Source organism: Pseudomonas sp. 1176_21 (assembly GCF_052850635.1).
Map to the genome: position 1 here is coordinate 1 of NZ_VXCV01000008.1, position 221,289 is coordinate 221,289.

The 221,289-nt window shown below is 64.7% G+C and carries 193 protein-coding genes and 1 other RNA gene; 109 read left to right on the forward strand and 85 right to left on the reverse strand.

Annotated features, from left to right (window positions below; genetic code table 11):
• Nucleotides 1-131: 131 nt before the first annotated feature.
• Nucleotides 132-674, reverse strand: coding sequence for a hypothetical protein (locus FW760_RS18510; protein ID WP_078480290.1), 543 nt, complete (start codon nt 672-674; stop codon nt 132-134).
• A gap of 317 nt (nt 675-991) precedes the next feature.
• On the opposite strand from FW760_RS18510, the gene FW760_RS18515 reads away from it, so the two are divergent.
• On the forward strand, nt 992-1,996 hold the full coding sequence (locus FW760_RS18515; RefSeq protein WP_054915652.1) for a sensor domain-containing diguanylate cyclase: 1,005 nt from the start codon (nt 992-994) through the stop codon (nt 1,994-1,996).
• A 37-nt stretch (nt 1,997-2,033) separates the two neighbouring features.
• Here FW760_RS18515 and lpdA read toward each other — a convergent pair whose 3' ends face one another.
• Genes lpdA through FW760_RS18535 form a run of 4 tightly spaced genes read right to left on the reverse strand, consistent with a single transcriptional unit; the run spans nt 2,034 to nt 7,007 of the window.
• The gene (lpdA, locus tag FW760_RS18520) at nt 2,034-3,416 is read right to left on the reverse strand and encodes a dihydrolipoyl dehydrogenase (RefSeq protein WP_054915651.1); all 1,383 of its coding nucleotides are present in this window, start codon (nt 3,414-3,416) and stop codon (nt 2,034-2,036) included.
• A gap of 2 nt (nt 3,417-3,418) precedes the next feature.
• Entirely contained in the window at nt 3,419-4,714 is a 1,296-nt protein-coding gene (locus FW760_RS18525) for a dihydrolipoamide acetyltransferase family protein (RefSeq protein WP_116053204.1), read from the reverse strand.
• Nucleotides 4,715-5,773, reverse strand: coding sequence for an alpha-ketoacid dehydrogenase subunit beta (locus FW760_RS18530; protein WP_043861770.1), 1,059 nt, complete (start codon nt 5,771-5,773; stop codon nt 4,715-4,717).
• 1 nt (nt 5,774) lies between these two features.
• Nucleotides 5,775-7,007, reverse strand: coding sequence for a 3-methyl-2-oxobutanoate dehydrogenase (2-methylpropanoyl-transferring) subunit alpha (locus FW760_RS18535; RefSeq protein WP_043861771.1), 1,233 nt, complete (start codon nt 7,005-7,007; stop codon nt 5,775-5,777).
• Between the two features lie 199 nt (nt 7,008-7,206).
• Between FW760_RS18535 and bkdR the strand changes: the two genes are divergently transcribed.
• From bkdR to FW760_RS18550, 3 genes are all read left to right on the forward strand, one after another.
• Complete coding sequence (gene bkdR, locus FW760_RS18540) at nt 7,207-7,698, forward strand: Bkd operon transcriptional regulator BkdR (protein WP_043861772.1); 492 nt, start codon at nt 7,207-7,209, stop codon at nt 7,696-7,698.
• A gap of 235 nt (nt 7,699-7,933) precedes the next feature.
• Nucleotides 7,934-9,175: a glutamine synthetase family protein gene (locus tag FW760_RS18545; protein WP_178083074.1), complete on the forward strand. Its 1,242-nt coding sequence runs from the start codon at nt 7,934-7,936 to the stop codon at nt 9,173-9,175.
• Between the two features lie 173 nt (nt 9,176-9,348).
• Nucleotides 9,349-10,689, forward strand: a complete 1,341-nt coding sequence (locus tag FW760_RS18550; protein WP_043861774.1) for an MFS transporter — start codon at nt 9,349-9,351, stop codon at nt 10,687-10,689.
• 137 nt (nt 10,690-10,826) lie between these two features.
• Here the strand turns inward: FW760_RS18550 and FW760_RS18555 are convergent, their stop codons facing one another.
• The 4 genes from FW760_RS18555 to flgA all read right to left on the reverse strand — a co-directional run bounded on the left by FW760_RS18555 (nt 10,827) and on the right by flgA (nt 13,404).
• Nucleotides 10,827-11,570: a flagellar brake protein gene (locus FW760_RS18555; protein ID WP_043861775.1), complete on the reverse strand. Its 744-nt coding sequence runs from the start codon at nt 11,568-11,570 to the stop codon at nt 10,827-10,829.
• 80 nt (nt 11,571-11,650) lie between these two features.
• Entirely contained in the window at nt 11,651-12,118 is a 468-nt protein-coding gene (locus FW760_RS18560) for a flagella synthesis protein FlgN (protein ID WP_043861776.1), read from the reverse strand.
• A 46-nt stretch (nt 12,119-12,164) separates the two neighbouring features.
• Complete coding sequence (gene flgM, locus FW760_RS18565) at nt 12,165-12,476, reverse strand: flagellar biosynthesis anti-sigma factor FlgM (RefSeq protein WP_043861777.1); 312 nt, start codon at nt 12,474-12,476, stop codon at nt 12,165-12,167.
• A gap of 175 nt (nt 12,477-12,651) precedes the next feature.
• Nucleotides 12,652-13,404 carry a flagellar basal body P-ring formation chaperone FlgA gene (gene flgA / locus FW760_RS18570; RefSeq protein WP_116053210.1) on the reverse strand — a complete coding sequence of 251 codons (753 nt, stop codon included), beginning with the start codon at nt 13,402-13,404 and terminating at the stop codon, nt 12,652-12,654.
• A 68-nt stretch (nt 13,405-13,472) separates the two neighbouring features.
• On the opposite strand from flgA, the gene FW760_RS18575 reads away from it, so the two are divergent.
• Nucleotides 13,473-14,402 (forward strand): chemotaxis protein CheV, encoded by a 930-nt coding sequence (locus FW760_RS18575; RefSeq protein WP_043861779.1) that lies wholly within the window; start codon nt 13,473-13,475, stop codon nt 14,400-14,402.
• 49 nt (nt 14,403-14,451) lie between these two features.
• On the forward strand, nt 14,452-15,279 hold the full coding sequence (cheR, locus tag FW760_RS18580; RefSeq protein WP_043861780.1) for a protein-glutamate O-methyltransferase CheR: 828 nt from the start codon (nt 14,452-14,454) through the stop codon (nt 15,277-15,279).
• Between the two features lie 58 nt (nt 15,280-15,337).
• Here the strand turns inward: cheR and FW760_RS18585 are convergent, their stop codons facing one another.
• Together FW760_RS18585 and FW760_RS18590 are read right to left on the reverse strand one after the other, a co-directional pair.
• Nucleotides 15,338-17,869: an autotransporter family protein gene (locus tag FW760_RS18585; RefSeq protein WP_116053213.1), complete on the reverse strand. Its 2,532-nt coding sequence runs from the start codon at nt 17,867-17,869 to the stop codon at nt 15,338-15,340.
• A gap of 139 nt (nt 17,870-18,008) precedes the next feature.
• Entirely contained in the window at nt 18,009-18,167 is a 159-nt protein-coding gene (locus FW760_RS18590) for a hypothetical protein (RefSeq protein WP_158554927.1), read from the reverse strand.
• Between the two features lie 59 nt (nt 18,168-18,226).
• On the opposite strand from FW760_RS18590, the gene flgB reads away from it, so the two are divergent.
• The 22 genes from flgB (at nt 18,227) to FW760_RS18700 (ending at nt 43,928) form a co-directional block, all read left to right on the forward strand.
• A complete protein-coding gene (flgB, locus tag FW760_RS18595) occupies nt 18,227-18,634 on the forward strand; it encodes a flagellar basal body rod protein FlgB (RefSeq protein ID WP_054915646.1) in 408 nt (135 codons plus the stop codon).
• Nucleotides 18,635-18,637: 3 nt separating this feature from the next.
• Entirely contained in the window at nt 18,638-19,081 is a 444-nt protein-coding gene (flgC, locus tag FW760_RS18600) for a flagellar basal body rod protein FlgC (RefSeq protein WP_043861782.1), read from the forward strand.
• 15 nt (nt 19,082-19,096) lie between these two features.
• Complete coding sequence (gene flgD, locus FW760_RS18605; protein WP_104572203.1) at nt 19,097-19,801, forward strand: flagellar hook assembly protein FlgD; 705 nt, start codon at nt 19,097-19,099, stop codon at nt 19,799-19,801.
• 31 nt (nt 19,802-19,832) lie between these two features.
• Nucleotides 19,833-21,194, forward strand: a complete 1,362-nt coding sequence (gene flgE, locus FW760_RS18610) for a flagellar hook protein FlgE (RefSeq protein ID WP_088515594.1) — start codon at nt 19,833-19,835, stop codon at nt 21,192-21,194.
• Nucleotides 21,195-21,266: 72 nt separating this feature from the next.
• The gene (locus FW760_RS18615) at nt 21,267-21,458 is read left to right on the forward strand and encodes a hypothetical protein (RefSeq protein WP_043861785.1); all 192 of its coding nucleotides are present in this window, start codon (nt 21,267-21,269) and stop codon (nt 21,456-21,458) included.
• A gap of 192 nt (nt 21,459-21,650) precedes the next feature.
• A complete protein-coding gene (locus tag FW760_RS18620; protein ID WP_043861786.1) occupies nt 21,651-22,391 on the forward strand; it encodes a flagellar basal body rod protein FlgF in 741 nt (246 codons plus the stop codon).
• Nucleotides 22,392-22,436: 45 nt separating this feature from the next.
• The gene (gene flgG, locus FW760_RS18625; RefSeq protein WP_043861787.1) at nt 22,437-23,222 is read left to right on the forward strand and encodes a flagellar basal-body rod protein FlgG; all 786 of its coding nucleotides are present in this window, start codon (nt 22,437-22,439) and stop codon (nt 23,220-23,222) included.
• A gap of 53 nt (nt 23,223-23,275) precedes the next feature.
• Nucleotides 23,276-23,971: a flagellar basal body L-ring protein FlgH gene (flgH, locus tag FW760_RS18630; RefSeq protein ID WP_043861788.1), complete on the forward strand. Its 696-nt coding sequence runs from the start codon at nt 23,276-23,278 to the stop codon at nt 23,969-23,971.
• A 12-nt stretch (nt 23,972-23,983) separates the two neighbouring features.
• Nucleotides 23,984-25,093: a flagellar basal body P-ring protein FlgI gene (locus tag FW760_RS18635; RefSeq protein WP_054915656.1), complete on the forward strand. Its 1,110-nt coding sequence runs from the start codon at nt 23,984-23,986 to the stop codon at nt 25,091-25,093.
• 10 nt (nt 25,094-25,103) lie between these two features.
• Nucleotides 25,104-26,309: a flagellar assembly peptidoglycan hydrolase FlgJ gene (flgJ, locus tag FW760_RS18640; RefSeq protein WP_043861789.1), complete on the forward strand. Its 1,206-nt coding sequence runs from the start codon at nt 25,104-25,106 to the stop codon at nt 26,307-26,309.
• 10 nt (nt 26,310-26,319) lie between these two features.
• The gene (flgK, locus tag FW760_RS18645; RefSeq protein ID WP_054915644.1) at nt 26,320-28,359 is read left to right on the forward strand and encodes a flagellar hook-associated protein FlgK; all 2,040 of its coding nucleotides are present in this window, start codon (nt 26,320-26,322) and stop codon (nt 28,357-28,359) included.
• Between the two features lie 13 nt (nt 28,360-28,372).
• Complete coding sequence (locus FW760_RS18650) at nt 28,373-29,956, forward strand: flagellar hook-associated protein 3 (protein ID WP_116053216.1); 1,584 nt, start codon at nt 28,373-28,375, stop codon at nt 29,954-29,956.
• Nucleotides 29,957-30,026: 70 nt separating this feature from the next.
• A complete protein-coding gene (locus FW760_RS18655) occupies nt 30,027-33,584 on the forward strand; it encodes a glycosyltransferase (RefSeq protein WP_116053219.1) in 3,558 nt (1,185 codons plus the stop codon).
• A gap of 55 nt (nt 33,585-33,639) precedes the next feature.
• Complete coding sequence (locus FW760_RS18660) at nt 33,640-36,369, forward strand: glycosyltransferase (protein WP_116053222.1); 2,730 nt, start codon at nt 33,640-33,642, stop codon at nt 36,367-36,369.
• Between the two features lie 138 nt (nt 36,370-36,507).
• A complete protein-coding gene (locus tag FW760_RS18665; RefSeq protein ID WP_116053225.1) occupies nt 36,508-37,890 on the forward strand; it encodes a bifunctional glycosyltransferase/class I SAM-dependent methyltransferase in 1,383 nt (460 codons plus the stop codon).
• Nucleotides 37,891-37,936: 46 nt separating this feature from the next.
• Nucleotides 37,937-38,677, forward strand: coding sequence for a methyltransferase domain-containing protein (locus FW760_RS18670; RefSeq protein WP_116053227.1), 741 nt, complete (start codon nt 37,937-37,939; stop codon nt 38,675-38,677).
• A 447-nt stretch (nt 38,678-39,124) separates the two neighbouring features.
• Nucleotides 39,125-40,057, forward strand: a complete 933-nt coding sequence (locus tag FW760_RS18675) for a ketoacyl-ACP synthase III (protein WP_116053230.1) — start codon at nt 39,125-39,127, stop codon at nt 40,055-40,057.
• Nucleotides 40,058-40,324: 267 nt separating this feature from the next.
• A complete protein-coding gene (locus tag FW760_RS18680) occupies nt 40,325-41,173 on the forward strand; it encodes a flagellin domain-containing protein (RefSeq protein ID WP_054915638.1) in 849 nt (282 codons plus the stop codon).
• A gap of 72 nt (nt 41,174-41,245) precedes the next feature.
• Nucleotides 41,246-41,611, forward strand: coding sequence for a flagellar protein FlaG (locus FW760_RS18685; RefSeq protein WP_043861796.1), 366 nt, complete (start codon nt 41,246-41,248; stop codon nt 41,609-41,611).
• Between the two features lie 72 nt (nt 41,612-41,683).
• On the forward strand, nt 41,684-43,093 hold the full coding sequence (gene fliD, locus FW760_RS18690; RefSeq protein ID WP_058542056.1) for a flagellar filament capping protein FliD: 1,410 nt from the start codon (nt 41,684-41,686) through the stop codon (nt 43,091-43,093).
• Between the two features lie 133 nt (nt 43,094-43,226).
• The gene (gene fliS, locus FW760_RS18695) at nt 43,227-43,622 is read left to right on the forward strand and encodes a flagellar export chaperone FliS (RefSeq protein WP_043861798.1); all 396 of its coding nucleotides are present in this window, start codon (nt 43,227-43,229) and stop codon (nt 43,620-43,622) included.
• 9 nt (nt 43,623-43,631) lie between these two features.
• A complete protein-coding gene (locus FW760_RS18700; protein ID WP_043861799.1) occupies nt 43,632-43,928 on the forward strand; it encodes a flagellar assembly protein FliT in 297 nt (98 codons plus the stop codon).
• Nucleotides 43,929-44,022: 94 nt separating this feature from the next.
• Here the strand turns inward: FW760_RS18700 and FW760_RS18705 are convergent, their stop codons facing one another.
• Entirely contained in the window at nt 44,023-44,211 is a 189-nt protein-coding gene (locus FW760_RS18705) for a hypothetical protein (protein WP_229590459.1), read from the reverse strand.
• Between FW760_RS18705 and fleQ the strand changes: the two genes are divergently transcribed.
• The 35 genes from fleQ to FW760_RS18880 all read left to right on the forward strand — a co-directional run bounded on the left by fleQ (nt 44,158) and on the right by FW760_RS18880 (nt 78,123).
• Entirely contained in the window at nt 44,158-45,576 is a 1,419-nt protein-coding gene (fleQ, locus tag FW760_RS18710) for a transcriptional regulator FleQ (protein WP_235384250.1), read from the forward strand. The genes FW760_RS18705 and fleQ overlap by 54 nt on opposite strands.
• Nucleotides 45,577-45,782: 206 nt before the next feature.
• Nucleotides 45,783-46,991, forward strand: coding sequence for a sensor histidine kinase (locus FW760_RS18715; protein WP_054915635.1), 1,209 nt, complete (start codon nt 45,783-45,785; stop codon nt 46,989-46,991).
• The gene (locus tag FW760_RS18720; RefSeq protein ID WP_100634329.1) at nt 46,988-48,373 is read left to right on the forward strand and encodes a sigma-54-dependent transcriptional regulator; all 1,386 of its coding nucleotides are present in this window, start codon (nt 46,988-46,990) and stop codon (nt 48,371-48,373) included. The genes FW760_RS18715 and FW760_RS18720 overlap by 4 nt, the downstream gene beginning before the upstream one ends.
• Before the next feature lie 116 nt (nt 48,374-48,489).
• Complete coding sequence (gene fliE, locus FW760_RS18725; protein ID WP_043861803.1) at nt 48,490-48,816, forward strand: flagellar hook-basal body complex protein FliE; 327 nt, start codon at nt 48,490-48,492, stop codon at nt 48,814-48,816.
• A 15-nt stretch (nt 48,817-48,831) separates the two neighbouring features.
• Nucleotides 48,832-50,610: a flagellar basal-body MS-ring/collar protein FliF gene (gene fliF / locus FW760_RS18730; protein ID WP_043861804.1), complete on the forward strand. Its 1,779-nt coding sequence runs from the start codon at nt 48,832-48,834 to the stop codon at nt 50,608-50,610.
• Entirely contained in the window at nt 50,603-51,622 is a 1,020-nt protein-coding gene (gene fliG, locus FW760_RS18735; RefSeq protein WP_043861805.1) for a flagellar motor switch protein FliG, read from the forward strand. The genes fliF and fliG overlap by 8 nt, the downstream gene beginning before the upstream one ends.
• A 131-nt stretch (nt 51,623-51,753) precedes the next feature.
• Complete coding sequence (fliH, locus tag FW760_RS18740) at nt 51,754-52,536, forward strand: flagellar assembly protein FliH (RefSeq protein ID WP_054915633.1); 783 nt, start codon at nt 51,754-51,756, stop codon at nt 52,534-52,536.
• Entirely contained in the window at nt 52,526-53,884 is a 1,359-nt protein-coding gene (gene fliI / locus FW760_RS18745) for a flagellar protein export ATPase FliI (RefSeq protein WP_043861807.1), read from the forward strand. Before fliH ends, fliI begins: the two co-directional genes overlap by 11 nt.
• A 6-nt stretch (nt 53,885-53,890) precedes the next feature.
• Nucleotides 53,891-54,343 (forward strand): flagellar export protein FliJ, encoded by a 453-nt coding sequence (gene fliJ, locus FW760_RS18750; RefSeq protein ID WP_043861808.1) that lies wholly within the window; start codon nt 53,891-53,893, stop codon nt 54,341-54,343.
• A gap of 90 nt (nt 54,344-54,433) precedes the next feature.
• The gene (locus FW760_RS18755) at nt 54,434-54,739 is read left to right on the forward strand and encodes an STAS domain-containing protein (protein ID WP_043861809.1); all 306 of its coding nucleotides are present in this window, start codon (nt 54,434-54,436) and stop codon (nt 54,737-54,739) included.
• Nucleotides 54,736-56,451, forward strand: coding sequence for a fused response regulator/phosphatase (locus FW760_RS18760; protein ID WP_043861810.1), 1,716 nt, complete (start codon nt 54,736-54,738; stop codon nt 56,449-56,451). The genes FW760_RS18755 and FW760_RS18760 overlap by 4 nt, the downstream gene beginning before the upstream one ends.
• A 25-nt stretch (nt 56,452-56,476) precedes the next feature.
• Entirely contained in the window at nt 56,477-56,842 is a 366-nt protein-coding gene (locus tag FW760_RS18765; RefSeq protein ID WP_078480280.1) for an Hpt domain-containing protein, read from the forward strand.
• A gap of 71 nt (nt 56,843-56,913) precedes the next feature.
• A complete protein-coding gene (locus tag FW760_RS18770; protein ID WP_088515602.1) occupies nt 56,914-58,230 on the forward strand; it encodes a flagellar hook-length control protein FliK in 1,317 nt (438 codons plus the stop codon).
• Between the two features lie 174 nt (nt 58,231-58,404).
• Nucleotides 58,405-58,902, forward strand: coding sequence for a flagellar basal body-associated protein FliL (gene fliL, locus FW760_RS18775; protein WP_054915630.1), 498 nt, complete (start codon nt 58,405-58,407; stop codon nt 58,900-58,902).
• Nucleotides 58,903-58,911: 9 nt separating this feature from the next.
• On the forward strand, nt 58,912-59,880 hold the full coding sequence (gene fliM, locus FW760_RS18780) for a flagellar motor switch protein FliM (protein WP_043861814.1): 969 nt from the start codon (nt 58,912-58,914) through the stop codon (nt 59,878-59,880).
• A 48-nt stretch (nt 59,881-59,928) separates the two neighbouring features.
• Complete coding sequence (fliN, locus tag FW760_RS18785; RefSeq protein WP_116053233.1) at nt 59,929-60,399, forward strand: flagellar motor switch protein FliN; 471 nt, start codon at nt 59,929-59,931, stop codon at nt 60,397-60,399.
• 24 nt (nt 60,400-60,423) lie between these two features.
• Nucleotides 60,424-60,855 carry a flagellar biosynthetic protein FliO gene (fliO, locus tag FW760_RS18790; protein ID WP_370409109.1) on the forward strand — a complete coding sequence of 144 codons (432 nt, stop codon included), beginning with the start codon at nt 60,424-60,426 and terminating at the stop codon, nt 60,853-60,855.
• Nucleotides 60,855-61,607, forward strand: coding sequence for a flagellar type III secretion system pore protein FliP (fliP, locus tag FW760_RS18795; RefSeq protein WP_104572216.1), 753 nt, complete (start codon nt 60,855-60,857; stop codon nt 61,605-61,607). Before fliO ends, fliP begins: the two co-directional genes overlap by 1 nt.
• Nucleotides 61,608-61,625: 18 nt before the next feature.
• Nucleotides 61,626-61,895, forward strand: a complete 270-nt coding sequence (fliQ, locus tag FW760_RS18800; RefSeq protein WP_043861818.1) for a flagellar biosynthesis protein FliQ — start codon at nt 61,626-61,628, stop codon at nt 61,893-61,895.
• Nucleotides 61,896-61,902: 7 nt separating this feature from the next.
• A complete protein-coding gene (gene fliR, locus FW760_RS18805) occupies nt 61,903-62,679 on the forward strand; it encodes a flagellar biosynthetic protein FliR (RefSeq protein ID WP_054915627.1) in 777 nt (258 codons plus the stop codon).
• A gap of 2 nt (nt 62,680-62,681) precedes the next feature.
• Nucleotides 62,682-63,818 carry a flagellar biosynthesis protein FlhB gene (gene flhB, locus FW760_RS18810; RefSeq protein WP_104572217.1) on the forward strand — a complete coding sequence of 379 codons (1,137 nt, stop codon included), beginning with the start codon at nt 62,682-62,684 and terminating at the stop codon, nt 63,816-63,818.
• A gap of 164 nt (nt 63,819-63,982) precedes the next feature.
• Complete coding sequence (gene flhA, locus FW760_RS18815) at nt 63,983-66,112, forward strand: flagellar biosynthesis protein FlhA (protein WP_043861821.1); 2,130 nt, start codon at nt 63,983-63,985, stop codon at nt 66,110-66,112.
• 11 nt (nt 66,113-66,123) lie between these two features.
• Nucleotides 66,124-67,434 (forward strand): flagellar biosynthesis protein FlhF, encoded by a 1,311-nt coding sequence (flhF, locus tag FW760_RS18820; RefSeq protein ID WP_043861822.1) that lies wholly within the window; start codon nt 66,124-66,126, stop codon nt 67,432-67,434.
• Nucleotides 67,435-67,553: 119 nt separating this feature from the next.
• A complete protein-coding gene (fleN, locus tag FW760_RS18825) occupies nt 67,554-68,387 on the forward strand; it encodes a flagellar synthesis regulator FleN (RefSeq protein WP_054915624.1) in 834 nt (277 codons plus the stop codon).
• Nucleotides 68,384-69,124, forward strand: coding sequence for an RNA polymerase sigma factor FliA (gene fliA, locus FW760_RS18830; RefSeq protein ID WP_043861824.1), 741 nt, complete (start codon nt 68,384-68,386; stop codon nt 69,122-69,124). Before fleN ends, fliA begins: the two co-directional genes overlap by 4 nt.
• Nucleotides 69,125-69,228: 104 nt before the next feature.
• Nucleotides 69,229-69,603, forward strand: a complete 375-nt coding sequence (locus FW760_RS18835) for a chemotaxis response regulator CheY (RefSeq protein ID WP_043861825.1) — start codon at nt 69,229-69,231, stop codon at nt 69,601-69,603.
• Nucleotides 69,604-69,623: 20 nt separating this feature from the next.
• Entirely contained in the window at nt 69,624-70,412 is a 789-nt protein-coding gene (locus FW760_RS18840; RefSeq protein WP_043861826.1) for a protein phosphatase CheZ, read from the forward strand.
• A 12-nt stretch (nt 70,413-70,424) separates the two neighbouring features.
• Nucleotides 70,425-72,662, forward strand: coding sequence for a chemotaxis protein CheA (locus FW760_RS18845; RefSeq protein WP_116053236.1), 2,238 nt, complete (start codon nt 70,425-70,427; stop codon nt 72,660-72,662).
• Between the two features lie 45 nt (nt 72,663-72,707).
• Nucleotides 72,708-73,829: a protein-glutamate methylesterase/protein-glutamine glutaminase gene (locus tag FW760_RS18850; RefSeq protein ID WP_054915622.1), complete on the forward strand. Its 1,122-nt coding sequence runs from the start codon at nt 72,708-72,710 to the stop codon at nt 73,827-73,829.
• Nucleotides 73,829-74,569, forward strand: coding sequence for a flagellar motor protein (locus FW760_RS18855; RefSeq protein ID WP_043861829.1), 741 nt, complete (start codon nt 73,829-73,831; stop codon nt 74,567-74,569). The genes FW760_RS18850 and FW760_RS18855 overlap by 1 nt, the downstream gene beginning before the upstream one ends.
• A 3-nt stretch (nt 74,570-74,572) precedes the next feature.
• On the forward strand, nt 74,573-75,460 hold the full coding sequence (motD, locus tag FW760_RS18860; RefSeq protein WP_116053239.1) for a flagellar motor protein MotD: 888 nt from the start codon (nt 74,573-74,575) through the stop codon (nt 75,458-75,460).
• Nucleotides 75,461-75,503: 43 nt separating this feature from the next.
• Entirely contained in the window at nt 75,504-76,292 is a 789-nt protein-coding gene (locus FW760_RS18865; RefSeq protein ID WP_043861831.1) for a ParA family protein, read from the forward strand.
• A complete protein-coding gene (locus FW760_RS18870; protein WP_043861832.1) occupies nt 76,292-77,185 on the forward strand; it encodes a CheW domain-containing protein in 894 nt (297 codons plus the stop codon). Before FW760_RS18865 ends, FW760_RS18870 begins: the two co-directional genes overlap by 1 nt.
• A gap of 64 nt (nt 77,186-77,249) precedes the next feature.
• Entirely contained in the window at nt 77,250-77,729 is a 480-nt protein-coding gene (locus tag FW760_RS18875) for a chemotaxis protein CheW (RefSeq protein ID WP_043861833.1), read from the forward strand.
• A 1-nt stretch (nt 77,730) separates the two neighbouring features.
• Nucleotides 77,731-78,123 (forward strand): DUF2802 domain-containing protein, encoded by a 393-nt coding sequence (locus tag FW760_RS18880; RefSeq protein WP_043861834.1) that lies wholly within the window; start codon nt 77,731-77,733, stop codon nt 78,121-78,123.
• Between the two features lie 25 nt (nt 78,124-78,148).
• Here the strand turns inward: FW760_RS18880 and FW760_RS18885 are convergent, their stop codons facing one another.
• Both FW760_RS18885 and fliK read right to left on the reverse strand, forming a co-directional pair.
• Nucleotides 78,149-78,484 (reverse strand): EscU/YscU/HrcU family type III secretion system export apparatus switch protein, encoded by a 336-nt coding sequence (locus FW760_RS18885; protein ID WP_043861835.1) that lies wholly within the window; start codon nt 78,482-78,484, stop codon nt 78,149-78,151.
• Nucleotides 78,481-80,052 (reverse strand): flagellar hook-length control protein FliK, encoded by a 1,572-nt coding sequence (fliK, locus tag FW760_RS18890; protein ID WP_116053242.1) that lies wholly within the window; start codon nt 80,050-80,052, stop codon nt 78,481-78,483. The genes FW760_RS18885 and fliK overlap by 4 nt, the downstream gene beginning before the upstream one ends.
• Before the next feature lie 182 nt (nt 80,053-80,234).
• On the opposite strand from fliK, the gene ccmA reads away from it, so the two are divergent.
• From ccmA to FW760_RS18950, 12 genes are all read left to right on the forward strand, one after another.
• Complete coding sequence (ccmA, locus tag FW760_RS18895; RefSeq protein ID WP_043861837.1) at nt 80,235-80,867, forward strand: cytochrome c biogenesis heme-transporting ATPase CcmA; 633 nt, start codon at nt 80,235-80,237, stop codon at nt 80,865-80,867.
• Nucleotides 80,864-81,532 carry a heme exporter protein CcmB gene (ccmB, locus tag FW760_RS18900; protein WP_043861838.1) on the forward strand — a complete coding sequence of 223 codons (669 nt, stop codon included), beginning with the start codon at nt 80,864-80,866 and terminating at the stop codon, nt 81,530-81,532. Before ccmA ends, ccmB begins: the two co-directional genes overlap by 4 nt.
• Nucleotides 81,533-81,575: 43 nt before the next feature.
• Entirely contained in the window at nt 81,576-82,352 is a 777-nt protein-coding gene (locus FW760_RS18905) for a heme ABC transporter permease (RefSeq protein WP_043861839.1), read from the forward strand.
• Nucleotides 82,349-82,525 carry a heme exporter protein CcmD gene (ccmD, locus tag FW760_RS18910; RefSeq protein WP_043861840.1) on the forward strand — a complete coding sequence of 59 codons (177 nt, stop codon included), beginning with the start codon at nt 82,349-82,351 and terminating at the stop codon, nt 82,523-82,525. The genes FW760_RS18905 and ccmD overlap by 4 nt, the downstream gene beginning before the upstream one ends.
• Complete coding sequence (gene ccmE / locus FW760_RS18915) at nt 82,522-82,977, forward strand: cytochrome c maturation protein CcmE (protein WP_058542048.1); 456 nt, start codon at nt 82,522-82,524, stop codon at nt 82,975-82,977. Before ccmD ends, ccmE begins: the two co-directional genes overlap by 4 nt.
• An 11-nt stretch (nt 82,978-82,988) precedes the next feature.
• Nucleotides 82,989-84,962, forward strand: a complete 1,974-nt coding sequence (locus FW760_RS18920; RefSeq protein ID WP_167400228.1) for a heme lyase CcmF/NrfE family subunit — start codon at nt 82,989-82,991, stop codon at nt 84,960-84,962.
• Nucleotides 84,959-85,495 (forward strand): DsbE family thiol:disulfide interchange protein, encoded by a 537-nt coding sequence (locus tag FW760_RS18925; RefSeq protein ID WP_043861843.1) that lies wholly within the window; start codon nt 84,959-84,961, stop codon nt 85,493-85,495. Before FW760_RS18920 ends, FW760_RS18925 begins: the two co-directional genes overlap by 4 nt.
• Nucleotides 85,492-85,968 (forward strand): cytochrome c-type biogenesis protein, encoded by a 477-nt coding sequence (locus FW760_RS18930; protein ID WP_043861844.1) that lies wholly within the window; start codon nt 85,492-85,494, stop codon nt 85,966-85,968. The genes FW760_RS18925 and FW760_RS18930 overlap by 4 nt, the downstream gene beginning before the upstream one ends.
• Nucleotides 85,961-87,145 carry a c-type cytochrome biogenesis protein CcmI gene (gene ccmI / locus FW760_RS18935; protein ID WP_054915616.1) on the forward strand — a complete coding sequence of 395 codons (1,185 nt, stop codon included), beginning with the start codon at nt 85,961-85,963 and terminating at the stop codon, nt 87,143-87,145. The genes FW760_RS18930 and ccmI overlap by 8 nt, the downstream gene beginning before the upstream one ends.
• 10 nt (nt 87,146-87,155) lie before the next feature.
• Complete coding sequence (locus FW760_RS18940; RefSeq protein WP_043861846.1) at nt 87,156-87,566, forward strand: hypothetical protein; 411 nt, start codon at nt 87,156-87,158, stop codon at nt 87,564-87,566.
• 50 nt (nt 87,567-87,616) lie between these two features.
• A complete protein-coding gene (locus FW760_RS18945) occupies nt 87,617-88,555 on the forward strand; it encodes a 2-hydroxyacid dehydrogenase (RefSeq protein WP_058542046.1) in 939 nt (312 codons plus the stop codon).
• A 91-nt stretch (nt 88,556-88,646) separates the two neighbouring features.
• Complete coding sequence (locus FW760_RS18950) at nt 88,647-89,060, forward strand: GFA family protein (RefSeq protein ID WP_043861848.1); 414 nt, start codon at nt 88,647-88,649, stop codon at nt 89,058-89,060.
• On the opposite strand, the gene FW760_RS18955 is transcribed toward FW760_RS18950, so the two are convergent.
• Nucleotides 89,053-89,946, reverse strand: coding sequence for a LysR substrate-binding domain-containing protein (locus tag FW760_RS18955; protein ID WP_054915613.1), 894 nt, complete (start codon nt 89,944-89,946; stop codon nt 89,053-89,055). The genes FW760_RS18950 and FW760_RS18955 overlap by 8 nt on opposite strands.
• Nucleotides 89,947-90,102: 156 nt before the next feature.
• On the opposite strand from FW760_RS18955, the gene FW760_RS18960 reads away from it, so the two are divergent.
• The 5 genes from FW760_RS18960 (at nt 90,103) to FW760_RS18980 (ending at nt 93,626) form a co-directional block, all read left to right on the forward strand.
• Nucleotides 90,103-91,035: a DMT family transporter gene (locus FW760_RS18960; protein WP_116053244.1), complete on the forward strand. Its 933-nt coding sequence runs from the start codon at nt 90,103-90,105 to the stop codon at nt 91,033-91,035.
• Nucleotides 91,036-91,126: 91 nt separating this feature from the next.
• Nucleotides 91,127-91,465, forward strand: coding sequence for an FKBP-type peptidyl-prolyl cis-trans isomerase (locus tag FW760_RS18965; RefSeq protein WP_043861851.1), 339 nt, complete (start codon nt 91,127-91,129; stop codon nt 91,463-91,465).
• 80 nt (nt 91,466-91,545) lie between these two features.
• Nucleotides 91,546-92,157, forward strand: coding sequence for a hypothetical protein (locus tag FW760_RS18970; protein ID WP_043861852.1), 612 nt, complete (start codon nt 91,546-91,548; stop codon nt 92,155-92,157).
• 13 nt (nt 92,158-92,170) lie between these two features.
• Nucleotides 92,171-92,758 (forward strand): hypothetical protein, encoded by a 588-nt coding sequence (locus FW760_RS18975; protein ID WP_043861853.1) that lies wholly within the window; start codon nt 92,171-92,173, stop codon nt 92,756-92,758.
• 205 nt (nt 92,759-92,963) lie between these two features.
• Nucleotides 92,964-93,626: a hypothetical protein gene (locus FW760_RS18980; protein ID WP_058542044.1), complete on the forward strand. Its 663-nt coding sequence runs from the start codon at nt 92,964-92,966 to the stop codon at nt 93,624-93,626.
• Between the two features lie 3 nt (nt 93,627-93,629).
• On the opposite strand, the gene FW760_RS18985 is transcribed toward FW760_RS18980, so the two are convergent.
• The 3 genes from FW760_RS18985 to FW760_RS18995 form a co-directional block, all read right to left on the reverse strand.
• Complete coding sequence (locus tag FW760_RS18985) at nt 93,630-94,307, reverse strand: hypothetical protein (protein WP_043861855.1); 678 nt, start codon at nt 94,305-94,307, stop codon at nt 93,630-93,632.
• Entirely contained in the window at nt 94,307-95,176 is an 870-nt protein-coding gene (locus tag FW760_RS18990) for a hypothetical protein (RefSeq protein ID WP_116053247.1), read from the reverse strand. The genes FW760_RS18985 and FW760_RS18990 overlap by 1 nt, the downstream gene beginning before the upstream one ends.
• 125 nt (nt 95,177-95,301) lie before the next feature.
• Entirely contained in the window at nt 95,302-95,739 is a 438-nt protein-coding gene (locus FW760_RS18995; RefSeq protein WP_043861856.1) for an Lrp/AsnC family transcriptional regulator, read from the reverse strand.
• A gap of 131 nt (nt 95,740-95,870) precedes the next feature.
• Here FW760_RS18995 and FW760_RS19000 point away from each other — a divergent pair, with 131 nt between their 5' ends.
• On the forward strand, nt 95,871-96,776 hold the full coding sequence (locus FW760_RS19000; RefSeq protein WP_054915609.1) for a DMT family transporter: 906 nt from the start codon (nt 95,871-95,873) through the stop codon (nt 96,774-96,776).
• An 81-nt stretch (nt 96,777-96,857) separates the two neighbouring features.
• Complete coding sequence (locus FW760_RS19005; RefSeq protein ID WP_102063796.1) at nt 96,858-97,778, forward strand: class I SAM-dependent methyltransferase; 921 nt, start codon at nt 96,858-96,860, stop codon at nt 97,776-97,778.
• 82 nt (nt 97,779-97,860) lie between these two features.
• Here FW760_RS19005 and FW760_RS19010 read toward each other — a convergent pair whose 3' ends face one another.
• The 12 genes from FW760_RS19010 to gcl form a co-directional block, all read right to left on the reverse strand.
• Complete coding sequence (locus FW760_RS19010; protein WP_116053250.1) at nt 97,861-99,312, reverse strand: PepSY domain-containing protein; 1,452 nt, start codon at nt 99,310-99,312, stop codon at nt 97,861-97,863.
• Between the two features lie 48 nt (nt 99,313-99,360).
• A complete protein-coding gene (locus FW760_RS19015; protein ID WP_116053253.1) occupies nt 99,361-101,514 on the reverse strand; it encodes a TonB-dependent receptor in 2,154 nt (717 codons plus the stop codon).
• A gap of 90 nt (nt 101,515-101,604) precedes the next feature.
• Nucleotides 101,605-101,991: a DUF2946 domain-containing protein gene (locus FW760_RS19020; protein WP_043859887.1), complete on the reverse strand. Its 387-nt coding sequence runs from the start codon at nt 101,989-101,991 to the stop codon at nt 101,605-101,607.
• A gap of 54 nt (nt 101,992-102,045) precedes the next feature.
• Nucleotides 102,046-104,085 (reverse strand): mechanosensitive ion channel family protein, encoded by a 2,040-nt coding sequence (locus tag FW760_RS19025; RefSeq protein WP_043859888.1) that lies wholly within the window; start codon nt 104,083-104,085, stop codon nt 102,046-102,048.
• 238 nt (nt 104,086-104,323) lie between these two features.
• On the reverse strand, nt 104,324-105,325 hold the full coding sequence (locus FW760_RS19030; protein WP_043859889.1) for a sulfate ABC transporter substrate-binding protein: 1,002 nt from the start codon (nt 105,323-105,325) through the stop codon (nt 104,324-104,326).
• A gap of 92 nt (nt 105,326-105,417) precedes the next feature.
• Complete coding sequence (locus FW760_RS19035; RefSeq protein WP_116053256.1) at nt 105,418-106,242, reverse strand: ion transporter; 825 nt, start codon at nt 106,240-106,242, stop codon at nt 105,418-105,420.
• Between the two features lie 31 nt (nt 106,243-106,273).
• Nucleotides 106,274-107,152: an urea transporter gene (locus FW760_RS19040; protein WP_116053258.1), complete on the reverse strand. Its 879-nt coding sequence runs from the start codon at nt 107,150-107,152 to the stop codon at nt 106,274-106,276.
• A gap of 169 nt (nt 107,153-107,321) precedes the next feature.
• Entirely contained in the window at nt 107,322-108,737 is a 1,416-nt protein-coding gene (pyk, locus tag FW760_RS19045; protein ID WP_043859892.1) for a pyruvate kinase, read from the reverse strand.
• The gene (locus FW760_RS19050) at nt 108,727-110,007 is read right to left on the reverse strand and encodes a glycerate kinase type-2 family protein (protein ID WP_054915605.1); all 1,281 of its coding nucleotides are present in this window, start codon (nt 110,005-110,007) and stop codon (nt 108,727-108,729) included. Before FW760_RS19050 ends, pyk begins: the two co-directional genes overlap by 11 nt.
• Before the next feature lie 183 nt (nt 110,008-110,190).
• Nucleotides 110,191-111,084 carry a 2-hydroxy-3-oxopropionate reductase gene (locus FW760_RS19055; protein ID WP_116053261.1) on the reverse strand — a complete coding sequence of 298 codons (894 nt, stop codon included), beginning with the start codon at nt 111,082-111,084 and terminating at the stop codon, nt 110,191-110,193.
• A gap of 132 nt (nt 111,085-111,216) precedes the next feature.
• Complete coding sequence (gene hyi, locus FW760_RS19060) at nt 111,217-111,999, reverse strand: hydroxypyruvate isomerase (RefSeq protein WP_054915603.1); 783 nt, start codon at nt 111,997-111,999, stop codon at nt 111,217-111,219.
• A 57-nt stretch (nt 112,000-112,056) separates the two neighbouring features.
• On the reverse strand, nt 112,057-113,832 hold the full coding sequence (gene gcl / locus FW760_RS19065; protein ID WP_043859896.1) for a glyoxylate carboligase: 1,776 nt from the start codon (nt 113,830-113,832) through the stop codon (nt 112,057-112,059).
• A gap of 257 nt (nt 113,833-114,089) precedes the next feature.
• On the opposite strand from gcl, the gene FW760_RS19070 reads away from it, so the two are divergent.
• Nucleotides 114,090-114,530: a GlcG/HbpS family heme-binding protein gene (locus FW760_RS19070; RefSeq protein ID WP_054915601.1), complete on the forward strand. Its 441-nt coding sequence runs from the start codon at nt 114,090-114,092 to the stop codon at nt 114,528-114,530.
• A 90-nt stretch (nt 114,531-114,620) separates the two neighbouring features.
• Here the strand turns inward: FW760_RS19070 and FW760_RS19075 are convergent, their stop codons facing one another.
• Nucleotides 114,621-115,229 carry a TetR/AcrR family transcriptional regulator gene (locus FW760_RS19075; RefSeq protein ID WP_043862341.1) on the reverse strand — a complete coding sequence of 203 codons (609 nt, stop codon included), beginning with the start codon at nt 115,227-115,229 and terminating at the stop codon, nt 114,621-114,623.
• Between the two features lie 155 nt (nt 115,230-115,384).
• On the opposite strand from FW760_RS19075, the gene FW760_RS19080 reads away from it, so the two are divergent.
• Nucleotides 115,385-116,293 carry a DUF808 domain-containing protein gene (locus FW760_RS19080; protein WP_116053264.1) on the forward strand — a complete coding sequence of 303 codons (909 nt, stop codon included), beginning with the start codon at nt 115,385-115,387 and terminating at the stop codon, nt 116,291-116,293.
• 83 nt (nt 116,294-116,376) lie between these two features.
• On the opposite strand, the gene FW760_RS19085 is transcribed toward FW760_RS19080, so the two are convergent.
• The 7 genes from FW760_RS19085 to puuE all read right to left on the reverse strand — a co-directional run bounded on the left by FW760_RS19085 (nt 116,377) and on the right by puuE (nt 123,304).
• On the reverse strand, nt 116,377-117,162 hold the full coding sequence (locus FW760_RS19085) for an outer membrane protein OmpK (RefSeq protein WP_088515618.1): 786 nt from the start codon (nt 117,160-117,162) through the stop codon (nt 116,377-116,379).
• A 353-nt stretch (nt 117,163-117,515) separates the two neighbouring features.
• Nucleotides 117,516-118,301 carry an outer membrane protein OmpK gene (locus FW760_RS19090; RefSeq protein ID WP_043862345.1) on the reverse strand — a complete coding sequence of 262 codons (786 nt, stop codon included), beginning with the start codon at nt 118,299-118,301 and terminating at the stop codon, nt 117,516-117,518.
• Between the two features lie 136 nt (nt 118,302-118,437).
• A complete protein-coding gene (locus FW760_RS19095) occupies nt 118,438-119,793 on the reverse strand; it encodes a nucleobase:cation symporter-2 family protein (RefSeq protein ID WP_043862346.1) in 1,356 nt (451 codons plus the stop codon).
• 117 nt (nt 119,794-119,910) lie between these two features.
• Nucleotides 119,911-121,236 (reverse strand): urate hydroxylase PuuD, encoded by a 1,326-nt coding sequence (locus FW760_RS19100; RefSeq protein WP_116053266.1) that lies wholly within the window; start codon nt 121,234-121,236, stop codon nt 119,911-119,913.
• 47 nt (nt 121,237-121,283) lie between these two features.
• Complete coding sequence (locus tag FW760_RS19105) at nt 121,284-121,787, reverse strand: ureidoglycolate lyase (protein ID WP_043862348.1); 504 nt, start codon at nt 121,785-121,787, stop codon at nt 121,284-121,286.
• A gap of 75 nt (nt 121,788-121,862) precedes the next feature.
• Nucleotides 121,863-122,378, reverse strand: coding sequence for a 2-oxo-4-hydroxy-4-carboxy-5-ureidoimidazoline decarboxylase (gene uraD / locus FW760_RS19110; RefSeq protein WP_043862349.1), 516 nt, complete (start codon nt 122,376-122,378; stop codon nt 121,863-121,865).
• Nucleotides 122,375-123,304 (reverse strand): allantoinase PuuE, encoded by a 930-nt coding sequence (puuE, locus tag FW760_RS19115; RefSeq protein WP_043862350.1) that lies wholly within the window; start codon nt 123,302-123,304, stop codon nt 122,375-122,377. Before puuE ends, uraD begins: the two co-directional genes overlap by 4 nt.
• A 383-nt stretch (nt 123,305-123,687) precedes the next feature.
• Between puuE and uraH the strand changes: the two genes are divergently transcribed.
• The gene (gene uraH / locus FW760_RS19120) at nt 123,688-124,041 is read left to right on the forward strand and encodes a hydroxyisourate hydrolase (protein WP_043862351.1); all 354 of its coding nucleotides are present in this window, start codon (nt 123,688-123,690) and stop codon (nt 124,039-124,041) included.
• A 162-nt stretch (nt 124,042-124,203) separates the two neighbouring features.
• Here the strand turns inward: uraH and FW760_RS19125 are convergent, their stop codons facing one another.
• Nucleotides 124,204-125,553, reverse strand: a complete 1,350-nt coding sequence (locus FW760_RS19125) for an NCS2 family permease (RefSeq protein ID WP_054915598.1) — start codon at nt 125,551-125,553, stop codon at nt 124,204-124,206.
• 353 nt (nt 125,554-125,906) lie between these two features.
• On the opposite strand from FW760_RS19125, the gene FW760_RS19130 reads away from it, so the two are divergent.
• Nucleotides 125,907-126,674: a GntR family transcriptional regulator gene (locus FW760_RS19130; RefSeq protein WP_043862353.1), complete on the forward strand. Its 768-nt coding sequence runs from the start codon at nt 125,907-125,909 to the stop codon at nt 126,672-126,674.
• 204 nt (nt 126,675-126,878) lie between these two features.
• Nucleotides 126,879-127,577, forward strand: a complete 699-nt coding sequence (gene aqpZ, locus FW760_RS19135) for an aquaporin Z (protein ID WP_043862354.1) — start codon at nt 126,879-126,881, stop codon at nt 127,575-127,577.
• Here the strand turns inward: aqpZ and guaD are convergent.
• From guaD to xdhA, 4 genes are all read right to left on the reverse strand, one after another.
• Nucleotides 127,574-128,878 (reverse strand): guanine deaminase, encoded by a 1,305-nt coding sequence (gene guaD, locus FW760_RS19140; protein WP_058542039.1) that lies wholly within the window; start codon nt 128,876-128,878, stop codon nt 127,574-127,576. The genes aqpZ and guaD overlap by 4 nt on opposite strands.
• A 10-nt stretch (nt 128,879-128,888) precedes the next feature.
• Nucleotides 128,889-129,734 carry a xanthine dehydrogenase accessory protein XdhC gene (xdhC, locus tag FW760_RS19145; RefSeq protein ID WP_116053269.1) on the reverse strand — a complete coding sequence of 282 codons (846 nt, stop codon included), beginning with the start codon at nt 129,732-129,734 and terminating at the stop codon, nt 128,889-128,891.
• Between the two features lie 103 nt (nt 129,735-129,837).
• Nucleotides 129,838-132,237 carry a xanthine dehydrogenase molybdopterin binding subunit gene (gene xdhB / locus FW760_RS19150; protein ID WP_116053272.1) on the reverse strand — a complete coding sequence of 800 codons (2,400 nt, stop codon included), beginning with the start codon at nt 132,235-132,237 and terminating at the stop codon, nt 129,838-129,840.
• Nucleotides 132,230-133,684 (reverse strand): xanthine dehydrogenase small subunit, encoded by a 1,455-nt coding sequence (gene xdhA, locus FW760_RS19155; protein WP_054915592.1) that lies wholly within the window; start codon nt 133,682-133,684, stop codon nt 132,230-132,232. The genes xdhB and xdhA overlap by 8 nt, the downstream gene beginning before the upstream one ends.
• Before the next feature lie 279 nt (nt 133,685-133,963).
• On the opposite strand from xdhA, the gene FW760_RS19160 reads away from it, so the two are divergent.
• The 6 genes from FW760_RS19160 (at nt 133,964) to ffs (ending at nt 143,173) form a co-directional block, all read left to right on the forward strand.
• Nucleotides 133,964-134,623, forward strand: a complete 660-nt coding sequence (locus FW760_RS19160) for a GntR family transcriptional regulator (protein WP_043862359.1) — start codon at nt 133,964-133,966, stop codon at nt 134,621-134,623.
• A 2-nt stretch (nt 134,624-134,625) separates the two neighbouring features.
• Nucleotides 134,626-138,114: a chromosome segregation protein SMC gene (gene smc / locus FW760_RS19165; protein ID WP_116053274.1), complete on the forward strand. Its 3,489-nt coding sequence runs from the start codon at nt 134,626-134,628 to the stop codon at nt 138,112-138,114.
• Between the two features lie 203 nt (nt 138,115-138,317).
• Nucleotides 138,318-139,187 carry a cell division protein ZipA gene (gene zipA, locus FW760_RS19170; RefSeq protein WP_043862361.1) on the forward strand — a complete coding sequence of 290 codons (870 nt, stop codon included), beginning with the start codon at nt 138,318-138,320 and terminating at the stop codon, nt 139,185-139,187.
• Nucleotides 139,188-139,307: 120 nt separating this feature from the next.
• The gene (ligA, locus tag FW760_RS19175) at nt 139,308-141,662 is read left to right on the forward strand and encodes an NAD-dependent DNA ligase LigA (protein ID WP_054915589.1); all 2,355 of its coding nucleotides are present in this window, start codon (nt 139,308-139,310) and stop codon (nt 141,660-141,662) included.
• 159 nt (nt 141,663-141,821) lie between these two features.
• Nucleotides 141,822-142,979, forward strand: a complete 1,158-nt coding sequence (locus FW760_RS19180; protein ID WP_116053277.1) for a putative zinc-binding metallopeptidase — start codon at nt 141,822-141,824, stop codon at nt 142,977-142,979.
• 97 nt (nt 142,980-143,076) lie between these two features.
• An RNA gene (gene ffs / locus FW760_RS19185) (signal recognition particle sRNA small type) lies at nt 143,077-143,173 on the forward strand.
• A gap of 156 nt (nt 143,174-143,329) precedes the next feature.
• Here the strand turns inward: ffs and FW760_RS19190 are convergent.
• Nucleotides 143,330-143,656: a hypothetical protein gene (locus tag FW760_RS19190; protein WP_043862364.1), complete on the reverse strand. Its 327-nt coding sequence runs from the start codon at nt 143,654-143,656 to the stop codon at nt 143,330-143,332.
• A 362-nt stretch (nt 143,657-144,018) separates the two neighbouring features.
• On the opposite strand from FW760_RS19190, the gene FW760_RS19195 reads away from it, so the two are divergent.
• A complete protein-coding gene (locus tag FW760_RS19195) occupies nt 144,019-144,351 on the forward strand; it encodes a hypothetical protein (RefSeq protein ID WP_043862365.1) in 333 nt (110 codons plus the stop codon).
• A 53-nt stretch (nt 144,352-144,404) separates the two neighbouring features.
• On the opposite strand, the gene FW760_RS19200 is transcribed toward FW760_RS19195, so the two are convergent.
• Genes FW760_RS19200 through bcsQ form a run of 9 tightly spaced genes read right to left on the reverse strand, consistent with a single transcriptional unit; the run spans nt 144,405 to nt 159,319 of the window.
• Nucleotides 144,405-145,568: an alginate O-acetyltransferase AlgX-related protein gene (locus tag FW760_RS19200; RefSeq protein ID WP_116053279.1), complete on the reverse strand. Its 1,164-nt coding sequence runs from the start codon at nt 145,566-145,568 to the stop codon at nt 144,405-144,407.
• Nucleotides 145,568-146,983 (reverse strand): MBOAT family O-acyltransferase, encoded by a 1,416-nt coding sequence (locus FW760_RS19205; RefSeq protein ID WP_043862367.1) that lies wholly within the window; start codon nt 146,981-146,983, stop codon nt 145,568-145,570. Before FW760_RS19205 ends, FW760_RS19200 begins: the two co-directional genes overlap by 1 nt.
• A gap of 18 nt (nt 146,984-147,001) precedes the next feature.
• Entirely contained in the window at nt 147,002-147,673 is a 672-nt protein-coding gene (locus tag FW760_RS19210; RefSeq protein WP_054915585.1) for an alginate O-acetyltransferase AlgF, read from the reverse strand.
• Complete coding sequence (locus tag FW760_RS19215) at nt 147,670-148,329, reverse strand: SGNH/GDSL hydrolase family protein (protein WP_116053283.1); 660 nt, start codon at nt 148,327-148,329, stop codon at nt 147,670-147,672. Before FW760_RS19215 ends, FW760_RS19210 begins: the two co-directional genes overlap by 4 nt.
• A gap of 18 nt (nt 148,330-148,347) precedes the next feature.
• Nucleotides 148,348-152,331 (reverse strand): cellulose biosynthesis protein BcsC, encoded by a 3,984-nt coding sequence (locus tag FW760_RS19220; protein WP_116053286.1) that lies wholly within the window; start codon nt 152,329-152,331, stop codon nt 148,348-148,350.
• Entirely contained in the window at nt 152,307-153,545 is a 1,239-nt protein-coding gene (gene bcsZ, locus FW760_RS19225) for a cellulose synthase complex periplasmic endoglucanase BcsZ (protein WP_078480243.1), read from the reverse strand. Before bcsZ ends, FW760_RS19220 begins: the two co-directional genes overlap by 25 nt.
• 4 nt (nt 153,546-153,549) lie before the next feature.
• A complete protein-coding gene (gene bcsB / locus FW760_RS19230) occupies nt 153,550-155,883 on the reverse strand; it encodes a cellulose biosynthesis cyclic di-GMP-binding regulatory protein BcsB (protein ID WP_043862370.1) in 2,334 nt (777 codons plus the stop codon).
• A complete protein-coding gene (gene bcsA / locus FW760_RS19235; RefSeq protein WP_043862371.1) occupies nt 155,880-158,108 on the reverse strand; it encodes a UDP-forming cellulose synthase catalytic subunit in 2,229 nt (742 codons plus the stop codon). The genes bcsB and bcsA overlap by 4 nt, the downstream gene beginning before the upstream one ends.
• Nucleotides 158,105-159,319: a cellulose biosynthesis protein BcsQ gene (bcsQ, locus tag FW760_RS19240; RefSeq protein ID WP_116053289.1), complete on the reverse strand. Its 1,215-nt coding sequence runs from the start codon at nt 159,317-159,319 to the stop codon at nt 158,105-158,107. Before bcsQ ends, bcsA begins: the two co-directional genes overlap by 4 nt.
• A 493-nt stretch (nt 159,320-159,812) precedes the next feature.
• Between bcsQ and dnaX the strand changes: the two genes are divergently transcribed.
• The 3 genes from dnaX (at nt 159,813) to recR (ending at nt 162,969) form a co-directional block, all read left to right on the forward strand.
• Entirely contained in the window at nt 159,813-161,876 is a 2,064-nt protein-coding gene (gene dnaX / locus FW760_RS19245; RefSeq protein ID WP_116053291.1) for a DNA polymerase III subunit gamma/tau, read from the forward strand.
• Nucleotides 161,877-161,941: 65 nt separating this feature from the next.
• The gene (locus FW760_RS19250) at nt 161,942-162,268 is read left to right on the forward strand and encodes a YbaB/EbfC family nucleoid-associated protein (RefSeq protein WP_010226011.1); all 327 of its coding nucleotides are present in this window, start codon (nt 161,942-161,944) and stop codon (nt 162,266-162,268) included.
• A gap of 98 nt (nt 162,269-162,366) precedes the next feature.
• The gene (recR, locus tag FW760_RS19255; RefSeq protein ID WP_043862374.1) at nt 162,367-162,969 is read left to right on the forward strand and encodes a recombination mediator RecR; all 603 of its coding nucleotides are present in this window, start codon (nt 162,367-162,369) and stop codon (nt 162,967-162,969) included.
• A gap of 98 nt (nt 162,970-163,067) precedes the next feature.
• Here the strand turns inward: recR and FW760_RS19260 are convergent, their stop codons facing one another.
• Nucleotides 163,068-163,616 (reverse strand): adenine phosphoribosyltransferase, encoded by a 549-nt coding sequence (locus tag FW760_RS19260; protein WP_054915581.1) that lies wholly within the window; start codon nt 163,614-163,616, stop codon nt 163,068-163,070.
• A 54-nt stretch (nt 163,617-163,670) separates the two neighbouring features.
• Entirely contained in the window at nt 163,671-164,405 is a 735-nt protein-coding gene (gene fnrA / locus FW760_RS19265; RefSeq protein WP_043862376.1) for a Crp/Fnr family transcriptional regulator FnrA, read from the reverse strand.
• Nucleotides 164,406-164,564: 159 nt separating this feature from the next.
• On the opposite strand from fnrA, the gene FW760_RS19270 reads away from it, so the two are divergent.
• Nucleotides 164,565-165,029 (forward strand): hypothetical protein, encoded by a 465-nt coding sequence (locus FW760_RS19270; RefSeq protein WP_043862377.1) that lies wholly within the window; start codon nt 164,565-164,567, stop codon nt 165,027-165,029.
• 1 nt (nt 165,030) lies between these two features.
• Here the strand turns inward: FW760_RS19270 and hemN are convergent, their stop codons facing one another.
• The 14 genes from hemN to ccoN (FW760_RS19340) all read right to left on the reverse strand — a co-directional run bounded on the left by hemN (nt 165,031) and on the right by ccoN (FW760_RS19340) (nt 179,122).
• Nucleotides 165,031-166,413, reverse strand: a complete 1,383-nt coding sequence (gene hemN / locus FW760_RS19275; protein WP_058542025.1) for an oxygen-independent coproporphyrinogen III oxidase — start codon at nt 166,411-166,413, stop codon at nt 165,031-165,033.
• Nucleotides 166,414-166,495: 82 nt separating this feature from the next.
• Nucleotides 166,496-167,179, reverse strand: a complete 684-nt coding sequence (locus FW760_RS19280; RefSeq protein ID WP_043862379.1) for a sulfite exporter TauE/SafE family protein — start codon at nt 167,177-167,179, stop codon at nt 166,496-166,498.
• Complete coding sequence (ccoS, locus tag FW760_RS19285) at nt 167,172-167,387, reverse strand: cbb3-type cytochrome oxidase assembly protein CcoS (RefSeq protein WP_116053294.1); 216 nt, start codon at nt 167,385-167,387, stop codon at nt 167,172-167,174. Before ccoS ends, FW760_RS19280 begins: the two co-directional genes overlap by 8 nt.
• Nucleotides 167,388-167,399: 12 nt before the next feature.
• Entirely contained in the window at nt 167,400-169,853 is a 2,454-nt protein-coding gene (locus FW760_RS19290; protein ID WP_054915578.1) for a heavy metal translocating P-type ATPase, read from the reverse strand.
• A 112-nt stretch (nt 169,854-169,965) separates the two neighbouring features.
• On the reverse strand, nt 169,966-170,502 hold the full coding sequence (locus FW760_RS19295; protein ID WP_043862382.1) for a FixH family protein: 537 nt from the start codon (nt 170,500-170,502) through the stop codon (nt 169,966-169,968).
• Between the two features lie 12 nt (nt 170,503-170,514).
• The gene (gene ccoG, locus FW760_RS19300; protein WP_100634406.1) at nt 170,515-171,930 is read right to left on the reverse strand and encodes a cytochrome c oxidase accessory protein CcoG; all 1,416 of its coding nucleotides are present in this window, start codon (nt 171,928-171,930) and stop codon (nt 170,515-170,517) included.
• Nucleotides 171,931-172,223: 293 nt separating this feature from the next.
• A complete protein-coding gene (ccoP, locus tag FW760_RS19305; RefSeq protein ID WP_043862384.1) occupies nt 172,224-173,204 on the reverse strand; it encodes a cytochrome-c oxidase, cbb3-type subunit III in 981 nt (326 codons plus the stop codon).
• On the reverse strand, nt 173,201-173,398 hold the full coding sequence (locus tag FW760_RS19310) for a cbb3-type cytochrome c oxidase subunit 3 (RefSeq protein WP_116055311.1): 198 nt from the start codon (nt 173,396-173,398) through the stop codon (nt 173,201-173,203). Before FW760_RS19310 ends, ccoP (FW760_RS19305) begins: the two co-directional genes overlap by 4 nt.
• A gap of 5 nt (nt 173,399-173,403) precedes the next feature.
• Complete coding sequence (ccoO, locus tag FW760_RS19315) at nt 173,404-174,012, reverse strand: cytochrome-c oxidase, cbb3-type subunit II (protein WP_446443927.1); 609 nt, start codon at nt 174,010-174,012, stop codon at nt 173,404-173,406.
• A complete protein-coding gene (ccoN, locus tag FW760_RS19320; protein ID WP_043862386.1) occupies nt 174,012-175,454 on the reverse strand; it encodes a cytochrome-c oxidase, cbb3-type subunit I in 1,443 nt (480 codons plus the stop codon). Before ccoN (FW760_RS19320) ends, ccoO (FW760_RS19315) begins: the two co-directional genes overlap by 1 nt.
• A 489-nt stretch (nt 175,455-175,943) precedes the next feature.
• The gene (ccoP, locus tag FW760_RS19325) at nt 175,944-176,879 is read right to left on the reverse strand and encodes a cytochrome-c oxidase, cbb3-type subunit III (RefSeq protein WP_116053297.1); all 936 of its coding nucleotides are present in this window, start codon (nt 176,877-176,879) and stop codon (nt 175,944-175,946) included.
• Nucleotides 176,876-177,073, reverse strand: a complete 198-nt coding sequence (locus tag FW760_RS19330; RefSeq protein ID WP_043862388.1) for a cbb3-type cytochrome oxidase subunit 3 — start codon at nt 177,071-177,073, stop codon at nt 176,876-176,878. Before FW760_RS19330 ends, ccoP (FW760_RS19325) begins: the two co-directional genes overlap by 4 nt.
• Before the next feature lie 5 nt (nt 177,074-177,078).
• Nucleotides 177,079-177,687, reverse strand: a complete 609-nt coding sequence (ccoO, locus tag FW760_RS19335; RefSeq protein WP_043862389.1) for a cytochrome-c oxidase, cbb3-type subunit II — start codon at nt 177,685-177,687, stop codon at nt 177,079-177,081.
• A 10-nt stretch (nt 177,688-177,697) separates the two neighbouring features.
• Nucleotides 177,698-179,122, reverse strand: a complete 1,425-nt coding sequence (ccoN, locus tag FW760_RS19340) for a cytochrome-c oxidase, cbb3-type subunit I (protein WP_043862390.1) — start codon at nt 179,120-179,122, stop codon at nt 177,698-177,700.
• Between the two features lie 49 nt (nt 179,123-179,171).
• Between ccoN (FW760_RS19340) and FW760_RS19345 the strand changes: the two genes are divergently transcribed.
• The gene (locus tag FW760_RS19345; protein ID WP_043862391.1) at nt 179,172-179,861 is read left to right on the forward strand and encodes an alpha/beta fold hydrolase; all 690 of its coding nucleotides are present in this window, start codon (nt 179,172-179,174) and stop codon (nt 179,859-179,861) included.
• An 81-nt stretch (nt 179,862-179,942) separates the two neighbouring features.
• On the opposite strand, the gene ppnP is transcribed toward FW760_RS19345, so the two are convergent.
• Both ppnP and FW760_RS19355 read right to left on the reverse strand, forming a co-directional pair.
• The gene (ppnP, locus tag FW760_RS19350) at nt 179,943-180,227 is read right to left on the reverse strand and encodes a pyrimidine/purine nucleoside phosphorylase (RefSeq protein WP_088515639.1); all 285 of its coding nucleotides are present in this window, start codon (nt 180,225-180,227) and stop codon (nt 179,943-179,945) included.
• 70 nt (nt 180,228-180,297) lie between these two features.
• A complete protein-coding gene (locus tag FW760_RS19355; protein WP_043862393.1) occupies nt 180,298-180,849 on the reverse strand; it encodes an exonuclease domain-containing protein in 552 nt (183 codons plus the stop codon).
• Between the two features lie 189 nt (nt 180,850-181,038).
• Here FW760_RS19355 and FW760_RS19360 point away from each other — a divergent pair, with 189 nt between their 5' ends.
• Both FW760_RS19360 and FW760_RS19365 read left to right on the forward strand, forming a co-directional pair.
• A complete protein-coding gene (locus tag FW760_RS19360) occupies nt 181,039-181,794 on the forward strand; it encodes a substrate-binding periplasmic protein (protein WP_043862419.1) in 756 nt (251 codons plus the stop codon).
• 65 nt (nt 181,795-181,859) lie between these two features.
• Nucleotides 181,860-182,873: a GNAT family N-acetyltransferase gene (locus tag FW760_RS19365; protein ID WP_054915575.1), complete on the forward strand. Its 1,014-nt coding sequence runs from the start codon at nt 181,860-181,862 to the stop codon at nt 182,871-182,873.
• 140 nt (nt 182,874-183,013) lie between these two features.
• Here the strand turns inward: FW760_RS19365 and FW760_RS19370 are convergent, their stop codons facing one another.
• Entirely contained in the window at nt 183,014-183,553 is a 540-nt protein-coding gene (locus tag FW760_RS19370) for an RNA polymerase factor sigma-70 (protein ID WP_043862395.1), read from the reverse strand.
• A gap of 329 nt (nt 183,554-183,882) precedes the next feature.
• Here FW760_RS19370 and FW760_RS19375 point away from each other — a divergent pair, with 329 nt between their 5' ends.
• Both FW760_RS19375 and FW760_RS19380 read left to right on the forward strand, forming a co-directional pair.
• Complete coding sequence (locus tag FW760_RS19375; protein ID WP_446443928.1) at nt 183,883-196,833, forward strand: non-ribosomal peptide synthetase; 12,951 nt, start codon at nt 183,883-183,885, stop codon at nt 196,831-196,833.
• A gap of 160 nt (nt 196,834-196,993) precedes the next feature.
• Nucleotides 196,994-198,367, forward strand: coding sequence for a sodium:proton antiporter (locus FW760_RS19380; RefSeq protein WP_229590412.1), 1,374 nt, complete (start codon nt 196,994-196,996; stop codon nt 198,365-198,367).
• Nucleotides 198,368-198,779: 412 nt separating this feature from the next.
• On the opposite strand, the gene dsbG is transcribed toward FW760_RS19380, so the two are convergent.
• Genes dsbG through dsbD form a run of 3 tightly spaced genes read right to left on the reverse strand, consistent with a single transcriptional unit; the run spans nt 198,780 to nt 202,095 of the window.
• A complete protein-coding gene (gene dsbG / locus FW760_RS19385) occupies nt 198,780-199,535 on the reverse strand; it encodes a thiol:disulfide interchange protein DsbG (protein ID WP_043862397.1) in 756 nt (251 codons plus the stop codon).
• Entirely contained in the window at nt 199,532-200,377 is an 846-nt protein-coding gene (locus FW760_RS19390) for a TlpA family protein disulfide reductase (protein ID WP_043862398.1), read from the reverse strand. The genes dsbG and FW760_RS19390 overlap by 4 nt, the downstream gene beginning before the upstream one ends.
• Nucleotides 200,377-202,095: a protein-disulfide reductase DsbD gene (dsbD, locus tag FW760_RS19395; RefSeq protein ID WP_116053302.1), complete on the reverse strand. Its 1,719-nt coding sequence runs from the start codon at nt 202,093-202,095 to the stop codon at nt 200,377-200,379. The genes FW760_RS19390 and dsbD overlap by 1 nt, the downstream gene beginning before the upstream one ends.
• Before the next feature lie 175 nt (nt 202,096-202,270).
• Here dsbD and FW760_RS19400 point away from each other — a divergent pair, with 175 nt between their 5' ends.
• The 4 genes from FW760_RS19400 to FW760_RS19415 all read left to right on the forward strand — a co-directional run bounded on the left by FW760_RS19400 (nt 202,271) and on the right by FW760_RS19415 (nt 206,362).
• On the forward strand, nt 202,271-202,954 hold the full coding sequence (locus FW760_RS19400; protein WP_043862400.1) for a response regulator: 684 nt from the start codon (nt 202,271-202,273) through the stop codon (nt 202,952-202,954).
• Complete coding sequence (locus tag FW760_RS19405) at nt 202,951-204,282, forward strand: ATP-binding protein (protein ID WP_043862401.1); 1,332 nt, start codon at nt 202,951-202,953, stop codon at nt 204,280-204,282. The genes FW760_RS19400 and FW760_RS19405 overlap by 4 nt, the downstream gene beginning before the upstream one ends.
• A 68-nt stretch (nt 204,283-204,350) precedes the next feature.
• A complete protein-coding gene (locus FW760_RS19410) occupies nt 204,351-204,824 on the forward strand; it encodes a GNAT family N-acetyltransferase (RefSeq protein ID WP_116053305.1) in 474 nt (157 codons plus the stop codon).
• Between the two features lie 125 nt (nt 204,825-204,949).
• Nucleotides 204,950-206,362 (forward strand): aspartate aminotransferase family protein, encoded by a 1,413-nt coding sequence (locus FW760_RS19415; RefSeq protein ID WP_100634396.1) that lies wholly within the window; start codon nt 204,950-204,952, stop codon nt 206,360-206,362.
• Between the two features lie 15 nt (nt 206,363-206,377).
• Here FW760_RS19415 and FW760_RS19420 read toward each other — a convergent pair whose 3' ends face one another.
• Nucleotides 206,378-207,250 carry a LysR family transcriptional regulator gene (locus FW760_RS19420; protein ID WP_043862404.1) on the reverse strand — a complete coding sequence of 291 codons (873 nt, stop codon included), beginning with the start codon at nt 207,248-207,250 and terminating at the stop codon, nt 206,378-206,380.
• A gap of 214 nt (nt 207,251-207,464) precedes the next feature.
• Between FW760_RS19420 and FW760_RS19425 the strand changes: the two genes are divergently transcribed.
• The gene (locus FW760_RS19425) at nt 207,465-208,991 is read left to right on the forward strand and encodes an MFS transporter (RefSeq protein ID WP_054915568.1); all 1,527 of its coding nucleotides are present in this window, start codon (nt 207,465-207,467) and stop codon (nt 208,989-208,991) included.
• A 75-nt stretch (nt 208,992-209,066) separates the two neighbouring features.
• Here the strand turns inward: FW760_RS19425 and FW760_RS19430 are convergent, their stop codons facing one another.
• From FW760_RS19430 to FW760_RS19470, 9 genes are all read right to left on the reverse strand, one after another.
• A complete protein-coding gene (locus FW760_RS19430) occupies nt 209,067-209,975 on the reverse strand; it encodes a metal ABC transporter solute-binding protein, Zn/Mn family (RefSeq protein ID WP_043862406.1) in 909 nt (302 codons plus the stop codon).
• Nucleotides 209,972-210,871: a metal ABC transporter permease gene (locus FW760_RS19435; protein ID WP_116053308.1), complete on the reverse strand. Its 900-nt coding sequence runs from the start codon at nt 210,869-210,871 to the stop codon at nt 209,972-209,974. Before FW760_RS19435 ends, FW760_RS19430 begins: the two co-directional genes overlap by 4 nt.
• The gene (locus FW760_RS19440) at nt 210,871-211,632 is read right to left on the reverse strand and encodes a metal ABC transporter ATP-binding protein (RefSeq protein WP_058542016.1); all 762 of its coding nucleotides are present in this window, start codon (nt 211,630-211,632) and stop codon (nt 210,871-210,873) included. The genes FW760_RS19435 and FW760_RS19440 overlap by 1 nt, the downstream gene beginning before the upstream one ends.
• On the reverse strand, nt 211,629-212,555 hold the full coding sequence (locus tag FW760_RS19445; RefSeq protein WP_043862409.1) for a metal ABC transporter substrate-binding protein: 927 nt from the start codon (nt 212,553-212,555) through the stop codon (nt 211,629-211,631). Before FW760_RS19445 ends, FW760_RS19440 begins: the two co-directional genes overlap by 4 nt.
• Nucleotides 212,556-212,590: 35 nt before the next feature.
• Nucleotides 212,591-213,169 (reverse strand): DUF6162 family protein, encoded by a 579-nt coding sequence (locus FW760_RS19450; protein ID WP_116053310.1) that lies wholly within the window; start codon nt 213,167-213,169, stop codon nt 212,591-212,593.
• On the reverse strand, nt 213,166-213,504 hold the full coding sequence (locus FW760_RS19455) for a hypothetical protein (protein ID WP_043862411.1): 339 nt from the start codon (nt 213,502-213,504) through the stop codon (nt 213,166-213,168). The genes FW760_RS19450 and FW760_RS19455 overlap by 4 nt, the downstream gene beginning before the upstream one ends.
• Nucleotides 213,504-214,043 (reverse strand): thiamine pyrophosphate-binding protein, encoded by a 540-nt coding sequence (locus tag FW760_RS19460; RefSeq protein ID WP_078480229.1) that lies wholly within the window; start codon nt 214,041-214,043, stop codon nt 213,504-213,506. Before FW760_RS19460 ends, FW760_RS19455 begins: the two co-directional genes overlap by 1 nt.
• Nucleotides 214,040-215,239, reverse strand: a complete 1,200-nt coding sequence (locus tag FW760_RS19465) for a PepSY-associated TM helix domain-containing protein (protein WP_058542014.1) — start codon at nt 215,237-215,239, stop codon at nt 214,040-214,042. Before FW760_RS19465 ends, FW760_RS19460 begins: the two co-directional genes overlap by 4 nt.
• A 198-nt stretch (nt 215,240-215,437) precedes the next feature.
• A complete protein-coding gene (locus FW760_RS19470; RefSeq protein WP_116053313.1) occupies nt 215,438-216,400 on the reverse strand; it encodes a siderophore-interacting protein in 963 nt (320 codons plus the stop codon).
• 172 nt (nt 216,401-216,572) lie between these two features.
• Between FW760_RS19470 and FW760_RS19475 the strand changes: the two genes are divergently transcribed.
• Nucleotides 216,573-221,289, forward strand: a 4,717-nt coding sequence (locus FW760_RS19475) for an amino acid adenylation domain-containing protein (protein WP_446443929.1), incomplete at its 3' end; no start/stop codon positions are given.

The window sequence follows — 221,289 nt, forward strand, 5'->3', positions numbered from 1 at the left end:
ATCGTCAAGATTAAATTCCGAAACTCCTATCTGCATCTGCAGGTAGGGGTTTTGTCTTTGTGGGCTGAAAGTTTCCTGCAAGGCGGGCATAAAAAAACCACCTCGGGAGGTGGTTTTTTGCGTAATACGATTCAGGCCAGCGGGTCCGTCCTGTCCTTTTCGTTGGTGCCTTCTGCCGACAGTGTCTGTGAACCTGCCAGTGCACTGACCGCATCCATCTGTTGAGGCGGTTGCAGCTTGGCCATGGTTTTTATCTCCATTTCTTCCTTGATGCGTTGAGCGATCTGCTTGTCGATCAGCTCCTTCTTCTCAGGGGGTAACTCTTCGTATTCTTCAAGGCTCAGCCCAAGTTCGCGCAGCATCTTCTCGCGAATTTTCTGCTCGGGAGACAGTGCCATGTAGTCGCGAAACTCTTGCAAGGCAGTGCTCTCTGGTTCCTTCGTGTCAAAGATCTCTTCCAGGTTCTGCAGACTGACCTTGAACTTTGCGAACGCTTCTTGCTGGTTGTCGTGAAAGCGCTGCTCGGAGTGACTGGCACTCCCGCGCGTGTCGGACGTCGACTGGATGGCAACTGAAACAGGTACATACGGCACAGCATCGCTGTCTGTAGAAACACTGCTACGTTGCTGAGTGGTAGCGGCTACCTGCCAACCATAATCATTGATGATGCTCACCTGAAGGTCTCCCGATACTGTGCAGAGCAAGGGAAGAGCAAGGGCTGTGCCAGTTACCTCACGCTCTGAACCCTCTGTATTACAAGGGGGCAGCAATGCTCGGCCGTTTACTCTGGCACGCTGTTGCCCCAAAGAGGAGGATGATTGCCGCAGGCGGCAACAGCCAAGGCTTGCAGTTGGACGTGCGGTCGGTTCCGCCTGCCGCTTCCATTCTTTCGCGAGTATATTGTTCGAAATTTCGCGCAGGCTTTGGCGCATAACAATCGGCAGCACCATCATTGAGCTGGGGCGTAGTTGCTGGACAGGGGAGAGTGTCCATGAGTGAGAATACCGCTTGCGTGATGGCGCCATTGAGCGACCTGGGGCAAGAGCAACTGCAAACCCTCCTGGACCTGGTCAGTGATGGCATCTGGGACTGGAACGCCAACACCGGCCATGTCTATCGCAACCCGGGTTGGTATCGCATGCTGGGCTACCCCAGCCACTCGCTGGACAATACGGTGTTCACCTGGGAAAACGTCATTCACCCCGAGGACTACCCGCGGGTGATGGCCTGCTTCGAGGACTACCTGAGCCAGCGCGCGCCAAGCTACCAGGTGGAGTACCGTTGCCGTTGCAAGGATGGCAGCTACCTGTGGATCGAGGACAGCGGGCATGTGGTTGCGCGCAACCCTGATGGCTCGGTGGCCAGGATGTTCGGTGCACACCGCAACATCGACGACCGCAAGCGCCTGGTTGCCCATCTGGAGCAGCGCAACAGCTCGCTGGAGTCACTGATTGCCGAACGGACCCGGGAACTGTGCTGGGTGAACGAGCAACTGAAACGTCAGCTCGATGAGAACCGTGACCTGGCCGAGCGCGACTCGTTGACCCTGGCGGCCAATCGTTATCGCCTGGAAAAGGCCCTGCTTCAGGAATGCGAACGTGCCGGCCGCTTTCGTTTGCCCTTGAGCCTGATCCTGATGGATTTCGACGATTTCAAGCCGATCAATGATCGTTACGGCCACGCCCGTGGCGATACCGCCCTGGTAGAGGTGGTCGAACAGATCCGTAAGTGTGTCGGCCCCGAGCACCTGCTTGCCCGATGGGGGGGTGACGAGTTCATGGTGTTGATGCCAGGGAGTGACCTGCAGGCAGCAATGGCGGTAGCCGATGCCATCCGCCAGCAGGTGTTGAGGTTGCCCCCAATTGGCGAGCACCGCGTCACATTGAGTTTTGGCATCGCCCAGTGGCGTGGCGGCGAGCGCCCGGAGCAACTGGTCGCCCGTGCCGACCAGGCGCTCTATCGCGCCAAGGCCGGCGGCAAGAACCAGATCGCCTGATGCCTGGGCGTCGATGATCGACGCCCAGTGGTTCTGGCTACAGGTGCAAAGCGTGCCCCAAGGCACGCAATGCAGCCTCCTGCACAGCCTCTCCGAGGGTAGGGTGGGCATGGATGGTTCCGGCCACATCCTCGAGCCGGGCGCCCATCTCCAGTGATTGTGCAAACGCGGTAGACAGTTCCGAAACCCCCACGCCGACAGCCTGCCAGCCCAGGATCAGGTGATTGTCGCGACGCGCCACCACGCGTACGAAGCCGCTTTTGGATTCCAGCGTCATGGCCCTGCCATTGGCCGCGAACGGGAACTGCGCAACGATGCAATCCAGGCCTTGCTGTTGTGCGGCCTCGGGTGTCTTGCCTGCCACCACCACCTCGGGGTCGGTAAAGCACACTGCCGCGATGGCCACCGGATCGAAAACCCGCTGCTTGCCGGCGATGAGTTCGGCCACCATCTCGCCCTGGGCCATGGCGCGGTGGGCCAGCATCGGCTCGCCGCTCAGATCGCCGATTGCCCACACATTGCGCATGCTGGTCTGGCAACGCTCATCGATGGCAATGGCTGAGCCATTCATCTTGAGCTCCAGGGTTTCCAGGTTGAACCCTTGAGTGCGTGGCCGACGTCCTACGGCAACCAGCACCTGATCGGTTTCCAGCCTCAACTGTTCGCCATGCGGGTCCCTGATCTGCAGGCACTGGGTGGCGTTATCGAAGCCTTCGACGCTGTGCTTGAGGTACAGCGTCATGCCCAGTTTCTTCAGCGACTCGGCTACCGGCTGAGTGAGCTCGCTGTCATACGTAGGCAGGATACGCTCGCGCGCTTCCACCACGCTTACCTCGACCCCCAGCTTGCGGTAGGCAATACCCAGCTCCAGGCCGATATAGCCTGCACCCACCACCGTCAGGCGCCTTGGCAGGCGTTGCGGGGCCAGGGCTTCGGTGGACGAGATGATCGGGCCGCCCAGTGGAAGCATGGGCAGCTCCACACTGCTGGAGCCCGTGGCGAGCAGCAGGTGCTCGCACTGAATGCGCTGGCCTTCGACGTCGACGGTTTTGCCGTCGACGATCCTTGCCCAGCCATGAATCACCGTCACGCCGTGTTTCTTCAGCAAGGCGGCAACGCCGCTGGTCAGGCGGTCGACGATGCCGTCCTTCCAGGCCACGCTCTGGGTAATGTCCAGGCTGGGAGCCTGTACCTTGATGCCCAGGCTGGAGTGCTGGCTGTGCTGACAAGTCTGGTGGAACTGCTCCGCTACATGGATCAGTGCCTTGGATGGAATACAGCCTATGTTCAGGCAGGTGCCGCCCAGTGCCTGGCCTTCGACCAGTACAGTGGGGATGCCCAGTTGACCGGCACGAATCGCCGCGACATAACCGCCGGGGCCGCCCCCAATGATCAGCAGGGTGGTATTGAGAGTCTGCATGGTCACTCCACAAACAGGCTGGCAGGTTGTTCGAGCAGGCCGCGGATGGCCTGGATGAAGAGCGCGGCGTCCATGCCGTCGACCACACGATGGTCGAACGAACTGGACAGGTTCATCATCTTGCGCACCACGATCTGGCCGTTGACCACCATTGGCCGCTCGACGATGCGGTTGACCCCGACAATGGCCACCTCCGGCGTGTTCACCACCGGTGTGCTGACGATGCCGCCCAGTGCGCCGAGGCTGGTGAGCGTAATGGTCGAGCCGGACAGCTCTTCACGGCTGGCCTTGTTGTTGCGGGCGGCGTTGGCTACCCGGGCGATCTCGCTGGCATTGCTCCACAAGCTGCCGGCCTCGGCATGGCGCAGCACCGGTACCATCAGCCCGTTGTCGCCCTGGGTGGCGATACCCACATGCACTGCACCATGGCGGGTAATGAGCTGGGCTTCGTCGTCATAGGTGGCGTTGATCTGCGGGAATTCGCGCGCGGCGATCACCATTGCCCGTACCAGGAAGGGCAGCAGGGTCAGCTTGCCGCGGCTGTCAACATGCTTCTTGTTCAGGTGCACGCGCAGTTCTTCCAGCGCGGTCACGTCGATTTCCTCGACATAGCTGAAGTGCGCGACGCGGCGCTTGGCATCCTGCATGCGCTGCGCGATCTTGCGGCGCAGGCCGATCACAGGCACCTGCTCGCTGTCGTCACGCCTTGCATAGCCACCGGGGCCCGATGCACTGCTGGTACTCGGTTGAACGAGAAAAGCGTCCAGGTCTTCGTGCAGGATGCGCCCGGCAGGGCCACTACCATGTACATAGCGCAGCTCTATGCCCGCATCCAGCGCGCGCTTGCGCACCGCCGGGGAGGCCAGCGGACGCTCGTTGGCCTCACGTGGCACGATCGTCGGTGAACGCTGTGCGTTGCCTGAAGGTGCCGCTGCCGGGGTAGACACGACGGCGGGCTGGGGTTGGGCTTCGGGTACGCTGGCCTTCGGTGCGGCAGCTACCGCAGGCGGCGTGGCTGCTGCCGGCTTGCCGGCGCCTTCCTGATAGTTGCCGGCCCCTTCGACCTCGATGCGAATCAGCTCGCTGCCTACGGCCATGACCTCACCGGGCTGGCCGCCCAGGGCCAGCACCTTGCCGGTGACCGGCGAAGGAATTTCCACGGTGGCCTTGTCGGTCATGACGTCGGCGACCACCTGATCTTCGGTGACGGTATCGCCGACCTTTACGAACCACTCCACCAGCTCAACCTGTGCGATGCCTTCGCCGATGTCCGGCATCTTGATGACGTGCGTGCCCATTCAGACCTCCATGACCCGTTTCAATGCCGCACCCACTCGCGATGGGCCGGGGAAGTACGCCCATTCCTGCGCGTGCGGGTAGGGGGTGTCCCAACCGGTGACGCGTTCGATCGGGGCTTCGAGGTGATGGAAGCAGTGCTCCTGTACCAGCGCCACCAGCTCGGCGCCAAAGCCGCAGGTGCGGGTGGCTTCGTGCACGACCACACAGCGGCCGGTCTTCTTCACCGACTCGACGATGGTCTCCAGGTCCAGCGGCCACAGGCTGCGCAGGTCGATGACCTCGGCGTCGATGCCGGTCTCTTCGGCAGCCACCTGGGATACATACACCGTGGTGCCGTAGGTCAGTACCGTCACCGCATTGCCTGGGCGGGTGATGGCAGCCTTGTCCAGTGGCACGGTGTAGTAGCCATCCGGTACGGCGCTGGCGGGGTGTTTGGACCAGGGCGTTACCGGCCGGTCGTGGTGCCCGTCGAAAGGGCCGTTGTACAGGCGCTTGGGCTCCAGGAAGATCACCGGGTCGTCGTTTTCGATCGAGGCGATCAACAGGCCCTTGGCGTCGTAGGGGTTCGAAGGCATCACGGTACGCAGGCCGCAGACCTGGGTGAACATCGCCTCCGGGCTCTGGCTGTGGGTCTGGCCGCCGTAGATGCCGCCACCGCACGGCATGCGCAGGGTCAGCGGGGCCACGAACTCGCCGGCAGAGCGGTAGCGCAGGCGGGCCATCTCCGAGACGATCTGGTCCGAGGCTGGGTAGAAGTAGTCGGCAAACTGGATTTCCACCACAGGGCGCAGGCCATAGGCACCCATGCCCACGGCGGTGCCGACGATACCGCTTTCGGAGATCGGTGCGTCGAACACCCGCGACTTGCCGTACTTGTTCTGCAGCCCTTCGGTGCAGCGGAACACGCCGCCGAAGTAACCGACGTCCTGGCCATAGACGACAACATTGTCATCGCGCTCAAGCATGATATCCATGGCCGAGCGCAGGGCCTGGATCATGGTCATGGTGGTAGTCGCCATGGCGGTTTCCAACTGGATAGTGGTGTTGTGATCGTTCATGTCAGATCCCCAGTTCCTGGCGCTGGCGCCGCAGGTGTTCCGGCATTTCCTTGTACACATCCTCGAAAATGCTCGCCGGGCTGGGCATCTGCCCGCCGGCCAGGGTGCCGTACTGCTCGGCTTCCTTCTGCGCACTGATGATTTCGGCTTCCAGCTCAGCAGTCACCGCCTGATGCTCTTGCTCCGACCAGTGCCCGATGGCCACCAGGTGCTGCTTGAGGCGGGCGATCGGGTCGCCGAGGGGGAAGTGGCTCCAGTCGTCGGCCGGACGGTACTTGGACGGGTCGTCCGACGTGGAGTGCGGCCCGGCGCGGTAGGTCACCCATTCGATCAGGGTCGGGCCCAGGCCGCGGCGGGCACGTTCGGCGGCCCAGCGCGAGGCCGCGTACACCGCGATGAAGTCGTTGCCGTCGACCCGCAGCGAAGCGATGCCACAGCCAACGCCGCGGCCGGCGAAGGTGGTGGATTCACCACCGGCGATGGCCTGGAAGGTGGAGATGGCCCACTGGTTGTTGACCACGTTGAGAATCACCGGGGCCTGGTACACGTGTGCGAAGGTCAGCGCGGTGTGGAAGTCCGACTCGGCCGTAGCACCATCGCCGATCCAGGCCGAAGCGATCTTGGTATCGCCCTTGATGGCCGAGGCCATGGCCCAGCCGACCGCCTGCACGAACTGGGTCGCCAGGTTACCGCTGATGGTGAAGAAGCCGGCTTCGCGCACCGAGTACATGATGGGCAGTTGGCGACCCTTGAGCGGGTCGCGCTCGTTGGACAGCAGCTGGCAGATCATCTCCACCAGCGACACGTCGCGGGCCATCAGGATGCTCTGCTGGCGGTAGGTGGGGAAGCACATGTCGCTGCGGTTCAAGGCCAGTGCCTGGCCGCTGCCGATGGCTTCCTCGCCCAGGCTCTGCATGTAGAAGGACATCTTCTTCTGGCGCTGCGCCACGACCATGCGGCTGTCGAACAGCCGGGTCTTGAGCATCGCGCGCATGCCTTGGCGCAGCACTTCGGGGCCGATGTCCTCGGCCCAGGGGCCAAGCGCACGGCCCTGTTCGTCGAGCACGCGGATCAGCCCGTAGGCAAGGTCGGCGGTACCGGCGGGTTCGGCATCGATGGCGGGTTTGCGGACCTGACCGGCGTCATTCAGACGCAGGTAGGAAAAATCGGTCTGGCAGCCTGGCCGGCCTGTAGGCTCGGGCACATGCAGACGCAGGGGGGCGTACTCGTTCATGCTTTTTTACGCTCGCTCTGTCTTGTGTTTTTGTTGAGCTTTGAAGCGGTCGCTACTGAACCCGGCTTGTGACCGGAGAGTCAGTCTTGCCTACATCATATTCCGCTGGCGGAAGAATATTTTTCTCAAGTTCATTGCCTTTGGGCTGGCTTGCGGATAAACATTCTTCAAAAGAACAAGAAGCAGGTGAATTTGTCTCATGCGCAAACTGGATCGTACTGACATCGGCATTCTCAACAGCCTTCAGGACAATGCCCGCATCACCAACGCCGAGCTGGCCCGTTCGGTAAATCTGTCGCCCACCCCCTGTTTCAACCGGGTCAAGGCGCTGGAGGAGCTTGGCGTGATTCGCCAGCAGGTGACCTTGCTGTCGCCCGAAGTGCTGGGGCTGGACGTGAACGTGTTCATCCACGTCAGCCTGGAAAAACAGGTGGAGCAATCGCTGCACCGCTTCGAAGAGGAAATCGCCGAGCGCCCGGAAGTGATGGAGTGCTACCTGATGACCGGCGACCCGGATTACCTGCTGCGTGTACTGCTGCCGAGCATCCAGGCCCTGGAGCGGTTTCTGGACTACCTCACCCGCTTGCCCGGGGTGGCCAATATTCGCTCCAGCTTCGCCCTCAAGCAGGTGCGCTACAAGACTGCGCTGCCGCTGCCGGCGAACGGTATTACGCTGCCAGGCACAGTGTAGACAGCTTCTACGGGTTGGCTGGCGGCGTTTGTCCAGCGATCGGGACTATATGGTGCTTGATATTTTTAACACCCCCGGACTATGTTGTTCGGGTCGCCGTTCGCGGCTTGTTAAAAATAACAAGGATCAAGTCATGACGACCAATGGCCAACGTTCTCTCGCCGAGCGATTGACGGGCATTGATGAAATCGAATGCGTCACCCCCGACCTCAATGGCGTGCCTCGCGGCAAGGTGATGACCGCCGAGGGGTTCCTGGAAGGGCGGCGCCTGCAGATGGCACGCGGCGTGTTGCTGCAGTGCATCATGGGCGGATACCCTGCGGCACGCTTTTACGGCAGCGACGATGGCGACCTTGCCCTGGCGGCCGACCCCCTGCATATCTACCGCCTGCCCTGGAGCGACGAACCAAGGGCACTGGCGATCTGCGATGCCAATGAGCTCGATGGACAGAGCTCGGGCTTGTCCACCCGCGGCCAGCTCAAGGCGGTGATCGAGCGGTATCGCACGCACGGCCTGGCGCCAGTGGTGGCCACCGAGCTCGAGTTCTTCGTGTTCGCTCCCAATCCCGACCCGAGCCAGCCGTTCCTGCCGCCCACCGGGCTGGACGGTCGGCGCGAGGACGGCCATTCGGCGTTCAGCGTCGGTTCCAACAATGGCCTGCGCCCGTTCTTCAGCGAGGTCTACCGTTGCATGGAGGCCCTGGGCCTGCCGCGCGACACCTTCATGCACGAGATGGGCGTCAGCCAGTTCGAGATCAACCTGCTGCACGGTGACCCGCTGCTGCTTGCCGACCAGACCTTCCTGTTCAAGCACCTGCTCAAGGAGGTTGCGCTCAAGCATGGCCTGAGTGTGGTGTGCATGGCCAAGCCGCTGGCCAGAACCCCAGGCAGTTCAATGCACATTCACCAGAGCGTGGTCGAGATCGACAACGGCCGTAACGTGTTCAGCGATGCGCAGGGGCAGCCAACCCCTGCCTTCTATCACTTCATCGGTGGCCAGCAGGCATGCATGGCCGACTTCACCGCGTTGTTCGCACCCAACGTCAACTCCTACCAGCGCCTGTGCCACCCTTATGCATCGCCCAACAATGCCTGCTGGTCGCAGGACAACCGCGCTGCGGGCCTGCGTATCCCTGCCAGCGCACCGGTAGCGCGCAGGGTCGAGAACCGCCTGCCCGGGGCCGATACCAACCCCTACCTGGCCATCGCCGCCAGCCTGGCGGCCGGCTTGTACGGCATCGAACAGCAGCTGGAGCCGGCGCCGGCGATCCAGGGCGAATTCGAGGTGCCCGACAACCTGTCACTGCCCTGCACGCTGCACGCGGCACTGGAGCGTCTCAAGCGCAGCCAGTTGGCGAGGGAACTGTTCGGGACTGAGTTCATCGAAGGTTACATCGCGTCCAAGACCCTGGAACTGACCAGCTTCTTCGACGAGATCACCCCGTGGGAGCGGCGCGTGCTGGCGGCACAGGCGTAACTGCGGGGCGGCAATGCCGCCTGGCGCCAGGGTAAGCAGAGACAGGTGGCAGCCATGATCGAGATCATGGTTTGTCACCTGTTTTTTTATGCCCGGCCCGCCGCGTCGGCGTTTTTTTCACTTATGCTTTCAAGCAGTTTTTTCACCTGCTCAAGGGGCCCTCAGGGACGTCGATGCGAAGTATCTGGAAGTCTTTTCGCGCGCTGTATTTCGCCGCATTGATGATGTTGATCGGTTCCGGCCTGTTGAGCACCTACCTGGCCCTGCGCCTGGCGGCCGATCAGGTCGACAGCCTGTGGGTCGGTGCGCTGATGGCGGCCAACTATTTCGGCCTGGCGCTGGGGGGCAAGATCGGGCACCGGCTGATCGCCAGGGTGGGGCATATCCGCGCCTACGCTACGTGTGCCGGCATCGTCGGCGCAGCGGTGCTTGGTCATGGTCTGGTCAGCTGGTTGCCGGCCTGGCTGCTGCTGCGGGTGATCGTCGGCCTGGGCATGATGTGCCAGTACATGGTGATCGAGAGCTGGCTCAACGAACAGGCCGACGCCAAGCAGCGTGGGGCGGTGTTCAGCGGTTACATGATCGCCTCCTATCTGGGCTTGGTACTGGGCCAGCTGATTCTGGTGGTTCACCCGCAGCTGGGCCTGGAGCTGCTGATGCTGGTGGCCATGTGCTTTGCGCTGTGCCTGGTTCCGGTGGCCCTGACCCGGCGCATCCACCCCGCACCGCTGCGTCCGGCCCCCATGGAGCCGCGGTTCTTCATCAAGCGCGTCCCCCAGTCGTTGAGTACGGTACTCGGGGCGGGGCTGATCGTGGGGTCGTTCTATGGTCTGGCGCCTCTTTACGCCTCCAAGCAGGGGCTCAGTACAGAACAGGTCGGTGTGTTCATGGGCTGCTGCATCTTTGCCGGCCTGCTCGTGCAGTGGCCATTGGGCTGGTTGTCGGACCGTTACGACCGGGCCGTGCTGATTCGCAGTGTGGCGGTGGGGCTGGCCGTCACCTCCCTGCCATTGGCGCTGCTGCCGAGCGTGCCGCTCGAGGTGCTGTTCATCACCGGTTTTGCGGTCTCGCTGCTGCAGTTCTGCCTCTACCCGCTGGCGGTGGCGTTTTCCAACGACCACGTTGAAAGCGAGCGACGGGTCTCGCTCACCGCGATGCTGCTGGTGACCTATGGCGTGGGGGCGAGCATCGGGCCGCTGGTGGCCGGTGTGCTGATGAAGACCCTGGGCGACCAGATGCTGTACGCGTTCTTCTGTTTCTTCGCGCTGGTGCTGGTGTGGCGCATCCGTCCCAAAGCGGTTACCAACCTGCATCAGGTCGAGGATGCGCCATTGCTTCACGTAGCGATGCCGGCGGCAGGTTCACCGCTGTCTGCGGCGCTCGACCCGCGGGTTGATGAGCAGGTGGTGCAGGATCAGATGCAGGCACCGGTAGGTGCCGAAGATACCGAAGAGGAGGGCACGCCCGGGGAGGCTGAGGGCGTCGAACCTGTCAAGCCTGCGCCAGAAGTGTGAGTGGCGTGGGGGGCAGATAGTGGCGAAGGGCTGCGTCTGAGTTCCGCTGGCAGGCGGGGCGCCAGGCGCCCCTTTGCGGATGAATCCGTTGCCGCTGAATGGGTAGCTACCCTTGGAAATGTGAAGCGTGATGTCTATCAGTAATCGTCTTTGTCGAAGCGTCGCGCTTCACGTTGCAGCTGGTACACAAAGCTTTCGATCTTGCGCGCCATCTGTCCTGTCACGTTATGAAAGCGAATGCCGGCGAAGGTGGCGTTCAGGCGCTCTTCATAGTGCAGGTGGCGCAGCTCGACCATTACCTGAGAAAGCCCCAGCGGCAGGCCGGTAGCAAACTTCTCGTAGACCTGGCCCAACTGCAACCGCTCCTCGATATCGCCCTCGAAGCGAAGCTTGCAGCCGGTAGCCGAAATATCCAGCAGCTTGCCCTTGAGCGGGTGCTCGCCACGCAGTTTCTCGCCGTCGAAAATCACGTCGACCAGTTGCGACAGCTTCAGTGCTGCGCGAAACGCATTGCGACGCTGGTGATAGGTAACTTCTGTGGGCAGGCTACCGCGGTAGCAGCGTGAGCCGTCAGAGGTGCTGATGCTCAGCGGGGTAGTGCAGTCCCAGGCAATGCGCACGCCGTCATGGAAGCCTTCGATACGGAATGGTTCGCCATTTTCGAGGAAGCGTTCGCCATCGCGCGGGATCATTTCGTCCAGGGCCATGCTGTTGCTGTCCCGGTCTACCTCCACCACATAACTCTGGAAGCGCTGGCTGCGTTCGGGGAACGTGATGATCAGTGGGTCATGGCTCTCTAGCAACATCCGCAAATGAGCGGCAATTTCCAAAGGCGTAGTCAGCACCTTCGGAGGCTGAGGAGCTTCTTCGTCATTGAACACGGTTGATGAATCTCCAGGCAAAAACGACACAGGCAATTGCTGGCATTCTGCCAGCATGAATCGTGCCTTGATAGAGGGGGTCACGCCTGGCTGAGTGCACGAGGCTTTGAAAGCGGCGATGTAGTGCCGCGGGCATCGTAGAGCGACGGTGATTCGCCACCCATGAGGATCTTGATCTGGTTTTCGGTGGTGTACTGCTGAAGCTGGATCGCCTGGCCATTGCGTGCGTTGACCGCCTGGCAATCATTCATCAGCGCAGCCAGCACATCGAGCTGCTCGATGAGCAGGGAGCCCAGGTCCGATTGCTCGGCCATGGCCACTACACCTTCGCGGCTTTGCGGCAGGCCCAGGTTCGCAAGCAGCGCACTACGTCGTTGTCCGCCTTGATCGAGCAGCACCACCAGCGATTGCTTGCGGGCCAGAATATTTTCCAGCAAGGGCATGTCGCGGCCATGCAGGGCCACGGCTTCAGCCTGCAACAACTCGAGCAGTTGTTGCGCTGGAGCAATATCATCTTCGATCAGTTGCAGCAGAGTAGTGTCGTGCATTGGCTGGCTCTTGGTTCTAGCGTCCTGAAGTCAGCGCGCCAGAGGGCTAGCGCTGGGCTTCGAAATTAAGCAGTTTGCTGGCGACGCGCTGGGCGTCCACCTGGTAGCTGCCGTCGGCGATGGCCTGTTTCAACTCGGCCACGCGGGCGCTGTTGACAACCGGTTGATCGCGCAGCTTGTCGCTGACCTGTTGCAACTGCTGGGCCTCGTGGCTCAGGTGTACGGCTTCTCCGCTCTGGCCAGCCTCGGTAGCGCTGGTGGCGGTGCGAGCAGTGGCCGTGCTTTCCTGGCTGTTGCCAGTGCGCACGGCGCCCGTCACGGACGGGGAATTATTCAAACGACTGAAGTCGATGACCATGATCAGAAAACCTCTGGGTGTTTGGACGCTTGCCTTGTTTTCGGCCAACCCGAAAGAAACTTTAGACGCAAATGCAGTGCAGCTTGCGCGGCCAGCCCATCAACCCGGTTCGACACAGTTTAGGAAAAGCGGTTCCTGATCGCCAGCCTTGTTTGTTCTGGCGTCGTGACCCGCTTCACATCGCGACTTCCACCTGCCCTGGTCCAGTGACCCGTGCCTTCACCACCCGTTTGGAGTTCAGATTGCGTACCCGTATCTGTTCACTGAGGCCGCCCTTGCTCAAGGCTTCTCCCGGCATGCGCACGCTCAGCGTGCCGCTGCGGGCGATGATGACCACATGATCGCCCTTGCGGACCACTTCGGCCTGCTCCAGATGCAGCGGCGTGAGCACCTGATCGATGACCGTCGGTCGGATGACCTTCAGGCCCACGGCCTGCTCCAGGCTGGTCAGGTAGCCCTGGTTGAGCATGCCCACGTCCCGCTCGCGCAGGCTCACGTCCTGTTCGCCGACCACGCTGTCGCGCTTGAGCGGACGCGCCACGGTCACCACATTGCGAAACAGCCGCACCTGGGCCGGCACGAACACCGTCCACGGGGAGCTGCCATCGCAGCGTACGCGCACGGTCACCCTGCCCAGCGGTTGCGCCGGGCTTTCCAGGGTGGCGCCCAGTTGCTGGTCGCACAGTGGCATGCGCAGGCGCGGGTCGAGGCTGTTGACCTGGATCTCGAAGCGCCCTTCGGTCTGGCTGGTCGCCAGGTAATCCTCGACCGTGAATTCAAGAAACCCCTGAGTGACACCGATAAGCTGTTCAGGCAAGGTGAAAGCGTCAGCCAGAGTTCGAACGCCGGGGGCCAGCAGGCACAGCGCAGCAAGGATGCCGGGCAAGGGGCGGGTCAGGCGTCGGAAAAATGTCGTTTTCGTGTTCATACAGTTAAAAAAGCAAGGCGCGTGCCGACTGCGGTACGACGCTCGAGCATTTGGTCGAGGAGTCTGGCATGGCTGGTGTAATGGATTCGGTTAACCAGCGCACACAACTGGTAGGGCAGAACCGTCTCGAACTGCTGTTGTTCCGCCTCAATGGCGAGCAGCTGTACGGGATCAACGTGTTCAAGGTGCGGGAGGTGCTGCAATGCCCGAACCTGACCGTGATGCCCAAGTCCAACCCGGTGGTGCGCGGTGTGGCGAATATTCGTGGGGCAACCATCCCGATCCTGGATCTGGCGATGGCGACCGGGATGCCCGGTCTGAGTGAAGATGTCAGCAAGAGCTTCGTGATCATCACCGAGTACAACACCAAGACCCAGGGGTTTCTGGTGCACTCGGTCGAACGCATCGTCAACATGAACTGGGAGGAGATCCATCCGCCACCCAAGGGCACCGGTCGTGACCATTACCTGACGGCCGTGACCCGGGTGGACGGCAAGATGGTCGAGATCATCGACGTGGAGAAGATCCTCGCCGAGGTCTCGCCGACCTCCGAGGCGATCTCCCTGGGTGTGGTCGACGAAGAAGTGCAGGTCAAGGCCGTGTCGCTGCGCGTGCTCACCGTGGATGACTCCTCGGTGGCACGCAAGCAGGTCAGCCGTTGCCTGCAGACGGTGGGGGTCGAGGTGGTGGCGCTCAACGACGGCCGGCAGGCGCTGGATTACCTGCGCAAGATGGTCGATGAGGGCAAGCATCCGGAAGAGGAATTCCTGATGATGATTTCCGACATCGAGATGCCGGAAATGGACGGCTATACCCTGACTGCAGAAATCCGCAACGACCCGCGCATGCAAAAGTTGCACATCATCCTGCATACTTCGCTTTCCGGCGTCTTCAACCAGGCCATGGTCAAGAAGGTGGGCGCGGATGATTTTCTCGCCAAGTTCCGGCCGGATGACCTGGCGCAACGCGTGGTCGACCGGATCAAGGCCACCCACTAACGGCCAGGGCTCGTCCCTGGCGTTACACATGATTTAAGAGGCGGCATCATTGTCTACGGGTAATTTGGATTTCGAACAATTCCGGGTCTTCCTGGAAAAAGCCTGTGGCATCCTGCTGGGCGAAAACAAGCAGTATCTGGTCTCCAGCCGTCTCAACAAGCTGATGGAACAGCAGGGCATCAAATCGTTGAGCGAGCTGGTGCAGCGGATCCAGACCCAGCCGCGCAGCGGCTTGCGCGAGCAGGTGGTCGATGCGATGACCACCAACGAAACCCTGTGGTTTCGCGACAACTATCCGTTCGAGGTGCTCAAGAACAAGGTCTTGCCCGAGCAGATCAAGGCCAACCCTGGCCAGCGCCTGCGCATCTGGTCGGCGGCCTGTTCGTCGGGGCAGGAGCCGTACTCGATCTCCATGGCCATCGATGAGTTCGAGCGCAGCAACATCGGGCAATTGAAGATGGGGGCGCAGATCGTCGCCACCGACCTGTCCGGCTCGATGCTGGCCAACTGCAAGACCGGTGAGTACGACAGCCTGGCCATTGCCCGTGGCTTGTCCCAGGAGCGCCTGCAACGCTATTTCGACCCCAAGGGGCCGGGGCGCTGGGCAGTCAAGGCCCCGATCCGCAGCCGCGTCGAGTTTCGTTCGTTCAACCTGCTCGACAGCTACGCGAGCCTGGGCAAGTTCGACATCGTGTTCTGCCGCAACGTGCTGATCTACTTCTCCGCCCAGGTGAAGAAGGACATCCTGCTGCGCATTCACGGCACGCTCAAGCCCGGCGGTTACCTGTTCCTGGGGGCGTCCGAGGCGCTCAACGGGCTGCCCGACCATTACCAGATGGTGCAGTGCAGCCCGGGGATCATCTACCAGGCCAAGTGAAACGAAAAAGGCCGGTGTCGCGAGACACCGGCCTTTTTCATGCAGCTGCTGTCATCGATCAGAAGTCGTAACGCACCTTGGCCGAGAACACATCGGCGTCAAAGCCCGATTTGCCGATGTAGTCGTAGTTCACGCCCAGGGTCACCGCGCCCAGCTTGTAGTCGGCGCCTACGCCGGCTTCGTAGCTGTTGCGCACGGCCTTGGCGCCGCTGGTGACGAACGGGGTGCTACCCAGCAGGAAGGTCGAGGTGCTCTTGGCTTCGTCCGCCGCGAAGTCATGGTATGCCATCAGGCGAGCCTGTGGCTGCAGGGTGCCGGCGCCCAGCGGATACTCGCCGGCAACGCGCAGGCCTGCGCCCAGCTCGATGGCCTCGTAGCGCTGGTCTTCGACCTTCAGTGCAGCCGACGAACCCTTCTCGCGGTAACCGTCGATGTTCACCAGGCTGTAGCGTGCGGCAATGCGCGGCTCGACCAGCATCTGCGGGTTGATGTGATAGGTGTAGCCACCCACCACGTTCAGGCCCAGCAGGTCGCTGTCGTAATCGGCCTTGGCCGAGGTGCCGGCAATCTTGCGTTTGCTGTCGTTGTCGTTCAAGCCATAGCTCAGGCTGGCATCGACGAAGTAGTTGCCCTGCTCGAAGCCGCCGTACAGCGTGAAGGCGTGGCTGTCCACCTTGGTCTGGTTGCCGCTTTTGCCGTTGACGTCGGTGTTGATGAAGCTGTACGCCAGGCCCAGGGTCAGATTGTCGTTGAGCTTGCCGTCGGCACCCACCGCGATGCCGCGGCTGTAGGCGTTGTAGCCGGCCACGCCGTCGCGTAGGTCCTGGCTGGCATCGCTGTAGAGGGTCTGCACCCACACGCCGGTGTCCTTGAACGCTTCGCCCGAGGAGGCGCCACGCAGGCTGCTGGTACGGCTGCCGGTGACATTGCTCACCAGGTTCTGGCTGGTGGTGGCTGCCTGGGTGGCGCCGCCGTTGACTTCAGGTGTCAGTTGCTCGGCCAGCTTGGCCAGCTGGGCCTCGTCGGCATTGGCGAAAGCTTGCAGCAGCGGGTCGTTGGCGCTCAGTTTGCTCAGGATGCTGTCGCGGTTCAGGCTGCCCAGGGCCAGTTGGCTGTTGGCCGAGGCACCCTGGCCGACCAGGATCTGGTTGACTTCGTCAGCACCTTTGCCGGTGACGGTCGCGACCAGTTTGTTGCCCTGGACTTTGTAGCTGTCGACCTTGAGCAGGGCCGAGCTGCTGACCAGGTTGATGTTGCCGTCGATCTTGCCGGCTTCGATCAGGCGATAGGTATTGCCCTTGGCGTTGAAGTCACTGCCCTTGGCGGCCAGCTTGACTTGCGAGCCTTTCTCGAATTCGGCAGTGCCAGTTACCTTCAGCACCGCTGCATTCGGGTTGGTGGCCGTGCTCAGGTTCAGCCCCAGCGAGGAGTTGCCTGCTACGGTCATGCTGCCGTCCAGCACGGTATGGGGTTTTACCAGGTTCAGGTGAGCGCTTCCGGTTTCTCCGCCCACGCTCATCCAGCCACCCTGACGCAGGCGGATGTTGGCGCCGTCGTTGCCCTGGGTGCCGCTGAAGTCGACGTTGCCATAGACGTCGATGGACGTCAGATCGATCAGGTTGCCCGTCACCTTGCTGCCGTTTTGCAGGCTCAGGTAGACGGTCTTGTTGGTTTCGGATGCATCGACCGCTTCATCTTCGGAGATCAGCGTGCCGCTGTTGACGACCCACAAAGCGTCACGGTTGGCCACGTCGATGTCGAAGTTGCCGATCACGATGGCCGCATCGGTCGCCTTGATGGTGCCGGTGTTGACGATCTGGCGCTCGGCGGTGGTGAAGCTGGCGCCGTCCACACGGATGCCTTCGGCGTCATCGCCGGTGGCGATGATGGTGCCGTTGTTGACGATGCCGGCCAGGTCGACCATGTCCACATTCTGCCCGTTGAAGCTGGTAGTGGCGTCGATGGCGGTAGCGCCGTTACCGGTAACCTGGATCAGGCCGTTGTTGATCAGCTTGCCGTCGATACGGCCGCCTTCCAGGTTGATGCCCTTGGCGCTGGTGCCCTTGGCGATGATGCGGCCAGTGGTGTCATTGAGCAGGTCGCCCTTGATCGTGCCGGTGAAGTCCAGTGCACGGGCCACGTCCATTTCGCTGCCGTCGAGCAGCGGTTCGCCGGTAGCGCTGAGCAGGCCCTGGTTGATGACGCTGCCATTGATGGTGGCCGGGTCGATCATCAGGGCATTGGAGCCGCCGCCCACGGCGCTGATGCTGCCCTTGTTGATCAGGTTGCCGTCGATCTGGTTGCTGGCCCAGCTGCTGCCGTCTTCCCAGGCGTCCAGGTCGATGCCGCCGGCAAAGTTGCCGCTGCTGTTGATCGTGGTGTTGAGAATCAGGTCGCCCTTGACGTGGTTGCCGTTGAATTCGATCGCGTCTTCGGCGGCACTGCCGGTGTAGGCGCCAGTGAATTCGAGGTTGCCTTCGTAGGTCTTGTGCTCGCTGATGAAGCCGGCATCGGTCAACTTGATGGTCTGGGCGCCGACAGGCAGGGCGGTGGCAGTGATTGCCAGGGCGAGCAGGGTCTTGCGAAACATCACAGGAGTCACGGTTTATTCCTTAAACACAGCGTATTGAATTCGGCGCTTGCCTGCGTGGCATGACGGCTGTGCGGTGATAGCCAGATGCCACGTAGCGGAGCGGGACGGATCTTAGATGAGAGATAGCGAATTGACATTAAAATTTGACGCCAAAAGGGCGCAGGGTGGGGTTGCCGCTGCCAGGCAATTGCCGCTTTGCCGGTGTCTGGCGGAAATCCGTTGCCGCTTTTCTGGCATTGCCATGGCTGGCAAGCGCGGAAAAGCCCAGGCTTTGCTGGGTTTTGTGTTTTGGCACGGGACTTGCTCTATCACCGGCAACGAACCCTACGGTCAACCTTCAAAGGTTTCCCCGACATGAGCATCAGTTTCGACAAAGCGCTTGGCATTCACGAAAAGGCACTGGGCTTTCGCGCCCAGCGTGCCGAAGTGCTGGCCAACAACATCGCCAACGCCGACACGCCCAACTACAAGGCGCGCGACATGGACTTCTCGTCCGTGCTGGCGGCCGAGACCGACAAGGTCAAGAACGGCCATTTCTCCCTCGAGCGCACCAACACCCGGCACATCGAGGCCCAAGGCCTGGCGATGGGTGACGAAACCCTGCAGTACCGCACGCCCATGCAGCCCTCGATCGACCAGAACACCGTTGACGCGCAGCTCGAGCAATCCAGCTATGCCGAGAACGCCGTGGGTTTCCAGGCCAGCTTCACGCTGCTCAACAGTAAATTCAAAGGGCTGGTGTCAGCCCTGCGCGGAGAGTAAGTCATGTCCCTTGCCAGCGTTTTCAACATTGCCGGTAGCGGCATGAGCGCGCAGACCACGCGCCTGAACACCGTTGCCTCCAACATCGCCAACGCCGAGACCGTTTCCTCGAGCATCGACCAGACCTACCGTGCCCGCCACCCGGTGTTCGCCACCACGTTCCAGCAGGCCCAGAATGGCGTCAGCCAGTCGCTGTTCCAGGACCAGGGCGAAGCCGGGCAGGGCGTTCAGGTACTGGGTGTGGTCGAAGACCAGAGCAACCTCGAGGCGCGCTATCAGCCCAACCATCCGGCGGCGAACAAGGACGGCTACGTCTACTACCCGAACGTCAACGTGGTCGAGGAAATGGCTGACATGATCTCCGCCAGCCGCTCGTTCCAGACCAACGCCGAACTGATGAACACGGCCAAAACCATGATGCAGAAGGTCCTGACCCTGGGTCAGTGATAAGGGGCGTTTTTTATGGCTGATGTAAACCTGAACGACGTCATTTCCAATTCCGGCGTCAAGAACTCCAGCAATACGAACGCGGCAAGCGGCCTGGGCGGCAAGACCGCCAACGGCCAGACCCTGGGCAAGGACGCGTTCCTTCAGCTGCTGGTTACCCAGATGCAGCACCAGAACCCGCTCGACCCCCAGGACAACAGCGAGTTCGTGGCCCAGCTGGCGCAGTTCTCCAGCCTAGAAGGCATCACCTCGCTGAACGATTCGGTCAACGCCATCACGGGGGCCATGGGGTCCTCGCAGGCGCTGCAGGCCTCCGGGCTGGTCGGTCGCTCGGTGATCACCCAGGCCGACAAGGCCGTGGTCGACACGACCAAGAGCTTCACTGGCCAGGTGGTGGTCCCGCAGTCGATCACTTCGGGCACCGTCACTGTCACCGACAAGGATGGCAAGACCATCAAGACCATCGACCTGGGCGAGCAGAAGGCCGGCAATGCCGACTTCATCTGGGACGGTACCAACGAGAAGGGCGAAAAGGTCGACCCGGGTACCTACACCTTCACGGCCAAGACCACCGTCGATGGCAAGTCGGCCGAGATGTACACCCTGCTGCCGGCCACCGTCAGCAGCGTCACCATCAGTCAGACCGGCGGCGAGCTGATGCTCAACCTCGCTGGCCTGGGCAGCGTTGCGCTGTCCAAAGTCCAAACTATCGGTATATAGAGCCGGCTAACGCGGCACAAGGAGTGGAAAGATGTCTTTCAATATCGGCCTTAGCGGTCTCTATGCAGCCAACAAGCAACTGGCTGTCACCGGCAACAACATCGCCAACGTTTCGACCACCGGCTTCAAGGCCTCGCGCGCCGAGTTCGCCGATGTGTACTCGGCCAGCAAACTGGGCGTGGGCAGCAAGACCGTCGGCAACGGGGTGCGTCTGGCTGCAGTCTCCCAGCAGTTCGGTCAGGGTGACATCAACAACACCGGCAACGTACTGGACATGGGTATCCAGGGCCAGGGCTACTTCGTCCTGAGCGACAACGGCTCGCTGAGCTACACCCGTTCCGGTGCGTTCCAGACCAACAAGGACAACTACGTGGTGACCTCGGACGGTATCCGTCTGCAAGGTTACGCGGCCGACGTCAACGGCAAGATCATCAAGGGCGTGCTGACCGACCTGAAGATCGACACCTCCGCGCTGGCGCCAAAGACCACCACGCTGATCGATCAGGGCATCAACCTGAACTCCTCGGCGCCGTCGATCCCGCTGCAGGTACTGGATGACAGCACGCCGCCGGTGCTGGTGGACAACAAGACGTTCGACCCTTCGGACGAGAGCACCTACACCAAATCGTTCCCGACCAAGATCTACGACAGTCAGGGCAACGAGCACACGATGGAGCAGTTCTATCGCAAGACCGGCGACAACCAGTGGACCACCTACACGCTGGTCGATGGTCGCAACCCGTTCGACCCTACCAGCACCAAGCCACTGTCCGGCACCATCAGCTTCAATCCTGATGGCAGTGTCAAGGCCATGACTGCCGACAATACCGGTCACCCGGCGGGCTCCGAATTCACCGTGGTCAACAACAACTTCACCATGAAAGGCTGGGTGCCGGCGTCCTACGACAAGGCCACCGACAAGTGGGCGTCCAACGGTTCGGCCGGCAATGCCGACGGCATCCGTATGAACATGACCAGCACCACGTCGTACAACACCGACACTGCCCGCATGTCCCAGGCGCAGGACGGCTATGCCACCGGCATCCTGTCCAGCCTGAGCATCGACTCCACCGGTGTGATGTTCGCCAGCTTCAGCAACCAGCAGTCCCGCGCCATCGGCCAGGTCGCGATTGCCAGCTTCGCCAACGAGCAGGGCCTGGAGCAGCTGGGTGGTACCCGCTGGAAAGAGACCTACGCCTCGGGCATCCCGGGCATCGACACGCCGAAGACCGGTACCCTGGGTTCGATCGAGTCCAACGCACTGGAAGCGTCCAACGTCAACCTGACCATGGAGCTGGTCGAGCTGATCAAGGCGCAGAGCAACTTCCAGGCGAACTCCAAGACCATCTCTACCGAAAGCACCATCATGCAGACCATCATCCAGATGACCTGATGATCGCCTGATGGAATGAGCATGGACGAACCCCTTTCTCGGAAGGGGTTCGTTGTTTCGGAGGCAGTAGAAATGAAGTGCGCACTCGCAATCGTGGGCTTCGCCTTGCTGGTGGTGGCTGTGCAGGTCGGCGCCGACATGGCCGCCTGGTATCGCTGGGAAAGCCAGGCCGATGGCCGGCTCGTCTGTTCGCAGGTTTCGCCGGGCGAGGGCTGGCGTCGGTTTGCCGGGCCTTTCAACAATGGCGCTTGCCGTGACAACTGAGGTTTGCCGCTAGCGGCAAGCTGGCGCCGTATTTTCGACGGTGCATCGCACGCGCAGGCGCTGGCCTGTGCTCCAGCCCCCGCATTGACGGGGCTTTACCCCTGTTTTGCAGAGTTGGTTTGAAACTTGCTTGAGTGACCGGCAAAGCAGCGGTGAACGGCAAGTGTTCGCCAGCGCAGCGGAGGATGATCTGTGGACAAGATGCTTTACGTGGCCATGACCGGTGCCAGCCAGAACGCACTGGCGCAACGGGCGCATGCCAACAACCTGGCGAACATTTCCACCAGCGGCTTTCAGCGCGACCTGGAGCAGGCGCGCTCGATGCCGGTGTTTGGTGACAGCTTTCCGGCGCGTGCCTATGCCATGACCGAACGTCCTGCCACCGATTTCAGCCCCGGTGCCATGCAGGAGACCGGCCGCGACCTGGACATCGCCATTGGTGGCGACGGCTTCATCGCCGTGCAGGCCCCGGATGGCAGCGAAGCCTACGTGCGTACCGCCAGCCTCAACATCGATGCCCTGGGCGTGCTGCGCGCGGGCAACGGCATGCCGGTGATGGGCAATGGTGGCCCGATTGCCGTGCCGCCCGAGCAGAAGGTCGAGATCGGCCAGGACGGCACCATCAGCATTCGCGCCATGGGTGAAGGCCCGCGGGTGATGGCCGAGGTCGATCGCATCAAGCTGGTCAACCCCGACGTCAAGACCCTCAACAAGGGCCTGGACGGCATGATCCACACCAAGAGCGGCCAGCCTGCCGATGCCGATGCCAACGTGCAGGTGGTGTCCGGTTTCCTGGAAGCCAGCAACGTCAACGCCGTCGAGGAAATGACCTCGGTGCTGGCGCTGTCCCGTCAATTCGAACTGCACGTCAAGATGATGACCACGGCCAAGGAAGGCGACGAAGCCATGGCTCGGGTTTTGCAAATCGGCTAATTACACAGACGTAGCGCCGTAAAACAGGCGCACGAGGAGAACAGCATGCTTCCGGCTCTTTGGGTCAGTAAAACCGGTTTGTCCGCCCAGGATACCAACCTGACCACCATTTCCAACAACCTGGCCAACGTCTCGACCACCGGCTTCAAGCGTGATCGTGCCGAGTTCCAGGACCTGCTCTACCAGATCAAGCGCCAGCCAGGTGCACAGTCGACCCAGGACAGCGAGCTGCCATCGGGTCTGCAGGTGGGTACTGGTGTGCGCATCGTCGGCACCCAGAAAAACTTCAGCACCGGCAGCCTGCAAACCACCGAGAACCCGCTGGACATGGCCATCAACGGTCGCGGCTTCTTCCAGGTACTGCAGCCAGACGGCACCGTTTCGTACAGCCGTGACGGTACCTTCCACCTGAACTCCGATGGCCAGGTGGTCACCGCCAACGGTTTCGCCCTCGAGCCTGCCGTGGTCGTGCCGCCAGACGCGCAGACCTTCACCGTGGGCCAGGACGGCACCGTATCGATCACCACCGCCGGCAACCCGGCCGCGCAGATCATCGGCAACATCCAGACCGCCGACTTCATCAACCCGGCCGGCCTGCAGGCCATGGGCAACAACCTGTTCCTGGAAACCGCCGCCAGCGGTGCGCCGCAGATCGGCACGCCGGGCCTGAACGGCTTCGGTACCACCCTGCAGCAGACCCTGGAAAACTCCAACGTCAGCACCGTGGAAGAGCTGGTCAACATGATCACCACCCAACGTGCCTACGAGATGAACTCCAAGGTGATTTCCACCGCCGACCAGATGCTCTCGTTCGTTACCCAGAACCTGTAAGTGAAGCCCCAGGGGCGCTGATGCGGCGCCTGTTACACCGTGAGGTCAGAGTCATGAGCCGTTTGTTGTCCGTATTCGCCCTGGGTGGGGTGGTGTTGCTGGCCGGTTGCGTCGCGCCGACGCCAAAGCCCAACGACCCGTACTACGCGCCTGTGTTGCCGCGTACACCCCTGCCTGCAGCGGCCAACAACGGCTCCATCTACCAGGCCGGTTTCGAGCAGAACCTGTACAGCGACCGCAAGGCGTTCCGGGTGGGCGACATCATCACCATCACGCTCAACGAGCGTACCCAGGCGAGCAAGAACGCCAACTCGCAGATCGCCAAGAACAGCAAGGCCGAGCTTGGCCTGACCTCGCTGTTCGGTGCCGGGGTCAACACCAACAATCCGTTTGGCGACGGTGACCTGAGCCTCAGCGCCGGCTACAGCGGCGACCGCGCCACCAAGGGCGACAGCAAGGCGGCCCAGGGCAATACCCTGACCGGTTCGATCACCGTCACCGTGGCCGACGTGCTGCCCAACGGCATCATCGCGGTACGCGGCGAGAAGTGGATGACCCTCAACACCGGCGACGAGCTGGTGCGTATTGCCGGCATGGTACGCGCCGACGACATCGCCACCGACAACACCGTGCCGTCGACCCGGGTCGCCGATGCGCGCATCACCTATTCGGGCACCGGCTCGTTTGCCGATGCCAGCCAGCCCGGTTGGCTGGACCGCTTCTTCATCAGCCCGCTTTGGCCTTTCTAGGTTCGGATGATCATGTTCAACATCAAGCAGCTGATTGCCGCGACTGTCCTGTTGTCCACCGCGTTCGGCGTACATGCCGAGCGGCTCAAGGACATCGCCAGCATTTCCGGCGTGCGTACCAACCAGTTGATCGGCTACGGCCTGGTGGTGGGGCTCAACGGCACGGGTGACCAGACTACCCAGACCCCGTTCACCCTGCAGACCTTCAACAACATGCTCTCGCAGTTCGGTATCAAGGTGCCGCCGGGCTCGGGCAACGTGCAACTGAAAAACGTCGCGGCAGTGTCGGTGCACGCCGACCTGCCGGCGTTCGCCAAGCCGGGCCAGGTGGTGGACATCACGGTGTCGTCCATCGGCAACTCCAAGAGCCTGCGCGGCGGCAGCCTGCTGATGACCCCGCTCAAGGGTATCGACGGCAACGTCTACGCCATTGCCCAGGGTAACCTGGTGGTGGGCGGCTTTGATGCCGAGGGCCGTGATGGTTCCAAGATCACCGTCAACGTGCCATCGGCCGGGCGTATTCCGGGCGGTGCATCGGTAGAGCGCTCGGTGCCGAGCGGCTTCAACCAGGGCAACAGCCTGACCCTGAACCTCAATCGCCCCGACTTCACCACCGCCAAGCGTATCGTCGACAAGGTCAACGAACTGCTCGGCCCGGGTGTGGCCCAGGCGCTGGATGGTGGCTCGGTGCGCGTCACCGCACCCCTGGACCCGAGCCAGCGCGTCGACTACCTGTCGATCCTGGAGAATCTCGAGATCGACCCCGGCCAGGCAGTGGCCAAGGTCATCATCAACTCGCGTACCGGTACCATCGTGATCGGCCAGAACGTCAAGGTATCGCCAGCGGCGGTCACCCACGGCAGCCTGACCGTGACCATCACCGAAGACCCGATCGTCAGCCAGCCCGGCCCGTTCTCCAATGGCGAGACGGCGGTGGTGCCGCGCTCGCGGGTCAACGCCGAGCAGGAAGCCAAGCCGATGTTCAAGTTCGGGCCGGGCACCACGCTCGACGAGATCGTGCGTGCGGTCAACCAGGTGGGCGCGGCCCCCGGTGACCTGATGGCGATTCTCGAAGCCCTCAAACAGGCCGGCGCGCTGCAAGCCGACCTGATCGTGATCTGAGGGGCTGGTCATGGATATGCCTAAAAGCGGCATCAGTGCCGCCGACAGTGGTGCCTACACCGACCTCAACCGCCTCAACTCGCTCAAGGTGGGTGATCGCGACAGCGACGCCAACCTGCGCAAGGTCGCCCAGGAATTCGAGTCGCTGTTCCTCAACGAGATGCTCAAGTCGATGCGCTCGGCCAGCGATGTGCTGGCCAAGGACAACCCGCTCAATACCGAAACCACCAAGCAGTACCAGCAGATGTACGACCAGCAGTTGGCGGTGAGCATGTCCCGCGAGGGCGGCGGCATCGGCCTGCAGGATGTGCTGATGCGCCAGCTGTCCAAGCAGAAGGCCACCAACGCTGCAGCGGCGGCCAGCAGCCCGTTCCCGCGGGTCGATCTGCAGCAGCGCAGCCTGTGGGCGACCAAGGTGGCCGAGCCACTGCGTGATGCCGCCAGCACCAGCCACCGCAACGACATGGCGGCGCTCAATTCGCGGCGCCTGGCGTTGCCCGGCAAGCTCACCGATCGCCTGCTGGCCGGTATCGTGCCCTCGGCAGATGGCACGCCAGCCACCACCAATACCGCCGCGTTGCCGCAGCGCACCACGGCCATGACCGATGCGCTGGTCAAGGGCGACTGGGCCCCGGCCCAGACTTTTGCCGCGCCGGGCTCGATGCGTATCTACGGACGTGCCGTGGCGCAGCCGCCACTGGCCCCGGCCAAGCGCGCGTTCGATTCCAGCGACGAGTTCGTCACCACCATGCTGCCGATGGCCGAGCAGGCCGCCAAGCGTATCGGCATCGACCCGCGGTACCTGGTGGCACAGGCCGCCCTGGAAACCGGCTGGGGCAAATCGGTGATGCGCCAGGCCGATGGCAGCAGCAGCCACAACCTGTTCGGCATCAAGGCCACCGGCAACTGGAAAGGCGATCAGGCACGTGCGATCACCAGCGAGTTCCGTGACGGGCAGTTCGTCAAGGAAACCGCTGCGTTCCGTTCCTATGACTCCTACCAGGACAGCTTCCACGACCTGGTGAGCCTGTTGCAAAACAATGCTCGCTATAAAGATGCGGTAAATGCGGCCGATAAGCCTGAACAGTTTGTGCGAGAGCTGCAGAAGGCCGGGTATGCAACCGATCCGGACTACGCCAGCAAGATCTCGCAGATCGCAAAACAGATGAAGTCGTACGAGAGCTACGCAGCTGTCGCTACTACAACGAAACTATAAGGTTTGAATTATGGCGAGTTTGATCAATATCGGCTTATCCGGTGCCAGCGCTGCCCAATCGGGCATGCACACCACGGGTAACAACATCGCTAACGTCGATACCGCTGGTTACTCGCGCCAGCAGAACATTCAAAACTCCAAGAGTTCGATCCGCGAAGGCCAGGTGTTCATCGGCACCGGCACCACGCTGGCCGATGTGCGCCGCGTGTACAACAACTTCCTGGAAAACCAGCTGCGTACCACCAACTCGCTGAGCAGCGAGGCCAACGCCTTTCTCGATCAGGTCAGCCCCACCGACAAGCTGCTGTCGGACAAGGACACCGGTATCACTGGCGCCCTGCAGAGCTTCTTCACCGCCCTGCAGAGCGCTGGCGCCAAGCCGACCGAAGACGCCTCGCGCCAGTTGCTGCTGACCAGCGCCCAGGCACTGAGCAAGCGCTTCAACACCATCGCCGCGCAGCTCAACCAGCAGAACACCAACATCAACGGCAACCTGTCGTCGATGGCCACCCAGGTCAACAACCTGACGGCCACCATTGCCAACTACAACGACCAGATCTCCCGCGTGTCGTCATTGCAGGGCAGCCCCAACGACCTGCTCGACAAGCGCAACGAAGCGGTGCGCCAGCTCAGCAACCTGGTGGGCGTGGATGTGGTCGAGCGCGAGGGCAACCTCGACGTGTACCTCAAGAACGGCCAGTCGCTGGTGCTCGGCAAGACCACCAACACCCTCGAGACGGTGAACAGCCCGACCGACCCGACGCGTTCCAACCTGGTGCTCAACCGCGGCACCACCAAGATCGATATCACCAACAGCGTCAGCGGTGGCGAGATCGGCGGCCTGATCACCTACCGCAATGACGTGCTGGAACCGGCGCTCAACGAACTCGGCCGTGTGGCCCTGGTGGTGGCCGACCGGATCAACAGCCAGCTGGCGCAAGGTATCGACAAGAACGGTGACTTCGGCGCAACCCTGTTCAACGATATCAACAACGCCACCATGATGGCTCAGCGCAGCATCGCCAAGGCGGGCAACAACGCCGCCACCGGCAGCCTTAACGTCAACATCAAGGACACCGGCAAGCTGACCACCAGCGACTACCAGGTGACCTTTACCGACGACAACAACTACACCGTCACCCGGCTCCCGGGTGGCACTGCAGTGGGCTCCTACAAGCTGGACGAGACCCCACCGCCGGTGATCGACGGCTTCACCCTGGAAATGAACGGTGGCCTGCCCAGCAAGGGCGACTCGTTCAAGATCACCCCGACCCGCGGCGCCGCGGGCAGCCTCGACACCGTGCTCACCGACCCCAAGCGCATCGCGCTGGCGGCGCCGCTGACCGGCACCAGCGGTGCAGGCAACCAGGGTACCGGCATCATCGGTCAGCCCAACCTGACTTCGATGATCGACATCTACGACTCGGCCCAGCGCATCGAGCTGCAGAACGGCCTGAAGTACTCGACGCCGGTCAAGCTGGTGTTCGGTGATGAAAGCACCAACCCGCAGACCTACAAGATCCACAACGCCCAGGGCGATGAAATCGGCAGCGGCACGATCATTCCGGGCCAGGAAAACAAGCTGCAGATCAACGTGCCGATGGTCGATGCCAGCGGCAACCCGGTGGGTACGCCACAAAAGAACATCACCTTTGAAATGACCGTGGCCGGTTCGCCCAAGCAGGGCGACAACTACACGGTGGGCATGACCGGTGCCGGCTCGGCCGACAACCGCAACGGCCAGGCGGTGATCGATCTGCAGACCAAGGCCACCGTCGACGTCGGCCCCAACGGCAAGGGCATCAGCCTGACCGATGCCTACGGCAAGCTGGTGGAGAACGTCGGCGGCAAGGCGGCCCAGGCCAAGCTCGATACCGAGGCCACCGGAGCCCTGCAGAAGTCTGCGGTAGCCGCCAGCGCTTCGGTGTCCGGCGTCGACCTGGACGAAGAAACCGGCAACCTGATCAAGTTCCAGCAGTACTACACGGCCTCCTCGCAGATCATCAAGATCGCGCAGGAAATTTTCTCCACGCTGATCAACAGCCTTTAAGGAGTCGTAGATCGTGCGCATTTCCACCGCCCAGTTCTACCAGACCAGCACCTCCAACTATCAGGCTAACTTCGCCAAGGCCGTGGAGTCCCAGCAGCAGGCCAGTGACCAGTTGCGCGTACGTACCGCCGCGGACGACCCGGTCGGTGCCGCGCGCCTGCTGCAACTGGAACAGCAGAACAACCTGATCACCCAGTACAGTGGCAACATCTCCAGTGCACGCTCCAGCCTGGGCACCTCCGAGGCCACCCTCAACAGCATCACCAATGTGCTGTCGCGGGTGAAGGAGCTGGCGATCGGCGCCGGCAGCGGCAACATGACCGACAACGATCGCAAGGCCAACGAGCAGGAGTTGTCGCAGCTCGAAGAGCAACTGTTCAGTCTGATGAACAGCCGCGACGAGAACGGCAAGTACATCTTCTCGGGTTCGCGTGGTGACACCCAGCCGTTCGAACGCAATGCCGATGGCACCTACTCGTACAAGGGCGACCAGAGCACCACCAACCTGCAGGTCGGTGACATGCTCAGCGTGGCCACCAACGAGACCGGCTACGACGTGTTCCAGAAGGCGCTAAACACCAGCCGCAGCCAGACCACCATGACCGCGCCTGCCAACCCGGCCGACGTGCGTGTCAACCTGTCCAATGGCCAGGTCTCCGGCAGCTCGACCTACAACGACCTGTTCCGCAGCGGCGAGCCGTACAAGGTCGAGTTCGTCAGCGCCACCGAATTCAAGATCACCGACGTCAACAACGTCGACCGTACCCTGGAGGCCACCAATGGCGGGGTCTTCAACCCGAAGGGCGGCAATACCACCATCAACTTCCGCGGCGTCGACATCCGCATGGAAGTCAGCCTGCAGGGCGACGAGCTGACCGACCCCACCGCCGCTGACGACGCGGTGCGCGGGCACGAGTTCACCCTCGCTTCCAAGCCCGACGAAATCACCGGCACCCGCAGCCCCGGCAACGTGTCGCCCGACGGTCAGCTCAGCGGCCTGTCGATCGCGGACAAGGCAAAATACGACGCTGCGTTCCCCGGTGGCGGTGCGATCGTCAAGTTCACCAGCGACACCACATTCGACGTGTATGCCCAGCCTATGACCGCCGACAGCCGTCCTGTGGGCAGCGGTGATACCACCGTCAGCCCGACCCGCGTGGCCGGCGTCGACTTCACCTTCAGTGGCACGCCCAAAGATGGCGACCAGTACTCGGTGCAGGTCAACAACCACCAGAACCAGAACGTGCTCGACACCATCCATCAGTTGCGCACCGCGCTGCTGACACCTGTCGACAACGATCCGGCAGCCCGCCGCAACTTCCTCGCGTCGATGGATTCGGCTATCTCCAACCTGGCCAGTGCAGCGGACAAGATCGCCGAATCCATCAGCTCCATCGGTGGGCGCGGTGCGGCACTGGATGTGCAGGCAGAAACCAACGAAGCCTTGCAGTCGGCCAACACCATCACGCAGAACTCGATCCGTAACGCCGACCCTGCCGAGACGATGATCCGTCTCACGCTTCAGCAGAACATGCTGCAAGCCTCGCAACTGGCCTTCAGCAAGCTGGCCGCGCTCGGGCTGTTCAACCGGCTCTGATTGACCCTTTCTCGCACTACCCACCCGGGGGCGCTCAGCCGCCCCCGGGGTTTTCTCCAGGTCCAGCCCAATGAACGAACTGCCGCTCGTCAGCATCGCCATCCCCGCGTTCAACCCCGAGTTCTTCAGTCGTGCCCTGCACAGTGCCATTACCCAGCGTTATGCCAACGTGGAAGTGGTCGTGTGCGACGACAGCCAGGGTAACGAGATCAAGGCGATTTTCGACCTGTGGGCAGGCCAGGCCACGTGCGCGCTGCGGTATGTGCGCAACCCGTCGACGCTGGGCTTTTCGCGCAATGTGCTGATGTGCCTGGAACAGGCGCGGGGCGAGTTCATCAAGTTTCTCTGCGATGACGACTGGCTGGTGGACAGCTGCATCAGCCAGTCGGCGCAGGTGCTGCGCGACTGCCCGGACGTGAATGTACTGATTCACCACCGGCTGATATGCGCGGCGGACGAAACGGTACTGCCCATGCGCCAGGCCAACTGCATCATTTCCCCCACCAGCGCGTTGATCAACGGCGGCGACCTGCTGGAGGCGCTCGAAAGCAACCTGCCGAACCTGTTTGGGGGTATCAGCCATGCGCTGTTGCGCCGTGCCCAGGTTCAGGACTTTTTGCCGCAACTGGTGCAGGACGGCGAGGGCTTTCGCGCGCGTCTGGTCGAGGCGCTGTTCATCTGCCTGCTGCGCCGTGGCCACCTGGCCTACCTGAACACCATGCTCAGCCTGGAGCGCGTTCACCCCGGGCGCTTGAGCCATCACCCCAGCATGACCCTGGCTTTCGCTACCGAAAGCGAGTGGTTGCGCCAGATGCTCGCCTCGCGCACCAGTGAACCGGCGCCGGCCAGCGGTTGGGTGCGGCACATTCCACTGGAGCTCTACACCGTCGGCGCAGACAAGGCCTGGGAAGAGTTCGAGCTGACGCGCCTGTATGCGCGCCAGGTCGCCAGCTTTCAGCAACAGGTCGGCACCAGCAGCCTGAGCTTCACCGAGCTGTATGGCGAGTGGCTGGGGTGTCGGGTATTGTCGGCGGCGCAGCTTGACCTGCTGCCCAAGCGCATTGCGCAATGGCCGCGTCGCCCGCGCATCGACGTGCTGGTGCTCGCTGCTCAAGACGATGGCGTGGCACTCAAGGCCACGCTGGACAGCCTGGAGCAACAGTCCTATGCCGCTGCGGCCATTTGCGTGCTGGGCCCGGCAGCGCTGCAACCGTTGAACCCCAAGTTCGTGCAGGTGCACGCCCAGGGCCACGCCATCGAGCAGCTCAATGACTGCGTGACCCGCGATGGGGCGGGCGACTGGGTATTTCTGCTGCGCGCAGGCGACTGCCTGCACCCGCATGCGTTGGTCATCATGGCCGAGCGCATGGCACTGCAACCCGACTGCGCGTGCCTGTACACCGATGAAGGCACCCACGACAACCTGCAGCCCAGCCAGCCGATCTTCAAGCCGGACTTCAACCTGGACCTGATGCGCAGTGTTCCCTACGTAGGCAGGCTGCTGGCCTTCGATACCGCCCGGGTGCGTGAGCAGGGCGGTTTCGACCCGCAGTTCGAGTCGCTGGCTCCCCACGACATGCTCTGGAAACTGGTCGAGAGTCAAGGGTTGGGCGCGGTGGGGCATGTCGCCGAGCTGCTGGTGCAATGTCGCTACGGCTATGAGGCCTGGCAGCGGGAAGCGGCCTGTGCCGTACAGGCACCCAGGGTGCTGCGTGCGCATCTGGCACGCCTGGGCGTCGAGGCCGAGGTGGTCAGCGCCGAAGGCTCGATGTTTGCCCATGTGCAGTATCGACATGCCGATACGCCGGCGGTGTCGATCATCGTTGCCGCAGGCGATGACGTAAAGGCACTGACGCGCTGCGTCGAATCGATTTTCGAGCACACCGCCTACCGCAACTACGAGATCCTGATTGCTGTCAGTGGTCGTGAGTCGATGCCGGTACAAGGCTGGCTGGCTGCAATGCAGGGGCTTGGCAGCGAGCAGTTGCGCATTGTGCCGGTAACCTCGGCGAATGGCCCGGCGCTTTACAACCAGGCCAGCCTGCAGGCACGTGGCAGCTACCTGCTGTTGCTCGATTCGGACTGCGTGTTTTTCGATGCGCAATGGCTTGATGAACTGGTAGGTCAGGCCCAGCGCCCAGAGGTCGGCATCGTCGGGCCAAAATTGTGCAACCAGACTGGCAACGTGACCGGAGCAGGCCTGGTGCTGGGGCTGCACGGCGTTGCCAGCAGTCCGTTTTTCGGCCAGCCCGCAGACGCCAATGGCTACATGAATCGGTTGGCCTGCGTGCAGAACTACAGCGCCGTGAGTGGCGTCTGCCTGATGGTACGTCGCGAGCTGTTCGACCAGCTTGGCGGTCTGGACGGCGAAACCTTCTCGACCGGCTTGAGTGATGCCGACCTTTGTCTGCGTGTGCGCGACCATGGCTATCTGATCGTCTGGACTCCCTTTGCGGTGGTTGCCAAGGCCACCTCGCAGACGGTGGCCCTGGACGAGCAGCACAAGGACAGCTTCTACGAGCGCTGGCTGCCGCGCGTGGCCAATGACCCGGCGTACAACCACAACCTCAGCTTGCGCATGGCCAGTTTCAACCTGGAGCCGGGCCTGCGCGAGGGATGGGTGCCGTTCATCCAGCCGGTGCTGCCTTTTGTCATGGCCTTGCCAATCAACACCACTGCGGTCGGACACTATCGCGTCAGCCAGCCGTTCAAGGAGCTGGAACGGGCCGGCTGGATACAGGGACAGTTGAACTATGTGCTGCCGAGCATGGTGGAGCTTGAGCGTTGCAAGCCGGATGTGATCATCCTGCAGTGCCGCTATACCACCGGCTCGCTTGAGGAGATGGCGCGCATCCAGCGACTTTCTTCGGCTCGGCGCATCTACGAGATCGATGACTACATCATCGATGTGCCCGAGAAGAATGAACACCGGCGCAACATGCCCGGCAACATGCGCGAAATGGTCAGCCGCGGTATCGCCCTGTGTGATCGGGTGGTGGTCTCCACCGAGCCACTGGCCGACGCGCTGTCGAGCATGCACCGGGATATTCGAGTGGTCCCCAACATGCTCTCGCGCTCGTTGTGGGGCGGCCTGAAGGGGCGCCGCCAGACGTCGGCGCGTCCGCGTGTCGGCTGGGCGGGCGGCACCAGTCACCGCGGCGACCTCGAACTGCTGGCCGAGGTGGTCAAGACCTTGGCCAATGAGGTCGACTGGGTGTTCTTCGGCATGTGCCCGCAGCTGCTGCGTCCCTACATCAAGGAGTTTCATGCCGGCGTGCCGCTGCACCTGTACCCACAGAAGCTGGCGGGCCTGAACCTCGATCTGGCGCTGGCGCCGCTCGAGCAGAATCTGTTCAACGACTGCAAGAGCAACCTGCGCCTGCTGGAATACGGTGCTTGCGGTTTCCCGGTGATCTGCACCGAGACCAAGGCCTACGGTGGTTACCTGCCCTGTACGCGGGTACGCGAGAATTCGACCGAACAGTGGCTGGAGGCAATTCGCATGCATCTGTCTGACCCACAAGCCAGCTACCAGCAGGGTGATGCCCTGCGTGAAGCGGTACTGCGAGACTATCTGCTTACACAGCGGCACCTCCAGCATTGGGCAAATGCCTGGCTGGCGGACTGAATCCTGGCACTCGGTCACGCCGGGCGCCGACTCCATCATTTGAAACAGGTACGTTATGAACACAATTGGAACCGGGTCGCGCAGTGATGTAACGGTCGTTCTGCTTGGACATGAGCAGGTCGATCACCGTGCACGGGCACAGCACTTCTACCAGCAGGCCGGTGTGCCTTGCTTGCCATTGGAGTCATTGCTGGTCAGCAGCAGTCAGACCTGCAGCCAGAGGTTGGCTCAGGCACTGCAGCAGGTGACTACCCCATGGGTGGTGCTGTCGCTGGATTCCGATTTCATTTTGCCCGCAGCCCTGGATAACGCTGCAGTGTGTTTGAGCGCTACATCGCAATCAATTGGTGCTCAGGGTTACGCACTGGCGTATGCGGTAGCTAATGGGCAAGTGGCCTATCACAAGCTGGGTGCTGCTTTGGAACCCGTGTCTGCCGAGAGTGCCACCGCGCGCCTGGGCCAGTACGCTCAAGCCGCACAGTCTGCCTGGCGAGCGGTACTACAGGTCAGCGCCTTGCAGGTGGCACTGGCGCAGTTACCCGAGCACCTGGACTTTTCCGGCTGGAGGGTGGCGTTATCCTACGCATTGCTGGCGCAAGGGGCGATCCAATCCCTTGACCAGACCGATGTGGTCTCGGAATACGCGCCTAGCGCACTGCCGCCTGCTGCTTTGGAAGAGCGCTTCACTCAAACTGCTCGCGCATTGCGGCAGTGGGATATCGCCACCTTCGGGCTGTGCGTCGATGAGCCAGGCTTTGCGCTGCTCGATCGTTTTGTCCGCAACACGTACGCTTCGCTGGAGCAACCGCTGCTCTTCACCTCATCCTGGACGCGTGTGACAGAGGCGCCTGAGCGTCTGTTTGAGCCGCGTCAGTATGTCGAACTGCCGTATTACAACGGTGCATTGTTCGCGTTCCTGACCACGCTGGAGTTTCTCTGCCATGCCTGGCCTGCCGGTGAGCGCCAGCACCACGCGCTGGAAGGCAGTTGGGTACGCCAGCGTGAATTGCTGCTCACTCACCCCAACGATACGCTCGAAACCCTTCAGCATCGCTATTGGGAGGCGCTGGAACTGGGCCTGTTCAATCGTGAGGTCTGTCAGCGCTTGGCCGCTTCTCTGACCAGTGAGGACGATCAGGCCAATGCTGCCGAAATGAGCGATTGGCTGGAGCGTCTGGCCCTAATCCCTGCGCTTGATCCGCAGAAGGGGTTGGCCGCCACGTCCTCCGGCAAGGTGCTTGCGAAGCTGGCTGCCGCAACGCCGGATGATGCCGCGCGTGCGCGTATCATGGCGCGTCTGAAGCCTTCGCCGGCTACGCAGATTGCCTTTGTGGTGTTGGACCTGGCTGATAATGATGCCGCTCTGCAAGCTACCTTCGACAGCCTACTTGCCAGCGGCCTGCGCCATTTCAAACTGCTGGTCCTCAAGGCTGGCAAGCCGCCGGTTATCACTACCGCGCGTGACACTTTGCATTTCATTCAGGTTACGCAGGACAACTGGGTCGCCCACCTCAATCATGCGGTGCGCCAGTTGCCGAGTGAGTGGCTGTTGCTGCTGCAGGCTGGCGAGCAACTGCTCGCTGGGGGCTTGCTGCATCTGTCACTGGAGTTGGCCGGCGCTTCGGCTTGTCAGGCTATTTGTGCCAACGAGGTTCAGCGCGATGAGCAAGGACGCCTGAACAGTGTGGTACGTCCAGGTGCCGACCTGGACCTGCTACGTGGGCAACCTGCACTGATGTCGCGCCACTGGCTGATGCGACGCCAGGCGGTGCTCGAGCTGGGAGGCTACAGCGACGCCCAGCGTGATGCCGTCGAGCTTGACCTGCTATTGCGTCTGGTCGAGACCCATGGTCTGGCTTGCCTGGCTCATCTGGATGATTATCTGGTGCTTGGCGAACAATCTTCGCCGGCATTGACTGCCCAGGCCAAGGTGGTGCTCGAACGGCATCTGGGGCAGTTGGGCTATCGTGGGCACGTTAGTGAAGGCAGCGTATCCGGCCTGCAGGTCGATTTTCGTCATGCCGGCACGCCATTGGTCAGCATCCTGGTGGCGGGCGAGGAGGGCAGTGCGTCCTTGCAGGCAAGTGTGGCCAGTGTGCTGCAACGTACGCGCTACCCGCGCTACGAAGTGATCGTAGCGTGCTCTGGCGATCAGATTGCTCAAGAAGCGGCCGAGTTCCCCGGGTTGGGCAACCGGGTACGGGTGGTGAACGCATCCCCCGGCGCCTCGCGCAGCGACTTGCTCAACCTGGCAGCGAGCCAGGCCAAGGGCGAATATCTGGTGCTGTTGTCGGCGGGTGCAGATGTCATCAGCCCAGCCTGGCTAGAAGGGTTGCTCAACGAAGCCCAGCGCCCGGAAGTCGGCGTTGTGGGCGGCGCGCTGTACAGTGACGATTCGATCCTGGTCCATGCCGGTTATGGTCTACTGAGCGGCCCGCGGGTTGGCGCGCCTTGGCTGGGCACCGCGGATCAGTGGCAATCGGCCGTGCGTGGTTGCGCGGCTGTTTCCGGTGCCTGCCTGATGGTGAGCAAGGTTCTGCTGGAACAGTGTGGTGGATTGCAGGCAATGCCGGGGGCGGATATCGAGTTGTGCCTGCAAGTGCAGAGCGCAGGATTGGCGGTGGTGTGGACACCACAGGCCCAGGTGCGCGTCGTAGAGCAGTCGGTACCGGATACCAGCGTTGCCCTGGGGTTGGCTGAGCGGTGGCCGCAGGCTTTCACCGGTCGTGCATTCGACGAAGAGTTGAGCCCTGGGGGAGAGTTGGCCTGGGTGGCGAAGCTGTAAGCGTGTTGGTGTGATTTGCCCTGGGTCCCTCTGTGCTTGGAGGGGCTCGGATCGTGCTTCACTCGGTACCCGGTTCTGCGGATGCTGGTGCGTCGCTTACCGGGCAGCCTTGTCATAATTAAATAACTAAGTGCCTGCATGAAACCTATTCGAGTTGTATGTGGAACGCGCGTTTCCGAGCAGGAGTTCTCCACAAAGACCGCTCTTGGCCGATCCTTGCAGATCCACCAGGCGGCCAATCCTGTGGATATCCGGCTGTTTGCAGAGAATACCCAGGGGCTTTCGACGATTTACAACCGCGTCATTGATGAGGCCAGGGGCGATCCCGCCATTCTGGTATTCGTTCATGACGACGTGCACCTGTGCGACTTTCTGTGGAGCGAGCGAATCCGCGAAGCGGTTGCAGCCTTCGATATTATCGGGCTGGCTGGTAATACCCGGCGTGTCGAGGGGCAGCCCGCGTGGGCTTTCATTGATGACCAGTTTACCTGGGATCAGAAGTGTTTCCTGAGCGGGATCGTCGGGCACGGCAAGGGTTTCCCTTGTGCGGTCTCCAATTTCGGGCCCGTGCCCCAGCCCTGCAAATTGCTCGATGGGCTGTTGCTTGCCGTGGACAGCGAGCGTCTTCAGCAGCGCAATGTACGCTTTGACGAGCAATTTGAATTTCACTTCTACGACATGGATTTCTGTCGCTCGGCGGAGCTGAGCGGGTTGAGCATGGGCACGTGGCCGTTGAGCGTCGTTCATGAAAGCGGAGGGGCGTTTGGCTCCCCCGCGTGGCGCGAGAGCTTTCGGCGCTACCAAGATAAGTATGCCGTAGCAGGCACTCGCAAGCCCCAGGAGGCCACTGTGCAAAAACAAACCCCGGTTCATCAGTTTCATAACCCGGACCTGCTCAAGCTGATGCCTGTCAATGCCAGGCGAGTTGTGGAGATCGGATGCAGTTCGGGTGCGCTCGCACGCGAATATAAAAAACTCAACCCGCACGTACATTACACGGGAATCGAGATCGATCCGAGTTACGCCGAGTTAGCCCGTGAACACTGTGATCGTGTTCTCGACATGAATATCGAAAACGCCTGTACCGAATTGCTCGCCGGCGATCTGGCGGCTGACTGCTGGGTTTTTGGGGATGTGCTTGAACATCTGTACGACCCATGGCACCTGCTGCAGAAAATTCGTGAAGCCAGTGCGCCGGGTAGCTGTGTGGTGGCATGTATTCCGAATGCGCAACACTGGAGCGTGCAGGCTCGACTCAGTGTCGGTGACTTCCGCTACGAGGATTCCGGGCTGTTTGACAGGACGCATATTCGCTGGTTCACACTGGTCACCATGCTTGAAATGTTCGCTCAGGCAGGTTTGACCGTCGACGCGGGGGTGCCGCGTGTTTTTGACGAGCCCCAGCGTGAAAAATTTCTCCCGATAATTCATGCCATGGCGAGCGCGGCGGGAAGGGATCCTGAGATGGCTGTTCAGGATGCGCTGCCATTGCAGTACGTGTTCAGGGCTGTGGTCGGTTGAAGTCGGCTAACTAAATCATCTAACTCGGATTGGAAGCTTGAAATAAATGCACCCTACCGCCATGCAAAATGGACAACTGTTTTTCGATACTTACCTGGGTAAAAACTCGAACTGTGTGGTTGTGGAAATCGGCGCGCAAAACGTCAATGGGTCTCTTCGAGAGGTCGCGCCACCGGGCGCACGCTACATTGGCGTGGACTTTGTCGTCGGCAAAGGTGTCGATGTTGTACTGACCGACCCGTATTGCCTTCCGTTTGAAAGCGAGTCTGTCGACGTCGTTGTCAGTTCCTCGTGCCTGGAGCATTCGGAGATGTTCTGGCTGTCGTTTACCGAGTGCTTGAGGATCCTTAAGCCGGATGGTCTGTTGTTCATCAACGTGCCTTCCAACGGCGCATTCCACCGTTACCCGGTTGACTGCTGGCGCTTCTACCCTGATGCGGGGAGTGCGCTGGTCACCTGGGCCAAGCGTCAGGGCATGAACCCCGTTTTGCTGGAGTCGTTCATTACCCCTCAACACCAAGATGTATGGAACGACTTCCTGGCGGTTTTCGTGAAAGATGAACGTTTCCTGCATCAGTACCCCAACAGAATGATCAAGGCTGTCGAAAAGTTCGAGAACGGCAAGGTGTCAGGCAGTGATCAGATTTACAGCTTCACCCAGTTTCCGGAGGACATCCGGCGATTGAATGATGCCGTGCAGCGGTTGGCAGCTATGGAAGGGCGTGAAGCTGTGGTGAATGATGTGCTGGAGAAGTTGTTGACCTTCACCAAGGGGCAGGCGAGCTAGTAGCCGATGCTTCACGTTACCCGCTGCACCACAGGTGCACGGTTGAGTGTCGTCACTTCGTTGAGGCCGGGCAATCTGTAGTGGCCGCAACGAATCGATCGATTGCGGGTGCCAAGGGCGCTCCTATGCGCCCGAGTCGTGTATTTGTCATAGATGGGCACCCTTCCCGCTGGGAGATCAGGCTGGCTTCAACAGCACTGTTTCTCCCGGCGTACCCGGCGCCTGCACATACCCGGCTTCGGATGAGCCGCGTGCGGTATCTGATCGTATCGGCAACCGATTCGATAAAAGCGCGTGACTTGTGAGTCACGACGGGCATCTTCACTGTTATCATTCCCGTAACCGGGAGCAACTGAGCCTGCGGGTGGCACTGCCAGAAGCTTGGAATAGCTGGCTGGTCTTCGTGGAACACAGTGGAAATTTGCTTTTTCTGAATTGGGAAGCCATATGATTGGCATTAAAAGTATCGCCAGTTACGTGCCGGCTGAAGGGCTGGACAATTACGCTCAAGGCGCGAAATTCGGCAAGGATCAGGATTTCATCTTTGGCAAGATCGGCTCGACTTTCCTGCCGCGCAAGGGTGCTGGCCAGGAAACTTCCGACTTGTGTGTCGAGGCCGTCAAGGCCCTGTTCGCCAACAACCCCGCACTGACCCCGGCCTCTGTCGACGCCGTGATCGTTGTCACCCAGAATGGCGATGCTGAGGGCCTGCCGCACACAGCTGCCATCGTCCAGCACAAGCTGGGTCTGCCGACAAATATCGCCGCTTTCGACATCTCTCTGGGATGTTCCGGTTATGTCTACGGCTTGTATGCCATGAAAGGCTTCATGGAGGCTGCCGGCTTGAAGAATGGGCTGTTGATCACTGCCGACCCGTATTCGAAGATTGTCGACCCCGAGGATCGCAATACCACCATGCTGTTTGGTGATGCTGCAACGGTGACATGGATGGGGGAGGAGGCAGACTGGCAGTTGGGCAAGTCTCTTTTCGGCACGGATGGCGCAGGCGCCGAGTTTTTGCGGACCACTGCTGGCAAGTTCTTCATGAACGGTCGTCAGGTCTACAACTTCGCTCTGATCAAGGTGCCTGCTCACTTGCAGCAGTTGCTGGACGTCAGCCATCTGCAGGCCGACGATATCGACCTGTACTGCCTGCACCAGGGCAGTGCCGCCATTGTGGATGCCGTTTCCCAGCGGTTCGAGGGCGGGGAGCCTGAGCGCTTCGTCAAGGACATGGCTGAGACGGGCAATACCGTTTCATCGAGCATTCCGCTACTGCTTGAAAAGCATGTGCTGGGTTCGCAGCACAAGCGGGTCGCACTGAGCGGCTTTGGCGTGGGTCTGTCGTGGGGCTCGGCAATCATCGAGCGTCGAGACTGAGCTGGCTTGCTGTACGCAGAAGCGCTGCCTTAAGGGTGGCGTTTTTTTTGTCTTGACCGGTGGCCACTGTTTGGGCCCTGGCACAGTGGCCAGAAACCCGGCGTCAAACCCTTGATTTCATTGGAGTGGCAGGGTGCCAGTAAAAATTTTCAAAAAACCCCTAAAGCAACCTGCACAGACGACGATAACTATTACGAAGGTTCTCTAGGCCACACCCGGCGCTTGCCAGGGCCGGAAGCCGCAATACCCACAAACGAGGAATTCGTCATGGCATTAACCGTAAACACCAACGTCACGTCGCTGAACGTTCAGAAAAACCTGAACCGCGCTTCCGACGCCCTGAGCACCTCGATGACTCGCCTGTCTTCCGGCCTGAAAATCAACAGCGCCAAAGACGACGCCGCTGGCCTGCAGATCGCTACCCGTATGACCTCGCAGATCCGCGGTCAGACCATGGCAATCAAAAACGCCAACGACGGTATCTCGATCGCCCAGACCGCTGAAGGCGCGATGCAAGAGCAGGTCAACATCCTGCAGCGTATGCGTGAACTGGCTCTGCAATCGCGAAACGACTCGAACGATTCGGACAACCGTGACTCGCTGAACTCCGAATTCGCCCAGATGCGTGACGAGCTGACCCGTATCGCTCAGTCCACCCAGCTGAACGGCAAGAACCTGCTGGACGGTTCCGCCAGCACCATGACCTTCCAGGTCGGTTCGGAAACCGGTGGCATCAACCAGATCAGCATCGACCTGACCGGCAAGTACCTGGCCAGCGACCTGGGTATCACCAACGCCATCACCATTGCCGGTAGCGACAGCGCCACTGCCGAGACCAACTTCTCGGCTGCAATGGACGCGATCGATGCTGCGGTCAAGACCATCGGTGAAGGCCGTGCTGCACTGGGTGCCGTTCAGAACCGTCTGACCAGCACCATCAACAACCTGCAGAACATCAACGAAAACGCCGACGCTGCCCGTGGTCGTGTACAAGATACCGACTTCGCTGCCGAGACCGCTCAGCTGACCAAGCAGCAGACTCTGCAACAAGCTTCGACTTCGGTTCTGGCCCAGGCCAACCAACTGCCATCCGCCGTACTGAAACTGCTTCAGTAATCGCCTGATGGTTATCGGCGGGGGAGTGCACCTGTGGCGCTCCCCCGCCTTTTGCATTGAGAGGTGGTTGGCATGGATATGAGCGTCAAGCTGAACCTGTCCTACCAGGCTGCGAAGCCTGTGGAGCAGCCCACCGAGCGCCCTGCGGTCAAGCCCGTGGAGGCTGTCGAATCCATCAAGCCAGCGAAGGAAAGCGCCGACAGCGGCCTGACCGAAGCTGAGAAGGTCAAGAACGCGCTCAAGGACATCGAGAAGTTTCTCGCCTCGTCGCGACGCAATCTCGAATTTTCCACGGATGAAGAATCCGGCCGAATTGTAGTTAAAGTCATCGCCAGTGAAACCGGTGAGCTGATCCGCCAACTTCCTTCGGAAGAGGCGTTGAGAATTGCCCACAGTCTGAGCGATGTTAACAGCCTGCTGTTCAACGCCAAGGTCTGATGCTGGCGTCCGAGCAGCACGTTCGCTAGCCTTGATCGGCTAGGGGCGGCGCGCAACCAAGAGGGAATAGCAATGGCGAGTTCAATTTTACCGGGCACCGGTCTGGGTTCTGGCGTCGATATCAACAAGATCGTCAGCACGCTGGTGGCGTCTGAAACCGATCCGAAAGCCAACCAGATCAAACGCCAGACTGCCAACAACTCGGCCATGCTTTCTGGTGTCGCATCGCTCAAGAGCGCGCTGTCTGTCTATCAGGCGGCGATGAAGAAACTCAATGATCCCCTCGCGCCGTCGTTCAATGCCTATGCGGCAACGTCCAGCAACGACGCCGCGATCAAGGCAACCTCCAACAATACCGCGGTGCCTGGTACCTACACGATCCGTGTCGACAACCTGGCCACCTCGTCCAAGGTGGCCAGCCAGAACTTCGACACCGGTGCCACCACGCCGATTCCCGAAGGTGACCTGCTGATTACCCAGGACGGTGTCACCCACACCGTCAAGGTCGGCCCTGGTGCAACCTTGCAGTCCGTGCGCGACACCATCAACTCGTCGCTGTCCGAGAAAGGCATCACTGCCAACCTGGTCAATGGTGCAGACGGTTCGCGCCTGGTGTTCAGTTCGACCAAGACCGGTGAGGGTACGGACATTTCCGTCGACGGCACCATCGACGCGCTCAAGATCGCGCCGGGCGTGGAGATGAATGGTGACGGTGCCGGCTACATCGGTAAGCCGGCCCAGGATGCAAATCTGTACGTCGACGGCCTGCCGGTCACGAGCAAGAGCAACACCGTCACCGGGGCCATCAGTGGCATCAGCCTGGACCTGCTTCAGGCAACCGGCTCCGACGCCAGCAAGGCTGTACAGGTTACGGTGGGCGAGAATACCGATGGCCTGAAAAAATCGGTGCAGGCCTATGTCGATGCCTATAACACCCTGATCAAGGCGGTCACCAACCTGACCTCCGTGAGCAAGGATGCCGATGGCAACACCGTGCTGGGCCCGTTGACCAACGACCCGACCACCCGTTCGCTGCTGAGCGACCTGCGCAGCCAATTGGCGACCGAGTCGGACGGTACCCGCCTGACCACCCTCAGCCAGCTGGGCATCAACACCCAGAAGGACGGTACCCTCGAGTTCAACTCCGTCAAGTACGACGCAGCGATGAAGGACAAGAAGCTCGGTGCCGACGTGCAGGAGCTCTTCACCGGCAAGAATGGTGTGTTCGCGCACATGAACAAGGCGATCGAACCGTACCTGCAGACCGGTGGCATTCTCGACTCGCGCAAGAACGGCCTGGACAGGCTGCAGAAAGACCTCGAGAACCAGCAGGAGGCGCTGGATCGGCGCATTGCGTCGCTGACCGAGTCGCTGACCAAACGCTACGTGGCCATGGATACCCTGGTCGGCAAGCTCGAGGCGCAGCGCAAGAACATTGCCTCGATGTTCGCCTCGATCGAAGCGCAGCAGAAGAACTCCTGATAGCAGGGGCCGCAAAAAAGCCCGGCAGCACCCCTTCGGGTGCTCCGGGCTTTTCGTTTTCGGGGTTAAAGTTTTTTGACCCGCAGGCGATACAGGCGGTATATGAACCTTTTCGTTTGTTACGAGGTAGAACATGAACCCTATGTTGGCCCTTCGGCAGTACCAGAAAGTCAACGGCGTGGCGCAGACCTCCGAGGCCAGCCCGCACCGTCTCGTGCAGATGCTCATGCAGGGCGGGCTGGATCGCATCGCGCAGGCCAAAGGTGCAATCGCGCGCAATGACCTGGCCCAGAAGGGCATCCTGATCGGCAAGGCCATCGGGATCATCGGCGGTCTGCGCGAAGGGCTCGACCTCGAAAACCAGGCCGAGGCGCTGGCCGACATCGATGGGCTGTACGCCTACATGAGCAGGCGCCTGGTCGAGGCCAACGTGCAGAACGATCCGGAGATCCTCAATGAAGTCGCACGCCTGCTGATTACCGTCAAGGAAGGTTGGGACGCGATCGGCGATCAGGTCGCCGACGTCTAGGAGAACGCCATGAGTGCCGTGCTCGAACGTATCGAACAAACCCGCGAAGCCCTGCTCGGGGCATTGGCCAGCCGCGACTGGGAAACGATCACCGAACTGGACCTGAGCTGCCGTGTTTGCGTCGAGGACGTACTGGCCGAGGCATCGACCAACGAACAGGTTCTGCGCACCAGTCTTGAGGAATTGCTCGACGTCTACCGCCAACTAATTGATGTTGCAAGTGGTGAACGTCAAACAATAGTCGACGAGATGACGCAGATCCGCCAAGCGAAAAACGCCGCAAAGGTATACCATCTGTTCAGCTGACGCTGGACGGTTCGAAAATGCAGTGCGCCATAAATTTGACTGTGTACGATTTTTTGACTTAACTAGTGGCTGTTTTCTAATTTCAGACGTCCGATCACTGACCGCTCCAGTCGGAATGGATGTCGAGCATGCCCACATTGGGTGTCGAGTTGACTAGGGAAGTTTCGATTGCATGTGGCGTGAAACCAAAATTCTCCTGATCGATGACGATGACGCTCGCCGCCGCGACCTGGCGGTGGTGCTGAATTTTCTTGGCGAAGAAAATCTTTCCTGCTCCAGCCACGATTGGCAGCAGGTCGTTCAGTCGTTGTCATCCAGCCGTGAAGTACTCTGTGTCCTGGTCGGAACCGTGAACGCTCCGGCAAGCCTTTTGGGCTTGCTTAAGACCGTGGCTGCCTGGGATGAGTTCCTTCCGGTATTGCTGTTGGGTGAAATATCTTCTGCCGAGTTGCCCGAGGACCTGCGCCGCCGGGTGCTTTCCAACCTGGAGATGCCGCCCAGCTACAGCAAGCTGCTCGATTCGCTGCACCGTGCCCAGGTCTATCGCGAGATGTACGACCAGGCCCGCGAGCGCGGTCGTCAGCGTGAGCCCAACCTGTTCCGTAGCCTGGTCGGTACCAGCCGCGCCATCCAGCATGTGCGCCAGATGATGCAGCAGGTGGCCGACACCGACGCCAGCGTGCTGATCCTCGGCGAGTCGGGTACCGGCAAGGAAGTGGTCGCGCGCAACCTGCACTACCATTCCAAGCGCCGTGAAGCGCCGTTTGTACCGGTCAACTGCGGCGCGATCCCGGCCGAGCTGCTCGAAAGCGAACTATTCGGTCACGAGAAGGGGGCGTTCACCGGCGCCATCACCAGCCGTGCCGGGCGTTTCGAGCTGGCCAATGGCGGCACCCTGTTCCTCGACGAAATCGGCGACATGCCGCTGCCGATGCAGGTCAAGCTGCTGCGCGTGCTGCAGGAGCGCACCTTCGAGCGTGTGGGCAGCAACAAGACCCAGAGCATCGATGTGCGCATCATCGCCGCCACTCACAAGAACCTCGAGAGCATGATCGAGGTGGGCAGCTTTCGCGAAGACCTGTACTACCGCCTCAATGTGTTCCCGATCGAGATGGCCCCGCTGCGTGAGCGGGTCGAAGACATTCCGCTGCTGATGAACGAGTTGATCTCGCGCATGGAGCACGAGAAGCGGGGGTCGATCCGCTTCAATTCCGCCGCGATCATGTCGCTGTGCCGCCATGGCTGGCCGGGCAACGTGCGCGAGCTGGCGAACCTGGTGGAGCGCATGGCGATCATGCACCCGTATGGCGTGATCGGCGTGTCCGAGCTGCCGAAGAAGTTCCGCTACGTCGATGATGAGGACGAGCAACTGGTCGACAGCCTGCGCTCGGACCTGGAAGAGCGCGTGGCAATCAACGGCCATACGCCCAATTTCAGCAACCATGCGATGTTGCCGCCCGAAGGTCTTGACCTCAAGGACTACCTGGGCAGCCTCGAGCAGGGCCTGATCCAGCAGGCGCTGGACGATGCCAACGGTATCGTGGCGCGTGCCGCAGAGCGCCTGCGCATCCGCCGCACCACGCTGGTGGAAAAAATGCGCAAGTACGGCATGAGCCGTCGCGATGGAGACGAACAGGCGGAGGATTGACGCCTGCTTCCTGCCGGCAGGCCCCGACCGGGGCCTGCCGAACGCAATACCCCTATTTTCCACAGGGCTGTAAAGCCTGCCCTTGCTGGCTTTGGGCGGCGCGCCGCTGCTGCTGGCAACCCCCCGTCAAAGTATCCGGCACGTCTATTGCTATACCGCTGGCAACATACCGTTTTATGACGGTGAGCCATGCGAGAGAGCAACCCATGCCCCACGCCGCCCACATCCCCGCCGCCGAGCCCAGGCGTTCTGACGCCGCCGAACAGCAGAGTCGTCAGGGGCTCGAGCAGGCGTTTGCCCTGTTCGACCAGGTGTCGACCCAACTGAGCCAGTCCTACAACCTGCTCGAGGCCCGTGTCACCGAGCTCAAGGGGGAGTTGGCCGTGGTCAGTGCGCAGCGCATGGCGGAGCTGGCGGAGAAGGAGCGACTGGCCAACCGCCTGCAGAACCTGCTGTCGCTGTTGCCCGGCGGGGTGATCGTGATCGACGGCCAGGGCCGCGTGCGCGAGGCCAACCCGGCCGCCGTCGAACTGCTGGGCCAGCCGCTGGTGGGCGAGCTGTGGCGTCAGGTGATCGCCCGCAGCTTTGCGCCGCGCGAGGACGACGGCCACGAAGTGTCGCTGCGCGATGGTCGCCGCCTGTCGATCGCTACCCGCTCGCTGGATGCCGAGCCGGGCCAGCTGGTGCTGTTGACCGATCTCACCGAAACCCGCCACCTGCAAAGCCAGCTGGCGCGGCACGAGCGCCTGTCGACCCTGGGGCGGATGGTGGCCTCGCTGGCGCATCAGATCCGCACGCCACTGTCGGCCGCCTTGCTGTATGCCAGTCACCTGGCCGAGCAGGACCTGCCGCTGGACACCCGTCAGCGTTTTGCCGGCAGCCTCAAGGAGCGTCTGCACGAACTCGAGCACCAGGTACGCGACATGCTGGTGTTCGCCCGCGGCGAACTGCCGCTGACCGACCGTGTGACCCCCAAGGCGTTGTTCCAGGCGCTGCAGCAGGCCGCACAGGTACATGTACAGGGGCATGCTGTGCGCTGGCAGTGCGACAGCCACCTGGGCGAATTGCTGTGCAACCGCGACACCCTGGTGGGGGCGTTGCTCAATCTCATTGAAAACGCCCTGCAGGCCGCGCCCGGCGCTGCTCGGCTCAAGGTACACCTGTACCGTCGCGGGCAAAGCCTGCGCCTGTGCATCAGCGATGCCGGGCCGGGCATCGACAGTGCATTGCTGGCGCGCCTGGGCGAGCCGTTCCTGACCACCAAGGCCACCGGCACCGGGCTTGGCCTGGCGGTGGTGATGGCGGTTGCCCGTGCACACCAGGGCACCGTGCAGCTACGCTCGCGCCCCGGGCGCGGTACCTGTGCGCTGGTGACCCTGCCGCTGATCGGCGCACCGCTGGAGGCAACGGCATGAGGGCGATCAAGGTTCTGCTGGTCGAGGATGACCGCGTACTGCGCCAGGCCCTGGCCGATACCCTGGAGCTGGGCGGTTTTGCCTATCACGCGGTGGGCTCGGCCGAAGAAGCGCTGGAAGTGGCGGCCAGTCAGCCCTTCAGCCTGGTGGTCAGCGACGTCAACATGCCGGGAATGGACGGCCACCAGTTGCTGGCCGCGTTGCGGGCCCGCCAGCCGCAGTTGCCGGTGCTGCTGATGACCGCGCACGCTGCCGTTGAGCGTGCAGTGGATGCGATGCGCCAGGGCGCTGCGGACTATCTGGTCAAGCCCTTCGAGCCACGCGCATTGCTCGACCTGGTGGCCCGTCATGCCCTGGGCGTTGCCAGCGGCGCGGACGCCGACGGTCCGGTGGCGCGCGAGCCTGCCAGTGCGCAGTTGCTCGAACTGGCCGCGCGGGTGGCGCGCAGTGATTCCACCGTGCTGATTTCCGGCGAATCGGGCACCGGCAAGGAGGTGCTGGCGCGCTACATTCACCAGCAGTCCCTGCGTGCCGACCAGCCATTCGTGGCCATCAACTGCGCCGCCATCCCCGACAACATGCTCGAAGCCACGTTGTTCGGACATGAAAAGGGCTCGTTCACCGGGGCGATAGCCGCCCAGCCAGGCAAGTTCGAGCAGGCCGACGGTGGCACGCTGCTGCTCGACGAGATTTCCGAAATGCCGCTGGGGCTGCAGGCCAAGCTGCTGCGAGTGCTGCAGGAGCGCGAGGTCGAGCGGGTAGGCGGGCGCAAGCCGATCGCGCTGGACATCCGCGTGGTCGCTACCACCAACCGCGACCTTGCCGGCGAAGTGGCGGCGGGGCGGTTTCGCGAAGACCTGTTCTATCGCCTGTCGGTGTTCCCGCTGGCCTGGCGACCGCTGCGCGAGCGCAGCGCCGACATTCTGCCGCTGGCCGAGCGTCTGCTGGCGCGACACGTCAATAAAATGAAGCATGCCCCCGTGCGCCTGTCGGCCCAGGCCCAGGCCTGCCTGCAAGGCTATCCGTGGCCGGGCAACGTGCGCGAGCTGGACAACGCCATCCAGCGGGCGCTGATCCTGCAGCAGGGCGGGGTGATCGAGGCGGCGGACTTCTGCCTGGCCGGGGTGCTGCCGCTGCTGGCGACATCGCCCGTAGAGCCGGTGCCGGTGCTGGCCGAGCCGTCCGAGCCAGCCGGGCTGGGGGATGATCTGCGCCGCCACGAGTTCCAGATGATCATCGATACCCTGCGCGCCGAGCGCGGGCGCCGCAAGGAGGCTGCCGAGCGTCTGGGCATCAGCCCGCGCACCTTGCGCTACAAGCTGGCACAGATGCGTGATGCCGGCCTGGATGTGGAGGCGAGTCTCTACGCCAGCGGCGTGTGACGCCGTAACTGGTCGTTTTTGTTGGTCCTGTGGGTAGAGCTGGCACTCTTGTTGCTAAGTTCTGCCTGTCCGCTGCGTAGTGTCAAAAAAATGCGGGTCGTCGGAGAGAAGAGTCAATGAGCCAAGGTGTTGAATTTAATCGATTGATGTTGGACATGCGGGCCATGCAGGCGGACGCCATGTCGATGTCGAAGGCTGCCCCTGCGCCAGAGCTTGGCTCGAGCGGTTTTGCCGACATGCTTGGCCAGGCCATCAACAAGGTCAGCGATACCCAGCAGGCGTCCACCCAGTTGGCCAACGCCTTCGAGATCGGCAAGAGCGGCGTCGACCTTACCGACGTGATGATCGCCTCGCAGAAGGCCAGCGTGTCGTTCCAGGCCTTGACCCAGGTGCGCAACAAGCTGGTGCAGGCGTATCAAGACATCATGCAGATGCCGGTATAAGGGCGAGATTGAGTCATGGCCGAAGCAGTCGTTGATAACGTGCCCGCCAAAGGCAGCCCGGCGCCCAAGCCGCCGCTGTTCGGCATGTCCTTTCTGGAAAACATCGCAGAGATGCCCATGCTGCGTCAGGTCGGCCTGCTGGTCGGGTTGGCGGCGAGCGTGGCGATCGGCTTTGCCGTGGTGCTGTGGTCGCAGCAGCCCGACTACCGCCCGCTGTACCCAAGCCTTGCCGGCATGGACACCAAGCAGGTCATGGACACCCTGTCCGCCGCCGACATCGCCTACAACGTCGAGCCCAGCTCCGGGGCGCTGCTGGTCAAGTCCGAAGACCTCTCCCGTGCGCGCCTGAAACTTGCCGCGGCCGGCGTGGCGCCAGGCGATGGCAACGTCGGCTTCGAACTGCTCGACAAGGAGCAGGGGCTGGGCACCAGCCAGTTCATGGAGGCCACCCGTTATCGTCGCGGCCTGGAAGGTGAACTGGCGCGTACCATCTCCAGCCTGAACAACGTCAAGGGTGCCCGCGTGCACCTGGCCATTCCGAAAAGCTCGGTGTTCGTGCGCGACGAGCGCAAGCCCAGTGCCTCGGTACTGGTCGAGCTGTATTCGGGGCGTGGCCTCGAGCCCGGCCAGGTGGCGGCCATCGTCAACCTGGTGGCGTCCAGCGTTCCGGAACTGAACAAGTCCCAGGTGACCGTGGTCGACCAGAAGGGCAACCTGCTGTCCGACCAGGGCGAGAACTCCGAGCTGACCATGGCCGGCAAGCAGTTCGACTACAGCCGCCGCATGGAAGGCATGCTCACCCAGCGCGTGCACAACATTCTGTTGCCGGTGCTGGGCAACGACCGCTACAAGGCCGAAGTCTCCGCCGACGTCGACTTCAGTGCGGTCGAGTCCACCTCCGAACAGTTCAACCCCGACCAGCCTGCCTTGCGCAGCGAGCAGTCGGTGAACGAACAACGCTCCAGCAGCATGGGCCCGCAGGGCGTGCCTGGTGCCCTGAGCAACCAGCCACCCGGCCCGGCCACTGCGCCACAGCAGACCGGTCAGGCACAGGCCGCCGCGGGCATGGTGCAACCAGGCCAGCCGCTGCTGGACGCCAACGGCCAGCAGATCATGGACCCGGCCACCGGCCAGCCGATGCTCGCACCGTACCCGGCCGACAAGCGTCAGCAGTCGACCAAGAACTTCGAACTGGACCGTTCCATCAGCCACACCCGCCAGCAGCAGGGGCGCCTGAGCCGCCTGTCGGTCGCGGTGGTGGTCGACGACCAGGTCAAGCTCGACCCGGCCACTGGCGAGTCGACACGCGCCCCATGGGGGGCCGAAGACCTGGCGCGCTTCACGCGCCTGGTGCAGGACGCCGTCGGCTTCGATGCCAGCCGCGGTGACAGCGTCAGCGTGATCAACGTGCCATTCGCCGCCGACCGTGGCGAAGTGTTCACCGAGATTCCGTTCTACCAGCAACCGTGGTTCTGGGACATCATCAAGCAGGTCATGGGCGTGCTGTTCATCCTGGTGCTGGTGTTCGGCGTGCTGCGCCCGGTGCTCAACAACATCACCGGCAACGGCAAGCAGGGCGCCGGTGCCGATGGCGACATGGAACTGGGCGGCATGCTCGGTCTGGATGGCGATCTGGCCAACGACCGCGTCAGCCTGGGTGGTCCGCAAAGCATTCTGTTGCCTAGCCCGAGCGAGGGTTACGACGCTCAGCTGAACGCAATCAAGAGCCTGGTGGCCGAAGACCCGGGTCGTGTGGCCCAGGTCGTGAAAGAGTGGATCAACGCCGATGAGTGATAATCGAGCCCTTACCGCCAAACTGACCCGTGTCGACAAGGCGGCCATCCTGCTGCTGTCGCTGGGTGAAACCGATGCGGCGCAGGTGTTGCGCCACATGGGCCCAAAGGAAGTGCAGCGGGTCGGCGTGGCCATGGCGCAGATGGGCAACGTCCATCGCGAACAGGTCGAGCAGGTGATGAGCGAGTTCGTCGAGATCGTCGGCGACCAGACCAGCCTGGGTGTCGGCTCCGACGGCTACATCCGCAAGATGCTCACCCAGGCCCTGGGCGAGGACAAGGCCAACGGCCTGATCGACCGCATCCTGCTGGGTGGCAACACCAGCGGCCTGGACAGCCTGAAGTGGATGGAGCCGCGTGCCGTGGCCGACGTGATCCGCTACGAGCACCCGCAGATCCAGGCCATCGTGGTGGCCTACCTGGACCCCGACCAGGCCGGTGAGGTGCTGGGCAACTTTGATCACAAGGTGCGCCTGGACATCATCCTGCGCGTCTCCTCGCTCAACACCGTGCAGCCGGCGGCGCTCAAGGAGCTCAACCAGATTCTGGAGAAGCAGTTCTCGGGCAACTCCAACGCGGCGCGTACCACACTGGGCGGTATCAAGCGCGCGGCCGACATCATGAACTTCCTCGACAGTTCGGTCGAAGGCCAGCTGATGGACGCGATTCGCGACGTCGACGGCGAGCTGTCCGAGCAGATCGAAGACCTCATGTTCGTCTTCAACAACCTGGCCGATGTCGACGACCGCGGTATCCAGGCGCTGTTGCGCGAAGTGTCCTCGGACGTGCTCGTGGTGTCGCTCAAGGGCGCCGACGAGAAGGTCAAGGACAAGATCTTCAAGAACATGTCCAAGCGGGCTTCCGAGCTGCTGCGTGATGACCTCGAGGCCAAGGGCCCGGTGCGGGTCAGCGACGTGGAAACGGCGCAGAAAGAGATCCTCACCATTGCCCGGCGCATGGCCGAAGCCGGCGAGATCGTGCTTGGCGGCAAGGGCGCCGAAGAAATGATCTAAAGCCGTTCGCCGGCCCCGGCTCCTCCACAGGAGCCGGCCTTGCCGGCGGATGCCTCAACGCGGTACACGCCGGTGCCTGGCAGCCGCATCGCCGACCACCCCGGCGCCTACCCAATTGAACGCGTGGAATCATGTCGACCAACGAGCACCTGAGTGAACTGATCCCCGCCCGCGACGTCGAGGGCTTCGACCGCTGGGCGCTGCCCAGCTTCGACCCGGAGCCGGAACCCGAGCCCGAACCCGAGCCGGAAATCGTCGAGGAAGTCGAAGAAGTGCCGCTGGAAGAAGTCCAGCCGCTGACCCTCGAAGAGCTCGAAAGCATTCGCCAGGAAGCCTATAACGAAGGCTTTGCCACCGGCGAGCGCGAAGGGTTTCACAGCACCCAGCTCAAGGTCCGCCAGGAGGCCGAAGTGGCCCTGAGCGCCAAGCTGGCGAGCCTGGAGCAGCTGATGGGCCACCTGCTCGACCCGATCGCCGAGCAGGACAACCAGATCGAGAAGGCCCTGGTGCACATGGTCAGCCGCATCACCCGCGAGGTGATCGGGCGTGAGCTGGCCACCGACTCCAGCCAGATCACCCACGTGCTGCGCGAGGCCCTCAAGCTGCTGCCGATGGGCGCCGAAAACATCCGCATTCATGTCAATCCGCAGGACTTCGAGCTGGCCAAGGCCTTGCGCGAGCGTCATGAGGAAAACTGGCGCCTGCTCGAAGACGACGCCCTGTTGCCCGGTGGTTGCCGCATCGAGACGTTGCACAGCCGTATCGACGCCACCGTCGAGACCCGCATCGAAAAGGCCATGACCCAGTTGTTCGACCAGTTGCATGACCAGGGCCTGCACCCTGCCGCGCCAGACTTGCACGTCGACCTTGCTGGCGACGCGGGCACCCGCGAGGCCACGCCCGATGCGCCTTGACCGCACCAGCTTCGGCAAGCGCCTGGGCACCTATGCCGAGGCCGTGAGCCTGCCGGCGCAGCCGGTGGTGGAGGGGCGGTTGTTGCGCATGGTCGGCCTGACCCTGGAGGCCGAAGGCCTGCGCGCTGCCGTCGGCAGCCGCTGCCTGGTGATCAACGACGACAGCTACCATCCGGTGCAGGTCGAGGCCGAGGTCATGGGCTTTGCCGGTGACCGGGTGTTTCTCATGCCGGTGGGCAGCGTTGCCGGCATCGCGCCCGGTGCGCGGGTGGTGCCGCTGGCCGAAAGCGGCCGCCTGCCGATGGGCATGAGCATGCTCGGTCGCGTGCTGGATGGTGCCGGCCGGGCGCTGGATGGCAAGGGCGGGATGAAGGCCGAGGACTGGGTGCCGATGGACGGCCCCACCATCAACCCACTCAACCGCGACCCCATCAGCCAGCCGCTGGACGTGGGCATTCGCAGCATCAATGGCCTGCTGACGGTGGGCCGTGGCCAGCGCCTGGGCCTGTTCGCCGGTACCGGCGTGGGCAAGAGTGTGCTGCTGGGCATGATGACCCGTTTCACCGAGGCCGACATCATCGTGGTGGGGCTGATCGGTGAGCGGGGGCGTGAGGTCAAGGAGTTCATCGAGCACATCCTGGGCGAGGAGGGCATCAAGCGCTCGGTGGTGGTGGCATCCCCTGCCGATGATGCACCGCTGATGCGCCTGCGCGCCGCCATGTACTGCACGCGGATCGCCGAGTACTTTCGCGACAAGGGCAAGAACGTGCTGTTGCTGATGGATTCGCTGACCCGTTTCGCCCAGGCCCAGCGGGAAATCGCCCTGGCCATCGGCGAGCCGCCAGCCACCAAGGGCTATCCGCCTTCCGTGTTCGCCAAGCTGCCCAAGCTGGTGGAGCGCGCCGGCAACGGCGAGGCCGGTGGTGGCTCGATCACCGCCTTCTACACCGTGTTGTCCGAAGGCGACGACCAGCAGGACCCGATTGCCGACTCCGCGCGGGGCGTACTCGACGGCCATATCGTGCTGTCCCGGCGCCTGGCCGAAGAGGGGCACTACCCGGCCATCGATATCGAGGCTTCGATCAGCCGGGTCATGCCGCAGGTGGTCAGCCCCGAGCAGATGACCCAGGCCCAGCAGTTCAAGCAGCTCTGGTCGCGCCTGTCGCAAAGCCGCGACCTGATCAGCGTGGGTGCCTATGTGGCTGGCGGCGACCGCGAGACGGACCTGGCGATTTCCCTGCAACCCAAGTTGGTGCAGTACCTGCGCCAGGGGCTCAATGAAAACGTCAGCCATGAGCAGAGCCGCGATGAACTGGCGGCGGTGTTCGCCCCAGCGGCATCGGGCTGATAACCGATGGCCCTGCCAAGTCGTGCCGCGCGCCTGGTGCCGGTGGTGGAGATGGCCGAGGAGGCCGAGCGCAAGGCCGTGCAGCGCCTCGGGCATTTCCAGCAGCAGGTGAGCATGGCCGAAACCAAGCTCCGGGAACTGGACCAGTTTCGCAGCGAGTACCAGAACCAGTGGATGGAAAAGGGCGGCCAGGGCGTTTCAGGCAGCTGGCTGCTGGGCTATCAGCGCTTTCTCAGCCAACTGGACACCGCCGTGGCCCAGCAACACCAGAGCCTGGTGTGGCACCAGACCAACCTCAACAACGCACGGGCCACCTGGCAGCAGGCCTACGCCCGGGTCGAGGGCCTGCGCAAGCTGGTACAGCGCTACCGCGATGAAGCCCGCATGCTCGAGGACAAGCGCGAGCAGAAGCTGCTCGACGAATTGTCCCAGCGATTGCCGCGCCACGATCGCTTCTAGCACGGCATTGGTCGGCGCAGGTTGCCCAGGGGCGGGCGGGCTGCTAAACCTGTGGTGTCTGCAATCGCCATGATCGAAGGAGTCGAGCATATGGCCGTGGAGCACGATCTATCGCCGGATGGGAACAGCCTGACGATCAGGGTCAAGGGACGGTTCGATTTCGGCAAGCACCAGGCGTTTCGTGAATGCTACGAGCGCGAGCCAGTACCTTCCAAGGGCGTGGTCGTCGACTTGAAGGACGCCACCTATCTCGACAGCTCCGCCCTGGGCATGCTCCTGCTGCTGCGTGACCACGCCGGCGGCGACGATGCGTATATACGGGTGATCAACGCCAGCTCCGACGTTCGCAAGATCCTCGCCATCTCCAATTTCGACAAGCTGTTCGAGATCACTTGAGCGACCTCGTGAACGAGCAGTCGTCGCTGACCGTGCTGATTGCCGAAGATGGCGCCACCGACCGCCTGTTGCTGGCGCGCATCGTGCGCGAGCAGGGGCATTCGGTGATCACGGCCGAGAACGGTGCGCAGGCAGTGGCGCTGTTTGCCGAGCTGCGTCCGCAACTGGTGCTGCTCGACGCGCTGATGCCGGTGATGGACGGCTTCGAGGCGGCTCGCCAGATCAAGCTGATGGCTGGCCAGGCGCTGGTGCCGATCATCTTTCTTACCTCGCTGAGTGAGGAGCAGGCCCTGGTGCGTTGCCTGGAGGCTGGTGGCGACGACTTTCTGCCCAAGCCTTATCGCCCGGTGATCCTGGCCGCCAAGATCAAGGCGATGGATCGCCTGCGTCGCCTGCAGGCGACCGTGCTGGAGCAGCGCGACGAGCTGGCGCGCCACCACGGTCACCTGCTCAACGAGCAGCGGGTGGCCAAGGCGGTGTTCGATCAGGTCACGCACTCGGGGTGCCTGAATGCGCCGAACATCCGCTACCTGCAATCTCCCTATGCGCTGTTCAACGGCGACCTGCTGCTGGCGGCGTTCACGCCGACCGGTGAAATGCATGTGCTGCTGGGCGACTTCACTGGCCATGGCCTGCCGGCTGCAGTGGGCGCCATGCCGTTGGCCGAGGTGTTCTACGGCATGACCGCCAAGGGCTACGGCCTGGCCGAAACCTTGCGCGAGATGAACGCCAAGCTCAAGCGCATCCTGCCGGTGGACATGTTCTGCTGCGCAATGATGCTCAGCCTGAGTTTCGAACGACGCCTGGCCGAGGTATGGAACGGCGGCATGCCGGACGGCTACCTGCTGCCCGCGGCCGGTGGCGAGCCCCAGGCGCTGGTGTCGCGGCACTTGCCCTTGGGGGTGCTGGCGCCGGAGCGTTTCGACGAGCACCCCGAGGTGGTGTCGCTGGCGTTGGGGGATCGTCTGTTCCTGCTGTCCGATGGGGTGGTGGATACCTGCGACCAGGATGAGCAGCTGTTCGGGGTGGAACGCCTGCGCCAGGTGTTTGCGCGCAACCGTGCGCCGCAGCACCTGTTCGAGGATGTACTGCAGGCGCTCGAAGACTTTCGCGGCCAGTCCCGCGACGATGTCAGCATGCTCGAGATCAGTGTGGTCGAGCCACAGACACTGGCCCCGCCGCCGCTGGTGTATTCGGACAGCGGCCAGTCCAGCCCGCTGGACTGGTCGCTGTCGTTCGAGTTTCGCGCGCAGACCCTCAAACGCTTCAACCCCTTGCCCTATCTGTTGCAGGTACTGCAGGAAATACACGGCCTGCGCCCCCAGAGCGGTGCGCTGCACAGCGTGCTCAACGAGCTCTACACCAATGCACTGGAGCACGGTGTGCTGGCCCTCGACTCGGCCCTCAAGCGCGACGCCCAGGGGTTTGCCGCCTATTATCAGGAGCGCAGCCGACGCCTGCAGGCATTGCAGGAAGGTTACATACGCTTGCACCTTCAGGTTGAACCCGTAGCGGGTGGCGGGCGTCTGGTGATTGAGATCGAAGATAGCGGCAGTGGCTTCGATGTGGGTACAGTGCTGGCCCGACCGGTGTTGGAGCAGCGGTTGTGCGGGCGTGGCCTGAGCCTGATCCGGCGTTTGAGCCGTCACGCCGAATGGGCCGACGGAGGGCGCAGGGCCCGCGTGGAGTTCGCCTGGGTGGCTCTGGCATAATTGAACTTGATCAAGGAGTGAGCAAGTGTCCGATCAGCGTATCGATAACAAGGTAGTGGGCGAGTTGCGGGAGGTCATGGGTAGCCAGTATGCCGAGTTGCTGGAGACCTTCCTGGCCGATTGCGAAAAGCGCATGGTGCAACTGCGCGACGCCCGCTCCCCCCGGCAGCTGAGTGAGGCTGCCCACAGTTTCAAGGGTAGCTGCAGCAACATGGGCGCCACCGACCTGGCCGAGTTGTGTCGGCAGCTGGAAGTGCGCGTGATGGAGCAGCCGGCACACGGCATCGAGGACCTGATCAGCCAGATCAGGTGCGAGTACCTCGAAGTGCGTCCCTTCTATGTCGCCGAGTTGGAGCGCGTGTCGCCGCAGGCGGTCAGGCATCCTGTGTAGCGCAAACCTGGCGCGACTCTTGCAGTCTCTTCGCTATTCAAGTTCGCGCTTCTGTAGTGGAGACCCTTCCCATGCCTGTCGCTTCAAACCCGCTGCTGCAACCGTCCGCCGTGGCCAAGGCCTCGCGCACGGCTGCGCCAGCGCCCGAAAAGGTGCCCCAGGTCGCCAATGACAAGGCTGCGGGCTTCTCCAAGGTGTATGCCGATCAGTCCCGCGACAAGCTGCCGGCCAAGGCGGATGTGCCCAATGCCGACAAGGCGGGCGTTGCAGCCGGGGCGGCAAATGCCGGCAAGACGGCGACCGATCAGGAGCGCACTGTTGCCGACAGCGGCAATTCATTGCCTGAACAGAAGCCGGCATCGGACGAGTCGACGCCAGTTGCCGATGACCTTCAACTGCTCGATTCGAGCCTGGTGGCGGGTCAGGTTACTGACGCCCAGGCCGGCGCACAGCTGATCCAGGCTCAGGCCGAAGCGGTGGCCCCAGTGGTGCAGGCGGCTGCCGCACAGTTGCAGGCCCAGGTGCAGGCCCCGGCCGTCGCGCCGCAGCCACCGGCCCCGGAAGAACCCGCTTTCGACCCGGCCGGCGACGTGCTCGAGGACCTGCCGGCATTGCGCCTGGCCCTGGAGCAGAACGCCCAGGCCCAGGGCACCACCTCTGCCCATGCCAGCAAGCCGACCACGGCGCAACCCGAAGCCACCCAGGGCCAGCCTGCCGTCAATACCCTGGCGGCCATGCTCGACCCGCGTCAGGCCGATCCGGGCGACAGCGAGCCGGGCGAGAAGGGCTTCAGCAACCTGCTCGATGACGGCCTGAAGGACCTCAAGGGCGCCTCCAGCGATACCCGTGTCGATGACTTTGCCGAGCGCCTCAGCGCGCTGACCCAGGCCGCGACGCCCAAGACCGCCAATGCGGTGCCGGTGGCGATGCCGCTGAACCAGCCGCTGGCGATGCACCAGGGTGGCTGGACCGAGGGCCTGGTCAATCGCGTGATGTACCTGTCTAGCCAGAACCTGAAGTCGGCTGAAATCAAGCTGGAGCCAGCCGAGCTGGGGCGCTTGGACATTCGCGTGCACATGACACCCGAGCAGCAGGCGCAGATCACCTTCACCAGTGGCAACGTGGTGGTGCGCGAAGCGCTGGAAAACCAGGCCAGCCGGCTCAAGGAAATGTTCGCCGAGCAGGGCCTGGCGCAACCTGACGTGAACGTGGCCGACCAGTCCCGCGAGCAGCAGCAGGGCTCGCAGGACGGCACCTCGAAGCTCAGCGGCGTGGCCGCGCGTCGCAATGAAGGCGCGGGCGGCGAAGAGGCCGACGCCGACGCGGCGGCCCAGCCGGTGGAGCGACCGGTGGTGCTGGGGTCCAGCGCGGTCGATTTCTACGCCTGATTGCACGGGTAGGGCTGGGCGGTTGCGGGGCGGCTGCCCAGCCCTTCACGGATGAATCTGCCCCTGCGTTCGTCGCCTTCCTCAATCGGGCCGGTGTGGCCCGCAAATCTGGCATAACACTTGCTCAACCCTCGCCATGTGGGACAAACCTCTTGTGAGTGACGGATTATTGGCATGGCGAAGAGCGAAGCAGTGAAAGACCCCGCCGTAAAAGGCAAACTCAAGCTGATCCTGCTGCTGGTGCTGGCATTGCTGCTGGCCATCGGCTTGTCGGTGGGCGCCACCTGGTTCTTCCTGCAAAGGGGCGACAGCAAGCCTCAGGTCGACCCGGCAACCGTCAGCAACGTCAGGCCTGCGGCCATCTACGAGCCGCTGGCGCCAGCCTTCGTCGTCAACTTCAACCAGAACGGTCGTCAGCGTTACATGCAGGTGAGCATCACCATGCAGGGGCGCGACCAGGCTGCGCTGGATGCGCTGAAAGTGCACATGCCGGTGATCCGCAACAACCTGGTGATGCTCTTCTCCGGCCAGCCGTTCGACTCCCTGGCGACCCCGGTCGGCCAGGAGATGCTGCGCCAGAAGGCCACCGCCAGCGTGCAGGAAGTGGCCCAGAAAGAAGTCGGCAAGCTGGTGATCGACCAGTTGCTGTTCACCAATTTCGTATTGCAGTAGGAGCCCAAGATGGCCATGCAGGACCTGCTGTCCCAGGATGAGATCGATGCCCTGCTGCACGGCGTCGACGACGGGCTGGTGCAAACCGATAGCGGCGCCGACCCCGGCAGCATCAAGAGCTACGACCTGACCAGCCAGGACCGGATCGTGCGCGGGCGCATGCCGACCCTGGAAATGATCAACGAACGTTTCGCCCGGTATACCCGCGTGAGCATGTTCAACCTGCTGCGTCGCTCGGCGGATGTGGCAGTGGGGGGCGTGCAGGTGATGAAGTTCGGTGAGTACGTGCACTCGCTGTACGTGCCCACCAGCCTCAACCTGGTGAAGATCAAGCCGTTGCGCGGCACCTCGCTGTTCATCCTCGATGCCAAGCTGGTGTTCAAGCTGGTGGACAATTTCTTCGGTGGTGACGGTCGTCACGCCAAGATCGAGGGCCGCGAGTTCACGCCCACCGAATTGCGCGTGGTGCGCATGGTGCTGGACCAGTGCTTCGTCGACCTCAAGGAAGCCTGGCAGGCGATCATGCCGGTCAACTTCGAGTACATCAACTCGGAGGTCAACCCGGCCATGGCCAACATCGTCGGCCCGAGCGAGGCGGTGGTGGTGTCCACCTTCCACATCGAACTCGATGGCGGTGGCGGCGACCTGCACGTGACCATGCCCTACTCGATGATCGAGCCGGTGCGCGAAATGCTCGACGCGGGCTTCCAGTCCGACCTGGACGACCAGGACGAACGCTGGATCAAGGCCCTGCGCGAAGACGTGCTGGACGTCAGCGTGCCGATCAGCGCCACCGTGGCACGCCGCGAGCTGCGCCTGCGCGACATCCTGCACATGCAGCCGGGTGATGTGATCCCGGTCGAACTGCCGGACGAGCTGGTACTGCGCGCCAATGGCGTACCGTCGTTCAAGGCCAAGTTGGGCTCGCACAAGGGCACGCTGGCATTGCAAGTAACCGAGCCGATCGAGCGCCGCTGATCGGTACCCTGGCTTTAACTCCGAATTGATTGCCCCGTCGAGGACAAGATGGCTGACGAAAACGATATCACCTCCATGGAAGACCAGGCCCTGGCCGATGAGTGGGCAGCAGCCCTGAGCGAGACCGGCGACGCCGGCCAGTCCGACATCGACGCGCTGTTGGCGGTTGACGGCGGCAGCAGTGCCGGCTCGCCCAACCGCCTGCCGATGGAAGAATTCGGCAGCTCGCCCAAGGGCAACGATGCAGTGACCCTGGACGGCCCGAACCTGGACGTGATCCTGGATATTCCGGTGAGCATCTCGATGGAAGTGGGCAGCACCGAAATCAACATCCGCAATCTGCTGCAACTGAACCAGGGTTCGGTGATCGAGCTGGACCGCCTGGCCGGCGAGCCGCTGGACGTGCTGGTCAACGGCACCCTGATCGCGCACGGCGAAGTGGTGGTGGTGAACGAGAAGTTCGGTATCCGCCTGACCGACGTGATCAGCCCGAGCGAACGCATCAAGAAGCTGCGCTGAGTGAAGCGTCTTCTGCAAGCGGGGCTGACCGGGGTCGGCCTGCTCTGGCTCGACCTGGCACTGGCGGCACAGCCCGCGGCCACGACAGCCGCGGCGACCACGGCAGCAGCCGGCAGTGCCAGCGGGCAGTTGGGCCGTCTGGTGCTGGGGCTGCTGCTGGTGCTGGGCCTGATCTTCTTTCTCGCCTGGCTGCTGCGCCGGGTGCAGAACGTGACGCCGCGTGGCCAGCAGGTCATCGAGATCGTCGGCACGCGCGTGGTCGGCCCGCGTGATCGGCTGCTGCTGGTGCAGGTGGGCAACGAACAGATACTGATCGGTCATACGCCGGGCAGCCTTACCGCATTGCATGTGCTGGCCGAGCCGGTGCAGGTACCGGCCAGCGCCCGCCAGGCTACGCCCGAATTCGCCCAGCGCCTGATGGAGCTGCTGGGCAAGGATCAAAAGGACAAGTCGTGATGGGCGCATTGCGCATGCTGTTGACCCTGCTGCTGATGTTCGCAGCGCCGCTGGCCCTGGCCGCCGACCCGCTGTCGATTCCGGCGATCACCCTGTCCAACGGGGCGGATGGGCAGCAGGAGTACTCGGTCAGCCTGCAGATCCTGCTGATCATGACGGCGCTGAGCTTCATTCCGGCGTTCGTGATCCTGATGACCAGCTTCACCCGGATCATCATCGTGTTCTCGATCCTGCGCCAGGCCCTGGGCCTGCAGCAGACGCCGTCGAACCAGATCCTCACCGGCATGGCGCTGTTCCTGACCCTGTTCATCATGGCGCCGGTATTCGACCGGGTGAACAAGGATGCCCTGCAGCCGTACCTGGCCGAGACCCTGTCGGCCCAGGACGCGGTGGCCAAGGCCCAGGTGCCCCTCAAGGACTTCATGCTGGCGCAGACCCGCGAGAGCGATCTCGACCTGTTCATGCGCCTGTCCAAGCGTACCGATATCGCCACGGCGGACGAGGCGCCGTTGACCATTCTGGTACCGGCCTTCGTCACCTCCGAACTCAAGACCGCGTTCCAGATCGGCTTCATGATCTTCATCCCGTTCCTGATCATCGACCTGGTGGTGGCCAGTGTGCTGATGGCCATGGGTATGATGATGCTGTCGCCGCTGATCATCTCCCTGCCGTTCAAGATCATGCTGTTCGTGCTGGTGGATGGCTGGGCGTTGATCATGGGCACCCTGGCCGGCAGTTTCGGTGGCGTCTAGCGCGCCGAGGAGAACAACATGACCCCAGAAGTTGCTGTCGACCTGTTCCGCGATGCGCTGTGGCTGACCACCATGATCGTGGCTGTGCTGGTGGTGCCGAGCCTGCTGGTGGGCCTGATGGTGGCCATGTTCCAGGCCGCCACCCAGATCAACGAACAGACCCTGAGCTTCCTGCCGCGCCTGCTGGTGATGCTGATCACGCTGATCGTGGCCGGGCCCTGGCTGGTGCAGAAGTTCATGGAATACATCCTGTCGTTGTACGGCAGCATTCCCCAGTTGATCGGCTGAGCGCGCGATGCTCCAGTTGACCGATGCGCAGATCGCCACCTGGGTGGCGAGCTTCATCCTGCCGCTGTTTCGCATTGCCGCCGTGCTGATGACCATGCCCATCATCGGGACCAAGATGGTGCCGGGGCGCATCCGCCTGTACCTGGCCCTGGCGATCACCGTGGTGGTGGTGCCGGGCCTGCCGCCGATGCCCGAAGTCAATCCGCTGTCGCTCAGCGGGCTGCTGCTGATTGCCGAGCAGATCCTCATCGGTGCGGTATTCGGCCTGTCGCTGCAGCTGTTCTTCCAGATATTCGTGGTGGCCGGGCAGGTGGTGGCCATCCAGATGGGCATGGCCTTCGCCTCCATGGTCGACCCGGTCAACGGCGTCAACGTGGCGGTGGTCAGCCAGTTCCTGAGCATGCTGGTGACGCTGCTGTTCCTGTCGATGAACGGGCACCTGGTGGTGTTCGAGGTGATCACCGAGAGCTTCACCACCTTGCCGGTGGGCACCGGCCTGATGGTCAACCACTACTGGGACCTGGTCGGGCGGCTGAGCTGGGTGCTGGGCGCGGCGCTGCTGCTGGTGCTGCCGGCGATCACCGCGCTGCTGGTGGTGAACATCGCCTTCGGCGTGATGACCCGTGCAGCGCCGCAGCTGAACATCTTCTCCATCGGTTTCCCGTTGACCCTGGTGCTGGGGCTCGGGATTTTCTGGGTTGTCCTGGCCGACATCCTTTCCCATTACCAGGCGCTGGCCTCCGAGGCCCTGCAGTGGCTGCGTGAGCTGGCGAGGGCGAGCTGAGCATGGCAGAGAGCGAAAGCGGTCAGGACAAGACAGAAGACCCCACGGAGAAAAAGAAGAAGGACGCCCGCGAGAAGGGCGAGATCGCCCGTTCCAAGGAGCTCAACACGGTGGTGGTGACCCTGGCCGGGGCCGGTGGCCTGCTGGTGTTCGGTGGTGGCCTGGCCGAAGTGCTGATGGACATCATGCGCATCAACTTCACCCTGTCGCGCGACACGCTGATCGACGAGCGCTCGATGGGCACCTTCTTGCTGGCCTCGGGCAAGATGGCCCTGATGGCGCTGCAGCCGGTATTGCTGGTGGCGCTGATCGTGGCTTTCATCGGGCCGATCTCGCTGGGTGGCTGGCTGTTTGCCGGCGGCACCCTGGCGCCCAAGTTCAGCCGCATGAACCCGCTGTCGGGGATCAAGCGCATGTTTTCCCTGAACGCACTGACCGAGCTGCTCAAGGCCCTGGCGAAGTTCTTCGTGATCCTGATCGTGGCGCTGGTGGTGTTGTCGTCGGACCGTGACGACCTGCTGGCCATTGCCAACGAGCCGCTGGAGCAGGCGATCATCCACAGCGTGCAGGTGGTGGGCTGGAGTGCCCTGTGGATGGCCGCCGGCCTGTTGCTGATTGCCCTGGTGGACGTGCCGTTGCAGCTGTACCAGTCGCACAAGAAGCTGCTGATGACCAAGCAGGAGGTGCGCGACGAGTACAAGAACAGCGAGGGCAAGCCGGAGGTCAAGCAGCGTATTCGCCAGCTGCAGCGCGAGATGTCGCAGCGGCGCATGATGGCGGCGATCCCCGATGCCGACGTGATCATCACCAACCCGACCCACTATGCGGTGGCGCTCAAGTACGACCCCGAGAAGGGCAATGCGCCGACGCTGCTGGCCAAGGGCACCGATTTCCTGGCGCTGAAAATTCGCGAAATCGCCAATGCCCACAACATCCAGGTGCTGGAATCGCCTGAGCTGGCGCGTTCGATCTTCTACTCCACCGAGCTCGAGGAAGAGATCCCGGCCGGCCTCTACCTGGCCGTGGCCCAGGTGCTGGCCTACGTGTATCAGATTCGCCAGCACCGGGCGGGCAAGGGCAAGGCGCCGGAGCCGCTCAAGGATCTGCCGATTCCGCCGGAGCTGCGCCGCGATTCCTGAACCGTTTGAGCTCTTCCCGTCGGCGCCGAGGTGCCGGCCCCTTCGCTGCAGGAGCCGGCAGTGTCGGCGAAGGTCGCGTCACTGATCCAAAGTTGGAAAGCTTCTTGCAATAGCAGCGCCAAGCGCCCGCATGGCGTCAAAAGTTTGCTTGAAGAGGAATATCGGTGGATCGCTCTCAGTTAATCAACAGCGCCCGTAGCAACCTGTCCGGGCTCGGCCGGGGCAACCTGGGGGTGCCGCTGTTGCTGCTGGTGATGTTGGCAATGATGATGTTGCCGATCCCGCCGTTCCTGCTCGACGTGTTCTTCACCTTCAACATCGCCCTGTCCATCGTCGTGCTGCTGGTGTGCGTGTACGCCTTGCGCCCGCTGGATTTCGCCGTGTTTCCGACCATCCTGCTGGTGGCCACGCTGCTGCGCCTGGCGCTGAACGTGGCGTCCACGCGGGTGGTGATGCTCCACGGCCACGACGGCCACGAAGCCGCGGGCAAGGTGATCCAGGCCTTCGGCGAGGTGGTGATCGGCGGCAACTACGTGGTCGGTATCGTGGTGTTCGCGATCCTCATGATCATCAACTTCGTAGTGGTGACCAAGGGTGCGGGGCGCATTTCCGAGGTGAGCGCGCGCTTCACCCTCGACGCCATGCCCGGCAAGCAGATGGCCATCGACGCCGACCTCAACGCCGGCCTGATCGACCAGGCCCAGGCCAAGGCACGGCGTACCGAAGTGGCCCAGGAGGCCGAGTTCTACGGTTCGATGGACGGTGCCAGCAAGTTCGTGCGCGGTGACGCCATCGCCGGCCTGCTGATCCTGTTCATCAACCTGATCGGCGGCATGGCCGTGGGTATCTTCCAGCACGGCATGACCTTCGGCGACGCCGGTCGCGTGTATGCGCTGCTCACCATCGGTGACGGTTTGGTGGCGCAGTTGCCTTCGCTGCTGCTGTCCACCGCCGCCGCGATCATGGTTACCCGTGCCTCGGGCTCCGAGGAAATGGGCAAGCAGATCAACCGGCAGATGTTCGATTCGCCCAAGGCGCTGGCCGTGTCCGGCGGCCTGATGATCGTCATGGGGCTGGTGCCGGGCATGCCGCACGTGGCATTCCTCAGCCTCGGCCTGATGGCCGCGGGCGGCGCCTACCTGGTGTGGCGCAAGCAGAACCAGGCCAAGGTCAAGGCACAGCAGGAAGTGCAGCGCCAGCAGGACCTGCTGCCGTCGCCGCAGCGTGCTCAGGAAACCAAGGAGCTGGGCTGGGACGACGTTACCCCGATCGACATGATCGGCCTGGAAGTCGGCTACCGGCTGATCCCGCTGGTGGACCGCAACCAGGGTGGGCAGTTGCTGGCGCGGATCAAGGGGGTACGCAAGAAGCTGTCCCAGGACCTGGGCTTCCTGATGCCCACCGTGCACATCCGCGACAACCTCGACCTGGCCCCCAGCGCCTACCGCCTGACGCTGATGGGGGTGATCCTGGCCGAGGCCGAGATCTACCCCGACCGCGAACTGGCGATCAACCCGGGGCAGGTGTTCGGCAACCTCAACGGCATCGCCGCCAGGGACCCGGCCTTCGGCCTGGAGGCAGTGTGGATCGATGTGGCCCAGCGCAGCCAGGCGCAATCGCTGGGCTACACCGTGGTGGACGCGAGCACCGTGGTCGCCACTCACCTCAACCAGATCCTCTACAAGCATTGCCACGAGCTGATCGGTCACGAAGAGGTACAGCAACTGCTGCAGGTCCTGGCCAAGGGCTCGCCCAAGCTGGCCGAGGAACTGGTACCGGGGGTGCTGCCGCTGTCCGGTCTGCTCAAGGTGCTGCAGGCGTTGCTGGCCGAGCAGGTGCCGGTGCGCGACATCCGCACCATTGCCGAAGCCATCGCCAACAATGCCGCCAAGAGTCAAGATACCGCCGCGCTGGTGGCTTCGGTGCGCGTAGGATTGAGCCGCGCAATCGTGCAAAGCATTGTAGGAACTGAGTCCGAGCTGCCTGTGATCACGCTTGAGCCAAGGTTGGAACAGATTTTGCTCAATAGTTTGCAAAGGGCCGGGCAGGGTCAGGAAGATGGTGTTCTTCTTGAGCCGAGCATGGCCGAAAAGCTTCAGCGTTCGTTGATCGAGGCCGCCCAGCGTCAGGAGATGCAAGGGCAACCTGCAATCCTGCTGGTCGCAGGACCCGTTCGACAGATGCTGTCGCGTTTTGGCCGCCTGGCTGTACCGAATTTGCATGTTTTGGCGTATCAGGAAATACCTGACAACAAGCAAGTTACCATCGTTGCCACAGTAGGCCCCAACGGCTGAGGTAGTGGGATATGCAAGTTAAGCGTTTTTTCGCCGCTGATATGCGTCAGGCCATGAAGCTGGTTCGTGATGAGCTGGGGGCAGAGGCCGCCATCATCGGCAACCGACGGATTGCTGGCGGTGTCGAGCTGACGGCGGCGCTGGACTACAAGCTGTCCGCGCTTGCGCCGCGGGTGCCGAACGTCGAGCTCGAGGACGAACTGCGCAAGACCCAGTCGCGCATCGTCACCGCGCAGGCCGAGCTCAGCAGCCGGGTCGAAGGCGAGGAGGGCAACCGCCAGTTGTTCGCCGGCCTGCCGCTGACCGCCTCCGAGCCGCTGGTAGAGCCGCAGGTCGAGGCCCCCGTGCGGCCTCAGGCAGCGGCCCCGGCGCCGGTCGATCAGCGTCTGTTCGATTCCATGCGCTCGGAGCTCTCGGGCCTGCGCGAGCTGCTCGAAGTGCAGCTCGGCTCGCTGGCCTGGACCCAGCTGCAGGGCAGCAAGCCGCACCAGGCCAACCTCTGGCGCCGCCTGCAGCGCATCGGCATCGCCGGGCCGCTGGCCCGCGAGGTGCTGGACATCACTGCCGACATCGAAGAGCCCCGCCAGGCCTGGCGCATGCTGCTGGCGCACCTGGCCCGCATGATCCAGGTGCCGGAAATCGAGCCGATCGAAGAGGGCGGCGTGATCGCCATGGTCGGCCCGGCCGGCATGGGCAAGACCACCACCCTGGCCAAGCTGGCGGCGCGCTATGTGCTCAAGTACGGCGCGCAGAACATCGCGCTGGTGAGCATGGACAGCTTTCGCATCGGCGCCCAGGAACAACTCAAGACCCTGGGGCGCATCCTGAATGTGTCGGTGACCCACGTCGACCCCGGCCAGTCGCTGGCCCAGGCCCTGGACCCTCTGTTGCGCAAGCGCGTGGTGCTGATCGATACCGCCGGCCTGCAGGCCAGCGACCCGGCACTGCGCATGCAGCTCGAAACCCTGGCCGGGCGCGGCATCCAGGCCAAGAATTACCTGGTGCTGGCCACCACCAGCCAGAAGCAGGTGCTGACCGCTGCCTACCACAGCTACAAGCGCTGCGGGCTGGCCGGTTGCATCCTGACCAAGCTCGACGAAACGGCGTGCCTGGGCGAGGTGCTGAGCCTGGCCATCACGCATGAGTTGCCGGTGGCCTATCTGACCGATGGGCCGCGCATTCCGGACGATCTGCACTTGCCGCGCCGGCACCATCTGGTCAGTCGCGCGGTCAGTGTACAAATGCAGGATGATCCCAGCGAAGAGGCAATGGCCGACATGTTCGCCGATCTGTACCACAGCGACGGCAAGCGTGTCGGCTGAGGTAAATGTGTATACGTTGCAAAGTACCTACATCAATGGTCTGCCAGGCATTTTTCAGGTGTTGAAAGCGCAGCCAGTCATGTGGCCTCGGTCTAAGTAAGACAAGGTAAAGAACAAACATGGGCAGCATGCATCCCGTACAGGTGATCGCCGTGACAGGCGGCAAAGGTGGCGTCGGCAAGACCAACGTGTCAGTGAACTTGTCATTGGCGCTGGCTGAGCTTGGCCGTCGGGTCATGCTGCTGGACGCCGACCTGGGCCTGGCCAACGTCGACGTCTTGCTCGGCCTGACCCCCAAACGCACACTGGCCGATGTCATCGAGGGCCGCTGCGAGCTGCGCGACGTGCTGCTGCCGGGGCCTGGCGGGGTACGCATCGTGCCTGCGGCCTCCGGCACCCAGAGCATGGTGCACCTGGCGCCGGCCCAGCATGCCGGGCTGATCCAGGCGTTCAGCGAGATCGGCGACAACCTCGACGTGCTGGTCATCGACACCGCGGCCGGCATCGGCGATTCGGTCGTCAGCTTCGTGCGCGCGGCCCAGGAAGTGCTGCTGGTGGTGTGCGACGAGCCCACGTCCATCACTGACGCCTATGCCCTGATCAAGCTGCTGAACCGCGATTACGGCATGAACCGTTTCCGGGTGCTGGCCAACATGGCACAAAGCCCTCAGGAAGGCCGCAATCTGTTCGCCAAGTTGACCAAGGTCACGGATCGCTTCCTGGATGTCGCCTTACAATACGTCGGTGCTGTGCCCTACGACGAATGTGTCCGCAAGGCAGTGCAGAAGCAGCGAGCAGTCTACGAAGCCTTTCCGCGTTCCAAGTGCGCGCTGGCCTTCAAGGCCATTGCTCAGAAGGTCGATAGCTGGCCGTTGCCTGCCAACCCGCGTGGTCATCTGGAGTTCTTCGTCGAACGGCTGGTGCAACCGACCAGTGCGGGACCAGTGCTATGAGTGCAAGCGGCTATCGGATGTACAGCAAGGCTTCGCGTGATGCCCAGTACGAGCTGATCGAGCGGTACGCACCCTTGGTCAAGCGCATTGCCTATCACCTGCTGGCGCGTCTGCCAGCCAGTGTGCAGGTGGAGGACCTGATCCAGGCCGGCATGATCGGCCTGCTCGAGGTCTCCAACAAGTACGACTCCAGCAAGGGTGCCAGTTTCGAGACCTATGCCGGTATCCGCATCCGTGGGGCCATGCTCGACGAGGTGCGCAAGGGGGATTGGGCGCCGCGTTCGGTACATCGCAATACCCGCATGGTGAGTGACGCGATTCGTGCAATTGAAGCAAAAACCGGTCGTGATGCTAAAGATCACGAGGTTGCTGCCGAACTTCAATTGAGTCTCGATGATTATTACGGGATTTTGAACGATACCTTGGGCAGTCGCCTGTTCAGTTTCGACGACCTGTTGCAGGACGGCGAACATGAAGGCCTGCACGAGGACGGCGCCAGTGCCCAGCTCGAGCCATCGCGCGATCTGGAAGACGAGCGCTTTCAGGCAGCCCTGGCGGATGCAATCGCCAACCTGCCCGAGCGTGAGCGCCTGGTGCTGGCGCTGTACTACGACGAAGAGCTGAACCTCAAGGAAATCGGCGAGGTGCTGGGGGTCAGCGAGTCGCGTGTCAGCCAGTTGCACAGCCAGTGCGCCGCACGCTTGCGCGGTCGCCTGGGGGAATGGCGGGCGCGTTGAGCAGCCGTTCCATACAGTCGTGAAATGTAGTGCCCGAATTGATTGAATGCGCGTTCAGCGCTGAGCGCGTTAAAGACTGCTTGGAGGTCTAATTGAACAAAGACATGAAAATCCTCATCGTCGACGATTTTTCGACGATGCGGCGGATCATCAAGAACCTGTTGCGTGACCTGGGCTTCACCAATACCCAGGAAGCCGACGACGGCAACACCGCGTTGCCGATGCTCGAAAGCGGTCACTTCGATTTCCTGGTGACCGACTGGAACATGCCCGGCATGTCCGGTATCGACCTGCTGCGCAAGGTACGTCTGGATGAGCGCCTCAAGCACCTGCCGGTGCTGATGGTGACGGCCGAAGCCAAACGCGAACAGATCATCGAAGCCGCCCAGGCGGGCGTCAACGGCTATGTGGTCAAACCGTTCACCGCCCAGGTGCTGAAAGAAAAGATCGAAAAGATCTTCGAGCGCGTCAATAGCTGAGGTACGCCACGGGGGCGCTTATGGAGCAAAAAAGATCATCTTTGGACGACTTCGAGTCGACTCTGAAGAAACATGCCCAGGAGCTGGTCAGCAGCCTTGAAAAAGGCAGGTTCGGCGACGCGGTGCAACTGATCCATCAGCTGAACCAGACCCGTGACCTTGGCCTGTACCAGGAAGTCGGCAAGCTTACCCGCGAGCTGCACAGTGCGATCGTCAGTTTCCAGATCGATCCGCACATGCCGCAGGCCGAGGAAGTCTCGCAGATTACCGACGCCACCGAACGCCTGTCGTATGTGGTCAAGCTGACCGAGGGCGCTGCCAACCGCACCATGGACCTGGTGGAGGCAAGCACGCCGGTACTCAATGACCTCAGTGCCGAGGCGGCCAGCCTGAGTGGCGACTGGCAGCGCTTCATGCGCCGCGAAGTCGAGGCTCCTGAGTTTCGCGAGCTGGTCAAGCGCGTCGACAGTTTCCTGACGCACAGCGCCGAGGGCAACCGCAAGGTCGCCGGCCATCTCAACGACATTCTTCTGGCTCAGGACTACCAAGACCTGACCGGCCAGGTGATCAAGCGCGTCACGGCACTGGTCACCGAAGTAGAAAGCAATCTTCTGAAGCTCGTGTTGATGGCGAGTCAGGTCGACCGGTTCGCCGGCATCGAGCATGACCACGACCAGCTGCGTGCCGAAAAAGATCAAGAAAAACATCCGACTCGGGGTGAAGGACCACAGATTCATGCCGATAAACGTGAAGACGTTGTGTCCGGTCAGGACGATGTCGACGATCTGCTGTCCAGCCTGGGTTTTTAGGGAGCACGTTTAATGAGCTTCGGCGCCGATGAAGAAATCCTCCAGGATTTTCTGGTAGAAGCCGGCGAAATTCTTGAGCAACTGTCCGAGCAACTGGTCGAGCTGGAAAGCCGCCCGGATGATGCCGACCTGCTCAATGCAATTTTTCGCGGTTTTCACACTGTAAAAGGGGGCGCCGGCTTCCTCCAGCTCAATGAGCTGGTGGAGTGCTGCCACATCGCCGAAAACGTCTTCGACATCCTGCGCAAGGGTGAACGACGTGTGGACGCCGAACTGATGGACGTGGTCCTGGAAGCCCTGGACACCGTCAACAGCATGTTCGGCCAGGTGCGCGAGCGCACCGACATCACCGCAGCCACTCCGGAACTGCTGGCCGCCCTGGCGCGCCTGGCCGAACCTGCCGGTGCCGAAGCGGCGGCGCCTGCGCCGGTGGCGGCGGTTGCCGAGCCGGAGCCTGAGGCCGAGGCGAGCGGGGGTGATATCACCGACAGCGAGTTCGAGCAGTTGCTCGAATCGCTCAATGCCGCCAAGGCCCAGGCCGAGGCGCCCGAGCCGGTGGCCGTGGACGCTGCCAGCGATGAAATCACCGACGCCGAGTTCGAGTCGTTGCTGGACCAGTTGCATGGCAAGGGCCAGTTCGCCCCCGACAGTGTGGCGGCGGCATCTGCTGCTGCACCTGGCGCGGACGCGGCGCCCAGCGGTGACATCACCGACGATGAATTCGAAGCATTGCTGGACCAGTTGCACGGCAAGGGCACCTTTGCCGCCGATGCACTGCCCGGCGCTGTAGCGGCCGCCGCGCCGGCCGCTGCCGCACCCGCAGCGGCGGGTGACCATATTTCCGAACACGAATTCGAGGCCCTGCTCGACGAGTTGCACGGCAAGGGCAAATTCGCGCCCGACGCCGTCAGCGGCGCTGGCGCTGCCAGCGCGCCTGCTGCTGCGGCGACGGTTGCGGCCAAGCCGGCGGCCAAGCCCGCAGCGGCAGCCGCTGCACCGGCACCGGCACCGGCCAAGGCCCCCGCCCCCGCGCCAGCCCGTCAGGCGGCTCCCGCTGCCGACAAGCATCCGGCCAGCGAGGCCGAGACCACCGTGCGGGTCGACACCGCGCGCCTGGACGAGATCATGAACATGGTCGGCGAACTGGTGCTGGTGCGTAACCGCCTGGTGCGCCTGGGCCTGAACAGCGGCGATGAAGCCATGTCGAAGGCCGTCTCGAACCTGGACGTGGTGACCGCCGACCTGCAGACCGCGGTGATGAAGACCCGCATGCAGCCGATCAAGAAGGTCTTCGGGCGCTTCCCGCGTCTGGTTCGCGACCTGGCCCGCCAGCTCAAGAAAGAGATCAACCTGGAGCTGGTCGGCGAAGAGACCGACCTGGACAAGAACCTCGTCGAGGCCCTGGCCGACCCGCTGGTGCACTTGGTGCGCAACGCCGTCGACCATGGCGTGGAAACCCCGGAAGAGCGCGAAGCCGCCGGCAAGTCGCGCAATGGCAAGGTGATCCTCGCTGCCGAACAGGAAGGCGACCACATCCTGCTGTCGATCTCCGATGACGGCAAGGGCATGGATGCCAATGTCCTGCGCGCCATTGCGGTCAAGCGCGGGGTGATGGACAAGGACGCCGCCGATCGCCTCAGCGAAAGCGACTGCTACAACCTGATCTTCGCCCCGGGCTTCTCGACCAAGACCGAGATCTCCGACGTGTCCGGTCGCGGCGTGGGCATGGACGTGGTCAAGACCAAGATTTCCCAGCTCAACGGCTCGATCAACATCTACTCGACCAAGGGCCAGGGCTCGAAGATCGTCATCAAGGTGCCGCTGACCCTGGCGATCATGCCGACCCTGATGGTGATGCTCGGCAACCAGGCCTTCGCCTTCCCGCTGGTGAACGTCAACGAGATTTTCCACCTGGACCTGTCGCGCACCAACGTGGTCGACGGCCAGGAAGTGGTGATCGTGCGTGACAAGGCCTTGCCGCTGTTCTACCTCAAGCGCTGGCTGGTCAGCTCGGCAGCCCACGAGGAGCAGCGTGAAGGCCACGTGGTGATCCTGTCGGTGGGTACCCAGCGCATCGGCTTCGTGGTCGACCAGCTGGTGGGCCAGGAAGAGGTGGTCATCAAGCCGTTGGGCAAGATGCTGCAGGGCACCCCGGGCATGTCGGGCGCCACCATTACCGGTGACGGGCGCATTGCGCTGATCCTCGACGTGCCGAGCATGCTCAAGCGTTACGCCGCTCGGCGTATCTGATCCCGGTGGTGTGGCCAGGTGGCCGCGCCCCGTAATGGAGTGTTTATGGTAGTCAAGGTCCTGGTGGTGGATGATTCCGGTTTTTTCCGCCGCCGTGTCTCGGAAATTCTTTCAGCGGACCCGACTATCCAGGTGGTCGGTACCGCGACCAACGGCAAGGAAGCGATCGATCAGGCGCTGTCGCTCAAGCCCGACGTCATCACCATGGACTATGAAATGCCCATGATGGATGGCATCACCGCCGTGCGTCATATCATGCAGCGCTGCCCCACGCCTGTACTTATGTTCTCCTCGCTCACCCACGAAGGCGCCCGCGTCACCCTCGACGCACTGGACGCCGGTGCGGTGGACTACCTGCCGAAGAACTTCGAGGACATCTCGCGCAACCCCGAGAAGGTCAAGCAGATGCTGTGCGAAAAGGTGCATACCATTTCGCGCAGCAACCGTCGTTTCAGCAGCTATGCCAGCCCGGCACCGGCCGCAGCGCCTGCACCGTCGCACAGCGCCGGCAGCAGCGTCCCGGCAGCGTCCATGCGCGCCGCCCCGGTTGCCCCGCAAGCCCCTGCGCGGGCCGCTGCACCCAGCTCGCCGGCGCCCAAGCGCAAGGCCTACAAGCTGCTGGCCATCGGTACCTCCACCGGTGGCCCGGTGGCGCTGCAGCGCGTGCTGACCCAGCTGCCGGCCAACTTCCCGGCGCCGATCGTGCTGATCCAGCACATGCCGGCGGCCTTCACCAAGGCCTTCGCCGAGCGCCTGGACAAGCTGTGCCGCATCAGCGTCAAGGAGGCCGAGGACGGCGACGTGCTGCGCCCCGGCCTGGCCCTGCTGGCACCGGGCGGCAAGCAGATGATGGTCGACGGGCGCGGCACGGTGAAGATCCTGCCGGGTGACGAACGCCTCAACTACAAGCCCTGCGTGGACATCACCTTCGGTTCGGCGGCCAAGTCGTATGGCGACAAGGTGCTGGCCGTGGTGCTGACCGGCATGGGCGCCGATGGCCGCGAAGGCGCGCGCCTGCTCAAGCAGGGCGGCAGCCAGGTGTGGGCCCAGGACGAAGCCAGCTGCGTGATCTATGGCATGCCCATGGCCATTGCCAAGGCCAACCTGGCCGATGCGGTGTACGGCCTGGACGAGATCGGCCGGCACCTGGTAGAGGCGTGCATCTGATGGACGTGTTGAGCCTTATCGGGATCATCCTGGCGTTCGTCGCCATCGTTGGCGGCAACTACCTCGAAGGCGGCCATCTGTCGGCGCTGATCAATGGCCCGGCGGCGCTGATCGTGATCGGCGGGACGCTGGCGGCCTCGCTGCTGCAGGCCCCCATGAGCGCGTTCAAGCGCGCCCTGCAGATCGTGCGCTGGATCCTCTTCCCGCCGCGGGTCGACCTGGCCGGCGGTATCGACCGGGTGGTCAACTGGAGCCTCACCGCACGCAAGGAAGGCCTGCTGGGCCTTGAGGGCGTGGCCGATGCCGAGCCCGACCCGTATGCCCGCAAGGGCCTGCAGCTGCTGGTCGACGGCGCCGAGCCCGAAGCCATCCGCAGCATTCTCGAGGTGGATTTCTACACCCAGGAAAGCCGCGACATCCAGGCCGCCAAGGTGTTCGAGAGCATGGGCGGCTATGCGCCGACCATCGGCATCATCGGCGCGGTGATGGGCCTGATTCACGTGATGGGCAACCTGGCCGACCCGACCCAGCTGGGCAGCGGTATCGCGGTGGCGTTCGTGGCCACCATCTACGGCGTGGCCAGTGCCAACCTGATCCTGTTGCCGATCGCCAACAAGCTCAAGGCCCTGGCCATGCGCCAGTCGCGCTATCGCGAAATGCTCCTGGAAGGCTTGCTGTCGATTGCCGAAGGCGAGAACCCACGTTCAATCGAACTGAAGCTTCAGGGCTTCATGGAGTAAGCCATGGCCCGTCGTCGTCAACCCGAGGAACATGAAAACCACGAACGCTGGCTGGTGTCGTATGCCGACTTCATCACCTTGCTGTTCGCCTTCTTCGTGGTCATGTATTCGATTTCCTCGATCAACGAGGGCAAGTACAAGGTCATCTCGCAGGCGCTGATCGGCGTGTTCAACGATCCCGAGCGCAGCATGAAGCCGATTCCGATAGGCGACGAGCGCCCCCTCAGCGTCAAGCCGGCCGAACCGCTGATCAAGGACAGCGAGCAGGTCGATGCGGGCCTGGGGCAAAGCTCCAGCGACCCGCTGCAGACCATCGCCGACGATGTGCGCGATGCCTTTGGCGACCTGATCAAGTCCGACCAGATGACCGTGCGCGGCAACGAACTGTGGATCGAGATCGAGCTCAATTCCTCCCTGTTGTTCGGCAGTGGCGATGCCATGCCCAGCGACAAGGCGTTCGACATCATCGACAAGGTGGCGCACATCATCAAGCCGTTCGCCAACCCGGTGCACGTCGAAGGTTTCACCGATGACCAGCCGATCCGCACGGCGCAGTACCCGACCAACTGGGAGCTGTCGTCGGCACGGGCGGCGAGCATCGTGCGCCTGCTGGCGATGGAAGGGGTCAACCCGGCACGCATGGCTTCTGTGGGCTACGGCGAGTTCCAGCCCATCGCCAGCAATGCCAGCCCTGAAGGGCGCGCGCAGAACCGCAGGGTGGTGCTGGTGATCTCGCGCAATCTGGAGGTGCGCCGCAGCCTGACCGGTACCGGCAGCGCCAATGCCACACCCGATGCGGCGCTCAAGCGTGCTGGCACACAAACTGCACCGCCAGCCGTAGCACCGACGGCCGGGCGCAATCCCGTCAATTCCCCGTCGTCGAACCTTTAATCGATCCCGGCAGGGTCCGACCCGACCGGGAGGAAGCAGCGCAATGAGAGTCTGGGCAGTAGCCAATCAAAAAGGTGGTGTCGGCAAGACCACCACATCCATCGCCCTGGCCGGCCTGCTGGCCGAGGCGGGCAAGCGTGTGGTCGTGGTCGACCTCGACCCGCACGGGTCCATGACCAGCTACTTCGGTCACAACCCGGACACCCTCGAGCACAGCAGCTACGACCTGTTCCTGCACAAGGGCACGGTGCCCGAAGGGCTGCCGGGCCAGCTGTTGCTGCCCACCAGCGACGAGCGCATCTCGCTGCTGCCTTCCAGCACCGCCCTGGCGGTGCTCGAGCGTCAGTCCCCGGGCCAGAGTGGCCTGGGCCTGGTGATCGCCAAGAGTCTGGCGCAGCTGTGGCAGGATTTCGACTACGCGATCATCGACAGCCCGCCGTTGCTGGGCGTTCTGATGGTCAATGCGCTGGCTGCCAGCCAGCAACTGGTGATCCCGGTGCAGACCGAATACCTGGCGGTGAAAGGCCTCGAGCGCATGGTCAGCACGCTGAGCATGGTCAATCGCTCGCGCAAGCAGGCCTTGCCGTACCACATCGTGCCGACCCTGTTCGACCGCCGCACCCAGGCCTCGATGGGCACCCTGCGGGTGTTGCGCGACGCTTATCCCGAGACCATCTGGCAGGGCTACATTCCGGTCGATACGCGCCTGCGCGACGCCAGCCGTGCCGGGCTCACGCCGTCGCAGTTCGATGGCAGGAGCCGTGGCGTGATTGCCTACCGGGCATTGCTCAAGCATCTGCTGGCGCAGAATGCCGTTGCGCAGGTGGCCTGATGAACAGCCCGCAGCAGGTCACCATAAAGCCTCAACTGGCCTTGCAGTCGTACCTGGACGGCCTGTTGCAGGAGGCCACCGAAGAGCTGCAGCCATTGCCCCTGGCGGTGGCCGAACGCGTCGCAGTGGCCCCGGCCCCGGTGGTCGTCACGGCGCCTGAAGCGATCGACGAGTTCCAGGCCGCAGTGCTCGAAGAACAGGCCCGTGACGCCCGGCTCAAGACCGCAGCGCCGGCATTCGCCGAGCCTACGCGGCTGGTCATGCCGGTAATGGCGCCACCGGTGGTGGCCAAGGTGGTGGAGGCGGCCCCGGTGGTCGCCCCGGTCATCGCCGACGTGCCAACCCCGGTCGAGCCGCTGGTGCAGGTGCACCTGCCCGCAGCACCGGACCAGCCGGTGCCGCCGTTGACGGGCGACGGTCGCCCGGCCTGGGCCGCCGAGCCGTTCGAATGCCTGCTGTTCGACGTGGCCGGGCTGACCCTGGCGGTGCCGCTGGTGTGCCTGGGCTCGATCTACTCGCTGGCCGGCCAGGAGCTCACGCCGCTGTTCGGCCAGCCCGAGTGGTTCCTGGGCATCCTGCCCAGCCAGGCGGGCAACCTGAAGGTGCTCGACACGGCGCGCTGGGTCATGCCCGACCGCTACCGCGACGACTTCCGCCAGGGGCTGCAATACGTTATTTCGGTACAGGGCTACGAGTGGGGGCTGGCGGTGCATCAGGTCAGCCGCTCGCTGCGCCTGGACCCGAGCGAGATCAAGTGGCGCAGCCAGCGTGGGCAGCGCCCGTGGCTTGCCGGTACCGTCATCGAACACATGTGCGCGCTGCTGGATGTCGCCGAGCTGGCCGAGCTGATCGCCAGCGGCGCCGTCAAGCAGATGCACGGTACGCATAAATAATCGGTCGCAACTGCCGCGACCGCACTGAGTACACCGCCGAGAACGGCTTTTGAGGGTTAGGGGAATGAAAAACATGACTGCGCAGGGTTCCGACGATCCGATTCTGCAGTGGGTAACGTTCAAGCTGGACAACGAGTCCTACGGCATCAACGTGATGCAGGTCCAGGAAGTGCTGCGCTACACCGAAATCGCTCCGGTGCCGGGCGCGCCGAGCTATGTGCTGGGCATCATCAACCTGCGCGGCAATGTGGTGACCGTGATCGACACGCGCCAGCGCTTCGGCCTGATGTCTGCCGAAATCTCCGACAACAGCCGTATCGTGATCATCGAGGCGGACAAGCAGGTGGTCGGCATCCTGGTCGATAGCGTGGCCGAGGTCGTGTACCTGCGTCAGTCGGAGATCGAGACCGCACCGAATGTCGGCAACGAGGAATCGGCCAAGTTCATCCAGGGCGTGTGCAACAAGAACAACGAACTGCTGATCCTGGTCGAGCTGGACAAGATGATGACCGAGGAAGAGTGGTCCGAGCTGGAGAATATCTGAGTTGATTCTCGAGGGTGCTGTCATATTTCTGGCGCTGGTCTGGATCCTCAGCCTGTGGCTGTTCTACGGCTACAGCAAGCGCCAGCGCGAGCTGGCCTCGCAGCAGGCCCAGGGCGATGCGCTGCGTGACCAGCGCATCAAGGACCTGGCCAAGCGTGTGGACGATTATCAGAACGGTACGGTGCGCATGGGCGACGCGTTGCACGAGCTGCGCGCCGTGGTGGCGCCGTTGCCGGACAAGCTGATGCAACTGGAGCAGCGCGACCCCAACAGCCTGTCGTTCGCCCAGGCGGCGCGGCTGGTGGGCATGGGCGCCAGCGTCGACGAGCTGACCCAGTCATGCGGCCTGACCCAGGCCGAAGCCGAGCTGATGAGCAAGCTGCACCGCAGCTGATGCAAGGCACCCGGCCTGCGCGGCGTCAGTCCGGCGCAGGCAGGCTGTACAGGTTCGGGGTAATGTCGCGCTCCTGCGGGGCGTTGTCCACGAACCCCTCCGGCACCTGGCCCTTGAGCTGCCAGGCGAAGGCGATGATCTCGGCGATGGTCAGGTACAGCGCCTCCGGGATCTGATCGCCCAGCTCCATGCGCGCCAGCAGGCGTACCAGCTCGGCATTCTCGTAGATCGGCACTTCGTGTTCGCGGGCAATGGCCAGGATCGCCTCGGCCAGCTCGTCGTCGCCCTTGGCGCTCAAGGTCGGGGCCTGCTGGCCGTCGTAGGTCAGGGCAATGGCCTGACGTGGCGGGGTCTGGCTCATGCGTTTTCATCCACCCAGCGTTGTTCCAGATGCGTACGCGGCCCCTGTGGCGGCGTACCGTGATGGCACAGCAGTTCACCGACGTTGAGCCCGCGCTCCACCAACCGCGCGCGCAGCTTGCCGAGCTGGCTGTCGATCAGTTGCGCGGTGCTCGGCAGCTCCGCCCACAGCTGGCTGGACAGGTTGCCCTGGCTGATCTGTGCCTGCACCTGCAAGGGCCCCAGCGGGCTGAGGTCGAATGCCAGCTCCACGCGCCAGAGCATCTCCAGCGGGTCGCGCTGTTCGCGTTCCGGGTCGGCCTGCTGCTCGGGGGTTTCCTCGCGCTGCAGCTTCACTTGCAGCGGCATGAACTCCTGACCGTTGCGCACCGGTATCTCCAGTTGCCAGGTGGTCTGCAGGTTGCCGTCGGCGGTGGTGCGGGTTTGCTCCAGGCCAGCGAGCTGGTGGCTCTGCAGGCGTGAAATGGCTGCCGCTGCCAGGCGCAGCAGGTGTTCCAGGTCGCCTTCCTCGTCGCCACTTTGCAGCAGCCGCGAGGGCAGCGGAAAGCTTCCCGGGGCCGGGCGCGGGCTTACCTGGCCGAGCATGCCCAGGGCGTTGCGCACCATGCCCGGCAGCACCTGGGCCAGGGTGCTGGCGGCCACGGCCGGGTTGAACTGGGTGCTGCCGGGGAGGCCGGGCAGCAACTGCGCCACCAGCCGGATCACCTGGGCCTTGAGGTCGGGGGCGAGGGCGGCTGGGGCGCCAGCCAGCAGCTTGGCTTCCAGAAACGCGCCGCTGTTGTTCAGGGCCTGGGCCAGGCCCTTGGCCGTGCCGAGCTGTTCCATGTCCGGCAGGCTGGCCAGCAGGGTGCTCACGCTGGCCCGCACATCGGCCGGCAGGCGCTGCTCGGCGCTCATCTGTTGCAGGCTGGCGAGCAGGCCCGGCAGCGAGGCCTGGCGGCTCAGCTGCGCGCTCAGGTGCTGGGTGATCGCCAGTTGTTCCTGGCGCCCGCTCAGGGGCACGAAGCTGATCGACTGTTCACCCTGTACCCGTGCGCTGAGCAGGCTGCCCAGCGCCAGTGGCCGAGGGCTGTCGATGTTCAGGGTGGCGCCGGCCTGTGCGGTGTTGAGCAGGGTCACCAACGAGCGGAACAAGGCCGGCTGCCCGGCGGCCTGGGGCAGCGCCTGGGTGGTCAGTACCTTGCCCTGCAGCAGGGTGCCCGGCGGCAACTGGCGGGTGTCGAGCTGGGTGAGGGTGGCCACGCTGCGCGCGATGGCCTGCTGCACGGTGATGCTCAGGTTGCCGGCATTGGGCTGGCTGACCGTCAGCTCGCTGCCCTGGGGCAGGGGCTGGCTGGCGCTGGTCTGCACGGTGGTCTGGCGCCCGTTGGTCTGGGTCAGTTGCAGCAGCAGCTGGAAGTCCTGACCGACCTGGCGCAACGACAGTACCTGCGCCTGCGCGGTCTCGCCCGGGGCGAGCAGGGCAGGCTGGGGTTGCAGCAGCTTGAGCAGTTCGCCGGTCATCGCCGCGCTGCGCGCCTGGGGGTTGGCCAGGGCCTGCGGGCCAAGGCTGTTGATTTCGCCTGTCATCACGTTGCAACCTGTGGAAATAGCCCTCTTTGCAGTAGGACATGCCATGTATAATGCCGCCCGTTCCTGGCGGGTGCGCACGTCCTGTGGCGTGCCCGATGCGACCGGCCATGCCGTACAGCTGTTGCTCAGTATAACGGCCAGGCCCGGACCGACTTGAGACCGAACCATAAGGCGAACCTGTGACCCCTCGACTCGAAGCTGTGGGCCTGGCCTGCGAGCGCGACTGGCGAATGCTTTTCGAACACCTCGAACTGCACCTGGCGGCCGGTGACATGCTGCAGATCAGCGGCCCCAATGGCAGCGGCAAGACCAGCCTGCTGCGCCTGCTCAGCGGGTTGATGCGGCCCACCAGCGGTGAAATCCGCCTGGACGGCAAGCCCTTGGCCGAGCAGGGCAGCGAACTGGCCAGGATGCTGCTGTGGATCGGTCATGCGGCCGGCATCAAGGACCTGCTCACCGCCGAGGAAAACCTGGCCTGGCTGTGCGCCCTGCATCAGCCTGCCAGCCGCGAGGCGATCTGGCAGGCACTGGCGGCCGTGGGCCTGCGCGGCTTCGAAGATGTTGCCTGCCATACCCTGTCGGCCGGCCAGCAGCGCCGCGTGGCGCTGGCGCGGCTGTACCTGGACAGCCCGCCGCTGTGGATTCTCGACGAACCCTTCACCGCCCTCGACAAGCAGGGCGTGGCCCAGCTCGAAGCGCACCTGGCGGCGCATTGCGAGCGCGGCGGCATGGTCGTGCTGACCACCCACCACACGCTGGCGCAGACGCCGTCCGGCTACCGAGAACTGAACCTGGGGCAGTACGCGGCATGAGTGTGTTCGTTCATTTGCTGCGCCGAGAAGCGCAGGTGCTGTGCCGCCGTCCGGCCGAGCTTGCCAACCCATTGGTGTTCTTCGCGATCGTGATCGCGTTGTTCCCGTTGGCGGTCGGGCCGGAGACGCAATTGTTGCAAAACTTGTCCCCTGGGTTAGTCTGGGTGGCCGCCCTTTTATCCGTTCTGCTCTCGCTGGACGGGCTGTTTCGCAGTGATTTCGAGGACGGATCCCTCGAGCAGTGGGTCCTTTCGCCGCACCCCCTGGCGCTTCTGGTATTGGCAAAGGTGCTGGCACACTGGGCCTTTTCCGGCCTGGCACTGGTATTGTTGTCGCCGCTGCTGGCCCTGATGCTCGGTTTGCCGGTGCAATGCCTGCCGGTACTGCTGGCCTCGCTGCTGCTCGGTACCCCGGTACTGAGCCTGCTGGGTGCAGTGGGCGCAGCCTTGACCGTGGGTTTGAAGCGCGGTGGCCTGCTGCTGGCACTGCTTATTTTGCCGTTATATATCCCGGTGTTGATCCTGGGCAGTGGCGCCTTGCAGGCGGCACTGCAAGCTATGCCGGCGACCGGTTACCTGCTCTGGCTTGGCAGCCTGACCGCCCTTGCAGTAACCCTGGCACCCTTTGCAATAGCGGCTGGCCTGAAGATCAGCGTCGGCGAATAATGAGGTCTGGGCCCCGCCCAGCAAAGACCCTGGATGTACCGTGATGAAAAGCAGCGCAATAAGCTGGACGTGGTTTCACAAGCTGGGTTCACCCAAATGGTTCTATGCCATCAGCGGCCGCATGCTGCCGTGGCTGAGCATCGCCGCCATCCTGCTGATCGCCGTGGGCGTGGTCTGGGGCCTGGCCTTCGCCCCGCAGGACTACCAGCAGGGCAACAGTTTCCGAATCATCTACATCCACGTGCCGGCGGCCATGCTGGCGCAGTCGTGCTACGTGATGCTGGCGGTGGCCGGCGTGGTCGGCCTGGTCTGGAAGATGAAGATCGCCGACGTGGCACTGCAATGCGCCGCGCCCATCGGCGCCTGGATGACCGTGGTGGCCCTGAGCACCGGTGCCATCTGGGGCAAGCCGACCTGGGGCAGCTGGTGGGTTTGGGATGCACGACTAACGTCGATGCTGATCCTGCTGTTTCTGTACTTCGGTCTGATTGCCCTGGGCCAGGCGATCAGCAATCGTGAGAGCGCGGCCAAGGCCTGCGCGGTACTGGCGATTGTCGGCGTGATCAACATTCCGATCATCAAGTACTCGGTGGAGTGGTGGAACACCCTGCACCAGGGCGCCACCTTCACCCTCACCGAAAAGCCGGCGATGCCTGCCGAGATGTGGCTGCCGCTGCTGCTGACCGTGCTGGGGTTCTATTGCTTCTTCGGGGCGGTGCTGCTGTTGCGCATGCGCCTTGAAGTGCTGCGGCGCGAGGCACGCGCCAGTTGGGTCAAGGATGAAGTGTTGGGCCACCTGGGGCGGGAGACCGCACGATGAGTTTTGCCAGCTTCAATGATTTCCTCGCCATGGGCCATCACGGCCTCTATGTCTGGTCGGCCTATGGCATCTGCCTGCTGGTGCTGGCCATCAATGTTGCCGCGCCCGTACTGAGCAAGCGCCGGTATCTGCAAGAAGAAGCGCGCCGCCTGCGCCGGGAGAAGTCCAAGTGAATCCGCAACGCAAGAAGCGTCTGTTCATCATCCTCGGCCTGCTGGTGGGTGTCGGCGTCGCCGTCGGCCTGGCCCTGAGCGCGCTGCAGCAGAACATCAACCTGTTCTATACCCCTACCCAGATCGCCAACGGCGAAGCCCCGCTCGATACCCGCATCCGGGCTGGCGGCATGGTCGAGGCCGGTTCCCTGCAACGCTCCGGCGACTCGCTGGACGTACGTTTCGTGGTCACCGACTTCAACAAGTCGGTGCCCATCACCTACCGCGGCATCCTGCCCGACCTGTTCCGTGAAGGGCAGGGCATCGTCGCCCTGGGCAAGCTCAACGCCGAGGGCGTGGTGGTGGCCGACGAGGTGCTGGCCAAGCACGACGAAAAATACATGCCGCCCGAGGTCACCAAGGCCCTGAAGGAAAGCGGCCAGGTGTCCACCGACGGCGGAGCCAAGCCATGAATGCCGCACTGATGATTCCCGAGCTGGGCCAGTTGGCGATGATCCTGGCCATCTGTTTTGCCGGCGTTCAGGCCAGCGTGCCGCTGCTCGGCGCCTGGCGGGGCGACAGCCTGTGGATGAGCCTGGCACGCCCGGCGGCGTGGGGCCAGTTCGCCTTTCTGGCGTTTGCCTTCGCCTGCCTGACCCATGCCTTCATGACCGACAACTTCTCGGTGGCGTATGTGGCCAGCAACTCCAACAGCGCCTTGCCCTGGTACTACAAGTTCAGCGCCGTGTGGGGCGCCCACGAAGGCTCGCTGCTGCTGTGGGCGCTGATCCTGGGCGGCTGGACCTTCGCCGTGTCGATCTTCTCGCGCCAGTTGCCGCAGGTGATGCTGGCCCGGGTGCTGGCGGTGATGGGCATGATCAGCGTGGGCTTCCTGTCGTTTCTGATCGTTACCTCCAACCCGTTCCAGCGCCTGCTGCCGCAGGTGCCTGCCGATGGTCGCGACCTCAACCCGCTGCTGCAGGACATCGGCCTGATCGTGCACCCGCCGATGCTCTACATGGGCTACGTGGGCTTCTCGGTGGCCTTCGCCTTCGCCATCGCCGCCTTGCTCGGCGGGCGCCTGGACGCGGCCTGGGCACGCTGGTCGCGGCCCTGGACCATCGTGGCCTGGGCGTTCCTGGGCATCGGCATCACCCTGGGCTCGTGGTGGGCCTACTACGAACTCGGCTGGGGTGGCTGGTGGTTCTGGGACCCGGTCGAAAACGCCTCGTTCATGCCGTGGCTGGTGGGCACCGCACTGATCCACTCGCTGGCCGTCACCGAGAAGCGCGGCGTGTTCAAGAGCTGGACCGTGCTGCTGGCGATCGCTGCATTTTCGCTGAGCCTGCTGGGCACCTTCCTGGTGCGTTCCGGCGTGCTGACCTCGGTGCACGCCTTTGCCGCCGACCCCGAGCGCGGCGTGTTCATCCTGATCTTCCTGCTGTTCGTGGTCGGCGGTTCGCTGACCCTGTTCGCCTTGCGCGCCCCGGTGGTCAAGAGCCAGGTCGGGTTCGCCCTGTGGTCGCGGGAAACCCTGCTGCTGGCCAACAACCTGGTGCTGGTGGTGGCGGCCTCGATGATCCTGCTGGGCACCCTGTACCCGCTGGTGCTCGATGCACTGACCGGGGCCAAGCTGTCGGTGGGGCCGCCTTACTTCGATGCGCTGTTCATCCCGCTGATGGCCCTGCTGATGGTGGTGATGGCGGTCGGCGTGATCGTGCGCTGGAAGGACACCCCGACGAAATGGCTGGTGAGCATGCTGACCCCGGTGGCGATCGGCAGCGTGGTGCTGGCACCCATCGGCGGGCTGCTGGTGGACGACTTCGACTGGCAGGTACTGACCACCTTCGCCCTGGCGGCGTGGATCCTGCTGGCCGGCGTGCGCGACCTGCTCGACAAGACCCGTCACAAGGGCCTGCTCAAGGGCATGCGCGGCCTGAGCCGCAGTTACTGGGGCATGCACGTGGCGCACCTGGGCATCGCGGTATGCGCCCTGGGCGTGGTGCTGTCGAGCAACAACAGCGCCGAACGCGACCTGCGCCTGGCGCCGGGCGAGTCGATGGAACTGGGCGGCTACCAGTTCGTGTTCGAAGGCGCCAAGCATTTCGAGGGGCCGAACTTCACCTCCGACAAGGGCACCGTGCGCGTGCTGCGGGACGGTCGTGAAATCAGCGTGCTGCACCCGGAAAAACGCCTGTACACCGTGCAGCAGTCGGTGATGACCGAGGCCGGCATCGATGCCGGTTTCACCCGCGACCTGTACGTGGCGCTGGGTGAGTCGCTGGACAACGGCGCCTGGGCCGTGCGCGTGCACGTCAAGCCGTTCGTGCGCTGGATCTGGCTGGGCGGCCTGCTGACCGGCCTGGGCGGCCTGATGGCGGCGATGGACAAGCGGTATCGGGTCAAGGTGAAAAGCCGGGTACGTGAAGTACTGGGCATGTCGGGAGCAACTGCATGAAGCGTTGGATCATGGTGCTGCCGCTGGCGGTGTTTCTGCTGGTGGCGGTGTTTCTGTACCGGGGCCTGTACCTGGACCCGTCCGAGCTGCCCTCGGCGATGATCGGCAAACCCTTCCCGGCGTTCTCGCTGCCGACCGTGGAAGGCGACCGGACCCTGACCCGCGACGACCTGCTGGGCAAGCCGGCGCTGGTCAACGTGTGGGCCACCTGGTGCCCTTCGTGCAAGGTCGAGCACCCGGTGCTGAACAAGCTGGCCGAGCAGGGCGTGGTGATCTACGGGGTCAACTACAAGGACGAGAACGCGGCTGCGATCAAGTGGCTGACCGAGTTCCACAACCCCTACCAGATCGGCATCCGTGACGAGCACGGCACCCTCGGCCTGGACCTGGGTGTGTACGGCGCGCCGGAGACCTTCATCATCGACGCCAAGGGCATCATCCGGCACAAGTTCGTCGGCGTGGTCGACCAGACCGTGTGGCGCGAGCAACTGGCGCCGCTGTACCAGGGCCTGCTCGACGAGGCCGGCCAATGAGGCGCTGGCTGGCAGGCGCGCTGCTGGGCCTGAGCATCGCCGGCGTGGCCCACGCGGCCATCGACACCTATCAGTTCGCCGACGACGCCGAGCGCGAGCGTTACCACGTGCTGACCAAGGAACTGCGCTGCCCCAAGTGCCAGAACCAGGACATCGCCGACTCCAACGCACCGATTGCCGCCGACCTGCGCCGCGAGATCTTCCGCATGCTCGGCGAAGGCAAGGACAACCAGCAGATCATCGACTTCATGGTCGACCGCTATGGCGACTTCGTGCGCTACAAGCCGGCCCTGACGGCGCGTACCTGGCTGCTGTGGTTCGGCCCGGGCATCCTGCTGCTGGGCGGCTTCGGCATGCTGGCGCTGATCGTGCGCAAGCGCCGTACCCAGGCGGCGGGCGGCACCGTCGACCTTTCCCCCGAGGAGCGTGAGCGCCTCGCCAAACTGCTGGACAAAGAACGCACCCATGACTGAATTCTGGCTTCCCGCAGGCCTGCTGTTACTGGTAGCCCTGAGCTTTCTGCTGATCCCGGTGTTGCGCGTGCGTCGTGCGCAACAGGAAGAAGACCGTACCGCGTTGAACGTGGCCCTGTACCAGGAGCGCGTGGCCGAACTGCAGGCCCAGGGCGAGGCCGGTGTGCTCACCGCCGAGCAACTGGACCGTGGCCGCGACGAGGCCGCCCGCGAATTGCTGGCCGACACCGACAACGCCGAACCCGACCGCAGTGCGCGCCTGGGCAAGACCTTGCCGCTGCTGGCTGCGGTGCTGGTGCCGGTGATGGGCCTCGGGCTGTACCTGCACTTTGGCGCCAGCGACAAGGTCGAGCTGACCCGCGAGTTCGCCCAGGCGCCGCAGTCGGTGCAGGAGATGACCTCGCGCCTGGAGCGTGCGGTGCAGGCCCAGCCAGACTCGGCCGAAGGCCTGTACCTGCTGGGCCGTGCCTACATGGCCCAGGAACGCGCCGCCGATGCTGCCAAGGCCTTCGAGCGCGCTGCTGCCCTGGCCGGGCGTCAGCCTGAGCTGCTTGGGCAATGGGCGCAGGCGCTGTACTTCGGTAACGGCAAGCAGTGGACAGCGCAGATGCAGGCGTTGACCGACGAAGCGCTCAAGGCCGATCCGGCGGAAGTCACCAGCCTGGGGCTGCTGGGTATCGCCGCGTTCGAGGACGGGCGCTACCAGCAGGCCATCGACTACTGGAACCGTCTGATTGCCCAACTGCCCGAGGGCGATGCCTCGCGTGCCGCGCTGCAGGGCGGCATCGAGCGTGCTGGCGAACGGCTCAAGGCCGCGGGCCAGGCGCCGGCCACCAGCGCACGCCTGACGGTGCGGGTCGAGCTGGCGCCGGCGCTCAAGGACAAGGTGCGTCCCGATGACAGCGTGTTCATATTTGCCCGCGCCAGTTCCGGGCCGCCGATGCCGCTGGCGGCCAAGCGCGTGACCGTGGCCGACCTGCCGATCGAGGTTCAGCTCAGCGACAGTGATGCGATGATGCCGAACATGAAACTGTCGAGCTTCCCCGAAGTCCAACTGGTTGCGCGCGTCTCCCGTGCCGGCCAGCCGACCAAGGGCGAGTGGATCGGCCGTGGCAGCCCGCTGGCCAGCAGCACCGAGGCGCCGCAGCACCTGACCATCGACAGCCCGGACCCGTAGAGAGACCACTATGAACAGCATCGCACGCCTCACCCTGATCGCCCTGGCCGTGGGCTTGAGTGCGTGTACGGTGCATCGGCCCAGCGAGCCCACCGTGCCGCCGATCGAAACCCTGCCGCCGACCGGGCCGGTGATCAAGCCGGTGCCGGGGCCCAAGCCAGGTACCCCGGCCACGCTGCCGACGCCCAAGCCGATGCCACGCACCTCGGCAAGCTTCGCGCCGCCGCCGGGTGGCGCCAGCCACTGGGACCCGAAACTCGGGGTGTACGTGCTCGAAGGCAAGACCAACACCTTCTACCGCCAACGCACCTACTACCGCTTCAGCAATGGCTGGAGCTGGGCCACCAGCCCTGACGGCCCCTGGCAGGACACCGACAGCAGCGGCGTGCCGGGCGGCCTGGGACGGGCTTTCGCCCAGTAAGCCCAAGCCGGCATAATGCCCCTTTTTTGCGAATGGCCAGGGGGCAGGGCATGACACACAAGGTACTGGTGCTGGTAGAAACGGTGGATGACTACCTGCCCTTGCTCGAACAGGCCGGCTTCGAGCTGATTCGTGCACAGACCCCGGCCCTGCGTGCCGAGGCCATCGCCCGCCACGGCGGCGCAATCGATGCGGTACTGACCCGCGGGCCGCTGGGCTTGCGGGCCGACGAAATCGCCGCCTTGCCCCATCTGAAAATCATCTGCGTCATCGGCGCCGGGTACGAGGAAGTGGACCTGGCAGCGGCTGCTGCGCGTGGCATCACCGTGACCAATGGCGCCGGTGCCAACGCCACGGCGGTGGCCGACCATGCCCTGGCGCTGCTGTTCGCCATCGTGCGCGATATTCCCCGTGCCGATGCCACCACCCGCCTGGGGCAGTGGAACCGTGTGATCAGCCCGTCGCTGAGCGGCAAGCGCCTCGGGGTACTGGGCCTTGGCGCGACGGGGTTGGCGATTGCCCGGCGTGCGGCGCAGGGCTTCGACATGCAGGTCAGCTACCACAACCGCCGGCCACGCACCGACGTGCCCTACACCTGGTGCGAAAGCCCGCTGGCGCTGGCGGGGGCGGTGGACTTTCTGATCGTTGCCACCCCGGGCGGGGCCGGTACGCGCCACCTGGTCGACGCGGCAGTGCTGGACGCACTGGGGCCGCAGGGTTTTCTGGTGAACATTGCGCGGGCCAGCGTGGTGGACACCGATGCGATGGTGGCGGCGTTGCGCGAAGGGCGTATTGCCGGGGCCGGGCTGGATGTGTTCGATGCCGAGCCTGAAGTGCCGCAGGCACTCAAGGCGCTGGACAACGTGGTGCTGACCCCGCATGTGGCCGGACAGTCGCCGGAAGCGGCGCGCGATACGGTGGCGCTGGTGCTGCGCAACCTGCAGGCGTTCTTTGCCGGGGAACCGGTGTTGACCCCGGTGACGGCGTAATCCGCTGTAGGAGCCGGCCTTGCCGGCGAAAGGGCCGGGGCCGACTGCTGCTAGACTTCAGCCCTACCGCTCACCGCAAGGACCCTGCACCATGTCCCAACCCCAGGAAAAACACGGCAGCTGCCTGTGCGGCGCCATTCACCTCAGCGTCAGCCTCGACAACGCCAGTGTCAGCGCTTGCCATTGCAGCATGTGCCGCAAATGGTCCGGTGGCCCGTTGATGGTGGTGCACAGCACCCAGACCCTCAGGCTCAGCGGCGACACCCCGCGCATCTACGATTCCTCCGAGTGGGCCCAGCGCGGCTTCTGCGGCACCTGCGGCACCCACCTGTTCTATCGCCTCAAGGCCGGCGGCTTCGACGCCGTGCCGGTGGGCGTGCTCGATGGCGAGAGTGACTGGGCGCTGGAACTGCAGATCTACATCGATCAGAAGCCGGGCTACTACTGCTTCGCCAACCAGACCCGGACCCTCACCGGCGCCGAGGTGCAAGCGCAGTTCAGTTGAGCGCAAGCAACCAGTCCCTGAACACCTGGGCCGCCGGCGAGCACACGCGCTGCCTGTCGTGCACCAGGTAGTCGGCCTGGCCGGTGTGCACGACGAACTCCGACACCGGCCGCACCTGCCCGCTGGCGATGCGCTCGCGGGCCATGAACTCCCAGCCCAACCCCACCCCCATGCCCTGCATCACTGCGTCGAACACCAGGGTGATCTGATTGAATGTCACCGCATCGGCCGGCGCCTTGTAGCGCACCCCCAGGTGCGCGAACCAGTCGGGCCAATCCAGACAGTTCCAGGCCGAGGCATCCAGCTGGATCAGCGGCAGGGCCTGCAGCGCCGCCAGCGAATCGGCTGGCGGCAGGGCCCGCTGGGTGCTGACGATGGGGTAGATGCATTCATCGAACAGCTTGTCGGCCTGCAGTGAACTCCAGCGGCCATGGCCGTACAGCACGCCGAAGTCATAGTTGCCCACCACGCGTTCATCCATCTCGTTGCTGGCATGGATGTTCACTGTCAGCTCGGGGTGCTGTGCGTTGAAGCGCAGCAGCCGCGGGAACAACCAGTACTGTGCCACCGCATGGGTGCAGATCACGCTGACATTGCGGCTGCCGTGCCCGCTCTTGAGGCGCAATACGTTGGCCAGCAGGCTGTCGAGCATCGGCTCGACGATGGCATTGAAGCCACTGCCGGCGGCGGTCAGGGTGATGCCGCGGGCGCGGCGTTCGAACAGCGGCGCACCCAGGTGTTCTTCAAGCAGCTTGATCTGTTTGCTCACCGCGCTCTGGGTCAGCGACAGCTCGGCGGCGGCGCGGGTGAAGCTGCCGGTGCGTACCACCGCCTCGAAAGCGATCAGGGTATCCAGCGGGGGCAGGTGACGGCTGAAGCGGCTCATTGCGGTGTCTTTGGTTCAGGGAATGGCTGGATAGTAAACCCGGTGCTTTGCGCTTTAAAGGTATTCCCCATGGGAATGCCTGCATGCCGAATGATCTTTTGCCTGGACGCCTGCATTTGGCTAGCCTGCGTGCTCTGAAAAACGAGGAGCAGGCAAGTGAAACGGGGTGTGGCGTATGCCGGCGTGGCCGGTGCGATGTGGGGCATGGTGCTGATGGTGCCGCAACTGCTGCCGGAGTTCAGCCCGGTGCTGCTGGCCTGTGCGCGGTTCGTCCTGCTGGGGGCGGTATCGCTCGCGCTGCTGCTGCCAATGCGCAAGGCGCTGCGTCAGCTCGAACGGGCAGACGTGTGGATGCTGGCGCGCCTGGCGCTGATCGGCAACCTGCTGTACTTCATGTGCCTGGTGGCGGCGATCCAGCGCCTGGGCGTGGCGCCGGCATCGCTGATCGTTGGTGTGCTGCCGCTGACCATCACCCTGTACGGGCGCAATGACAGCGGCGCGGTGGCCCTGTCGCGCCTGGCCGGGCCGCTGGCGCTGATCCTGGCGGGCATGCTGTGCATCAACCTGCAGACCTTCGCGGTGGAGCCGGGGGCGGTGCAGGACAAGCTCGCCGGGCTGCTCTATGCGCTGGCCGCGCTGGCCTGCTGGACCTGGTACGCCACCTACAACAGCCGCTATCTCAAGCAGTGCCGGCACCTGGACAGCCATCAGTGGTCGGTGCTCACCGGGGTGGTGACCGGCGTGTTCAGCCTGGTGCTGGTGGCGCTGCTGTGGGTGTGGCAGCCGCAGCAGTTGCAGGTGCAGGCCACTGCTGAGCGCTGGCAGCTGTTCTGGGCGTTCAGCCTGGGTTGCGCGCTGTTTGGCTCGTGGCTGGCGGGGGTGTTGTGGAATGCGGCAGCCAAGCGCATGCCGCTGACCCTGAGCGGGCAGTTGATCGTGTTCGAGACCCTGTTTGCCTTGCTGTATGCGTTCATCTGGCGCCAGAGCGGGCCGAACCTGCTGGAGAGCGCGGCGATCGTGCTGGTGGTGGGCGGGGTGTGCTGGTCGATGCGCCAGCACGAGCCGGTGACAGCCAGCGCCACCTCATGATCCGCGTTCGCTCCCCACAGCCTTGCAAAACACGGCCATTGCTGCGAAAACGCATCGGCAGAAAACGTCCCATAGCCGTCAGAGATCACCCATGAGCAACGAACTTCAAATCATCGACCTCCAGTTGGGCGACGGCAAGGCGGCCGTCAAGGGGGCACTGATCACCACCCAGTACACCGGCTGGCTGGACGATGGCAGCGTATTCGATTCCTCCCACCAACGCGGCAAGCCGTTCCAGTGCGTGATCGGCACCGGCCGCGTGATCAAGGGCTGGGACCAGGGCCTGATGGGCATGCAGGTGGGCGGCAAGCGCAAGCTGATCGTGCCGGCGCACCTGGGTTACGACGCGCGTAGCGTAGGCAGCATCCCACCGAATTCGACCCTCACCTTCGAGATCGAGCTGCTCGAGGTCCTCACCCGCGACGATTGAGGGCTGAGTCATTCTCATTACAGTCTTTGGCCCTGATGCCGATAACAGCCTGTCTCTCACCCGAAGCAAGGACATTTTGCGTGCTGCGTACTTTCTGTTTTCTTTTCCTGGCCTGCCTCGGCCTTACCGGTTGCTACTCCTTCACACCGGTGGGCCCGATCGGCGAACCGGTCACCGTGGCCGACAACACTGCACAGCGGGGCGCCCAGATCGCCGACGTGGCCATCACCGCGCCCGACCTCAAGGATGACGTGCGCCTGAACATCAGCCGCCAGCTCACCGCACAGATCAGCCACTACGTCGACCGCGGCGAGTACTTCACCAAACTGGTGGAATTTCCCGCCACCCTGGGCGAGCAGGATGTAGTGCTCAAGTTCACCATCACCTCGCTCAAGGGCAAGCGCACCACGCACCCCGGTTACGTTCCCGGCGCGTTGGTGACGCTGACGTTCTGGATCTGGTTCAACGGCCCGATCTATGTCGACAAGTACGACCTGGCCGGCGAGCTGGTGATCGAAGACCGCGACGGCAAGCGCCTCACCCGCGTCACCGAGCAGGTCAAGCTCGACAACAATGTCGGCCTGTACGACAACGACTATGCCAACGGCAGCCTGGGGGGCGTGCAGTTGCGTCAGCTGATCACCAGGTTGCTCGACACCGCGACGGCTGCCCCGCAATTGGCCACTCACTGAAAGGAATTCAACCATGCGTCATTGCCTAATGGCCCTGTTGCTGGCCCTCAGCACGGCCCTGACCGGCTGCATCAGCTACTCCCAGCACCAGTTGCCGGTGGTCGAAGCCTGGCCGCCGCTGCCTGCCGCCGATGCGGCGCCCGCGCACAAGACCGCCTATGTGCGCTTCAATACACTGTACGAGTTCAACGGCCAGCCGCGCGCCAGCAACGCCAACCTGATGCGTTTCGAAAAGACCCTGGTGCAGAGCTATGAACAGAGCGAGCGCTTCACACGGGTGACCAGCGAGAAGGTCGACTCTGACGTGTACGCCTACGTCACGCTCAGGAACAACGAGCAAGGCAACGTGCTGGCGGCGACGCTGACCGGTGCGACGCTGTTCATCATCCCGTCCACCTTCGACAACACCCTGACCCTGGAGACGCTGTACAAGGACCGTGAAGGCAAACTCATCGGCAAGGTCAGCAAGAGCGAAACCATCACCACCTGGATGCAATTGCTGTTGATCTTCGCGGTGCCGTTCAACGATTCGGGCGATGCCATCATCGAGCACCTGAGCCGCAGTTCGGTTGAAGAAGCGATCCGGCGCAAGCTGATCTGAGCGTCATCATCGCGAAACATCCCTGCGCCAGACTGGCGCGGGCTCAAGGCAGAGCCGGCACGGATGAACCAAACGGGTTTGCGACACTCTCAAGCACGCCCGTTTCCACGGATGGAACGACAGACAGGGATCACCCCGCAGCCCCGGCTGCGGGGTGGCACAGGCGGGTCAGCCTCAACCCTATTTGTCGCAAAGAGCCCGTGCCATGAAGTTGCCCTCCTTTTTTCGGCGTTATCGCCCTGCGCTGTTTTCCGTTCCGCTGGTCGTCGGCGCCACCCTGCTGACCTTCGAAGCGCTCGAAAGCCGAGCCCAGCCGGTGGACGGCACCCAGACCCTGGTCTTCCTGCGCCATGCAGAAAAGCCCGGCGAAGGCCTCGGGCAACTGAACTGCCAGGGCCTCAACCGCGCCCTGGACCTGGCCACTCTGCTCCCGGAAAAATTCGGCCCCGCCGACTACGTGTTTGCCGCCAACCCCAGCCGCGAAGTGGAGGAGGGCAGCAACGACAATGCCTACAGCTATATCCGTCCGCTGATGACCATCAGCCCGAGCGCGATCAAGCTCGGCCTGCCGGTGAACATCGACTTCGGCGCCAACGACACCGGCGACCTGGCCGACGAGCTGCTGCAGGACAAGTACCGCAACGCCACGGTCTACACCGCGTGGTCACACGGCTACCTGCCCGAGCTGATCAACACCGTGGCCGGCAAGGCGCTGGGCGAAAAACGCACCATCACCGACGACTGGGACGGCGAGGATTTCGACTCGCTGTATGTGCTGACCCTGACCTGGCACGACGGCAAGGCCAGCCTGCTCAGCCGCAACTACAAGCAGGGGCTGGACAACGGCGACCTCGCCTGCCCGAGCTGAGGGCTAGTTCACCACCTCGAAGCGTGCGCTGGCCTCGCGCCACTCGAACGTCTTGCCCAGGCAATACGGGCTGGAAGGGATGAGCACCTGGGTGGCGCCACCCTGCAGGCGTACCTGGACGGTGTCGATACCCTTGCTGCGACAGCCCGGCACCTTCACCTCCAGCGTCTGCTGCAGCTTGCCGGTGGCCTTGTCCATTACCTGGATGGTTTCGAGGGCGGCATAGTCCATGTCCATCGGCAACTGGAAGTAGAAGCGTTCGGTGGATGCGGCCTGGGGCAGTACCGCGCCCGGCGAGGGTGTCTGCAGGCCGATGTCGGCCACCAGCTTGAGCGTGAAGGGCAGTTGCTTGCCGCTGGCGTAGGCGGTCCAGGTGCCTTGCAGCGGCTGGGCACGGCTGCTGAAATCGGCTTTCTGGAAATGCAGCCGCGCGGTGGGCAGGCCGCCGCTGTCCAGTTCGTCCATGGCGAAGTTGTAGGTGTCGGTGTTGCGCGTGGGCTTGAGCCGGATCGGCGTGTGGTAGCGCTCGTAGTAGTAGATACCGGTCACGTAGTCGTTGGTGCGCTCGATCACCAGCGTCACCGGCAACCCGCCGAGTTTGCCCTGGTACACGGAATGGTAGGCCAGGGCATTGGCGCTCAGGCACAGCAGCAGGCAGGCGAACAGGGTACGAAACGGCATCAGAAAGGCTCCACGCTGTGGCGTTGCCACACCAGTTGCTTGGGGTCGACGAAGTGGTAGTACTGCCAGTCGCTGGTCCCGGTGTCGTAGTTGCTGCCCTGGCGCTGGGCTACCCAGCCGGGGGCGGGGAACTTGAGCGCGCCCTTGTCGCCCAGCGCTTCGAGTTCGGTGTGGCGTTGGTAGGTATTGCTGGTGGGCTGGTACAGGTAGAACTGGTCCGGCTCCTGGTTGGCGCCGCCGGTGGCGCGCTGGCCGATGGGCGAGGCCCTGAAGTCGATGATGCCGTCACCGTTGTAGTCGGCGAAGATCAGGGTCCGGGTGCCGTTGAACGCCAGCGCCAGGTTGTCCAGCACCTGCAATGTGCTGCCGCTGGCGAGGTCGATGATGGTGATGCGATCGACCTTGCCGGTGTATTCGCCCTCGGCCTTGCTGGCGTGCACATAGAAGCTCTTGCCGCGGTTCTGCGGCTGTTGCAGCAGCTCGCCTTGCCAGCTGGAGCGCTGTTCGTCGCTGAAGCGGGTCTGGCGCGTGAGGCTGAAGGGCACACGTTCCCGGGTGCGCAGGTCGATCCATTCGCCACTGAAGTCGCGATCGTGCGTGAACACGAAGGGGCGCACCCGCAGTGCTGCGGCGGGCATGCGCGGGTTGTCCATGATGTTGATCAGCAGTGGCACGTCCTTGCTGTAGGGCGTCACTTCCAGTGGCTGGCTGGTGTGGTGCTCGGTGTCCAGCAGGTAGCCTTGCACGTACTCGTACTGCGAGGTGTATTGCAGGGCGACCTCGACCTTGCGCTCGCCGAGGGTGCCCTGGTACAGGTTGATCGGGTCGGTGGCGTGGGCGCTGGTGAAGGCCAGCGCCAGGCCCAGCATGCAGAGGGGCCTTGGGAAAGCGAACATGGTGACGGTGCGTCCTTGCGGGAGAGGGGCGCAAGGCTAGCATATGTGTGGAACGTGCCGTTGCTCTGCGAATCCCGCGCCGCCCGCCAGTATGGCGCTTATGCCATCGGCGGCAGCCGTCGCTTCACCGGGCTTTTCTTGACGATGGCGGTGTTGGTTTCGGCGTGGCTGTTGAGCTTGTCGAGCAAGGTGTCGAGCTGCTCCATCGAGCGTACATGCAGGCGCGCGATGAAGCAGTCGTCACCCGTGACCTTGTCGCACTCGGTGAACTCGGGGATGGCGATGATCTGGCGCTCCACCTCCTGCAACTGCCCCGGCAACGGACGAATGCGCACGATGGCCTGCAACTGGTACCCGAAGCTGCGCGGGTCGATGTCGACCGTGTAGCCCTTGAGCACGCCGCGTTCTTCCAGGCGACGCAGGCGCTCGCTGACGCTGGGCGCCGACAGGCCGCTCAGGTGCGCCAGCGCCTTGAGCGAACGCCGCGAGTCTTCCATCAGCGCCTTGATCAACAGCTGGTCGATATCATCAGTCATGCAATCCTCGTCAGGCAGATCAATGAAATTGCCTTGATAAAAAAGGCAAGGCTTGAGTCTAGCCTTGTTTTTGCTATGGAGTGCCCTGGCTTCTCGCTCGCATAATCTGTCCATCGTCTGGGAGGTGAGAGATGGACAATTCAATACGCCGTGGGTCGTTGGAAATGGTCGCCGCGATGCTGATATCCGGCACCATCGGCTGGTTCGTGCTGGTGTCGGGGCAACCAGTGCTGGACGTGGTGTTCTGGCGCTGCGTGTTCGGCGCCGGCACGCTGTTGCTGGTGTGCGCCGTGCTGGGTTTTCTGCGGCCGGGCATCCTCACACGTGCCAGCTTTGCCCTGGCGGTACTCAGCGGGGTGGCCATCGTGGGCAACTGGGTGCTGCTGTTCGGCTCCTATTCACGGGCCTCGATTGCCATCGGTACGGCGGTGTACAACGTGCAGCCGTTCATGCTGGTGGGGCTGGCGGCGGTGTTTCTGGGTGAAAAGCTCAGTGTGCCCAAGCTGTTCTGGCTGGGGGTGTCGTTTGCCGGGATGCTGGCCATTGTGAGTGCCCACGGCAGCGGGCAGGGCAGTGGCGAGGATTACCTGCTGGGCATCGCGCTGGCGCTGGGCGCGGCGTTTCTGTACGCGGTGGCCGCGCTGATCATCAAGCGCCTGAGTGGCACGCCGCCGCACCTGATCGCGCTGATCCAGGTGAGCACCGGCATCCTGTTGCTGGCGCCCTTTGCCAATACCGGCGGCCTGCCGGGCACTGCGGGGGCGCTGGCCAGCCTGGTGACGCTGGGTATCGTGCACACCGGCCTGATGTACGTGCTGCTGTATGGCGCCATCCAGAAACTGCCGACCGCGTTGACCGGGGCGCTGTCGTTCATCTACCCGATTGCGGCGATCTTCGTCGACTGGTTCGCCTTTGGCCATCGCTTGAGCGCGCTGCAATGGCTGGGGGTGGCAGCGATTCTGCTGGCGGCTGCCGGCATGCAGCAGGGCTGGTGGTGGAGGGCGAGCGGCAAGCTGCACGCCACAAGCGACAAGTAAACAGGCGCCCGGCGCAAACTTGTCGCTTGCTGCGTGAAGCTTGCCGCTAAAATAGCCCTTTTTGTCCCAGTGAATCCTGCCATGCCGATTGCCACCCTTCACGCCCACCTGCTCGGTGCCCTGAACCCTGCGCCTGCCGAAACCCGGCGCCTGTTCCATGGGCGCGGGCGCTGCTGGCCGGGGCTCGAACAGATCACCGTGGACTGGCTGCAGGGCGTGCTGCTGGTCTCGCTGTTTCGCGAACCGCCCGAAGGGCAGCTGGCCACGCTGGAGCAGATGCTGCGCACCCTGGCCGCCAGCCCTGGCTGGCCCGGGCAGGCGATCCTGATTCAGCACCGCTACCTGCCCGACAGCCCCGGCCAGTGGTTACTGGGCGAGCCGAGCGAGCACCGGGTGATCGACGAGGATGGCCTGCGCTATCAGCTGGACCTGGGCCTGAAGCAGAACACCGGGCTGTTCCTGGACATGCGCTATGGCCGGCGCTGGGTGCGGGAGCAGGCGGCGGGCAAGCGGGTGCTCAACCTGTTCGCCTACACTTGCGGGTTTTCGGTGGCAGCGATTGCCGGGGGGGCCGAGCAGGTGATCAACCTCGATATGGCGCGCTCGGCCCTGAGCCGCGGGCGCGACAACCATCGGCTCAACGGGCATGACCTGGGGCGGGTGGGGTTTCTGGGGCATGAGCTGTTCAAGTCATGGGGCAAGGTGCGCAAGAGCGGGCCGTATGACCTGATCATCATCGACCCGCCGACGTTCCAGAAGGGCAGCTTTGTGCTGACCCAGGACTACAGCAAGATCCTGCGCCGCCTGCCGGAGCTGTTGAATGAAGGCGGCACGGTGCTGGCGTGCGTGAACGACCCGGCCATCGGGCCTGACTTTCTGATCGAGGGGATGGCAGCCGAGGCGCCGGGGCTGGTGTTCGTGGAGCGTCTGGCCAACCCACCGGAGTTTGCGGACAGTGATCCGGTGGGCGGGCTGAAGGCGCTGGTGTTTCGCCAGGGGTGACCGGGGTGGATTGTTCGCCGGCAAGGCCGGCTCCTACAGGGTTTGCGTTGTCTGTAGGAGCCGGCCTTGCCGGCGAATGAGGCTAGCGGCGCAAACGCCGCCACCCCATCACCACACCACTCACGCTCAGCACCAGCCCACCCAGGCTGAGCACGATCATCCACCCATCCCACAACGGCCGCCGCGTCAGCAGCGGTAGCCAGTCCCAGCTGTGCAGCAACGCGAACAGCCAGCGTGACACGCGCCGTGGCTGGTCCAGCTGCCCCAGTACTTCACCGGTGTACAGGTCCAGATGCAGCCAGGTCTGCGCCGGGTCGTCGAAGCGCACCCGCAGCACCGGCAGACGCTTTTCAAGATGCCCGAGCATGCTCTGCTCGGCCCGTGCGTAGTAGTAGAAGTCGTAGGCCTCCAACTGCTGCACCTGCATCGCCGGCCCGATCGCCCGCGCCGCCTGCTCCAGCACCGCCCGTGGCAGACGCTGCAGCACCTGGCCGTCGTGCATCGACAGTACCCGCGTGCGTCCCGCGCCGTCCTGGCCCACCACATACCCCGCGCCCCCGATCAGCCGCCACTCCAGCTCGCGGGCGGTGAAGCCCTGGTCGGCAAAGCGCGCCAGTGCCTGGGGCACCGACAGCGGGAACGCCGCCGCATTCAGCGGCCCGCCCTGATATGCCGAGGTATCCAGCGGCTGCGCACTGCTGAACAGCCGCCACGGGTTCATCGACATCAGCCCACTGAAAATCCAGGTGATGGCCAGGGCACCGAACAGCAACCCGCCCACATGGTGCCAGCGTGCCCAGCCCTTGTACGGCGAACGCGAACCGCTGCGGTAGGGCCGGCTGAAACGCCAGCGCATCACCCCCACCACCGCGCCCAGCAGCGCCATCATGCTGGCCGCCAGCGACAGGTAGATCACCAGGTTGCTCCACAGCCCGTCCACGCCGATGCCGCGCAACGGATACAGCCAGTGCAGCCAGGCGCCGATCAGGTTCCAGCCGCGCTCGCTGGCGCTGGCATCGCGCACCACTTCGCCGGTCGGGCCGCTGATGTACAGCAAGGTGCCGTCCGTATCGCTCAACTGCACGCGATGCAGCGGCCGGTGCGCATCCAGTGCGCGCGAATGGCTCCACAGGTCTTCCTGCACCGCGTCGCGATAGGTCAGCGGCGCATGCGGGTCGTATTGCCCGGCACTGGCCAGCGCCCGTTCGCGGGTGGTGGGGGCGATGCGCTGGCCGCTAGTTGCGTCCACCGCCAGGGCCTTGCCGCTGGCATAGTCGAACAGGTAAAGCGCCTGCCCCGCCACGCTGCTCAGGCGTATGCGTGCAGGTTGCGGATCGGCCACCGCCAGCGCCTCGCCCAGCGAGACGCAACAGCCCTGCGCCGACAGCGCCGGCAGGTGCGCCAGGTGCTCGCGCGGGGTCAGCTTGGGGTAGCCCACGTACAGCATCACCATGCCCGAGACGAACCACAGCGCCATGAACACGCAGGTCACGATCCCCAGCCAGCGATGCCACAGGTACAGATAACGCTTCATTGCAACGCTCCATCAGGGCCGGGGCGCGAACGCCCCGGCCCGGCCCAGTCAGAAGCGGGTCTGCACCGCCAGTTCGAAGGTGCGCGGTGCACCCAGGTAGAGCATGCTCGACGAAGTCCAGCGTGCGTACACCTCGTCGGTCAGGTTGCGCACCCGCGCGGTGATGCGCGTGTCGGCATCCACCTTGTAGCCGACGAAGGCCCCGAACAGGGTGTACGACGGCGCGTAGCGGGTGTTGGCCGCATCGGCGTACACCGACGACACATAGCGGCTGTCGCCGCCCACCTGCCACTGCGGGTCCAGGTCGTAGGTCAGCCACAGGTTGGCCACCCGGTCCGGGGTGTTGGTGGGGGTGTTGCCCTTGCGCGAGAACGACTGGCCGCCGACGTTTTCGTTGAACGCGTCGTACTGCGCATCGACATAGGCGAAGTTGCCTTCGGCCAGCAGTTGCGGGGTGACGCGCAGCGCCGCCGCCACCTCGATACCGCGTGACGACTGCTTGCCCACCGGCTGGGTGAAGCCGGGGTTGGCCGGGTCGGCGGTGGCCAGGTTGTCGCGCTCGATGCGGTAGGCGGCCACGGTGGCCGAACCGCGTCCGTCCAGAAAGTCGAACTTGCTGCCCACCTCCAGCTGCTTGCCGGTGCTCAGGTCGAAGTCGCGCACCTGGCCGAAGCTGGCGGTGGTGAGCATGCCGGCGGGCGGGTCGGCGGCGGTGCTGTACTGCACATACACGTTGGCCGACGGGGTCAGCTCGAACACCAGGCCCACACGCCCGGTGGTGGGCTGGTAGCGGCGTTTGAACTGCGCCGGGTTGGCCTCGTTGACGGCGCGGTAGTTGCGTACCTGCAGGTCGATGCTGTCGTGGCGCAGGCCCGTCAGCAGGGTCAGGCGATCGGTCAGGGTCAGGCGGTTCTCCAAAAAGCCGGCCCAGGTGTCGACCGTGTTCTGACGGTTCTTCTCGTAACCGGGGAACATGCCTGGCAGGTCGTAGAAGTGTCCCGGGTCGAAGTGGTCGGGGTCGACGCTGCCGGCAGCGGTGCCCGAGCGCGGGTAGGTCATCTGCACGTTGTGGCTGTAGTCCAGGCCCGTCGACCACTGGCTGCGCAGGCCGAACAGCTGGCCGTCATGCAGCAGTTCCACGCGGTTGCCGTTGAGCTCCTGGTCGTGCCGTTGCAGCAGGCTGCCGGCGCGTTGCACGCGGCTGTTGTCGGCGTTGTAGGTGTAGGTCTCGAGATTGCGGAAATTGCGCTCGGCGTTGTAGTGGTAAAGCGTATTGCGCAGCGAGGTGGCGTCGTCGAAACGGTACTCGCTGATCGAGCGCAGCCAGCGCACGCGCTGCTCGTAGCGCCCGTCCTCGACGTTGTAGTTCTCGAAGCGCCGGCTCTTGTCGACCTTCATCTGGCCGCCCAGCGGGTTGAGCACCGGGCTGCCCCAGTAGGGGCTGTCGACGCTCTCGTTCTGGTATTCGAGTGCCAGGGTGTGGGACAGCTGGTCGTTGATGTCGGTCAGCAGCGAGAACGCCACGCTCCAGGCATCGCGCTCCTCGCGGTCGACGTAGCCATTGCTGCGGGTATGGCTGAAATCCAGGCGCGCATGGTTGGTGTCGTTGAGTGCGTGGTTGAAGCCGAACGAGGTCTCGCTGCTGTCGTAGCTGCCATAGCTGACGCGGCCTTCGTTGAAGTCTTCGTCGCGGTTGGCCAGCTTGGTGATGTAGTTGATCGAGCCGCCTACGGCGCCGGCGCCGAACAGGAAGCTGGACGGGCCGCCGACCGCTTCGACGCGGTCATAGATCCAGCTGTCGACCGGGCGTGCGGCGATCGAGTCGTACTGCACGCTGATGCCATTGAACAGTTGGGTGATCTGCGCCCCGGAAAAGCCCCGGTACGACACCGAGCCGGCCGAGCCGGGCGGGGAGGCGGCGTTCAGGCCGGGTACGCCGGCGAGCATGTCCTGGGTGGTCCTGGCGCCGCGCTGTTCGATTTGCTGGCGGTTGACGATGCTGATCGAGGCCGGGGTTTCTCGGGGCGTGAGGCCCAGGCGCGAACCGGTTTGCGAGGGGGTGTCGAGCAAAACGCCGTCCACCGGAATCGGCCGGTCGCTGACCAGTACATCGGGCAGCACGAGTGCCTCGTCGGCAACGGCGTTGAGCGACAGGGCGCAGAGCAGGGCAGTGCAGCCCTGCAAACGTGGGAAAGGGGTCATTGAGCGAACTCTGCAGGTGAGCCAACGGCACCCCCGCGCAGTGGCGCAGGCGTGTGCCGGTACGGGCAGCGGCAAGGCTGCCGGGTTGGATCAGGCCAGCAGGGGGGAGGCGCGCGGGTTGGCCGAGGGCCAGCAGTAGCGAGGTGGCGCCTTGCTGCGCAGTTCGCGGTGGTAGCGTCGCGTGCGGGTGAACGCCAGCAGCCAGCCGATCACCAGGCTCAGGGCCAGGCACACCACGGCCGCGGCACACACCGGGCAGGTTTGCAGGCTGTCCCAGCCGGCGATGGAGGCGTCGCTGTAATCGGTCTTGAGGGTCGGGCCCGGGGTGCCCATGGCCGAGCAGAAGGCTCCGCCGATGCCGTTGAGCTGCAGGCCCATCATCTGCCCGTGGCCGATACCGCAGGCGAACAGATTGAACAGGACGCTGAAGTACAGCGTCCAGGCAATCAGCGAGCGGTCGGCACGGGTAAATTTCATGGCGGCGACTTTAGCACCACCTTCCCATGCCGGGAAGGTTGAACGCCGCAGTGTCTACACCGTTTCGTCGCGTACGTGGGCCGGCTGCGGGTAATACTGCGCGAAGCTCACGTCGTCGGTCTGGTCCACGCGCTTTTTCAGGCGTTCGTTGAACGCCCGGTTCACCGCGTACTGCCCGCCCGAGGTGGTGCGGAACTGGGCGGTGAGGGTGATGCCGTTGAGGTTCATGGCGTCCACCCCGAACACCTGCAGCGGCCCTTGCAGGCTGTGGCGCAGCACCGGGTCCTCGCTGATCGACTGGCCCACCTCGCGGATCAGGTGCAGGGCGCTGTCGACATCGGTCTGGTAGCTGAACTGCACCGAGAAGAACGCATAGGCGAACTGGCGCGACTGGTTGGTGACGGCCTTGATCTGGCCGAACGGTACCGAGTGCACGAAGCCCTTGCCGTCGCGCAGGCGCAGGGTGCGGATGGTCAGGCTCTCGACGGTGCCGGCGTGGCCGGAGTCGAGCACCACCCAGTCGCCGATGGCGATGGTGTCCTCGATCAGGATGAACAGGCCGGTGATCACGTCCTGTACCAGCTGCTGCGAACCGAAACCGATGGCCAGGCCGACCACCCCGGCACCGGCCAGCAGCGGCGCCACGTTGATGCCCAGGTTGGCCATGGTGGTGATGGTGCAGATCACCACCAGCACGATCTTCACCGCGTTGCGCAGCATCGGCAGGATGGTGCGCACCCGTGTGCTGGGCTGGCGCGAAGCGCGCCGGCCGGCGCTGGGCTTGAGGGCTTCCTGGATGGCGGTGTCGATCACCACCCACAGCAGCCAGGTGACCAGCAAGATCAACCCGATGCTGCTCAGCGAATCGCTGATTGCCCGGCCCAGGCTGTTGCGCACGGCGAATTCGAGCACCGAAAAGCCCCAGATGCGCCCCAACAGCTCGATGAAGGCGATGGCCATGCCGATGCGCAGCAGCGCGTGGGCGAGGTTGCGCACCAGTTCCTTGTAGGGGCGAAGGCGCTGGCCGGGGTCGACCTCGCGGGACTTGAACAGGTGCTGCAGCACCGTGCTCAGGAACACCGTGCCCACCAGCAGCACCGTGGTCAGCAGGGCCTTTTGCAGGGCCTTCTGGCTTTCTTCGCCGGCGCCGATCAGGTTGATCGCCGATACCAGGATCATCATCAGGATCGGCAGGTACCACAGCCACGAGAAGATCCGCAGGGTTTCCTGCAGGGCGCGGTGCTGCAGGCGGTCGTGCAGGTCGCGGTTGCGGATCAGGTGGGCCACCGGGCGGCGCAGGCGAATCACCAGCGCGGCGAAGGCGAAGGTGGCCAGCAGGCCGGTGATCACCGCGATGCTGCTGGTGAGGTTGCCACCGATCTGGCGGGTGATCTGCGGGCTGGTCAGGGCGTCGGCCCAGGCTGCGAGAAAGCCGATCATGAACAACGGGCGTGGCGCGATCTTGCGGATGATGCGCACGGCGGTGCGCTTGTGGCCGGTGTCGAACACGGTGATCAGGCACAGGATGATCGACGTCGAGAACAGGCCGCTGCTGGTGGCGTAGGCCAGGCTAAGGCCCAGCGCGCGGCCGATCGAGGGGTCGAGCAGGCGCGTGCTGGCGTAGAGGGTGGCGGGCAGGCTGGCCAGGGCCGGCAGGGTGTAGGGCAGCAGGTAGCCGAGCAGTTTCTGCAACCGCGGACGTTCGCGCAGCGGGCGCCTGCGATTGATGTGGTGGGACAGCACGCGGCCCAGGCTGGTGAGCACGCCGAACACCACCAGCCAGGTGAGGCTGAGCAGGGCAAAGTCCACCAGCAGGTCGAAGGAGTCTTCGGCGTGGCGGTCGACCAGCTGGTTGGCCTCCTTGCTGGCGCGATTGGCGCGCAGGCGCCAGGCGTCGACCAGGTGACCGTCGACGTCGATTTCCTGGGTGACGCTGTCGAGGCTGTTGGCCAGGGCGCCGAGCAGGCCGCCCTGAACCACGGGTTCCGGGGCTTTTTCGGCGGTTTCGGCGCTGTCGGTGCCGGGGATGAGGCTGGCGGCGAGCAGTTGCGTGCTGAGCAGGCAACCGAGCAACAGGGTGAGCAATCGGGTCACTGGGCACTCCTTGAGCCGTGAATGACGGAAAGGGTAGTCCAAGGAACTGATCGGTATTTGCCGGGCAAGTTCGAAACCGAGGTGAATTCATCGCGGGTCAAGCCCGCTCCCACAGGTGCGACATCGCCCTTGAAATCGGCACATCACCTTGTGGCAGCGGGCTTGACCCGCGACAGGCCCGAACGCCGGCCACAAAAAATCCGGGGCCCGTCACAGGCCCCGGATTCGTCACCCGGCCTTATTGCCCGGTGTAGATCTGGTCGAAGATCCCGCCGTCGTTGAAGTGGGTCTTCTGCACGGTGCGCCAGTCACCGAAGGTCTTCTCCACCGACAGGAAGTCGACTTTGGGGAAGCGGTCGGTGTACTTGGCCAGCACGGTCGCATCGCGTGGGCGCAGGTAGTTGTTGGCGGCAATTTCCTGGGCTTCAGGCGACCACAGGTACTTGAGGTACTCCTCGGCGGTGGCACGGCTTTTCTTCTTGTCCACCACCTTGTCGACCACGCTCACCGGCGGCTCGGCTTCGGCCGACACGCTCGGGTAGATCACCTCGAACTGGTCGCGACCGAATTCGCGCGCGATCATCTCGGCTTCGTTCTCGAAGGTCACCAGCACGTCGCCGATCTGGTTGGTCATGAAGGTGGTGGTCGCGGCACGGCCACCGGTATCGAGCACCGGCGCCTGCTTGAACAGCTTGCCGACGAAGTCCTTGGCCTTGTTCTCGTCACCGCCGTTCTTGAGCACATAGCCCCATGCCGACAGGTAGGTGTAGCGGCCGTTGCCCGAGGTCTTGGGGTTGGGCACGATCACCTGTACGCCGTCCTTGAGCAGGTCGGGCCAGTCCTTCAGGGCCTTGGGGTTGCCCTTGCGCACGATGAACACGGTGGCGGAGGTGAAGGGCGCGCTGTTGTTGGGCAGGCGGGTGACCCAGTTGTCCGGCACCAGCTTGCCGTTGTCGGCCAGGGCATTGATGTCGGTGGCCATGTTCATGGTGATGACGTCGGCCGGCAGGCCGTCGATCACCGAGCGCGCCTGCTTGCTCGAACCGCCGAAGGACATCTGCACGTTGATCTTCTCTTTGTGCTCGGCTTCCCAGTGCTTCTGGAACGCGGCGTTGTAGTCCTTGTAGAAGTCGCGCATCACGTCGTAGGAGACGTTGAGCAGGGTGGTCGGGGCGGCCTGGGCGAGGTTGCCCAGGGCCAGGCCTGCGGCCAGAAGCGAGGCACCAAAGAGTTTTTTCACTGCGCATTCCTTGTTCGAGTTGGGAGAAAGGCATTATGCCAGCGACTATAGCGGCTCGGCCTTAGTCGCTTAAAGATTAAAAAGTGCTGTGGTTATTCCTTTTTCTTGAACAGCGCATTGCCGCAGCGTGAACAGAACGCGGCGCTCTGCTCGTGGCTGCCCTTGTGGCAGGTGGGGCAGGCGTGCTGCAGCTGCTCGCCGCGCATGGCGTTGGCCAGCTCGGCAGTGAAGATGCCGGTGGGCACGGCGATGATCGAATAGCCGGTGATCATCACCAGCGAGGAAATCACCTGGCCCAGCGGGGTCTTGGGCACGATGTCGCCAAAGCCCACGGTGGTCAGGGTCACGATGGCCCAGTAGATGCCCTTGGGGATGCTGGTGAAGCCGTGTTCCGGGCCTTCGACCACGTACATCAGGGTGCCGAACACCGTGACCAGGGTCGACACGCTGACCAGGAACACGATGATCTTCTGCTTGCTGCCGCGCAGCGCCGACATCAGGTAGTTGGCCTGCTTGAGGTACGGGCCGAGCTTGAGCACGCGGAAGATGCGCAGCATGCGGATCACGCGGATGATCAGCAGGTACTGCGCGTCACTGTAGTAGATGGCGATGATGCCCGGCACGATCGCCAGCAGGTCCACCAGCCCGTAGAAGCTGAAGGCATAGCGCAGCGGCTTGGGCGAGCAGTACAGGCGGGTGAGGTATTCGGCCAGGAAGATGGCGGTAAAGCCCCACTCGATCCAGGCGAGCAGCCCGGCGTAGCCCTGGTGGACCTCGTCGATGCTGTCGAGGATGACGGTGATCAGGCTGGCCAGGATGATCAGCAGCAGAATGCTGTCGAAGCGCCGGCCGGCCACGGTGTCGGCTTGAAAGACGATGACGTAGAGCCGCTCGCGCCAGCTCGAAGGGGTGCTCATGGGCGCTTTCCATTACAAGATGGAGCAGAGCCTAGGGGCTGGCCCGCAGCTGTGCAAGCGGGCGACGTCGGGCAGCGGTACCCAGTTGCAGCAGCCAGCAGGCGAGGATGAACGGCGCGGTCAGGCCCGGCACCGGCAACAGGCCCAGCAGCGGTTGCAGCACGATGGCCAGAACGATGGCCAGCAACGGCCGCCAGGGTTGTGCGCGGGTCTGGCTGAAGGCCAGCGCGGCCAGCGCCGCATTGAAGCCGTACAGGCCGTAGTAGCCGGCACCGGCCTCGCCACCGAGCAGCGCCACGCTGCCGCCCAGGGCGGCGCCCAGTAGCGCCCAGGCGGCGGCGTAGCGGTTGGCGATCAGCAGGCCCAGGGCAATCAGCAGGCCAGCCAGCGGCTGGTCGAGCAGGAAGATCTGGCCCAGGCCGCGGCCCAGGCCGAACAGCGGGTTGGCCGCGACCGGGGCGTAGCCGGCGCTGGAAGGCTCGGCCAGCGCCAGTACCGCCCAGCCGATCAGCACGAAGGGCGCGGTGTAGGCGGGCAGCAGGCGGGGGCTTTTGCGCTTGAGCCACTGGTGCACCAGCATGCTGCTCAGGCCCGCAGCGGCGATGATCAGCGGGGGCAGCAGGGCCGACCAGGGCAGTGCGTGGCTGAGCAGCAGGCCCAGCAGCACGCCGTTGTAGCTGTACAGGCCGGCCTGGCGGTCGGCGCGGTTGTAGCCGCGGCGCTGCGCGGTGAGCAGCCCGGCAAGGGCGCCCAGCAGCGCACCGCCGATGAGTTCGGGGGCGGTGATCAGGATGGCCAGCAGGCACAGCAGGCCGCACAGCGGGTTGCGCTGCAGCAGCACCTGACTGAAACCGTTGAGCAAGGCGGTGGCCCAGTCGGGGCACGGGTTGACGAAGTTCTTGGTGTACATGGCAGTGGGTCAGGGTGGGTGGAGTGGGGCGCCTCTTCGGGCTTTGTTGTCCCACGGTGTGGTGTGTCAGTGCACCCATCGCGGGTCAAGCCCGCTTCCACAAGGGCCGATGTGATCCTTGTGGGAGCGGGCTTGACCCGCGATGGGCGGCGCAGCCGCCCCAATCAAATCAGAGCAGGGTTTCGATCCGCAGCGTATTGGTCGACCCCGGCTTGCCAAAAGGCACACCGGCAGTGATCAACAGGATGTCGCCACGGCTGGCCATGCCCTGGGCCTGGGCAATCTCCAGTGCCGTGGACACCACTTCGTCCACCTGGCGCAACCGATCGTTGACCACCGAATGCACGCCCCAGGCCACACTCAGGCGCCGTGCGGTGTTGAGGTTGGGGGTCAGGTTGAGGATCGGTGCACGCGGCCGTTCACGCGCTGCGCGCAGGGTCGAGTTGCCCGACTCGCTGTAGTTCACCAGCACCGCCACCGGCAGGATGCCGCTGATGCGACGGATCGCGCAGCTGATCGCATCCGACACGGTGGCCTCGGCCTGTGGCCGGCCCACGTCCAGCTGGGCCTGGTAGTCCGGGCCGCTTTCGACCTGGCGGATGATCTTGCTCATCATCTGCACCGCTTCGAGCGGGTAGTCGCCCGAGGCGGTCTCGGCCGACAGCATCACCGCATCGGCGCCCTCGGCCACGGCGTTGGCCACGTCGGTGACCTCGGCGCGGGTCGGGGCCGGGCTGAAGCGCATCGACTCGAGCATCTGCGTGGCCACCACCACCGGGCGGCCCAGCTGGCGGCAGGTGGTGATGATGCGCTGCTGGATCTGCGGCACGCTTTCGGCCGGCACTTCCACGCCCAGGTCGCCACGGGCGACCATGATCGCGTCGCTCAACTGGGCAATCTCGCGCAGTTGCGTGACCGCCGAGGGCTTCTCGATCTTGGCCATCAGGTAGGCCCGGTCGCCGATCAGCTGGCGCGCCTCGATGATGTCTTCAGGGCGCTGCACGAACGACAGGGCCACCCAGTCCACGCCCAGCTCCAGGCCGAAGGTCAGGTCGCGACGGTCCTTTTCGGTCAGCGGGCTGAGCTCGAGCAGCGCCTGGGGCACGTTCACGCCCTTGCGGTCGGACAGTTCGCCGCCGTTGAGCACCTCGGTGTCGATGGCGTCGGCGTGCTTGGCGGTCACGCGCAGGCGCAGTTTGCCGTCATCGAGCAGCAGGTCCATGCCCGGCTCCAGCGCGGCGATGATCTCCGGGTGGGGCAGGTTGACCCGCTGTGCATCGCCCGGTGTGGCATCCAGGTCCAGGCGCAGGGCCTGGCCGCGTTGCAGCTGCACCTTGCCTTCGGCAAAACGCCCGACGCGCAGCTTGGGGCCCTGCAGGTCCATGAGGATGCCCAGCGGGTAGTTGAGCTGGCGCTCCACTTCGCGGATCCATTCGAAACGCATGGCGTGGTCGGCGTGCTCGCCGTGGCTGAAGTTCAGGCGAAAGATGTTCACCCCGGCTTCGACCAGCTGACGGATGTCGTCGATGCCTTTGGTCGCGGGGCCGAGGGTGGCGAGGATTTTGACTTTCTTGTCAGGCGTCATGTTGTGCGGTCTCGAGGATCAGGATGGCGCGAAAATCGTTGACGTTGGTGCGCGTGGGCTCGGTAACGATCAAGGCGTCGAGCGCGGCGAAATAACCGTAGCCATTGTTGTTGTCCAGCTCGTCCGCCGCCGACAGGCCCAGGGCCTGGGCACGCGCATAGCTGTCGGGGGTCATGAAGGCCCCGGCGTTGTCTTCGGAGCCGTCGATGCCGTCGGTGTCACCGGCCAGTGCGTACACGCCGGGCAACCCCTTCAGGCTTTCGGTGAGGCTGAGCAGGAACTCGGCGTTGCGCCCGCCGCGGCCATTGCCGCGCACGGTGACGGTGGTTTCGCCGCCCGACAGGATCACGCAGGGCGCCGCCAGTGGCTGGCCGTGCTGCACGATCTGGCGCGCGATGCCGGCATGCACCTTGGCCACTTCACGCGACTCACCTTCCAGGTCACCCAGGATCAGCGGGCTGAAGCCGGCCTGGCGCGCCTTTACCGCAGCGGCCTCCAGCGACTGCTGGGGGCGGGCGATCAGCTGGAAGTGGCTGCGGGCCAGGGCCGGGTCATCGGCCTTGACGGTTTCGGAGGCCGGGTTGTTCAGCCACGCGGTGACGGCGGCCGGGGCCTGGATGTTGTAGCGCTTGAGGATCGCCAGCGCTTCGGCCGAGGTGCTCGGGTCGGCCACGGTGGGGCCGGAGGCGATCACGGTGGCGAGGTCGCCGGGTACGTCGGAAATCGCGTAGGTGTACACCGTGGCCGGCCAGCAGGCCTTGGCCAGGCGGCCGCCCTTGATCGCCGAGAGGTGCTTGCGCACGCAGTTCATCTCGCCGATGGTGGCGCCGGATTTGAGCAGGGCCTTGTTGACCTGCTGCTTGTCGGCCAGGGTCAGGCCTTCGGCGGGCAGGGCCAGCAGGGCGGAACCTCCGCCGGAGAGCAGGAAGATCACCCTGTCGTCGGCGCTGAGGTCGCTGACCATCGCCAGCACACGCTTGGCCACGGCCAGGCCGGCGGCGTCCGGTACCGGGTGGGCGGCTTCGACCACTTCGATCTTGCTGCAGCTGGCGCCGTGGCCGTAGCGGGTCACGACCAGGCCCGAGACCTCGCCCTGCCAGCTGCGCTCGACCACTTCGGCCATGGCGGCGGCGGCCTTGCCGGCGCCGATGACGATGACGCGGCCGCTGCGGTCGCTGGGCAGGTGGGCTTCGAGCACCTGGCGTGGATGCGCGGCATCGATGGCCGTGGCGAACAGCTCGCGCAGAAAGTGTTGCGGATCGACCGACATGGCAGGCTCCCAAATCTTATTGTTTTGCAGAATCGAAAACGCCCCTGGGCCTGCCTCCGTGCAGACGGGCCCAAGGGCGGGTGGTGCTCTTTAGCGCGGCAAGCTTCAGGCTACAAGCTGCAAGAGACAGCGGACCGATGCGCGGTCTGCCGGTCTTGCCGCGTGAAACCTGCCGCTTGATGCTTACTTGTCGCCGCGGATCGAGAAGTTGGCCATGTGCTCAAGGCCCTTGACCAGCGCCGAGTGGTCCCAGTTGGCGCCACCGATGGCCGCGCAGGTGCTGAACACCTGTTGGGCATTGGCGGTGTTGGGCAGGTTGATGTTCAGCTCCTTGGCACCCTGCAGGGCCAGGTTCAGGTCCTTCTGGTGCAGGCTGATGCGAAAGCCCGGGTCGAAGGTGCCCTTGATCATGCGCTCGCCGTGCACTTCGAGGATTTTCGAGGAGGCAAAGCCGCCCATCAGTGCTTCGCGCACCTTGGCCGGGTCGGCGCCGTTCTTGGCGGCGAACAGCAGGGCCTCGGCAACGGCCTGGATGTTCAGGGCCACGATGATCTGGTTGGCGACCTTGGCGGTCTGGCCGTCACCACTGCCACCCACGTGGGTGATGTTCTTGCCCATGGCCTGGAACAGCGGCTGGGCACGTTCGAAGGCTTTGGGGCAACCGCCGACCATGATGCTCAGGGTCGCGGCCTTGGCGCCGACTTCACCACCGGACACCGGGGCGTCGAGGTAGGTGGCGCCGGTGGCCTTGATCTTCTCGGCGAAGGCTTTGGTGGCGGTAGGGGAGATCGAGCTCATGTCGATCACCACCTTGTTCGGGCCAATGCCCTGGGCCACGCCGTTTTCACCGAACAGCACGGCTTCGACCTGGGGAGTGTCCGGCACCATGACGATGATGAACTCGGCTTCCTGGGCCACTTCCTTGGGGTTGGCCAGGGCCACGCCGCCGGCGGCGATCAGGTCGGTCGGCGCGGCGCCGTGGTGCGAGGAAAGGAACAGGCTGTGACCTGCCTTCTGCAGGTTCTGAGCCATTGGAAGACCCATGATGCCGGTGCCGATGAATCCGATTTTAGCCATGAGAGTTGCCTCTTGTATTTGTTGTGGGGACCCTGTGGGAGCGGGCTTGACCCGCGATAGCGGCGGTGAACGCGCTATCGCATCGCGGGTCAGGCCCGCTCCCACAGGAAATGCGTCCCGGCAGAAAGATGATTAGATCGCGTTGTGGGTCTTGAGCCAGCCAAGGCCCGCTTCGGTGGTGGTCAGCGGCTTGTATTCGCAGCCTACCCAGCCCTGGTAGCCGATGCGGTCCAGGTGCTCGAACAGGAAGCGGTAGTTGATCTCGCCGGTGCCCGGCTCGTTGCGGCCCGGGTTGTCGGCCAGCTGGATGTGGTTGATCTTGGCCAGGTTGCCTTCCATCGTGCGGGCCAGGTCACCTTCCATGATCTGCATGTGGTAGATGTCGTACTGCAGGAACAGGTTGGTGCTGCCCACTTCGGCCTGGATCTCCAGCGCCTGCTTGGTGGTGTTCAGGTAGAAGCCCGGGATGTCGCGGGTGTTGATCATCTCCATCACCAGCTTGATGCCTGCTGCCTGCAGCTTGTCGGCGGCGAACTTCAGGTTGTCGACGAAGGTCTTGCGCACCGTGGCGCAGTCCGGGCCTTGTGGGCGGATACCGGCCAGGCAGTTGACCTGGGTGTTGCCCAGTACCTGGGCGTAGGCAATGGCCAGGTCCACGCCGGCACGGAATTCCTCGACACGGGACGGGTCGCAGGCGATGCCGCGATCACCCTTGGCCCAGTCGCCGGCCGGCAGGTTGAACAGCACCTGGGTCAGGCCGTTGCTGTCCAGGTGCTGCTTGATTTCAGCCGAGCTGAAATCGTACGGGAAGAGGTACTCGACCCCGCTGAAGCCGGCGTCGGCAGCAGCCTTGAAACGGGCGAGAAAGTCCTGCTCGGTGAACAGCATGGACAGGTTGGCGGCGAAACGAGGCATGGTTGTCTCCTTGCAAAAGTGGGCCCTGTGCGCTGGGCAGCAGGGCCGCTACAACAGTCAGTCGAGCAGCGAGATCGCGGTTGGCGCGTCGTTGCCGACCAGCGCCAGGTCTTCGAATTCGTTGACCGCGTTGATTTCGGTACCCATGGAAATATTGGTCACGCGCTCGAGGATCACCTCGACCACGACCGGCACCTTGAACTCTTCGGCCATCTGCTGGGCCTTGCGCAGGGCCGGCTGGATTTCTTCCGGCTTGAACACGCGCAGTGCCTTGCAACCCAGACCTTCTACAACCGCGACGTGGTCCACGCCGTAGCCGTTCAGTTCCGGGGCGTTGAGGTTCTCGAACGCCAGCTGTACACAGTAATCCATCTCGAAGCCGCGTTGGGCCTGGCGGATCAGCCCCAGGTAGGAGTTGTTCACCACTACATGGATGTACGGCAGGTTGAACTGCGCGCCCACCGCCAGCTCTTCGATCATGAACTGGAAGTCATAGTCGCCCGACAGTGCCACGACCTTGCGCGACGGGTCGGCCTTGACCACGCCCAGTGCCGCAGGAATGGTCCAGCCCAGCGGGCCGGCCTGGCCGCAGTTGATCCAGTGACGCGGCTTGTACACGTGCAGGAACTGCGCACCGGCGATCTGCGACAGGCCGATGGTGCTGACGTAGCAGGTGTCCTTGCCGAACACCTGGTTCATTTCCTGGTACACGCGCTGCGGCTTGACCGGCACGTTGTCGAAGTGGGTCTTGCGGTGCAGGCTGGCCTTGCGCTGCTGGCAGTCCTTGAGCCACTCGCCACGGTCCTTGAGCTTGCCGGCGGCTTTCCACTCGCGGGCCACTTCCAGGAACACGTCCAGTGCGGCGCCGGCGTCGGACACGATACCCAGGTCCGGGGTGAACACACGGCCGATCTGGGTCGGTTCGATGTCGACGTGAATGAAGCGACGGCCTTCGGTGTACACATCCACCGAGCCGGTATGGCGGTTGGCCCAGCGGTTGCCGATGCCCAGCACCACGTCCGACTTGAGCATGGTCGCGTTGCCGTAGCGGTGCGAGGTCTGCAGGCCGACCATGCCCACCATCAGCGGGTGGTCGTCAGGGATGGTGCCCCAGCCCATCAGGGTCGGGATGACCGGGATACCGGTGAGTTCGGCGAACTCCACCAGCTTGTCGCTGGCATCGGCGTTGATGATGCCGCCACCGGCCACCAGCAGCGGACGCTCGGCGGAGTCGAGCATGGCCAGGGCCTTCTCGACCTGCACGCGGTTGGCCGACGGCTTGCTCACCGGCAGCGGCTGGTAGGCGTCGATGTCGAATTCGATCTCGGCCATCTGCACGTCGAACGGCAGGTCGATCAGTACCGGGCCAGGACGGCCGGTGCGCATTTCATAGAAGGCTTTCTGGAACGCATACGGCACCTGGCCAGGTTCGAGCACGGTGGTGGCCCACTTGGTGACCGGCTTGACGATGCTGGTGATGTCGACGGCCTGGAAGTCTTCCTTGTGCAGGCGCGAGCGGGGCGCCTGGCCGGTGATGCACAGAATCGGGATGGAGTCGGCCGAGGCGCTGTACAGGCCGGTGACCATGTCGGTGCCGGCAGGGCCGGAGGTGCCGATGCACACGCCGATGTTGCCGGCCTTGGTACGGGTGTAGCCCTCGGCCATGTGCGAGGCACCTTCCACGTGACGAGCAAGGACGTGATCGATGCCGCCGACTTTCTTCAGGGCCGAATACAGCGGGTTGATCGCGGCGCCCGGGATGCCGAATGCGGTGTCGACGCCTTCACGGCGCATGACCAGCACGGCTGCATCGATTGCTCTCATTTTGCTCATGGTTTTGTGCCTCTTAGATTTTGTAATTGTATACAAATTGCTTTTCGACAGAGTGTATTCACGGCAGGCGACTCTGGTCAATCCATTTTCATCCGCCACCGGGTGCTTTCGTCGTTACCCCGTAAAAAAGGGGTTGTGACGGGTTTTGGTCGGATGGAGTGAATTATTGTATACAAAAATATTCTTCATTGTGTTCTATTTGTTGTATTGGTTTTTCACTTGCCCACGTGGGCTTCTAACAACAAGAGGACCTTTGGATGAACGTTCTGAGCTTGAAAGTAGCGGTGAGCCTGGTGAATGGCGCGCTGGCGGCCGGCCGCAGGATTTCGGCGGCGCCGCTGACCGTGGTGGTGCTCGATGCCGGTGGGCACCTGCTGACCCTGCAGCGCGAGGACGGCGCCAGCCTGCTGCGTCCGCAGGTGGCGATGGGCAAGGCGTGGGGCGCGATTGCGCTGGGCAAGGGCTCGCGCCTGCTGGCGCTGGACGCGCAGCAGCGCCCGGCGTTCTTCGCCGCGCTCAACGGGTTGGGCCAGAGCCCGGTGGTGCCGGCGCCGGGTGGGGTGCTGATTCGGGATCAGAGCGGGGCAGTGCTGGGCGCGATCGGTATCAGCGGTGATACGTCGGATATCGACGAGCAGTGCGCGATCAGTGCGATCGAAGAGGCGGGGTTGACGGCGGATGCGGGGGTGGCGGCGTAGGGCCCTATCGCGGGTCAAGCCCGCTCCCACAAAGATCACTGGTGTTCTTGTGGGAGCGGGCTTGACCCGCGATGCAGTCGCCGCTATCTGTCAGGCGTCCGGCGCACAGCCCTTGAGCACCAGCCGGATGATGGTCTGCGCCGCCGCCTCGTAGTCGCTGTCCTCGAGCTTGGCCTTGCCGGTGACCACCGAGATCTGCCAGTCGAAATCGGCATAGGTCTGGGTTGCAGCCCAGATGCTGAACATCAGGTGGTGCGGGTCGACCGGGGCGATCAGGCCGCGTTCGATCCAGCCCTGGATGCATTCGATGTTGTGCCGTGCCTGCACGTTGAGCTGCTCGACCTGGCTGGCGCTCAGGTGCGGCGCGCCGTGCATGATCTCGCTGGCGAACACCTTGGACGCGAAGGGCAGGTCGCGGGAGATGCGCACCTTGGAGCGGATGTAGGCACTGAGCACCTCTTGCGGCTCACCGTCGGCATTGAACGGGGTGGAGGCCTGCATGATCGGCTCGATGATGCTTTCGAGCACCTCGCGGTAGAGGTTTTCCTTGGATTTGAAGTAGTAGTAGACGTTGGGCTTGGGCAGGCCGGCCTTGGCCGCGATGTCGCTGGTCTTGGTGGCGGCGAAGCCCTTGTCGGCGAACTCCTCGCTGGCGGCCCGCAGGATCAGTTCTTTGTTGCGCTCGCGAATGGTGCTCATGGTGGCGCTGTTCCTTGTATCTGGCCGCGTGCGGCAACAGGCCTGGGCAGGCGGTTGCGCATGGTAGCACCGCGTTCGCGAAGCGCTCAAGGTCGCCCCTTTTGCCCATCGACAGGCTAAGCTTGGCGCCATCTCACCTCAATGGAACATGAATCATGGCTGCAAGCAGTTTGCTGGTACTGATCGACGATATCGCCACGGTACTCGACGATGTCTCGGTCATGACCAAGGTCGCGGCCAAGAAGACCGCCGGCGTACTGGGTGATGATCTGGCCCTCAATGCCCAGCAGGTCACGGGTGTGCGCGCCGAGCGGGAACTGCCGGTGGTGTGGGCGGTGGCCAAGGGCTCGTTCCTGAACAAGCTGATCCTGGTGCCGGCTGCGTTGCTGATCAGCGCATTCATACCGTGGGCGGTAACCCCGCTGCTGATGCTCGGCGGCGCTTACCTGTGCTTCGAGGGGTTCGAAAAGCTCGCGCACAGGTTTCTGCACAGCGCCGAGGAGGCCAAGGCCGGGCATGCGGCATTGACCGAGGCAGTGGCCAACCCGGCGGTCGACCTGGTGACGTTCGAGAAAGACAAGATCAAGGGCGCGGTGCGTACCGACTTCATTCTCTCGGCCGAGATCATCGCCATCACGCTGGGCACCGTGGCCGATGCGCCACTGCCCCAGCAGATCATCGTGCTGTCGGGCATCGCGATCGTGATGACGATCGGCGTGTACGGGCTGGTGGCGGGGATCGTCAAGCTGGATGACCTGGGCCTGTGGCTGACGCAAAAAGCCTCGCGTGCAGCCAAGGCCATCGGCAACGGCATATTGAGTGCGGCGCCCTACATGATGAAAAGCCTGTCGGTGATCGGCACCGCGGCGATGTTCCTGGTAGGTGGCGGGATTCTGGTGCATGGCATCGCGCCGCTGCATCATGCCATCGAGGCCTTCGGCGAAGGGCGTGGCGGGGCGCTGACGACGGCCTTGCTCAATGCCGGCGTGGGCGTAGTGGCGGGGGCTGCGGTGCTGGCGGTGGTTGCCGTGGTGGGCAAGTTCTGGAAGGCCATCCGGGGCTGATGGCCTCTTCGCCGGCAAGGCCGGCTCCTACAGGAGTGAGCCGTCTGTAGGAGCCGGCCTTGCCGGCGAAGAACGCAACCCGGTCAGAAGTGCACTTTCACCAGCAGGCTCGCGGTGTTCTGGTCGGTATCGAAGGCGTCGCTGTCCTTGATACCGTACTTGTCTTTCCAGTAGTCGTATTCGAAACCGACGTACAGCTGTTTTTCGCCCAGGTTCAGGGCCTTGCCCAGGTCATACTTGATCTGCGGGTTGAAGTGCAGGTTGGAATGATAGGTGCCGCGACGCCGGGTTTCGTCGTTGTCCACCACCCAGTCCATGTAGCCGTCGATCAGGATGTCCGACTTGCCCACGGGAATGGTGTACGACCACACCGGGGTGATCTGCCATACGTTGTCACCGGCGCGGCTGCCCTCGGTGTGGCGCTGGTAGAAGTTGAGCTGGAAGTAGTCGAAGCCGGGGATGGCCAGGTCGAAGCCTGGGCCGATCAGGTACGACTCGTTGTCTCCCTCGCCAAACTCGTAGGTCATGGCCAGCAGCACATCCTTGACCGGGCCGAACTCCAGTTTCTGGTCGAAGATCTTGCCGAACGACAGGCGCGGGGTGAACTCGCCGTAGTAGGTGTTCGGGCCGACGTTGCCGTCCTTCTTGCCGTTGTAGAAGATCTTGTCGATGAACAGGAAGTTGTCGCCGTACTTCCAGGCATCGGCGTGCTCGAAAGTGAAGGTCTGCTGGATCTGCGGGTTGACCGCAAAGTCCTTGCCGTAGAGGTAGGTCAGGCTGTTGTTCTGCCACTGCAGCAGATCACCGGCGGTGGCGGTACTTGCCGCCAGCAGGCCGCCTGCAAGCATCAGGCTGTTGGTAATGCGCATTGCGTGCTCCCTTGATTGATTCGGCACTCTGTGTCGGCGCCGTTCTGGTTCAACGTGTTGTCTTTTTGGTCAGCTTTTTTCGATCGGCCACAGCGCGTTCGCAAGAGCTGAGCCAACCTTGGCGGGTTGGCGCAACGGGCCTGCTCGACGTCTTTCTGAACAGTTGAACAAGGGGTGTGAGGCTGGCAATACGCTTACCAACCGCCCGAATTCATTGACTGAGCGGTCAGTAAACGCAGGTAGGAGGGGTCCTACCCTGAGCGAGGGGGCGCGCAGATTACTGGCTTGCGCGCCGTCCCTCAAGTGCTCCGTTATGGAGCGTGTGCGACAAAAACTGTGCGTTCGATCAGGTTTTAGAAGTGAACCTTGATCAGCGCACTGGTCACGCTCTGGTTGGTCTTGAGGCGATCGCTGTCCTCGATGCCGTATTTGTCCTTCCAGTAGCTGTATTCGATACCCACGTACAGCTGCTTGGCGCCGATGTTCAGCGCCTTGCCAAGGTCGTACTTGACCTGCGGGTTGAAGTGCAGGTTGGCGTGGTAGGTGCCGCGACGGCTTTCGTCGTTGTCCACCACCCAGTCCATGTAGCCATCGATCAGCAGGTCGGACCGGCCCATGGGGATGGTGTAGGAGAACGCCGGGGTGATCTGCCACACGCGATCACCCGGGCGGCTGCCTTCGGTGTTGCGCTGGTAGAAGTTGAGGGTGAAGTAGTTGAAGCCGGGGATGGCCAGGTCGAAGCCCGGGCCGATCAGGTAGGCCTCGTTGTCGCCTTCACCGGTTTCGTAGGTCATGGCCAGCAGCACGTCCTTGATCGGGCCGAACTCCAGCTTCTGGTCGAAGATCTTGCCGAACGACAGGCGCGGGCTGATCTCGCTGTAGTAGGTGTTCTTGCCCTTGTTACGGTCTTGGCCGCCGTTGTAGAAGATCTTGTCGACGAACAGGAAGTTGTCGCCGTACTTCCATTTGTTGGCGTGCTCGAAAGTCACCGTCTGCTGGATCCGCGGGTTGACCTGAAAGTCCTTGCCGTACAGATACGTCAGGCTGTTGGTGTGCCAGAGCAGCAGGTCCTCCGCTACCGCAGGAAGCGTGGCCAGCAAGCTGCTGCCCAGCAAGAGGGAAGAGGTGATGCGTTTCATGTGGTTATTCCCGGCTATTGTTATTGTTGGATTGCGGTTTTTTCGGCGCAAACGCGCCCCGAGCGGCCCACTCCCAGGGGCCGACGGTACTGCGTGGTGCTCGGGTTGACCGGGGCGGCAGGCGCCGCCCCGTGTATCAGTGCTGGTGCACGGCGTCGTTGTGCGCGGCGCGTTCGGCGCCGCCCAATACGTTGAACAGCAGGTTCAGTACCAGGGCACTGACGGTGGCCATGGCGATGCCGCTGTGGGTGATCGGCTCCATCCATTGCGGCATCTGCGCGAAGAACTCCGGACGTACCACCGGGATCAGCCCCATGCCGACGCTGACGGCCACCAGCAACTGGTTGCGCCGGTCGCCGATGTCGGCCTCCTGCAGGATCTTGATGCCGGTGGCCGCGACCATGCCGAACATGGCGATGGAGGCGCCGCCCAGTACCGCCGGCGGGATCGAGGCAATCAGGAATGCCGCCTTGGGCAGCAGGCTGAGCACGATCAGGAACAGCCCGGCCACCACGGTCACGTAGCGGCAGCGCACGCCGGTCATCTGGACCAGGCCGATGTTCTGTGCGAACGAGGAGTGGGTGAAGGTGTTGAAAAAGCCTGCCACGAACGAGGCGCCGGCGTCCCAGAACAGGCCGCGACGCAGCATGCCGGGGGTCACTTCACGCTCGGTGACCTTGCCCAGCGCCAGGAACATGCCGGTGGACTCGACGAAGATGATCACCACCACCAGGCACATCGACAGGATCGGCGCCAGGCTGAAGGTGGGCATGCCGAAGTGCAGCGGGGTGACCACCTGTACCCAGGGGGCCTGGGCCAGGCCGCTGAGGTCGACCATGCCGATGGCGCCGGCAATGATGTAGCCCAGGCCCATGCCGATCAGTACCGACACGTTCACCCAGAAGCCACGCATGAAGCGATTGATCAGCAGGATGGTGGTCAGCACCAGGCCGGCCACGGCCAGGTAGATCGGCGAGCCGAACGGCGCGGCCGCCGCGCCGCCGCCGGCCCAGTTGACGGCGACCGGGAACAGCGACAGGCCGATGGAGGTAATCACCGTGCCGGTGACCAGTGGCGGGAAAAACCTCACCACCTTGGACATGAACGGGGCGATCAGCATGCCGAAGAAGCCGGCGGCGATGGTCGCGCCGAAAATCCCCTGCAGGCCCACGCCGGGCATGCCGGCCATGGCCACCATGCTGCCGACGGCGGCGAAGCTGGCGCCCATCATCACCGGCATGCGGATGCCCAGTGCGCCAATGCCGAGCGACTGGACCACGGTGGCGACACCGGCGACCAGCAGATCGGCATTGATCAGGAATGCGATTTCTTCACGAGAGAGCCCGGCGGCCTGCCCGATGATCAGCGGCACCGCAATGGCACCTCCGTACATCAGCAGAACATGTTGCAAACCCACCAGGATCAGTTGCAGCAGGGGCAGTGGCTGTCGTGGCGGCGCAACGGGGATGTACGCCTTGCGTGACTCGGACATGCAGCACCTCAGGTTTTGTTTTTATTCTGGGTAGCTGCAGGCTCAGGCGCCCTGCTTGCGAAGAAGCAGGAGGCCGCGCCTGGCTTGCAGCTTGTAGCTTGCCGCTTGAAGCTTGTATCAGTTGGTTGGAGCACCCTTGGCGATCCATGCACCAATCAGTTCACGTTCCTGCTGGGTCATCTGGGTGATGTTGCCCAGGGGCATGATCTGGCTGGCGACGGCCTGTGCCTGGATGCGTGGGGCCAGTTGCTGGATCTGTTGCGGGGTATCGAGCATCACGCCGGCCGGGGCGGCACTGAACAGCGGGCTGGTCGGCTTGGCCGAATGGCACACGGTGCAGCGTTCCTGGATGACGCTGTGGATCTTGTCGAAGTTGCCGCTGTCCGCCGCAGCGGTGGCAGTGGCGGGCGCTTCGGCCGGGGTGGCGGCAGGTGCCGGGTTGGCGGCCTGTTCGGCGGCTTTCTCGGCAGCGGTCTTGCCACCCAGTGCGGTTTCCGGCAGCGGTTGGTACTGGACCTTGGCAGCGGCCTGCTCAGGGGCGGTCGGCATCGGCTTGGGGCCGGTGACGTAGGCCAGGCAGATCATCGCCAGGGCGCCGACCGGCAGGGTCCAGGCGTACTTGGCGCTGTCGTGGCGGGTGTTGAAGTAGTGACGCACCAGCACCGCTGCAATCGCGATCCCGGCCAGGATCAGCCAGTTGTACTGGCTGCCGTAGGTGCTCGGGAAGTGGTTGCTGATCATGATGAACAGCACCGGCAGGGTGAAGTAGTTGTTGTGGCGCGAACGCAGCAGGCCCTTGGCCGGCAGGGTCGGGTCGGGGGTTTCGTTCTTCTCGATGGCGGCGACCAGTGCACGCTGGGCCGGCATGATGATGCGGAACACGTTGCCGACCATGATGGTGCCGATGATCGCGCCGGTGTGCAGGTACGCACCACGGCCGCTGAACACCTGGCTGAAGCCGTAGCAGGCCGCAATGATCAGCACGAACAGCACCAGGCCGAGCAGGCCGGGGCGCTTGCCCAGGGGCGAGTCGCACAGCACGTCGTAGATGAGCCAGCCGGCGATCAGCGAACCGACGCCGATGGCGATGCCTTCACCACCGCTCAGGGTGCTGCCGGGGGCCAGCAGGTAGACGCTGGGGTTCCAGTAGAACACCAGGCACAGCAGGGCAATACCCGACATCCAGGTGAAATAGGCTTCCCATTTGAACCAGTGCAGGTTCTCCGGCATTTTCGGCGGGGCCAGCTTGTACTTTTCCAGGTGGTAGATACCGCCACCGTGAATCGCCCAGAGGTCGCCCGACAGACCGTCGCGCGGGTTGGCCCGGTTGAGGTTGTTCTCCAGCCATACGAAATAGAACGACGCGCCGATCCAGGCCACGCCAGTGATCATGTGAACCCAGCGCACGCTCAGGTTCAGCCATTCCAACAGATGTGCTTCCACAGTCTTTACCTCTTGCCGGTCACCGCAGGCCAGTGACCGACCTTCTCTTATTGGTGGGGTGCGAGGATCAGTTGCTCATCCTCATTGAAGAAATGTTCGTCGCAGTTGTTGCCGGAACCGCTGCGATCAACCACCAGGAAGTCATCCCGCTTTTCGATCGTCAGCACCGGGTGGTGCCAGACGCCGCGATGGTAATTGATGCCCTGCCTGCCATTACTGACAAAGGCGCGGACAAGACCCGATACAGGTACATCGCCAACGGGCGCGACCACGATCAGAAAGGGATTGCCGAGCAGCGGGATGAAGGCCTGGCTGCCCAGCGGATGGCGCTCCAGCATGCGCACGGTCAGCGGCATGTCCTGCGCGTCGGCGCGGAAGATGCTGATGATGGCGGAGTCCTCGGGCTGGGCGGTTTCTACCGTGGCCAGCTTGTGGAAGCGCATGGTCGAACCGTTGTTGATCATGAAGTGGTCGCTGCCGTCGGTTTCGATCACGTCACCGAAAGGGGCGAAGGCTTCTTTGGTCAGGGGCTCAATCACTAAAGTGCGCATGCGGGTGTTCTCTAATTATGTGTTGTCGGGGCTTTGGCGAATGCCGGCAGGCCAGTGCCTGCCAAGGCGCGCCGGTTACAGCTGCTGCAGGCGGAACAGGGCGATCAGGTTGATCTGCGCCAGGGCTTCCTTGAACTCGGCCTCGACCGAGTTGTGGATGCGTTTCTCGAACGAGGCGAGGATCTGGTGCCGGTTGCTGCCTTTTACCGCCATGATGAACGGGAACTGGAACCTGGCCTTGTAGGCGTCGTTGAGTTCGGTGAAACGGGCGAACTCTTCGGCGGTGCACTGGTGGATGCCGGCGCCAGCCTGTTCGTTGGTGCTCGATTCGGTCAGTTCGCCCTGGACGGCGGCTTTGCCGGCCAGGTCCGGGTGAGCATTGATCAGGGCCAGCTGGCTGGCGTGATCGGCGCTGAGCAGGATGTCGCTCATGCGCTGGTGCAGGGCTTCGATCTGGTCCAGCTCGTGCAGTTGGCCCAGGTCGTAGGCTTTTTCGGCGACCCACGGCGAGTGCTCGTAGATGTCGGCGAAGGCGGCGACGAACGCGGCACGGTCCAGGGTCGAAGGCTTGAGGGTCTTGAAGTCGGTCATTTGGCGCTCTCGGCTTGGAAAGGGTGGGTGGCATGCCAGTGGCGGGCGATGTCCACGCGCCGGGCGAACCACACCTGCTCATGGCTCTTGGCGTACTCCACGAAGCGCTTGAGCGCGGCGATGCGTGCCGGGCGGCCGATCAGGCGGCAGTGCAGGCCGATCGAGAGCATCTTCGGTGCCTCGGCACCTTCGGCGTAGAGCACGTCGAAGGCGTCCTTGAGGTACTGGAAGAACTGCTCGCCACAATTGAAGCCCTGCACCTGGGTGAAGCGCATGTCGTTGGTGTCCAGGGTGTAGGGGATCACCAGGTGCGGCTTGCCGGTGGGGTTGTTGGGCTCCCAGTAGGGCAGGTCGTCGTCGTAGGTGTCGCTGTCGTAGAGGAAGCCGCCTTCCTCCATCACCAGCCGGCGGGTGTTGGGCCCGGTACGGCCGGTGTACCAGCCCAGCGGGCGCTCGCCGGTGAGGTCGGTGAGAATGCGGATGGCCTCGAGCATGTGCTCGCGCTCCTGGTTCTCGTCCATGTACTGGTAGTCGATCCAGCGGTAGCCGTGGCTGCAGATCTCGTGGCCGGCGGCGACCATGGCGCGGATCACGTCGGGGTGGCGCTGGGCGGCCATGGCCACGGCAAACACGGTGAGCGGCACGCCGGTGTCTTCGAACAGCTTGAGCAGGCGCCACACACCGGCGCGGCTGCCATACTCGTAAAGCGATTCCATGCTCATGTTGCGGGCGCCCTGCAGGGGCTGCGCCGAGACCATCTCGGAAAGGAAGGCTTCGGATTCCTTGTCCCCGTGAAGAATGTTGCGTTCGCCACCTTCTTCATAGTTGAGCACGAAAGACAAAGCGATGCGGGCATTCCCCGGCCAGCGCGGATGGGGTGGGTTGTTGCCGTAACCGATCAGGTCGCGAGGATAATCAGCGCTCACTGCAGCCTTCCTTCTTGTACGTGAAAACGGGGGTGTGGTGTCTGAGTCAGGTCATCGGCCACAACGATGGAGTGATTGTATACAACTTTATTGACGATTTGTAAGCCTGTTTTTTCGCATTTCTTCCGCCATTCGCCCTTGAAAAAGGTTGCAAGAAACCTGCCTGATTGGTCAGTAAATGACGATAGCGTCCGCCAGGCACGCGGCTTTGCGACTGATGGCGTATTTACAGGGTACGCTCGGCAGGCTAACAAAATCGTCGAATTTATTGTGTACAATTTTAGCTGAAAATGTCTTAATAATCCGACAGCCGCACGCTGCCCTGCTTCATCCCGGTGCCGTGCGGGTATTTTTTGCCCATAGATTGAAACGAGGCGCACGCAATGGGACGTTTGACCACGCATGTACTGGATGCCGCACATGGCTGCCCTGGCAGCTCGATCAAGGTCGAGCTGTACCGGGTCGAAGGCCAGCAGCTTGAGCTGGTGAACACGGCGCTGACCAACAGCGATGGCCGTTGCGATGCGCCACTGCTGCAGGGTGAGGATTACCGCAGCGGTGTGTACCAGCTGCAGTTCAGTGCCGGTGACTATTACCGTGCCCGTGGTGTGCAGTTGCCGGAGCCGGCGTTCCTGGATGTGGTGGTGCTGCGTTTCGGCATCAGCGCCGAGCAGGATCACTACCACGTGCCGTTGCTGATCTCGCCGTACAGTTACTCGACCTATCGCGGAAGCTAGTTGGTCGCTAGATGAATCTTCGTAGGTCCTTGCCCGCTCTCACTGGCGGGCTTTTTTTTGCCTCGGATTCGAGGGCGTGCCTGCAGGGCTGTTCGCTGGCAGAGCGGCACAGGCAACAAAAAGCCCCGCCCGAAGGCGAGGCTCCTTGAACCGACGCAGTGCTTACAGGAACACGAACTTGGCCACAAAGATCGCACACAGCACCCACAGGCTCGCCGAGATCTCCCTGTAGCGCCCGGTGCCGGCCTTGAGCACCACATAGGTGATGAAGCCCAGCGCAATGCCGTCCGCCACCGAGAATGTCAGCGGCATCATGATCGCCGTGACGATCGCCGGAATGCTGTCGGTGGCTTCATCCCAGTTGATGTGCGCCATGCTGCCCATCATCAGCATCGCCACATAGATCAGTGCGCCGGCGGTGGCATAGGCCGGGATCATGCCCGCCAGCGGCGCAAAGAACATCGCCGCGACGAACAGCAGGCCGACCACCACGGCCGTGAGCCCCGTGCGCCCGCCGGCCGCCACACCTGCAGCACTTTCCACGTAGCTGGTGACCGGCGGCACACCCACCACTGCACCGAACACGCTCGATGCACTGTCGGCCTTGAGCGCCCGCGACAGGTTTTCGATGCGCCCCTCGGCGTTCACCAGGTTGGCGCGCTGGGCCACGCCCATCAAAGTGCCGGCGGTGTCGAACATGTGCACGAACAGAAATGCCAGTACCACGCTGATCATGCTGACGTTGAACACGCCCGCCACGTCCATGGCCATCCAGGTGGGCGCCAGGCTCGGCGGCAGGGAGAACACGCCGCCATACTCCACCAGGCCCAGGGCCCAGCCGGCCAGTGTCACGGCGATGATGCTGATCAGGATCGCGCCGAACACCCGGCGATAGCTGAGCACGGCAATCATCAGGAAGCACGCCGCCGCCAGCAGCGGGCCAGGCTCGTGCAGCGAGCCGAGCTTGATCAGGGTGGCTGGGCTGGCGACGATGATGCCGGCCGTCTTCAGCCCGATCACCCCGAGAAACAGCCCCACACCCGCGCCCATGGCGTGACGCAGGCTCAGCGGGATGCTGTTGAGCAGCCATTCGCGCACCCGCGACAGCGTCAGCAGCATGAACAGCACACCCGATACGAACACCGCACCCAGCGCGGCCTCCCAGGTGTAGCCCATGGTGCCGACCACGGTGTAGGTGAAAAAGGCATTCAGCCCCATGCCGGGTGCCAGGCCCACCGGCCAGTTGGCATACAGGCCCATCAGCAGGCAGCCGAGCGCCGCCGCGATGCAGGTGGCCACGAACGCGGCACCGTGGTCGATGCCGGCGTCGGCCATGATGTTGGGGTTGACGAAAATGATGTAGGCCATGGTGATGAAGGTGGTTACACCCGCGATCAGTTCGGTCCTGACAGTGGTGCCGTGCAGCTTGAGTTTGAAAATCCGCTCCAGCCAGCTCGTTTCGAGCGGTGGGGCAAGATCCAGCGTAGGGGCTTGGGGTTTGCGGCTTTCCACAGCGTGTACTCCTCACGTCTTTTCTTGTTGTTCAGAGCTTGTCCTGCGCGTTGACTGGGGGCTCTGCGAGGGGGAGGGCATGGCGACCGGACCTGTTGTTGACCTGCGGGTCAGGAAGTTGCACGGCTGGATTATGCGTTTGTATACAAATAATGCAAATAATGTTTTTGTCGGTGTGTGCAGGTAAATTGTCGCCACGGCTATAACGTGATGGCACTCTGCAGAAATCGCCAAGCCTGTGTACAATGCGTCAATACCATGAACGTCTAATTTTCTATCCAGGACTTGCCATCGCCCTACTGGCTGGTATTACAGTCAGGGTCCGATAGGTGGATCTCCGTGCTCGAGCGCCCATGAACGAACAGCTGCAACCCCTCAAGAAACCCACGCGCACCGGCAAGGCCGGTCGTAGCGGCACCCAGGACGATATCGTTTACGCGCACATATTCGAGGCAATCCTCGAACAACGCCTGGCGCCGGGTACCAAGTTGAGTGAGGAAGCCCTGGGCGAGATCTTCGGCGTCAGCCGCACCATCATCCGGCGTGCGCTGTCGCGCCTGGCCCACGAAAGCGTGGTGCTGCTGCGCCCCAATCGCGGTGCGGTAGTGGCCAGCCCGACCGTCGAAGAGGCGCGTCAGGTGTTCTTTTCGCGGCGCATGGTCGAGCGTGCCATCACCGAACTTGCAGTGGAGCACGCCACCGCCGAGCAGTTGAACGAACTGCGCCAGATGGTGCGCGACGAGCGCGACAGCTTCTCGCGCGGCGACCGGGGTGCCGGCATTCGCCTGTCTGGCGAGTTTCACCTCAAGCTGGCGGAAGCGGCGGGCAATGCACCGCTGATCAGCTTCCAGCGCAGCCTGGTATCGCAGACTTCGCTGATCATTGCCCAGTACGAAAGCGGCAACCGCTCGCACTGCTCGTATGACGAGCACATGCAACTGATCGACGCCATCGAGGCGCGTGATGCGGCCCAGGCGGTGAGCCTGATGATGCACCACATGGACCACATCGACAGCAAGCTCAACCTCGACGAGGAGAGTGCGTCGGATGACCTGCACGCGGTGTTCTCGCACCTGCTGCAAACCAAGAAGCGCGGCAGCTCGGTGCCGGCCAAGGGCTGATACCGCGTCGCCTGCAATCGCGGGTCGAGCCCGCTCCCACAGGATTGTCTCGGTCCTTGTGGGAGCGGGCTTGACCCGCGATGCTTTCAGGGCTGCTGGCACTTGAGCCAACCTCTGCTAGATTTCTATCTGTTGCACTCCCGCAAACCTTCATCAAGCAGTTGGGCTTGCGCTTCAGGCGTACCACTTCTTGAGGACTGACTGATGTCGATGCCCATGAGCAAACGCATGGGAGCTGAATTGATAGGGACGTTCTGGTTGGTGTTGGGGGGTTGTGGCAGCGCGGTACTGGCTGCGTCTTTTCCGATCGGCATTGGCCTGGTCGGTGTCTCCATGGCCTTCGGGCTGACTGTGCTGACCATGGCATTCGCCATCGGTCATATCTCCGGTTGTCACCTCAACCCTGCGGTATCGCTGGGCCTGGTCGTGGGCGGGCGGTTTCCGCTCAAGGACCTGGTGCCGTACGTGATCGCCCAGGTGGTGGGCGCCATCCTGGCTGCCGGCGTGATCTACCTCATCGCCAGCGGCAAGGTCGGCTTCGAGCTGTCGAACGGGCTTGCCTCGAACGGCTATGGCGAGCATTCGCCGGGGCAGTACTCGCTTGGGGCAGGTTTTGTCAGCGAGGTGGTGATGACCGCGATGTTCATTCTGATCATCATGGGCGCCACCGATTCGCGGGCGCCGGCCGGCTTTGCGCCGATCGCCATCGGGCTGGCGCTGACGCTGATCCACCTGGTGTCGATACCGGTTACCAACACGTCGGTGAACCCGGCACGCAGCACCGGGCCGGCGCTGTTCGTCGGTGGCTGGGCGCTGCATCAGCTGTGGCTGTTCTGGGTGGCGCCGCTGATCGGGGCAGTGATCGGCGGCGCGTTGTACCGCGGCCTGTTTCGAACGCCTTAGCGCTGGTGCACGCTGCGCCCGGCGGCAAAGGTTTCGCGAATGGTACGGTCGTCGCCCAGGGTGGTCAGCACGAACAGGGTCTCCTCGATGCTGCCGGACTGCTGGAGACGGTAGTCCAGCAACGGGGTGGCCTTGTAGTCGAGCACGATGAAGTCGGCATCGCTGCCCGGTTGCAGGGTGCCGATGCGCTCCTCCAGGTTCAAAGCCCGAGCACCGCCCAGGGTGGCCAGGTACAGCGACTTGAACGGGCTCAGGCGTGCGCCCTGCAACTGCATGACCTTGTAGGCTTCGTTCAGGGTGTACAGCAGCGAGAAGCTGGTGCCGGCGCCCACGTCGGTGCCCAGGCCGACCTTGACCTTGTGCTGCTCGGCCTGGGGCAGGTTGAACAGGCCGCTGCCTAGGAACAGGTTGGAGGTCGGGCAGAACGCCACGGCCGAACCGGTCTCGGCCAGGCGCTGGCATTCGGCATCGCACAGGTGAACGGCGTGGGCGAACACCGAGCGCTCGCCCAGCAGCTCGAAATGGTCGTACACATCCAGGTAGCCGCTGCGCTCGGGGAACAGCGCCTTGACCCACTCGATCTCCTTGAGGTTTTCGCTCAGGTGGGTGTGCAGGTACAGGTCCGGGAACTCCTTGAGCAACTGGCCGGCCAGGGCCAGCTGTTGCGGGGTGCTGGTGGGCGCAAAGCGCGGGGTCACCGCATAGTGCAGGCGGCCCTTGCCGTGCCAGCGCTGGATCAGCGCCTTGCTGTCGGCGTAGCCCGACTCGGCGGTGTCGGTCAGGTAGTCGGGGGCGTTGCGGTCCATCATCACCTTGCCGGCGATCAGGCGCAGGTCCAGGCGCTCGGCTTCCTCGAACAGGGCGTTGACCGAGGCAGGGTGCACGCTGCCGAACACCAGCGCCGAGGTGGTGCCGTTGCGCAGCAGCTCCTTGAGAAACAGCTTGGCCACCTTGTCGGCGTGAGCCTTGTCTTCGAACTGGCGCTCGCACGGGAAGGTGTAGGTGTTCAGCCAGTCCAGCAACTGCTCGCCGTAGGAGCCGATCATGCCGGTCTGCGGGAAGTGGATATGGGTATCGATGAACCCCGGGGTGATCAAGGCGTCCTGGTAGTGCACCACTTCGATGTCGGCGTCCAGGCCTGGCAGCAGTTCGCTGGCGTGGCCGATGGCGCTGATCTTGCCCTGGTCGATGACCAGCAGGCCGTCTTCGAAATATTCATACGATGCTTCGACGCCCACCTCGGCAGGGTCGGCGAGGCTGTGCAGCAGGGCGGCACGGTAGGCTTTGCGGGTTGCGCTCATGTGGCTCTCGTCAAATGGCTTGGCTGCGCCGTGACGGCGGCAGCAGTTTGGCAATGGGTTGGGTGGTGTCCGAGCCGGTATGCTGGCCGAAGTTCGCGTTGTAGGTAGCGATGATTTCGGCGGCGATGGACACGGCGATCTCGATCGGCAGCTTGCCCTTGACCTCGGCCAGGCCCATCGGGCAGCGCATGCGTGCCAGGCTGTCGGCGGCAAAGCCGCGCTCGCGCAGGCGGTGCTCGAACTTCACGCGCTTGGTCCTGGAGCCGATCAGGCCGAACCAGGTGAAATCGTTGCGCTTGAGGATCGCGGCGGTCAGTTCCAGGTCCAGTTGATGGTTGTGGGTCATGACGATGCAATAGCTGCCGGCGGGCAGTTCATCGACCTCGTCGACCGGTTCCTCGCTGACGACCTTGCTCACCCCCGTGGGGATGATGTCGGGGAATTCCTGCTCGCGCGAATCGATCCAGCGTACCCGGCAGGGCAGCGCGGCGAGCAAGGGTACCAGAGCGCGGCCGACATGGCCTGCGCCGAATACCGCGATCTGCGCCTGCACGCCGCCCATGGGCTCGAACAGCAGCACGGTGGCGCCGCCGCAGCACTGGCCAAGGCTGGCGCCGAGGCTGAAGCGCTCCAGGTGGGTGGTTTCGCGGCCTTCGGCAAGCATCTGCCGGGCGATGTGCATGGCCTTGTATTCCAGGTGCCCGCCGCCGATGGTGTCGAACAGCTGGGTCGCGCTGACGACCATCTTCGAGCCGGCATTGCGTGGGGTGGAGCCCAGCTCTTCGATGATGGTCACCAGCACGCAGGGTTCGCCCCGGGTGTGCAGGTCGGACAGGGCGTTGATCCAGGTGTGCATAGTCGGTTGCCTCTTCAGTGCCTGATCGGGCCTCTTCACCGGCAAGGCCGGCTCCTACAGCAATCGCGCCCTGTAGGAGCCGCCCTTGCCGGCGAAGGGCGCACTACGGTGTAACGGTTTCCACCTCGGCAGCCGCCTGCCGGCCCGCCACCACCTTGCGCATCTGTTCGCAGCCCCACAGCACCCGCTCGGGGGTGGCCGGGGCATCGATCTGCGGTTGCTCGCGATAATCCGCCAGGCTGGCCACTGCATCCTTGATCGCGCACCACGGCGCGATCCCCAGCATGAACGGCGGCTCGCCCACCGCCTTGGAATGGAACACCGTGTCCTCGGGGTTCTTGCGGTTCTCCACCAGCTTCACCCGCAGGTCCACCGGCATGTCCGCCACCGCCGGGATCTTGTAGCTGGCCGGGCCGCTGGTCATCAGCTTGCCCTTGGCGTTCCACACCAGTTCCTCGGTGGTCAGCCACCCCATGCCCTGGATGAACCCGCCCTCCACCTGGCCAATGTCGATGGCCGGGTTCAGCGAGGCGCCCACGTCATGCAGGATGTCGGTGCGCAGCATCTTGTACTCGCCGGTCAGGGTGTCGACGATCACCTCGGCGCACGCCGCGCCGAAGGCGAAGTAGTAGAACGGGCGCCCGCGCGCCTGGCTGCGGTCGTAGTAGATCTTCGGGGTCTTGTAGAAGCCGGTGCTCGACAGCGACACCTGGGCAAAGTAGGCCTGCTGTACCAGGCTCTCGAAGGTGAGGATTTCATCGCGCACGCGCACGTGCCCGTTGCGAAACTCGACGTCTTCTTCACTGACCTTGTACTGGCGCGCGGCAAATGCCACCAGGCGCTGCTTGAGGATTTCGGCTGCGTTCTGCGCCGCCTTGCCGTTCAGGTCGGCGCCGCTGGACGCCGCCGTGGGCGAGGTGTTGGGCACCTTGTCGGTGTTGGTGGCGGTGATCTGTATGCGGCTGAAGTCCACCTGGAACACTTCGGCCACCACCTGGGCCACCTTGGTGTTCAGGCCCTGGCCCATCTCGGTGCCGCCATGGTTGAGGTGGATGCTGCCATCGGTGTAGATGTGCACCAGCGCACCGGCCTGGTTGAGAAAGCTGGCGGTGAACGAGATGCCGAACTTCACCGGGGTCAGCGCCAGGCCCTTTTTCAGCACCGGGCTGTTGGCGTTGAAGCGGCGGATCGACTCGCGGCGCTGCTGGTAGTCGCTGCTGGCTTCGAGCTCGGCGGTGATCTCCTCGAGCATGTTGTGCTCGACTGTCTGGTAGTAGTGGGTGACGTTGCGCTCGGTCTTGCCGTAGTAGTTGGCCTTGCGTACCGCCAGCGGGTCCAGTGCCAGGTGGCGGGCGATGCGGTCCATCACCTCTTCGATGGCAACCATGCCCTGCGGGCCGCCAAAGCCGCGGTAGGCGGTATTGGAGGCGGTGTTGGTCTTGCAGCGGTGGCCGTTGATGGTGGCGTCGCCCAGGTAGTAGGCGTTGTCGGAGTGGAACATCGCACGGTCGACGATGGAGGCCGACAGGTCCGGCGAGCAGCCGCAGTTGCCGGCCAGTTCCAGGTTGATGCCATGCAGGCGGCCGCTGTCATCGAACCCCACGTCGTATTCGATATAGAAGGGGTGACGCTTGCCGGTCATCAACATGTCCTCGACCCGTGGCAGGCGCATCTTGGTCGGCTGACCGGTCAGGCGCGCGATCACCGCGCACAGGCAGGCGGGGCTGGCGGCCTGGGTTTCCTTGCCGCCGAAGCCGCCGCCCATGCGGCGCATGTCCACCACGACCTTGTTCATCGGCACGTCCAGCACTTCGGCCACCAGCTTCTGCACCTCGGTGGGGTTCTGCGTGGAGCAGTACACGATCATGCCGCCATCCTCGGTGGGCATCACCGAAGAGATCTGGGTTTCGAGGTAGAAGTGCTCCTGGCCGCCGATATGCAGGGTGCCCTGCACCCGATGCGGGGCGCTGGCCAGCGCGGTGACCGAATCGCCGCGCTGGTGGGTGTGGCTGTCGAGCACAAAATGCTTCTTGCGCAGGGCCTGAACCACATCCAGCACCGGCTCCAGGTCTTCGTATTCGATGATCGCGGCCATCGCTGCGCGGCGGGCGGTGTCCAGGTCGCAGGCGGCCACGGCCAGCACCGGCTGGCCGACGAACTCGACGGTGTCGATGGCCAGCAGCGGGTCGCCCGGCAGCAGCGGGCCGATGTCCTTCAGGCCCGGGACGTCTTCGTGGGTGATGGCGATGCGCACGCCTTCGATGGCGTAGCACGGGCGGGTGTCGATGCTCAGCACCCGGGCATGGGCGCGGTCCGACAAGCGAGCGTACACATGCAACTGGTTGGGGAATTCGAGGCGGTCATCGATATACACCGCCTCGCCGGACACATGCTTGTCGGCGCTGTCGTGTTTGATGCTGCGCCCGACGCCACTGGTCAGGCCCTGGGCGAACAGCTCGGCCAGTTCGGCCTGGCTCCTGGCCACGTGAGGATGGTTAGACATAGGCGGTCACCCGGGTTTCGATGTGCGGCGTGTGCAGTTCGATGAAGTACTTGCGCAGCAGGTTCTGCGCGCCGAGCAGGCGGTATTCCTTGCTGGCCCTGAAGTCCGACAGCGGGGTGAAGTCTTCGCCCAGCGCCTGGCAGGCGCGCTCGATACCGGCCTGGTTGAACGGCTTGCCGAGCAGGGCGGCTTCACAGGCGCGGGCGCGCTTGGGGATGGCGGCCATGCCGCCGAAGGCGATACGTGCCTCGGCCACCACGCCGTTGTCGATGCGCAGGTTGAAGGCGGCGCACACCGCCGAAATGTCGTCGTCCAGTCGCTTGGACACCTTGTAGGCCCGGAACGCCCAGGCCAGGTTGGCCCGCGGCACGATGATCTTCTCGATGAACTCGCTTTCCTGGCGTGCGGTGATGCGGTAGTCGATGAAATAGTCTTCCAGCGCCAGGGTGCGTGTGTCCTGACCCCGGCGCAGCACGATCTGCGCACCCAGGGCGATCAGCAGGGGCGGCGAATCGCCGATCGGCGAGGCGTTGCCGATGTTGCCGCCCAGGGTGCCCTGATTGCGGATCTGCAGCGAGGCGAAGCGGTGCAGCAGTTCGCCGAAGTCGGGGTATTCACGGCTCAGCGCGTCATAGCAGTCGGTGAGCGGTGTGGCGGCGCCGATTTCCAGGCGATCGTCAAAGGCCTCGACCCGCTTCATCTCGGCGACGTTGCCCACGTAGATCATCACCGGCAGGGTCTTGTGGAACTGCGTGACCTCCAGCGCCAGGTCGGTGCCGCCGGCCAGCAGGCGGGCTTCGGGGTGCGAGCCGTACAGCTCGGCCAGGTCGGCCACGGTCAGCGGCACCAGGCAGCGCTTGTCGCCGCTGTTGAGTTCGCCGGTTTCCTTGGGCGCAATCGCCTGGAGCCGGGCGATGGTCTGTGCCTGGGCGCTGTCGAACTGGTCGGGGGCGGCCTGGCAGCAGGCCTGCTCGGCGGCTGCCAGGATCGGCCGGTAGCCGGTGCAGCGGCACAGGTTGCCGGCCAGGGCCTCCTGGGCGCGGTGCAGGTCGGGGGCGTCGCTGTTCTTCTGCAGGGCAAACAGCGACATCACGAAGCCCGGGGTACAGAAGCCGCATTGGGAGCCATGGCAGTCGACCATGGCCTGCTGCACGCTGTGCAGCTTGCCCTGGTGCTTGAGCCCTTCGACGCTGATCAGCTGCTTGCCATGCAGCGACGAGACGAACGTCAGGCACGAATTGAGGCTGCGATAACGCAGATGCTGCCGGCCGTGTTCATCTGCAGCCAGTTCACCGACCACGACGGTGCAGGCGCCGCAATCGCCGCTCGCGCAGCCTTCCTTGGTACCGGGTTTGCCCAGGTGCTCGCGCAGGTACTCGAGCACCGTCAGGTTGGGGTCCAGGGCATGCTCACTGCGCAGCTCCTGGTTGAGTAGAAACTGGATCACGGAAGGCCTCACAAGCGAATTATTGTTGTTGAGTGGACGGGGTCGACTGTAGGCAGACTTGACTTGCCGGTCAACTGCTTTCTGACTTCAAGGTCAGCTTTTTGTGCGTGCTGATCCTGTCATCCTCGATAGCCTCTTTATTCAGCATAGAACCGGGGCCGGGTTGACGATTGTTTTGCTTCAATCGTGCCAACTGCGTGCCTGTGCCGCTGCGCGAGGTGCAGGCAAGTGCGCTACAATCGGCGCTTGTGCACAGTTCAATGATTTTGAAGGAAAACCATGACGTTCAAGGCGCCGGACAGCCTCTCCGAGCAAATTGCCCATTACCTGGCCGAGCGGATCATCCGCGGTGAGCTCAAACCTGCCGAGCGCATCCAGGAACAGAAGGTCACCCAGGCGCTCAATGTCAGCCGTGGCTCGGTGCGCGAGGCACTGCTGATACTCGAGCGCCGGCACCTGGTGACCATCCTGCCGCGCCGTGGCGCGCAGGTTACGGCGCTCAACGAGCACAACGTGCGCAGCCTCTGCACCCTGATGAGCGAGCTGTACATCCTGCTGGGCAATGCCGTGGCCAGCGCGCCGCGCAGCGAAGCCGAACTTGCACCGTTTCTGGTCATCCAGCAGCGTCTGCACGCCGCCAGTGCGCGCCAGGACATCAAGGCCTTCGTCGAAGAGAGCTTCGCGGTGATGCGCGCCGCGTACCCGTTCGCCAACAACCCCTACCTGCAGGAAACCGTCGAGAACCTGCAGCCGGCCATGAGCCGCACCTATTACCTGGCGCTGGACCAGCGCAAGGCCAACATGAACGACTTCCTGGTGCTGTTCGCCCAACTGCTAGAAGCGGTGGTGGGTGGCGACCTGCCGCGTATCCGCGAGGTGCTGACGCAGTACTGCGAGCGCAGTTGCACGCTGGTGCTGTCCTCGCTGGTTGCTGGCTGAGCATGCGCCTCAAGTGCATTCGCCTGGCGGGGTTCAAGTCGTTCGTCGACCCGACTACCGTCAACTTCCCCAGCAACATGGCGGCCGTGGTCGGCCCCAATGGCTGCGGCAAGTCCAACATCATCGATGCGGTGCGCTGGGTGATGGGCGAAAGCTCGGCGAAAAACCTGCGTGGCGAGTCGATGACCGACGTCATCTTCAACGGCTCCACCAGCCGCAAGCCGGTCAGCCAGGCCAGTATCGAACTGGTGTTCGACAACAGTGACAACACCCTGGTGGGCGAGTATGCCGCCTATGCCGAGATCTCGATCCGGCGCAAGGTGACCCGCGACGCGCAGAACACCTATTACCTCAACGGCACCAAGTGCCGTCGGCGCGACATCACCGATATCTTCCTGGGTACCGGCCTGGGCCCGCGCAGCTACTCGATCATCGAGCAGGGCATGATCTCCAAGCTGATCGAGGCCAAGCCCGAAGAGTTGCGCAACTTCATCGAAGAGGCCGCCGGCATCTCCAAGTACAAGGAGCGCCGCCGCGAAACCGAAAACCGCATCCGCCGCACCCACGAGAACCTGGAGCGCCTGACCGACCTGCGCGAAGAGCTGGAACGTCAGCTCGAACGCCTGCACCGCCAGGCCCAGGCAGCGGAGAAGTACAAGGAATACAAGGCCGAGGAGCGTCAGCTCAAGGCCCAGCTGGCGGCCCTGCGTTGGCGTGCGCTGAACGATCAGGTGGGCCAGCGCGAGGCGATCATCGGCGACCAGGAAGTGGCCTTCGAGGCCCTGGTGGCCGAGCAGCGCAATGCCGATGCGAGCATCGAGCGCCTGCGCGACGGTCACCATGACCTGTCGGAGCGTTTCAACCTGGTCCAGGGGCGCTTCTACTCGGTAGGCGGCGACATCGCCCGGGTCGAGCAGAACATCCAGCACGGCCAGCAGCGCCTGCGCCAGTTGCAGGATGACTTCAAGGAAGCCGAACGCGCGCGTCTGGAAACCGAATCGCACCTGGGCCACGACCGCACCTTGCTGGCGACTCTGGGCGAAGAGCTGGAGATGATCGAGCCCGAGCAGGAACTGTCGCTGGCGGCAGCCGAGGAGGCCGCCGCGACCCTTGAGGAAGCCGAGACCACCATGCATGGCTGGCAGGAGCAGTGGGACAGCTTCAACACCCGCTCCGCCGAGCCGCGCCGCCAGGCCGAGGTGCAGCAGTCGCGCATCCAGCAGCTGGAGCAGAGCCTGGAGCGCGTCTCGGAGCGCCAGCGCAAGCTGGGCGAAGAACGCGACCAGTTGAGCGCCGACCCTGAAGATGCGGCCATCCTGGAACTGAACGAACAACTGGCCAGCAGCGAATTGCTGCTCGAAGACCTGCACCTGGAAGAACAGCAGGTGATCGAGCGCCTCGACGCGCTGCGCGAGCAATTGCAGCAGGCCGCCCAGGCGCAGCAGCAGGCCCAGGGTGAACTGCAGCGCCTGGGTGGCCGGCTGGCATCGCTCGAAGCCTTGCAGCAGGCCGCGCTGGACCCAGGCAGCGGTACCCTCGACTGGTTGCGCGCGCAGGGCCTGGAGCAACGCCCACGCCTGGCTGAAGGCCTGCGCGTGGAGCCGGGTTGGGAGCTGGCGGTGGAAACCGTGCTGGGCGCCGACCTGCACGCGGTACTGGTGGACGACCTGGCCGGGCTCGACCTGACGAGCTTCGAGCAGGGCGAGTTGCGTCTGCTGGAGGCCGCCGGCACCGGCAAGCGCCTTGCCGGCAGCCTGCTGGACAAAGTACAGGGCGGCGTTGACCTGGCCCCCTGGCTGGGCCAGGTCAAGCCGGTCGAGAGCCTCGAGCAGGCATTGAGCCTGCGCGGCCAGCTGGCCGACGGCCAAAGCCTGATCAGCCGCGACGGCTACTGGGTGGGGCGCCACTTTCTGCGGGTCAGCCGAGGCAACGATGCCCAGGGCGGCGTGCTGGCCCGCGGGCAGGAGCTTGAGCTGCTGGGCCTGGAGCGTCTGGAGCAGGAAGCTGCCCTGGAGCAGCTCGAAGCGCAGTTGCTGGCCCTGCGTGAACAGCAGCGCGTGCAGGAAGACAGCCGTGAACAACTGCGTCGTCGCACCCAGGAAGAAGCCCGCCAGCAAGGTGAGCTCAAGGCCCGTCTGTCGGCCGGCAAGGCCCGCGCCGAGCAGCTGACATTGCGCCGCCGGCGCCTTGAAGAAGAGCTGGCCGAGCTGCTGGAACAGCGCGCCATCGAACACGAAAGCCTGGGCGAGTCGCGCCTGCACCTGCAGGAAGCCCTCGACCTGATGGCCCACGACACCGAACAACGCGAGGCCTTGCTGGCCCAGCGCGACAACCTGCGCGAACGCCTCGACCGCGTGCGCCAGGAAGCCCGCCAGCACAAGGACCACGCCCATCAGTTGGCGGTACGCCTGGGTTCGCTGCGTGCCCAGCACGACTCCACGCGCCAGGCCCTCGAGCGCCTGGAGCTGCAGTCGGAGCGCCTGAACGAAAAACGTGAACAACTGAGCCTGAACCTGGAGGAGGGCGAGGCGCCCCTCGAAGAGCTGCGCATGATGCTCGAGGCGCTGCTGGAAAAGCGCATGAGTGTCGACGAGGAAATGCGTCAGGCGCGCCTGCACATGGACGAGGCCGACCGCGAACTGCGCGAGGCCGAAAAGCGTCGTACCCAGGCCGAACAGCAATCCCAGCTGCTGCGCGGTCAGCTCGAACAGCACCGTATGGAATGGCAGGGGCTGAGTGTGCGGCGCAAGGCCCTGCAGGAACAGTTGCAGGCTGACGGCTATGATCTGGAAGGCGTGTTGGCGACCTTGCTGGCCGAGGCCAGCGAGCAGGAGGCTGAACTTGAGCTGGAGCGCATCGATGCGCGCATCCAGCGCCTGGGCGCGATCAACCTGGCGGCCATCGACGAGTACCAGCAGCAGTCCGAGCGCAAGCGCTACCTCGACGCCCAGGATGCCGACCTGGTCGAGGCCCTCGATACCCTGGAAAACGTGATTCGCAAGATCGACAAGGAAACCCGCAACCGCTTCAAGGATACCTTTGATCAGATAAATGCCGGATTACAGGCACTTTTCCCAAAAGTTTTCGGTGGTGGCAGCGCTTATCTGGAACTGACGGGCGAAGATCTACTCGATACAGGGGTAACGATCATGGCGCGCCCGCCGGGCAAGAAGAACAGCACCATCCATCTGCTCTCGGGCGGCGAGAAGGCGCTGACGGCCCTGGCCCTGGTGTTTGCCATCTTCAAGTTGAACCCGGCACCGTTCTGCATGCTCGACGAGGTCGACGCGCCGCTGGACGATGCCAACGTCGGACGCTATGCGCGCCTGGTCAAGGAGATGAGCCAGACCGTGCAGTTCATCTATATCACCCACAACAAGATCGCCATGGAAATGGCCGATCAACTGATGGGGGTGACCATGCACGAGCCCGGTTGCTCGCGGCTGGTGGCGGTGGACGTGGAGGAGGCGATGGCCATGGTCGACGCCTGAAAAACGGATATAACGCACGAACTTGCAGCAAATGCCCCTGTCAGTTGCGACAGACGGTGTAAAGTTATCTTTGGTCGTGCTAGCTTAATGTAAATTTTTCTATGCGTGGGTAAAACGCCTGTCAGAACATAGAGTTGGCGCCACGTTTTAAAGGGGTTTAAACCCTTTATTTTTCAGCATTTTTCACAGAGGCACGGGATTACATGGAAATCGGTCTGCGCGAGTGGCTGATCGTCATCGGCATCATAGTCATTGCCGGTATTCTTTTTGACGGCTGGCGTCGCATGCGCGGCGGCAAGGGCAAGTTGAAATTCCGTCTGGACCGCAGCTTCTCCAACCTGCCGGACGAAGAGACCAGCGCCGAAGTGCTGGGCCCGCCGCGGGTGCTTGACGACCACAAGGAGCCCCAGCTCGACGAGCACGACCTGCCGTCGATGACGGCTGCGCGCGAGCAGCGCGAGCCGAAGGTGGGCAAGGGGTCCAAGCGTGCCAAGCGTACCAGCGAGCCGCAGCAGGGCGACCTGAACCTGGCGGCCGAGCCACGCGAGCCTGACCTGTTCGGCAATGCCGACGACGACTTCCCGGACGAAAGCCCCAAGAGCACCGGCTTCGGTGCCAGCGAAGGCAAGGACCTGCCGCCGGTCGAGGAAGTGCTGGTGATCAGCGTGATTGCCCGCGACGAGAGCGGCTTCAAGGGCCCTGCACTGCTGCAGAACATCCTGGAAAGCGGCCTGCGCTTTGGCGAGATGGACATCTTCCACCGTCACGAAAGCATGGCCGGCAATGGCGAAGTGCTGTTCTCCATGGCCAACGCGGTCAAGCCTGGGGTGTTCGATCTGGACGACATCGACCATTTCAGCACCCGTGCGGTCAGCTTCTTCCTTGGCCTGCCGGGCCCGCGCCATCCCAAGCAGGCGTTCGACGTGATGGTGGCGGCGGCGCGCAAGCTGGCCCATGAACTGAACGGCGAGCTCAAGGATGACCAGCGCAGCGTGATGACCGCGCAGACCATCGAACACTACCGCCAGCGCATCGTCGAGTTCGAGCGCCGCGCCCTGACCCAGAAACGCTGACAGGTATGGCCGCTCCCTGCAGGAGCTGGCCTTGCCGGCGAAAGCTGCCCCGCCGATCCACCGATTTGAACGCCAAGAGCAGCCCCGAGCTGCTCTTTTGCTTTGCAAGAGACGACACACATGACCGCCCAAACCCGCATCCTCGAACTGCGCGCCGAACTCGACCAGCACAACTACCGCTACTACGTGCTCGACGAGCCAAGCGTCCCGGACGCCGAATACGATCGCCTGTTCCGCGAGCTGCAGGCCCTTGAGGCCGAACACCCCGAGCTGGTCACCCCCGATTCCCCCACCCAGCGGGTGGGCGGCGCGGCGCTCTCGGCCTTCACCCAGGTGCGTCACGAGGTGCCGATGCTGAGCCTGGGCAACGCCTTCGAGGAAAATGACCTGCGCGAGTTCGACCGGCGCGTGGTCGAAGGCCTCGACCTGCCGACCGGCGACCTGTTCGGCGCAGGGGCGGCGGTGGACTACAGCTGCGAACCCAAGCTCGACGGCCTGGCGGTCAGCCTGCTGTACCGTGACGGCCTGCTGGTGCAGGGTGCCACCCGTGGCGACGGCACCACCGGCGAAGACATCAGCGTCAATGTGCGCACCATCCGCAACGTGCCGCTCAAGCTGCAGGGCAAGGGCTGGCCGGCGGTGCTGGAGGTGCGCGGCGAAGTGTTCATGAGCAAGGAGGGCTTCGAACGGCTGAACGCAGCCCAGGCCGAGATCGGCGGCAAGACCTTCGCCAACCCGCGCAACGCCGCCGCCGGCAGCCTGCGCCAGCTCGATTCGAAGATCACCGCCAGCCGCCCCCTGGAGTTCTGCTGCTATGGCGTGGGCCAGGTGTCCGAGGCGATCGCCGACACCCACATCGGCACCCTCGAAAAGCTCAAGGGCTGGGGCATGCCCATCAGCCGTGAACTGCGACATGCCGCCGGTATCAAGGAATGCCTGGACTACTACCGTGACATCGGCGAGCGGCGCAACGCGCTGCCCTACGAGATCGACGGGGTGGTGTTCAAGGTCAACAGCCTGGCCTCGCAACGCGAACTGGGCTTTCGTGCCCGTGAGCCGCGCTGGGCGATAGCGCACAAGTTCCCGGCCATGGAAGAGCTGACCGAGGTGCTCGACGTCGAGTTCCAGGTTGGCCGCACCGGTGCGGTAACGCCCGTCGCACGGCTCAAGCCGGTCAAGGTGGCCGGCGTGACCGTGGCCAATGCCACCTTGCACAACATGGACGAAGTGGCGCGCCTGGGGGTGATGATCGGCGATACGGTGATCATCCGCCGTGCCGGTGATGTGATCCCGCAGGTGATGCAGGTGGTCACCGAGCGTCGCCCGGCCGATGCGCGTGCGGTGCACATCCCTACCCAGTGCCCGGTATGTGGCTCGCAGGTCGAGCGCACCCAGCTGGTCAAGCGCAGCAAGGGCAAGGAAACCGTCAGCGAAGGCGCGGTGTACCGCTGCGTCGGCCGCCTGGCCTGCCGCGCGCAGCTCAAGCAGGCGATCATCCACTACGTGTCGCGCCGCGCCATGGACATCGAGGGCCTGGGCGAGAAGAGCGTCGAGCAGTTGGTGGACGAAGGGCTGATTGCCTCGCCGGCAGACCTGTACCGCTTGAAATTCGAAGACATCGTCGACCTCGAAGGCTTTGCCGAGGTGTCCAGCAACAAGCTGCTGGCCGCCATTGCCGACAGCAAGCGCCCGAGCCTGGCACGCTTCATCTACGCCCTTGGCATCCCGGATGTGGGCGAGGAGACCGCCAAGGTGCTGGCGCGCTCGCTGGGCTCGTTGCAGCGCGTGATGGTGGCGTTGCCGCAGGTGCTGACCTACCTGCCGGATATCGGCCTGGAAGTGGCGCACGAGATCCACAACTTCTTCGAGGACGAACATAACCGCAGCGTCATCGCGCAACTGCTCGAGAACGGCCTGCAGTTGCAGGAGGAGGGCGAGCTGGCCGCCGAATTCGCGGCCAGTACGACCCTGGCCGGGTTGATCGCCAAGCTCGACATCCCTTCTGTCGGCCCGACGGGTGCCGAGAAGCTGGTGGCCAAGCTGCAAAGCCTTGAGCGCATCATTGCCGCCGACGGCATCGACCTGCGCCAGGCGCTGGCAGCCAAGCAGGCGGATGCGGTGCGCGAGTTCTTCCTGGTCGAGGCCAACCAGGCACTGGCGCGCAGCGTCGAGGCGCAACTGCGCGAGTTCGGCATGCACTGGGAGAGCGAGAAGAAGGTTGCCCAGGGCTTGCCGCTGGCGGGGCAGACCTGGGTGCTGACCGGTTCGCTGGAGCGCATGAGCCGGGATGTCGCCAAGGACAAGTTGGAGAGCCTGGGGGCCAAGGTGGCGGGGTCTGTTTCGGCCAAGACCCACTGCGTGGTGGCGGGCCCGGGGGCAGGCTCCAAGTTGGCCAAGGCTACTGAGCTGGGGCTCAGGGTGTTGGATGAAGATGCGTTCGTGGCGTTTCTGTCGGAGCAGGGCATAGCGGTGTAGCGGTCACGCGGCCCGCTTCTGCCCGAAGGGCGTGGGAGCGGGCTTGACCCGCGATCGAGCGCGAAGCGCTCGCAACACCTGAGCGCACGGTGCGTCAGGCACACCGCAAGCGCTGTCACGCACATGGTGTAGGCTAGGCTCCAGCCAGGAGGTGGCCCCATGTACCCATTCTTCGAACAGCTCGTCGCCCGTATCGCCGCACCCTTCGTCAGCCAGGCACGCCGCAGCACGCGCGTGTGGCAATGCGAGTGCGGACAGTCCGTGTTCTTTCGCAACAGCCAATGCCTGGCCTGCCAGGCGTCGCTGGGCTACTGGCCCGATACCCACCATGTCGGCACATTGCTGCCGGCCGCTGTGGACGGCCAGTGGTACCTGGACGGCCAGCCAGAACTCGGCCCGCTCAAGCGTTGCGCCAACCTCGACACCCCGGCTTGCTGCAACTGGCTGCTCGCTGTCGACGACCCCGAAGCGTTCTGCCTGGCCTGTCGCCTCAACCGCACCATCCCCGACCTGTCGTTCACCGAAAACCACCTGCGCTGGCGCAAGCTGGAAACTGCCAAGCGCCGCCTGATTGCGCAACTGCTGCACCTGGGGTTGCCGGTCACGCCCAAGCAAGGCGCAGCCGGCGAGGGCATCGCCTTCGACTTCATCGGCATCGACATTGCCGGCAATCCCCCCACCACCGGCCACGCTGGCGGTCTGATCACCCTGGATATCCGCGAAGCCGACGACGACTGGCGCGAGCAGGTGCGCGTGCAGCTTCAGGAGCCCTACCGGACCGTGCTGGGCCACCTGCGCCACGAGATCGGGCATTACTACTGGGACCGTCTGGTGGCCAACAGCGCCTGGCTGCAGGACTTCCGCCGCCTGTTCGGCGACGAGCGCGCCAGCTACGCCCAGGCCATGGAGCGCCACTACCAGCAAGGTGCTCCGCTGGACTGGGCCGTCGCCCACGTCAGCGCCTATGCCACCATGCACCCCTGGGAGGACTGGGCCGAAACCTGGGCGCACTACCTGCACATGACCGATGCGGTGGACACCGCCCTTGCGCTGGGCATGGACGCCTCGGTGATGGACCTGGACTATCCGCCGTTCGATGCCCGCAGCCTGTACCGGCCCGAGCACCCTGGGGCGCCTGCGTTCCTGGCGTTCATCAATGCCTGGGTGGAGCTGTCGGCGATGCTCAACGAGCTGTCACGCAGCATGGGCCAGACCGACTTCTACCCGTTCGTGCTGAGTGCGCCGGTGGTGGCCAAGCTGCACTTCATTCACTGCGTGATCCAGGGCGATGCCCCGGCGGCAGTCACAAGTCCTTGAGCCAGAGTGGTTTTTTCACGGTACAGAGGTTGTAACTTCGCGTCAGACCGGTACAATGGCCCCGCTCGCTGCCAGGCGAGCATCGTTATGGTGACCCCATCGGTCCCCCCGCAACGATTACCCGTAAACCTGGTCAGGCCCGGAAGGGAGCAGCCACAGCGGGAACATCGTGTGCCGGGGTGTGGCTGGTGGGGTTGCCTCCATAACGCAAGCCCTTGTCTGCCAGGGGCCCCCTCTATCCAGTTCCCTTTCCCCCGAATACGCATGCAGTGCACTGCTTTCCCTTCGCGCGCACGAAAAATGCCTGCGACCTTATCACTGTCGCAGACACCTCACTCTCTTCAGCGCTATCAGCAGGGCTCGTAAATGAACGCCTTGTAATCGCCACCCTCCCGGTAGATATAGCGCCCGATACATTCAATGTTGGCTATCTGTGCAACGTAGGTAATACGGTCCGGTTTGAATTCCCGTGCCGCGGTGAGCAGCACTTTGGACAGGTCTCTTTTGACGTTTGTCACATGTTGCTCGTTGGTCTGGCTGAAATCATCATACTCGATGGCCCAGACGGTATTCACACCAGCCAACTTCTTCCATTGTTGTTCTGCCAGGAAGTTGTTGAAGTTGTCTCGTTCCGATTCCTTGTTGGTGAGGTCCAGCGAAAGCAATACCCTGATCATTGAGTCATTCCTTTGTGCGGTGCGCTAAGGGACGACGCTGCCCGCTGGCAGCGCCCGGCGGGCATGATTGCAGAAGCGCAGCGCTCGCTTCAAGACGCTGTAATTGCGCCGAAACGGCACGCCTTTGAATGTTTCTGTTTATTTTAAAGTGCCTGAAAGCCCTTTGTTCCATAAAAAGACTTTATAGCTCGTGTTTCTTTGCGTAGTAACTTTCCTACATGGCCTTGGCTAAGTTGTTTAGTTTCTGTTTTTTGGTAAATTCTTGAATTATTTTAACTCTCAGGTGATGGCCATTTAGCATTGATGGATGAAAAGCGAGTGACTAGGTTGCAAGGGAATTTCACTGCTTATGGGAGCCCACCATGACCCTCTGCCTGTTGTCCCTCGACCTGTCCAATACCGGCGAAGTTCAGCGCGTGGCCTTTTGCAAGGTGCTCAAGGACGATAACTGGAAGCGATTTCGCAATGCCGACGCCACCTGGGAGAAGTCATACGAACTGGCCTACGACGCCCTTGTCGAAAAGCGCGTCAAGACCCTGCTCGAAGCTGCCGCCAACATGGCGGGTATCGAAGAACTGAGGTTCGTGGTGCAAGCCGGCGAGCAGGAGGGCTGGTGTTGCCAGCTGGAGAAGATCCACGGCATTTACCACTTCACCACGTTCGATTCAGCGGCAGATCTGAAAAAGCTTGCCTGAGCATTCGCCAGCGCCCGCCGCGCCGTGTCAACGCGCGCAGCGGGCGTGGTGCGTCATGGCCTGGGGGGCAGCTGCACGTCACCCGCATAGGGCGTCTGCAGGTCGCGCTCGGGTATCTCCCAGATCACCAGCTGTGGCGGCGTCTGCCTGAACGCCGGGCTGTCGAAGTAGGCCTTGGCGGCTCCGGAGAATTCGCCGCCGTCCTTGGCGAAGTTGCCCACAGGCGCCGACAGCGCACGTTGCAGAAAGCCGACAAAGCTCGAGTTGCGCGAAAACGAGGTGCCGATCAGCGCGACGTTAGGCAGGTTGTCGTCGCCGAACAGGTCATCGAGATTGTCGCCCGCATCGCTGACGGCCTCGGCCCGCTCGGTGATGACCGTTGGCGCCACCTGTTCCTGTGGCGGCTGCAAGGCCACTGGCAGCCAATCGATGCCGGCCAGCCGCACCAGGTCCCCGGGGCGCGGTGCCAGAGGCTCCTGGCGGGTGTCGAAGGTCTTGCTGGGGGTGGCGCTCAAGCCCATGCCCTTGACCTGCTCGGCAATGGCCTGGGCAGCGGCCTGGGCGCCGGCTTCGCTCCAGTGGGTATCGGTACGCAGGAACGCACTGGCGCCCAGCGGCTGCAGGCTGGCAGTCAGGTCCAGGGTGGCCACGCCGGCCGCCTGGAGTTTCTGCACCCACTGCTGGATGCGCGCCTGCGAGGCCGTGGGGCGAGTCAACCCGCACAGCTCGCTGGCGGCGATACGGCTCTTGTCCGGCACCACGCTCACCAGCAGGCGGATACCCCGTTGCTGCAAGCTGCGTTGCAGGGCGATCACCGCATCGGCCTTGGCCTGGGCGTTGTCGGCCGCGTGCCGGTCGAGCTTGAGTTCATCGCTCAGAAACAGCCACTGCGTGCAGCCCGGCCGCACCCGCGGCCCGGTGTCGCCCAGCAGCAGCCAGCTGCCGGCCCGTTCCAGGTCGGCGGCCTCGCTCGGCAGCGGCGCCTTGGCCAGCCCCTTGGCAATGCGGTGGGTGATTTCGCCATGCAGCACCTGGCCATTGGACAGGTGCTTGTCGGGCATCAGCTCGAGCTTGCCGCTGGCCACCAGCCAGCCACACGACAGCAGGCCGGCACCCAGGAACAGCGCCAGGGTGACGCCGGCGATCGGGCTGGTGCGCAGGGCCAGTGCACTGGGGGGCGTGGGCGCTGTACTGGGAGGAGGTGTCTTCATCGTCATCAGAACTGGAAGTACAGGAAGGGAACCGAATCACGGCTGGCGATCAACGCGAACGACAGCACGAAGCCGGCCACGGGCCACAGGGCAGCGGCATGCACGAACCACGCGCGGCTGGCGAAGCGGTGCTCGGCGCGTGCCTGCCAGATCGGCAGGATGATGCACGCCACGCCCAGCAATGCCGCCAGGCCGTGCACCGGGCGTACGGTGGCTGCCAGTGCCTCGCCCAGGGCAAAGCCGTGCAGGCCGAACTGGCCGGCGTACATCGACAGCGCCGTATGAAAGTCCGGGGCGCGGAACAGCGTCCAGGCCAGGCACACGAACAGCAGCGTCAGGGTGTGCGACAGCACCTTGGGGATCGCCGGCAGGCTGGAACGGCTCCAGGCCCGGTCGACGCACAGCGCGATACCGTGGGCCGAGCCCCACAGCAGGTAGTTCCAGCTGTCCCCGCCATGCCACAGGCCGGCAATGGCCATGGTCAGGAACAGGTTGCGGTAGGTGTTCCAGGTGCCGTGGCGGTTGCCGCCCAGGGCGATGTACAGGTAGTCGCGCAGCCAGCTCGACAGCGACAGGTGCCAGCGCCGCCAGAAGTCCTGGATGCTGCTGGCCAGGTACGGGCGGTTGAAGTTCTCGGGGAAGTGGAAGCCCAGCATCAGGCCCAGGCCGATGGCCATGCAGCTGTAGCCGGCAAAGTCGAAGAACAGTTGCAGCGAATACGCCAGGCAGCCCAGCCACGCGTCCAGGAACGACGGGTTGTCCAGGTGGAAGGCCACGTCCACCAGCGGCGACAGGGTATCGGCCACCAGCACCTTCATGCACATGCCGATCATGAAACGGCGCGCGCCCAGCGAGAAGTTCTGCCAGTTGAAGTAGCGCTGGTTGAGCTCGCGGCGTACCCAGTCGTAGCGGATGATCGGGCCGGCGATCGAGTGGCCGAACATCGAGATGTAGGTGGCGAAGTTCACGAAACTGCGCTCTACCGGCACGGTATGGCGGTGCACATCCACCAGGTAGGAAATCGCCTGCAGCACGATGAACGACAGCCCCGCCGGCAACGCCACCCGCTGCCACTCCATCGGCAATGCACCGTAATAGGTGATCAGCTCGTTGTAGTTGGCGGCCAGGATGTTGGCGTACTTGTACCAGCACAGCACCAGCGTATTGAACACGATCAGCGCGGCCAGCAGGCGTATGCGCCCGCGCGAGTCTTCATGGCTGCGGTTCACCAGCAGCCCGCCAACCCACGCGACCACGGTCAGCGCCATGTGCAGCAGCAGGAACAGCGGGCTCAGCCAGCCATAGAACAGCCAGCTGCCGATCAGCAGTACGCCGTTGCGCCAGGCCGGACGGCTCAGCGCGTACACCAGCATGAAGATCGGCAAAAACAGCGTCAGGAACTCGAGTGAGGCGAATACCATGGTGGTGAAGACGTCCGATCAGTTGGAGAGCGTGTCCGTGACGGGCACAAGCTGCGGGCCGCTCGCCGTGGGCAGCAGTAATACGCTGTAGCGCTCGCCGGCCTTGAGTTCGCCCAGGTCCACCGGGCCGCCGACGTTGGCATTGGCGCACACCAGTTGCACCGACAGCTTCACCGGGTTGATCGATCTACGCTGCACGCTGGCCTCTGGCGCGTCCTTGAACAGGTCCGCCGTGCGCCCGGCAGGGCGCAGGCTTGCGCCCTGGCAGGAAGGGTCGAGGTTGACGAAGGCCAGCGAAGCCTTCAGCGCATTGAAGTCGTCGGGTTGCTCGCGTACCACGCGTTGCCGGATGCCGCTGGCGTCCTGCAGGGCGACTACCGTGGCGAATTCGCCAGGAGCAACGCTCAGCTGCAGGGCCGAGCGCTGGCCGTCACGGCTCAGGGTGCCCTTGATGGCCTTGTTGGCCGGTACCGGCAGGTACGCCGACACCGGTTTGGCCGCGTCCAGCTGCAGGCTGGCCCTGGAGCCGTCCGCCACCAGTTGCAGGGTGCCGGGGGCCGCGTTGACGAAGCGCAAGAACGCCGAGTCTTCGCTGGGGCCGGTGGGGTACAGCGCGATCTCGGCCTGGGCCAGGCCCGCGCCGAGGGCGGCGGGCAGGGCCAGCAGTACAGCGTGCAGGGCGCGCTTCATTTCTTGATGCTCGTCACGACCGGCGCCTTGACGATCTCTTCGCTGATCTTCTTGCTCCAGGCCAGGTAGCCCGGGGCGGTCAAATGCTGACCGTCGACCGTGGCCCACTCGCCTTGCTTGGAGAATTTGAGCGAGTCGACGTAGTCGCACGGCGCCACGTTGGCGGCGAGGAACTTGGAGGTCAGTTCGACGCGGGCGTAGGTCTTGCCGTACTTGCCGCCTTCGGTTCCCCAGTTGGGGCCGACCCATACGCACTTGGCCCCGGTGTTGGCGATTTCCTTGGCAAAGCTGGTGGTCTGCTGCCACAGCCAGGCCTTGGGGAAGGCCGGTTTGGTGTAGCTGGCCATGGTGTCGCCCATCACCACGACCACCAGGTCCGGCTTGTCGGCCTTGATCAGGTCGCTGATCGGCCGGGTGGCCGCCTTGCTGCCCAGTACCACGGGCTTTTCGGTGCCACGGCGCTCGGCACCGCCGCAGGTGCCAGGGGTGGCTTTGAGCCAGTCGCCGGCATTGGCGCCGCAGATACCCAGCGAGTGCACCTGGGCACCTTGCTGCACGAGGTTGTCGTGCAGGCTCTTGATCAGGTAATCGGGGGTCGCCAGGTGGCTGTCGCCGATCATCAGAATGGTCAGGCCTGCGAGAAGTGAACTAGCCATGGTTGATACTCCTGCAAATCAATTCGAATAAGGGGAACGGTACGGGTTGACGGGCAACGGCATGGCGCCGCGGCCGTCGTCGAACAGGTAGCGCAGGTACAGGCCACCGGTCCATTGCTGGTAGTCGCGGGCGTTGTCCACACCCAGGGTGCCGCCGAAGAAGAACCCATCGCCCAGCCGGTATTCGCCACTGGCGCCCAGCGAGTAGCCGATGCCGGTCTTGCTTTGAGATGAGTAACGGGTGCGAAAGTCGACGTCGTTTTCAGCCAGAAGCTGCGACGCCTGATCGAACGCCGATTGCAGACGCGGGTCTCGCGGGAAGTAAGGTGCGCCGTCCTGCTCGATATGTTGCATGCCGACTGAGCCGTTGACCTGGTAGCTCCAGTCCGGCCCGCGATGGGCCCAGTTCACCGGAATGGCGATGGAGAAGAAGTTCTGTGGGCTGAAGTAGCCGCCGTGACCATAGGTGAAGAAGCTCTGGTTCTCGGCGTAGTGGGTACCCGAAACGCTCAAGCCCGCAGTCAGGCGCTGGTCCTGGTTGTTCAGCAGGTACCAGTAGATACCGCTGCCCAGTTCGGTGCGGGTATTGTCGTCGACGTTATGACCAATCAGCTTGTGCCAGGATCCGTAGCCGTAGACGCCGTAGCGCTGATTGTCGTAGCCCACTTGCAGGCGACCCCCGTTGGCAGTCACACCACCCCATTCCAGACCACTGCGCGCGTCGCGGGCACCGGCAAAGGATGTCAGGCTGTCGGTCACGGAACGCCTTGACAGGTTGAGCCCGTAACGCCAGTTACTGCCTTCGCTGAACGGGCGATCCAGACTGATGCCGCCGACAACGGTGTTGTAGAGGAACCCGACCGGGCTTACGCCAAGGTCGCTCTTGAGCCCTAGCGACGGGTTCTCATAGGCTACCGCGAAGCCGACGCCCGAATCCTTCTGTTTGCCGGTGCTGCCGAAGAACAGGTCGGAGGCTGCCTGCTCGATCTGTGCTTCGGTGCCAGCATTGGCCAGGTTGGCGATTTGCTCGGCGGTAAAGCCGCCAAAGCGGAAGCGATTCGCCGGGTCGCTGCTCACGCCTCCGGCGTTGAGCGATACCGGGGTAACGCGCAAGGCCATGCGATCGTCGCCGACGGGGAAACTGATCTCCAGCGGCGCCTCCACATCGGTGATCTTGCCCAGCCCCGATTCGCTGTCGTTACCGCGGAAAGTGACGCCCTGCTTGATTTGCGGGCTGCGCGCCTCGCGAATCGTATCCAGCTCGGTCTGCAGCGCGGCGCGCGGGTCGACCGGTGCCGGCGTGGCGAGCTGCGGCGTGGCCTGGCTGGCCGTGCGCAGGCCAGGTTCGCTGTCGCGACTGGCCAGCAGCACCGGTGCGTCGAACGCCTCGTTGGCGCGGCTGCTGACCTGGGTCTGTGCCGGCTCGGGAATCTCGGCCAGCACCGTTTCGCTCAGGCGCGACTGCTTGCGCTGGCCCGGCTGGCCGACGAAGGGGTTGACGGCAATCGCCTGGCCGAAGGGGTTGAGCACGTTCTGCTCCGGCGGCGCCTGCAAGGCCAGGGCCTGGGCATACAGCTGCTCGGCCTTGGCCAGCTTGCCGCGGCCACGGTAATAGCCGGCAGCACTGGTGAGAATCTGCGGGTTCTGCGGGGCCAGTTGCAGGGCCTTTTCAACGGCGCGCTCGGCCTTGTCGGCATCGCCGGCCTGTACGAAGGCCTGGGCGGCGCCCATCTGCACGTCGGCATTGTCCGGGTACTGGCGCAGCAGCGGGGTGAACAGCTCCACCGCCTTGGCCGGGTTGCGGTTGTCCAGGTACATGCGCGCCAGCGACGACACTGCCTGCGGGTCTTGCGGGCGTTGCGCCAGGGCCGGGGCGAGGGTGTCGTAGGCGGCCACCAGGTCGCCCTTTTCACGCAGCAGGTCGGCCTGGCGCACGGTGTACTGGAACACCAGGTCGTCGTAGCTGCGCTGGTCGCCGGCCTGCAGTGGCTGGCTGCGCAGCTCGCGCAGAATCTGGTTCACCTGCACGTCGTCGCCGGCCTTGAGCAGTGCGCCGGCATAGGCCAGGCGCAGGGACGGGGAGGGCGTGCTGCTCTGGGCAATGGCGGTGCGCAGCATGCCCAGCGCATGTTCGGTCTGGCCGATATCGATATAGGTCGCGGCCAGCGCCGAGAGCATGCCGGGGTTGTTGGCCGCTGCCGGTTCGGCGCGTTGCAGCAGCTTCATGGCCTGTTGGCGCTGGCCCTGTTTGGCCAGGTCTGCCGCCTGGCGGGTCAGCAGGTGCAGTTCGATCTCTTCGGCCAGGGTGTGCATGGCGGCGCTGCGCTGGGCCGCGGGCACCTGCGCCAGGGTGCGCTGGGCCGACTGCCACTCGCCCAGGCGGCTGGAGAACAGCGCGCTGGCATACAGCGCCTCGGCCCGCTGCGGGTTGGCCTTGAGCATCTCGTCGATGGTCTGGCGCGCCTTGCCGGAGGCATCGCTCTTGAGGTAGACCTGCGCCAGGTCGTAACGCGCCCACACGTTCTGCGGGTCGTTGCGCACGGCCTCTTCCAGCGCCTTGCGAGCGCCGGCCAGGTCGCCACTGCGCTCGGCGTCGCGGGCCTGGCCTACGGCGATGGCCGCGCGCAGCACGCGCAGGTCGCCCAGGCGTTCGCGCTGGGCATCGCTGAGCCCGTCGATCAGGCGCTGGCTTTCGCCCAGCTTGCCGTTCTGCGCCAGCACGCTGACCAGCCCGCGCAGCGCATCGGGGTTGCCGGCATCCAGGCTCAGGGCCTGGCGATAGGTGGTTTCGGCGCTGTCGAACTGACCCTGGGCGGCCTGCAGGTCGGCCAGGCTGATAGGCCCCTGCACCTGGCGCGGGTTCATCGCGATGGCGCGTTGCAGCAGCTCGCGGGCGTCTTGCGGATTGCCGGCGTCGCGGGCGGCATTGGCCTGGTCCAGCAGCACCCAGTAGCGGTTGCCTTGCAGGGCGCTTTGCCAGCGGCTGCTGTTGCCACGGCTGATGGCCTGCTTGAACAGTGCATCGGCGTCGCCCAGGCGGCCCTGGCGCTGGCGCACGATGCCCAGCCCGCCGAGGGCGTCGGCATCCTGCGCCTGCTCGCGCAAACGGGCCTGGAACGACTGCTCGGCCTGGGGCAGGTCGTTGGCGTCCAGCGCCTTGAAGCCGCGCACCAGGTGGCTGTTCTGGCGTTGGACGGCGCTGGCCTGGCTGGCACGGGCACCGCTCTTGAGCTGGTTGCGGATCTCTTCGTCGTCCGGGTAGGCCTTGAGGTAGGCATCGAACAACGGCACCTCGGCGGGGCGCGGCGCACCCAGCCAGGACAGGCCCTGGCGCCAGCCCTCGATCGATTCACTGCCGATCACCGGGTCGTTGGCATAGGACGCCAGCCGGCGAATGCCCTCCACCCGCGTGCTTTCGTTGCGCAGCAGCAGCTTGGCCAGGTTGAGCTTGATCTTGGGGTTGTCCGGCGACTGGCCCTGCAGGCGCTCCAGGCCCTGGCGCGCTTCCTGCCAGCCGGTGGCGGTGTAGCCCAGGTAGCTGTAGAACTCCAGGCCCAGTTCGCCCTGGGGTGCACTGCCACTGAACAGCGTGCGGTATGCCGCCACAGCCTGATCCAGCTCGCCCGATTCGGCGAGTTGGCGGGCCTGCTCCAGTTGCGCGGTGTTATCGGCGCTGTGCAGGGCGATCTCCTGTTGCAGCAACAGGGTCTGACGCTCGCCGGGGTGCGCCTGCCTGAGCTGGTCGAGGTAGCGCTTGGCGCCCTGCGGGCGATTGCCATCAAGCTCCAGCAGGCCAAGGCCGTACAACGCGTCGGCCTGCTGCGGATCGATCAGCAGCAGCTTGCGCCATGCCTCGGTGGCGCGGGTGATGTCTTTGCGGGCCTGCCAGTATTGACCCTGTTCCAGCAGGACCTTGCCGTTCTCGCTGAGCTCGGCAAAGCTGCTGTTGTGGATCAGGGCGGCAAGCACCCCAATGGCTAGGGTTTGGCGGCGCGAGGGCATGAAGTCTCCCAGAGTGGTTGCAGCTTCCCGTCGTCGAGGAAGTGGTAACGATCATCCATGAAGCCGAGGGCGAACAGGCTCAGCACGAAGTCGTAGTAAGGGGGTTGTCTGGCCTGCAGCGCTTCGGGGCTCAGGCTTTTGCTCATCAGCTGGTCGACACGGGCACGCTGCTGTTCCTGCAGCCAGGGCTGCTGGCGCGCCTTGAAATACGGCAGCAGGGCGGCAGAAAAGCCGAACGGGCCATCGCCGCTGCTGGTGTTGGCCTGCACCTGCACTTTCTCTGGCGGTACGCCGTGGGTCGCGACACTGCGCGCCATGCCGTCGAGGCTGTCGAGGATCGGCTTGGCCAGTGGGTCCTTGGCCGGGGTCATGCCGGCCCACAGGTAGGTGCGGATGGCGTCGTAGCTGCCGGTTTCGCCCTTGACCGGGTCGATCACGAACAGGCCCTTGTCCGGGCCGGTGCCACGGTAGCCCACCCAGTCGGCCACATAGCCGTTGTGGCTCACGCCCTTGATCAGGCTGGCGGTGCTGCGGGCGATCTGGCTCCACGGCCCCTTGGGGTCGACCACCGCCAGGCGTCGCAGCACCGGCACCGGCAGGTAGCTGGGGTTGAGCTGCCAGAAGTGATCGGGCTTGGCAAAGCCCTCCACGCCGGGCAGCAGCATCATGCCCAGGCCCGGTAGCTCGGCCACTTCGCGGGCCTTGATATTGGCCAGCAGCTGGGCAGCCTGGGCGTTGTAGGCCGGGGTGTTCCACAGCCGCGCGGCCTCGCTCAGCGCGTAGGCGAACCACAGGTCGGCGTCCGAGGCCGAGTTGTGGTCCAGCAGGCGCCACTGGCCCTTGTCGTCCAGGCCCCAGATCCACCCCGGCAGGTTCTGCTTGATGTCGCCACCGGCAAGGTTGTTGCTGGCCCACAGCCAGAGCTTGTCGAAGCTGGCCTGGTCGTTGGCCACCAGGGCAAAGAACATCGCGTAGGACTGGCCTTCGGACGAGCTGTGCTGCTGCGGCGTGCTGGCATCGAGCACGCGCCCGTCGGGCTGCACGAAGTGCTGGCGAAACACCTGCCACAACGGCCAGGGGTCGGCCTGGCAGCTGTTGGCCTGGCTCACGCCGGGCAGCAGCAGGGTAAGGGCGCTGGCGCCCAGCAGGCGGCGCAGCAGCGAGCGCGAACGCCTGGCGGGCAACGGTGCGGTGTGTCCGGTTGGCAGAGGCATGCGATTACTCGATGTTGAGGCGACGTTTGGCCTGGGCGCGCAGCGAGAAGAACGCCACCAGGCTGACCAGGGCAACCCCCAGCAGGGTCAACAGCAGCAGCGCCGGTACATGCTGGGACAGCAGCCACTGGATGTAACGGAACGGCCCCAGGTGCCCCACGTAGTAGGCCTGCTCGGCCACCAGCGATTCGACATTCCTGCCGTTGATCACCACAAGGCTGCCTTGCAGTGCCTGGGTGTACTGTTCGCCGCCGATCAGGGCGTCGGTGACCTCCACCAGGTTCTGCGGCTGCGGGCTGGACAGCACCACCACGCTGCGCCCGCTCTTGAGCGGCGACTCGAACCCGGTGACGTACGAGCTGCGGTTCTCGCCGGTGAAGGTGAGCGCACCGCGCGCGGCGCGCAGGTTGGCCTTGGGATCGGGGCTGATCCATTCGCGCAGGCGCATCGGCAGGTCGGAGAACTCCACGTAATGCCTGGCGTCCTGGGTCCTGCTGGGCAGGTAGTCGGCCCAGGTCTTGAGCAGTGGCTGGTTGTCGCCGGAAGCCAGCACCAGCAGGTCCTTGTCGGCCAGGGCATCGACCTGGCCGGCCTGGGCCACGGTGACGGCGGTGGCCGGGTAGCCGGTGGAGTCGCCAAAGCGTCCGAGCACGGTGAGGTAGGCGCTCCAGTCGGCGCTGCCGGCGTTGTCCGGCAGGATCACCGCCGAGTCGGACAGGTCGGCCAGGCGCGTGAACGGGAAGCCGCTGTCCTTGAACACGCCCAGGTTGGGCATGGCGATGAAGTGGTCGTAGCCGCTCAGGTCCAGGGTGGAGTCCGGGTCGATGGCGCCGCGCATGTTGTCGATGATGATGTCGCGGCATTCACCCTGCTTGATGTAGTCGTACATGAAGCGGAACTGCAGGCGCGACTGCAGGGCGACCGAGTCCAGCGGCAGCAGCATGCTCGCCTCGCGGGCGATGCTGTCGTCTTTCTTCAGGGCTGCCAGCAGGCTGTCGCCGCCGCCCAGGCGCTCGATCGAGGGCAGGTTCATCGACTTGATGAAAGTGTCGTTGAAGCTCACCAGCAGCGAAGAGTTGGACGAGGTCTGCTGTGGGGTGTAGCGGTACTTGAGGTCCAGCCGGGCGCCCTGTTCGCGCCAGTTGAACAGGTCGGGTGGCAGGCGCACCGGCACGGTGATCATGCCGGGGTTGTAGCCCGACACATTGAGCTGGCGCGGGTCGATCAGCTCGCCAAGGCGCACCGGGCGATCGGTCGGCAGCCAGTTGGGCGCGTCATACGGCTGGCGTGGCTGCAGCGCATTGACGGTGTCGATCTGCACGCTGGGGCCGGAGAAACTGCGGTAGCCGATCACCAGGGCGGTGGCGGCGCGCTTGAGTTCGGCGCTGTCGCGTCCGGCGATGACCAGCAGCTTGCCGTGCGGGTCGTTGGGGTTGCTCACCAGCGACAGGGTCGGGCCCTTGAGGTCGGGCAGCGTCAGGCCCTCGACCTGGTTGGCCTCGGCGGTGTTGACCAGCACCACCGCGTTGCCGCTGGCGGGCAGGCTGTGCAGGTTGGTAGGGAAGTTTGCGCCACGGTAGCTGGCCAGTGCACCGATCCACGACGACACCGCGCCCGCCGCTTCGAGGGTGGTGTTGTCGGGGGCCACGGCAAACACGAACGGCAGGCTCAGGGCGCGTGGGTCGCGACGATCGAACAGCGGCAGCGGCAGCAGGGCCAGGTCGTTGGGCAGCACCACCGGCTTGACCTGCAGGCTCAACTGGCTTTCGTTGCTGATCTTGGCCCACAGGCTCGAATGCAGCGGGTCTTCGCACTGCATGGTGTAGTGGCCGATCAACTGCACGCCGAGCCGGTTGAACTCGGTGATCAGGTACGGCGGAATGTCGATCACCTGCTTTTGCAGGACGCCGGCGTTTTCCTTGGGCAACGGCAGGCTGGCGGCCACTTCGTCGTTGACCATGATGTTGATCTGCGAGAGGTCGCTGAGCAGCGCTGGCGAATAGGTGTATTGCAGGGTCAGTTGCGCGCCGGTCACCACCTCGTCGGCCCGCACGTCGAAGTTGACCGTGTCGGTCGACTCCACGCCACGCAGGCTCATGGTGTAGTTCTTGCCCAGCTGCTTGAGGCTGAGCTGGTACTTTTCGCCGGCCGCATCCGGTGCCGCCGGCGCCGTTTCGCTGGCGGCGGGCTCCGTGGCGGGCGCCGCTGCGCTGGCCGCGACCTCATCGGCCTGGGCAGGTTGCAGCAGGCTGCCCAGGCACAGCAGCGAGCCGGCGAGCAGACGGCGAGAACGGCGCGACAGGTTCACTTGTTGGTCGGTATGAAGCATGACGGTCATTGCGAGTCCAACGAAGGTTCGAGGTGGGTGGGGGCTTGCTTGCGCTTGTAGCGACGATGGCGCAAGGCGCTGAGGGTCGCCTGGGCCAGGTCCATGATGCCGCGCACGCCGATGCGGCTCACATCGTGCAGGGCGCTCAACGGGGTGTCGGGCTTGCTGCCACCCCAGGTTGCGGCCCAGGTGTCGGCCCGCGAGAAGGTCAGGCGCACGAAGTCGCTCTGCTGGCGCAAGGTCAGCGGCTTGAACTGCACCCCGACCATGGCGCCACGGCTGAACACCACGGTGGCCGGCAGTACGCAGGCCTGCTGCTTGCGCATCAGGATCACCTGGATGTCCTGGCCCTTGTGCAGGCTCTGGCCCTCGGGAAGCTTGAAGCCCACGCCCTTTTGCGAGAAGTCCACGGTGGTGCAGTCGATGGTGGTGCCGTCGGCGGTCTGCACCTGAATCGGCAGCTCGGCGCGCACGCGCGGCTCGGAACGCACCTGGCGGGTTTCACTGGCAACCGCAACGGCAGCGCTGGTGATGATCACGTTGTAGATCGTCCAGGCCAGGTTGATGATGATGGTGATGGCTGCGGCCGGGTCGCCCCAGATCAGTTGCACCACACCGAACACCATGCCGATCAGGTTCAGGGTCAGCAGGATGATGTAGGGGCGCGCCAGCTCCCAGTCGAAGTATTCCTTGTCGATGATGCCGCCCTTGTCGGTCACGTTGAAGCCGCCGAGCTTGGGGTTGATCAGCGCCACCAGTACCGGGCGCATGATGTACCAGGCCAGCACCGACTCGTAGACCTCGTTCCAGAACGAATGGCGAAAGCGCCCCTGGATACGCGAGTTGGTCAGGCTGGCGTGGAAGATGTGCGGCAGCACGTAGGCGGTGATCATCAGCGCCGAGGCGTGGAAGATCTGCGCGCCGAAGATCAGGTACGCCAGCGGCGCGGTCAGGAAGACCAGGCGCGGCAGGCCGTAGAAGAAGTGCAGCATGGCGTTCACGTAGCACACGCGTTGGCCGAAGCTCAGGCCCTTGCCGATGAACGGGTTGTCGGTACGGAAGATCTGCGCCATGCCGCGTGCCCAGCGGATGCGCTGGCTGATGTGCCGCGACAGGCTCTCGGTGGCCAGGCCCGCAGCCTGGGGGATCGCCAGGTACGCGGTGTTGTAGCCCTTGCGGTTGAGCTTGAGCGCGGTGTGCGCATCTTCGGTCACCGTCTCGATGGCCACGCCGCCCACTTCCAGCAGGTGGCTGCGGCGGATCACTGCACACGAGCCGCAGAAAAAGGTGGCGTTCCACAGGTCGTTGCCGTCCTGCACCAGGCCGTAGAACAGCTCGCCCTCGTTGGGCACCGAGCGGAACGTGTCGAGGTTCTTCTCGAACGGGTCGGGCGAAAAGAAGAAGTGCGGGGTCTGCAGCAGGGCCAGTTTCGGGTCCTTGAGGAACCAGCCCATCGCCACCTGCAGGAAGGAGCGCGTGGGCACGTGGTCGGCGTCGAAAATGGCGATGTACTCGCCGTCGGTGACCTTCAGGGCCTCGTTGAGGTTGCCGGCCTTGGCGTGGACGTTGTCGGCGCGCACGATGTAGTTGACCCCGATCTGCCGGCAGAACTCGCGAAAATCGTCGCGGCGGCCATCATCCAGCACGTGCACGCGCAGCTTGTCGCGCGGCCAGTCGATGGCCTGGGCGGCGAAGATCGTCAGCTTCACGATGCTCAGCGCTTCGTTGTAGGTGGGGATGAACACATCCACCGTGGGCCAGTCCTTGGGGTCCTGGGTAAGAATCTTGGGCTTGCGCTGCAAGGGCCAGGCGGTCTGCATGTAGCCGAACGCCAGCACCACCAGGGCATAGAACTCTGCTGCCACCAGGCCGTAGCCGAACACGATGTCCAGCCAGCTGTCGAAGCCCAGCGTGTCGGTGACGCGCCAGTACACATAACGCAGGGTGGCCACCAGCGACAACACCACCATGGCCAGCACTGGCAGGCGCCCGGGCAGCTTGCGCAGTATCAGCAGGCCGGCGAAGCACAGGGCGGCGAAGGCGAACTGGCGCTCCAGCTCCAGGGGGGCGGTGACCACGGCCACCAGCAGCAGGGCGCCGATCAGGCCGGCACCGATCTTCAGCGCGCGCAGCACCGGGGCGGGCCATTGCCCGAAGCGTTCGAGCCAGACATTCAAGCGCGCAACCGTGTTGGGCGCCTGCACTGCAGACGCCTGGTCTAAGGGGGCGGTCATGGGGTACCGGACTGTTGGTGGTGATGGGCGAGGTGGGCGCCAAGGGCATGCGCCACGTCGCGCAGGTCCTGGCAGGCAGGGCTGTCGGGCACCTTGACGAACGGATCGAATTCGAAGGCCTGGGCTTCGTCCAGGCTGTGGTCGAGACGGACCATGCCCAGCAGCTCGCGACCGATGCGCTGGCGCAGTACCTGGCACATGTCCAGGTCCAGCGCGCGGGTGGGGTCGACCTTGTTGATCAGGTAGCCGCAGCGCGGCGCGGGGCTGCGCTGGTGCAGGGGCGCAAGCCAGGCCTGCAGTTCATCCAGTACGCGGTAGGCGGAGGGAGTCGGCAGGGTCAGGGCCACCACCTGGTCGGCCATCTCCAGCACTGGCGCAAGCCATGGGGTGGCGCCGGTGGGCAGGTCGATGATCAGTACGTCAGCGGGTGTCAGTGCCAGCGTTGCCAATTGCTGCAGCAGCCAGCCAGGCTGGTTGGCCAGGCGCTGCTCCAGGCTGCGCAACTGGGTGGCGTCGGCGTGCCCGAATGGCAGGCATTCGGCGGTCGAGTCGGGCACTGGGTGGCAGTGGATGCTCCAGGGTTCGTCGCTGTCGGTGGCCTGGCTCAGACCGGGGGCGGTACGCGGCAGCATCAGTTGGCTGGCGAGGCTGTTCTGCGGGTCCAGGTCCAGTGCCACCACGCGACCGTGCGGGCGCTCCAGCAGCTTGGCCAGCGCGGCGGCAAAGGTGGTCTTGCCCACACCACCCTTGGCCGAAACCACAGCGATGATGCTGGCCTGGGGGCGTGTCGGTGCCGGTTTGTGCATGGCATGCTCCAGTGCACCCTGATTCAGCCCCTGGGCCGTGGCATGGCGCAGGCGAGCCGCCGCTTCGAGTTGTTCACGCAGCGACAGGGGGGCGCCGGCGGGCTGTGCAGCCGGTTCGGGGGCGGGCGGTATACGCTTCACGGGCGGGGGCACTGCAACGACTACCGGCGCAGGAGCAGGTGCCTGTACCGGCGCAGGTACCGATGCCAGGGTCGGCGGCAGCTTCAGGGCCGCCAGGGTCGCGGCCACCGGGGCAACCGGCTCGGGCGCGGCAGCAGGTGTGATCGGTTCAGCCACCGTCAGCGCGGGTTCGAGGTATTCGAACTCGGTGTCGATTTCTTTATAGCTGTCCGCACTTGCCCCAAACCTGGTGAACAGATTTCCAATGTCGTCTGCATGACTCATATGTGTAATCCCGGCCTACGGCTATCTGATCAACTGCTGGGGCAGATAAGGTCTGTCACACTGCTAGGATGCTAATGTGTGATATCAAACTGATAGTGTCAATATTTTGTTTATTTCTGGGCTGGTTTTTCGCATTTTCGCCGAGTTAAAAAAATACCGCCATAAGTTTGACTGTTTTGTCGCTGCCTGTGCAGCGCATCTGCACGATGGATGCCGTTCTTGAACAAGGTCGGCACGAACGGCATAAAGCTTAGCTTAGCTTGTAGGAAATGACTGATAAGTCGTGCTGACATATATCAGTTTGTTTCACGATTGGCACATAGGTTACCAAGCTTTGCCTGGCGCGTGTTCAGTCAGAGGACAGGCAACCGGCCAGCCCGGGCCGTTGTCCGATCAACGGTGACTGGCCGGCATGCCCATGCACGGCGGATGCATTTTTGCCCCTGCTCCGCTAGGATTAGCGGTCTTTGGTCTATCTATCCGACGGTTTTCGATGAGTTATCAGGTTCTTGCACGTAAATGGCGTCCGCGCTCGTTCCGCGAAATGGTCGGCCAGACCCATGTGCTCAAGGCCCTGATCAATGCGCTGGACAACCAGCGGCTGCACCACGCCTACCTGTTCACCGGTACCCGCGGGGTGGGCAAGACCACCATCGCGCGCATCATCGCCAAATGCGTCAACTGTGAAACCGGCATTACCTCGACACCGTGCGGCACCTGTTCGGTGTGCCGCGAGATCGACGAGGGGCGCTTCGTCGACCTGATCGAGATCGACGCCGCCAGCCGCACCAAGGTCGAGGATACCCGCGAGCTGCTCGACAACGTGCAGTACGCGCCAAGCCGCGGGCGCTTCAAGGTCTACCTGATCGACGAAGTGCACATGCTCTCCAGCCACTCGTTCAACGCCTTGCTCAAGACGCTTGAAGAGCCGCCGCCCTACGTCAAGTTCATTCTTGCCACCACCGACCCGCAGAAGCTGCCCGCCACCATCCTGTCGCGCTGCCTGCAGTTCTCGCTCAAGAACATGACCCCCGAGCGGGTGGTCGAGCACCTGAGCCATGTGCTCGGGGTCGAGAACGTGCCGTTCGAAGACGACGCCCTGTGGTTGCTGGGCCGCGCCGCCGACGGTTCGATGCGCGATGCCATGAGCCTCACCGACCAGGCCATCGCCTTTGGCGAAGGCAAGGTGCTGGCGGCGGATGTGCGCGCCATGCTCGGCACCCTCGATCACGGCCAGGTCTATGGCGTGCTCCAGGCCCTGCTCGAAGGGGACGCACGAGCCCTGCTCGAAGCCGTGCGGCACCTGGCCGAGCAGGGGCCGGACTGGAACGGTGTGCTGTCTGAAATGCTCAATGTGCTGCACCGCGTGGCGGTGGCCCAGGCGCTGCCCGAGGCGGTGGACAACGGCCAGGGTGATCGTGACCGCGTGCTGGCGCTGGCCGGCGCTCTGCCGGCCGAAGATGTGCAGTTCTATTACCAGATGGGCCTGATCGGCCGGCGCGATCTGCCGCTGGCCCCCGACCCGCGTGGCGGCTTCGAGATGGTGCTGTTGCGCATGTTGGCGTTCCGCCCGGCCGACACCGTCGATGCGCCGACACCGACGCTAAAGTCGACGGGGATCAGCCAGGCCACAGCTGACTCCCCACCCGCGGTGGCAGCGGTCGCCGCGCCGGTGGTGGCTGCACCGGTCGTGCCCACGCCAGTTGCCGAACCTGTTGCCCGCCCGCAGCCCGAACCCGAGCCGCCGGTGCAGGCTGCGCCAGTGCTGCAAGCGCAGGTTGCCGAGCCGCCAGCGCCCGAGGTCGACCTGCCCTGGAACGAGCCGGCCGCGCCTGCGCCCGAGCTCGCTGCGGCGCCTGAACCCGAGCCGGAACCCGAGCCGCAGCCCGAACCTGAACCCGAGGCGATTGCTGCGCCCGTGCCAGCCGCGCCCGCGCCGGCCATCGCGCATCACGATGAGCCACCGATCGCCGACCACGCCAGCTATAGCCCGGCGGGCATGGAGCGCGACGACGAGCCACCGCTGGACGAAGATTACTACGACGCCGAAATCGACCCGGTGGGCTATAGCTACCTGGACGAGCTGGCCAGCGAGACCGCGCCGGAGCCTGCACCGGAGCCCGAGCCAGAGCCTGCCGCGCAACCGGCCACCGGCCTGGCGTTGCAATGGCTGGAGATGTTCCCGCTGCTGCCGATTTCGGGCATGACCGCCAGCATCGCCGCCAACTGCACGCTGATCGCGATGGACGGCGACAACTGGCTGCTGCACCTGGACCCGGCGCACAGCGCCCTGTTCAACGCCACCCAGCAGCGGCGCCTGAACGATGCGCTCAACCAGCACCTTGGGCGTACCCTTAACCTGAGCATCGAGCTGATCCGCCCCGAGCAGGAAACCCCGGCCCAGGCCGCGTCGCGCAAGCGTGCCGACCGTCAGCGCGAGGCCGAGGCGTCGATCGAGAACGATCCGTTCATCCAGCAGATGATCCAGCAGTTCGGCGCCACCGTGCGTCACGATACTATTGAACCTGTCGACGCCCTGGTGGCCCAGGGCGAATAACCCGTTTACCCCAGCACCGCGGTCTGCCGCGGTGTGCCAAGTAACTTGATACCGAGGTGATTCCCATGATGAAAGGTGGCATGGCCGGCCTGATGAAGCAGGCACAGCAGATGCAGGAAAAAATGGCCAAGATGCAGGAAGAGCTGGCCAACGCCGAAGTGACCGGCCAATCGGGCGCCGGCCTGGTCAGCGTGGTGATGACCGGTCGCCATGACGTCAAGCGCATCAGCCTGGACGACAGCCTGATGCAGGAAGACAAGGAAGTGCTGGAAGACCTGATCGCTGCGGCCGTGAACGATGCGGTGCGCAAGGTCGAGGCCAACAGCCAGGAAAAGATGGGCGGCATGACCGCCGGCATGCAACTGCCGCCGGGCTTCAAGATGCCGTTCTGAGGCATTGCCTGCGTGACCCTCGGTGGGAGCACAGCCAGTCGGTTGTCGCTCCCATCGTCGTTTTTCCGTTCAACCGATGATCTGCCAGGCCTTTTACCATGAGCTTCAGCCCCTTGATTCGCCAACTGATCGACGCCTTGCGCACGCTGCCGGGTGTGGGTCAGAAAACCGCCCAGCGCATGGCCCTGCAACTGCTGGAGCGTGACCGCAGCGGCGGCGTGCGCCTGGCCCAGGCGTTGAGCCAGGCCATGGAGGGGGTGGGGCATTGCCGTCAGTGCCGCACCCTGACCGAGCAGGAGCTGTGCCCGCAGTGCGCCGACCCACGGCGTGACGACACCCTGCTGTGCGTGGTGGAGGGGCCGATGGACGTGTACGCGGTGGAGCAGACCGGTTATCGCGGCCGCTACTTCGTGCTCAAGGGGCATCTGTCGCCACTGGACGGCCTGGGGCCGGAGGCCATCGGGATTCCGCAGTTGCTGGCGCGTATTGCGGAGCAGGGCAGCTTCACCGAGGTGATCCTGGCCACCAACCCCACGGTGGAAGGGGAGGCCACGGCGCATTACATCGCGCAGCTGCTGGCGGACAAGGGGCTGGTGGCTTCACGCATCGCCCATGGTGTGCCGCTGGGCGGGGAGCTGGAACTGGTAGATGGCGGAACGCTGGCGCATTCGTTCGCGGGGCGCAAGCCGATCACGCTGTGACCGTGCCGGCCAATCGCGGGTCAAGCCCGCTCCTACAGGGGTTGCGTAACACCTTGTGGGAGCGGGCTTGACCCGCGATTGGCTGCGCAGCGGCCCCATCAATATTCGCTAAGCGAAAACTCGGTCAGGCAGAACGTCTGCACCCCTGCCGCCTGCAGCTTCTGCGAGCCGCCCAGCTCCGGCAGGTCGATGATCGCCGCCGCCTCGAACACGGCCGCCCCCATGCGCCGTATCAGGCTGGCCGCTGCCAGCAGGGTGCCGCCGGTGGCGATCAGGTCATCCATGATCAGCACCGCATCGCCCTCGCACAGGCTGTCGGCATGCACTTCCAGAAACGCCTCGCCATATTCGGTCTGGTAACCCTCGGCCAGCACATCGGCCGGCAGCTTGCCCTGCTTGCGAAACAGGATCAGCGGCTTGTTGAGCTGGTGGGCAATGATCGAGCCGATCAGGAAGCCGCGCGCATCCAGCGCCCCGACATGGCTGAAGTCAGCCTCGACATAGCGTTCGATGAATTGGTCGGCAACGTGGCGCAGGCCCCGAGGGGACTGGAACAGCGGGGTAATGTCGCGAAAGATCACCCCCGGCTTGGGAAAGTCCGTTACCGGGCGGATCAGGGATTTGAGGTCGAACGCATCGGTCGGCATGGGGCAGGTATCCTGAAGGGCAAACGCCAGCCAGTATACCTGCTGCGCCAGGTGTCAGCTGTCCAGCGAGCCGCCGGCCAGGGCGCACAGCTGAATCGGGTCGATGATGCGTACTTCCTTGCCTTCGGCTTCGATCAGGCCGTTCTGCTGGAAGCGCGTGAACACCCGTGACACGGTTTCCACCGCCAGGCCCAGGTAGTTGCCGATCTCGTTGCGCGACATGCTCAGGCGGAACTGGTTGGCCGAGTAGCCGCGTGCGCGAAAGCGCGCCGACAGGTTGACCAGGAAGGTGGCGATGCGCTCGTCCGCAGTCTTCTTGGACAGCAGCAGCATCATCTGCTGGTCGTCGCGAATCTCGCGGCTCATCACCCGCATCAGTTGGCGACGCAGCTGCGGCAGTTGCACCGACAGCTCGTCCAGGCGCTCGAAGGGGATCTCGCACACCGAAGTGGTTTCCTGGGCCTGCGCCGATACCGGGTAGGCCTCGGTGTCCATGCCCGACAGCCCGACCAGCTCGCTGGGCAGGTGGAAGCCGGTGATCTGCTCCTCGCCCGCGTCGCTCAGGCTGAAGGTCTTCAGGGCGCCGGAGCGCACGGCGTAAACCGAGCCGAAGTTGTCGCCCTGGCGGAACAGAAACTCGCCTTTTTTCAACGGACGCCCGCGCTTGACGATTTCGTCCAGTGCGTCCATGTCTTCCAGATTCAGCGAAAGAGGCAGGCACAAGGGCGCCAGGCTGCAATCCTTGCAATGGGCCTGGTTGTGAGGGCGCAGTTTAACTGGCTCGGACATTTTCATTCGATCCTTCTGGGGAAAGCACACATAAGCCGTAAGGGTAACTCAGACGGCCGGGTTCAGGCCAGCGTGCGCGCTTTTGGTGCGTGCTGGGCTCAAGATCGGCGATGTTTGGCCGATGACCTGGAATAGTGTCCTTAACAGGAAAGACTGTCCATGCTCTCTATCGATTCAAATCCTCTGAATAGCGCTGCAACCCAACTCAAACCCCCTGTCGCCAAGACCAATGTCGACGGTGCCCAGAGCGCCCAACCGGCCGAGGCTCCTGCCAAGGAGGGGGTCAGGGTCAACCTGTCCCTGGCGGGCCTGCAGGCGTCCAAAAGCAGCGGTGGCAACAAGGACATCGAGGAAAGCGGTCTGCCCCAGACCATCCAGCAGACCCTCAAGACCATCCGCAAGCTGCAGCAGCAACTGGCTGAAAAGATGCAGCAGATGCAGGCCGTCATGCGAGACAACTCCCTGACCCCCGAGCAGATGCGGCAAAAGGTCTCATCGCTGCAGGGTGAGATCGCCACGCTGACGGGGGCAATCACCACCGCCACCGCCAACCTGAACAAGGCCATGAAGCAGGAGAACCTGAGCCTTGATCAGGTCGCGAAGGTGTTCGAGTTGATGGGCTGATTCAAATCACCCGCGAAAACCGCTGGCGGTTGTGCAGGTCCAGGTAGGCATCGAACACCATGCATACCGAGCGTACCAGCAGGCGCCCCGCCGGCAACACCTTGATCCCGTTGGCATCCAGGCTGATCAGGCCGTCCTTGGCCATGCCCAGCAGGGCAGGCCACTGCGCGTTGAAGTAACCGCGAAAATCGAGGGTGAAGGCGCGCTCGATGGTCTCGAACTCCAGTTCGAAATGGCAGATCAGCTGCTGGATCACCGCGCGGCGGATGCGGTCGTCCTCGTTGCAGATCAGGCCGCGACTGGTGGGCAACTGCGAGGCGCCGAGGGTGTTCTGGTATTCGTTCAGATCACTGCTGTTCTGGCAGTACAGGTCGCCGATCTGGCTGATGGCCGACACGCCAAGGCCGATCAGGTCGCAGTGGCCGTGGGTGGTGTAGCCCTGGAAGTTGCGCTGCAGGGTCGACTCTTCCTGGGCAATGGCCAGTTCGTCGTCGGGCAGGGCGAAATGGTCCATACCGATGTAGCGATAGCCTGCCTCGGTCAGCTGCTCGATGGTGTTGTGCAGCATTTCCAGTTTCAGCGCAGGCGCCGGCAGGTCGCTGCTGTCGATGCGCCGCTGGGGCATGAAACGCTCGGGCAGGTGCGCATAGTTGAACACCGAGAGGCGGTCGGGCTGCAGCTTGATCACTTCCTCGACGGTGCGTGCAAAGCCTTCGGTACTCTGCTTGGGCAGGCCGTAGATCAGGTCGAGGTTGATCGAGCGAAACTGCAGGGTGCGCGCGGCCTCGATGATCGCGCGGGTCTGCTCCAGGCTTTGCGGGCGGTTGATGGCCCGTTGCACCACCGGGTCGAGGTCTTGCACGCCCAGGCTGACACGGTTGAAGCCCAGTTCGCGCAGCAGCCCCATGGTCGACCAGTCGGCCTCGCGCGGGTCGATCTCGATGCCGTAGTCGCCCGAATCATCATCCAGCAGGTTGAAGTGCTGACGCAGGTGCGTCATCAGCTGGCGCAGTTCGGCGTGGCTGAGGAACGTCGGTGTACCGCCGCCCAGGTGCAACTGCTCCACGGTCTGGCGCGGGTCCAGGTGGCAGGCGATCAGCTGGATTTCCTGCTCCAGGCGCTGCAGGTAGGGCTGGGCGCGGCCGCGGTCCTTGGTGATCACCTTGTTGCAGGCGCAGTAGTAGCAGATGTTGGCGCAGAACGGCACGTGCACGTACAGCGACAGCGGGCGCGCGGCGCGGCGGCTGTCACGCAGGGCGTGCAACAGGTCGAACGAGCCGACCTGGCTGTGCAGTTGCACGGCGGTCGGGTAGGAGGTGTAGCGCGGGCCCGCCAGATCGTAACGGCGAATAAGGTCGGGGTCCCAGTGGAGGGCGTCGAGCATGGTGGCAGTCCCTGGAATGGCGGCAGTGTCCGGAGTCTAGGGAGCGTTGTGTCAGGGCGTGTTGATTTGTATCAACGGGTGTTCAGTGCCCCATGAGCCAGTGCTGGTGCGGCCCCGGCAGGGTCCACAGGCCGAACAGGATCACCAGCAGGCCCCCCGTCACGCGTACCCCGCGCTTGCGCAGCAGGGCGCTGGTGCGCTCGGCAGCCAGCCCCGTGGCCAGCAACACCGGCCAGGTGCCCAGGCCGAAGGCCAGCATCAGCAGGGCGCTGTGGGTGGCGTTGCCCTGGCTGGCGGCCCACAGCAGGGTGCTGTAGACCAGCCCGCACGGCAACCAGCCCCACAGCGCGCCCAGCAGCAGCGCGCGCGGCAGGCTCGACACCGGCAGCAGGCGATTGGCCACCGGCTGTATGTGCCGCCACAGGCCGCGCCCCAGGCTTTCGATGCGGGTCAGGCCGCTCCACCAGCCGGCCAGGTACAGGCCCATGCTGATCAGCAGCAGCGCCGCGAGCACGCGCATGCCGGTGGCCAGCGGGCCGCCGGCCACCGCCCAGCCGGCCAGGCCCAGCAGCAGGCCGGCAGCGGCATAGCTGAGGATGCGCCCCAGGTTGTACGCCAGCAGCAGCTGAAAGCGCCGGCTGCGCTGCGCCTTGGGGATGGCCAGGGTGAGTGCGCCCATCAGGCCGCCGCACATGCCCAGGCAGTGGCCGCCCCCCAGCAGGCCGAGGATCAGCGCCGAACTCAGCAGCGGCAACAGGTCAAGCACGGGGCGGGGCGCCGCTGTCGTCGGGCTTGCGCGGCTCGGCCTGGTCCAGGGCGGCCTGGTGCTTGGGGTCCTGGTCGTCGAACAGGATGCTGTGGGCCGGGCCTTCGAGGTCGTCGTACTGGCCGCTGTCCACGGCCCAGAAGAAGATGTACACGGCGATCGCGACGATCAGCAGCGCGGCGGGAATCATGACGTAGAGCGCGGGCATGGGGTCTCCGGGTCAGGCCGTCGCGGGGTGTGCGGCGTCGACGATAGGGGCGGTGGCAGGCAGCTCGCGGATGCGCGTAAGGCGCAGGGCGTTGAGCACCACGATCAGCGAACTGACCGACATGCCGACCGCCGCCCAGATCGGAGTGATCCAGCCCAGTGCGGCGAACGGCAGCATGAGGCCATTGTACAGGCCAGCCCACAGCAGGTTCTCGATGATTATCCGGCGCGTGCGGCGCGCCAGGCCGAAAGCCTGCACCAGCGCCTCCAGGCGGTTGGACAACAGCACCGCATCGGCGCTGGTCTTGGCCAGGTCGGTGGCCGAGCCCATGGCAATGCTGATGTCGGCCGCGGCCAGCACCGGCACGTCGTTGACCCCGTCACCCAGCATCAGCACCTTGTGTCCCTTGGCCTGCAGGGCCTTGAGCCGTTGCAGCTTGTCGTCCGGGCGCAGGCCGCCGACGGCCTGGTCGATGCGCAGCTCGGCGGCGACGCTGGCCACCATCGGCGAGCTGTCGCCCGACAGCAGCAGGGTCTGCCAGCCGCGGGCACGGCAGGCTGCCAGCAGGTCGGCGGCGTCGTGGCGCAGGCGGTCGTCGAGCACGAACCAGGCCAGCGGCCCGTGGCTGTCGCCCAGCAGCAGCCACTGCCCGGGTTCGTCGGGCATCGCCGGCACTGCGCTGTGGCTCAGGGCGCACACGAAGTCGGCCTGGCCGATGCGCAGGCGGCGGTTCTCCACCTGCCCCTCAAGACCCAGCCCCGGCGTGCTCTGCACGTCGTCGGCGACCGTGATGGTGCGCCCGAAGGCGCGGGCGATCGGGTGCTCGGAGCGGCTTTCGAGGGCGGCGGCGAGGGTCAGGCACTGGTCGGCGTCCAGCGTCCCCAGCGGGCGGATGGCGCGCAATGTCAGGCGCCCCTCGGTGAGGGTGCCGGTCTTGTCGAAAATCACCGTGTCGATCTGGTTCAGGCCCTCCAGCACATGGCCGCGGGTGAGCAGCAGGCCGAGCTTGTGCAGCGTGCCGGTGGCCGCGGTGAGCGCGGTGGGGGTGGCCAGCGAGAGTGCGCAGGGGCAGGTGGCGACCAGCATGGCCAGCACGATCCAGAACGCCCGCGAGGGGTCCAGTTCCCACCACAGCAGGCCGATGGCCGCGGCGGCCACCAGCGAGAACAGCAGGAACCACTGCGAGGCACGGTCGGCGATCTCGGCCAGGCGAGGTTTTTCCGACTGGGCGCGTTCGAGCAGGCGCACGATGGCCGACAGTCGGGTGTCCTGGCCCAGGGCCTGCACCTGCACGGTCAGTACGCTCTCGATGTTCAGCGTGCCGGCCGTCACCGCATCGCCGCGCTGGCGCGGTTGCGGCAGGTACTCGCCGGTCAGCAGCGATTCGTCGACGCTCGACTGGCCGTCGATGATGCGCCCGTCGGCGGGCAGCACCGCGCCCGGGTGTACCAGGACCCGGTCACCGGTCTGCAGCTCGCGCAGCAGGATGCGCTGGCTGTTGCCGTCGGCATCCAGGCGCAGGCACGAGGCCGGCAGCAGGTTGACCAGTTGCGCGGTGGCTGCGGCGGTGCGCTCGCGGGCACGGCGTTCCAGGTAGCGCCCGGCCAGCAGGAACAGCGCGAACATGCCCACCGCATCGAAATACAGCTCGCCGCTGCCGGTGATGGCGGTCCAGATGCCGGCGAAGTAGGCCAGGCCGATGGCCAGCGACACCGAGACGTCCATGGTCAGGTGGCGGGTGCGCAGGTCGCGGGCGGCGCCCTTGAAGAACGGCGCGCAGCTGTAGAACACGATGGGCGTGGTGAGAAACAGTGCCACCCAGCGCAGGATGGTGTGCAGCTCCGGGCTCAGGTCGATGTTGAACTCGGGCCAGGTGGCCATGGTTGCCATCATGGCCTGGAACCACAGCAGGCCGGCCACGCCGAGCTGGCGCAGGGCGGTGCGGTTCTCGCTGGCCAGCTGCTCGGCGGCGCGGTCGGCCTGGTAGGGGTGGGCGGCGTAGCCGATATGGCGCAGTTCACCCAACAGTTGCGAGAGCGGCAGCTGGCTGTCGGCCCATTGCACCTGCAGGCGATGGTTGGACAGGTTCAGTCGCGCCTCTGCCACCGCCGGCAGGTTGCGCAGGTGCTTTTCGATCAGCCAGCCGCAGGCGGCGCAACTGATGCCTTCGATCATCAGGGTGGTTTCAGCGAGTTCGCCGGTGTGGCGCACAAAAGGCTTCTGCACGTCGCTGCGATCGTACAGGGCCAGTTCGTCGACCAGTTGCACGGGCAGCGCGTCGGGGTTGGCGCTGGCTTCGCTGCGGTGCTGGTAGTAGCTTTCCAGGTTGCCGGCGACGATGGCTTCGGCCACGGCCTGGCAGCCGGGGCAGCAGAATGCACGGGGTTCGCCGAGTACCACGGCGGTGAAGTGGCTGCCGGCCGGGACGGGCAGGGCGCAGTGGTAGCAAGGCGTGGGGCTGGTCATTGTTATCTATCGCAGATGGGTGGTGACCTTGTCGCGGGTCAAGCCCGCTCCCACAGGGTGTCTGAGCACCGAAAACCTGTGGGAGCGGGCTTGACCCGCGATTGCAGTCGACTCATTTCTCGAGGTGTTCAGCCCCTTGCAGCGCCTCGTCACCCAGCATCAGCGTGGTGTCGTGCGCCACTTGCTCTTCTTCGAACAGGCGCCATACCTGGCCTTTTTCGGTACCCAGCAGCTCGACGAAACGCCGGCCCTCGACCTTGTCGCTCAACTGCCCCAGGTAACGCCCGGGCTCGCTTTCGCTGCGGGTCAGCATGATCTTGCGGTCCTTCTCCGGCTGGGTCGGCGAGATCAGGTTCAGCTCCAGGGTCTGCGGCTGGCTGTCACCGCTCAGGCGCAGGTCCACTTCGCCGGTCAGCTCGTCCAGGTGCACGCTGGCCTTGAGCTTCAGGCTCTGCCCCAGCAGCTCGCGGTCCAGCGAGCGGTTGATGCCCTTGCCAGCCTCGTAGTAGTTGTCGTTGACCAGGTTGTCCGGGTTGTTCACCGCGATGGTCACCATGGTCAGGCTCAAGGTCACCGACGTGGCCAGCACGCCGATGATGATCCACGGCCAGAGGTGGTGGTGCCAGGGGCTGGAGGCGTTTGCAGGCATGTCTCTACTCTCTTAGCGAATGTTGGGGCCGATGAAACGGCTCTTGGCTTCGACCTGGGTGCCGTTGTCGTCGGCGTCCTTGAGGGTGAAGGTGACTTCGTTGGCAGTCGAAGGCAGATCTTCCGGTGCCATCGACAGTTGTACCGGCAGGCTGACGATATCGCCGGCCGCCACGCGGATCTCCCGCGCGCCTTCGAGCTTGAGGTCCGGCAGGCCGGAGGCATCGAGCACGTACACGTGGTCGCGCTGGTCCTTGTTCATCACCTTGAGGCTGTACACGTTCTCGATGCGGCCCTGGGCGTTCTCGCGGTACAGCACGCGGTCCTTGCTCACGTCGAAGCCCACCAGCGGGCGCATGAGGAAGGCGGTGGCCAGCAGGCCGATCATCACCAGCAGCACCACGAAGTAGCCGATCAGGCGCGGGCGCAGCATGTGCGTCTTCTGCCCCGACAGGTTGTGCTCGGTGGTGTAGCTGATCAGCCCGCGCGGGTACTCCATCTTGTCCATGATGGTGTCGCAGGCATCGATGCAGGCGGCGCAGCCGATGCACTCGATCTGCAGGCCGTCGCGGATGTCGATGCCGGTCGGGCACACCTGCACGCACATGGTGCAGTCGATGCAGTCGCCCAGGCCCTTGGCCTTGTAGTCCATGTCCTTCTTGCGCGGGCCGCGGGTTTCGCCGCGACGCGGGTCGTACGACACGATCAGCGTGTCCTTGTCGAACATCACGCTCTGGAAGCGCGCATACGGGCACATGTAGATGCACACCTGCTCACGCAGCCAGCCGGCGTTGCCGTAGGTGGCCAGGGTGAAGAAGCCGACCCAGAAGTAGGCCCAGCCGTCGGCCTGGCCGGTGAAGAATTCGATGCTCAGTTCGCGAATGGGGCTGAAGTAGCCGACGAAGGTCATGCCGGTGACGAAGCCGATGCTCAGCCACAGGCTGTGCTTGGCCAGCTTGCGCAGCAGCTTGTTGGTGCTCATGGGCGCCTTGTCGAGCTTGATGCGCTGGTTGCGGTCGCCTTCGGTGACCTTCTCGCACCACATGAAGATCCAGGTCCACACGCTTTGCGGGCAGGTATAGCCGCACCACACGCGCCCGGCGAACACGGTGATGAAGAACAGGCCGAAGGCCGCGACGATCAGGATGCCCGAGAGCAGGATGAAGTCCTGGGGCCAGATGGTGGTGCCGAAGATGTAGAACTTGCGCTCGGGCAGGTTCCACCACACGGCCTGGTGCCCGCCCCAGTTCAGCCAGACGGTACCGAAGTACAGCAGAAACAGGAGGGCCCCGCCGGCCATGCGCAGGTTGCGGAACAGGCCGGTGAAGGCGCGGGTGTAGATCTTTTCCCGTGCGGCATAGAGGTCGACGCCGCCGGCATCTTTCTTGGCAGGTGGGGTGACGTCATGTACTGGAATCTGTTTGCTCATCATTGAGTCCCACGGCAGTGGAAAAGTGCCGCGGCCAGTACATGCCGACCGCAGTCAGAAGTTGTTGCTGCTCTAGGGCGCATGATACGCCTGTCATTGCGGTACAGGGTGCAGTGCGACCTTTGGTCGCGTTGGTTAGTGGCGGGCGATAGTGTAGTGGAGCTTGTCAATTGACCTGAGTCACGTGGGTGGCAGATCCGGCCCCTTGGCCGGCTAGCCGGCAGAAGGGGCCTGCGCCAATAAAAAGGCCCCGCCAGCAACACTGGCGGGGCCTTTTCACAGCCGGGGCATGTTCACTGCGCTTCGGCGGTTTTCTCTGGCTGGTGCGACAGGCTGTAGACATAGGCCGCCAGCAGGTGGACCTTGTCGTTGCCCTGAATGTCCTGCTGCGCCGGCATCTGGCCCTGGCGGCCGTAACGGATGGTCTGCTGCAGCTGGGCGTAGCTCGAGCCGTAGATGAACGCCTGCGGATGGGTCAGGTTGGGCGCGCCCATCGCCGGGGTGCCTTTGCCTTCCGGTCCGTGGCAGGCCACGCAGTTGGCGGCGAACAGCTTCTTGCCGTTTTCCACGTCGGCCTTGGCGTCCTTGGGCAGGGTGCGGCCATCGAGGTTGGTCAGCACGAACCCGGCCACATCGGCCACGCCCTGCTCGCCGATCACTTCGGCCCACGCCGGCATCACGCCGTGACGACCGCCCATGATGGTGGCCTTGATGGTCTCGGGCTCGCCGCCCCAGCGCCAGTCGTCGTCGGTCAGGTTGGGGAAGCCGTAGGAGCCCTTGGCGTCGGAGCCGTGGCATACCGAGCAGTTGGAGGCGAACAGGCGGCCACCCATCTTCAGGGCTTGCGGATCCTTGGCCACTTCTTCAATTGGCATCGCTGCAAATTTGGCGAAGATCGGCCCGAACTTGGCATCCGAACGCGCCATTTCCTTTTCCCACTCATGCACGCCGGTCCAGCCCGACTCGCCGTTGGCAAAGGCCACCTTGTTTTCGTTGTCCAGGTATTGGTAGCCCGGCAGCAGGCCTTTCCAGTTGCCCAGGCCCGGGTACAGCACCAGGTAGCCCAGGGCGAACACGATGGTGCCCACGAACAGCATGAACCACCACTTGGGCAGCGGGTTGTCGTATTCCTCGATGCCGTCGTAGGCGTGGCCCACGGTTTCTTCGGTGGTTTCGCTGCGCTGGCCCTTGCGGGTGGACAGCAGCAGCCAGGTCAGGGCAAAGATGGTACCCAGACTCAGAACGGTGACGTACAGACTCCAGAAGGTAGTCATTCTTTGTTACTCCTAGAAGCGCTCGCTTGCGCTTGCTCGGCGTGCTTGCTGGCTTCGGGATCATCCGCGAAGGGCAGCATGGTCGCTTCGTCGAACTCGGACTTGCGCCGAGAACTGAATACCCACAACGCCAGGCCGATGAAGGCCACCATCACCACGACGGTGCCCAGGCCACGAATCATCCCGATATCCATCAAGGTCACCGTTTGCTTTTGATGATGGTGCCCAGCCCTTGCAGGTAGGCAACCAGAGCGTCCATTTCAGTCTTGCCCTTGACCGCGTCGCGGGCACCGGCGATGTCCTCGTCGGTGTAGGGCGTGCCGAGGGTACGCAACACTTCCATTTTCCTGGCGGTCAGCTTGCCGTCGAGGGTGTTCTCCACCAGCCACGGGTAGGCCGGCATCTTCGACTCCGGCACCACGTTGCGCGGGTTGTACAGGTGCGCGCGGTGCCAGTCGTCGGAGTAGCGGCCGCCGACGCGGGCCAGTTCAGGCCCGGTACGCTTGGAACCCCACAGGAACGGGTGGTCCCATACGCTTTCACCGGCTACCGAGTAGTGGCCGTAGCGCTCGGTTTCGGCGCGGAACGGACGGATCATCTGCGAGTGACACTGCACGCAGCCTTCACGGATGTAGATGTCGCGGCCTTCCAGCTCCAGCGCGACGCGGGGCTTCATGCCCTCGACCGGCTTGTTGGTGACGTCCTGGAAGAACAGCGGGACGATCTGGGTCAGGCCGCCGATGCTCACGGCGATGACCATGAAGAAGGCCAGCAGGCCGATATTCTTCTCGACTACTTCGTGCTTCATCAGTGAGCTCCAACGACAGCGATCTGAGCGGCGGCTTCAGCTTCGGCCGGCTGCGAGGCGCGGACGGTGCGCCAAACGTTGTAGGCCATCAGCAGCATGCCGGAGGCGAAGAACGCACCGCCCAGTGCACGCACGATAAAGCCCGGGTGGCTGGCCTGCAGCGCTTCGACGAAGGAGTAGGTGAGGGTGCCGTCGTCGTTGATGGCGCGCCACATCAGGCCCTGGGTGATGCCGTTGACCCACATCGAGGCGATGTACAGCACGGTGCCGATGGTCGCCAGCCAGAAGTGCGCGTTGATCAGGCCCACGCTGTGCATCTGCACGCGGCCATAGATTTTCGGAATCATGTGGTACAGCGCGCCGATCGAGATCATCGCTACCCAGCCCAGAGCGCCGGCGTGTACGTGGCCGATGGTCCAGTCGGTGTAGTGCGACAGCGAGTTGACGGTCTTGATCGCCATCATCGGGCCTTCGAAGGTCGACATGCCGTAGAACGCCAGCGATACCACCAGAAAACGCAGGATCGGGTCGGTGCGCAGCTTATGCCAGGCGCCCGACAGGGTCATCATGCCGTTGATCATGCCGCCCCAGCTCGGGGCCAGCAGGATGATCGACATCGCCATGCCCAGCGACTGCGCCCAGTCGGGCAGGGCGGTGTAGTGCAGGTGGTGGGGGCCTGCCCAGATGTACAGGGTGATCAGCGCCCAGAAGTGCACGATCGACAGGCGATACGAGTAGATCGGGCGTTCGGCCTGCTTGGGTACGAAGTAGTACATCATGCCCAGGAAGCCGGTGGTCAGGAAGAAGCCTACGGCGTTGTGGCCGTACCACCACTGGATCATCGCGTCGGTCGCGCCCGAGTAGGCCGAGTACGACTTGAACAGGCTGACCGGCAGCGAGGCGTGGTTGACGATGTGCAGCATCGCGGTCACCACGATGAAGGCACCGTAGAACCAGTTGCCCACATAGATGTGCTTGGTCTTGCGCTTGACGATGGTGCCGAAGAACACCGCACCGTAGGTAACCCACACGATGGCCAGCAAAATGGCGATAGGCCATTCCAGTTCTGCGTATTCCTTGGTCGTGGTGTAGCCCAGCGGCAGGGTGACCAGCGCGCCGACGATCACCGCTTGCCAGCCCCAGAAGGTGAAGGCCGCGAGGCTGTCGGAAATCAGTCGCGTCTGGCAGGTTCGCTGCACGACATAGTAGGAAGTGGCAAACAGTGCGCACCCACCGAAGGCGAAGATCACCAGGTTGGTGTGCAGGGGGCGCAGGCGTCCAAAGCTCGTCCACGGCAGGTCCAGGTTCAGCTGAGGCCAGACCAGTTGCGAGGCGATGAAGACACCGAGGCCCATGCCAAGGATCCCCCAGACCACCGTCATGATGGCGAACTGGCGGACGACCTTATAGTTATAAGCAGTCGGACTGATTGCTGTGCTCATTCTAAGGTTCCACGGTTTGGGTGTTTTTGTTGGTTAAAAAATCGGCGCAAGTATGTATAAACCGTGTGGTTATTGCAACGCGATGGAAATCGCGCCGCACCTTGCGAAGGCCGATTTTACGGCGTTTCCAGCCGATTGGCGGTGGGAAGTGTACACAATCGCAAGGCGATAATGTGCACCATTATTCCGCTTTCGTTGTGCACGCATTAAGCTGCCTTGGCACTATCGTCCTGCGTGGTCAGGGCAGGCAATTCGCACTTGGGCCGGGATCCATCAGCCTTTGGTGGTGGCTCGCGAACAGAAAGTGCGCCAAAAAGGTGCATTCAGGTGCAAGACTTCAAGCCACTGTGGCAACAAGCTTAGTCTCGATCAGGGGGGGTGCAAGGCGGGTGTGCGGCGGGGTGCGACACTTGGTCGCAAGGAGCGGTGGGAACCGCCGCACCGTTGTCGATGCGGCGGTTTGAGTCAAGGCTCAGTTACATCATCGTTTCACTTGGCAGTTACGTTCTCTGCCGGTTGCGACAGGCTGTAGACATAGGCCGCCAGCAGGTGGACCTTGTCGTTGCCCTGAATCTCCTGCTGCGCCGGCATCTGGCCCTGACGGCCGTAACGGATAGTCTGCTGCAGCTGGGCATAGCTCGAACCGTAGATGAATGCCTGCGGGTGGGTCAGGTCAGGTGCGCCCATCGCCGGGGTGCCTTTGCCTTCCGGTCCGTGGCAGGCCACGCAGTTGGTGGCGAACAGTTGCTTGCCGTTTTCCACGTCGGCCTTGGCGTCCTTGGGCAGGCTGCGGCCATCGAGGTTGGTCAGCACGAACCCGGCCACATCGGCCACGCCCTGCTCGCCGATCACTTCGGCCCAGGCCGGCATCACGCCGTGACGACCGCCCATGATCGAAGCCTTGATGGTTTCCGGGTCACCGCCCCAGCGCCAGTCATTGTCGGTGAGGTTGGGGAAGCCGTAGGCACCCTTGGCGTCCGAGCCGTGGCACACCGAGCAGTTGGAGGCGAACAGGCGACCGCCCATTTTCAGCGCCTGCGGGTCCTTGGCCACTTCTTCCACCGGCATGGCGGCGAACTTGGCGAAGATCGGCCCGAACTTGGCGTCGGCGCGGTCCATTTCCTTTTGCCACTCGTTGGCGCCGGTCCAGCCGTTCTCGTAGCCGGGCAGGATGCCTTTCCAGTTGCCCAGGCCCGGGTACAGGATCAGGTAGCCCACCGAGAACACCAGGGTGCCGACGAACAGCCAGAACCACCACTTGGGCAGCGGGTTGTCGTACTCCTCGATGCCGTCGAAGCTGTGGCCCATGGTCTGGTCGGTGGTGCCCTTGCTCTGGCCCTTGCGGGTGCTGAGCAGCAGCCAGGTCAGGCCGATCAGGCTACCGATGGTCAGTACGCAGATGTACGTACTCCAGAAGGTGGTCATTGCCCGTTACTCCTCGATTCGGATTCTTTGGCGGCAGGTACAAGGCGATCGTCGGCGAACGGCAGCAGGCTCGCTTCGGCGAACTCGCGGTCACGCCGGCCGCTGAACACCCACAGCGCCAGGCCGATGAAGGCGATGGCTACCAGCAGGGTGCCCAGGCCGCGCAACTGGCCGATATCCAGTGTGAAGTCCATGGCGCTTACCTCTTGTTCTTGATCGCGGTGCCGAGCACCTGCAGGTAGGCGACCAGCGCGTCCATCTCGGACTTGCCCTTGAGCGAGGCCACGGCGCCGGTGATATCGTCGTCGCTGTAGGGCACGCCCAGGGTGCGCATCACGCGCAGCTTGGTCTCGGTATGGCTGCTGTCGACCGGGTTGGCCACCAGCCACGGGTAGGCCGGCATCTTCGACTCGGGTACCACGTTGCGCGGGTTGTACAGGTGCGCACGGTGCCAGTCGTCGGAGTAGCGGCCGCCTACGCGGGCCAGGTCAGGCCCGGTACGCTTGGAGCCCCACAGGAACGGGTGGTCCCACACGCTTTCACCGGCTACCGAGTAGTGGCCGTAGCGTTCGGTTTCGGCGCGGAACGGACGGATCATCTGCGAGTGGCACTGTACGCAGCCTTCACGGATGTAGATGTCGCGGCCTTCCAGCTGCAGCGCGGTGTAGGGCTTCATGCCTTCGACCGGCTTGTTGGTGACGTCCTGGAAGAACAGCGGGACGATCTGGGTCAGGCCGCCGATGCTGACGGCAAACACCATCAACAGCACCAGCAGGAAGACGTTCTTCTCGATTACTTCGTGTTTCATCAGGTTCTCCTCAGGCCAGCTGCGCAGTGGCGTTGGCGGTCTCGCCCGCTGGGGCACGCACGGTGCGCCAGGTGTTCCAGGCCATCAGGAACATGCCGGTGAGGAAGATCGCACCGCCCACGAACCGCACGATGAAGCCAGGGTGGCTGGCCACCAGGGTTTCGACGAAGGAGTAGGTCAGGGTGCCGTCGGCGTTGACTGCACGCCACATCAGGCCCTGGGCGATGCCGTTGACCCACATCGAGGCGATGTACAGCACGGTGCCGATGGTCGCCAGCCAGAAGTGCGCGTTGATCAGGCCCAGGCTGTACATCTGCTCGCGGCCGAACACTTTCGGGATCATGTGGTACAGCGCGCCGATCGAGATCATTGCTACCCAGCCAAGGGCGCCGGCGTGTACGTGGCCGATGGTCCAGTCGGTGTAGTGCGACAGGGCGTTGACGGTCTTGATCGCCATCATCGGGCCTTCGAAGGTCGACATGCCGTAGAACGCCAGCGATACCACCAGAAAGCGCAGGATCGGGTCGCTGCGCAGCTTATGCCAGGCGCCCGAGAGGGTCATCATGCCGTTGATCATGCCGCCCCAGCTGGGCGCCAGCAGGATCAGCGACATCACCATGCCCAGCGACTGCGCCCAGTCGGGCAGGGCGGTGTAGTGCAGGTGGTGCGGGCCGGCCCAGATGTACAGGGTGATCAGGGCCCAGAAGTGCACGATCGACAGGCGATACGAGTACACCGGGCGCTCGGCCTGCTTGGGCACGAAGTAGTACATCATGCCCAGGAAGCCTGCGGTCAGGAAGAAGCCTACGGCGTTGTGGCCGTACCACCATTGCACCATCGCGTCGGTGGCGCCGCCGTACAGCGAGTACGACTTGGTCAGGCTGACCGGGATTTCCAGGTTGTTGACGATATGCAGGATCGCCACGGTGATGATGAACGCACCGAAGAACCAGTTGCCCACGTAGATGTGCTTGGTGGTGCGCTTCATCAGGGTGCCGAAGAACACCACGGCGTAGGCCACCCAGACGATGGTGATCAGGATGTCGATCGGCCATTCCAGTTCGGCGTATTCCTTGGAGCTGGTATAACCCAGCGGCAGGCTGACGGCCGCGAGCACGATCACCAGTTGCCAGCCCCAGAAGGTAAAGGCGGCAAGGCGTGGCGAGAACAGCACGGTCTGGCAGGTACGCTGTACCGAGTAGTAGGAGGCGGCGAACAGTGCACAGCCCCCGAAGGCGAAGATCACCGCGTTGGTGTGCAAGGGGCGCAGGCGCCCGAAGCTGGTCCACGGGAGGTCGAAGTTGAGTGAAGGCCAGACGAGCTGCGCGGCGAGAAAAACGCCGAGCCCCATCCCGACGATTCCCCACACCACCGTCATAATGGCGAATTGGCGGACCACCTGGTAGTTGTAGGCGGTACTGCTGGTTGTGTTCATGTATGGGTTCCCATCCACGGTTATAGGCAGGCTAAACAGCGAGGCAAGCATGAGTAATGGGCAAGTGGCCGGTATTGACGGGGATCAATGGGCGCAGTGGGTCGAACAACGCGGCTGGTTGTACGATGCCCCGCAAAATCAGGCAGATGCGTCGCCCCTGGGGTGCCTGATCCTGGCCCACGGCGCGGGCGCACCCATGGACAGCGCGTTCATGACCGACATGGCGCAGAGGCTTGCCGCGCAAGGGCTGGCGGTACTGCGCTTCGAGTTTCCCTACATGGCCCAGCGCCGGCTCGATGGTGGCAGAAGGCCGCCAAACCCCCAGGCCCGCCTGCTCGACTGCTGGCGCGAAGTGGTGGCCCAGGTGCGACCATTGGTCGCTGGGCCGCTGGTGATCGGCGGCAAGTCCATGGGCGGGCGCATGGCCAGCCTGGTGGCGGACGAACTGGGGGTGGATGCGCTGGTGTGCCTGGGGTATCCGTTCTATGCCGCAGGCAAGCCCGAGAAGCCGCGGGTGGCGCACCTGGCCGAACTGAAGACGCCAACCCTGATCGTGCAGGGCGAGCGTGATGCGCTGGGCAATCGCGAGACGGTGGAGGGGTATGCACTGTCGTCAGCCATCGAGCTGTGCTGGCTGGTGGCAGGGGATCATGACTTGAAGCCGCTGAAGGCCTCGGGGTTCAGCCATGCGCACCACCTGGGGGCGGCGGCGGACAGCATCGTGGCGTTTTTACGCTGATGGCCGCTTCGCCGGCAAGGCCGGCTCCTGCAACGACCGCAGTCCCCTGCAGGAGCCGGCCTTGTCGGCGAAGCCTTTGAATCAGTCGCGGTATTCGCACAGGTAGGCGGTATCGACCTTCACCTGCAGCTGGAACTTGCTGTCGGCCGGCACATTGAACTGGCTGCCGGCGGTAAAGGTTTCCCAGTTGTCGCTGCCCGGCAGCTTGACGATCAGGGCGCCGGACACCACGTGCATGATCTCGCGCTTGGCCGTACCGAACTCGTACTCGCCCGGGGCCATCACGCCGACAGTGGCCGGGCCTTCGGCGCCGGTGAAGGCGATCGACTTGACCGTGCCATCAAAGTACTCGTTGACCTTAAACATGGGCGACTCCTGAAAGGGGCAAAAAAGGGCTGGCCAGTATGCCCAAGCCTCCCGGTGGCGTCATCCGCTTTCAGGCGCCCTGGGCCGGCAGGCTCAGCGGCAGCAGGCGTGCGGTATTGCGCGCATCTTCCAGGGCGCGGTGCTGCTGCCCGACAAACTGCAGCCCGGCCAGGGCCAGCGCGCCCTTGAGCCCGGGCGGGCGTTTCAGGTGGCGGGCCTTGGCGAAGCGCTGCTTGAGGTTGAGGTGGCAGGTGTCGGCCAGCAGGCTGTGCACCTGGTGCACCTGCCATTCCTGCAGCAGCTGGCGGCGATCGTAGTCGCCCCAGCTGACCCAGCCCTGCAGGTGCGCCTGCTGATGCTGCAGCCAGTGCTCGAACCCGTCCCACACCTTGGCAAAGGAGGCGGCGGCGTCGATGTCCGCCTGGGCGATATGCGTCAGCTCACGGCAAAAGGGCGTCAGCAGCGGGCGCCGCCGGGGTTTGACGAAGCGCTGGAAGTGGTCCACCTCGCGGCCTTCGCGGTTGACCAGGCTGGCGCCGATCTCGATGATTTCCATGTCTTCGATCGGCCAGCCACCCTCGTCGGTGGTAGCTTCCAGGTCGATCACCAACCAGTGGCCCATGGCAGGCTCCTTGACAGATACTCGCCTGAGCGTAGCCAATCTGTGGCCTGTGCGGTATCCCGTGGCCATTTGCCTGATGGTTCTGCCAGTTGTGCAAGCGTAGGAAAACGCCTAGTTTAGGCGCGAACCCGTAAAGAGTGTGTTGCCTTGAGTTCAGCGTCACTGCCACAGGTCGTGCTCTCCCTGTCGATGCTCGCGGTGGCGTGGCTGACCACACCGGCGTGTGCCCAGGAGCAGATCAGGATCGGCGCAGCGCACTTTCCCCCGTACACCGTCAATCCCGAACGCGATACCGGCAGCGGCCTGCTGGCGCAGTTGATCCAGGCCTTGAACGCGCTTCAGGACACCTACCATTTCACGCTGGTGCCCACCTCCATACCGCGACGCTTTCGCGACTTCAACGAGGGTCGAATCGACATGGCGATCTTCGAAAACCCTGACTGGGGCTGGAAAGGCATCGACTTCGTCAAGGTCGATCTCGGCCTCGAAGATGCCGAAGTCTTCGTCACGCACAATATCGAAGGCCGCGGCCAGGGCTACTTCGACAGCCTGCAGGGCAAGCGCCTGGCGTTGTACAGCGGCTATCACTACGCCTTCGCCGGTTTCAATGCCGACGCCAGGTACCTGCAGCAAACATTCGGCGCCACCCTGACCTATTCCCACGACAGCAACCTGATGATGGTGCAGCGCGACCGCGCCGACGTGGCCTTGGTGACCCGTTCGTACCTGTACGACTTTCTGGCGCGCCACGAGGATTACCGAGGCCAGTTCCTGGCCTCCGAGCGTACCGACCAGACCTATCACCATTACGCACTGTTGCGTCCCCAGGCACCGATCAGTGGCGAGGCCTTTGCCCGTCTGTTGCAGCAACTGCACGAGAACGGTCAGTTGCAGGACATCTTCGGGCCTTACCAGATCGGTGTCAGCGCGGCTCATTCGCCCTAAATTCGCCCACGGTTTTCACGTCAACAGCAGTGAGATTGTCTCTTCCACTTCGTGAGCCCAAGACCATGCCTTCCGATACCGCAACCTGCGCGTTGTCCCTGCCGCGCTGGCGCAGCCTCAGCGCCGATGAAACCGACTGCCACCTGAGCCTGGTGCTCGAAGACACGCCATTGGTGCGCCTGCGTCTGGAGCGCGGTGACGACCTCAACGTGCACCTGCAATACACCTGCCCCGAGCGCCCACAGCAGGCGTTGTGGGCCGCGTGCTACTGGCTGTTTTCCCGCGATCCGGGGTGTCAGCGCCTGTGCTGGCATCTGGCGCAGGTGCCTGAGGCGGCACTGGCCAGCGGCCTGCTGGTGGCCGACGAACAGGCGGGGCGCTACCGCTGCGAGCGCACGCTGTTCTGGCAGTTGCCGCAACCGTGGCTGGGCGAATCGCTGTCGGGCGTGTACCCGCAGCAGATGCAGATCAGTGCCGGCAAGCGTCATCCGCGCCGTGCGCCCAAGCCGCGGGGGGAAGTGTATCGGCGCTTCGATGCGCGGCTGGGGGCCTGGATCTCGTTGCGGACCCTGGAAATCGACCACGACCTGGAGCGCTTCAACCGTTGGCAGAACAACCCGCGGGTGCTGAGCTTCTGGCAGGAGGGCGGCAGCCTCGAACAGCACCGCGACTACCTGAGCAAGCTTGAGGCCGACCCGCACACACTGACCCTGATCGGCTGCTTCGACGACCAGCCGTTTGCCTACTTCGAAGCCTACTGGGCCAAGGAGGACCGGATTGCACCGTTCTATGCGGCCGACGACTACGACCGCGGCATTCACATGCTGGTAGGGGAGCAGACGCACCGCGGGCCGCACAAGGTGGCCAGCTGGCTGTCGGCGCTGGTGCACTACCTGTTCCTGGACGACCCGCGCACCCAGCGCGTGGTGGCCGAGCCTCGGGCCGACAATGCCAAGATGATCGGCTACATGCACGACCAGTGCTTTCACTGCGAGAAGGAATTCGACTTCCCGCACAAGCGTGCGGCGCTGATGATCCTGGGGCGCGAGCGCTTCTTCGAGCGCTGCAGGCTGGTATAGGCCGGCACCCGATCCTGTAGGCGCCGGCGTTGCCGGCGAACCAGCAAAGGCGCTCGTGCTGCCGGACACCCGGCATCTGGCCTGGAGGATCGCCGGCAACGCCGGCTTCTACAGGGCAGCAGCGGCGCAGGGTGGCCCCTTCAGGCCACCTCACCCCGCGCCAGCGACACCTTGCGGCAATGCACCAGCGCATCGCGAATCATGAAGTTCACCAGGGTCGGCGACACGCCCAGCTCCTTGGCGATGTCCTTCTGCGGTACGCCATGCAGGCGGTACATCTCGAACGCATAGCGGGTGCGCTGCGGCAGCTCGCTCAGCGCATCGGCAATGTGCTCAAGCGTCGCGAAATTGATGTGCGTGGCTTCGGGCGAGGCACCATGGATGACCACATTCAGACCTTCCTCTTCGCTGCCGGAATACTTCAGCTCCATCGCCTGCTTGCGGTAATGGTCGATGGCCAGGTTGCGCACGATCTGGAACAGGTAGCTCAACTGCGCCTTGAACGACGAGGTGATCTGCGGGGCTGCACTGAGCCGGAAGAAAGCGTCCTGCACGACATCCTCGGCGCGTGAGCGACACCCGGTGATCCGGGCGGCAATTTTCACCAGAATGCTGCGATTGTCGACGAACGCTTGGAGTAACGGTGAATCGCACTTACTTGTGGACAGTTGTTCCGCCATGGAAATTTCACCTTGTTCTCGAAGAGGGAAGCGAAGCACTCCGCGAGGAGATGCTTCCTACGACGTGCGACAAGCTATTCTTAATGATAATTATTGTCAAATGCGAAAAGTAATACTTCAAACTGTTTTTTGGTTCTAAGCACCACCCCGTGATCCGCTTCGAAAATCACCTGTCGCCGCGCCACAGTGGCGCCTAATTATTTCACCCGTTCATCCGTTCCCCTGTGTACATCCTCGGCCCCTGAAGGGCGTGTGCCGGTGCCCGAACACCCGGCTCCCTGCGCCCCGCGATGCCGATTTTCACGTACAGACACTGGCAGGAACTTTCCATGACGGACGCCTTCGAACTCCCGATTACGCTGGTCCAGGCCCTCACCCAGCGTGCTGCGCTGACCCCTGAGCGGGTGGCCTTGCGCTTTCTCGCCGAAGACGCCCGCGACCAGGCCGTGCTCAGCTACCGTGACCTGCACCTGCGTGCATGCAGCATCGCCGCCGCATTGCAGGCGCGTGCGGTGCCGGGCGACCGCGCGATCCTGCTGTTCCCCAGTGGCCCGGACTACGTCGCCGCGTTCTTCGGCTGCCTGTATGCCGGGGTGATCGCCGTGCCGGCCTATCCGCCGGAATCCTCGCGCACCCACCACCAGGCCCGCCTGCTGTCGATCATCGAGGACGCCCAGCCGCGCCTGCTGCTGACCGTCGACAACCTGCACAACAGCCTGCTGGCCCTGGATGCACTCAAGGGCGAGGATGCGCCGCAGCTGCTCAGCGTCGATCACCTCGACGCCGGCCTGGGCGAGCAGTGGCAGGCCCCGTCGCTCAAGCCGGACGACATCGCCTTTCTGCAGTACACCTCCGGCTCCACCGCGCTGCCCAAGGGCGTGCAGGTCAGCCACGGCAACCTGGTGGCCAACGAAGTGCTGATCCGCCACGGCTTCGGCATCGACGTGAACCCCGACGACGTGATCGTCAGCTGGCTGCCGCTGTACCACGACATGGGCCTGATCGGCGGCCTGCTGCAACCGATCTTCAGCGGCGTGCCCTGCGTGCTGATGGCCCCGGCCTACTTCCTGGCGCGGCCGCAGCGCTGGCTGCAGGCGATCAGCGATTACCGCGGCACCATCAGCGGCGGGCCGGACTTCGCCTACCGCCTGTGCAACGAGCGCGTCAGCAGTGCGGCGCTGGCCAGCCTCGACCTGAGTTGCTGGCGCGTGGCCTATTCGGGCTCCGAGCCGATCCGCCAGGACAGCCTCGACAGCTTTGCCGACAAATTCGCCGCGTGCGGTTTCGTGCCCTCGAGTTTCTTCGCCAGCTACGGCCTGGCCGAAGCCACCCTGTTCGTCAGTGGCAGCGTGCGCGGCGGCGGTATCCCCGCGCTGGCGCTGGACAGCGCGGCACTGGCGCACAACCGCGCCGAAGCAGGCGAGGGCAGCGTGCAGATGAGCTGCGGCTTCAGCCAGCCGCTGCACGCGGTGCAGGTCGTCGAACCGCACACCCTGGCTGTGCTGGGCGACAACCAGGTGGGCGAGATCTGGGCCGCCGGCCCGAGCATCGCCCACGGTTACTGGCGCAACCCCGAGGCCAGCGCAAAGACCTTCGTCGAGCACGGCGGGCGCACCTGGCTGCGCACCGGCGACCTGGGCTTCATGCGTGACGGCGAACTGTTCGTCACCGGGCGCCTGAAGGACATGCTCATCGTGCGCGGGCACAACCTCTACCCGCAGGACCTGGAAAAGACCCTGGAGCGCGAGGTCGACGTGCTGCGCAAGGGCCGCGTGGCAGTGTTCGCCGTCGACGACCAGGGCGAGGAGGGTATCGGCATCGCGGTGGAGATCAGCCGCAACGTGCAGAAGGTCATCGAGCCGGCGAACCTGATCCGCACCCTGCGCCAGGTCATCGCCGATGCCTGCCAGCAGGCACCGGCGGTGGTGCTGCTGCTCAACCCCGGTGCGTTGCCCAAGACCTCCAGCGGCAAGTTGCAGCGTTCGGCCTGCCGCCTGCGCCTGCACGATGGCAGCCTGGACTGCTACGCCCGCTTCCCGGAGGCCCAGGCGCCTGCCGCACGCCACGCGGCGCCGAGCGGCGACGGGTTGCAGGCGCTGATCGCGCGGCTGTGGTGCGAGCAACTGAACGTGGCCGAGGTGGGCGAAGACGATCACTTCTTCCTGCTCGGCGGCAACTCCATCGCCGCCACCCAGCTCACGGCGCGCCTGCGTGACGAACTGGGGCTGGAACTGAGCCTGAGCCTGCTGTTCGAAGCGCCGACCCTGGCAGGCTTCACTGCCCAGGTGGCCCGCCTGCACATCGACGGCGGGGTGGCCCAGGGCGCCATCGCGCAATTGCCCCGCGAACAGGCGCTGCCGCAATCGCTGGCTCAGGCCCGGCTGTGGCTGCTGTGGCAACTGGAGCCTGGCAGTGCGGCCTACAACATCCCGGGGGGCCTGCGCCTGCGCGGCGAACTGGACGAGGCTGCGCTGCGCAGCAGCTTCCAGGCGCTGGTGGCCCGCCATGAAGCGCTGCGCACGGTGTTTGCCGACCACCACGGCCAACCGGTGCAGCGCGTGCTGGCGAACCTGGCGTTGCAGGTGCACAGCCTGGACCTGGGGCACGAAACCCCGGCCCGCGTTCAGCAGTTGCGCGAAGACGAGGCGCGCCAACCCTTCGACCTGGAGCGCGGGCCGCTGCTGCGGGTCACCCTGGTACGCCAGGGCAACGAAACCCATCAGCTGTGGGTGACCCTGCACCACATCATCGCCGACGGCTGGTCGATGAGCATTCTGCTGGACGAATTCGCGCGCCTGTATGCCGCCGCCTGCCAGGGCCAGCAGGCGCGACTGAATACGTTGCCGGTGCATTACGCCGACTATGCCAGCTGGCAGCGCCAGTGGCTGGCCCAAGGGGAAAGTACCCGCCAGCTCGCCTACTGGAAGACCTTGCTCGGCGATGCGCAGCCGGTGCTCGACCTGCCCACCGATCACCCGCGCTCGGTGCAGCAGCGCAACAGCGCCACGCGCCTGAGCCTGCGTCTTGAGCCGGCGCTGGGCACTGCACTGCGCCAGGTGGCCCAGGCCCACGATGCCAGCCTGTTCATGCTGTTGCTGGCGGCCTGGCAAACCCTTCTGCACCGCTACAGCGGCCAGCGCGACATCCGTGTCGGCGTGCCCAATGCCAACCGCCCGCGCCTGGAAACCCAGGGCCTGGTCGGCTTCTTCATCAACCCCCAGGTGCTGCGTGCCGAGCTTGACCCGCGCCAGCCCTTCAGTGCCTTGCTGGCCCAGGTGCGCCAGCGCACCCTTGAAGCCCAGGCCAACCAGGACCTGCCGTTCGAGCAGTTGGTCGAAGCCTTCCCCGAGGCCCGCGAGCAGGGCCTGTTCCAGGTCATGTTCAACCACCAGCAGCGCGACCTCGGCGCCTTGCGCCGCCTGCCGGGGCTGTTGGCCGACGAACTGGCGTGGCACAGCCGCGAGGCCAAGTTCGACCTGCAACTGCACAGCGAAGAAGACCACCAGGGCCGCATCAGCCTTTCCTTCGACTATGCCGACGAGCTGTTCGACGCTGCCAGCATTGAGCGCCTGGCCGCGCAACTGGTCAGCCTGCTGCAGCAGGTGAGCAGCGCGCCGCAGCTGCCGCTGGCCGAGCTGAACCTGCTCGACGCCCCGGGCCGCGCCCAACTGCTCGACTGGGGCCAGGCCCCGGCAGCGGCCCCCGGCCAGTGGCTGGTGGAGCAACTCAACGAACAGGCGCGCAGCACCCCGCAGCGCACCGCGCTGGTATGGGCCGGCGGCAGCCTGGACTACGCGAGCCTGCACACCCAGGCCAACCGCCTGGCCCATTACCTGCGCGACAAGGGCGTGGGCCCGGACGTGTGCGTGGCGATTGCCGCCGAGCGTTCGCCGCAGCTGCTGGTGGGCCTGCTGGCGATTCTCAAGGCCGGTGGTGCCTACGTGCCGCTGGACGTCGACTACCCGGCCGAGCGCCTGGCCTACATGCTCGCCGACTGCGGCGCAAGCCTGCTGCTCAGCCACAGCGAGGTGCTCGAACGCCTGCCCCAGGTCGAGGGCGTGAGTACCATCGCCATGGACACCCTGCACCTGGACAACTGGCCCAGCCAGGCGCCGGGCCTGCATCTGCACGGTGACAACCTGGCCTACGTGATCTACACCTCCGGCTCCACCGGCCAGCCCAAGGGCGTGGGCAACACCCATGCGGCCCTGGCCGAGCGCCTGCACTGGATGCAGGCCACCTATGCGCTGGACGAACACGACGTGCTGCTGCAAAAAGCCCCGATCAGCTTCGACGTGTCGGTGTGGGAATGCTTCTGGCCGCTGGCCCAGGGCTGCACGCTGGTGCTGGCCGGCCCCGGCGAGCACCGCGACCCGCAGCGCATCGCCGAACTGGTGCAGCAGCATGGCGTGACCACGCTGCACTTCGTGCCGCCGCTGTTGCAGGTGTTCGTGCAGGAGCCCCTGGCGGCCGCCTGTACCAGCCTGCGCCGGGTGTTCTCCGGCGGCGAGGCGTTGCCGGCGGCGCTGCGCGACCGTGTGCTGCAGGAACTGCCGCACGTGGCACTGCACAACCGCTATGGGCCGACCGAAACCGCGATCAACGTCACCCACTGGCACTGCCGCCGTGAAGACGGCCTGCGCTCGCCCATCGGCCGGCCCCTGGCCAACGTGCAGTGCCAGGTGCTCGATGAGGAGCTGGCGCTTTCGCCTGTGGGGGTGCCCGGTGAGCTGTGCCTGGGCGGTGCGGGCCTGGCCCGTGGCTACCTGGGCCGGCCGGGCCTCACCGCCGAACGCTTCGTGCCCGGCGCCGACGGCCAGCGCCTGTACCGCAGCGGCGACCGTGCGCGCTGGCTGACCGACCTGGGGGCACTGGAATACCTGGGCCGCATCGACCAGCAGGTCAAACTGCGCGGTTTTCGTGTAGAGCCCGAAGAGGTGCAGGCCTGCCTGCTGGCCCAGCCGGGCGTGGAGCAGGCCGTGGTGCTGGTACGCGACACGGCGGCCGGCCCGCAACTGGTCGGCTACTACACCCACGCGCACGACTGCGGCGAAGCATTGCTGAGCGCACTGGCGGCGCAATTGCCGCCCTACATGGTGCCCGCGCAACTGGTGCACCTGGCGCAGATGCCGCTGGGCCCCAGCGGCAAGCTCGACCGCAAGGCGCTGCCCGAGCCGAGCTGGCAGCAGCGCGTGCATGTTGCCCCGGTCACGCCGCTGCAACAGCAGATCGCCGCCATCTGGTGCGATGTGCTGGGCCTGGCGCGGGTCGGCCTGGACGATGACTTCTTCGCCCTCGGCGGGCACTCGCTGCTGGCCACCCAGATCATCGCCCGCACGCGCCAGGCCTGCGACGTCGAACTCCCGCTGCGCACCCTGTTCGAAGCCAGCGCGCTGGGCGCCTTCGCCGCGCGCATCGAGGCGCTGCAACTGGCCGGGCAGCACAACCTGCAAGGCGAAATTACGCGCATCGACCGCAGCCAGCCGGTGCCGCTGTCGTACTCGCAGCAGCGCATGTGGTTCCTCTGGCAGATGGAGCCGGACAGCCCGGCCTACAACGTTGGCGGCATGGCGCGCCTGCGCGGGGTGCTGGACGTCAGCCGCTTCGAACAGGCCCTGCAGGCGCTGATCGTGCGCCACGAAACCCTGCGTACCACCTTCCCGAGCATCGATGGCGTACCGTACCAGGCCGTTTCGCCCGACACCGGGCTGGTGATGAACTGGCTGGATTTTTCGGCCCACGACCAGGTGCAGCGCCAGCAGCGCCTGCAGGCCCTGGCCGACGAGCAGGCGCACCAGCCGTTCGACCTGGAGACCGGCCCGCTGCTGCGTGCCTGCCTGGTCAAGGCCGGCGAGCAGGAGCACTACTTCGTGCTCACCCTGCACCACATCGTCACCGAAGGCTGGGCCATGGACATCTTTGCCCGCGAGCTGGGCGAGCTGTACGAAGCGTTTCTCGACGACCGCGATTCGCCGCTCGAACCGCTGCCGGTGCAGTACCTGGACTACAGCGTGTGGCAGCGCCAGTGGCTGGAGGCCGGCGAGCGCCAGCGCCAGCTGGACTACTGGCGCGCACAGCTGGGCGATGAACACCCGGTGCTGGAATTGCCCGCCGATCGCCCGCGCCCGGCGGTGCAGAGCCACCGCGGCGAGCTGTACCGCTTCGACCTGAGCGATGAGCTGGCCGCCAGGGTGCGCGCCTTCAATGCCGAGCATGGCCTGACCCTATTCATGACCATGACCGCCACCCTGGCGCTGCTGCTGTACCGCTACAGCGGGCAGACCGACCTGCGCATCGGCGCACCGGTGGCCAACCGCATCCGCCCGGAAAGCGAGGGGCTGATCGGCGCCTTCCTCAACACCCAGGTGCTGCGTTGCCAGCTGGACGGGCAGATGCGCGTGGCCGACCTGATCGAGCAGGTGCGTCAGACCGTGATCGACGGCCAGTCGCACCAGGACCTGCCGTTCGACCACCTGGTCGAAGCCTTGCAGCCACCGCGCAGCGCCGCCTACAACCCGCTGTTCCAGGTGATGTGCAACGTGCAGCGCTGGGAATTCCAGCAGAGCCGCCAACTGGCCGGCATGCAGGTGGAGTACCTGGTCAACGACGCCCGGGCGACCAAGTTCGACCTCAACCTGGAAGTCACCGACCTCGACCGTCGCCTGGGCTGCTGCCTGACCTACAGTTGCGACCTGTTCGACGCGCCGCGCATCGCGCGCATGGCGGCGCACTGGCAGCGGTTGCTCGACGCCTTGCTGGCCGACCCGCAGCAACGCCTGTGCGAACTGCCGCTGCTGGGCCAGGGCGAGCGCCAGGCCCTGTTCGACAACCTGGCCGGCGACCCCGCAGCGCCGGGCCTGAACCGCACCGTGCATGACCTGTTCAGTGCACAGGCCCAGCGCACCCCGGATGCACTGGCACTGACCTTTGCCGGCGAACACCTGAGCTACGCCCAGCTCGATGCCCGGGCCAACCGCCTGGCGCGGGTGCTGCGCGAACGTGGCGTGGGCCCGCAGGTGCGGGTGGGCCTGGCGCTGGAGCGTTCGGCGCAGCTGGTGATCGGCCTGCTGGCGATCCTCAAGGCCGGCGGCGCCTACGTGCCGCTGGACCCGGAATACCCCCTCGAACGCCTGCAGTACATGATCCAGGACAGCGGCATCGGCCTGCTGCTGGGCCAGCGCGCGCTGTTCGACAGGCTGGGCGAGCTGCCGCCCGACGTGGCCCGCTGGTGCCTGGACGACGACGCGGCGGCGCTGCACGGCTACAGCGCCGAGGCCTTGCCGTCACTCAGCCTGCCGGGCCACCAGGCCTACCTGATCTACACCTCCGGCTCCACCGGCAAGCCCAAGGGCGTGGTGGTCAGCCATGGCGAGATCGCCATGCACTGCCTGGCGGTGATCAAGGCGTTCGGCATGCGCAGCGACGACTGCGAGCTGCACTTCTATTCGATCAACTTCGACGCGGCCACCGAGCGCCTGCTGGTGCCATTGCTCAGCGGCGCACGGGTGGTGCTGCGCGCCCAGGGGCAGTGGGGCGCCGAGGAAATCTGCACGCTGATCCGCCAGCAGCAGGTCAGCGTGCTGGGCTTCACGCCGAGCTACGGCAGCCAGCTGGCGCAATGGCTGGCCAGCCGCGACGAACAACTGCCGGTGCGCCTGTGCATCACCGGCGGCGAAGCCCTGACCGGCGAGCACCTGCAACGCATTCGCGAGGCGTTCAAGCCGGCGCAGTTCTCCAATGCCTACGGCCCCACCGAAACCGTGGTGATGCCGCTGGCCTGCCTGGCACCACCGGCCCTTGAAGCGGGCGCCGGCAGTGTGCCGATCGGCCGGGTGATCGGCGCCCGCGTGGCGTACATCCTCGATGCCGACCTGGCGCTGCTGCCGCAGGGCGCCATTGGCGAGCTGTACATCGGTGGCGCAGGCCTGGCCCAGGGCTACCATGATCGACCTGGGCTGAGCGCCGAACGCTTCGTCGCCGACCCGTTCAGCCAGCGGGGCGGGCGCCTGTACCGCACCGGCGACCTGGTGCGCCAGCGCGCCGACGGGCTGGTGGAGTACATGGGGCGTATCGACCATCAGGTGAAGATCCGCGGCTTCCGTATCGAACTGGGTGAAATCGAAAGCCGCCTGCTGGAACATGCCGACGTGCGCGAGGCCGTGGTGCTGGCGCTGGACATGCCCGGCGGCAAGCAACTGGCTGCCTACCTGGTGTGCGAGCAGGCACAGGCCGGCGCCGAACAGCAGGCGGCGCTGCGCGACAGCCTCAAGGCACAACTGCGGGTGAACCTGCCCGACTACATGGTGCCCGCCCACCTGGTGCTGCTGGATCAGATGCCGCTGACCGGCAACGGCAAGCTCGACCGTCACGCGTTGCCGCTGCCGGACAGGGAGCAGGGCCGCGAGCACTACGAGGCGCCACGCAGCGAGGTGGAGCAGCAACTGGCCGCGATCTGGCGCGATGTGCTCAACGTCGAGCGCGTGGGCCTGCAGGACAACTTCTTCGAACTGGGCGGCGACTCGATCCTGTCGATCCAGGTGGTCAGCCGCGCCCGCCAGCTGGGCCTGCACTTCAGCGCCCGCGACCTGTTCCAGCAGCAGACCGTGCAGACCCTGGCCACGGTGGTCAGCCGCAGCCAGGCCACGCTGATCGAACAGGGCCCGCTCAGCGGCGCCGCAGCGCTCACGCCGATCCAGCACTGGTTCTTCGACAGCGACGTGGTGCAACCGCAGCACTGGAACCAGGCCGTGCTGCTGGCGCCTGCCGAACGCCTGGCCGGCGACGCGCTGGAACAGGCTCTGCAGGCGCTGGTGGCGCATCACGATGCACTGCGCCTGCGCTTTTGCGAGGGCCGCGCCAGCTACGCCCCGGCCGATACGCGCGCACTGCTGTGGCAGGCTTCGGTGGCCGATCTGCAGGATTGCCAGGCCCTGTACAGCGATGTGCAGCGCAGCCTCGACCTCGCCGACGGCCCGCTGCTGCGTGCGCTGCTGGTGGAGGACGGGCAGGGCGCCCAGCGCCTGCTGCTGGCGATCCATCACCTGGTGGTGGATGGCGTGTCGTGGCGCGTGCTGCTCGAAGACCTGCAGGCGCTGTACCGTGGCCAGCCGCTGGCAGCCAAGACCAGCGCGATGAGCCACTGGGCCGCACGCCTGGCCACCTATGCCGGCAGCGACTCGCTGCGTGACGAGCAGCACTGGTGGCAGGCGCAGCTCAGTGCCGCCACCCGCGAGCTGCCGTGCGACCACCCCCAGGGTGCCAACCTGCACCGCCAGGCGCACACCGTCAGCGTGCAACTGAGCCAGGGGCAGACGCGCCAGTTGCTGCAGCAGGCCCCCGCGGCCTACCGCACCCAGGTCAACGACCTGTTGCTGACCGCGCTGGCCCGGGTGCTGTGCCGCTGGAGCGGCGATACCTCGGTGCTGGTGCAGCTCGAAGGGCATGGCCGCGAGACCCTGTTCGACGAGATCGACCTGAGCCGCAGCGTCGGCTGGTTCACCAGCGCCTACCCGCTGCGCCTGAGCCCGCTGAACATCGAGGAGGCCGCCGGGCAGGCGGCCTCGATCAAGGCGATCAAGGAGCAACTGCGCAGCGTGCCGCACAAGGGCCTGGGGTATGGGGTACTGCGCTACCTGGCCGATGACGCCACCCGCGAAGCCATGGCCGCGCTGCCCCAGGCGCGCATCACCTTCAACTACCTGGGCCAGTTCGACCAGCAGTTCGGCAGTGCGGCGCTGTATCAGCCGGTGGACGAACCCGCGGGCCTGGCCCACGACCTCGACGCACCGCTGCCCAACTGGCTGAGCGTCGACGGCCAGGTGTACGGCGGCCAGTTGCAGCTGCGCTGGAGCTTCAGCCGCGAGCGCTTCGACACCCAGACCATCGAAGAGCTGGCCCGCGCCTACCTCGGCGAGCTGGCGAGCCTGATCGTCCATTGCCTGGATGACGCCAACGGCAGCTTCACGCCGTCGGACTTCCCGCTGGCGCGCCTGACCCAGGCACAGATCGACAGCCTGCCGGTGCCCGCCGCGCAGATCGAGGACGTGTACCCGCTGACCCCGATGCAGGAGGGCATGCTGCTGCACACCCTGCTCGAACCGGGCACCGGCATCTACTACATGCAGGACCGCTACCGCATCAACAGCGAGATCGACCCGCAGCGCTTCGCCCAGGCCTGGCAGGCGGTGGTGGCGCGGCACGAAGCCCTGCGCGCCTCGTTCTGCTGGAATGCCGGCGAAGGCATGCTGCAGATCATTCACAAGCCCGGCACCACGCCCATCGACTATCAGGACTGGAGCGCCGACCCGCAGGCCGATCACGAAGCACGCCTGCAGGCCCTGCACAAGCAGGAGCGCGAGGCCGGTTTCGAGCTGTTGCAGCAGGCGCCGTTCCACCTGCGCCTGATCCGCGTGGGCCAGGCGCAGTACTGGTTCATGATGAGCAACCACCACATCCTCATCGATGCCTGGTGCCGCTCGCTGCTGATGAACGACTTCTTCGAGCTCTACCTGGCCCTGGGCGAGGGCCGTGAGGCGCAGCTGGCGACGCCGCCGCGCTACCGCGACTACATCGGCTGGCTGCAGCACCAGAGCCTGGACGAGGCGCGCCAGTGGTGGCGGCAGAACCTGCAGGGCTTCGAGCGCACCACCTACCTTCCAAGCGACCGCCCGCTGCTGCGCGAGCACGCGGGCGATCACGGCGGCATGCAGGTGGGCGACTGCTACACGCGCCTGGCGGTGGAGGACGGGGTACGCCTGCGCGAGCTGGCCCAGGCCCATCAGCTGACCGTCAACACCTTCGCCCAGGCGGCCTGGGCGCTGGTGCTCAGCCGCTTCAGCGGCGAGCGTGACGTGGTGTTCGGCGTGACCGTGGCCGGGCGCCCGGTCAGCCTGCCGCAGATGCAGCACACCGTGGGCCTGTTCATCAACAGCATCGCACTGCGTGTCACCCTGCCGGCCCCCGGCGAGCGGTGTTCGGTGCGCCAGTGGCTGCAGGGCCTGCTGGAACGCAACATGGAGGTGCGCGAGTACGAGTACCTGCCGCTGGTCAACATCCAGGAATGCAGCGAACTGCCCAAGGGCCAGCCGCTGTTCGACAGCCTGTTCGTGTTCGAGAACGCCCCGGTCGAAGTGGCGGTGCTGGACCGCGCCCAGAGCCTGAATGCAACCTCCGACTCGGGCCGCACCCACACCAACTTCCCGCTCACGGCGGTGTGCTACCCCGGCGACGACCTGGGCCTGCACCTGTCGTTCGACCAGCGCTACTTCGACCGCGCCACCGTCGAACGCCTGCTGGGCGAATTCAAGCGCCTGCTGCTGGCGCTGATGGAGGGCCTGCACGGCGATGTGGCGCAGCTGGCACTGCTGGGCGAGCAGGAACAGCGCTTCCTGCTGCAGGACTGCAACCGCAGCGAGCATGCCTATCCGCTGCAGCAGAGCTACGCGGCGTTGTTCGAGGCGAGGGTGGCGGCGCATCCCGATCGGGTGGTCGCACGCTGCCTCGAACAGCACTGCAGCTACGCCGAGCTGAACTGCCAGGCCAACCGCCTCGGGCATGCCCTGGTGGCGGCCGGGGTGCAGGTCGACCAGCCGGTGGCACTGCTGGCCGAGCGCGGGCTGGCGCTGCTGGGCATGATCGTCGGCAGCTTCAAGGCCGGCGCCGGCTACCTGCCGCTGGACCCGGGCCTGCCCGGCGCGCGTCTGCAACGCATCGTCGAGCTCAGCCGCACCCCGGTGATCGTCTGCACCCGGGCCTGCCTGGCCCAGGCACAGGCCCTGATCGACGAACTGGGGTGTGCCGGGCGGCCGCGCCTGCTGGTGTGGGAGGACATTCAGGCCGGCGACGGCAGCGAAGCCAACCCGGGCATCTACAGCGCGCCGGACAACCTCGCCTACGTGATCTACACCTCCGGCTCCACCGGCCTGCCCAAGGGCGTGATGGTCGAGCAGCGCGGCATGCTCAACAACCAGCTGAGCAAGGTGCCGTACCTGCAACTGGGCGAAGCGGACGTGATCGCGCAGACCGCCTCGCAGAGTTTCGATATATCGGTGTGGCAGTTCCTTGCCGCGCCGCTGTTCGGCGCGCAGGTGGCGATCGTGCCCAATGCCATCGCGCACGATCCGCAAGGGCTGCTGGAGCATGTGCAGGCCGCCGGCATCACGGTGCTCGAAAGCGTGCCGTCGCTGATCCAGGGCATGCTGGCCAACGAGCGCCAGCACCTGAGCGGCCTGCGCTGGATGCTACCCACCGGCGAGGCGATGCCGCCGGAGCTGGCCTGGCAGTGGCTGGAGCGCTACCCGCAGGTCGGCCTGGTGAATGCCTACGGCCCGGCCGAATGCTCCGATGACGTGGCGTTCTTCCGCGTCGATGCGGCCTCCACCCAGGGCAGCTACCTGCCGATCGGCACGCCGACCGACAACAACCGCCTGTACCTGTTCGGTGAAGATCACGAGCTGGTGCCGCTGGGCGCGGTGGGCGAGCTGTGCGTGGCCGGCACCGGGGTAGGGCGCGGCTACGTGGGCGACCCGCTGCGCACGGCCCAGGCGTTCATCCCGCACCCGTTCGGCGCCCCGGGCGAGCGTCTGTACCGCACCGGCGACCTGGCACGCCGGCGTGCCGACGGGGTGCTGGAGTACGTGGGGCGCATCGATCACCAGGTGAAGATTCGCGGCTACCGCATCGAACTGGGCGAAATCGAGGCACGTCTGCATGAACAGGTCCAGGTGCGTGACGCGGCGGTGGGCGTGCAGGAGGGTGCCAACGGCAAGCACCTGGTCGGCTACCTGGTGGCGGCCGACAGCCGTGCCGACACGGCGCCATTGCTGGAACAGGTTCGCCAGCGCCTGCGCGCCGAACTGCCGGAGTACATGGTGCCGCTGCACTGGGCGTGGCTGGCCGAGTTGCCGCGCAACGCCAACGGCAAGCTCGACCGCAAGGCGCTGCCGGCCATCGAGTTCGGCCAACAGCACAGCCAGGCCTACCTGGCGCCGCGCAGCGAACTGGAGCAGCAGCTGGCTGACATCTGGGTCGATGTGCTCAAGGTCGAGCGGGTGGGGGTGCGCGACAACTTCTTCGAGTTGGGCGGGCATTCGCTGCTGGCCACCCAGATTGCTTCGCGGGTGCAGAAGGTGCTGCAACTGAACGTGCCGCTGCGGGCCATGTTCGAATGCAGCAGCGTGGAGGAACTGGCGATCTATGTGGAGGGCCTCGAGGCCACCGTGCTGAGCGACGACAAGGTCGACCGGCTGAGTGACCTGATGGCTTCGCTGGAGGCGTTGTAGGCAGCCGAGCGGGGCATTTTGGTTTAGCATCCATGCTTCGCTCATGCGCGCCAGCCTTCGGGCTGGCGCGCTGCTGTTCATCTGCACACGGTCGGTATCGATGCGCCTTTTCCCTGCTTTGTTTCGTGGTTGTTCCTGTCTGTCGCTGCTGGCGGCCCTCTTGTTGCTGTGCCTGCCGGGCATCGCCAGCGCCGCCGAGGTCGATGGCGCGCGCATGGGCCTGCTGTGGGGCGTGCCGTTTGCCGGCATCCTGCTGAGCATCGCCTTGCTGCCCATCGTGGCCGCACCGCTGTGGCATCACCATTTCGGCAAGATCACCCTGGGCTGGACGCTGCTGTTCGCGCTGCCGTTCTGCTTTGCCTTCGGCTGGCACGCCAGCCTGGGACTGGGCGTGCACGTACTGCTGGCCGAGTACCTGCCGTTCATCATCCTGCTGTTTGCGCTGTTCACCATTTCGGGCGGGATCGTGGTGGAGGGCAACCTGCATGGCTCGCCGTGGCTCAACACGCGGTTGCTGGCGCTGGGGGCGGTGCTGGCCTCGGTGATGGGCACCACGGGGGCGGCGATGCTGCTGATCCGCCCGCTGCTGCGTGCCAACGACAACCGCAAGCACACCGCGCACGTGGTGGTGTTCTTCATCTTTCTGGTGGCCAACGTCGGCGGCGGCCTGACCCCGTTGGGCGACCCGCCGTTGTTCCTGGGTTTTCTCAAGGGTGTGAGCTTTGCCTGGACCCTGCAGCACATGGCCTTGCCGGTGGTGCTGCTGGCGGTGCCGTTGCTGGGCGTGTTCTACCTGATCGACCGCTACTACTATCGCCGCGAAAACGAGATGCTGGCCGAAGACCCGACGCCGGATGCGCCGTTGCGCCTGCTGGGCAAGCGCAACTTCCTGCTGTTGGCGGGCGTGGTGCTGGCGGTATTGATGTCGGGCCTCTGGAAGCCGGGGATTGGCGTCGAGCTGATGGGCACTCGGGTCGAGGTGCAGAACCTGTTGCGTGACGGCCTGCTGGTGGTACTGGCCTTGCTGTCGTTGTGGTTCACCCCGCGCGGCCTGCGGGTTGCCAACGAGTTCGACTGGGGGCCGATCGTCGAGGTGGCCAAGTTGTTCGCGGGCATCTTTCTCACCATTGCCCCGGTGATTGCGATATTGCGGGCCGGCAGTGACGGTCAGTTGGCGTGGTTGGTGGCGAGCGTGAGTGGTGCGCAGGGCGAGCCGATCGACAGCATGTACTTCTGGTTGAGCGGGACCTTGTCGAGCTTCCTGGACAATGCGCCGACCTATTTGCTGTTCTTCAACATGGCGGCTGGGGATGCGCAGGTGTTGATGGAGCGCATGCCGCAGACCTTGCTGGCGATCTCCATGGGTTCGGTGTTCATGGGGGCGATGACCTACATTGGCAACGCGCCGAACTTCATGGTCAAGGCGATAGCCGAGCAGCGCGGGGTGAAGATGCCGAGCTTCTTCGGGTACATGGCGTGGTCGTGTGCGGTGCTGTTGCCGTTGCTGGTGGTGTTGACGCTGGTGATGCTGTAGCGCCACCCCAACCCCCAAAGGCCATGGTGCGTTGCAACCGTTGTAGGAGCCGGCCTTGCCGGCGAAGTGCCGCGCGGGCGGCGCTCGATCCTGAGGGCGCTGCAAGGGTGTCGACTGGCCCATGATGGCCCTACTGCGATCTTCGGCCGAACAAACAAAGCTGACAACACCGATCCCACAGGCCATGGCACGTTGCAGCAAATGTGGGAGCGGGCTTGACCCGCGATGCGCCGCGCGGGCGGCGCTCGATCCTGAGGGCGCTGCAAAGGTGTCGACTGGCCCATGGTGGCCCTACTGCGATCTTCGGCCGAACAAACAAGGCTGACAACACCGATCCTGCAGGCCATGGCCTGTGGGATTAGCATCGCCAGCCCTGGTGCCCGGCTTCAGATATCTGTTGGCGTGGTGAGTCTCAGCGCTTGCCCAGTATCTTCCCCAACATCTCTGGCCGCGGCGCACCCTGCTGGGTCTGCAGCTGCCCCTTGTCATCCAGGTAGAAGATCGCCGGCGTAGCCGACAACCCCAGCTCCTCCATCAGCGCCAGGTTCGCATCCAGCTTGGCCTGCACCTGCGCCGGAATCTTCGCCAGCGGCTTGAGGGTGCTGGCCTTGCCCGCGCTTTCATGGGCCTGCAAGGCCTTCTGCGGGTCGGCGCTGGCCAGTAACGCGGCCGACTTGGCCGGGCTGTCGGCGCGGATGATGCCGACCATGATGTGGCGCAACTGCACCTTGCCCGAGTCCACCCACGGCCGTGCCTGTTGCCAGAACATGTTGCAGTACGGGCAGTTGGGGTCGCTGAACAGGTACACCACCCGCGGTGCATCGGCCTTGCCATCGGCAATCCACGCGGTCTTGTCGAGCTTGGCCCACACCTGCTTGGCCATGGGTGCATACACCAGCTTCTCCAGCGGCGCCTCGCTCAGGTCCTGGCCCTGTTCGTCGAACAGGCTGCCAACCAGCACGTGCTTGCCGTCCGGGGTCAGGTACAGGGCCACGCCACGGTTCTGGAACTGCGCGGCATAACCTTTCAGGCCATTGGGCGCATCGAAGCTGCCGGTGACCTTGGCGCCCTTGGCCTCGATCTGCTGCACGGCCTTGGGCAATTCTTCGGCGACGGCCAGTTGGGTGGCGAACATGCCCAGGGCGAGGGTAATGGCGGAAACTTTCATGGTGTCGTCCTTGCTGGAACGGTGGGAGCGAGCGCGGTATCGCGGTCGAAGGATTCGAGGGCATGGCGCAGGCTGGCACGGGACAGCTCCCCCAGGTGGCTGCCCACCAGGCGCCCCTCGGCGTCGTAGAACAGGGTGGTGGGCAGCGCCATGGAGCCGACCTGCTGGGCCAGCTGGCCACCGGTATCGAACAGTACATGGGACAGGTTCAGGCCGGTGGTGGCCAGGAAGTTGGTGACGATCTGCGGGGTTTCGCCCTGGTTGACGAACAGGAAGGTCACGTCCGGATAATCATGCTGGGCCTGTTGCAGCACCGGCATCTCGCGCCGGCACGGCGGGCACCAGGTGGCCCACAGGTTGATCACCAACGGCCGGCCGCGGTGGCTGTGCAGCGCCACCGAATGGCCCTGGGCATCGCGCAGGGCCAGGTCCGGCAGTTGCGTGCCCTGTTCGTAGAGGTGGCTGGCCCAGCTGGCCAGCAACCAGAACAGCGCGCCGCTGAACAGGCCCCAGCCCAGTGGCCGGCGCAGGCTCGCCTGGCGCCAGGCGTACCAGGCCGCCCCCAGCAGCACCGCCACCAGGCCGGCCCAGGGCAAAAAGCCGCCATCGCGGATGTCGATGATCTGCACCGGGTCTTCGGCATACATCGACCAGTAGCGCGCCACGAACCCCAGCCGGGCGCACAGCAGGCCGAGCAGGAACAGGCGAAACAGTGCGGCCTCGGGGTTGTCGCCGCCGCGCCTGGCCACCCGCCAGCCCACCAGCGTGGCCAGGCCCAGGGCGCAGAGCAGCAGCAGGTGGTCGAGGGCGATAGTCAGGGGGCCCAGGTTAACGGTCAGCATCAGCCTTGGCTCCGGGTGGCGGTCCAGTGTTGCAGGAAGGTGGCGGCGTTGACTTCACCGGTGATGCGCCTGGCCCGGCGCTCGTCACCCTCGGGGCCGATCCACAGCATGCTCGGCGGGCCGGGCACCTGGTAGCGCTGCAGCAGCTGCTGGCTGGCCGGGGCATCGGCGGTCACGTCCAGGCGTACCAGGCGCACGCCTTCCAGCGCGGCGAGCACGTCGGGGCGGGCGAACACCTGTTTTTCCATGACCTTGCACGACACGCACCAGTCGGCGTAGTAATCCAGGAACACCCACTGCCCCTGGGCCTTGGCGGCGTCCAGCTGCGCCTGCAGCTCGGCCGGGGTGCGCACCGTGGTGAAGGCGTCGGCGTGGGGCGCAGCCACGGCATTGCCGGTGCCACCGGCATAGGGTTGCAGGGGCTGCAGCAGGTTGCTGGCGCCACCGGCCGCGCCCACCACCAGCAAGACGCCCCACAGGCCCGCCAGCAGCACGGCCGGTTGCAGGGCGCGCAGGGTGTGAACCGCGGACCAGGCGCCCCAGGCCAGCGCAATCAGCCAGGCCCCGCACAGGCCCAGCCACAGCGTAGGGTCGAGCACCGCGCGCAGGGTGTACAGCGCCATGCCCAGGAACACGAAGCCGAACACCGCCTTGACCCGGTTCATCCAGGCCCCCGGACGTGGCAGGTAGCGGTTGCCCACGGTCACCAGCAGCAACAGCGGCAGGCCCATGCCCAGCCCCAGGCTGAACAGCACCAGCGCGCCATGCACGGCATTGCCGCTCTGCGCGATGTACAGCAGCGCGCCGGCCAGCGGGGCGGTCATGCACGGCCCCATCAGCAGGCCCGACAAGGCCCCCAGCAGTACCGCGCCATACAGATTGCCGCCACGGGTGTTGCGGCCTGCGCGCTCCAGGCGGTCGCGCACGAAGGTGGGCAGCTGCAGCTCGAAGGCGCCGAACATCGGCAGGGCCAGCAGCACGAACAGCGCGGCCAGGCTGCCCAGCAGCCAAGGCTGCTGCAGCCATGCCTGCAGGCTGGCGCCAAGCAGTGCGGCAACCACGCCCAGGGCGGCATACACCAGCGCCATGCTCAGTACGTAGGCGCCTGCCAGCACCAGCCCGCGGCGGGTGCTGGCGCCGTTGCCCATCACCAGCCCGGCCAGGATCGGCAGCATCGGCAACGAACAGGGGGTAAAGGCCAGCAGCAGTCCCAGGCCGAAGAAGGCCAGCAGGCTCCAGGCCAGCGGGTGTTCGCCGAGGCTGCCGGCCAGGGCCTGGTCGCTGGCCTGCTCGGCGCCTGCGGCCTGCCCGCCCAGGTCGACCGGGCTGGTTTGGGGCGGGTAGCACAGCCCCGCGTCGGCACAGCCCTGCCAGCCCATGCGCAACTGGCCGGTGGCGTTGGCCGGTATCAGCAGCTCGAGTTCGCCGCGGTACACCTGGGTTTCGCCGAAGTACTCGTCGCTGTGGGGCAGGGCCGGCGGCAATGGTGGTACCGCCTCGGGGGCCAGGCCATCGAACTTCAGACGCTTCTGGTACAGGTAGTAGCCGTCGCTGATCTGCCAGTGCAGGCGCATCTGCCCCGAGGGCAGGCGCTCGCTGCTGAACACGAAGGCCTTTTCCACGGGCAGGAATTCGCTCTGGGCAAAAGGGTTGTTGAAGGGCTGGGCCTGGCTCAGCGAACTGAACAGCCACAGCAGGGCTAGCAGAAATACGCGCATGTCGACGCCTTGGCAGTGCGATAAGCCCGCAAGACTGACCGGCATGGATTAACCCAGGGTTAACCGATGGGCAGCCGTCGCCTCGCAGGCGACGTGAGCGCCTGGGCGCGGCATAATCCCCGGTTAATCCGCCTGTGGCCCACTGGGCCTTTCTGCCAACGACCGAGCCCGCCCCATGCACGTACTGCTCTGTGAAGACGATGACCTGATCGCCAGCGGCATCATTGCCGGCCTGAGTGCCCAGGGCCTGACCGTCGACCGCGTGGCCAGCGCCAGTGCGGCGCGGGCGATGCTGCAGGCCGCGCATTTCGACGTGATGGTGCTGGACCTGGGGCTGCCCGACGAAGACGGCCTCAAGCTGCTGCAACGCCTGCGCCAGCAGGGCCACAGCCTGCCGGTGCTGATCCTGACCGCGCGCGATGCGGTCACCGACCGGGTCGACGGGCTGCAGGCCGGCGCCGACGACTACCTGCTCAAACCCTTCGATCTGCGCGAGCTGGCCGCGCGCCTGCACACCCTGCTGCGCCGCGTGGCCGGGCGCTGTGTCAACGTCATCGAACACGGCCCGCTGAGCTTCGACCCCTCCAGCTGCGAAGCGCACCTGGCCGGTCAGCCGGTGGACCTGTCGCGCCGCGAACAGGCGCTGCTCCAGGCCCTGCTGCAGAACCGCGGCCGGGTGTTGTCCAGCGAGCAGCTCAAGGACAGCGTCTACGGCTTTGGCGACGAGGTCGAAAGCAATGCCCTGAACGTGCACATCCATCACCTGCGCCGCAAGCTGGGCAACGGCATCGTCGAGACCGTGCGCGGCCTGGGTTATCGCCTGGGGCCGGCCCAGGTGCCGCAGGCGTTGCAACGATGAGCCTGCGCCTGCGCCTGAGCCTGATTCTGGGCACTGCCTTCATCCTGATCTGGGCCCTGGCCGCGACGTGGATGCTGTGCGACCTGCGCCAGCAGATGATGTTCTCCCTCGACCAGCGCCTGGTGGCGTCGGCGCGCATGGTCGCCGGGCTGATCGACCAGTTGCCGCAGCCGCTGACCAGCAAGGGCGAGGGCACGCGCCTGAGCACCGACCAGTTCAGCATCCCCGATGGCATGGCCTGCCAGGTCAGCTCGCTGCGCGGCGAGATCCTGGCGCGCAGCCACAACCATGCCGACCAGACCCTCGACGACCAGCGCAGCGGCTTTCACGACCAGATGATCGATGGCGCACTGTGGCGCAGCTTCACCTATGCACGCGGCGATGTGCGCATCACCACTGCCGACCGGCACCTGGAGCGCGAGGCGCTGAACCGCTCGATCCTGCTGGCGGCCTCGGCCCCTGTGCTGGTGGCGTTGCTGGGTAGCCTCGGGCTGCTGTGGCTGGGGGTGGGCAAGGGCCTGGCGCCGCTCAACCGCATGCGCGACGCGCTGCGCAGGCGCAGCCCCGACTCGCTGGAGCCGTTGCAGGTGCGTGCCCTGCCCAGCGAATTGCAGCCTTTGCTCGAAACCCAGAACCAGCTGTTCCAGCGCATCGGCCAGACCATCGAGCGCGAACGGCGCCTGACCGGCGATGCCGCGCATGAACTGCGCAGCCCGCTGACGGCGATCAAGACCCACCTGCAAGTGGCCCGCATGACCGATGGCAAGGTGCGCGAGCAGGCCCTGGAGCATGCCGAGCAGGGCGCCGATCGCCTGCACCGTACCCTGGAGCAGCTGCTGTTGCTGGCGCGGGTGGAGGGCAGCCTGTCGTTCGATGATGGCGTGCAGTACAGCGCCGAGCAGATCGCCCGCCAGGCCATCCAGGATGCGGGCCTGGGCGACAACCGGCGCATCGTGCTGCAGGCTGCGGCGCCGGCGGCCCAGGTGTTTCCCGACATGCCCGCGGCGCTGGCGGTGGCGGCCTTGCGCAACCTGCTGGACAACGCCCTGCGCCACAGCGCCGCCGATGCGCCGGTGGAGCTGCATGTTCAGGTCGAGGCGAACACCGTGGGCTTTCTGGTGCGCGACCATGGGCCGGGCATCGATGCACAGAACCTGCAGCATGTGACCCAGCGTTTCTGGCGCAATGGCCATAGCGAAGGCTGTGGCCTGGGCCTGGCGATCGTGCAGGCGATCGTGCAGCGCTGCGCCTGCTCGCTGACGTTCGACAGCCACGCCGACGGCTTGCGCGTGTTGCTGCAGATGCCGTTGCGTGCACATCAAATGTAACCCCGCCGGCCTCGTCAGGCGCCGGTCGCCCCCGTAAGGTGTGGACCGCACAGCACCAGGGAGTACTCATGGACGAACGGATTCGCATTGCCAGGGCCCGGCCGGCCGAGGCCGCCCTGATCGAGCGGCTGATGCAGCAGAGCATCGCCACCGCAGCCGACCAGGATCATCACGGCGACCTGCAGGTGATCGACGCCTGGTCGCGCAGCAAGCAGCGTGCGCAGATCACCGACTGGCTGGGCGACCCGGCCCTGTACCTGAACCTGGGGCGCTGGCAGGGTCGCCCGGTGGCTACCGCGCTGGCCTTGCGCAGCGGCGAGATCTGCCAGTGCTTCGTGCAGCGCGACCACACCGGGCATGGCATCGGTCGGGCACTGGTGCTGGACCTGGAACACGCCTTGCGCCGCTGGGGCTGTACCCATGCATCGCTGTACAGCACCGCCTCGGCCCAGGATTTTTTCGCACGCCTGGGTTATTCGCCCAGCGGTGAGGCGCTGGGATTTCATGGCCTGCACCTGCAACTGATGCACAAAACCTTCTAGAAGACCGCCCCGCGCGCTAAATCCGCAGGGCGTTGATGCGTCTTTCAAGCGAGTACACATCCCGACACAACGCTGGCCATCGGCGCGTGGTGGGACCATCCGCTTGCTTGCGAGGGTTACTTCCGATGTCAGTCGCTACCTGCCTTGCCCAGGCACAGCCGGCTTCTTCAGCCGACGAGCCTGGCGAAACGCTTTATCACTTCGAAGATTCGCCGCTGCTGACGCGACAGAAGCAGCAGGAGTCCAATGCACGCAGTTACCCGCGGCGCATTCCACTGGCGCTCAAGCGTGCCCAGGGGCTTTACGTCGAAGACGTCGAGGGCCGCCAGTTCATCGACTGCCTGGCCGGCGCCGGCACCCTGGCCCTGGGCCACAACCACCCGGTGGTGATCGAGGCGATCCAGCAGGTGCTGGCCGACGGCCTGCCGCTGCATACCCTGGACCTGACCACGCCGGTAAAGGACCAGTTCGTGCAGGACCTTTTCGGCCTGCTGCCACCGGCCTTCAGCGCCCAGGCCCGGATCCAGTTCTGCGGGCCGACCGGCACCGATGCGGTGGAGGCCGCGCTCAAGCTGGTACGCACTGCCACCGGGCGCAGCACGGTGCTGTCGTTCCAGGGCGGCTACCACGGCATGAGCCTGGGCGCGCTGAGCCTGATGGGCAGCCTGGGGCCTAAGAAACCGATGGGCGCACTGCTGGGCAACGGCGTTCAGTTCCTGCCATACCCCTACGACTACCGCTGCCCGTTCGGGCTGGGCGGCGAGCAGGGCGTGCAGGTCAACCTGCGCTACCTGGAAAACCTGCTGAGCGACCCCGAAGGCGGCGTGCAATTGCCGGCGGCGGTGATCGTCGAGGTGGTGCAGGGCGAGGGCGGCATGATCCCGGCCGACCTCGACTGGCTGCGCGGCGTGCGGCGCATCACCGAGCAGGCGGGGGTGGCGCTGATCGTCGACGAGATCCAGAGCGGCTTTGCCCGTACCGGCAGGATGTTCGCCTTCGAGCACGCCGGCATCGTGCCGGATGTGGTGGTGCTGTCCAAGGCCATCGGCGGCAGCCTGCCGCTGGCAGTGGTGGTGTACCGCGACTGGCTCGACACCTGGCTGCCGGGTGCCCACGCCGGCACCTTCCGTGGCAACCAGATGGCCATGGCTGCAGGCTCGGCGGTGATGCGTTATCTCAAGGAACACGACGTGGCTGCCCACGCCGAGGCCATGGGCGCACGGCTGTGCGAGCACCTGGCGGTGCTGCAGCGTGACTTCCCGCAACTGGGCGACATTCGCGGTCGCGGGCTGATGCTCGGCGTCGAGGTGGTGGACCCGCAAGGGGCCGCCGATGCGCTGGGGCATGCGCCGGGGTTCGGCAAGCTGGCCTCGCTGATCCAGAACGAATGCCTCAAGCGCGGGCTGATCATCGAACTGGGTGGGCGCAACGGTTGCGTGGTGCGCTTTCTGCCGCCGCTGATCATTACCGCCGCGCAGGTGGACGACGTGGCCGAGCGCTTCGCCCGCGCCTTGCCGGCGGCCCTGCAGCGTCTGTAAGGCGCGCGGGTGCGATCAGCCCTGGCCGCTGCGCAGGGCCTCGATGTAGCGCATCACCGCGGGCGCCTTCTCGAAACGCCGATGCAGCACGGTGAGGCACGAGGTGGGTTGGCTGTCGGCGATGCGCCGGTAGCTGACCTGCGGCAGGGTGATGTGTTGCAGCACCGACTCGGGCACCAGCGCCACGCCCTGGCCCAGCGAAACCAGGGTGATGACCGCCACCAGGCTACCCGGCTGCGGCCCCAGGCGCGGCACGAAGCCACCCTGGGCGGCGACGGCCAGGGTGCCGGAGATCTGCTCGGGCAAGATGAAGGTTTCGGTGGCCAGGCGTGCGGCCATGATCTGCGGCAGCTCGTTCAACCGCGAGCTGGCCGGCAGGGCCAGGACAAAGCCTTCTTCGTGCAGATCCATCGCGACCAGTTCGTCGGGCAGGTCCATCGGCGTGCGCACGTAGGCGATATCCAGCACACCGTCACGCACCAGCGCGGGGGACTCGGCCATGGGTTGCTCGCGGATGTTCAGCACCACCCCCGGGTGCGACTGGCTGAAGCGCGTCACCTGCTGCTGGAGCAGCCCCGAAAAGGCCGCCGAGGCCACATAACCCAACTCGATACGCCCCACGTCACCGCGCCCGGCCCGTTGTGCGCCCAGCTGCGCGGCATCGAACTGGCGCACCGCCTGTTCGGCCTCGGGCAGCAGCGCCTCGCCGGCGGCGGTCAGGCACACCTCGCGCTGGCTGCGCTCGAACAGGCGCACACCCAGCTGCCTTTCCATGTCCTGGATCTGCCGGCTCAGGGTCGGCGGGGCGATGCCCAGTTGCTCGGCGGCGCGGGTGAAGTGGCCGAGGCGGGCGACGCTGAGAAAATAGCGGAAATGGCGGATTTCCATGGGGTCTCGTTAGCTGCAGGCTAATGACGCAGGCGATCCTGGCTAACAAGGCCAGGCCGTTGCGGCGGTAATGTGTAGTAACACTACAAGATGCGTGACGTGGCGGCAAAGCCGCTGCGCCGATGAGCATCAGGTGGCTACACCGGCCCTGTCGCGGCAGCCTGCTCGGACACCGCGACACCGGCCCCAGATCGCCTTGCACGGGAGCCTTGCAATGTCCTCCGCCCGTTTCACCCTGTTCACGGCTTCGGCCGTGTGCGCCCTGATCATCCTCGACACCAATATCGTCGCCGTCAGCCTGCCGAGCATCGCCCGCGACCTGTCCGGCTCGTTCGCCGACATCGAATGGGTGGTCAGCGCCTACCTGCTGGCCTTCGCCGCACTGCTGCTGCCCGCCGGCAGCCTGGCCGACCGCTTCGGGCGCCGGCGCATGCTGCAACTGGGCCTGGGCCTGTTCGGCCTCGCCTCGCTGGCCTGCGGCGCGGCGCCCACCCTGGTGTTCCTCGACATCGCACGGGCCGCCAAGGGCGTGGGCGCGGCGTTGCTGCTGACCTCGGCACTGGCTGCCATCGGCCACCGCTTCCACGAGCCCGAGGCGCGCATGCGGGCCTGGGCGTTCTGGGGCGCCTGCATGGGCGCGACCATCACCTTCGCGCCGCTGCTGGGCGGGCTGATCGCCAGCACCCTGGGCTGGCGCTGGATCTTCTACATCAACCTGCCGCTGGTGGCGGTGCTGGCGGTGATGGTGCGGCGCAGTGTCGAGGAGTCCCGCGATAGCGCCGCCGCGCGGCTGGACCCGTTTGGCAGCCTGACCTTCGCCGGCAGCCTGGGCTACCTGATCTGGGCGCTGATCGATGCCAACCAGGTCGGCTGGGGCAGTGCCCAGACCCTGGGGCGCCTGGTGATCGCAGCGTTCCTGTTCGGCCTGTTCATTCTGGTGGAGCGCAACCAGGCGCGGCCGATGATCGACCTGCAACTGATGCGCAGCGCACGCTTCATCGGTGCATTGCTGGGCATGTTCGCCTACGCCGCCTGCGCCCAGGTGATGATGACCCTGCTGCCGCTGTACCTGCAGAACGGCCTGCAACTGTCGGCCTTGGCTGCCGGCGCGGGCATGCTGCCGTTTGCCCTGGCGATGCTGCTGACCCCGCGCCTGGGCATGCGCCTGTCGGCGCGGCTGAGCAGCGCCCAGGTGTTCGCCCTGGGCCTGCTGCTGGTGGGCGCGGGCAACCTGCTGTGCGGCGCGGCGGCCAGCTATGGCGGCTACCTGAGCTTCGCCCTGGCCAGCATCGTGCTGGGCGCCGGGGCCGGGCTGCTCAACGGCGACACGCAGAAGAACATCATGGCCTGCGTGCCGCGCGAGCGCACCGGCATGGCCTCGGGCCTGAGCACTACCACGCGCTTTGGTGCCATCGTGCTGGCCATCGGCATTCTGGGCGGCATCCTGGCGGCGCGCAGCGGGCAGTTGCTGCGCGAGGCGGTGGCAGGGGTGGCGCCTGGGCAACTGGACAAGGTCGGCGACATGGCCACCCGGGTTGCCGCCGGTGACCTGCCGGCAGCGCTGGCTATGGTCGACCCGGCACTGCGCGAAACCCTCGCGCCGCTGGCGCAGCACGCCTTCATCGGCGGCTTCGAGACGGTGCTGCAAAGCGCCGGGGTGGCGGCGCTGGTGTTCGCCGTGGTGGTCGGTGTGCTGCTTGGCAGGCCGCTGCCGGTGCCGCAACCGCTGCCGGCGCGCTGATCGCGCGCACGCGGGCGTTCGGCGCAACTGAAAAGCCCCAGGCGTTGCGCACTGGGGCTTTGTTTTTGCCGACCTTCAGGCCTTCGCGGCGAGTGCCTTGATCACTTCATCGATACTGCCCTGCAGTTCGCTCACCGGATTTTCGCCGCCGCCCTCCAGCACCAGCAGGCGGCTGCCGGCCTTGGCGACTGCCGCAGCTACCGCCTCGCTCGGCTGGCGGTGGTCGAGCACCAGCGCCACGTCGTTGTCCTTGAGCAGGGCGGTCAGCTGCTGCAGTGCCTCGGGGGTCCACTGGTCTTCGGCGGGTACGCTGTAAGCCACCTGCTCCAGGTTCAGCCCGCCGATCAGGTAACCGAAGCGCTCCGACAGGCTTACCACGCTGAGGTTGTCGACTTCGCCCAGGCGCGCTTCGCTGTCGGCACTGAGCTTGAGCAACTGCTGCTTGAGCGTGGCCAGGTTGGCCTCGATTTTCGGCTTGGCGGCCGGCGCCAGGCGCACCAGGTCGGCGGCGGTCACGTCGGCCATGCGCCCCAGGTTGTTGCTCGACAGCCACGGCTGGCTGTTCAGGCCGTCCTTTGGCGCCCCCGGCTGCACCGCAATGCCGGGCAGGCTGCCATCCACCGGGCGTGCGGCATCCACTTCAACGATGCGGATATTGCTGCGCCGCGCCATCGGGTACAGCGGGTCGTCCGCCCATACCGAGCGCAGGCCGATCACCGCATCGGCGTTCACGGCCAGCTTCTGCAGGGCCGGCGCCCCACGCCCGCTGAAGTAGGCGGTCTGGCGCGAGCCGGGCAGGTTGGCCGCGGCGGCGCGTTGCAGCTTCACCTCGCTGCCGTCGAGCAGCAATTGGCCAAGGCCGTAGGTGATGGGCAGGGACGCCAGTACCTGCACCGGGCGCGCGGCTTCGGCGGCCTGTGCGGCAACACTGAAGGCGCCGCTCAGGGCCAGTACCAGGGTCAGTTGGCGAAATGTCGGCTTCATCCGATGTTTCCTTTCAGGCTGGGCAGGGTGCCACGGGCGATGGCGGCCAGGGCGAAGGCCATGCCGGCGACCAGGATGATCGCGGCGCCCGAGGGCAACGGCAGGTCGAACGCGATCGGCAGCAGGATGCCGCTCAGGGTGCTGAGGGTGGCGATCACCACCGAGGTCCAGAAAAACCCCTTGAGCGACTGGCTCAGCAGGCGGGCGGCAGCGGCCGGGATCACCAGCAGTGCGCCCACCAGGATCGCGCCGATGACCTTCACCGCGGCCACGGTGATCAGCGTCACCAGCACCACGAACAGGTAGTCCAGGGTCTTCACTGCCACCCCGCGCACTGCCGCCAGCTGCGGGTTGAAGCTGGCCAGCATGATGCGGTTGTACAGCGGCAGGCTCAGGCCCAGCACCAGCGCGCCGACGATGGCCAGCACCAGCAGGTCGTTGCCGTTGACCGTCAGCACCGAGCCGAACAGCACGTTCTCCAGGATGTGCACGTTGATCTTGCCCGCCAGTATCAGCAGCAGGCTTGCGCCCAGCGCCAGCGACACCGACAGGAACACCCCGATCAGGGTGTCCGGGGCCAGCCCGGTGCGGTTGCGCAGGTAGTTGAGCAGCACGCCGAACAGCAGGCAATAGCCGAACAGGCTGCCGTAGGGGCCGGTATAGGGTTCGCCGAGCAGGATGCCGATGGCCACCCCGGTCAGGGCCGCGTGGCCCACCGCCTCGGAGAAGAACGCAAAGCGCTTGACCACCACCAGCGTGCCCAGCCCGCCCAGCACCGGCCCGATCAGCAGGCCGGCGAGCAGCGCGTTGACCACGAAGCCATAGGCCAGGGCTTCGGGCAGGTAGCCCGAGGACGCCAGGCCCTGGATCATCAGGCGAAATTCTTCATAGTTCATCAGGCGTGGCTCCCGGTCACCGCAGCGCTGCGCGGGTGGGTGGAAAACAGTTGCAGCAGCGCCTCCGGGCGCAGGGCCTGCTCGGGCGGCGCGTCGAACAGGATGCGCCGGTTGAGGCCGGTGACGTGATCGGCCAGGCGTTTCACCGCCTCCAGGTCGTGTTCGATCCACAGCACGGTGGTGCCGCTGGCGCGCCAGTCCAGCAGCAGTTGTTCGAAGATGCGGATGCCGGCTTCATCCAGTGCCGACATCGGTTCGTCCAGCACCAGCAGTTGCGGCGCCGGAATCAGCCCCTGGGCCAGCAGCACGCGCTGGCGCTCGCCGCCGGAGAGGGCGCCCATGCGCCGCTTGCGCTTGTCCTGCATGCCCACGCGCTCCAGCGCCTGGCCGATGCTCGCCGCGTAGTGGCGCGACAGCCCCAGGAACGCCGGGCGACGCTGGCACATGGCGGCCATGAAGTCGTCCACGGTCATCGGCAGGCCACGGTCGAATTCCAGGGCCTGCGGCACGTAGCCGATGCAACCGGGGGCGCCGGCCCAGTGCAGGTTCAGGCGGCCGTGGTGGGGCATCTGGCCGAGCAGGGTCTTGATCAGCGAACTCTTGCCGCCGCCGTTGGGCCCCACCAGCGCATGCACGCTGCCAGGGCGCACCTTGAAGCTCACCTGGTCGAGGATGGTGGTGCGGCCCAGGGTCAGGCCAACGGCGTCGAACTCCACGCCGGGGCCCTGGCTGGCAAGGGTGATCGGCTCGATGGCGCTCATGCCCCGGCCTCCTGGATCGCGCGCACCACGGTATCGAGGTTGCTGGTCATCTCCTTTTCGTATTTTTCGGCGCTGTAGTCGCCGTAGGAGATATGCGACAGCGGGTACAGGCGCACGCCAGACTCACGCTGGATGGTGTCCACATAGGTGGACGGGAAGTCGAGCTCCGAGAAGATCACCTTCACGTCCAGGTCGCGCAGCTGGTTGATGGTCTTCTTCAGCTGGCTGGGGCTCGGTTCGATGCCATGGGCGGGCTCGACCACGGCGGTGACTTCCAGGCCGAATTCACGCAGCAGGTAGTCGTAGGCCGCGTGCACGGTGGCCACGCGCAGGTCGGCATTGGGCGCGCTGGTGAGCTTGGCCAGGGCCTCGGCACGCAGCTGGCGCAGGCGCTTGCCATAGGCGCGGGCATTGGCGGTGTAGGCCTTGGCGTTGGCCGGGTCGAGCTTGCCCAGCTCGCGGGCGATGTTGTTGACCTGGGCGATCGAGGCGCTGATCGACAGGAAGGTGTGCGGGTTGACCACCTTGCCCGCGCCGCGTGCGGCGATGCCGGTGGCCGCCAGCAGCGGCACGTTGGCGTTGGCCTCGATGGTGGCCACGCCAGGCTTTTCGCTGGCCTCGATCATGCGGTCGGCAAAATCGTCATGCCCCACGCCGTTGAGCACCACCACGTCCAGCGTGCCGATGCGCTTGATGTCCTCGGCGCGTGGCTCGTAGGCGTGCGGGTTGAAGCCTGCCGGAATCAGCGGCACCACCTCGGCCTTGTCGCCGACGATGTTGGCCACGTAGCTGTAGTAGGGGTGCAGGGTGATGCCGATACGCAGGCGCTTGGCCTCTTCGGCGTGCGCCAGGGGCGCCAGGCACAGGGCGAGCACGCCGGCCAGGATGCGTCGGCGGTTGACCAGAAACGATGAAATAGACATGGGCAGGCGGTCTTCTCTCAGGTGTATCCGTGGGTTCAGTGCCGATGCTGGCGAGTGACCCCGGCATCGAATTGCGCGACGACCTGTTGCCAGCCCGCAGCGCTCAAGGCGGCGTCGCTGAGGTCGTGGGGGGCGGTGAGGTCGGTGCTGCGGTTGAGCCAGATATCGGCCGGGCTGTCGGGCTGTGCGCCCAGGCGCATCAGGAACGAGCCGGCCACTTCGCTGGCCTGGCTGAGCCCCAGGTAGGCGCCGCCTTCGAGCAACTGCCAGGTGTGGCCGCCACGGCTCATGGCGCTGGCGTCGCGGGCGAACGGGGCGTAGCCCTCGGCATCCAGCTCGGCCGGGGTGGGCAGGCGCTGTTCTTCCTGCTGACGCAGCTGGATCTCCTCCAGGGTAACCCGCAGGTCGGCGTATACCCCTTGCTCGCCGGCCGTGAGGTCGCGGCGCGCATCGAACTGATGGGCCGCCACTTCGCTGGTTTCGGTGGTTTCGCCGCGCCAGCTGACCACCGCGCCGGCCACCAGCAGCACCAGGGCGCAGAACAGCAGCACGTACAGCGTTTCATGGCCGGCACCGGCCGGGCGGATGGTCTGGGTCGTGGTCGGGGTGCTCATGGTGCCTCGATGTCGGCCTGGTCGATTTCCACCACATGACCGGGGCCTGCGTCGAACAGCACGTAGAACTCGGCATCGGGGCGCTTGAAGGTGAGCTTGGAGTCTTCGCCCAGCTTGCCGGGCACCAGGATGCTTTCGTCGTAGCCGATCACGTCGAGGGTTACGCCGGGGGCGCCGCTGCCGTCGGAAAAGCCGCCGGTGCACTGGATCTGGCCGCCTTCGATCTGCTTGCATTCGCAGATCGGGTTGTGGGCCAGCGCCAGGTTGCTGAAGGTGGCGAGCGAAGTGAGCAGTGCCGCGCCACCCAGGCGACGCAGCAGGTCAGAAACAGGCATCATTTGCCTCCTTGTTTTTGAAGCCAGGCGACAGTGCTTGGCGAGGCCTTGCTGAGCGGGACCGAACCCTGGTGCATGCTGCCGTCCCAGCCTTCCATGGTCACCCACAGTTCGGCGTCGGGGCTGGTCTTGAGCGGCACCGGCACCGTGGCGCCCATGCGGTAAGGGGAACCGAAGAAGATTCCGCCGGCGGCGCGCAGGCTGCGCGGCTTGCCAATACGCAGGTAGGTGGCCTTGACCTGTGGGATACAGGCTTCACACAGGCTGGCGTTGAAGCTCTTCATGTAGCCGGCCGGCCCGTCCTGGCGCGGCGCCTCGTTGCGCAGCTCGGCCAGCTTCAGGCTCCAGGGGCCGACCTGGACCTCGCCGATCTCGCGTTCGCCCAGGCCCACGTCGCCGCGAAACAGCGCCGCATCGGCAAAGTACTTGGGCATGAAACCCAGCGGTACCAGCAACAGCAGTATGTTGATGTGAAAACGCCATTTCAGCCAGAACTGGCGCAGGCGCGAAGGCGGTTGTGCAGCGATTGCCTTGCTCATGCCTGGCTCTCCGAAGGGGTAGGGGTGGCAGCGGCGGCGCGCTTGGCGCGTGCCGGTTTTTCGCTGCGCTTGAGGGCGGTGGCCGTGGCGATGGCGGTGCGCTTGGTCCAGATCAGCAGGCCGCTGAGCACCATCATGCTCAGCAGCAGGCCGAACACGAACCAGATCAGCTTGATCCAGATACCCCCGAAATCGCCGGTATGCAGCGGGCGCATCGACTCGGTGACGAATTCGAGCTTGCTGCGGTCGGACAGCAGCTCATGGGCCTCGACCACGCCACTGTAGGGGTTGACCGATGCGGTCTGGAACATCAGCGGGTACCAGCTGCGCCCACCCACTTCGGTGTGGCTGTAGGCGTTGCTCGGCAGGCTGATGAAGCTCACGTCCAGCCCCGGGATCTTGTCGATGGCGATCTTTTCGATGGCATCCAGGCTCAGCACCGGGGCCGGTTGGCCGGCGGGCGCGGTAGGCACGTTCTCGCGGGCGATCACCGGCAGCACCTGGTTGCTGGAAATCGAGATCTGGTTGTCGAACAGAATCGCCTGGATCAGGAACCAGGTACCGGTGATCGAGATGACTGCGATGAACCAGATCGACCAAATCCCGCTCAGGCGGTGGAAGTCGCCCCAGAAAATCCGCGCACCGTGCTTCAGGCGCAGGGTCGGCTTGAGAAAGCCCTTCCAGAAGCGCTTGTACACCACCAGCCCGGTGACCAGCGAGGCCAGCATCGGCAGCCCCAGCAGCGACACCAGGTACCAGCCCCAGCTGTAGCCATTGGTGAACGGCACCAGCCACCAGCCGTGCAGGGCGCGGGTAAAGGCCTGGAAGTTGAACTGCGCCGCCTCGCCCTGAACCACCCCGGTGTACGGGTTGACGTAGAGCGTGGTGGAGCGCGAGTCGGGGTAGGTGACGCTGACGGTCAGGGCGAAATGCGATTCGTCCGGGCGCACGATGGTGCTGACATACACCCCCGGCTGCGCGGCCTCGACGGCGGCGCGCACCTGGTCGAAGCCCAGCATCGGCGGGTCGCCGTCGGGTTTGGAGGCGCGGACCTCGGGCTGCGCCAGCCAGACGATTTCCTGGCTGACCACGGCCAGCGTCCCGGTGAAGCAGACGATCAGCACGAAGAACCAGATCGGCAGGGCTAGCCAGCTGTGGACCAGAAACCAGAGTTTTGAACGTGACTTTTTCGACATTGGGCAGGCAACTTCGATTCGGAGTGTGGTGAGCATGAGGTTCCGGAGCACGGGGTGTCTGGGCTCAGGCTCGCTCGAAAGGGTGCAGTGGTAATTGTTAGGACGAATGAGAAGCAGAAATCCTGCACTAAAAAATGCAAGCAAATGTTTCAAAGGCTCCCGGCCTGCCGCCGGGAGCCCTGTTGAACCCCGCTGGCGCTACTCGAACGTACGCCCGGCGCGCCAGTAGCCCATCAGGGTCAGCGCGTTGCGGTCCAGGCCCTGTTCGTTGATCAGAAAGCGCCGGATCTGCATCACCGCAGCCGATTCCCCGGCCACCCAGGCGTAGAAGCTCTGGTGGCTGGCGCTGGCACGTTCCCAGAGGATCTGCTGATCGATGTCCACCTCCTCGAGGCGCGTGTCGGCGGGCGGGCGTCTGGCGGGCAGGGTGGCCAGCCGGGTCACGGCATGCACCATGGCCTGGCCCTGGATGCGCTGTTGCTGGTCGCGTGGCAGCCAGTGCAAGGTGGTGCTGGCATTGCAGCGCAGGGCCAGGCAGTCCTGTTGCAGCGGCACCTCGACATAGGCTTCGACCTGGGGCGGGTCATCTTGCCCGGCGAGGGTTTCGAGAATGCCGGCAATGGCTGGCAAGGCGGTTTCATCGCCTACCAGCAGAATGTTGCGCACCCCGGCGGGCGGGTTCCATTCGTAGCCCCCGGGGTCGCCGGCGAAGGCCAGGTTGGGTGCCAGGATCTGCAGACGGTCGCCTGTGCGGGCGTGGGTGGCCCAGGCCGAGGCGGGGCCGTTGACCCCGTGCAGTACGAAATCGATATCCACCTCGGCCTGTTCGCGGCGCAGGGCACGGATGGTGTAGGTGCGCATGGGCGGGCGGCTGGCCTCGGCCAGGGCGCGGCGGGCTTCGTTCCAGTGCAGGTCGTTGGGCAGTTCGGGCGGGCTGCCGTCGGCGGCGGGGAAGAACAGCTTGACCCTTTGATCGGCAGCCAGGGTGTGCATCCGGGCCACGTCCGGGCCGGTGAACACCAGGCGGCTCAGCGACGGGCTCAGTTGGATGCGTTGCTTGAGGGTGACATCGAACAGGCGGTAGGCGCGCTCGGGCTGTGCGCCGGCCAGCTTGCGCAGGCCGCGCCCGACGGCGCGGGTCAGGGAGGAGGCGGAAGTCATGGCATGCACCTTCTTGCTACGGGTTCCCTAGATAGACGGCTAGCGGCACGGCTGATTTAGCCGCGAGCAATGAACGGGGGCCGTGGCGGTGTTTAATTTTTCCTGGGGTGTATCCGTTTCGTAGGGATAACCGGGGCGCTGCCCGCTATCCACCCTGCACGGAAACCATTCGATGAATGCTGAGAAGTCCCTCCAACTGGCCTGTCGTTTCATCGAGCTGGCGCCGGAAAAGCGCAGCCTGTTTCTGCAGGCCCTGAGCAAGGAAGGCCTGGACTTTTCGCAGTTCCCGATTCCTGCCGGGGTCCAGGTGCCGGACCGCCAGGCGTTGTCCTATGCGCAGCAGCGCATGTGGTTTCTGTGGCAGCTGGACCCGCACAGCGGCGCCTACAACCTGCCGGGTGCGGTACGCCTGAACGGCGTGCTGGATGTGGCGGCCCTGGAGCGTGCGTTCAGCCTGCTGGTGGCGCGTCACGAGGTGCTGCGCACGGTGTTCCGCTCGCAGCCCGATGGCAGCGTGCAGCAGGTGCCGTTGGAGCATGCGGTGCGCCTGGAGCAACTGGACCTGAGCGCGGTGCCGGCCGCTGCGCGTGAAGCGCGGGTGCAGCACGAGGCGCAGCAGGAGTCGCTGCGTGCATTCGATCTGGCACAGGGCCCGCTGCTGCGCCTGCGCCTGCTCAAGCTGGATGAACAGGCGCACGTGCTGTTGCTGACCTTGCATCACATCGTCGCCGATGGCTGGTCGATGAATATCCTGATCGACGAGTTCGCGCGCAGCTATGACGCCTGTGCCCAAGGCCTTGCGCCGCAGTTCGAGGCGCTGCCGATCCAGTACGCCGACTACGGCCTGTGGCAGCGTCGCTGGCTGGAGGCCGGCGAGCAGGCTCGGCAACTGGCGTACTGGCGTGAAAAACTCGGCGACGAGCATCCGGTGCTGGAATTGCCGCTCGATTGCCCGCGCCCCTCGTCGCCCAGCTTCGACGGCGAGCGCCATTGCCTGACGCTGGACGCAGGGCTGGCCGAGCAGGTGCGTGGCTTTGCCCGGCAACACAACGTGTCGTTGTTCATGGTGCTGCTGGCGGTCTTCAACGTGCTGCTCTATCGCTACACCGGGCAGACCGACGTGCGCTTCGGCAGCCCCGTGGCCAACCGCAATCGCAGCGAGCTGGAAGGCCTGGTCGGCTTCTTCGTCAACACCCAGGTGTTGCGCACCCCGCTGGCAGGGCACATGAGTTTTCTCGAGTTGCTGCAGGCTACCCGCGACACAGTGAGCGGCGCGCAGTCGCACCAGGACCTGCCATTCGAGCGCCTGGTCGAAGGGTTGCAACTGGAGCGCAGCCTGAGCCATTCGCCGTTGTTCCAGGTGATGTTCAACCACCAGCCACACGTGGCCGATGTGTCCGCGCTCAAGCTGGCCGGGGGCCTGCAACTGTCTATGCTCGACTGGCGCAGCCGTACCACCGAGTTCGACCTGAGCCTGGACACCTACGAGCAGGGCGGCCAGTTGCAGGTGGCCTGGACCTATGCCAGCGACCTGTTCAAGGCCGCGACCATCGAGCGCATGGCACGCCACTGGGTGGCCCTGCTGCAGGCCGTGGTCGCCACCCCGACGTGTCGCCTCGACGAACTGGCGTTACTCTCGAGCGAGGAGCGCGAGTGTCTGCTCGAGCAATGGGGGCGTGCACCGCTGACCTGTCCCGACCTGCGCGTGCACCAGCGTTTCGAGGCGCAGGTGGCGCAGCGCCCGCAGGCCCTGGCGCTGATCTTCGAGTCGACGCAACTGAGCTATGCCGAGCTCAACCAGCGTGCCAACCGCCTGGCGCGCCACCTGGTGGCGTGCGGGGTAGGGCCGGAGGTGCCGGTCGGCATCGCGGTGGAGCGCGGCATCGACATGATCGTCGGGTTGCTGGCGGTGCTCAAGGCCGGTGGCGCCTATGTGCCGCTGGACCCGCAGTACCCGCAGGACCGCCTGCTGTGCATGATCGAGGACAGCGCCACGCCGCTGGTGCTGACCCAGACCCCGTTGCTGGCGCGCCTGGGCCTGCCGTGCGGGGTGCGCAGCCTGTGCCTGGACCAGGATGCGGCCTGGCGCCAGCTCGACGCCAGCGACCTGGCCAATACCGCCCATGCGCACAACCTGGCGTATGTGATGTTCACCTCCGGCTCCACCGGGCGCCCCAAGGGTGTGGGCATCAGCCACCTGGCGCTGGCCGGGCATGCGCAGGTCGCGCGTGAGTTCTCCAGGCTCGGGCCGGACGACCGGATCCTGCAGTTTGCCACCTTCAACTTCGATGCCTTCGTCGAGCAGTTCTACCCTGCGCTGATCTGCGGCGCTGCCGTGGTGCTGCGCGGCCAGGAACTCTGGGACAGCGAACGCTACTACCACGAGGTCATCGACAAGCAGGTCAGCGTTTCCGACCTGTCCACCGCCTACTGGAACCTGCTGGCCAAGGACTTTGCCGCCGCTGGCCCACGCGATTACGGCAAGCTCAGGCGCGTGCACATCGGCGGCGAGGCAATGCCACCTGAAGGGGTGGCAGCGTGGCGCCAGGCCGGATTGTCGCAGGTGGCGCTGCTCAACACCTATGGCCCCACCGAGGCCACGGTCTGTGTCACCACCCTCGAATGCGATGATTATGTCAGCGGTGTGCGCAGCACCCCGTTGAGCATGCCGATCGGTCGGGTGCTCGGCGGGCGCAGCCTCCATGTGCTGGATGCAAGCGGCGCACCGACGCCGGTGGGGGTGGTGGGGGAGCTGGTGATCGGCGGCGAATTGCTCGCCCGTGGCTACTTCAACCGCCCGGGCCTGACGGCCGAGCGTTTCATCCCCGACCAGTTCGCCGCGCAGCCGGGTGGGCGCCTGTACCGCAGTGGCGACCTGGCCCGCTTCAATGCCGAAGGGGTGCTCGAGTACGCCGGGCGTATCGACCATCAGGTCAAGATTCGCGGGTTTCGCATCGAGTTGGGCGAAGTCGAGGCGCGCCTGCTCGAACAACCGGGCATTCGCGAGGCGGTGGTGCTGGCCCAGCCCGCTGCCGACGGCCTGCAGCTGGTTGCCTATGTGGTGCCCGGCGACAGCCGCCAGGCACTGGAGGCGCAGGCCCAGGCGGCGTTGCGCGAAGCGATCGGCGCACACTTGCGCGCAGTGCTGCCCGCCTACATGGTGCCGGCGTACCTGCTGTTTCTTGAGCGTTTGCCGCTGAGCCCCAACGGCAAGCTGGACCGCAAGGCCTTGCCACCGGTCGATGCCAGCCAGGCCCAGCACACCTACGTGGCGCCGCAAAGCGCGTTGGAACAACAGGTGGCGGCGATCTGGCAGGACGTGCTCAAGCTGGAGCGGGTAGGGCTGGACGATGCGTTCTTCGAGATCGGCGGGCACTCTTTGCTGGCCACCCAGGTGGTGTCGCGGGTGCGTCAGGTGCTGGGGCTGGAGGTTGCCTTGCGTACCCTGTTCGAGCGCAGCCGGCTGGGCGACTTCGTGGCAGCGCTGGGGGGGCGGCAGGCCGCCGGCGAGCCCGCGTTCACCTGTGTCGAGCGCGGCCGGCCATTGCCGCTGTCGTATGCCCAGGAGCGCCAGTGGTTCCTCTGGCAGCTGGACCCGCAGAGCAGTGCCTATCACCTGCCGGCCGCCCTGCGCCTGCGCGGGGCGCTGGACGTTGCGGCGCTGCAGCGCAGTTTCGACAGCCTGCTGGCGCGGCACGAAAGCCTGCGCACCACATTCGTCGAGGTGCAGGGCGAGCCGCGTCAGCTGATTGCCGAGCAGGCCCGTGTCGATATCGACCTCCAGGTGCTGTATGCAGGGGACGATCCGGCGGCGCAGATCCAGGCTTGTATCGAGGCCCAGAACGGCCGCCTGTTTGCCCTGGACCAGGGGCCGCTGCTGCGGGTCAGGCTGCTGCGGCTGGCGGCGCACGACCATGTGTTGGTACTGGTTCAGCACCATATCGTTTCCGATGGCTGGTCGATGCAGGTGATGGTCGACGAGCTGATCGCCTTGTATGCGGGCTACAGCCAGGGGCGCGAAGTTCAGTTGCCGGCCCTGCCGATCCAGTACGCCGACTTTGCCCAGTGGCAGCGCCAGTGGATGGAGGCCGGCGAGCGCGAGCGCCAGCTCGGTTACTGGTGCCGGCAACTGGGCGGCGAGCAGCCGGTGCTGGAGCTGCCGAGCGATCGACCGCGGCCGGCCACGCGCAGCTTCAAGGGCGCGAAGCTGAACATCGTGCTCGATGCCGCACTGGCCCGTAGCCTGCGCGCGCTTTCCCAGCGTGAAGGGGTGACCCCGTTCATGCTGTTGCTCGCTTCGTTCCAGACCCTGCTGCACCGCTACAGCGGCCAGGCGCAGGTGCGGGTCGGGGTGCCGGTGGCCAGCCGCAACCGTCTTGAAACCGAGCGCCTGATCGGCTTCTTCGTCAATACGCTGGTGCTGGAGGCGAGGATTGGTGCCGATCTGTCGTTCGCCGAACTGCTGCAGCAGGTGCGCCAGACCACCCTGCAGGCCCAGGCCCACCAGGACCTGCCGTTCGAGCAACTGGTGGAAGCCCTGGAACCGGGCCGCAGCCTGTCACACAGCCCGCTGTTCCAGGTGCTGTTCAACCACCACAGCGAAGATGCCGGTGAACTGCGCGCCATCGAGCGACTGCCGGGCCTGGAGGTGGAGCGTCTGGACTGGGACAACCACACTGCACAGTTCGACCTGACGCTGGACACCACGGAAACGGCCGATGGCCTTTCGGCGATTCTGGTCTACGCCACCGACCTGTTCGACGCCGCGACCATCGAGCGTCTGGCCCGGCACTGGCAGAACCTGCTGCAGGCGATTGTCGCTGACCCGCAACAGCGCGTCGCTGAACTGCCGTTGCTCGATGCCCGCGAGCAACAGGCCAACCTCCAGC

Bases quoted from the DNA above. Each gene is read 5' to 3' on its own strand.
- FW760_RS18515 (WP_054915652.1), top strand. From the start codon at position 992: ATGAGTGAGAATACCGCTTGCGTGATGGCGCCATTGAGCGACCTGGGG.
- lpdA (WP_054915651.1), bottom strand. From the start codon at position 3,416: ATGCAGACTCTCAATACCACCCTGCTGATCATTGGGGGCGGCCCCGGC.
- FW760_RS18525 (WP_116053204.1), bottom strand. From the start codon at position 4,714: ATGGGCACGCACGTCATCAAGATGCCGGACATCGGCGAAGGCATCGCA.
- FW760_RS18530 (WP_043861770.1), bottom strand. From the start codon at position 5,773: ATGAACGATCACAACACCACTATCCAGTTGGAAACCGCCATGGCGACT.
- FW760_RS18535 (WP_043861771.1), bottom strand. From the start codon at position 7,007: ATGAACGAGTACGCCCCCCTGCGTCTGCATGTGCCCGAGCCTACAGGC.
- bkdR (WP_043861772.1), top strand. From the start codon at position 7,207: ATGCGCAAACTGGATCGTACTGACATCGGCATTCTCAACAGCCTTCAG.
- FW760_RS18545 (WP_178083074.1), top strand. From the start codon at position 7,934: ATGACCGCCGAGGGGTTCCTGGAAGGGCGGCGCCTGCAGATGGCACGC.
- FW760_RS18550 (WP_043861774.1), top strand. From the start codon at position 9,349: ATGCGAAGTATCTGGAAGTCTTTTCGCGCGCTGTATTTCGCCGCATTG.
- FW760_RS18560 (WP_043861776.1), bottom strand. From the start codon at position 12,118: ATGCACGACACTACTCTGCTGCAACTGATCGAAGATGATATTGCTCCA.
- flgM (WP_043861777.1), bottom strand. From the start codon at position 12,476: ATGGTCATCGACTTCAGTCGTTTGAATAATTCCCCGTCCGTGACGGGC.
- flgA (WP_116053210.1), bottom strand. From the start codon at position 13,404: ATGAACACGAAAACGACATTTTTCCGACGCCTGACCCGCCCCTTGCCC.
- FW760_RS18575 (WP_043861779.1), top strand. From the start codon at position 13,473: ATGGCTGGTGTAATGGATTCGGTTAACCAGCGCACACAACTGGTAGGG.
- FW760_RS18585 (WP_116053213.1), bottom strand. From the start codon at position 17,869: ATGTTTCGCAAGACCCTGCTCGCCCTGGCAATCACTGCCACCGCCCTG.
- flgB (WP_054915646.1), top strand. From the start codon at position 18,227: ATGAGCATCAGTTTCGACAAAGCGCTTGGCATTCACGAAAAGGCACTG.
- flgC (WP_043861782.1), top strand. From the start codon at position 18,638: ATGTCCCTTGCCAGCGTTTTCAACATTGCCGGTAGCGGCATGAGCGCG.
- flgD (WP_104572203.1), top strand. From the start codon at position 19,097: ATGGCTGATGTAAACCTGAACGACGTCATTTCCAATTCCGGCGTCAAG.
- flgE (WP_088515594.1), top strand. From the start codon at position 19,833: ATGTCTTTCAATATCGGCCTTAGCGGTCTCTATGCAGCCAACAAGCAA.
- FW760_RS18615 (WP_043861785.1), top strand. From the start codon at position 21,267: ATGAAGTGCGCACTCGCAATCGTGGGCTTCGCCTTGCTGGTGGTGGCT.
- flgG (WP_043861787.1), top strand. From the start codon at position 22,437: ATGCTTCCGGCTCTTTGGGTCAGTAAAACCGGTTTGTCCGCCCAGGAT.
- flgH (WP_043861788.1), top strand. From the start codon at position 23,276: ATGAGCCGTTTGTTGTCCGTATTCGCCCTGGGTGGGGTGGTGTTGCTG.
- FW760_RS18635 (WP_054915656.1), top strand. From the start codon at position 23,984: ATGTTCAACATCAAGCAGCTGATTGCCGCGACTGTCCTGTTGTCCACC.
- flgJ (WP_043861789.1), top strand. From the start codon at position 25,104: ATGGATATGCCTAAAAGCGGCATCAGTGCCGCCGACAGTGGTGCCTAC.
- flgK (WP_054915644.1), top strand. From the start codon at position 26,320: ATGGCGAGTTTGATCAATATCGGCTTATCCGGTGCCAGCGCTGCCCAA.
- FW760_RS18655 (WP_116053219.1), top strand. From the start codon at position 30,027: ATGAACGAACTGCCGCTCGTCAGCATCGCCATCCCCGCGTTCAACCCC.
- FW760_RS18660 (WP_116053222.1), top strand. From the start codon at position 33,640: ATGAACACAATTGGAACCGGGTCGCGCAGTGATGTAACGGTCGTTCTG.
- FW760_RS18665 (WP_116053225.1), top strand. From the start codon at position 36,508: ATGAAACCTATTCGAGTTGTATGTGGAACGCGCGTTTCCGAGCAGGAG.
- FW760_RS18670 (WP_116053227.1), top strand. From the start codon at position 37,937: ATGCACCCTACCGCCATGCAAAATGGACAACTGTTTTTCGATACTTAC.
- FW760_RS18675 (WP_116053230.1), top strand. From the start codon at position 39,125: ATGATTGGCATTAAAAGTATCGCCAGTTACGTGCCGGCTGAAGGGCTG.
- FW760_RS18680 (WP_054915638.1), top strand. From the start codon at position 40,325: ATGGCATTAACCGTAAACACCAACGTCACGTCGCTGAACGTTCAGAAA.
- FW760_RS18685 (WP_043861796.1), top strand. From the start codon at position 41,246: ATGGATATGAGCGTCAAGCTGAACCTGTCCTACCAGGCTGCGAAGCCT.
- fliD (WP_058542056.1), top strand. From the start codon at position 41,684: ATGGCGAGTTCAATTTTACCGGGCACCGGTCTGGGTTCTGGCGTCGAT.
- fliS (WP_043861798.1), top strand. From the start codon at position 43,227: ATGAACCCTATGTTGGCCCTTCGGCAGTACCAGAAAGTCAACGGCGTG.
- FW760_RS18700 (WP_043861799.1), top strand. From the start codon at position 43,632: ATGAGTGCCGTGCTCGAACGTATCGAACAAACCCGCGAAGCCCTGCTC.
- FW760_RS18715 (WP_054915635.1), top strand. From the start codon at position 45,783: ATGCCCCACGCCGCCCACATCCCCGCCGCCGAGCCCAGGCGTTCTGAC.
- FW760_RS18720 (WP_100634329.1), top strand. From the start codon at position 46,988: ATGAGGGCGATCAAGGTTCTGCTGGTCGAGGATGACCGCGTACTGCGC.
- fliE (WP_043861803.1), top strand. From the start codon at position 48,490: ATGAGCCAAGGTGTTGAATTTAATCGATTGATGTTGGACATGCGGGCC.
- fliF (WP_043861804.1), top strand. From the start codon at position 48,832: ATGGCCGAAGCAGTCGTTGATAACGTGCCCGCCAAAGGCAGCCCGGCG.
- fliG (WP_043861805.1), top strand. From the start codon at position 50,603: ATGAGTGATAATCGAGCCCTTACCGCCAAACTGACCCGTGTCGACAAG.
- fliH (WP_054915633.1), top strand. From the start codon at position 51,754: ATGTCGACCAACGAGCACCTGAGTGAACTGATCCCCGCCCGCGACGTC.
- fliI (WP_043861807.1), top strand. From the start codon at position 52,526: ATGCGCCTTGACCGCACCAGCTTCGGCAAGCGCCTGGGCACCTATGCC.
- fliJ (WP_043861808.1), top strand. From the start codon at position 53,891: ATGGCCCTGCCAAGTCGTGCCGCGCGCCTGGTGCCGGTGGTGGAGATG.
- FW760_RS18755 (WP_043861809.1), top strand. From the start codon at position 54,434: ATGGCCGTGGAGCACGATCTATCGCCGGATGGGAACAGCCTGACGATC.
- FW760_RS18770 (WP_088515602.1), top strand. From the start codon at position 56,914: ATGCCTGTCGCTTCAAACCCGCTGCTGCAACCGTCCGCCGTGGCCAAG.
- fliL (WP_054915630.1), top strand. From the start codon at position 58,405: ATGGCGAAGAGCGAAGCAGTGAAAGACCCCGCCGTAAAAGGCAAACTC.
- fliM (WP_043861814.1), top strand. From the start codon at position 58,912: ATGGCCATGCAGGACCTGCTGTCCCAGGATGAGATCGATGCCCTGCTG.
- fliN (WP_116053233.1), top strand. From the start codon at position 59,929: ATGGCTGACGAAAACGATATCACCTCCATGGAAGACCAGGCCCTGGCC.
- fliP (WP_104572216.1), top strand. From the start codon at position 60,855: ATGGGCGCATTGCGCATGCTGTTGACCCTGCTGCTGATGTTCGCAGCG.
- fliQ (WP_043861818.1), top strand. From the start codon at position 61,626: ATGACCCCAGAAGTTGCTGTCGACCTGTTCCGCGATGCGCTGTGGCTG.
- fliR (WP_054915627.1), top strand. From the start codon at position 61,903: ATGCTCCAGTTGACCGATGCGCAGATCGCCACCTGGGTGGCGAGCTTC.
- flhB (WP_104572217.1), top strand. From the start codon at position 62,682: ATGGCAGAGAGCGAAAGCGGTCAGGACAAGACAGAAGACCCCACGGAG.
- flhF (WP_043861822.1), top strand. From the start codon at position 66,124: ATGCAAGTTAAGCGTTTTTTCGCCGCTGATATGCGTCAGGCCATGAAG.
- fleN (WP_054915624.1), top strand. From the start codon at position 67,554: ATGGGCAGCATGCATCCCGTACAGGTGATCGCCGTGACAGGCGGCAAA.
- fliA (WP_043861824.1), top strand. From the start codon at position 68,384: ATGAGTGCAAGCGGCTATCGGATGTACAGCAAGGCTTCGCGTGATGCC.
- FW760_RS18835 (WP_043861825.1), top strand. From the start codon at position 69,229: ATGAAAATCCTCATCGTCGACGATTTTTCGACGATGCGGCGGATCATC.
- FW760_RS18840 (WP_043861826.1), top strand. From the start codon at position 69,624: ATGGAGCAAAAAAGATCATCTTTGGACGACTTCGAGTCGACTCTGAAG.
- FW760_RS18845 (WP_116053236.1), top strand. From the start codon at position 70,425: ATGAGCTTCGGCGCCGATGAAGAAATCCTCCAGGATTTTCTGGTAGAA.
- FW760_RS18850 (WP_054915622.1), top strand. From the start codon at position 72,708: ATGGTAGTCAAGGTCCTGGTGGTGGATGATTCCGGTTTTTTCCGCCGC.
- FW760_RS18855 (WP_043861829.1), top strand. From the start codon at position 73,829: ATGGACGTGTTGAGCCTTATCGGGATCATCCTGGCGTTCGTCGCCATC.
- motD (WP_116053239.1), top strand. From the start codon at position 74,573: ATGGCCCGTCGTCGTCAACCCGAGGAACATGAAAACCACGAACGCTGG.
- FW760_RS18865 (WP_043861831.1), top strand. From the start codon at position 75,504: ATGAGAGTCTGGGCAGTAGCCAATCAAAAAGGTGGTGTCGGCAAGACC.
- FW760_RS18870 (WP_043861832.1), top strand. From the start codon at position 76,292: ATGAACAGCCCGCAGCAGGTCACCATAAAGCCTCAACTGGCCTTGCAG.
- FW760_RS18875 (WP_043861833.1), top strand. From the start codon at position 77,250: ATGAAAAACATGACTGCGCAGGGTTCCGACGATCCGATTCTGCAGTGG.
- FW760_RS18885 (WP_043861835.1), bottom strand. From the start codon at position 78,484: ATGAGCCAGACCCCGCCACGTCAGGCCATTGCCCTGACCTACGACGGC.
- fliK (WP_116053242.1), bottom strand. From the start codon at position 80,052: ATGACAGGCGAAATCAACAGCCTTGGCCCGCAGGCCCTGGCCAACCCC.
- ccmB (WP_043861838.1), top strand. From the start codon at position 80,864: ATGAGTGTGTTCGTTCATTTGCTGCGCCGAGAAGCGCAGGTGCTGTGC.
- FW760_RS18905 (WP_043861839.1), top strand. From the start codon at position 81,576: ATGAAAAGCAGCGCAATAAGCTGGACGTGGTTTCACAAGCTGGGTTCA.
- ccmD (WP_043861840.1), top strand. From the start codon at position 82,349: ATGAGTTTTGCCAGCTTCAATGATTTCCTCGCCATGGGCCATCACGGC.
- FW760_RS18920 (WP_167400228.1), top strand. From the start codon at position 82,989: ATGATTCCCGAGCTGGGCCAGTTGGCGATGATCCTGGCCATCTGTTTT.
- FW760_RS18925 (WP_043861843.1), top strand. From the start codon at position 84,959: ATGAAGCGTTGGATCATGGTGCTGCCGCTGGCGGTGTTTCTGCTGGTG.
- FW760_RS18930 (WP_043861844.1), top strand. From the start codon at position 85,492: ATGAGGCGCTGGCTGGCAGGCGCGCTGCTGGGCCTGAGCATCGCCGGC.
- ccmI (WP_054915616.1), top strand. From the start codon at position 85,961: ATGACTGAATTCTGGCTTCCCGCAGGCCTGCTGTTACTGGTAGCCCTG.
- FW760_RS18940 (WP_043861846.1), top strand. From the start codon at position 87,156: ATGAACAGCATCGCACGCCTCACCCTGATCGCCCTGGCCGTGGGCTTG.
- FW760_RS18945 (WP_058542046.1), top strand. From the start codon at position 87,617: ATGACACACAAGGTACTGGTGCTGGTAGAAACGGTGGATGACTACCTG.
- FW760_RS18950 (WP_043861848.1), top strand. From the start codon at position 88,647: ATGTCCCAACCCCAGGAAAAACACGGCAGCTGCCTGTGCGGCGCCATT.
- FW760_RS18955 (WP_054915613.1), bottom strand. From the start codon at position 89,946: ATGAGCCGCTTCAGCCGTCACCTGCCCCCGCTGGATACCCTGATCGCT.
- FW760_RS18965 (WP_043861851.1), top strand. From the start codon at position 91,127: ATGAGCAACGAACTTCAAATCATCGACCTCCAGTTGGGCGACGGCAAG.
- FW760_RS18975 (WP_043861853.1), top strand. From the start codon at position 92,171: ATGCGTCATTGCCTAATGGCCCTGTTGCTGGCCCTCAGCACGGCCCTG.
- FW760_RS18980 (WP_058542044.1), top strand. From the start codon at position 92,964: ATGAAGTTGCCCTCCTTTTTTCGGCGTTATCGCCCTGCGCTGTTTTCC.
- FW760_RS18985 (WP_043861855.1), bottom strand. From the start codon at position 94,307: ATGCCGTTTCGTACCCTGTTCGCCTGCCTGCTGCTGTGCCTGAGCGCC.
- FW760_RS18990 (WP_116053247.1), bottom strand. From the start codon at position 95,176: ATGCTGGGCCTGGCGCTGGCCTTCACCAGCGCCCACGCCACCGACCCG.
- FW760_RS18995 (WP_043861856.1), bottom strand. From the start codon at position 95,739: ATGACTGATGATATCGACCAGCTGTTGATCAAGGCGCTGATGGAAGAC.
- FW760_RS19000 (WP_054915609.1), top strand. From the start codon at position 95,871: ATGGACAATTCAATACGCCGTGGGTCGTTGGAAATGGTCGCCGCGATG.
- FW760_RS19005 (WP_102063796.1), top strand. From the start codon at position 96,858: ATGCCGATTGCCACCCTTCACGCCCACCTGCTCGGTGCCCTGAACCCT.
- FW760_RS19010 (WP_116053250.1), bottom strand. From the start codon at position 99,312: ATGAAGCGTTATCTGTACCTGTGGCATCGCTGGCTGGGGATCGTGACC.
- FW760_RS19015 (WP_116053253.1), bottom strand. From the start codon at position 101,514: ATGACCCCTTTCCCACGTTTGCAGGGCTGCACTGCCCTGCTCTGCGCC.
- FW760_RS19020 (WP_043859887.1), bottom strand. From the start codon at position 101,991: ATGAAATTTACCCGTGCCGACCGCTCGCTGATTGCCTGGACGCTGTAC.
- FW760_RS19035 (WP_116053256.1), bottom strand. From the start codon at position 106,242: ATGAGCACCCCTTCGAGCTGGCGCGAGCGGCTCTACGTCATCGTCTTT.
- FW760_RS19040 (WP_116053258.1), bottom strand. From the start codon at position 107,152: ATGTACACCAAGAACTTCGTCAACCCGTGCCCCGACTGGGCCACCGCC.
- pyk (WP_043859892.1), bottom strand. From the start codon at position 108,737: ATGACGCCTGACAAGAAAGTCAAAATCCTCGCCACCCTCGGCCCCGCG.
- FW760_RS19050 (WP_054915605.1), bottom strand. From the start codon at position 110,007: ATGTCGGTCGATCCGCAACACTTTCTGCGCGAGCTGTTCGCCACGGCC.
- FW760_RS19055 (WP_116053261.1), bottom strand. From the start codon at position 111,084: ATGGCTAAAATCGGATTCATCGGCACCGGCATCATGGGTCTTCCAATG.
- hyi (WP_054915603.1), bottom strand. From the start codon at position 111,999: ATGCCTCGTTTCGCCGCCAACCTGTCCATGCTGTTCACCGAGCAGGAC.
- gcl (WP_043859896.1), bottom strand. From the start codon at position 113,832: ATGAGCAAAATGAGAGCAATCGATGCAGCCGTGCTGGTCATGCGCCGT.
- FW760_RS19070 (WP_054915601.1), top strand. From the start codon at position 114,090: ATGAACGTTCTGAGCTTGAAAGTAGCGGTGAGCCTGGTGAATGGCGCG.
- FW760_RS19075 (WP_043862341.1), bottom strand. From the start codon at position 115,229: ATGAGCACCATTCGCGAGCGCAACAAAGAACTGATCCTGCGGGCCGCC.
- FW760_RS19080 (WP_116053264.1), top strand. From the start codon at position 115,385: ATGGCTGCAAGCAGTTTGCTGGTACTGATCGACGATATCGCCACGGTA.
- FW760_RS19085 (WP_088515618.1), bottom strand. From the start codon at position 117,162: ATGCGCATTACCAACAGCCTGATGCTTGCAGGCGGCCTGCTGGCGGCA.
- FW760_RS19090 (WP_043862345.1), bottom strand. From the start codon at position 118,301: ATGAAACGCATCACCTCTTCCCTCTTGCTGGGCAGCAGCTTGCTGGCC.
- FW760_RS19095 (WP_043862346.1), bottom strand. From the start codon at position 119,793: ATGTCCGAGTCACGCAAGGCGTACATCCCCGTTGCGCCGCCACGACAG.
- FW760_RS19105 (WP_043862348.1), bottom strand. From the start codon at position 121,787: ATGCGCACTTTAGTGATTGAGCCCCTGACCAAAGAAGCCTTCGCCCCT.
- uraD (WP_043862349.1), bottom strand. From the start codon at position 122,378: ATGACCGACTTCAAGACCCTCAAGCCTTCGACCCTGGACCGTGCCGCG.
- uraH (WP_043862351.1), top strand. From the start codon at position 123,688: ATGGGACGTTTGACCACGCATGTACTGGATGCCGCACATGGCTGCCCT.
- FW760_RS19130 (WP_043862353.1), top strand. From the start codon at position 125,907: ATGAACGAACAGCTGCAACCCCTCAAGAAACCCACGCGCACCGGCAAG.
- aqpZ (WP_043862354.1), top strand. From the start codon at position 126,879: ATGTCGATGCCCATGAGCAAACGCATGGGAGCTGAATTGATAGGGACG.
- guaD (WP_058542039.1), bottom strand. From the start codon at position 128,878: ATGAGCGCAACCCGCAAAGCCTACCGTGCCGCCCTGCTGCACAGCCTC.
- xdhC (WP_116053269.1), bottom strand. From the start codon at position 129,734: ATGCACACCTGGATCAACGCCCTGTCCGACCTGCACACCCGGGGCGAA.
- xdhB (WP_116053272.1), bottom strand. From the start codon at position 132,237: ATGTCTAACCATCCTCACGTGGCCAGGAGCCAGGCCGAACTGGCCGAG.
- FW760_RS19160 (WP_043862359.1), top strand. From the start codon at position 133,964: ATGACGTTCAAGGCGCCGGACAGCCTCTCCGAGCAAATTGCCCATTAC.
- smc (WP_116053274.1), top strand. From the start codon at position 134,626: ATGCGCCTCAAGTGCATTCGCCTGGCGGGGTTCAAGTCGTTCGTCGAC.
- zipA (WP_043862361.1), top strand. From the start codon at position 138,318: ATGGAAATCGGTCTGCGCGAGTGGCTGATCGTCATCGGCATCATAGTC.
- ligA (WP_054915589.1), top strand. From the start codon at position 139,308: ATGACCGCCCAAACCCGCATCCTCGAACTGCGCGCCGAACTCGACCAG.
- FW760_RS19180 (WP_116053277.1), top strand. From the start codon at position 141,822: ATGTACCCATTCTTCGAACAGCTCGTCGCCCGTATCGCCGCACCCTTC.
- FW760_RS19190 (WP_043862364.1), bottom strand. From the start codon at position 143,656: ATGATCAGGGTATTGCTTTCGCTGGACCTCACCAACAAGGAATCGGAA.
- FW760_RS19195 (WP_043862365.1), top strand. From the start codon at position 144,019: ATGACCCTCTGCCTGTTGTCCCTCGACCTGTCCAATACCGGCGAAGTT.
- FW760_RS19200 (WP_116053279.1), bottom strand. From the start codon at position 145,568: ATGACGATGAAGACACCTCCTCCCAGTACAGCGCCCACGCCCCCCAGT.
- FW760_RS19205 (WP_043862367.1), bottom strand. From the start codon at position 146,983: ATGGTATTCGCCTCACTCGAGTTCCTGACGCTGTTTTTGCCGATCTTC.
- FW760_RS19210 (WP_054915585.1), bottom strand. From the start codon at position 147,673: ATGAAGCGCGCCCTGCACGCTGTACTGCTGGCCCTGCCCGCCGCCCTC.
- FW760_RS19215 (WP_116053283.1), bottom strand. From the start codon at position 148,329: ATGGCTAGTTCACTTCTCGCAGGCCTGACCATTCTGATGATCGGCGAC.
- FW760_RS19220 (WP_116053286.1), bottom strand. From the start codon at position 152,331: ATGCCCTCGCGCCGCCAAACCCTAGCCATTGGGGTGCTTGCCGCCCTG.
- bcsZ (WP_078480243.1), bottom strand. From the start codon at position 153,545: ATGCCTCTGCCAACCGGACACACCGCACCGTTGCCCGCCAGGCGTTCG.
- bcsB (WP_043862370.1), bottom strand. From the start codon at position 155,883: ATGACCGTCATGCTTCATACCGACCAACAAGTGAACCTGTCGCGCCGT.
- bcsA (WP_043862371.1), bottom strand. From the start codon at position 158,108: ATGACCGCCCCCTTAGACCAGGCGTCTGCAGTGCAGGCGCCCAACACG.
- bcsQ (WP_116053289.1), bottom strand. From the start codon at position 159,319: ATGAGTCATGCAGACGACATTGGAAATCTGTTCACCAGGTTTGGGGCA.
- dnaX (WP_116053291.1), top strand. From the start codon at position 159,813: ATGAGTTATCAGGTTCTTGCACGTAAATGGCGTCCGCGCTCGTTCCGC.
- FW760_RS19250 (WP_010226011.1), top strand. From the start codon at position 161,942: ATGATGAAAGGTGGCATGGCCGGCCTGATGAAGCAGGCACAGCAGATG.
- recR (WP_043862374.1), top strand. From the start codon at position 162,367: ATGAGCTTCAGCCCCTTGATTCGCCAACTGATCGACGCCTTGCGCACG.
- FW760_RS19260 (WP_054915581.1), bottom strand. From the start codon at position 163,616: ATGCCGACCGATGCGTTCGACCTCAAATCCCTGATCCGCCCGGTAACG.
- fnrA (WP_043862376.1), bottom strand. From the start codon at position 164,405: ATGTCCGAGCCAGTTAAACTGCGCCCTCACAACCAGGCCCATTGCAAG.
- FW760_RS19270 (WP_043862377.1), top strand. From the start codon at position 164,565: ATGCTCTCTATCGATTCAAATCCTCTGAATAGCGCTGCAACCCAACTC.
- hemN (WP_058542025.1), bottom strand. From the start codon at position 166,413: ATGCTCGACGCCCTCCACTGGGACCCCGACCTTATTCGCCGTTACGAT.
- ccoS (WP_116053294.1), bottom strand. From the start codon at position 167,387: ATGCCCGCGCTCTACGTCATGATTCCCGCCGCGCTGCTGATCGTCGCG.
- FW760_RS19290 (WP_054915578.1), bottom strand. From the start codon at position 169,853: ATGACCAGCCCCACGCCTTGCTACCACTGCGCCCTGCCCGTCCCGGCC.
- FW760_RS19295 (WP_043862382.1), bottom strand. From the start codon at position 170,502: ATGCCTGCAAACGCCTCCAGCCCCTGGCACCACCACCTCTGGCCGTGG.
- ccoG (WP_100634406.1), bottom strand. From the start codon at position 171,930: ATGAGCAAACAGATTCCAGTACATGACGTCACCCCACCTGCCAAGAAA.
- ccoP (WP_043862384.1), bottom strand. From the start codon at position 173,204: ATGACTACCTTCTGGAGTCTGTACGTCACCGTTCTGAGTCTGGGTACC.
- FW760_RS19310 (WP_116055311.1), bottom strand. From the start codon at position 173,398: ATGGATATCGGGATGATTCGTGGCCTGGGCACCGTCGTGGTGATGGTG.
- ccoO (WP_446443927.1), bottom strand. From the start codon at position 174,012: ATGAAGCACGAAGTAGTCGAGAAGAATATCGGCCTGCTGGCCTTCTTC.
- ccoN (WP_043862386.1), bottom strand. From the start codon at position 175,454: ATGAGCACAGCAATCAGTCCGACTGCTTATAACTATAAGGTCGTCCGC.
- ccoP (WP_116053297.1), bottom strand. From the start codon at position 176,879: ATGACCACCTTCTGGAGTACGTACATCTGCGTACTGACCATCGGTAGC.
- FW760_RS19330 (WP_043862388.1), bottom strand. From the start codon at position 177,073: ATGGACTTCACACTGGATATCGGCCAGTTGCGCGGCCTGGGCACCCTG.
- ccoO (WP_043862389.1), bottom strand. From the start codon at position 177,687: ATGAAACACGAAGTAATCGAGAAGAACGTCTTCCTGCTGGTGCTGTTG.
- ccoN (WP_043862390.1), bottom strand. From the start codon at position 179,122: ATGAACACAACCAGCAGTACCGCCTACAACTACCAGGTGGTCCGCCAA.
- FW760_RS19345 (WP_043862391.1), top strand. From the start codon at position 179,172: ATGAGTAATGGGCAAGTGGCCGGTATTGACGGGGATCAATGGGCGCAG.
- ppnP (WP_088515639.1), bottom strand. From the start codon at position 180,227: ATGTTTAAGGTCAACGAGTACTTTGATGGCACGGTCAAGTCGATCGCC.
- FW760_RS19355 (WP_043862393.1), bottom strand. From the start codon at position 180,849: ATGGGCCACTGGTTGGTGATCGACCTGGAAGCTACCACCGACGAGGGT.
- FW760_RS19360 (WP_043862419.1), top strand. From the start codon at position 181,039: ATGCTCGCGGTGGCGTGGCTGACCACACCGGCGTGTGCCCAGGAGCAG.
- FW760_RS19365 (WP_054915575.1), top strand. From the start codon at position 181,860: ATGCCTTCCGATACCGCAACCTGCGCGTTGTCCCTGCCGCGCTGGCGC.
- FW760_RS19370 (WP_043862395.1), bottom strand. From the start codon at position 183,553: ATGGCGGAACAACTGTCCACAAGTAAGTGCGATTCACCGTTACTCCAA.
- FW760_RS19375 (WP_446443928.1), top strand. From the start codon at position 183,883: ATGACGGACGCCTTCGAACTCCCGATTACGCTGGTCCAGGCCCTCACC.
- dsbG (WP_043862397.1), bottom strand. From the start codon at position 199,535: ATGAAAGTTTCCGCCATTACCCTCGCCCTGGGCATGTTCGCCACCCAA.
- FW760_RS19390 (WP_043862398.1), bottom strand. From the start codon at position 200,377: ATGCTGACCGTTAACCTGGGCCCCCTGACTATCGCCCTCGACCACCTG.
- dsbD (WP_116053302.1), bottom strand. From the start codon at position 202,095: ATGCGCGTATTTCTGCTAGCCCTGCTGTGGCTGTTCAGTTCGCTGAGC.
- FW760_RS19400 (WP_043862400.1), top strand. From the start codon at position 202,271: ATGCACGTACTGCTCTGTGAAGACGATGACCTGATCGCCAGCGGCATC.
- FW760_RS19405 (WP_043862401.1), top strand. From the start codon at position 202,951: ATGAGCCTGCGCCTGCGCCTGAGCCTGATTCTGGGCACTGCCTTCATC.
- FW760_RS19410 (WP_116053305.1), top strand. From the start codon at position 204,351: ATGGACGAACGGATTCGCATTGCCAGGGCCCGGCCGGCCGAGGCCGCC.
- FW760_RS19415 (WP_100634396.1), top strand. From the start codon at position 204,950: ATGTCAGTCGCTACCTGCCTTGCCCAGGCACAGCCGGCTTCTTCAGCC.
- FW760_RS19420 (WP_043862404.1), bottom strand. From the start codon at position 207,250: ATGGAAATCCGCCATTTCCGCTATTTTCTCAGCGTCGCCCGCCTCGGC.
- FW760_RS19425 (WP_054915568.1), top strand. From the start codon at position 207,465: ATGTCCTCCGCCCGTTTCACCCTGTTCACGGCTTCGGCCGTGTGCGCC.
- FW760_RS19430 (WP_043862406.1), bottom strand. From the start codon at position 209,975: ATGAAGCCGACATTTCGCCAACTGACCCTGGTACTGGCCCTGAGCGGC.
- FW760_RS19435 (WP_116053308.1), bottom strand. From the start codon at position 210,871: ATGAACTATGAAGAATTTCGCCTGATGATCCAGGGCCTGGCGTCCTCG.
- FW760_RS19440 (WP_058542016.1), bottom strand. From the start codon at position 211,632: ATGAGCGCCATCGAGCCGATCACCCTTGCCAGCCAGGGCCCCGGCGTG.
- FW760_RS19445 (WP_043862409.1), bottom strand. From the start codon at position 212,555: ATGTCTATTTCATCGTTTCTGGTCAACCGCCGACGCATCCTGGCCGGC.
- FW760_RS19450 (WP_116053310.1), bottom strand. From the start codon at position 213,169: ATGAGCACCCCGACCACGACCCAGACCATCCGCCCGGCCGGTGCCGGC.
- FW760_RS19455 (WP_043862411.1), bottom strand. From the start codon at position 213,504: ATGCCTGTTTCTGACCTGCTGCGTCGCCTGGGTGGCGCGGCACTGCTC.
- FW760_RS19460 (WP_078480229.1), bottom strand. From the start codon at position 214,043: ATGAGCAAGGCAATCGCTGCACAACCGCCTTCGCGCCTGCGCCAGTTC.
- FW760_RS19465 (WP_058542014.1), bottom strand. From the start codon at position 215,239: ATGTCGAAAAAGTCACGTTCAAAACTCTGGTTTCTGGTCCACAGCTGG.
- FW760_RS19470 (WP_116053313.1), bottom strand. From the start codon at position 216,400: ATGACTTCCGCCTCCTCCCTGACCCGCGCCGTCGGGCGCGGCCTGCGC.